At 66.2% G+C, this 221,568-nt stretch carries 226 protein-coding genes, 1 other RNA gene and 5 pseudogenes (2 of these 232 running past the window's edge); 95 read left to right on the forward strand and 137 right to left on the reverse strand.

What is annotated here, in order from left to right:
• The 9 genes from AC6IW9_RS19795 to AC6IW9_RS19835 all read right to left on the reverse strand — a co-directional run.
• Positions 1-322, reverse strand: the 5' end (the start) of a protein-coding gene (locus AC6IW9_RS19795; RefSeq protein WP_497766540.1) for a terminase TerL endonuclease subunit. It extends 1,199 nt beyond the left edge of the window; 322 of the gene's 1,521 nt are visible here — the first part of the coding sequence; the start codon lies at positions 320-322; its stop codon lies beyond the left edge, outside the window.
• Positions 323-787: 465 nt separating this feature from the next.
• Entirely contained in the window at positions 788-1,231 is a 444-nt protein-coding gene (locus tag AC6IW9_RS19800; protein WP_497766542.1) for a MarR family transcriptional regulator, read from the reverse strand.
• A 54-nt stretch (positions 1,232-1,285) separates the two neighbouring features.
• Positions 1,286-1,489 carry a hypothetical protein gene (locus AC6IW9_RS19805; protein ID WP_497766544.1) on the reverse strand — a complete coding sequence of 68 codons (204 nt, stop codon included), beginning with the start codon at positions 1,487-1,489 and terminating at the stop codon, positions 1,286-1,288.
• The gene (locus tag AC6IW9_RS19810) at positions 1,489-1,695 is read right to left on the reverse strand and encodes a helix-turn-helix transcriptional regulator (protein WP_497766547.1); all 207 of its coding nucleotides are present in this window, start codon (positions 1,693-1,695) and stop codon (positions 1,489-1,491) included. The genes AC6IW9_RS19805 and AC6IW9_RS19810 overlap by 1 nt, the downstream gene beginning before the upstream one ends.
• Positions 1,696-1,844: 149 nt before the next feature.
• A complete protein-coding gene (locus AC6IW9_RS19815; RefSeq protein ID WP_497766549.1) occupies positions 1,845-2,441 on the reverse strand; it encodes a hypothetical protein in 597 nt (198 codons plus the stop codon).
• Complete coding sequence (locus tag AC6IW9_RS19820; protein ID WP_497766551.1) at positions 2,441-3,646, reverse strand: tyrosine-type recombinase/integrase; 1,206 nt, start codon at positions 3,644-3,646, stop codon at positions 2,441-2,443. Before AC6IW9_RS19820 ends, AC6IW9_RS19815 begins: the two co-directional genes overlap by 1 nt.
• A 56-nt stretch (positions 3,647-3,702) precedes the next feature.
• Positions 3,703-4,791, reverse strand: a complete 1,089-nt coding sequence (locus AC6IW9_RS19825) for a DEAD/DEAH box helicase (RefSeq protein ID WP_497766553.1) — start codon at positions 4,789-4,791, stop codon at positions 3,703-3,705.
• Positions 4,781-5,032, reverse strand: coding sequence for a methylation-associated defense system helix-turn-helix domain-containing protein MAD1 (gene mads1, locus AC6IW9_RS19830; protein WP_497766555.1), 252 nt, complete (start codon positions 5,030-5,032; stop codon positions 4,781-4,783). Before mads1 ends, AC6IW9_RS19825 begins: the two co-directional genes overlap by 11 nt.
• A gap of 195 nt (positions 5,033-5,227) precedes the next feature.
• Entirely contained in the window at positions 5,228-5,515 is a 288-nt protein-coding gene (locus AC6IW9_RS19835) for a 7-cyano-7-deazaguanine synthase (RefSeq protein WP_497766557.1), read from the reverse strand.
• Between the two features lie 112 nt (positions 5,516-5,627).
• Here AC6IW9_RS19835 and tnpA (AC6IW9_RS19840) point away from each other — a divergent pair, with 112 nt between their 5' ends.
• From tnpA (AC6IW9_RS19840) to tnpC (AC6IW9_RS19850), 3 genes are read left to right on the forward strand one after another with little or no spacing between them, the layout of a single operon-like run.
• Positions 5,628-6,035 carry an IS66-like element accessory protein TnpA gene (tnpA, locus tag AC6IW9_RS19840; protein WP_497763764.1) on the forward strand — a complete coding sequence of 136 codons (408 nt, stop codon included), beginning with the start codon at positions 5,628-5,630 and terminating at the stop codon, positions 6,033-6,035.
• Positions 6,032-6,385 (forward strand): IS66 family insertion sequence element accessory protein TnpB, encoded by a 354-nt coding sequence (gene tnpB, locus AC6IW9_RS19845; RefSeq protein WP_497763765.1) that lies wholly within the window; start codon positions 6,032-6,034, stop codon positions 6,383-6,385. Before tnpA (AC6IW9_RS19840) ends, tnpB (AC6IW9_RS19845) begins: the two co-directional genes overlap by 4 nt.
• 49 nt (positions 6,386-6,434) lie before the next feature.
• Complete coding sequence (gene tnpC / locus AC6IW9_RS19850) at positions 6,435-8,072, forward strand: IS66 family transposase (protein ID WP_497763766.1); 1,638 nt, start codon at positions 6,435-6,437, stop codon at positions 8,070-8,072.
• A gap of 81 nt (positions 8,073-8,153) precedes the next feature.
• On the opposite strand, the gene AC6IW9_RS19855 is transcribed toward tnpC (AC6IW9_RS19850), so the two are convergent.
• On the reverse strand, positions 8,154-8,639 hold the full coding sequence (locus AC6IW9_RS19855; protein WP_497766560.1) for a 7-cyano-7-deazaguanine synthase: 486 nt from the start codon (positions 8,637-8,639) through the stop codon (positions 8,154-8,156).
• A gap of 81 nt (positions 8,640-8,720) precedes the next feature.
• On the opposite strand from AC6IW9_RS19855, the pseudogene AC6IW9_RS19860 reads away from it, so the two are divergent.
• Positions 8,721-9,475 (forward strand): annotated as a pseudogene (locus tag AC6IW9_RS19860) (IS5 family transposase).
• On the opposite strand, the gene AC6IW9_RS19865 reads toward AC6IW9_RS19860, so the two are convergent.
• Complete coding sequence (locus AC6IW9_RS19865; protein ID WP_497766563.1) at positions 9,455-9,931, reverse strand: nucleoside 2-deoxyribosyltransferase; 477 nt, start codon at positions 9,929-9,931, stop codon at positions 9,455-9,457. The pseudogene AC6IW9_RS19860 and the gene AC6IW9_RS19865 sit on opposite strands and share 21 nt — an antisense overlap.
• Positions 9,932-10,975: 1,044 nt before the next feature.
• Complete coding sequence (locus AC6IW9_RS19870) at positions 10,976-11,788, reverse strand: 8-oxoguanine DNA glycosylase (protein ID WP_497766567.1); 813 nt, start codon at positions 11,786-11,788, stop codon at positions 10,976-10,978.
• Here AC6IW9_RS19870 and AC6IW9_RS19875 point away from each other — a divergent pair.
• Complete coding sequence (locus AC6IW9_RS19875) at positions 11,783-12,076, forward strand: helix-turn-helix domain-containing protein (protein WP_497766570.1); 294 nt, start codon at positions 11,783-11,785, stop codon at positions 12,074-12,076. The two genes, AC6IW9_RS19870 and AC6IW9_RS19875, sit on opposite strands and share 6 nt — an antisense overlap.
• 130 nt (positions 12,077-12,206) lie before the next feature.
• On the opposite strand, the gene AC6IW9_RS19880 is transcribed toward AC6IW9_RS19875, so the two are convergent.
• The 8 genes and pseudogenes from AC6IW9_RS19880 to AC6IW9_RS19915 form a co-directional block, all read right to left on the reverse strand.
• The gene (locus AC6IW9_RS19880; protein ID WP_497772567.1) at positions 12,207-12,623 is read right to left on the reverse strand and encodes a hypothetical protein; all 417 of its coding nucleotides are present in this window, start codon (positions 12,621-12,623) and stop codon (positions 12,207-12,209) included.
• Complete coding sequence (locus AC6IW9_RS19885) at positions 12,623-13,864, reverse strand: recombinase family protein (protein WP_497766573.1); 1,242 nt, start codon at positions 13,862-13,864, stop codon at positions 12,623-12,625. Before AC6IW9_RS19885 ends, AC6IW9_RS19880 begins: the two co-directional genes overlap by 1 nt.
• A gap of 141 nt (positions 13,865-14,005) precedes the next feature.
• Positions 14,006-15,642: pseudogene (tnpC, locus tag AC6IW9_RS19890) on the reverse strand (IS66 family transposase).
• A 49-nt stretch (positions 15,643-15,691) separates the two neighbouring features.
• Positions 15,692-16,045 (reverse strand): IS66 family insertion sequence element accessory protein TnpB, encoded by a 354-nt coding sequence (gene tnpB, locus AC6IW9_RS19895; RefSeq protein ID WP_497763765.1) that lies wholly within the window; start codon positions 16,043-16,045, stop codon positions 15,692-15,694.
• Positions 16,042-16,449, reverse strand: a complete 408-nt coding sequence (tnpA, locus tag AC6IW9_RS19900) for an IS66-like element accessory protein TnpA (RefSeq protein WP_497763764.1) — start codon at positions 16,447-16,449, stop codon at positions 16,042-16,044. Before tnpA (AC6IW9_RS19900) ends, tnpB (AC6IW9_RS19895) begins: the two co-directional genes overlap by 4 nt.
• 186 nt (positions 16,450-16,635) lie before the next feature.
• Entirely contained in the window at positions 16,636-17,082 is a 447-nt protein-coding gene (locus tag AC6IW9_RS19905; RefSeq protein ID WP_497766576.1) for a DUF2924 domain-containing protein, read from the reverse strand.
• 405 nt (positions 17,083-17,487) lie between these two features.
• Entirely contained in the window at positions 17,488-18,417 is a 930-nt protein-coding gene (locus AC6IW9_RS19910) for an ImmA/IrrE family metallo-endopeptidase (protein WP_497766579.1), read from the reverse strand.
• A complete protein-coding gene (locus tag AC6IW9_RS19915) occupies positions 18,417-18,737 on the reverse strand; it encodes a helix-turn-helix domain-containing protein (protein WP_497766582.1) in 321 nt (106 codons plus the stop codon). Before AC6IW9_RS19915 ends, AC6IW9_RS19910 begins: the two co-directional genes overlap by 1 nt.
• A gap of 140 nt (positions 18,738-18,877) precedes the next feature.
• On the opposite strand from AC6IW9_RS19915, the gene AC6IW9_RS19920 reads away from it, so the two are divergent.
• The 22 genes from AC6IW9_RS19920 (at position 18,878) to AC6IW9_RS20025 (ending at position 35,229) form a co-directional block, all read left to right on the forward strand.
• Complete coding sequence (locus AC6IW9_RS19920) at positions 18,878-19,117, forward strand: DUF2188 domain-containing protein (RefSeq protein WP_497766585.1); 240 nt, start codon at positions 18,878-18,880, stop codon at positions 19,115-19,117.
• A gap of 12 nt (positions 19,118-19,129) precedes the next feature.
• Positions 19,130-20,317, forward strand: coding sequence for a hypothetical protein (locus AC6IW9_RS19925; protein ID WP_497766587.1), 1,188 nt, complete (start codon positions 19,130-19,132; stop codon positions 20,315-20,317).
• A complete protein-coding gene (locus tag AC6IW9_RS19930; protein ID WP_497766589.1) occupies positions 20,292-21,239 on the forward strand; it encodes a hypothetical protein in 948 nt (315 codons plus the stop codon). Before AC6IW9_RS19925 ends, AC6IW9_RS19930 begins: the two co-directional genes overlap by 26 nt.
• A gap of 162 nt (positions 21,240-21,401) precedes the next feature.
• Positions 21,402-21,629, forward strand: coding sequence for a helix-turn-helix transcriptional regulator (locus tag AC6IW9_RS19935; RefSeq protein WP_497766592.1), 228 nt, complete (start codon positions 21,402-21,404; stop codon positions 21,627-21,629).
• Positions 21,626-22,096, forward strand: coding sequence for a hypothetical protein (locus AC6IW9_RS19940; RefSeq protein ID WP_497766594.1), 471 nt, complete (start codon positions 21,626-21,628; stop codon positions 22,094-22,096). Before AC6IW9_RS19935 ends, AC6IW9_RS19940 begins: the two co-directional genes overlap by 4 nt.
• A gap of 12 nt (positions 22,097-22,108) precedes the next feature.
• On the forward strand, positions 22,109-22,432 hold the full coding sequence (locus AC6IW9_RS19945; protein ID WP_497766596.1) for a hypothetical protein: 324 nt from the start codon (positions 22,109-22,111) through the stop codon (positions 22,430-22,432).
• A gap of 2 nt (positions 22,433-22,434) precedes the next feature.
• A complete protein-coding gene (locus AC6IW9_RS19950) occupies positions 22,435-23,310 on the forward strand; it encodes an ATP-binding protein (protein WP_497766598.1) in 876 nt (291 codons plus the stop codon).
• Between the two features lie 6 nt (positions 23,311-23,316).
• Complete coding sequence (locus tag AC6IW9_RS19955; RefSeq protein WP_497766600.1) at positions 23,317-23,913, forward strand: hypothetical protein; 597 nt, start codon at positions 23,317-23,319, stop codon at positions 23,911-23,913.
• 9 nt (positions 23,914-23,922) lie between these two features.
• Positions 23,923-25,605, forward strand: a complete 1,683-nt coding sequence (locus AC6IW9_RS19960) for a DEAD/DEAH box helicase (RefSeq protein ID WP_497766602.1) — start codon at positions 23,923-23,925, stop codon at positions 25,603-25,605.
• Positions 25,605-25,820 carry a hypothetical protein gene (locus AC6IW9_RS19965; RefSeq protein ID WP_497766605.1) on the forward strand — a complete coding sequence of 72 codons (216 nt, stop codon included), beginning with the start codon at positions 25,605-25,607 and terminating at the stop codon, positions 25,818-25,820. The genes AC6IW9_RS19960 and AC6IW9_RS19965 overlap by 1 nt, the downstream gene beginning before the upstream one ends.
• Positions 25,813-26,019, forward strand: a complete 207-nt coding sequence (locus tag AC6IW9_RS19970) for a DUF6511 domain-containing protein (RefSeq protein WP_497766608.1) — start codon at positions 25,813-25,815, stop codon at positions 26,017-26,019. The genes AC6IW9_RS19965 and AC6IW9_RS19970 overlap by 8 nt, the downstream gene beginning before the upstream one ends.
• Positions 26,019-26,777, forward strand: coding sequence for a hypothetical protein (locus tag AC6IW9_RS19975; RefSeq protein ID WP_497766609.1), 759 nt, complete (start codon positions 26,019-26,021; stop codon positions 26,775-26,777). Before AC6IW9_RS19970 ends, AC6IW9_RS19975 begins: the two co-directional genes overlap by 1 nt.
• Positions 26,729-27,388 carry a hypothetical protein gene (locus tag AC6IW9_RS19980; RefSeq protein WP_497766610.1) on the forward strand — a complete coding sequence of 220 codons (660 nt, stop codon included), beginning with the start codon at positions 26,729-26,731 and terminating at the stop codon, positions 27,386-27,388. The genes AC6IW9_RS19975 and AC6IW9_RS19980 overlap by 49 nt, the downstream gene beginning before the upstream one ends.
• Positions 27,375-27,542, forward strand: coding sequence for a hypothetical protein (locus tag AC6IW9_RS19985; protein WP_497766611.1), 168 nt, complete (start codon positions 27,375-27,377; stop codon positions 27,540-27,542). Before AC6IW9_RS19980 ends, AC6IW9_RS19985 begins: the two co-directional genes overlap by 14 nt.
• Before the next feature lie 41 nt (positions 27,543-27,583).
• Positions 27,584-28,141: an elements of external origin gene (locus AC6IW9_RS19990; protein WP_497766612.1), complete on the forward strand. Its 558-nt coding sequence runs from the start codon at positions 27,584-27,586 to the stop codon at positions 28,139-28,141.
• Positions 28,089-30,095 carry a phage terminase large subunit family protein gene (locus AC6IW9_RS19995; protein WP_497766613.1) on the forward strand — a complete coding sequence of 669 codons (2,007 nt, stop codon included), beginning with the start codon at positions 28,089-28,091 and terminating at the stop codon, positions 30,093-30,095. The genes AC6IW9_RS19990 and AC6IW9_RS19995 overlap by 53 nt, the downstream gene beginning before the upstream one ends.
• 12 nt (positions 30,096-30,107) lie before the next feature.
• Positions 30,108-30,320 carry a phage head-tail joining protein gene (locus AC6IW9_RS20000; protein WP_144341290.1) on the forward strand — a complete coding sequence of 71 codons (213 nt, stop codon included), beginning with the start codon at positions 30,108-30,110 and terminating at the stop codon, positions 30,318-30,320.
• Between the two features lie 8 nt (positions 30,321-30,328).
• Positions 30,329-31,816 (forward strand): phage portal protein, encoded by a 1,488-nt coding sequence (locus tag AC6IW9_RS20005; RefSeq protein WP_497772568.1) that lies wholly within the window; start codon positions 30,329-30,331, stop codon positions 31,814-31,816.
• Positions 31,817-31,833: 17 nt separating this feature from the next.
• Entirely contained in the window at positions 31,834-33,867 is a 2,034-nt protein-coding gene (locus AC6IW9_RS20010; protein ID WP_497766614.1) for a prohead protease/major capsid protein fusion protein, read from the forward strand.
• Between the two features lie 45 nt (positions 33,868-33,912).
• Positions 33,913-34,248, forward strand: coding sequence for a DUF2190 family protein (locus tag AC6IW9_RS20015; RefSeq protein WP_497766615.1), 336 nt, complete (start codon positions 33,913-33,915; stop codon positions 34,246-34,248).
• Positions 34,249-34,283: 35 nt separating this feature from the next.
• Positions 34,284-34,598 (forward strand): head-tail joining protein, encoded by a 315-nt coding sequence (locus tag AC6IW9_RS20020; RefSeq protein ID WP_497766616.1) that lies wholly within the window; start codon positions 34,284-34,286, stop codon positions 34,596-34,598.
• 1 nt (position 34,599) lies between these two features.
• Complete coding sequence (locus AC6IW9_RS20025; protein WP_497766617.1) at positions 34,600-35,229, forward strand: DUF6441 family protein; 630 nt, start codon at positions 34,600-34,602, stop codon at positions 35,227-35,229.
• Between the two features lie 7 nt (positions 35,230-35,236).
• Here AC6IW9_RS20025 and AC6IW9_RS20030 read toward each other — a convergent pair whose 3' ends face one another.
• Together AC6IW9_RS20030 and AC6IW9_RS20035 are read right to left on the reverse strand one after the other, a co-directional pair.
• Positions 35,237-35,527 (reverse strand): type II toxin-antitoxin system RelE family toxin, encoded by a 291-nt coding sequence (locus tag AC6IW9_RS20030; protein ID WP_497766618.1) that lies wholly within the window; start codon positions 35,525-35,527, stop codon positions 35,237-35,239.
• Positions 35,517-35,765, reverse strand: coding sequence for a type II toxin-antitoxin system Phd/YefM family antitoxin (locus AC6IW9_RS20035; protein WP_497766619.1), 249 nt, complete (start codon positions 35,763-35,765; stop codon positions 35,517-35,519). The genes AC6IW9_RS20030 and AC6IW9_RS20035 overlap by 11 nt, the downstream gene beginning before the upstream one ends.
• 85 nt (positions 35,766-35,850) lie before the next feature.
• Here AC6IW9_RS20035 and AC6IW9_RS20040 point away from each other — a divergent pair, with 85 nt between their 5' ends.
• From AC6IW9_RS20040 to AC6IW9_RS20075, 8 genes are all read left to right on the forward strand, one after another.
• Positions 35,851-36,285 (forward strand): hypothetical protein, encoded by a 435-nt coding sequence (locus AC6IW9_RS20040; protein WP_497766620.1) that lies wholly within the window; start codon positions 35,851-35,853, stop codon positions 36,283-36,285.
• Between the two features lie 62 nt (positions 36,286-36,347).
• Positions 36,348-37,685, forward strand: a complete 1,338-nt coding sequence (locus AC6IW9_RS20045; RefSeq protein ID WP_497766621.1) for a phage tail tube protein — start codon at positions 36,348-36,350, stop codon at positions 37,683-37,685.
• Complete coding sequence (locus AC6IW9_RS20050) at positions 37,606-37,875, forward strand: phage-derived protein YdaY family protein (RefSeq protein WP_497766622.1); 270 nt, start codon at positions 37,606-37,608, stop codon at positions 37,873-37,875. Before AC6IW9_RS20045 ends, AC6IW9_RS20050 begins: the two co-directional genes overlap by 80 nt.
• A 161-nt stretch (positions 37,876-38,036) precedes the next feature.
• Positions 38,037-38,183: a DUF7697 family protein gene (locus tag AC6IW9_RS20055; RefSeq protein ID WP_497772569.1), complete on the forward strand. Its 147-nt coding sequence runs from the start codon at positions 38,037-38,039 to the stop codon at positions 38,181-38,183.
• A 23-nt stretch (positions 38,184-38,206) separates the two neighbouring features.
• The gene (locus tag AC6IW9_RS20060; protein ID WP_497766623.1) at positions 38,207-41,602 is read left to right on the forward strand and encodes a phage tail length tape measure family protein; all 3,396 of its coding nucleotides are present in this window, start codon (positions 38,207-38,209) and stop codon (positions 41,600-41,602) included.
• Positions 41,603-41,613: 11 nt separating this feature from the next.
• Positions 41,614-42,198, forward strand: a complete 585-nt coding sequence (locus AC6IW9_RS20065; RefSeq protein WP_497766624.1) for a DUF2460 domain-containing protein — start codon at positions 41,614-41,616, stop codon at positions 42,196-42,198.
• 10 nt (positions 42,199-42,208) lie between these two features.
• Positions 42,209-43,048 carry a phage/gene transfer agent baseplate hub protein gene (locus AC6IW9_RS20070; protein ID WP_497766625.1) on the forward strand — a complete coding sequence of 280 codons (840 nt, stop codon included), beginning with the start codon at positions 42,209-42,211 and terminating at the stop codon, positions 43,046-43,048.
• A complete protein-coding gene (locus AC6IW9_RS20075) occupies positions 43,048-43,512 on the forward strand; it encodes a C40 family peptidase (RefSeq protein ID WP_497766626.1) in 465 nt (154 codons plus the stop codon). The genes AC6IW9_RS20070 and AC6IW9_RS20075 overlap by 1 nt, the downstream gene beginning before the upstream one ends.
• Positions 43,513-43,553: 41 nt before the next feature.
• Here the strand turns inward: AC6IW9_RS20075 and AC6IW9_RS20080 are convergent, their stop codons facing one another.
• A complete protein-coding gene (locus AC6IW9_RS20080; protein ID WP_497766627.1) occupies positions 43,554-44,507 on the reverse strand; it encodes a hypothetical protein in 954 nt (317 codons plus the stop codon).
• Positions 44,508-44,638: 131 nt separating this feature from the next.
• Here AC6IW9_RS20080 and AC6IW9_RS20085 point away from each other — a divergent pair, with 131 nt between their 5' ends.
• From AC6IW9_RS20085 to AC6IW9_RS20110, 6 genes are all read left to right on the forward strand, one after another.
• Positions 44,639-45,274 (forward strand): hypothetical protein, encoded by a 636-nt coding sequence (locus AC6IW9_RS20085; protein WP_497766628.1) that lies wholly within the window; start codon positions 44,639-44,641, stop codon positions 45,272-45,274.
• Positions 45,275-45,277: 3 nt separating this feature from the next.
• On the forward strand, positions 45,278-49,129 hold the full coding sequence (locus AC6IW9_RS20090; RefSeq protein ID WP_497766629.1) for a baseplate multidomain protein megatron: 3,852 nt from the start codon (positions 45,278-45,280) through the stop codon (positions 49,127-49,129).
• 28 nt (positions 49,130-49,157) lie between these two features.
• On the forward strand, positions 49,158-49,856 hold the full coding sequence (locus tag AC6IW9_RS20095) for a DUF2793 domain-containing protein (RefSeq protein WP_497766630.1): 699 nt from the start codon (positions 49,158-49,160) through the stop codon (positions 49,854-49,856).
• 143 nt (positions 49,857-49,999) lie between these two features.
• Positions 50,000-50,341, forward strand: coding sequence for a hypothetical protein (locus tag AC6IW9_RS20100; protein ID WP_497766631.1), 342 nt, complete (start codon positions 50,000-50,002; stop codon positions 50,339-50,341).
• 113 nt (positions 50,342-50,454) lie between these two features.
• On the forward strand, positions 50,455-50,976 hold the full coding sequence (locus AC6IW9_RS20105; protein WP_497766632.1) for a TIGR02594 family protein: 522 nt from the start codon (positions 50,455-50,457) through the stop codon (positions 50,974-50,976).
• A 96-nt stretch (positions 50,977-51,072) separates the two neighbouring features.
• On the forward strand, positions 51,073-51,198 hold the full coding sequence (locus AC6IW9_RS20110) for a hypothetical protein (protein WP_497766633.1): 126 nt from the start codon (positions 51,073-51,075) through the stop codon (positions 51,196-51,198).
• 543 nt (positions 51,199-51,741) lie between these two features.
• On the opposite strand, the gene AC6IW9_RS20115 is transcribed toward AC6IW9_RS20110, so the two are convergent.
• The gene (locus AC6IW9_RS20115) at positions 51,742-52,170 is read right to left on the reverse strand and encodes a hypothetical protein (RefSeq protein ID WP_497772598.1); all 429 of its coding nucleotides are present in this window, start codon (positions 52,168-52,170) and stop codon (positions 51,742-51,744) included.
• 66 nt (positions 52,171-52,236) lie between these two features.
• Here AC6IW9_RS20115 and AC6IW9_RS20120 point away from each other — a divergent pair.
• Positions 52,237-52,990: pseudogene (locus AC6IW9_RS20120) on the forward strand (IS3 family transposase); the annotation flags it as partial.
• A 250-nt stretch (positions 52,991-53,240) separates the two neighbouring features.
• Here the strand turns inward: AC6IW9_RS20120 and AC6IW9_RS20125 are convergent.
• A pseudogene (locus tag AC6IW9_RS20125) lies at positions 53,241-54,146 on the reverse strand (RHS repeat domain-containing protein); the annotation flags it as partial.
• A 155-nt stretch (positions 54,147-54,301) separates the two neighbouring features.
• A complete protein-coding gene (locus AC6IW9_RS20130) occupies positions 54,302-54,664 on the reverse strand; it encodes a DUF7957 family protein (protein ID WP_497766634.1) in 363 nt (120 codons plus the stop codon).
• 217 nt (positions 54,665-54,881) lie between these two features.
• Here AC6IW9_RS20130 and tnpA (AC6IW9_RS20135) point away from each other — a divergent pair, with 217 nt between their 5' ends.
• The 3 genes from tnpA (AC6IW9_RS20135) to tnpC (AC6IW9_RS20145) are packed head-to-tail and all read left to right on the forward strand — an operon-like array spanning position 54,882 to position 57,326.
• Positions 54,882-55,289: an IS66-like element accessory protein TnpA gene (tnpA, locus tag AC6IW9_RS20135; RefSeq protein WP_497763764.1), complete on the forward strand. Its 408-nt coding sequence runs from the start codon at positions 54,882-54,884 to the stop codon at positions 55,287-55,289.
• Positions 55,286-55,639, forward strand: coding sequence for an IS66 family insertion sequence element accessory protein TnpB (gene tnpB, locus AC6IW9_RS20140; protein ID WP_497763765.1), 354 nt, complete (start codon positions 55,286-55,288; stop codon positions 55,637-55,639). Before tnpA (AC6IW9_RS20135) ends, tnpB (AC6IW9_RS20140) begins: the two co-directional genes overlap by 4 nt.
• A gap of 49 nt (positions 55,640-55,688) precedes the next feature.
• Positions 55,689-57,326 carry an IS66 family transposase gene (gene tnpC, locus AC6IW9_RS20145; RefSeq protein WP_497763766.1) on the forward strand — a complete coding sequence of 546 codons (1,638 nt, stop codon included), beginning with the start codon at positions 55,689-55,691 and terminating at the stop codon, positions 57,324-57,326.
• Positions 57,327-57,447: 121 nt separating this feature from the next.
• Here the strand turns inward: tnpC (AC6IW9_RS20145) and AC6IW9_RS20150 are convergent, their stop codons facing one another.
• The 9 genes from AC6IW9_RS20150 to AC6IW9_RS20190 all read right to left on the reverse strand — a co-directional run bounded on the left by AC6IW9_RS20150 (position 57,448) and on the right by AC6IW9_RS20190 (position 69,212).
• Complete coding sequence (locus AC6IW9_RS20150; protein WP_497772570.1) at positions 57,448-58,701, reverse strand: RHS repeat-associated core domain-containing protein; 1,254 nt, start codon at positions 58,699-58,701, stop codon at positions 57,448-57,450.
• A gap of 218 nt (positions 58,702-58,919) precedes the next feature.
• Positions 58,920-59,342 carry a hypothetical protein gene (locus tag AC6IW9_RS20155; protein ID WP_497766635.1) on the reverse strand — a complete coding sequence of 141 codons (423 nt, stop codon included), beginning with the start codon at positions 59,340-59,342 and terminating at the stop codon, positions 58,920-58,922.
• Between the two features lie 10 nt (positions 59,343-59,352).
• Positions 59,353-60,915, reverse strand: a complete 1,563-nt coding sequence (locus AC6IW9_RS20160) for an RHS repeat-associated core domain-containing protein (protein ID WP_497766636.1) — start codon at positions 60,913-60,915, stop codon at positions 59,353-59,355.
• A gap of 121 nt (positions 60,916-61,036) precedes the next feature.
• Positions 61,037-61,483 carry a hypothetical protein gene (locus AC6IW9_RS20165; RefSeq protein ID WP_497766637.1) on the reverse strand — a complete coding sequence of 149 codons (447 nt, stop codon included), beginning with the start codon at positions 61,481-61,483 and terminating at the stop codon, positions 61,037-61,039.
• A gap of 74 nt (positions 61,484-61,557) precedes the next feature.
• Complete coding sequence (locus AC6IW9_RS20170; protein ID WP_497766638.1) at positions 61,558-62,463, reverse strand: RHS repeat-associated core domain-containing protein; 906 nt, start codon at positions 62,461-62,463, stop codon at positions 61,558-61,560.
• A gap of 57 nt (positions 62,464-62,520) precedes the next feature.
• Positions 62,521-62,853 (reverse strand): DUF1493 family protein, encoded by a 333-nt coding sequence (locus tag AC6IW9_RS20175; RefSeq protein WP_497766639.1) that lies wholly within the window; start codon positions 62,851-62,853, stop codon positions 62,521-62,523.
• 12 nt (positions 62,854-62,865) lie between these two features.
• Positions 62,866-64,452, reverse strand: a complete 1,587-nt coding sequence (locus tag AC6IW9_RS20180; RefSeq protein ID WP_497772571.1) for an RHS repeat domain-containing protein — start codon at positions 64,450-64,452, stop codon at positions 62,866-62,868.
• Positions 64,453-64,467: 15 nt separating this feature from the next.
• Positions 64,468-64,956, reverse strand: a complete 489-nt coding sequence (locus AC6IW9_RS20185; RefSeq protein ID WP_497766640.1) for a nuclear transport factor 2 family protein — start codon at positions 64,954-64,956, stop codon at positions 64,468-64,470.
• The gene (locus AC6IW9_RS20190; RefSeq protein WP_497766641.1) at positions 64,953-69,212 is read right to left on the reverse strand and encodes an RHS repeat-associated core domain-containing protein; all 4,260 of its coding nucleotides are present in this window, start codon (positions 69,210-69,212) and stop codon (positions 64,953-64,955) included. Before AC6IW9_RS20190 ends, AC6IW9_RS20185 begins: the two co-directional genes overlap by 4 nt.
• 210 nt (positions 69,213-69,422) lie before the next feature.
• Between AC6IW9_RS20190 and purS the strand changes: the two genes are divergently transcribed.
• Positions 69,423-69,659, forward strand: a complete 237-nt coding sequence (gene purS, locus AC6IW9_RS20195; protein ID WP_497766642.1) for a phosphoribosylformylglycinamidine synthase subunit PurS — start codon at positions 69,423-69,425, stop codon at positions 69,657-69,659.
• Positions 69,660-69,671: 12 nt separating this feature from the next.
• Positions 69,672-70,358 (forward strand): phosphoribosylformylglycinamidine synthase subunit PurQ, encoded by a 687-nt coding sequence (gene purQ, locus AC6IW9_RS20200; protein WP_497766643.1) that lies wholly within the window; start codon positions 69,672-69,674, stop codon positions 70,356-70,358.
• Positions 70,359-70,362: 4 nt separating this feature from the next.
• On the opposite strand, the gene AC6IW9_RS20205 is transcribed toward purQ, so the two are convergent.
• The 3 genes from AC6IW9_RS20205 to AC6IW9_RS20215 all read right to left on the reverse strand — a co-directional run bounded on the left by AC6IW9_RS20205 (position 70,363) and on the right by AC6IW9_RS20215 (position 72,924).
• Positions 70,363-71,370, reverse strand: coding sequence for a CorA family divalent cation transporter (locus AC6IW9_RS20205; protein WP_497766644.1), 1,008 nt, complete (start codon positions 71,368-71,370; stop codon positions 70,363-70,365).
• A 215-nt stretch (positions 71,371-71,585) separates the two neighbouring features.
• A complete protein-coding gene (locus tag AC6IW9_RS20210; protein WP_497766645.1) occupies positions 71,586-71,939 on the reverse strand; it encodes a hypothetical protein in 354 nt (117 codons plus the stop codon).
• A 148-nt stretch (positions 71,940-72,087) separates the two neighbouring features.
• Positions 72,088-72,924 (reverse strand): hypothetical protein, encoded by an 837-nt coding sequence (locus tag AC6IW9_RS20215; protein WP_497766646.1) that lies wholly within the window; start codon positions 72,922-72,924, stop codon positions 72,088-72,090.
• 253 nt (positions 72,925-73,177) lie between these two features.
• Here AC6IW9_RS20215 and AC6IW9_RS20220 point away from each other — a divergent pair, with 253 nt between their 5' ends.
• The gene (locus AC6IW9_RS20220; RefSeq protein ID WP_497766647.1) at positions 73,178-73,483 is read left to right on the forward strand and encodes a hypothetical protein; all 306 of its coding nucleotides are present in this window, start codon (positions 73,178-73,180) and stop codon (positions 73,481-73,483) included.
• Between the two features lie 18 nt (positions 73,484-73,501).
• On the opposite strand, the gene AC6IW9_RS20225 is transcribed toward AC6IW9_RS20220, so the two are convergent.
• On the reverse strand, positions 73,502-73,747 hold the full coding sequence (locus tag AC6IW9_RS20225) for a hypothetical protein (RefSeq protein ID WP_497766648.1): 246 nt from the start codon (positions 73,745-73,747) through the stop codon (positions 73,502-73,504).
• 182 nt (positions 73,748-73,929) lie between these two features.
• Between AC6IW9_RS20225 and AC6IW9_RS20230 the strand changes: the two genes are divergently transcribed.
• The 3 genes from AC6IW9_RS20230 (at position 73,930) to AC6IW9_RS20240 (ending at position 78,980) form a co-directional block, all read left to right on the forward strand.
• Positions 73,930-74,400: a MarR family winged helix-turn-helix transcriptional regulator gene (locus tag AC6IW9_RS20230; protein ID WP_497766649.1), complete on the forward strand. Its 471-nt coding sequence runs from the start codon at positions 73,930-73,932 to the stop codon at positions 74,398-74,400.
• Positions 74,401-74,529: 129 nt separating this feature from the next.
• A complete protein-coding gene (locus AC6IW9_RS20235; RefSeq protein ID WP_497766650.1) occupies positions 74,530-77,715 on the forward strand; it encodes an efflux RND transporter permease subunit in 3,186 nt (1,061 codons plus the stop codon).
• Positions 77,712-78,980: an efflux RND transporter periplasmic adaptor subunit gene (locus AC6IW9_RS20240; protein WP_497766651.1), complete on the forward strand. Its 1,269-nt coding sequence runs from the start codon at positions 77,712-77,714 to the stop codon at positions 78,978-78,980. The genes AC6IW9_RS20235 and AC6IW9_RS20240 overlap by 4 nt, the downstream gene beginning before the upstream one ends.
• Positions 78,981-79,071: 91 nt before the next feature.
• Here the strand turns inward: AC6IW9_RS20240 and AC6IW9_RS20245 are convergent, their stop codons facing one another.
• The 10 genes from AC6IW9_RS20245 to AC6IW9_RS20290 all read right to left on the reverse strand — a co-directional run bounded on the left by AC6IW9_RS20245 (position 79,072) and on the right by AC6IW9_RS20290 (position 85,885).
• Entirely contained in the window at positions 79,072-79,320 is a 249-nt protein-coding gene (locus AC6IW9_RS20245; RefSeq protein WP_497766652.1) for an exodeoxyribonuclease VII small subunit, read from the reverse strand.
• A 197-nt stretch (positions 79,321-79,517) separates the two neighbouring features.
• Positions 79,518-80,921 carry a cation diffusion facilitator family transporter gene (locus AC6IW9_RS20250; RefSeq protein ID WP_497766653.1) on the reverse strand — a complete coding sequence of 468 codons (1,404 nt, stop codon included), beginning with the start codon at positions 80,919-80,921 and terminating at the stop codon, positions 79,518-79,520.
• A 122-nt stretch (positions 80,922-81,043) separates the two neighbouring features.
• Positions 81,044-81,748: a 50S ribosomal protein L1 gene (gene rplA / locus AC6IW9_RS20255; protein WP_497766654.1), complete on the reverse strand. Its 705-nt coding sequence runs from the start codon at positions 81,746-81,748 to the stop codon at positions 81,044-81,046.
• Between the two features lie 4 nt (positions 81,749-81,752).
• Positions 81,753-82,181, reverse strand: a complete 429-nt coding sequence (gene rplK / locus AC6IW9_RS20260) for a 50S ribosomal protein L11 (RefSeq protein ID WP_497766655.1) — start codon at positions 82,179-82,181, stop codon at positions 81,753-81,755.
• Between the two features lie 258 nt (positions 82,182-82,439).
• Positions 82,440-82,970: a transcription termination/antitermination protein NusG gene (gene nusG, locus AC6IW9_RS20265; RefSeq protein ID WP_497766656.1), complete on the reverse strand. Its 531-nt coding sequence runs from the start codon at positions 82,968-82,970 to the stop codon at positions 82,440-82,442.
• 80 nt (positions 82,971-83,050) lie between these two features.
• The gene (gene secE / locus AC6IW9_RS20270; RefSeq protein ID WP_497766657.1) at positions 83,051-83,242 is read right to left on the reverse strand and encodes a preprotein translocase subunit SecE; all 192 of its coding nucleotides are present in this window, start codon (positions 83,240-83,242) and stop codon (positions 83,051-83,053) included.
• A 192-nt stretch (positions 83,243-83,434) separates the two neighbouring features.
• Positions 83,435-83,653 (reverse strand): hypothetical protein, encoded by a 219-nt coding sequence (locus tag AC6IW9_RS20275; RefSeq protein ID WP_497766658.1) that lies wholly within the window; start codon positions 83,651-83,653, stop codon positions 83,435-83,437.
• A gap of 32 nt (positions 83,654-83,685) precedes the next feature.
• Positions 83,686-84,549, reverse strand: coding sequence for a 16S rRNA (adenine(1518)-N(6)/adenine(1519)-N(6))-dimethyltransferase RsmA (rsmA, locus tag AC6IW9_RS20280; protein ID WP_497766659.1), 864 nt, complete (start codon positions 84,547-84,549; stop codon positions 83,686-83,688).
• Complete coding sequence (gene pdxA, locus AC6IW9_RS20285; RefSeq protein ID WP_497766660.1) at positions 84,546-85,556, reverse strand: 4-hydroxythreonine-4-phosphate dehydrogenase PdxA; 1,011 nt, start codon at positions 85,554-85,556, stop codon at positions 84,546-84,548. Before pdxA ends, rsmA begins: the two co-directional genes overlap by 4 nt.
• 32 nt (positions 85,557-85,588) lie before the next feature.
• The gene (locus AC6IW9_RS20290) at positions 85,589-85,885 is read right to left on the reverse strand and encodes a DUF1640 domain-containing protein (RefSeq protein ID WP_497766661.1); all 297 of its coding nucleotides are present in this window, start codon (positions 85,883-85,885) and stop codon (positions 85,589-85,591) included.
• 168 nt (positions 85,886-86,053) lie between these two features.
• Here AC6IW9_RS20290 and ccmI point away from each other — a divergent pair, with 168 nt between their 5' ends.
• The 6 genes from ccmI (at position 86,054) to AC6IW9_RS20320 (ending at position 92,255) form a co-directional block, all read left to right on the forward strand.
• Positions 86,054-87,142 (forward strand): c-type cytochrome biogenesis protein CcmI, encoded by a 1,089-nt coding sequence (gene ccmI / locus AC6IW9_RS20295; protein WP_497766662.1) that lies wholly within the window; start codon positions 86,054-86,056, stop codon positions 87,140-87,142.
• Positions 87,143-87,146: 4 nt separating this feature from the next.
• Positions 87,147-87,587, forward strand: coding sequence for a cytochrome c maturation protein CcmE (ccmE, locus tag AC6IW9_RS20300; protein WP_497766663.1), 441 nt, complete (start codon positions 87,147-87,149; stop codon positions 87,585-87,587).
• Positions 87,588-87,696: 109 nt separating this feature from the next.
• On the forward strand, positions 87,697-89,673 hold the full coding sequence (locus tag AC6IW9_RS20305) for a heme lyase CcmF/NrfE family subunit (protein WP_497766664.1): 1,977 nt from the start codon (positions 87,697-87,699) through the stop codon (positions 89,671-89,673).
• Between the two features lie 224 nt (positions 89,674-89,897).
• A complete protein-coding gene (locus AC6IW9_RS20310) occupies positions 89,898-90,314 on the forward strand; it encodes a cytochrome c-type biogenesis protein (RefSeq protein ID WP_497772572.1) in 417 nt (138 codons plus the stop codon).
• Between the two features lie 212 nt (positions 90,315-90,526).
• On the forward strand, positions 90,527-91,444 hold the full coding sequence (locus AC6IW9_RS20315; protein WP_497766665.1) for an outer membrane protein: 918 nt from the start codon (positions 90,527-90,529) through the stop codon (positions 91,442-91,444).
• A 13-nt stretch (positions 91,445-91,457) separates the two neighbouring features.
• Positions 91,458-92,255, forward strand: coding sequence for a class I SAM-dependent methyltransferase (locus AC6IW9_RS20320; protein WP_497766666.1), 798 nt, complete (start codon positions 91,458-91,460; stop codon positions 92,253-92,255).
• A 121-nt stretch (positions 92,256-92,376) separates the two neighbouring features.
• Here the strand turns inward: AC6IW9_RS20320 and AC6IW9_RS20325 are convergent, their stop codons facing one another.
• On the reverse strand, positions 92,377-94,281 hold the full coding sequence (locus tag AC6IW9_RS20325) for an ABCB family ABC transporter ATP-binding protein/permease (RefSeq protein WP_497766667.1): 1,905 nt from the start codon (positions 94,279-94,281) through the stop codon (positions 92,377-92,379).
• A 172-nt stretch (positions 94,282-94,453) separates the two neighbouring features.
• Between AC6IW9_RS20325 and AC6IW9_RS20330 the strand changes: the two genes are divergently transcribed.
• The gene (locus tag AC6IW9_RS20330; protein ID WP_497766668.1) at positions 94,454-95,059 is read left to right on the forward strand and encodes an LOG family protein; all 606 of its coding nucleotides are present in this window, start codon (positions 94,454-94,456) and stop codon (positions 95,057-95,059) included.
• A gap of 48 nt (positions 95,060-95,107) precedes the next feature.
• Here the strand turns inward: AC6IW9_RS20330 and cimA are convergent, their stop codons facing one another.
• Genes cimA through AC6IW9_RS20345 form a run of 3 tightly spaced genes read right to left on the reverse strand, consistent with a single transcriptional unit; the run spans position 95,108 to position 97,403 of the window.
• Positions 95,108-96,703, reverse strand: a complete 1,596-nt coding sequence (gene cimA, locus AC6IW9_RS20335; RefSeq protein ID WP_497766669.1) for a citramalate synthase — start codon at positions 96,701-96,703, stop codon at positions 95,108-95,110.
• Positions 96,700-97,203, reverse strand: coding sequence for a GNAT family N-acetyltransferase (locus AC6IW9_RS20340; RefSeq protein WP_497766670.1), 504 nt, complete (start codon positions 97,201-97,203; stop codon positions 96,700-96,702). The genes cimA and AC6IW9_RS20340 overlap by 4 nt, the downstream gene beginning before the upstream one ends.
• A 2-nt stretch (positions 97,204-97,205) precedes the next feature.
• Positions 97,206-97,403, reverse strand: coding sequence for a hypothetical protein (locus AC6IW9_RS20345; RefSeq protein WP_497766671.1), 198 nt, complete (start codon positions 97,401-97,403; stop codon positions 97,206-97,208).
• On the opposite strand from AC6IW9_RS20345, the gene AC6IW9_RS20350 reads away from it, so the two are divergent.
• The gene (locus tag AC6IW9_RS20350; protein ID WP_497766672.1) at positions 97,402-97,779 is read left to right on the forward strand and encodes an endonuclease domain-containing protein; all 378 of its coding nucleotides are present in this window, start codon (positions 97,402-97,404) and stop codon (positions 97,777-97,779) included. The two genes, AC6IW9_RS20345 and AC6IW9_RS20350, sit on opposite strands and share 2 nt — an antisense overlap.
• A 185-nt stretch (positions 97,780-97,964) precedes the next feature.
• On the opposite strand, the gene cysS is transcribed toward AC6IW9_RS20350, so the two are convergent.
• Positions 97,965-99,329 carry a cysteine--tRNA ligase gene (gene cysS / locus AC6IW9_RS20355; protein ID WP_497766673.1) on the reverse strand — a complete coding sequence of 455 codons (1,365 nt, stop codon included), beginning with the start codon at positions 99,327-99,329 and terminating at the stop codon, positions 97,965-97,967.
• A 189-nt stretch (positions 99,330-99,518) separates the two neighbouring features.
• Between cysS and AC6IW9_RS20360 the strand changes: the two genes are divergently transcribed.
• The 3 genes from AC6IW9_RS20360 (at position 99,519) to AC6IW9_RS20370 (ending at position 102,748) form a co-directional block, all read left to right on the forward strand.
• A complete protein-coding gene (locus AC6IW9_RS20360; protein WP_497766674.1) occupies positions 99,519-100,190 on the forward strand; it encodes a spermidine synthase in 672 nt (223 codons plus the stop codon).
• Positions 100,191-100,265: 75 nt separating this feature from the next.
• Complete coding sequence (locus AC6IW9_RS20365) at positions 100,266-101,687, forward strand: DegQ family serine endoprotease (protein WP_497766675.1); 1,422 nt, start codon at positions 100,266-100,268, stop codon at positions 101,685-101,687.
• 188 nt (positions 101,688-101,875) lie between these two features.
• Positions 101,876-102,748, forward strand: coding sequence for a right-handed parallel beta-helix repeat-containing protein (locus AC6IW9_RS20370; RefSeq protein ID WP_497766676.1), 873 nt, complete (start codon positions 101,876-101,878; stop codon positions 102,746-102,748).
• 65 nt (positions 102,749-102,813) lie between these two features.
• Here AC6IW9_RS20370 and AC6IW9_RS20375 read toward each other — a convergent pair whose 3' ends face one another.
• The 4 genes from AC6IW9_RS20375 to sucD all read right to left on the reverse strand — a co-directional run bounded on the left by AC6IW9_RS20375 (position 102,814) and on the right by sucD (position 108,680).
• On the reverse strand, positions 102,814-103,083 hold the full coding sequence (locus tag AC6IW9_RS20375; protein ID WP_497766677.1) for a BQ00720 family protein: 270 nt from the start codon (positions 103,081-103,083) through the stop codon (positions 102,814-102,816).
• Positions 103,084-103,208: 125 nt separating this feature from the next.
• Complete coding sequence (gene odhB, locus AC6IW9_RS20380) at positions 103,209-104,468, reverse strand: 2-oxoglutarate dehydrogenase complex dihydrolipoyllysine-residue succinyltransferase (RefSeq protein WP_497766678.1); 1,260 nt, start codon at positions 104,466-104,468, stop codon at positions 103,209-103,211.
• Positions 104,469-104,470: 2 nt separating this feature from the next.
• Positions 104,471-107,473: a 2-oxoglutarate dehydrogenase E1 component gene (locus tag AC6IW9_RS20385; protein ID WP_497766679.1), complete on the reverse strand. Its 3,003-nt coding sequence runs from the start codon at positions 107,471-107,473 to the stop codon at positions 104,471-104,473.
• A 322-nt stretch (positions 107,474-107,795) separates the two neighbouring features.
• Positions 107,796-108,680, reverse strand: coding sequence for a succinate--CoA ligase subunit alpha (gene sucD / locus AC6IW9_RS20390; protein ID WP_497766680.1), 885 nt, complete (start codon positions 108,678-108,680; stop codon positions 107,796-107,798).
• A gap of 365 nt (positions 108,681-109,045) precedes the next feature.
• Between sucD and AC6IW9_RS20395 the strand changes: the two genes are divergently transcribed.
• Entirely contained in the window at positions 109,046-109,924 is an 879-nt protein-coding gene (locus AC6IW9_RS20395; RefSeq protein ID WP_497766681.1) for an alpha/beta fold hydrolase, read from the forward strand.
• Positions 109,925-109,936: 12 nt separating this feature from the next.
• Here the strand turns inward: AC6IW9_RS20395 and AC6IW9_RS20400 are convergent, their stop codons facing one another.
• From AC6IW9_RS20400 to AC6IW9_RS20530, 27 genes are all read right to left on the reverse strand, one after another.
• Positions 109,937-110,890 (reverse strand): tyrosine recombinase, encoded by a 954-nt coding sequence (locus tag AC6IW9_RS20400; RefSeq protein WP_497766682.1) that lies wholly within the window; start codon positions 110,888-110,890, stop codon positions 109,937-109,939.
• Between the two features lie 7 nt (positions 110,891-110,897).
• On the reverse strand, positions 110,898-111,041 hold the full coding sequence (locus AC6IW9_RS20405) for an oxidoreductase (protein ID WP_497766683.1): 144 nt from the start codon (positions 111,039-111,041) through the stop codon (positions 110,898-110,900).
• A 129-nt stretch (positions 111,042-111,170) separates the two neighbouring features.
• On the reverse strand, positions 111,171-111,956 hold the full coding sequence (locus AC6IW9_RS20410) for a L,D-transpeptidase (RefSeq protein WP_497766684.1): 786 nt from the start codon (positions 111,954-111,956) through the stop codon (positions 111,171-111,173).
• A 328-nt stretch (positions 111,957-112,284) separates the two neighbouring features.
• Entirely contained in the window at positions 112,285-113,205 is a 921-nt protein-coding gene (gene lpxC / locus AC6IW9_RS20415; RefSeq protein WP_497766685.1) for a UDP-3-O-acyl-N-acetylglucosamine deacetylase, read from the reverse strand.
• A gap of 205 nt (positions 113,206-113,410) precedes the next feature.
• Positions 113,411-115,135 (reverse strand): cell division protein FtsZ, encoded by a 1,725-nt coding sequence (gene ftsZ / locus AC6IW9_RS20420; protein ID WP_497766686.1) that lies wholly within the window; start codon positions 115,133-115,135, stop codon positions 113,411-113,413.
• Between the two features lie 103 nt (positions 115,136-115,238).
• Complete coding sequence (ftsA, locus tag AC6IW9_RS20425) at positions 115,239-116,558, reverse strand: cell division protein FtsA (protein ID WP_497766687.1); 1,320 nt, start codon at positions 116,556-116,558, stop codon at positions 115,239-115,241.
• Positions 116,555-117,550, reverse strand: coding sequence for a cell division protein FtsQ/DivIB (locus AC6IW9_RS20430; RefSeq protein ID WP_497766688.1), 996 nt, complete (start codon positions 117,548-117,550; stop codon positions 116,555-116,557). The genes ftsA and AC6IW9_RS20430 overlap by 4 nt, the downstream gene beginning before the upstream one ends.
• Entirely contained in the window at positions 117,517-118,440 is a 924-nt protein-coding gene (locus AC6IW9_RS20435) for a D-alanine--D-alanine ligase (protein WP_497766689.1), read from the reverse strand. Before AC6IW9_RS20435 ends, AC6IW9_RS20430 begins: the two co-directional genes overlap by 34 nt.
• Positions 118,441-118,578: 138 nt before the next feature.
• On the reverse strand, positions 118,579-118,809 hold the full coding sequence (locus AC6IW9_RS20440; RefSeq protein WP_497766690.1) for an AbrB/MazE/SpoVT family DNA-binding domain-containing protein: 231 nt from the start codon (positions 118,807-118,809) through the stop codon (positions 118,579-118,581).
• On the reverse strand, positions 118,806-120,386 hold the full coding sequence (locus AC6IW9_RS20445; RefSeq protein WP_497766691.1) for a hypothetical protein: 1,581 nt from the start codon (positions 120,384-120,386) through the stop codon (positions 118,806-118,808). The genes AC6IW9_RS20440 and AC6IW9_RS20445 overlap by 4 nt, the downstream gene beginning before the upstream one ends.
• Positions 120,383-121,291 carry a UDP-N-acetylmuramate dehydrogenase gene (gene murB / locus AC6IW9_RS20450; protein WP_497766692.1) on the reverse strand — a complete coding sequence of 303 codons (909 nt, stop codon included), beginning with the start codon at positions 121,289-121,291 and terminating at the stop codon, positions 120,383-120,385. The genes AC6IW9_RS20445 and murB overlap by 4 nt, the downstream gene beginning before the upstream one ends.
• A 73-nt stretch (positions 121,292-121,364) precedes the next feature.
• Positions 121,365-122,768 carry a UDP-N-acetylmuramate--L-alanine ligase gene (gene murC / locus AC6IW9_RS20455; RefSeq protein WP_497766693.1) on the reverse strand — a complete coding sequence of 468 codons (1,404 nt, stop codon included), beginning with the start codon at positions 122,766-122,768 and terminating at the stop codon, positions 121,365-121,367.
• Positions 122,765-123,865, reverse strand: a complete 1,101-nt coding sequence (gene murG, locus AC6IW9_RS20460) for an undecaprenyldiphospho-muramoylpentapeptide beta-N-acetylglucosaminyltransferase (RefSeq protein WP_497766694.1) — start codon at positions 123,863-123,865, stop codon at positions 122,765-122,767. The genes murC and murG overlap by 4 nt, the downstream gene beginning before the upstream one ends.
• Entirely contained in the window at positions 123,862-125,010 is a 1,149-nt protein-coding gene (locus AC6IW9_RS20465) for an FtsW/RodA/SpoVE family cell cycle protein (protein WP_497766695.1), read from the reverse strand. Before AC6IW9_RS20465 ends, murG begins: the two co-directional genes overlap by 4 nt.
• On the reverse strand, positions 125,010-126,431 hold the full coding sequence (gene murD, locus AC6IW9_RS20470) for a UDP-N-acetylmuramoyl-L-alanine--D-glutamate ligase (RefSeq protein WP_497766696.1): 1,422 nt from the start codon (positions 126,429-126,431) through the stop codon (positions 125,010-125,012). The genes AC6IW9_RS20465 and murD overlap by 1 nt, the downstream gene beginning before the upstream one ends.
• Before the next feature lie 3 nt (positions 126,432-126,434).
• A complete protein-coding gene (mraY, locus tag AC6IW9_RS20475; RefSeq protein ID WP_497766697.1) occupies positions 126,435-127,517 on the reverse strand; it encodes a phospho-N-acetylmuramoyl-pentapeptide-transferase in 1,083 nt (360 codons plus the stop codon).
• The gene (locus tag AC6IW9_RS20480; RefSeq protein WP_497766698.1) at positions 127,511-128,950 is read right to left on the reverse strand and encodes a UDP-N-acetylmuramoylalanyl-D-glutamyl-2,6-diaminopimelate--D-alanyl-D-alanine ligase; all 1,440 of its coding nucleotides are present in this window, start codon (positions 128,948-128,950) and stop codon (positions 127,511-127,513) included. The genes mraY and AC6IW9_RS20480 overlap by 7 nt, the downstream gene beginning before the upstream one ends.
• Positions 128,947-130,398 (reverse strand): UDP-N-acetylmuramoyl-L-alanyl-D-glutamate--2,6-diaminopimelate ligase, encoded by a 1,452-nt coding sequence (locus AC6IW9_RS20485; RefSeq protein ID WP_497766699.1) that lies wholly within the window; start codon positions 130,396-130,398, stop codon positions 128,947-128,949. Before AC6IW9_RS20485 ends, AC6IW9_RS20480 begins: the two co-directional genes overlap by 4 nt.
• Positions 130,398-132,155: a peptidoglycan D,D-transpeptidase FtsI family protein gene (locus tag AC6IW9_RS20490; protein ID WP_497766700.1), complete on the reverse strand. Its 1,758-nt coding sequence runs from the start codon at positions 132,153-132,155 to the stop codon at positions 130,398-130,400. Before AC6IW9_RS20490 ends, AC6IW9_RS20485 begins: the two co-directional genes overlap by 1 nt.
• Positions 132,152-132,541, reverse strand: a complete 390-nt coding sequence (gene ftsL, locus AC6IW9_RS20495) for a cell division protein FtsL (RefSeq protein WP_497766702.1) — start codon at positions 132,539-132,541, stop codon at positions 132,152-132,154. Before ftsL ends, AC6IW9_RS20490 begins: the two co-directional genes overlap by 4 nt.
• Entirely contained in the window at positions 132,541-133,572 is a 1,032-nt protein-coding gene (rsmH, locus tag AC6IW9_RS20500) for a 16S rRNA (cytosine(1402)-N(4))-methyltransferase RsmH (protein ID WP_497766704.1), read from the reverse strand. The genes ftsL and rsmH overlap by 1 nt, the downstream gene beginning before the upstream one ends.
• A 264-nt stretch (positions 133,573-133,836) precedes the next feature.
• Positions 133,837-134,223, reverse strand: an RNA gene (rnpB, locus tag AC6IW9_RS20505) — RNase P RNA component class A.
• A 137-nt stretch (positions 134,224-134,360) separates the two neighbouring features.
• A complete protein-coding gene (gene murI / locus AC6IW9_RS20510; RefSeq protein ID WP_497766706.1) occupies positions 134,361-135,200 on the reverse strand; it encodes a glutamate racemase in 840 nt (279 codons plus the stop codon).
• A gap of 84 nt (positions 135,201-135,284) precedes the next feature.
• Positions 135,285-136,184 carry a tRNA pseudouridine(55) synthase TruB gene (gene truB / locus AC6IW9_RS20515; protein WP_497766708.1) on the reverse strand — a complete coding sequence of 300 codons (900 nt, stop codon included), beginning with the start codon at positions 136,182-136,184 and terminating at the stop codon, positions 135,285-135,287.
• A 2-nt stretch (positions 136,185-136,186) separates the two neighbouring features.
• Entirely contained in the window at positions 136,187-136,501 is a 315-nt protein-coding gene (locus AC6IW9_RS20520) for a hypothetical protein (RefSeq protein WP_497766711.1), read from the reverse strand.
• A gap of 158 nt (positions 136,502-136,659) precedes the next feature.
• Positions 136,660-137,082: a 30S ribosome-binding factor RbfA gene (gene rbfA, locus AC6IW9_RS20525; RefSeq protein WP_497766713.1), complete on the reverse strand. Its 423-nt coding sequence runs from the start codon at positions 137,080-137,082 to the stop codon at positions 136,660-136,662.
• A 20-nt stretch (positions 137,083-137,102) separates the two neighbouring features.
• On the reverse strand, positions 137,103-137,255 hold the full coding sequence (locus AC6IW9_RS20530; RefSeq protein WP_497766715.1) for a hypothetical protein: 153 nt from the start codon (positions 137,253-137,255) through the stop codon (positions 137,103-137,105).
• A gap of 170 nt (positions 137,256-137,425) precedes the next feature.
• Between AC6IW9_RS20530 and AC6IW9_RS20535 the strand changes: the two genes are divergently transcribed.
• Positions 137,426-137,818: a hypothetical protein gene (locus tag AC6IW9_RS20535; protein ID WP_497766717.1), complete on the forward strand. Its 393-nt coding sequence runs from the start codon at positions 137,426-137,428 to the stop codon at positions 137,816-137,818.
• Here AC6IW9_RS20535 and infB read toward each other — a convergent pair.
• The 7 genes from infB to AC6IW9_RS20570 all read right to left on the reverse strand — a co-directional run bounded on the left by infB (position 137,802) and on the right by AC6IW9_RS20570 (position 145,265).
• Positions 137,802-140,429: a translation initiation factor IF-2 gene (gene infB / locus AC6IW9_RS20540; protein ID WP_497766719.1), complete on the reverse strand. Its 2,628-nt coding sequence runs from the start codon at positions 140,427-140,429 to the stop codon at positions 137,802-137,804. The two genes, AC6IW9_RS20535 and infB, sit on opposite strands and share 17 nt — an antisense overlap.
• Positions 140,426-141,139 carry an RNA-binding protein gene (locus AC6IW9_RS20545; protein WP_497766720.1) on the reverse strand — a complete coding sequence of 238 codons (714 nt, stop codon included), beginning with the start codon at positions 141,137-141,139 and terminating at the stop codon, positions 140,426-140,428. Before AC6IW9_RS20545 ends, infB begins: the two co-directional genes overlap by 4 nt.
• 14 nt (positions 141,140-141,153) lie before the next feature.
• On the reverse strand, positions 141,154-142,773 hold the full coding sequence (nusA, locus tag AC6IW9_RS20550) for a transcription termination factor NusA (protein WP_497766721.1): 1,620 nt from the start codon (positions 142,771-142,773) through the stop codon (positions 141,154-141,156).
• 46 nt (positions 142,774-142,819) lie between these two features.
• On the reverse strand, positions 142,820-143,587 hold the full coding sequence (gene rimP / locus AC6IW9_RS20555) for a ribosome maturation factor RimP (protein ID WP_497766722.1): 768 nt from the start codon (positions 143,585-143,587) through the stop codon (positions 142,820-142,822).
• Positions 143,588-143,784: 197 nt separating this feature from the next.
• Positions 143,785-144,282 carry a coiled-coil domain-containing protein gene (locus AC6IW9_RS20560; protein WP_497766723.1) on the reverse strand — a complete coding sequence of 166 codons (498 nt, stop codon included), beginning with the start codon at positions 144,280-144,282 and terminating at the stop codon, positions 143,785-143,787.
• A 57-nt stretch (positions 144,283-144,339) separates the two neighbouring features.
• The gene (mutT, locus tag AC6IW9_RS20565) at positions 144,340-144,741 is read right to left on the reverse strand and encodes an 8-oxo-dGTP diphosphatase MutT (protein WP_497766725.1); all 402 of its coding nucleotides are present in this window, start codon (positions 144,739-144,741) and stop codon (positions 144,340-144,342) included.
• Between the two features lie 14 nt (positions 144,742-144,755).
• Positions 144,756-145,265: a carboxypeptidase regulatory-like domain-containing protein gene (locus AC6IW9_RS20570; RefSeq protein WP_497766727.1), complete on the reverse strand. Its 510-nt coding sequence runs from the start codon at positions 145,263-145,265 to the stop codon at positions 144,756-144,758.
• 308 nt (positions 145,266-145,573) lie between these two features.
• Between AC6IW9_RS20570 and recA the strand changes: the two genes are divergently transcribed.
• Complete coding sequence (recA, locus tag AC6IW9_RS20575; RefSeq protein ID WP_497766729.1) at positions 145,574-146,644, forward strand: recombinase RecA; 1,071 nt, start codon at positions 145,574-145,576, stop codon at positions 146,642-146,644.
• 199 nt (positions 146,645-146,843) lie between these two features.
• A complete protein-coding gene (gene alaS / locus AC6IW9_RS20580) occupies positions 146,844-149,507 on the forward strand; it encodes an alanine--tRNA ligase (protein ID WP_497766731.1) in 2,664 nt (887 codons plus the stop codon).
• A 366-nt stretch (positions 149,508-149,873) separates the two neighbouring features.
• Here the strand turns inward: alaS and AC6IW9_RS20585 are convergent, their stop codons facing one another.
• The 21 genes from AC6IW9_RS20585 to AC6IW9_RS20685 form a co-directional block, all read right to left on the reverse strand.
• Positions 149,874-150,371, reverse strand: coding sequence for a hypothetical protein (locus AC6IW9_RS20585; protein WP_497766733.1), 498 nt, complete (start codon positions 150,369-150,371; stop codon positions 149,874-149,876).
• A gap of 56 nt (positions 150,372-150,427) precedes the next feature.
• Positions 150,428-151,810 carry a sensor histidine kinase gene (locus AC6IW9_RS20590; RefSeq protein ID WP_497766736.1) on the reverse strand — a complete coding sequence of 461 codons (1,383 nt, stop codon included), beginning with the start codon at positions 151,808-151,810 and terminating at the stop codon, positions 150,428-150,430.
• Between the two features lie 9 nt (positions 151,811-151,819).
• Positions 151,820-152,494, reverse strand: a complete 675-nt coding sequence (locus AC6IW9_RS20595) for a response regulator transcription factor (protein ID WP_497766738.1) — start codon at positions 152,492-152,494, stop codon at positions 151,820-151,822.
• 31 nt (positions 152,495-152,525) lie between these two features.
• Positions 152,526-152,861: a PepSY domain-containing protein gene (locus tag AC6IW9_RS20600; RefSeq protein ID WP_497766740.1), complete on the reverse strand. Its 336-nt coding sequence runs from the start codon at positions 152,859-152,861 to the stop codon at positions 152,526-152,528.
• A gap of 81 nt (positions 152,862-152,942) precedes the next feature.
• Positions 152,943-153,140 carry a hypothetical protein gene (locus tag AC6IW9_RS20605; RefSeq protein WP_497766742.1) on the reverse strand — a complete coding sequence of 66 codons (198 nt, stop codon included), beginning with the start codon at positions 153,138-153,140 and terminating at the stop codon, positions 152,943-152,945.
• A gap of 70 nt (positions 153,141-153,210) precedes the next feature.
• Positions 153,211-153,666, reverse strand: a complete 456-nt coding sequence (locus AC6IW9_RS20610) for a M15 family metallopeptidase (RefSeq protein ID WP_497766744.1) — start codon at positions 153,664-153,666, stop codon at positions 153,211-153,213.
• A 100-nt stretch (positions 153,667-153,766) separates the two neighbouring features.
• Complete coding sequence (locus AC6IW9_RS20615; RefSeq protein WP_497766746.1) at positions 153,767-154,324, reverse strand: DUF4376 domain-containing protein; 558 nt, start codon at positions 154,322-154,324, stop codon at positions 153,767-153,769.
• Positions 154,325-154,328: 4 nt separating this feature from the next.
• A complete protein-coding gene (locus AC6IW9_RS20620; RefSeq protein WP_497766749.1) occupies positions 154,329-156,473 on the reverse strand; it encodes a DUF2793 domain-containing protein in 2,145 nt (714 codons plus the stop codon).
• 7 nt (positions 156,474-156,480) lie between these two features.
• Complete coding sequence (locus AC6IW9_RS20625; RefSeq protein ID WP_497766751.1) at positions 156,481-160,344, reverse strand: baseplate multidomain protein megatron; 3,864 nt, start codon at positions 160,342-160,344, stop codon at positions 156,481-156,483.
• A gap of 21 nt (positions 160,345-160,365) precedes the next feature.
• Complete coding sequence (locus AC6IW9_RS20630) at positions 160,366-160,809, reverse strand: NlpC/P60 family protein (protein ID WP_497766754.1); 444 nt, start codon at positions 160,807-160,809, stop codon at positions 160,366-160,368.
• On the reverse strand, positions 160,806-161,555 hold the full coding sequence (locus AC6IW9_RS20635; protein WP_497766757.1) for a phage/gene transfer agent baseplate hub protein: 750 nt from the start codon (positions 161,553-161,555) through the stop codon (positions 160,806-160,808). Before AC6IW9_RS20635 ends, AC6IW9_RS20630 begins: the two co-directional genes overlap by 4 nt.
• 9 nt (positions 161,556-161,564) lie before the next feature.
• Positions 161,565-161,894 (reverse strand): phage head closure protein, encoded by a 330-nt coding sequence (locus AC6IW9_RS20640; RefSeq protein ID WP_497766760.1) that lies wholly within the window; start codon positions 161,892-161,894, stop codon positions 161,565-161,567.
• Positions 161,891-162,472, reverse strand: a complete 582-nt coding sequence (locus AC6IW9_RS20645; protein ID WP_497766763.1) for a head-tail connector protein — start codon at positions 162,470-162,472, stop codon at positions 161,891-161,893. The genes AC6IW9_RS20640 and AC6IW9_RS20645 overlap by 4 nt, the downstream gene beginning before the upstream one ends.
• A gap of 62 nt (positions 162,473-162,534) precedes the next feature.
• Positions 162,535-163,764, reverse strand: a complete 1,230-nt coding sequence (locus tag AC6IW9_RS20650; protein WP_497766766.1) for a phage major capsid protein — start codon at positions 163,762-163,764, stop codon at positions 162,535-162,537.
• A gap of 92 nt (positions 163,765-163,856) precedes the next feature.
• On the reverse strand, positions 163,857-164,483 hold the full coding sequence (locus AC6IW9_RS20655) for an HK97 family phage prohead protease (protein ID WP_497766769.1): 627 nt from the start codon (positions 164,481-164,483) through the stop codon (positions 163,857-163,859).
• Positions 164,483-164,644: a hypothetical protein gene (locus tag AC6IW9_RS20660; protein WP_497766772.1), complete on the reverse strand. Its 162-nt coding sequence runs from the start codon at positions 164,642-164,644 to the stop codon at positions 164,483-164,485. Before AC6IW9_RS20660 ends, AC6IW9_RS20655 begins: the two co-directional genes overlap by 1 nt.
• Complete coding sequence (locus AC6IW9_RS20665; protein ID WP_497766775.1) at positions 164,641-164,829, reverse strand: hypothetical protein; 189 nt, start codon at positions 164,827-164,829, stop codon at positions 164,641-164,643. Before AC6IW9_RS20665 ends, AC6IW9_RS20660 begins: the two co-directional genes overlap by 4 nt.
• 13 nt (positions 164,830-164,842) lie before the next feature.
• Entirely contained in the window at positions 164,843-166,030 is a 1,188-nt protein-coding gene (locus AC6IW9_RS20670; protein WP_497766778.1) for a phage portal protein, read from the reverse strand.
• Between the two features lie 105 nt (positions 166,031-166,135).
• On the reverse strand, positions 166,136-167,464 hold the full coding sequence (locus AC6IW9_RS20675; RefSeq protein WP_497772573.1) for a DNA-packaging protein: 1,329 nt from the start codon (positions 167,462-167,464) through the stop codon (positions 166,136-166,138).
• Positions 167,418-167,924 (reverse strand): hypothetical protein, encoded by a 507-nt coding sequence (locus tag AC6IW9_RS20680; protein WP_497766781.1) that lies wholly within the window; start codon positions 167,922-167,924, stop codon positions 167,418-167,420. The genes AC6IW9_RS20675 and AC6IW9_RS20680 overlap by 47 nt, the downstream gene beginning before the upstream one ends.
• Positions 167,925-168,229: 305 nt before the next feature.
• Complete coding sequence (locus AC6IW9_RS20685; RefSeq protein ID WP_497766784.1) at positions 168,230-168,724, reverse strand: YcgN family cysteine cluster protein; 495 nt, start codon at positions 168,722-168,724, stop codon at positions 168,230-168,232.
• A 143-nt stretch (positions 168,725-168,867) separates the two neighbouring features.
• Here AC6IW9_RS20685 and AC6IW9_RS20690 point away from each other — a divergent pair, with 143 nt between their 5' ends.
• Genes AC6IW9_RS20690 through AC6IW9_RS20700 form a run of 3 tightly spaced genes read left to right on the forward strand, consistent with a single transcriptional unit; the run spans position 168,868 to position 172,239 of the window.
• Positions 168,868-171,060: a transglycosylase domain-containing protein gene (locus AC6IW9_RS20690; RefSeq protein ID WP_497766788.1), complete on the forward strand. Its 2,193-nt coding sequence runs from the start codon at positions 168,868-168,870 to the stop codon at positions 171,058-171,060.
• Between the two features lie 16 nt (positions 171,061-171,076).
• A complete protein-coding gene (locus AC6IW9_RS20695; protein WP_497766793.1) occupies positions 171,077-171,649 on the forward strand; it encodes a DUF1214 domain-containing protein in 573 nt (190 codons plus the stop codon).
• Positions 171,646-172,239, forward strand: a complete 594-nt coding sequence (locus AC6IW9_RS20700; protein ID WP_497766795.1) for a DUF1254 domain-containing protein — start codon at positions 171,646-171,648, stop codon at positions 172,237-172,239. Before AC6IW9_RS20695 ends, AC6IW9_RS20700 begins: the two co-directional genes overlap by 4 nt.
• A gap of 76 nt (positions 172,240-172,315) precedes the next feature.
• On the opposite strand, the gene AC6IW9_RS20705 is transcribed toward AC6IW9_RS20700, so the two are convergent.
• Both AC6IW9_RS20705 and AC6IW9_RS20710 read right to left on the reverse strand, forming a co-directional pair.
• The gene (locus AC6IW9_RS20705; RefSeq protein WP_497766797.1) at positions 172,316-172,984 is read right to left on the reverse strand and encodes an aminotransferase class IV family protein; all 669 of its coding nucleotides are present in this window, start codon (positions 172,982-172,984) and stop codon (positions 172,316-172,318) included.
• Positions 172,933-174,135, reverse strand: coding sequence for an aminodeoxychorismate synthase component I (locus AC6IW9_RS20710; RefSeq protein ID WP_497766800.1), 1,203 nt, complete (start codon positions 174,133-174,135; stop codon positions 172,933-172,935). Before AC6IW9_RS20710 ends, AC6IW9_RS20705 begins: the two co-directional genes overlap by 52 nt.
• A 312-nt stretch (positions 174,136-174,447) precedes the next feature.
• On the opposite strand from AC6IW9_RS20710, the gene AC6IW9_RS20715 reads away from it, so the two are divergent.
• The 3 genes from AC6IW9_RS20715 to ypfJ all read left to right on the forward strand — a co-directional run bounded on the left by AC6IW9_RS20715 (position 174,448) and on the right by ypfJ (position 176,940).
• Complete coding sequence (locus AC6IW9_RS20715) at positions 174,448-174,990, forward strand: DUF2442 domain-containing protein (RefSeq protein WP_497766803.1); 543 nt, start codon at positions 174,448-174,450, stop codon at positions 174,988-174,990.
• Positions 174,991-175,102: 112 nt separating this feature from the next.
• A complete protein-coding gene (locus AC6IW9_RS20720) occupies positions 175,103-176,023 on the forward strand; it encodes a TIGR00282 family metallophosphoesterase (protein ID WP_497766806.1) in 921 nt (306 codons plus the stop codon).
• Positions 176,020-176,940 carry a KPN_02809 family neutral zinc metallopeptidase gene (gene ypfJ, locus AC6IW9_RS20725; RefSeq protein ID WP_497766809.1) on the forward strand — a complete coding sequence of 307 codons (921 nt, stop codon included), beginning with the start codon at positions 176,020-176,022 and terminating at the stop codon, positions 176,938-176,940. Before AC6IW9_RS20720 ends, ypfJ begins: the two co-directional genes overlap by 4 nt.
• A 48-nt stretch (positions 176,941-176,988) precedes the next feature.
• On the opposite strand, the gene AC6IW9_RS20730 is transcribed toward ypfJ, so the two are convergent.
• On the reverse strand, positions 176,989-177,516 hold the full coding sequence (locus AC6IW9_RS20730) for a transposase (protein WP_497766812.1): 528 nt from the start codon (positions 177,514-177,516) through the stop codon (positions 176,989-176,991).
• Between the two features lie 122 nt (positions 177,517-177,638).
• Here AC6IW9_RS20730 and AC6IW9_RS20735 point away from each other — a divergent pair, with 122 nt between their 5' ends.
• Both AC6IW9_RS20735 and AC6IW9_RS20740 read left to right on the forward strand, forming a co-directional pair.
• On the forward strand, positions 177,639-179,189 hold the full coding sequence (locus tag AC6IW9_RS20735) for an NAD(P)H-hydrate dehydratase (RefSeq protein WP_497772574.1): 1,551 nt from the start codon (positions 177,639-177,641) through the stop codon (positions 179,187-179,189).
• 150 nt (positions 179,190-179,339) lie between these two features.
• Positions 179,340-179,864: a DUF1269 domain-containing protein gene (locus AC6IW9_RS20740; RefSeq protein ID WP_497766815.1), complete on the forward strand. Its 525-nt coding sequence runs from the start codon at positions 179,340-179,342 to the stop codon at positions 179,862-179,864.
• A gap of 36 nt (positions 179,865-179,900) precedes the next feature.
• On the opposite strand, the gene AC6IW9_RS20745 is transcribed toward AC6IW9_RS20740, so the two are convergent.
• Together AC6IW9_RS20745 and AC6IW9_RS20750 are read right to left on the reverse strand one after the other, a co-directional pair.
• Positions 179,901-180,668, reverse strand: a complete 768-nt coding sequence (locus AC6IW9_RS20745) for a glycerophosphodiester phosphodiesterase family protein (protein WP_497766817.1) — start codon at positions 180,666-180,668, stop codon at positions 179,901-179,903.
• Between the two features lie 287 nt (positions 180,669-180,955).
• Positions 180,956-181,447 (reverse strand): RidA family protein, encoded by a 492-nt coding sequence (locus AC6IW9_RS20750; protein WP_497766820.1) that lies wholly within the window; start codon positions 181,445-181,447, stop codon positions 180,956-180,958.
• A 244-nt stretch (positions 181,448-181,691) separates the two neighbouring features.
• Here AC6IW9_RS20750 and AC6IW9_RS20755 point away from each other — a divergent pair, with 244 nt between their 5' ends.
• The 4 genes from AC6IW9_RS20755 (at position 181,692) to AC6IW9_RS20770 (ending at position 184,352) form a co-directional block, all read left to right on the forward strand.
• Complete coding sequence (locus tag AC6IW9_RS20755; RefSeq protein ID WP_497766823.1) at positions 181,692-182,546, forward strand: cell envelope integrity EipB family protein; 855 nt, start codon at positions 181,692-181,694, stop codon at positions 182,544-182,546.
• Positions 182,547-182,650: 104 nt separating this feature from the next.
• Positions 182,651-183,625, forward strand: coding sequence for a signal peptide peptidase SppA (gene sppA / locus AC6IW9_RS20760; RefSeq protein ID WP_497766826.1), 975 nt, complete (start codon positions 182,651-182,653; stop codon positions 183,623-183,625).
• 38 nt (positions 183,626-183,663) lie between these two features.
• Positions 183,664-183,954: an integration host factor subunit beta gene (ihfB, locus tag AC6IW9_RS20765; RefSeq protein WP_497766829.1), complete on the forward strand. Its 291-nt coding sequence runs from the start codon at positions 183,664-183,666 to the stop codon at positions 183,952-183,954.
• A 38-nt stretch (positions 183,955-183,992) separates the two neighbouring features.
• Positions 183,993-184,352, forward strand: coding sequence for a lipopolysaccharide assembly protein LapA domain-containing protein (locus AC6IW9_RS20770; protein ID WP_497766832.1), 360 nt, complete (start codon positions 183,993-183,995; stop codon positions 184,350-184,352).
• A 4-nt stretch (positions 184,353-184,356) separates the two neighbouring features.
• Here AC6IW9_RS20770 and cutA read toward each other — a convergent pair whose 3' ends face one another.
• Positions 184,357-184,695: a divalent-cation tolerance protein CutA gene (gene cutA, locus AC6IW9_RS20775; protein ID WP_497766835.1), complete on the reverse strand. Its 339-nt coding sequence runs from the start codon at positions 184,693-184,695 to the stop codon at positions 184,357-184,359.
• A 113-nt stretch (positions 184,696-184,808) separates the two neighbouring features.
• Here cutA and AC6IW9_RS20780 point away from each other — a divergent pair, with 113 nt between their 5' ends.
• The 6 genes from AC6IW9_RS20780 to AC6IW9_RS20805 all read left to right on the forward strand — a co-directional run bounded on the left by AC6IW9_RS20780 (position 184,809) and on the right by AC6IW9_RS20805 (position 189,069).
• Complete coding sequence (locus AC6IW9_RS20780; RefSeq protein ID WP_497766838.1) at positions 184,809-185,141, forward strand: monooxygenase system ferredoxin subunit; 333 nt, start codon at positions 184,809-184,811, stop codon at positions 185,139-185,141.
• Between the two features lie 197 nt (positions 185,142-185,338).
• Positions 185,339-185,968 (forward strand): hypothetical protein, encoded by a 630-nt coding sequence (locus AC6IW9_RS20785; protein ID WP_497766841.1) that lies wholly within the window; start codon positions 185,339-185,341, stop codon positions 185,966-185,968.
• A gap of 307 nt (positions 185,969-186,275) precedes the next feature.
• Complete coding sequence (gene lepA, locus AC6IW9_RS20790) at positions 186,276-188,081, forward strand: translation elongation factor 4 (RefSeq protein ID WP_497766844.1); 1,806 nt, start codon at positions 186,276-186,278, stop codon at positions 188,079-188,081.
• A gap of 74 nt (positions 188,082-188,155) precedes the next feature.
• On the forward strand, positions 188,156-188,398 hold the full coding sequence (locus tag AC6IW9_RS20795) for a type II toxin-antitoxin system HicB family antitoxin (RefSeq protein WP_497766847.1): 243 nt from the start codon (positions 188,156-188,158) through the stop codon (positions 188,396-188,398).
• 165 nt (positions 188,399-188,563) lie between these two features.
• Positions 188,564-188,818: a type II toxin-antitoxin system Phd/YefM family antitoxin gene (locus AC6IW9_RS20800; protein ID WP_497766849.1), complete on the forward strand. Its 255-nt coding sequence runs from the start codon at positions 188,564-188,566 to the stop codon at positions 188,816-188,818.
• Positions 188,815-189,069: a Txe/YoeB family addiction module toxin gene (locus AC6IW9_RS20805; RefSeq protein ID WP_497766852.1), complete on the forward strand. Its 255-nt coding sequence runs from the start codon at positions 188,815-188,817 to the stop codon at positions 189,067-189,069. Before AC6IW9_RS20800 ends, AC6IW9_RS20805 begins: the two co-directional genes overlap by 4 nt.
• Before the next feature lie 86 nt (positions 189,070-189,155).
• Here AC6IW9_RS20805 and bioB read toward each other — a convergent pair whose 3' ends face one another.
• Together bioB and AC6IW9_RS20815 are read right to left on the reverse strand one after the other, a co-directional pair.
• Positions 189,156-190,130 carry a biotin synthase BioB gene (bioB, locus tag AC6IW9_RS20810; protein WP_497766855.1) on the reverse strand — a complete coding sequence of 325 codons (975 nt, stop codon included), beginning with the start codon at positions 190,128-190,130 and terminating at the stop codon, positions 189,156-189,158.
• Between the two features lie 24 nt (positions 190,131-190,154).
• The gene (locus tag AC6IW9_RS20815) at positions 190,155-190,667 is read right to left on the reverse strand and encodes a hypothetical protein (RefSeq protein ID WP_497766857.1); all 513 of its coding nucleotides are present in this window, start codon (positions 190,665-190,667) and stop codon (positions 190,155-190,157) included.
• A 276-nt stretch (positions 190,668-190,943) separates the two neighbouring features.
• Here AC6IW9_RS20815 and AC6IW9_RS20820 point away from each other — a divergent pair, with 276 nt between their 5' ends.
• Entirely contained in the window at positions 190,944-191,258 is a 315-nt protein-coding gene (locus tag AC6IW9_RS20820; protein ID WP_497766859.1) for a DMT family transporter, read from the forward strand.
• Between the two features lie 38 nt (positions 191,259-191,296).
• Here AC6IW9_RS20820 and AC6IW9_RS20825 read toward each other — a convergent pair whose 3' ends face one another.
• The 5 genes from AC6IW9_RS20825 to ppc all read right to left on the reverse strand — a co-directional run bounded on the left by AC6IW9_RS20825 (position 191,297) and on the right by ppc (position 198,774).
• Positions 191,297-192,421 carry an amidinotransferase gene (locus AC6IW9_RS20825; protein ID WP_497766861.1) on the reverse strand — a complete coding sequence of 375 codons (1,125 nt, stop codon included), beginning with the start codon at positions 192,419-192,421 and terminating at the stop codon, positions 191,297-191,299.
• A 268-nt stretch (positions 192,422-192,689) separates the two neighbouring features.
• The gene (locus AC6IW9_RS20830; RefSeq protein ID WP_497766863.1) at positions 192,690-194,165 is read right to left on the reverse strand and encodes a P-loop NTPase family protein; all 1,476 of its coding nucleotides are present in this window, start codon (positions 194,163-194,165) and stop codon (positions 192,690-192,692) included.
• Positions 194,162-195,487: a KGGVGR-motif variant AAA ATPase gene (locus tag AC6IW9_RS20835; RefSeq protein ID WP_497766866.1), complete on the reverse strand. Its 1,326-nt coding sequence runs from the start codon at positions 195,485-195,487 to the stop codon at positions 194,162-194,164. The genes AC6IW9_RS20830 and AC6IW9_RS20835 overlap by 4 nt, the downstream gene beginning before the upstream one ends.
• A 1-nt stretch (position 195,488) precedes the next feature.
• The gene (locus AC6IW9_RS20840) at positions 195,489-195,956 is read right to left on the reverse strand and encodes a HEPN domain-containing protein (protein WP_497766869.1); all 468 of its coding nucleotides are present in this window, start codon (positions 195,954-195,956) and stop codon (positions 195,489-195,491) included.
• A 61-nt stretch (positions 195,957-196,017) separates the two neighbouring features.
• Entirely contained in the window at positions 196,018-198,774 is a 2,757-nt protein-coding gene (ppc, locus tag AC6IW9_RS20845) for a phosphoenolpyruvate carboxylase (protein WP_497766871.1), read from the reverse strand.
• Positions 198,775-199,034: 260 nt separating this feature from the next.
• On the opposite strand from ppc, the gene AC6IW9_RS20850 reads away from it, so the two are divergent.
• Entirely contained in the window at positions 199,035-199,187 is a 153-nt protein-coding gene (locus AC6IW9_RS20850; RefSeq protein WP_497766873.1) for a hypothetical protein, read from the forward strand.
• A 47-nt stretch (positions 199,188-199,234) separates the two neighbouring features.
• Positions 199,235-199,660, forward strand: a complete 426-nt coding sequence (locus AC6IW9_RS20855) for a universal stress protein (protein ID WP_497766875.1) — start codon at positions 199,235-199,237, stop codon at positions 199,658-199,660.
• Between the two features lie 10 nt (positions 199,661-199,670).
• Here the strand turns inward: AC6IW9_RS20855 and AC6IW9_RS20860 are convergent, their stop codons facing one another.
• Together AC6IW9_RS20860 and AC6IW9_RS20865 are read right to left on the reverse strand one after the other, a co-directional pair.
• A complete protein-coding gene (locus AC6IW9_RS20860) occupies positions 199,671-200,066 on the reverse strand; it encodes a hypothetical protein (protein ID WP_497766877.1) in 396 nt (131 codons plus the stop codon).
• Between the two features lie 28 nt (positions 200,067-200,094).
• Positions 200,095-200,592 (reverse strand): Spy/CpxP family protein refolding chaperone, encoded by a 498-nt coding sequence (locus tag AC6IW9_RS20865; protein ID WP_497766879.1) that lies wholly within the window; start codon positions 200,590-200,592, stop codon positions 200,095-200,097.
• A gap of 394 nt (positions 200,593-200,986) precedes the next feature.
• On the opposite strand from AC6IW9_RS20865, the gene AC6IW9_RS20870 reads away from it, so the two are divergent.
• On the forward strand, positions 200,987-201,607 hold the full coding sequence (locus AC6IW9_RS20870) for a transglutaminase-like cysteine peptidase (protein ID WP_497766882.1): 621 nt from the start codon (positions 200,987-200,989) through the stop codon (positions 201,605-201,607).
• A 3-nt stretch (positions 201,608-201,610) separates the two neighbouring features.
• On the opposite strand, the gene AC6IW9_RS20875 is transcribed toward AC6IW9_RS20870, so the two are convergent.
• Together AC6IW9_RS20875 and AC6IW9_RS20880 are read right to left on the reverse strand one after the other, a co-directional pair.
• Positions 201,611-202,141, reverse strand: a complete 531-nt coding sequence (locus tag AC6IW9_RS20875; protein ID WP_497766884.1) for a gamma carbonic anhydrase family protein — start codon at positions 202,139-202,141, stop codon at positions 201,611-201,613.
• 116 nt (positions 202,142-202,257) lie between these two features.
• Positions 202,258-203,697: an oligosaccharide flippase family protein gene (locus tag AC6IW9_RS20880; protein WP_497766886.1), complete on the reverse strand. Its 1,440-nt coding sequence runs from the start codon at positions 203,695-203,697 to the stop codon at positions 202,258-202,260.
• Positions 203,698-204,089: 392 nt separating this feature from the next.
• On the opposite strand from AC6IW9_RS20880, the gene AC6IW9_RS20885 reads away from it, so the two are divergent.
• From AC6IW9_RS20885 to AC6IW9_RS20910, 6 genes and pseudogenes are all read left to right on the forward strand, one after another.
• A complete protein-coding gene (locus tag AC6IW9_RS20885) occupies positions 204,090-205,883 on the forward strand; it encodes a hypothetical protein (protein WP_497772575.1) in 1,794 nt (597 codons plus the stop codon).
• Positions 205,880-206,854, forward strand: a complete 975-nt coding sequence (locus tag AC6IW9_RS20890) for a glycosyltransferase family 2 protein (RefSeq protein WP_497766889.1) — start codon at positions 205,880-205,882, stop codon at positions 206,852-206,854. The genes AC6IW9_RS20885 and AC6IW9_RS20890 overlap by 4 nt, the downstream gene beginning before the upstream one ends.
• Before the next feature lie 8 nt (positions 206,855-206,862).
• The gene (locus AC6IW9_RS20895; RefSeq protein WP_497766891.1) at positions 206,863-208,143 is read left to right on the forward strand and encodes an O-antigen ligase family protein; all 1,281 of its coding nucleotides are present in this window, start codon (positions 206,863-206,865) and stop codon (positions 208,141-208,143) included.
• Positions 208,144-208,243: 100 nt separating this feature from the next.
• Entirely contained in the window at positions 208,244-209,167 is a 924-nt protein-coding gene (locus AC6IW9_RS20900; RefSeq protein ID WP_497766893.1) for a DUF6492 family protein, read from the forward strand.
• Between the two features lie 115 nt (positions 209,168-209,282).
• Positions 209,283-209,450 (forward strand): hypothetical protein, encoded by a 168-nt coding sequence (locus AC6IW9_RS20905; protein WP_497766895.1) that lies wholly within the window; start codon positions 209,283-209,285, stop codon positions 209,448-209,450.
• Between the two features lie 341 nt (positions 209,451-209,791).
• A pseudogene (locus AC6IW9_RS20910) lies at positions 209,792-211,563 on the forward strand (ABC transporter ATP-binding protein).
• A 167-nt stretch (positions 211,564-211,730) separates the two neighbouring features.
• On the opposite strand, the gene AC6IW9_RS20915 reads toward AC6IW9_RS20910, so the two are convergent.
• The 4 genes from AC6IW9_RS20915 to AC6IW9_RS20930 all read right to left on the reverse strand — a co-directional run bounded on the left by AC6IW9_RS20915 (position 211,731) and on the right by AC6IW9_RS20930 (position 215,500).
• Positions 211,731-212,483, reverse strand: a complete 753-nt coding sequence (locus AC6IW9_RS20915; RefSeq protein ID WP_497766898.1) for an ABC transporter ATP-binding protein — start codon at positions 212,481-212,483, stop codon at positions 211,731-211,733.
• A complete protein-coding gene (locus AC6IW9_RS20920; RefSeq protein WP_497766901.1) occupies positions 212,434-213,189 on the reverse strand; it encodes an ABC transporter permease in 756 nt (251 codons plus the stop codon). The genes AC6IW9_RS20915 and AC6IW9_RS20920 overlap by 50 nt, the downstream gene beginning before the upstream one ends.
• Positions 213,186-214,169 carry an ABC transporter substrate-binding protein gene (locus AC6IW9_RS20925; RefSeq protein ID WP_497766904.1) on the reverse strand — a complete coding sequence of 328 codons (984 nt, stop codon included), beginning with the start codon at positions 214,167-214,169 and terminating at the stop codon, positions 213,186-213,188. Before AC6IW9_RS20925 ends, AC6IW9_RS20920 begins: the two co-directional genes overlap by 4 nt.
• Positions 214,170-214,267: 98 nt before the next feature.
• A complete protein-coding gene (locus AC6IW9_RS20930) occupies positions 214,268-215,500 on the reverse strand; it encodes a dicarboxylate/amino acid:cation symporter (RefSeq protein ID WP_497766906.1) in 1,233 nt (410 codons plus the stop codon).
• A gap of 96 nt (positions 215,501-215,596) precedes the next feature.
• On the opposite strand from AC6IW9_RS20930, the gene AC6IW9_RS20935 reads away from it, so the two are divergent.
• Positions 215,597-216,784 carry a GGDEF domain-containing protein gene (locus AC6IW9_RS20935; RefSeq protein ID WP_497766908.1) on the forward strand — a complete coding sequence of 396 codons (1,188 nt, stop codon included), beginning with the start codon at positions 215,597-215,599 and terminating at the stop codon, positions 216,782-216,784.
• A gap of 12 nt (positions 216,785-216,796) precedes the next feature.
• On the opposite strand, the gene mfd is transcribed toward AC6IW9_RS20935, so the two are convergent.
• From mfd to AC6IW9_RS20950, 3 genes are all read right to left on the reverse strand, one after another.
• Complete coding sequence (mfd, locus tag AC6IW9_RS20940; RefSeq protein ID WP_497766911.1) at positions 216,797-220,318, reverse strand: transcription-repair coupling factor; 3,522 nt, start codon at positions 220,316-220,318, stop codon at positions 216,797-216,799.
• On the reverse strand, positions 220,315-220,617 hold the full coding sequence (locus tag AC6IW9_RS20945) for an FAD assembly factor SdhE (RefSeq protein ID WP_497766914.1): 303 nt from the start codon (positions 220,615-220,617) through the stop codon (positions 220,315-220,317). The genes mfd and AC6IW9_RS20945 overlap by 4 nt, the downstream gene beginning before the upstream one ends.
• A gap of 206 nt (positions 220,618-220,823) precedes the next feature.
• Positions 220,824-221,568 carry the 3' portion of a polyhydroxyalkanoate depolymerase gene (locus AC6IW9_RS20950; protein WP_497766916.1) on the reverse strand. It continues 518 nt past the right edge of the window, so the window shows 745 of its 1,263 coding nt (coding positions 519-1,263); the start codon falls outside the window, past its right edge; it ends in the stop codon at positions 220,824-220,826.

The raw sequence follows: 221,568 nt of genomic DNA on the forward strand, positions 1-221,568 counted from the left end.
CATCCGGCAGCGAGCGGGCCAAGCCGCCGATATAATCCCACACCACGCGCGCCTGGTCGCGCGTTCGGGCGCCGATCAGGCATTCGCGGCGCGGTTGCGGATCGATCTCGCCAAGCAGATGGCCGAGCGCCACGCCCGCCGAGATCGCCGACTTGCCGGCCCCGCGCGCGACGGAAAGAACGCCGATCGTGACGCCCTCGGCGAGCGCCCCCTCGAGGAACTGGCGCTGATAGGGGGCCAGCGCGATCGGCTGACCCGACAACGGCCCCGTGGGGACCGTTAGACGCTCGATGAAGGCGATCGCCTTTTCCGCCTCGGTCATGAACAGCCCATCGACTGAGAGCGCGAAAAGAAAAGTTGGATGTCGGTTCGTAGGGGCCGAAAAAGTCGCCGGCATTGGAACCGCTCGCTGCGCTCTGTGTCGTAATGGTGGCGCATCGGCCGGCAGACGCCAGCTCATGCGGCTGTCATTTCCAGCGGCTGCGCCGTCGTGCGTCGTCAATGGCGTCCATGTCGCCCATACGCGCCGCAAAGAAGTTGTGGATATCATGCCGCGACCGCGCTCCGCTCTTATGGCCGAGCGTATCAGGCTCCGCTCGCAGATCGCGTGTGAGCGCAGCGCTGCGCTTGCGGGGCTGCGCGCTGCGCTCACACTGGCTATACTAAGTGTGGCAACTACAGTTGCCTATGGGGCTGTGCATAACCCGCCTTAGCAGGCAACTGTAGTTGCCTGTTGGGATACTCTCAGGCAACCGCAGTTGCCTATACAGGCAACGAGAGTTGCCTACTAAGGCAACTGTGGTTGCCTGTGCGCCGACCGCCGAGCGGAGCTTTCCACAGGGTTATCCACAGCGCCGCATATCCTGCGATATTCGTGCGTCGCCGGCTCGCCCGTGATGTCGTTGGGTAGATGCGTGAGCCGATATTCTGCCGCTCGCCGCGTCTGGAACGCCGACGCGCGCGTCACGCGCAGGAAGCCGGCGTTCTCGAGTTCGCGGATGATCTTCGTCGCGCCTTGATGTGTCGCCCCGATGCGCCGGCCCAACTCCCGCGCCGAGATAGCGAGAGCGCCGTTGTTTCGACCATTGTGCATGAAACCGATAGCAAGCCACGCCTTGACGGCGAGCCCTGACAGGCCGCGCCAAGCATGCGTCGCCTCCATCTGCTCATAGACGCGCACGTGGCGCGCGTCGTGAGCCTTGGAGCGGCCTGTTCGGTTATGCTTTGCCACGATGGTCGCGCTTCGCGAGGACGGCTCGGGCGGGAACGCGGGCGAGAAACGCCGTCATTGCCGCCCCCTGCGCTTCCACGCCCGGAACTCCAATCGTTCCGCGCGCGTCGGCCTATAGTCGGCGCCCGACTCGACGCGCTCTCGCGCGAGCCGGTCGCGCTCGCGCGCTGCGCGAACCTGCGGAAGGCCCGACTCTTCTTCGGCCGGCTCGCCGAAGATGCGCCGCGCCGCGGCGAGAATTTTGACACGCGCGCTCATCACGCGACCCTCTTCGCGTCGCGCTCGGCGATGCGGGCCTCCACCCACGCCAGCACCTCCGCACGCACGAATCCGAGGCGTCGTTCACCGAGCGAGACGGCTTGCGGGAACTCTCCCCGCGCGCGCTTGAGATTGATCGTCGTACGGCTCAAAGAGGTGAGCTTGCACGCGCCCGCCATCGAGACGAGAACAGGATCGTCTGACATTACCGCTCCTCTGTGTGTGAGCGGCTGTGTCGTCTATGCCGCCCGTGTGGAACGGTTGCCAATCATGCGCATGTTCGAGCGCTCTGCTACAGCACCCGCCGAGATCGGGTCGGCTCTTTTAAGCCCCGACAAAAATTGTGTCGTCTCTTCTAAGCGCCGACATTTTTGTCGACTTTGTAGATGCGGTCCCTGACCGCTTGCCACGTGAGCCGCGCGATTCCCTTTTCAAATAGATCGGCATTCACTGCCTTGACAATTTGTTTAGCAATTGCCGGAGCGCCCGCCTTGGTCTTATGTTCTGCCCGATATGCGTCAAGATGATGCTTGATTGCTTCCTGCACGATATCGCTTCTTATCTTCTTTGCAGCCCTCATATGCTCTGCAGTGTTGTTTTCTTCGCGCTTCTTGTTTTTGAATACGGCCTGCCTTCTGCAACGTGTCTTCATATCAAGCCAGAATTGTATGCTCATTATGCGACCGGAAAGCGCAATTTTGCTATCAATTGAGCCGAATTCAGGACTCTCGATAACCCTACACATTTCGTCTAAACTCTCATAAATCTTTTGCACTCCGAGGTTGTGCGCCATCACATCTGACTCGATTGATACTGGCGACTCGACAGGCCGCTCTTTTGCTTCCAATTCGAGCATTAGCTTCGCGCGATCTTTAGCGCCCGCCTCGCGAATCAGACTGATTTGACGCGCAAGAGCGTTGACGCGCTGTCCGTCGTCATCTTCCTCGCTCATCAGCTCACGCCCCCGATCGCGACCACATTCGCCGGCCGGACGGTCGAGCAGTAGGACTCCCAATCCTCCATCAGCTTCCGCCGCTTCGCCACGGCCGTCTCGTGCCGATAGGCTTGCTCGGCCTTGTCGCCGACGACATGCGCCAATGCCGCCTCGGCGGTCTCCCGTGCGGCATCTGTCTTGTCGCCGCACCAATCGCGGAAGGCGCTGCGCATCCCGTGCAGCGTCGCCGCCTTATCGGGTGAGGCGAGCCGCAGCGCCTTCGTCATCGCAGTGTCCGAGATCGGCCGGCCCTCGACGCCGCCTCCGAAGATCAGCTCTCCCGTCGCCTGCTGGCGCATGGCCTCCACGATCGCCAGCGCGCGGTCGCAGAGCGGCACAACATGCGGGCGCGCCGATTTCATCCGCTCGGCCGGAACCGTCCAAGTCCGAGCCTCTGTGTCGATTTCGGCGAAGGTCGCGCCGCGGGCCTCGCCCGCTCGCGCAGCTGTCAGAACCAGGAACTCGACGCAGCGCGCCGAGACGCCGTTCGACTGGCGCAAGGCCACCATCATCGCCGGGACGGCTGCATAGGCGAGCGCGGCGTGATGTCCGCGCTCGAGCTTCTTGCGTCCCGGCATCACCTTGTCCAGCAGGCCCCGCCAGATGGCGGGATTGCCGGCCGTGCGCCATTGGTGAGCAATGGCGTAGTCTATGACGGCCTGGATCCGAGCGCGCAGTCTGTCGGCTGTCTCCGGCCGTTCCTGCCAATGCGGGGAGAGACAACTCTTCACGTCGCCGAGCGCGATATCGGCGACGGGGAGATCATGCAGCGGCTTCGCATACTCCCGGAGCGTCATCTCCCATTGCGCCCGATGCTTGTCGTTCTTCCACTCCGATGATTTGGCCGCGAGCAACTCGTTCATGCAATGCGCGAAGGTGACGACGCGCGGCGGCTTCCGCTCTGCGGTCGGGTCGAGCCCCCTCGCCAGCTTCTCCCGGATCGCCTGCGCCTTCTCCCGCGCGAGCGCCAGGGACACGGGCGCCGTGCCCTGCCCATAGCCGCCGAGGCCGAGTTCCCGGCGGACGGTCCCGCGACGGAAGATGAAGAACCATTGTTTGGAGCCGCCCTTGCGGACCCGCAAAAACAACCCGTCACCGTCCGAATAAATTCCGGGCTTGTCGAGGGTCCGAATCCTCGTTTCGGAGAGCAGCCTCTGCGCCAATTCCGCGTCCTAATGCCATAACTACGAAATCGACCATAGCGACAATTTCGTAAACATCAATGGCTTATTGGCAGAAAAGACGGCAAAAACGGCGGAACGGCGGGCTCCCTCTCCTCCAAAGGTGTCGCAACCGGATGAGCGTCCAACTTCGCCTTCAGCCGTTGCGAAATCGAGTTCAAGGCGCCGGCGATCGCAAATGTCGAGGATGCCAGGAGCTTCCGCAAAACGAGCGTCATCAGCGAGCGTTGCCCGGACGGCAAGGCCTGCAGATTGTCACGCTGCAGATAGTCGGAGACGAGCTGATAGAGGCGGTTCTCACCGTCGGCCGGTGTGAATTCCTCGACCAGGGGAAGACGGCGTGTGTAGGGGATGTATGCGGTTACCTGGCGCCTAAGGGTGCGGTGGCAAATGGGCTTCAGACGCTCCTTCAGCGCCTCGAAATTGCGTTTGTCACCCGGGTTTGCGAATTGCTCGCGGAAACTTTTGACATCGCCGAAAGCGTGCTCATCAATGAAACTGACGAGGCCATACAGCTCCAAGAGTGAGTTCTGGAGCGGAGTTGCGGTCAGGAGCAGTTTATTTTTCTGGGCGAGTGCATTTTTTAGTGTATTCGCAATCACATTCGATGGCTTGTACACATTTCTAAGTCTGTGAGCCTCGTCGATGACGACCAAGTCCCAGGGAACCCTATGGACGTCCGACGCTTTCGACCGAGCGAACTGATATGAGCAAATTACGATCGCATCCTTGACGTCGAATGGCTGCAAGCTCCCCTCGCGGATGGATTGGTTGTAGGATTTCGATTCCAGTATAATACAAGGAAGCAGGAACTTTTCGTTCAACTCCTGATGCCATTGCTTGCGCAAATTCGATGGCGCGATCACCAGAATACGGCGCTTCCGCTCCGCCCATCGTTGGGAGATGACAAGCCCGGCTTCGATCGTCTTTCCAAGGCCGACTTCATCGGCAAGCAGCGCACCCTTTGAAAGGGGCGACGCGAAGGCAAACAGAGCCGCATCAACCTGATGCGGGTTCAAATCGACCTGGGCGCCTGCGACAGCCCCCGCTAAACGCTCGGAACTATCTGGGGCGCATCGTTTGGTGAGTTCGTGGGCAATATACTTCGCGTGGAAGTCAGTGATCATTCTGCCTCCCACGATTTTTCACCATTCCCTCCGACGACTTGGCGTCAGTCGCTTGTGTCGGCTGGTTCTGGATGACCTTTTGTGCCTCAATCCAACGGTCCAGATCGACCCGCTTGAACCTCCATTGCCCTCTAACTTTGAATGCTGGGATCTCCGCGCGTTGCGCCATCGTGTAGACGGTCTTCTCCGCCACCTTCAGCAGACCCGCCACTTCTGGCAAAGTCAGAATTTCATCAGGCATCGGCGGCGCCTCGGTTAAAGTTTGGCAAAGAATGCCAGAGTCCGCCTGCTAATGCTAGCCTAGGTGCTACCCCGACCCGTCAGAATGTGAAAAATCGACCTCTCTGCCGCTCCCACTCCACCGGAAGCGGTTCCAGCATCCGCTTCCAGCAGAGGGCGCGGGTCAGGGTCGGAAACGCACAGCCGGAGAAGCGGATTAATCTTGCAAGCTAGCGGTGTTCAGGCCCAACGCGGCGAAAGTCTCCAACGTCTTGATGCACCCTCGGCATCGCCCGCATCCAACGGTCTCCCTATGGCACGAGAACGTCCAGCAAAGCAGGGAGTGCGGCAGCCCGCTTTCGCGGACGAGTTCGACAGTCGTCATGTTGATCGCCGGTGCCATTACGCGGGCGTCGGGCAGTTCGCAGCGAATCAAAGCGTCGATCGCACTGACGAACTCGGGATTGCCGTCGGGATGAACGCGGTCTGTGATCACCGTTCCCACGGCAATTTCCTTCGTAAGCGCCGTTGCGACCCCATTGATTCTTCGGGTTCGGAAGGATTTTCGGATGTGAGATTCTTCTGAGGGACAGCCATGTCTCTGGAAGGATCCGAAGATGAACGAGAATGCGACGATCGAAACGGCTTTTGGCGCAGGATTTGTCGGACGTGTGGATTTTCGTCGTTCACGTTCGGGCAATCGGCTGTGGTCGAAGGAGCTGAAGGGCCGGATCGTACGAGAGAGTCTCGCGCCTGGAGCGCGCGTCGCCGACGTGGCCCGCAAATATCGGATATGCGCGCAGCAATTGACGCAGTGGCGCCGCCAGGCGCGCACCGGGCGGCTCGCGCTGGTGACCGACGGTCCCGCGGAGTTCGTGGAGATCGAGCTCGAGCAGCCCTCCGTTCGTAACGAGAGCGATGCGAAGATCGAGATCGTCGTCGGCAAGGTCGTGTTACGGCTGGATCAGGACACCGCGTCGACGCGCATCGCCGAGATCATGACGGCGCTGGAGCGCGGCGCGTGATCATTCCGTCGCAAGGGTTGCGGATCGTGCTCGCCGTGCGTCCCGTCGATTTCCGCTGCGGGCATGACGCGCTGGCCGCTCTCGTGCAAAACAAGCTCGGACTCGATCCGCATTCCGGGCTCATCGTCGTGTTCCGCTCGAAGCGAATGGATCGCTTGAAGATTTTGCTGTGGGACGGAACCGGACTCGTGCTCGTCTACAAGCGTCTCGGCGATAGCCGCTTTTCTTGGCCGCAGATCAGCGACGGCGTCCTGCAATTGAGCCGGGTGCAATTCGAAGCTCTATTCGACGGGCTCAACTGGAAGCGCGTCGGCGAGCGGATCGTGGCGACGCCGACCGCGGCGAACTGATCGCAACTTCGGCTTCATTCGGCGCCTCGCTTGCGATAGATTCGCCGACGTGACGCCGAGCTTCGATCCCTCCAGACTCGCAGAGCTGCCTGCCGAACTACGCGCATTGTTCGAAGCTCAGCGCGCCATGCTCGAAGCCGAACGCATCCGCGCCGATCATGAGCTCGCCGCGCGCCTTCACACCGAGAGCGAGCTCGCAGCGTCGAAGGAGACGGTCGAACGTCTGCAATTGCTCGTCAAGGAATATGAACGCGCGCGTTTCGGCAAGCGTTCGGAGAAACTCGATCCCGATCAGTTACAGCTCGTTCTGGAAGATATCGAGATCGCCATTGCCGAAGTCCAGGAGCGGGAAGACGATCGCGCGCGCCGCTCGGGGCGCCCGGCGACCAGGGAGCGCGCCGCCCGCGCCGCGCGCGCCTTTCCTGCTCATCTGCCGCGCGTCGAGCGCGTGATCGAGCCAGAAAGCCTCGCCTGTCCCTGCGGCTGCGGCCTGATGGTTCGGATCGGCGAGGACCGCTCCAGCCGCCTCGACGTGACGCCGGCGCAATATCGCGTCATCGAGACCGTGCGGCCCCGCTACGCCTGTCCGACAGGATGCGCGGGCGTCGCCCAGGCGCCGGCTCCTGCGCATCTGATCGAGGGCGGCGTTCCCACCGAGGCGCTGCTGGCGCAAGTGGCGGTCGCCAAGTTCAGCGAGCACATGCCGCTCTACCGTCAATCGCAGGTCTTCGCGCGCCACAGGATCATGCTCGACCGCGCCGTTCTGGCCGATTGGATGGGAACGACGGCCTTCCACCTCGCGCCGATCGTCGAGCGCATGAGCGCGCTGATGAAGCTGTCCGGCCGTCTATTCATGGACGAGACTCGGGCGCCGGTTCTCGATCCCGGCCGCGGCCGGACGAAAACTGGCTATCTCTGGGCGGTTCTGCGCGACGACCGCGGGCACGGCGGCGCCGATCCGCCGATCGTGGTCTATCATTACGCGCCGGGTCGCAGCGGCGAGCACGCCGAGCGGATGCTCGAAGGATTCGACGGCGTTCTCCAGGTCGACGGCTATGGCGGCTATCATCGTCTGGCGCGCGCCGAGCGCAAAGGTGGCGCCCCACTGCGGCTCGCCTGGTGTTGGAGCCATGGCAGGCGCGAGATCATCGCCGCCACGCCGAAAGCGGGCTCGCCCATCGCCGAGGCGATCCTGGCGCGCATCGCCGCGCTCTATGCGATCGAGGCGGACATCCGGGGCAAAGAGGCGCCGATCCGGCAGAGCGTTCGCGCCGAGCGGTCGCGGCCTCTTGTCGTCGAGCTCGAAGAGTTTTTGCGCGCCCAGGCCGCTCGCCTCTCCGGCCGCAGCGACATGGGCAAGGCGGTCGCCTATCTTCTGAATCATTGGGCCGGGCTGACCCTGTTCCTCGACGATGGACGCGTCGAGATGGACACCAACCTCGTCGAAAATCAGATTCGGCCGCTGACTCTCACGCGCAAGAATGCGTTATTCGCGGGGCACGATGAAGGTGGACGTTCCTGGTCACGTCTCGCTTCGCTCATTGCGACATGCAAGTTGAACAGCGTCGATCCCTATGCCTGGATGAAGGCGACGCTCGAGGCGATCGCCGATGGCCATCCGCAGTCGCGCATCGACGAGCTGATGCCCTGGGCCTTCAAATCCTCGTCGCCGACGCCAGCCGCCTGATCGCTCACCATTGCGCTGAACCAATCGCTGACAAAGCTTTGCGCCAAAGGCTTGCAATGCCTTGTCGCAACGAATTGCAAGCTATTCTTCCATTCCAGCGGCAATGGGACGACAACGGCGCTTACTTTCCTTCAAGCCGCGATCCGCACATGCCATGGCGGCTACCGTTACAAGGAATTGGTTCCGAAAAGGCCACGCCTCACTAACCTTGGAGTGAGACGCCATACTTCGGCCGACCATGTCCCCAGCGCCCAAGGCGCCCACGTTCGCTGTCACTATCTGATGGTCAAGCTGTCGAGCCAGGTGTGATGCGGCCCTCAGTTCTCCGGCGGCCGGGCGTTGCCCGTAGTCGATGGTGAGCAGAAGGTCTGGCCGTCGCCAGTAGGCAAGTGCGGTGGACTCTACGCCACCGGAGAAAAGCAGGACCCTCATGTCAATGCTCGGCGCCCTGCCCACGCCACGTGGTACAGAGCAGTAGAGAAGTCGTCGACGACACGGCAATTGGGAGAGCCCAGCAACATCGTTAGGTCGCTGCGCTTCGTCGATTGTGCTAAGGTCTGTAGACATTCGAGTAGGAAGGGGATTCCCGCAAGGCTGAAATTTTGATTCAAGGCTGAAAAATGGAGGTTAGCCTTGATTCGCTTGGCATTGAAGGATGAGCAATGGGAAACGATAGCGCCGCTGCTTCCTGGCAAGGCAGGCGATCCGGGCCGTAGCGGCGAAGACAATCGTCTGTTCTTGGAGGGGGTGTTGTGGATCGCCCGTACCGGTTCACCCTGGCGTGATTTGCCCGATTGTTTCGGCAAGTGGTCCTCGGTGTGGAAACGCTTCCGCCGCTGGGCGTTGAAGGATGTCTTCGATCAGATTTTTATGGCGCTCTCGGGCGATCCTGATTTTGAATATGCGATGATCGACGGCACAATCATCAAAGTTCACCGGCACGGAACCGGCGCAAAAGGGGGACTCAAAGTCAGGCCATCGGCCGCTCGCGCGGCGGGCTGACGACGAAAATCGTCCTTTTGGTCGATGCTTTGGGCTATCTGGCGCGCTTCATCCTGTTACCGGGGCAGCGCCATGACAGCGTCGGCGTTGCGCCCTTGATCGAGGATGTCGACGTTGCCGCGCTCATTGCCGACAAAGCCTTCGATAACAACGCCCTGCGTCTGCGATTGAAGCAGCAAGGCGCTCTCGCCGTCATCCCTTCCAAAGCTGATCGCAAACAGCTTATCCCGCATGACGCCGAAATGTACAAATGGCGCCATCTGGTCGAGAACTGCATCCAACGCCTGAAGGAGTGGCGGCGCATCGCAACCCGCTACGATAAAACCGACGCCAGCTTTTGCTGCTTTTGTCCAACTCTCCGCCGCATTGCACGCAATCGCCTAAATGTCTACAGACCCTAGTGCCACTACAGGGAGGCCGATGCGCGTTGCATAGCCCACTTCGAATAGAGTTCCCGGGTCGCCACCATCCAGAAGGGCGAGCACCGCCGTGGATTGGTCTAGCGCGGCGAGGTCCGCCGGAACGACCCCGGACGGCTGGCCGAGCCCAATCTCGTGGTAGGGAGAAAAGACCTTTACCCCCAGCTCTTTCAGCCCGCGATACGCTTCCTCGACAAGCCAAAGCTCATGTGTCGTGAAGAAAGGCCCCGCAATATAGACCTGCCCGCCTGAACCGGGCTTGATTGGCTCGCCGACACCAGTGGCCTCTTCCACTCGAACGGCTGGCGTACGCGTCTGCGCATAGTGCGCGACGCAGCGCGAGGCAGCGTCAGCCGCATCGGGCGCTGATCGCCCCGCCAACATCCAGTTCTCTGCGAACGCGGCGCTGAAGACATCGCCCGTGCCAATCTTGTACACGCGAGCGGATTGATGCGGATTGATAGGGTGGCACTTCCGCGGAAAGGCACGCGTTCTCGTAAACGCGGCATCCGTCCGCCCCAGCCTTGACAATAAGGGCTGAGAGGTTCCCGCCTGCGAAGAGTCGCTCCACAGCGCTGGCCTCATCCGGAGCCCGCCCTAACGCAAGGACTTCGGACAGGTTCAATACGATGACAAGCTTTGAAGCGCTGGAGCCATTCTCGCGGAAATCCGCAGGGTCCCCTTGGGGATCGTATACGCAAGTTTCAGCCTTTACGACGCCAGTGCCTTCCATGAGCCCGAAGCGCAGCACGGCTGCGCCCTCGACAACCAGGGGCTCGGCCCTTGGCAATGGGAAGGGGAGATACTCGGGACGAGCGAGCGGGTGAGTGTAGCGGAACGACACAAGCGCATCGCTGGCAGCAGGTGCGTGCTCTAGGTTCTCATGCGCCACGGTGCGCGTCGCGTTCAGCTGCTCGGAATTTGGGCAGTAATACCGCCAACGAACGCGCCTACCCGCGGCAGCAAGCGCAAGCGCTGCTCGGCCGCCCGAGCCGAAGCGGGCGTCCACCTCGGGCGAGACGCAGCGCTCGGCATAGTAGCCGCCGACGACTATGATATCGGGTTCCATGCCGCTCATGCACGCCGCACTCGAATGCGCACGCGTCCCGCGGCGCTATTCTTGACGTCGACGACATCCGCGGCAAAATCTACACCGTCCTCAAGGCAGCCGATCAACGCGGGAAGCTGCACGTGCCCCGCCAAGAGTGCCGACCTGCGTGCCGCCATCCAGAAACACACCTACGGCGTTCGCGGGGGTCAAACGAACCGCAAGGACCTGCCCCTGCGTAAGTCGATCCGCGACACCAGCAACCGGGGAGTAAAGATCGTCTTGAAAAGATATCGCACATGGGTCTGCGCTGGAATGGCCTGCCCCGGAGCCCGATCCGCCGCTGCCACCGCCTGTCCTGCTACCTCCTTTAGGATAGCTCGGATCACCGCCGCTTCCGCCCATGAACCTTCCTCCTTGTTGATTGAAATAGCCTATTCGACAGCGGCGCGCTCCACCATACGCGATCCGAACCGACGCATGTCGTCCCATATTACTGCATCAAGTATTGACGGCCGAACCTCTAGCGCCGTTGCGAAATCAATGAAACGTGCCTCAAGACGTTCATAGTCTTCAGGCAGGCGCACGCGGTCGGGAAACAGCTTCAGGTGCCGGCCGAGCCTAAGAACATGTATATCTAGAATCGCAACATTTTCGGCGCCCAGCCAGTTGCGGGCAACCCAACTCGCTGTCTTGGGACCGACGCCAGGCATGGCCATTAGCCTATTGCGAAAAATACGTGGGGCTGTCGCGTGCGCCGAGCGATCGGGCGCCAGTTCGTCAGCCAGCGCAAGGGAGCGAGCAAGCCACGCCGCCTTCTGACGCGGGAAACGATAATTCTGGAGTCTCGCCCCGCGCGCATCGGAAACTGGTATCCGATCCGAGAGTAAATCGAACAGATCCTCCTCCGACGGTCGCGCGCCCCATTCAAGGACGCCTCGTTCTCGGAGATGGCGGAAAAAAGCGTCGTTTACCTCAACGCGCACTCCGTATCCACCCAAGAGACAGAAACCCAGCTCTTCGTGCAGCGTGGATTCTCGCGCGACATAGCCCTCGCCGGCTTCCTCTGCATTTGCGCAGCGCCAGCGCCAATAGGCCGGCGAGAGGATCACATCAGGTCGCCCCAGCGCGACGCCAGGAAGGATTTCCGTTCGCCCGTTTGCATCAAGCACGGGCGGTGAGAAGCGGCTGCGAGAGGTGTGGGCTACACAAACGGTCATGCATAGTATATGCATCAATTTATGCATGAGAACAAGCTCGATCAGCCTGCATTCGGTGCTGCTCTTCAGCGGGCACGAAGGCGGCTTGGACTTTCGCAAAATGCTATCTCGGCAAAGGTCGGACTTGAACAGAGCACTTTGTCTCGAATCGAAAAAGGCGTTGTTAAACAATTATCTAAGGCGAAGGAACTGAGGGCGATTGTTAATAGTGCGGCGATGGATCATGACTTAGAGGGCATTGTCGCAGATGTGGCGCGCTCACCGGAGCTTCGCGCACTGGTCGCGCGCATTCTCGATGCCAGCATGCATAAGTGATGCATGCTGTCTGTCGCTGCATGCTGTTGAGCGCGATGCTTCAGGAGTGCCAGCATGCCAATGCTATAAATGGCTGAGAGCCAGCCACTCGACGGCTGAGGTCAAGATGCGGGATCGCGTGATGGGCGCGCTATCGGCGAGCAGAGACGGAGAAATGCGATTGCTGCCTCTCCCACTCTACTGGGAACGGCGTGAGCAGCTCGTCCAACTGAAGTCCCGCGGATTGACGTCCATCGAGGATCGCCTCAACGATGTCGGGCGCGAGCAGGGTCAGGCGCAGGATGCGGGCGATATAGGATGGGTTGATTTTCTCGGCCGTAGCAAGGTCCTGGACGGTCGGATAGTGGCCGGTGTCGAGCAGCTTCTTCCATCGATGGGCGCGGGCGAGCGCCTTCACCATGGTGTTGTCGATGCGTGCCCGCGGCGGTGCCCAGGCATCGGCGCCGTTTGAGGCAATGACGAGCTTTCGCCCGCCGCGCTTCTTGAAGGTCATCGGCACGGTGACAGTCAGCGCGTCCGTGTCGTGGAGGATCGCGCCCCTCGTCATCACGCTGCCTCCTGCCGTTGGCTGATCGATTGAAGTTCGGCAAGCAGCGAGGCGAGGCCGCCGGTGCGGAGCCGGATCGCGATGCTGTCGATCTTCACGTCGACCCGCTCGACCAGAAGCTGGACGAGACGTGCTTGCTCGGCAGGGAACAGTTCGTCCCATACGGGATCGAGCCGCTCGAAGGTCTCTCGGACCTCCGATTCCGTAATGCGGTCGTCATGCGCCGTTGCGGCCATCCATGTCCGGACGATCAGTTCAGGCGCGCGCAGAATTCCACGAAGCGGCTCGACCACCGTCGCTTCGATCTCGGCGGCGGGAACACGCCGGACCGGGCAGGTTTCCGGCCTGCGCTTCAACACCGACTGGGTGACATAGTAACGGTAGAGCCGGTCCCCCTTTCGGGTGTGGCTCGGCGACATGGCGTCGCCGTTGGGGGAAAAGATCAGGCCCCGCAGAAGCGCCGGTCCGGACAGGCGGGTCTTGTTGGAGCGGGTGCGCGGGCTTTCCCCCATGATGGCGTGGGCACGGTTCCAGAGATCGATATCGATGATCGCCGCGTGCTCGCCAGGATAGGCGACACCCTTATGGACCGCATCGCCGATATAGACCCGATTGTTCAGAAGCTTGTAGAGCGCGCCCTTGTCGAGCGAGTGGCCGCGCCGGCTGCGAACACCGGCTTCATAGAGTTCCCGCATCAGCAGCTTGATCGATCCAAGTTTCACGAAGCCCTCGAAGATCCGGCGAACCGTCGCCGCCTCCACCTCGTCGATCACGAGCTTGCGGTTGTCGACGCGATAGCCGAGGGGCACATAGCCGCCCATCCACATGCCTTTCTTGCGCGAGGCTGCGACCTTGTCGCGGATACGCTCGCCGATGACTTCCCGCTCGAACTGGGCGAAGGAGAGAAGAATGTTGAGCGTCAGCCGCCCCATCGACGTTGTCGTGTTAAACGACTGCGTGACGCTGACGAAGGTGACGCCGCGCCGTTCGAACACCTCGACGAGCTTGGCAAAATCCATCAATGAGCGGGACAGGCGGTCGATCTTGTAGACGACCACGACGTCGACCTTGCCGAACTCGATGTCGGCGATGAGACGCTTCAACGCCGGGCGTTCCAGCGTGCCACCCGAAATCCCGCCGTCATCGTAGTGGTCGGGCACCAGCACCCAGCCCTCCGGCTTCTGGCTCATGATATAGGCTGCGCATGCCTCGCGCTGGGCGTCGAGGCTATTGAACTCCATGTCGAGCCCTTCCTCCGTAAGCGCCGTTGTCGTCCCATTGCCGCTGGAATGGAAGAATAGCTTGCAATTCGTTGCGACAAGGCATTGCAAGCCTTTGGCGCAAAGCTTTGTCAGCGATTGGTTCAGCGCAATGGTGAGCGATCAGGCGGCTGGCGTCGGCGACGAGGATTTGAAGGCCCAGGGCATCAGCTCGTCGATGCGCGACTGCGGATGGCCATCGGCGATCGCCTCGAGCGTCGCCTTCATCCAGGCATAGGGATCGACGCTGTTCAACTTGCATGTCGCAATGAGCGAAGCGAGACGTGACCAGGAACGTCCACCTTCATCGTGCCCCGCGAATAACGCATTCTTGCGCGTGAGAGTCAGCGGCCGAATCTGATTTTCGACGAGGTTGGTGTCCATCTCGACGCGTCCATCGTCGAGGAACAGGGTCAGCCCGGCCCAATGATTCAGAAGATAGGCGACCGCCTTGCCCATGTCGCTGCGGCCGGAGAGGCGAGCGGCCTGGCGCGCAAAAACTCTTCGAGCTCGACGACAAGAGGCCGCGACCGCTCGGCGCGAACGCTCTGCCGGATCGGCGCCTCTTTGCCCCGGATGTCCGCCTCGATCGCATAGAGCGCGGCGATGCGCGCCAGGATCGCCTCGGCGATGGGCGAGCCCGCTTTCGGCGTGGCGGCGATGATCTCGCGCCTGCCATGGCTCCAACACCAGGCGAGCCGCAGTGGGGCGCCACCTTTGCGCTCGGCGCGCGCCAGACGATGATAGCCGCCATAGCCGTCGACCTGGAGAACGCCGTCGAATCCTTCGAGCATCCGCTCGGCGTGCTCGCCGCTGCGACCCGGCGCGTAATGATAGACCACGATCGGCGGATCGGCGCCGCCGTGCCCGCGGTCGTCGCGCAGAACCGCCCAGAGATAGCCAGTTTTCGTCCGGCCGCGGCCGGGATCGAGAACCGGCGCCCGAGTCTCGTCCATGAATAGACGGCCGGACAGCTTCATCAGCGCGCTCATGCGCTCGACGATCGGCGCGAGGTGGAAGGCCGTCGTTCCCATCCAATCGGCCAGAACGGCGCGGTCGAGCATGATCCTGTGGCGCGCGAAGACCTGCGATTGACGGTAGAGCGGCATGTGCTCGCTGAACTTGGCGACCGCCACTTGCGCCAGCAGCGCCTCGGTGGGAACGCCGCCCTCGATCAGATGCGCAGGAGCCGGCGCCTGGGCGACGCCCGCGCATCCTGTCGGACAGGCGTAGCGGGGCCGCACGGTCTCGATGACGCGATATTGCGCCGGCGTCACGTCGAGGCGGCTGGAGCGGTCCTCGCCGATCCGAACCATCAGGCCGCAGCCGCAGGGACAGGCGAGGCTTTCTGGCTCGATCACGCGCTCGACGCGCGGCAGATGAGCAGGAAAGGCGCGCGCGGCGCGGGCGGCGCGCTCCCTGGTCGCCGGGCGCCCCGAGCGGCGCGCGCGATCGTCTTCCCGCTCCTGGACTTCGGCAATGGCGATCTCGATATCTTCCAGAACGAGCTGTAACTGATCGGGATCGAGTTTCTCCGAACGCTTGCCGAAACGCGCGCGTTCATATTCCTTGACGAGCAATTGCAGACGTTCGACCGTCTCCTTCGACGCTGCGAGCTCGCTCTCGGTGTGAAGGCGCGCGGCGAGCTCATGATCGGCGCGGATGCGTTCGGCTTCGAGCATGGCGCGCTGAGCTTCGAACAATGCGCGTAGTTCGGCAGGCAGCTCTGCGAGTCTGGAGGGATCGAAGCTCGGCGTCACGTCGGCGAATCTATCGCAAGCGAGGCGCCGAATGAAGCCGAAGTTGCGATCAGTTCGCCGCGGTCGGCGTCGCCACGATCCGCTCGCCGACGCGCTTCCAGTTGAGCCCGTCGAATAGAGCTTCGAATTGCACCCGGCTCAATTGCAGGACGCCGTCGCTGATCTGCGGCCAAGAAAAGCGGCTATCGCCGAGACGCTTGTAGACGAGCACGAGTCCGGTTCCGTCCCACAGCAAAATCTTCAAGCGATCCATTCGCTTCGAGCGGAACACGACGATGAGCCCGGAATGCGGATCGAGTCCGAGCTTGTTTTGCACGAGAGCGGCCAGCGCGTCATGCCCGCAGCGGAAATCGACGGGACGCACGGCGAGCACGATCCGCAACCCTTGCGACGGAATGATCACGCGCCGCGCTCCAGCGCCGTCATGATCTCGGCGATGCGCGTCGACGCGGTGTCCTGATCCAGCCGTAACACGACCTTGCCGACGACGATCTCGATCTTCGCATCGCTCTCGTTACGAACGGAGGGCTGCTCGAGCTCGATCTCCACGAACTCCGCGGGACCGTCGGTCACCAGCGCGAGCCGCCCGGTGCGCGCCTGGCGGCGCCACTGCGTCAATTGCTGCGCGCATATCCGATATTTGCGGGCCACGTCGGCGACGCGCGCTCCAGGCGCGAGACTCTCTCGTACGATCCGGCCCTTCAGCTCCTTCGACCACAGCCGATTGCCCGAACGTGAACGACGAAAATCCACACGTCCGACAAATCCTGCGCCAAAAGCCGTTTCGATCGTCGCATTCTCGTTCATCTTCGGATCCTTCCAGAGACATGGCTGTCCCTCAGAAGAATCTCACATCCGAAAATCCTTCCGAACCCGAAGAATCAATGGGGTCGCAACGGCGCTTACCTTCCTCCGACGATTTTCGCGTATAGATCGCGCACCGGATCTTCGGCGTGACCTTTGTCGCAGGATGTTTGGCGGCCGCTGTCCGGGTCATGAGCCGCTCCTCGCGCTTTTCAGCCCGAAGAAAACCCAGCCGTTCCATTTGACGCCGGTGATGGCGCGCGCGGTCGCCGAAAGCGATTTGTATGGCCTGCCTTGGTACTCGTAGCCTTCGAGGGTAACCGTCACGACGTGTTCGATACCGTTGAACTCGCGCAGGAGCCGCGTCCCTGCGATCGGCTTCCGATCGGTGCGAATGCGGCGGGTCTTCGGGTTGGTATCCTCGACGCCGCGGGCGAGCGCGTCGAGCCGCTTCACGGTTTCGGGTTTCAATCCGCCATAGGCGAGTTCCTGAACCCGATAGGCCAAGCGGCTTTCGAGGAAGCGCCGATTGTAGGGCGGCGCTTCCGTTCCGTAGAGATCGCGCCACATCGTTTTCAGCGCGGGTGTCGGCATGGTTTTGATGGCGGCGACTCGCGCCAGCACGGGATCATTCATCGTCGGTCTCCGTCGACTTCGGCATGACCGCGTTGGTCGGCGAACAAGTCCAGCCAACTCTCTCCGGGCTCGCGAGATAAAGGTGTGGGCCGTCCCTCGCGTCGCTGCCGAAGCCGGACCATGCCGCGTGCAAGGATCTCGGCCGCTTCCGCAAGCCGCTCGGCATCGCTCATCAGGTCGGGGCGCAGGGCGTTGGGACCAGACCCCAGGGAAACAAGATCGAAAGCGTTTCGCATGAGAGAAACGCTAGGCAGTCATCCAAATAAAACAAGCAAAATCCGCGTGTTATCAGGATTCTGCGCATCAGATCGAAAACATTCAAAAAGCCAGCGAGGCGCATTCACAGCTACAATTCGCTTGGAAACCAAACACACGAGCGAATCGGTCACCCGATGCGAAGACGAATCATGCCTGTCCGCTCTGGACAAACTGATCGTAAGTGTCCGGAACATGCTCTTCGGCAAGCGAAACGCCGGAAGAGGCGCGGTCAAACATCAGCAGCGTGACGGACAGCCCAAGCCGCTCGGAAAAAATGGTGAGTTCCCGCACCGGCTCTGAACCACGGCGAAATGTCCAGACGCCCGCGGGCAACTGCATCGCTCGATCCTGGTCTTTCAATGCCGACGGCCCCGTCCCAGCGATGGAGTTCTCCGGAATCGGCATACCCGACGGGATGAAAATCCCGCTCCTGAGCGCAGCATCGCTCGCACGTCCCCAGCGCGCAAAACCATCGTATGCCACCACCATTGCGGCGCGGGTATCTGTGAACTCTATCCACTTCCTCACCGCTGCGATCAATGAAACGCCGTATCTGCGAGTGATATGCGCGAGAAGCTCACGCGACATTTCATTTTGGCCGATCTGAGTTCGATAGTCGTCAATTGGCATCAGCAGATATGATGCAAAGGTGTCAGCCTCTTCCTCTCGCTCCCGGTCGGCCTGTTTCCACTCGTTCGACTGCAGCGGCAAGCACTCGAAGCCGCATTCCCTGCGCAGCACACCACCCGGGTAGTCAGCTTCCGACAGTTCGGGACGATGCAGCATGTAGTGCCCGAATTCGTGGGCGATCGTAAAACGCTCTCGTCCCCGATATTGCGGGTTGCTCGAATAGACGATGTGCCAGGCGGGACGTTTCTTGTGTGGCCGAAGCATACCCTCGAAACCCGGCAACTCCTCACCGACGATCTTGTCGATCGGATCGCCGTAGTTGCGAGAGACTTCTTTTGCGAGCCCCGTGACGTCAACCGGAAAGCGATCGGCTCCGAGGCTGATTTTAAGCAGCTTCGAGAGGCGAATGGCTTCCTTCCACGGTGACTTCGGAGCCGCATCGACCATCAGTCGTCATCCAGGATATCGAGCATCTTGCGCAGTCGTTCCTTCACGGGTGCATCGAGTTTCTTGTACTTGCGATAGAAAGCAATGTCAGTAGCGTCCTCGGCTTCGTTGGCGCCATCGCCTTCCAACAGATACTCAGCCGTGGTTTCCAGTGCTGCAGCTATTTGCGCGAGCTTCTCTGCCGAGGGACGCGCAACCTCTTTGTTCTCGATTTCCCACATGTAACTCTTGCTGGATCCGATTTTTTTGGACAGCGCTTCGAGTGTAAGGCCGCGTTTGCGCCGTTGCTCTCGAACTCGTTCACCCAAGGGGGTTGGCACTGAACATCCTCCTGCCTGTGCGTGGTTCGTTTTCGCGATACCCCTAGTCCTTGACACGCCATACCGGCAACACTTATCTTGCGCAGAAGTTCGTGATAACGAACTTAATTTCTCGCAACTGCGAAATACAGGAGGTCGGCATGGCCAAGGGTAAGGGGTCTGGGACCCATCACGTTGTTCCGAACTCGGGTGGAGGCTGGGACGTCCGCCGCGGCGGTGCCGATCGCGCCAGTGGGCACTTCGACACCAAGCAGCAGGCGGTCGACCGCGGCCGGGAGATCAGCCGCAACGCCGGAACGGAATTTAAGATCCACAATCAGGACGGCCGCATCGGCCAGTCCGATTCGCACGGGAACGACCCGCGCAACATCAAGGGCTAAGGAGATGTGACAATGGCCTCAGTGACGAGCTTTATTCGCAACACGCCTGCCTCGTCGCTGCAGGCATATTTTTCGCCGGTGGGATTCTTGGCCTCGCTGCCGATCGATTGGTCCGCTGCCGAACCCGACGTTGTTCGTGGCGCGCTCAAGGCGGTCGACGAAATGGACGATCAGGCACGAGCCCGGGTCATCAACGATGCCGAGCGGGTCAGCGGGCTCGCAGACGATGCCGGCCAGACCGCGCTATACAGCGTGATCGATGATCGAGCGCTCCTCGACGTTCTCGCGAATGGCCATGCTCGTTCACTCTGGCTGTTTCTGAATCACCCGGTCCTGTTCCGTCACGCCGAGGAAGTTCGGTTCACTGACGAGAAGCGACGTGGCCGCAGCTGGGATGGCTTCATCATCGAAGCCGGGGGAACGGTTCGTCGCGATCAGATTTCCATTGAGGCTTTCAAAGCGTCGCTCCGCACCCGCTTTGCGTCTGCGAACGTCCATGTCGACATTTTTGAACGTGTGCGCCCCACATTTGAGGGAGAAGACTGCGACCTCGTGCAGATCACCGTCTACCGGGAAGGCCTGCCGGACGACCAGCTCGCCTTCGATGACGGTGGCATACTTATCCGGCGCGCCTATCGTCCGGTGTTCGAGGCGGCAATGACTTATGAGCCGGCGACCGGAGTCATCGAGGTTGTCGCGAGTGACCGGGAGAGCCGCGCCGAAATGGCGCTGTTCCTGGCGCGCGATCTCCTCGGCGTCGATTTCCAAAACGAGAAGGTCCCGGTTCGTCGCTACGATCTCGATGTGCTGCTGTCGCCCTTCGATTTTCCGACCGACCTTGATGACGGCATCGAACGGGTCGACGTCCGCCTGTTGCGGCTGATGCCGCTCGATGCTGTCGGCGAGCGCGTCACGCTGGAGTGCATGGCCAAAGCGGGCCGCACGATCTGGAGCATGGCGGAGGAGCGGCTTGGGCCGGGCAATCCGATCGATGGCGGGTGGGTTGCCACACAGGCTAAACTGACCATCAAGTTCCATCCGAAGGGCGACGCGAGGCGCGGTCGGACTCTCCCTCTGACGATCACTATGCCGCATGGCTGCAATCTCAAGGACCAGACCGAGGAAGAGCAACTGATCGGCGAAAAATATCTCCGCCGCTGGGGAATCCTCGCCGATGATGCGATCGCCGCGAAGTCCTGATCAGAAGGCACTGGCCCTGGTCTGCGCGATCGCTCAGACCCGTGACGCGCGCATCACAGCCGCTGCCCTGTCGAATCATTATCCGGCAGTCGGAGCGCAGCTTCAGGCACTCGATGTGCTGACCCCGGTGGGAGACGAGGCGGCGGTGACGTCCATGGCTGACCATGACGACTCGCCGATTTCGCTCGTGCGATCACCGGATGGTCGTTCGTTCGGCTATTTCAGCCCGCAGGCAGGCTGGGTGACGGCGGCGCCTGGCGAACAGACCGTCTTCGCTCTGGACTTCGAATCTCTTCTGCCGAAGCTGCTGGAAGGGCTCGATTGCGCTCTCGCCTCGCGTCCTGTGTCTCTGGTGCCCGGATTGATCTGGGAGGTCGGCGCCGCGCGTCTACCTGGGCGCACGGCTCGCGTGCCCGTTTGGGTCGGACGTCGGCTTTCGGATCCGACGGCTTGGGCTTCTTTTCTTGAACAAACCAGGCAGCGACCGGCTCCCGGCGTGCGACTCGTATTGTCGCTAACGCCCGAATCGAAGTTGCCCAAAGACTATGTGAGTGGGCACGAGATCGTCGCTGTGCAATCGATCATCGACGTAAACCAAGGGCTGCGCATCGATCCTCAGATCCTCGCAGCTCGCCTGTCGCACCGGCGCGATGACGGACAACCCGTATCGATGACTGCCGATGGCGGCTCGATCATCGTCAGGGGCAAGACCTACATATTCACCGGCACGAAGCATCGCGCAATCATTCGACACCTCTTCGAGGCGTGGCAGCGGGGCGAACCCGAATGTCTGACCGCGGCCGTCCTGGAGGCTGCCGACTCCGGCGACCAGGTTCAAACGCTCGGAAAGGCGTTCAAGGGACGCACCGACTGGCGCGAATTCATCAAGGAAGAGCGCGGGCGCTGCTGGATCGATCTTTGATACCCACCTGATCCTCGTTCAAACCGCCTTCGGGCGGTTTTTTCATTTCAGCCCGCGGAGCTGCGATTCCTCCGCTGGCTCCTTCCTTTCTCCTCCCCGGCTCCTCCCCACGCCCGCGCCATCCTCTCCGCAGGTTTTCGACTGAGACCGAAGGAGACGCAGATGTCGGTCAGGCATTTGAACCAGATCGAGCTCGCTGCTCGCTGGAACATCAGCCACCGCACCCTCGAACGGTGGCGGTGGTCGGGGGAAGGGCCCCGCTACATCAAGATCGGCGGACGGGTCGTCTACCGGCTCGAAGACGTCGAGGAATACGAGAAGGAACAGATCCGCGCGAGCACGGCCAACAGGTCGGCCCCGAAAATGGCGGCGGGGGCGCGCTGGCCATGATCGCCACCCCCATCACGCTCGACGCGATCCGCGCCATGCCGATCGGCGAGATCGCCACTTTGCCGGCCGATGCCCTGGCCACTCTCCAGGAAGATGCCGACGCCGCTCTAAAGAGCGCGAAGACGCTGAAAGACTGGCTCGACGGTGCCATCGCCCTGAAATTCGGTGAGCGTGCCCGCGAAGCTCGCACCGCGCTGGCCAAGGACACCGGCACGGTTCGCTTCAGCGACGGCGCGATCACCATCGTCGCCGACCTGCCGAAGAAGGTCGAATGGGATCAGGGCAAGCTCGCCGCCCTCGTCGAGACGATCCGCGCCTCCGGCGAGGACCCCAACCAATACATCGAGATCAGCGTTTCCGTTTCCGAGCGCGCTTACGGCGCCTGGCCGGACGCGATCCGTCGCGCCTTCGAGCCGGCTCGAACGCTCAAGACCGGCAAACCGACCTTCCGACTTCTCCGTGACTGAGAGGACCAACCGATGTTTTCGTTCGCCAAGATCAAGCCCGAAGAACCTCTGTCCGCGCTCGAAACGCTGCGCGAGGCGCATTGCGGACTCGCCACGCTCCCCGATGCCATCCGTGTCCCGGCGTTGCCGGGCCAGGATGCGATCGACGCCAAGCCGATCACCGAGGCGACCCTCGACGACATCGCCTTCGCCCTTCGCGGGCTGGAGGCTGCGTCCAACGCGCTCATCGATCAGATGTACGCGCTGCGCAAGCTCAGCCAGATCGCGCGGGATGCCGGCGGTCGTGGGGCAGACTGCGCTGTCGATCTCGCCGCCCGCGCGACGAAGGAGCGTTGATCATGGCGCTCCCCATCATCACCGCGGATCAGCGGCTCGCCGAAGCCCGCGGCGTCAAGGGCTGCATTTTCGGCAAGTCCGGCATCGGCAAGACCTCACTGCTCTGGAGCCTCGATCCGCAGACAACGCTCTTCATCGACCTCGAGGCGGGCGATCTCGCCATCGAAGGTTGGACCGGCGATGCGTTCCGGCCGCGCACCTGGGCTGAATGCCGTGATCTCGCAGTGTTCATCGGCGGGCCGAACCCGGCGCTGCGCCCGGATCAAGCCTATGGCGAAGCCCACTTCGCCGCTGTGGCTGAACGCTTCGGCCCGCCGAGCGCCCTCGATCGCTACGAGACGATCTTCGTCGACTCAATCACGGTCGCCGGCCGGCTCTGCTTCCAGTGGTGCCGCGGCCAGCCCGAAGCCATCTCGGAGAAGACCGGCAAGCCCGATGTACGCGGCGCCTACGGCCTGCATGGCCGCGAGATGATCGCCTGGCTCACCCAGCTTCAGCATGCCAGGGCCAAGAATGTCTGGTTCGTCGGGATCCTCGACGAGCGTCTCGACGACTTCAATCGTCGCGTCTTCTCGCCCCAGCTCGATGGCTCGAAGACCGGCCTCGAACTGCCCGGCATCGTCGACGAGGTTCTGACGATGGCGGAGGTGAAGGCCGAGGACGGCGCCAGCCGGCGTGCCTTCATCTGCCAGACGCTGAACCCGTTCGGCTTCCCCGCAAAAGACCGCAGCGGCCGGCTCGACATGGTCGAGGAACCGCATCTCGGCCGCCTGATGAAGAAAATCCGCGGGCCTGCACGGCAGCCGCTCGATTTTTCCGGCCGCCTGCCGGGCCACCTCCATCTCGACGCCTCTTCGAGCCATCCGACCAAGGAGTGATCCGCCATGTCCAATTGGAGCGATTTCAACGACGCCAAGGCGACGACGAACGTCATCCCGAAAGGCGCCATCGCCAAGGTCCGCCTCTCGATCCGCCCCGGCGGCTATGACGATCCCAGCCAGGGCTGGACCGGCGGATATGCGACGCGCGGCTCGACCGGCGCGGTCTATCTCAACGCCGAGTTCACGGTCCTCGAAGGCCCCTATGCGCGACGCAAGATCTTCTCGCTGATCGGTCTCTACAGCCCGAAGGGTCCCGACTGGGGCAACATGGGCCGGGCGCTGGTGCGCGCGATCCTCAACTCGGCGCGCGGCATCTCCGACAAGGACGTCTCGCCGCAGGCGCAGGCCGCCCGGCGCATCCGCGGCTTCGTCGATCTCGATGGCATCGAGTTCGTCGCCAAGATCGACGTCGGCACCGACACCAACGGCGATCCGAAGAACGAGATCCGCACCGCCGTCACGCCCGACCACAAGGAATATGCCGCGGCGATGGGATCGGTGCCCCAGTCCTTCGGCTTCCAGGGCTCGGCTGGCGCACAGGCGCCGGCTCAGCCTGCCACTGCTCCGGCCTCCGGCATGCGTCCCTCCTGGGCACAGTGAGGCGATGCCATGCTGCTTCGCCCCCGCCAGAAACTCTTCGTGGACCGCAGCGTCTCGGCGCTGCGCTTCCACGGCAACACGATCGGCGTGGCGCCCACGGGCGCCGGCAAGACGATCATGCTCTCCGGCGTCGTCGGCGAGATCCTGAAGGACAGCCATGCCAAGGCCTGCGTGCTCGCCCATCGCGACGAGCTGACCGCGCAGAACCGCGCCAAGTTCACCCGCGTCAATCCAGAACTTTCGACCTCGGTGATCGATGCGAAGGAGAAGTCCTGGAGCGGGCGGGCGACCTTCGCCATGGCGCCGACGCTCGCGCGGGAAACCAATCTCGGCCAGATCCCGGCGCTGGACCTTCTCGTCATCGACGAGGCGCATCATGCCGCGGCCGACAGCTATCGTCGGATCATCGACCGGATCCGGGAGCGCAATCCGAACGCTCTGGTCTACGGCGTCACCGCGACGCCGAACCGGGGTGATCGCAAGGGGCTGCGCCCAGTCTTCTCGAACGTCGCCGACCAGATCCGGATCGGCGAACTGATCGCCTCCGGACATCTCGTGCCGCCGCGGACCTTCGTGATCGACGTTGGCGTGCAGTCCGACCTCGGCAAGGTGCGCAAGACCGCCGACGACTTCGACATGACCGAGGTCGCCAGGGTCATGAACCGCACGCCGGTGACGGAGGCGGTGATCCAGCATTGGCGCGATAAGGCCGGCGACAGGCAGACGGTGGTCTTCTGCGCCGATGTCGCCCATGCGACCTCGGTGGCGCAGGCCTTCCGCCAGGCCGACGTGCCGACGGTGCTCGTGACCGGCGAGATGCCGGATGCTGACCGCAAGGCCGCGCTCGCCGATTTCGCGGACGGCCGGGCGCGCGTCGTCGTCAACGTCGCCGTGCTCACCGAGGGCTGGGACCACCCGCCGACGTCCTGCGTCGTGCTGCTGCGTCCCAGCTCCTATCGCTCGACCATGGTTCAGATGGTTGGCCGGGGTCTCAGGACGGTGAACCCGCAGGAGCATCCGGACATCCTCAAGACCGACTGCGTCGTATTGGATTTCGGCACCTCGACGCTCCTGCACGGCTCGCTGGAGCAGGACATCGATCTCGACGGGCGCGAGGTGTCCGGGGACGCGCCCACCAAGACCTGCCCGTCGTGCGAGGCGATCATTCCCCTCTCGTCGCGGGAATGCCCCCTCTGCGGTCACGCCTTCGCCTGTGACGACGGGGGTGATGAGCCGCAGCCGCTCGGCGATTTCGTGATGAGCGAGATCGATCTTCTCAAGCGGTCGAGCTTCAAGTGGTGCGATCTCTTCGGCGACGACGCCGCTCTGGTCGCCACCGGCTTCACGGCCTGGGCAGGTGTCTTCTTCCTCAACGGGCGCTGGTATGCGGTCGGCGGTCGGCAAGGACAGCCCACCACGCTCGTCGGCGCCGGCGAGCGCATGGTGTGCCTCGCGGCGGCCGATGATTGGCTCAACGAGCACGAGAGCGACGAGAGCGCGCACAAGACCCGTCGCTGGCTCTCCCAGCCGCCTACGACCAAGCAACTCGCGCTTCTGCCGGCGGAGTATCGGCAGGACTTCGGGCTCACCCGCTACCAGGCTTCGGCGCTGATCGCCTTCCAGTTCAACAAGGCGGCGATCCGCAGGCTCGTGTTCGGGGCCGATCGCAGCGTTCTGGCGAGGGCGGCGTGATGACGGACGACGCCCATGACACCCACACCGCCATCGGACCGGAAGCGGCTTTGGCATCCGCGTGGGATTCCCTGCGCCATCTGTTGGCGACCAGCGCGCGGCTTTGGCTGGCACGAGCCCTTCCATACGAGTCGGCCGCGCCCGGATCGCTGGTTCTGCTCGATCACCTGTCAGGCCTTCTGGTCCTCGTCGGCACGGAGGCGCTCCGTGGTTGACCTCACCGAACAGGAACGCGCGGCCATGCGCGCGGCACTGAAACCCGTCGCCGAACTTATGGAGGAGATCGGCTGGGCGACGCCACTCGCCAGCCTGTCGGAAACGCAGGTACTCACGCTGATCGAAGCGGCCGTCGGCGCCTTCCAGGAGGCGATGGCGGCGAGCGCCGCGCGTGCGAGCACGGAGATTCCGTTCTGATGCTCGACTTCAACCATCGCGCCAGCATCGCCGATCATCTGAACCAGCGCATCGATGCCGCGCTCGCGGCGGAACGCGCGACGACACCGATGCGCACCTATCTCGGCGCCTCTCGTCTCGGCACGGCCTGCGATCGCGCGTTGCAGTTCGAGTTCACGGACACGCCGCATGACGCTGGTTCGGACCTCGACGGTCGGACGCTCAGGATCTTCGAGATTGGCCATGTGCTCGAAGATCTGGCGATCCGCTGGCTGCGCGCTGCCGGTCTCGATCTTGTCACCCGCACGAAGGACGGCGGTCAGATCGGCTTCTCGGTGGCGGGCGGCCGGATCCGCGGCCATGTCGACGGCGTCGTTTTCGGCGCACCCGGTATTCCGGCTCTTCATGTCCCGGCGCTCTGGGAATGCAAGACCATGAACGCCAAGGCGTGGCGTGAGACCGTCGCCAAGGGGGTCGTGCTGGCAAAGCTGATCTATGCCGTCCAGATCGCGCTCTACCAGGCCTATATGGAACCGGCGCTGCCGGGTGTTTCGGAGCATCCCGCGCTCTTCACCGCGATCAACAAGGACACGGCGGAGCTTCACCATGAATTCGTGCCCTTCGACGCCGCCCGGGCGCAGGGCGCAAGCGATCGCGCAGTGCGCATCCTGCGCGCCACCGACGCCCACGAGCTTCTGCCTCGCATCGCGCACGACCCGGCCCACTACGAATGCCGCTTCTGCCCTTGGGCCGAACGCTGCTGGGGGCTGCCCGGATGAGCGGAGACGACGCCTCGACCGACAATGTCGTGCGCATCGACATGGCCCGTGGGAGTTCTTGGCGGGACTTCAACGACGCCCCGCCGGTCGCCGATCCCGCGCTCAGTCCTGACGCCGAGGCGATCGCGCTCTTCGTCGACCGCGTCTTTGGCTATTGCGACGGGCTGATCCCGGTCCATGGCCTGCCCGAGAAGGGCAACTCCGGCCGGCCGCACACATCCTGGCTTCCCATCGACTCCGAGGCGGCGGCACGCATTCACACGACGGCGCTGTGGGCCGCCCGCGAAGGCGCCGCGCTCTATGTCGTGCCCGGCACCGTCGCCGAACGGGGGCACGCCAAGGCGGATGACATCCGGCAGGTCCAGACGATCGTCGCCGATCTCGACACCGGCGATGTCGAAGCCAAGCTCGCGCACCTCAAGCAGTATCTGCCACCACCCGTGATGGTGGTCGAGAGCGGCGGGCGCAGCGAGGCCGGCGCTCCCAAGCTCCACGTCTGGTGGCGGCTCAACGAGCCGGCGGAAGTCGCGGACATCGATCTCGTCTGCACGTTGCGCGGGATGATCGCCGACAAGGTCGGCGGCGATGGACATCGAAATGATCGTCGCTGAGGGCCTGAAGGCGGGCGAGCGCGGTGTCGATCTCGGCCTTGCGCTTCATGAAAGCGTTGAGGGCTTCGTCGTTGGTCTGGCGGCGGGTCATGATCGTCTCCGGCTTTTGATGACGACATACAGGCGCTGCTTCGGAGACGAGCCAAGCGAATAAGCACCTCATCCGATTAGATTTTTTGACTGTGAGGGCGAGCCGTGGGCGTTTCGATCCGCGCTTATGCGCGAAGCCGTGGCGTCTCCCACGTAGCTGTTCTGAAAGCTGCGAAATCGGGCCGGATACCGCTCGAAGCCGATGGCAGCATCGACCCGGCAAAGGCGAATGCGGCGTGGGAACGCTCGACCGATCCCGGCAAGGCGAAGGGAACCGCCAAGCCCGCGCCCGAGGTGATGAAGCCCGTGCCGGAAGCGGCGCTCGGCTCCGTCCGCGAGACGCTCAAGGAACAGGGGCTCCCTGCCAGCGGCAACGTCACCTTCGTGCAGGCGCGGACCGCGCATGAGATCGCCAAGGCCCATCTTGCCCGCCTTCGGCTGCAGCGCATGAAAGGCGAACTCGTCGATCGCGCCCGCACGACCGCGCTCGTCTTTCGCCTGGCGCGGGAAGAGCGCGACGCTTGGTCGGTTTGGCCCGCTCGTATCGCCGCGCTGATGGCGGCTGAACTCGGTCAGGACGCGCACACCATGCAGAAGGTTCTCGAAACATATGTCCGTGCGCACCTCGCAGAACTCGCCGAGGTCGCCCCGGATTTTAGGTGAGATCGTCACATTCGACGGCGCGGAGGCGATCCTCGGCGCCTGGGGCTCGGGGCTCACGCCCGATCCCGCGCTCACTGTCTCGGAATGGGCCGATCGCGAACGGTTCTTGAGCCCGCGCGCATCGGCCGAACCCGGTCGGTATCGCACCGATCGCACGCCTTATATGCGCGCCATCATGGATGCGTTGTCGCCGACGAACGCAACGCGCCGGATCGTGTTTATGAAGGCGGCGCAGGTCGGGGCGACCGAAGCCGGCAACAACTGGATCGGTTATGTGATCCACCATGCGCCGGGGCCGATGCTCGCGGTCCAGCCGACCGTTGAGCTCGCCAAGCGCTTCTCGCGCCAGCGCATCGATCCGCTGATCGCCGAGAGCCCGGCTTTGCGTGAGCGTGTGAAGCCGCAGCGTTCGCGCGATGCCGGCAACACAATGCTCTCGAAGGAGTTCCCGGCGGGGCTTCTTGTCATCACCGGCGCCAACAGCGCCGTCGGCTTACGCTCCATGCCGGCGCGCTACCTGTTTCTCGACGAGGTCGACGCCTATCCGCCCTCGGCCGACGATGAAGGCGATCCCGTCGCTCTGGCGGAAGCACGCACGCGGACTTTTTCCTGGCGGTCCAAGGTCTTTCTGACCTCGACGCCGACGATCCATGGCGTGTCGCGGATCGAGCGCGAATTCGAAGCGAGCGATCAGCGCCGCTTCTTCGTCGCCTGTCCGCATTGCGGGCATCGGCAATGGCTCAGGTTCGAGCGGCTGCGCTGGGACAAAGGCGAGCCGAACACGGCACACTATGCTTGCGAAGCCTGCGATGGCGCGATCGCTGAGCACCAGAAGACGGCCATGATGGAGGGCGGTGAATGGCGCCCGACGCGGCCGGAGAGCACGAGCGGCACCATAGGCTATCACCTGTCGGGGCTCTATTCCCCGGTCGGATGGCTGTCCTGGGCGGACATCGCCCGCATGTGGGAAGCCGCGCAGGCGAGCGACGAGGCCAAGCGCAGCTTCAAGAATGGCGTTCTCGGCGAAACCTGGATCGAGACCGGCGAGGCGCCCGATTGGCAGCGGCTCTACGAGCGGCGCGGCGCTCACCGCTTCGGCATGGTCCCGAGTGGCGGGCTGTTCCTGACTGCCGGCGCCGACCTGCAGAAGGATCGCATCGAAGTTTCCGTCTGGGCCTGGGGTCGCGGTTTGACGAGTTGGCTCGTTGATCATGTCGTGATCCCGGGCGGCCCGGACTCTGCCGCTGCTTGGGCTGAGATTACCGAACTTCTCGGCCGCACCTGGCCCCATGCCCATGGACCGCGCCTTGGAATCGTGAAGCTTGCGGTCGACACCGGCTTCGAGACCGCGGCGGTCTATGCCTGGGCACGCGCCCAAGGCGCCACGCAGGTCGCGGCGATCAAGGGTGTCGACGGCTTCAACCGCGTGAGCCCGGTCACTGGCCCTACCTTCGTCGATGCGACGGAAGGCGGACGCAAGATCCGTCGCGGCGCACGGCTCTGGACCGTCGCGGTCTCGACCTTCAAATCGGAAACCTATCGCTTCCTGCGGCTGGCCCGACCGACGGACGAAGAGCGCGCCGAAGGCGTGGTCGATCCACCGGGCGCCATCCATCTGCCGCACGGCGTCGACGCCGAATGGGTGAAGCAGCTCGTCGCCGAGCATCTGGTCACCGTCACGACCAAGCGCGGCTTTCAGAAGCTCGAATGGCAGAAGATGCGCGAACGCAACGAGGCGCTCGACTGCCGTGTCTATGCGCGGGCCGCTACCTGGATCGTCGGCGCCGATCGCTGGACGGAAGAGAAATGGCGCGACCTCGAGGACCAGATCGGGCCTTCGCAGGGCGATGACGCCGCCGAGGCTGATCATGAGGCCGGGCTTCTCGCGCGGCCGTCCGCACCTGCGGCGAAGCGGTCGAGCGACTGGCTCGGTCCCCGCAAGAAATGGCTTTGAAGGCAAACGGACATGGCGTGGACCACGGCGGAACTCGACGCGCTGAAGCGCGCCTATGCCAGCGGCACACTGCGCGTGAGCTATGACGGCAAGACGGTCGAATATGGCTCCGCCGACGATCTTCTGAAGCGTATCCGCACCATTGAAAGCGAGATCGCGGCAACGTCGGGTGGCCCGGCACGCCCGATCGCGGGCTTTGCCGGGTTCGGTCGGGGTGATCGATGAGCGAGGTGATGCTGATCGATCGCCTCGTGGCCTGGGCCTCCCCGGAAGCCGGCGTCCGGCGCGCCATTGCCCGGCGCAGTTTCGAGGCTCTGGCGAGCGGCCGGCGAATTTATGACGGCGCAGCCAAGGGCCGCCGCACCGACGGCTGGAAGGCGCCGGGCACATCCTCCGACACGGAGATCGCCGCGGCCGGCGCTCTGCTCCGAGATCGTATGCGCGATCTCGTGCGCAACAATCCGCATGCGGCGAAAGCCGTGTCGGTGCTGGTCAACAACATCGTCGGCAGCGGCATCATTCCGCGCGCCGCGACCGGCGACACCAAGCTCGACGAGAGCGTCAATCGGCTATGGGAGATCTGGTCGCCGCTCGCCGATGCCGACGGCCAACTCGACATCCTCGGCCTGCAGACTCTCGCCGTGCGCGAGATGATCGAAGCGGGCGAAGTGTTGCTGCGTCGCCGCCCCCGACGCGCAGCGGACGGGCTTCCCCTGCCGCTGCAGGTTCAGGTGATCGAAGCCGACCTTCTCGACGCCACCCGCAACGGCGATCTCGCCGATGGCGGACGGCAGCTGCAGGGCATCGAGTTCGATGCGATCGGTCGCCGTCGCGCCTATTGGCTTTACGCCCAGCATCCGGGCGATGCGGTCGTCTCGATGCGCCGTCGTTTCGACAGCGCGGCAGTGCCGGCGCGTGACGTCCTGCATCTTTACGAGAAGCAGCGCACGCAGGTGCGCGGCGTTCCCTGGGGGACGCCGGTGATGCGGGCCTTGCGCGATCTCGACGATTGGACGCAGGCCGAACTCGTCCGCAAGAAAACCGAGGCCTGCGTCGTCGGCATCGTGCTCGGCGCGGATGAGGCCGACCAGGGCATTGCGCCGGCGGTCGTCGACGCCGACGGCCAGCGGGTCGAGCAGTTCGAGCCGGGGCTGATCGCCTATGCGCGCGGTGGCAAGGACATCCGCTTCAATCAGCCGGCGACGACGGCCGGAACAGGGGAATGGCTGCGCAGCCAGTTGCACATCATCGCGGCCGGTTTCCGCATGCCCTACGAGCTGCTGACCGGGGATCTCTCCCAGGTCAACTATTCCTCGATCCGAGCAGGGCTCGTCGAGTTCCGCCGGCTGATCGATGCGATCCAGTGGCAGATCGTCATTCCCTGCCTCTGCCAGCCGCTCTGGATCTGGTTCTGCGAGGCAGCCTGGGCGGCAGGCAAGTTGCCGCGCCCCGACATCGCGGTCGAATGGTCGCCACCGCGCTTCGAGGCTGTCGACCCGCTGAAGGACGCGATGGCTGATCTTCTGGCCTTGCGCTCCGGCACCATGACGCTCGCGCAAGCGATCGCCCGGCAGGGCCACAACCCTGATGCCGTGCTCGCCGAGATCGCGGCGATGAACGCCAAGATCGACACGCTCGGGCTCGTGCTCGACAGCGATCCGCGCCGCGTCACCAAGACCGGCGTCATGCAGGCGGTGCCAACCGACCCGTCGGACGCCTGACTTCCAAGGACATCGACATGAACCGTCACATCGATCTGCCGCCGCTTATGCGGACGGCAGACCTCTTGCCGTCCTCGATCGACCGGGAGGCCCGCACCATCGAGGTCGTCTGGTCGACCGGCGCGCGTGTCCGCCGCCACCCGTTCTTCGGCGATCCCTTCGACGAAGAACTCGCCATGGATCCGCGCTCGGTCCAGCTCGATCGCCTCAATGGCGGCGCGCCGCTCCTGAAGGTCCATGACGCCTCGGCGCTCGACAGCGTGATCGGCTCTGTCGCGCCAGGCAGCGCCAGGATCGAGAACGGGCGCGGCCTCGCCCGCGTTCGCTTCTCGGAGCGCGAGGACGCGGAAGCCGTGTGGCGGGACGTCGAAGCCGGGCACATCCGCGCGGTCTCGATCGGCTACCAGGTCCATCGCTTCGAAGTGACGAAGCAGGTCGGCGCACCGGAGCTTTGGCGTGCCGTCGACTGGACGCCTTTCGAGATCTCCGCCGTGCCGATTGGCGCCGATCCGGCCGCCGGCTTCCGCTCGCACGACGCCGAGAATGGAACGCCGCTCATTCCCTGCGTGATCGTGCGGACCAACGTCGCCGATGCGCGCACAGACCCGTCGCCGACCCCGTCAACACCCATCCGCGCCTCCACCCCTCAACGCAAGGAGCCTGTCCCCATGGACGAAACCGAGACCATCGAAACCGTAACCGCCGGCGGCGCGGCCGAAACCACGCGGGCCCCGGACAATGCCGCCAACGCGCCCGATGCGGAAGCGATCGCGTCCCGCGCGCGGGACACCGAGCGTGAACGTGTCGCGACCATCTACGACTTTGCCGGGCGGCTCTCGCTCGACCGAGGCTTTGCCGAAGACCTGGTGAAGCGTGGCGTCGCCATCGATACGGCGCGCGCCGCCATTCTCGACAAGGTGGCGGCGGAGGCGGACAAGGTGCGCGTGGCCTCTCAGGTCAGCGTGCCGCTCGGCGGCCGTGACGAACGTGTCACCCGCCGCGACGCGGTCGCCAATGCGCTTCTCCATCGTTACGCCCCGACGCTTTTCCCGCTGACGGATCCGGCACGGGAATATCGCGGCATGACGCTGCTCGAACTCGCCCGTGAGCAGCTGAGTTCGGCTGGCGTCAACGTGCGCGGCCTCTCGCGGGACGAGATCGCAACGCGCGCGCTGCATTCGACCTCGGATTTCCCCGAGATCCTTTCGGCGGTGACCAACAAGACGCTGCGCCAGGCCTATGAGGTCTATGCGCGGACGTTCATGCCCTTCTGCCGGCAGGTCCTCGCCACCGACTTCAAAGCGATGAACCGCGTCCAGATCGGTGAAGCGCCGCAGCTCCTGAAGGTCGACGAAGGAGGCGAATTCAAGCGCGGCACCATCGCAGAGTCGAAGGAGAGCTATCGCATCGAAACTTATGGCCGTGTCGTCGCCATCACCCGCCAGGTCCTCATCAACGACGATCTCGATGCCTTCACCCGCATCCCGGCCATGTACGGCACGGCGATCGCAACGCTCGAAAGCGATGTGGTGTGGGGCATCGTGACCGCAAACGCCAACATGGCGGATGGTGTCGCGCTCTTCCACGCGACCCATAAGAACCTTGCGTCTCCGGCTTCCGCGCTCAGCGTCGCCGCGATTGGGGATGGCCGGACGGCCATGGCGAAGCAGACCGGCCTCGACAAGAAGACCGTCCTCAACGTGCGCCCGGCCTATGTTCTGGTGCCGGCTGCGCTCGAACTCACCGCCGAGCAGATCATCGCGCAGAACCTCGTCCCGGCAAAGACCGGCGATGTGGTGCCGCAATCCATCCGGACGCTCACCCCCATTGCCGAGCCCCGGCTCGACGCGGCGAGCGCCACCGCTTGGTATCTCGCCGCGAACCCGGCGCAGATCGACACGATCGAATACGCCTATCTCGAAGGTCAGCAGGGCGCCTATATCGAGACCCGCAACGGCTTCGATGTCGACGGGGTCGAGATCAAGTGCCGTCTCGACTTTGGCGCGAAGGCGATCGACTGGCGCGGCCTTTATCGCAATCCCGGCGCCTGATCCGGTCGCGATCGTCATCACCTTTCCACTCAAGGAACAGAAGCCATGAAGAACTACGTCCAGCCCGGGCGCACGATCACGCTTGCCGCTCCTTATGCCGTCGTCTCCGGCGATGGTCTCCTCGTCGGTTCCATTTTCGGCGTGGCGACCGCCTCCGCTGCGCTTGGCGAACTGGTCGAGGCACATCTCGTCGGTGTCTTCGACCTGAAGAAGACTGCGAGCCAAGCCTGGTCTGTCGGCGACAAGGTCTATTGGGACAACACGAACAAGGAAGTCACCAAGACCGCCAGCACCAATACGCTAATCGGTGCTGCGATCGAGGCCGTCGGCAGCGGCGCCGGTGAAACGATCGGGCGCGTTCGGCTGAACGGCACGGCCTAAGCGCCTCTGCTCGGCCAGGATGAAGAAGAAATCGCATGGAAGCGTTCCGCGCTGCGATCGACGTGCTCTTCGCCGATCCCAACCTTGCCGAGACCGCGCTCTGGAAGGTGGACGGGGTCGGACCTGGCACGTCCGTCGCGATCATTCGCAAGGTACCGGACGTCACAGATGGCTTTGGCGACACCCGCGTCGTTCTGCCGACGGTCGTCCTGGATGTCCGGAGATCCGACATATCGGCGCCGGCCGAAAGCGACCTGGTCGAAATCGGCGCTTCGACCCTCAAGGTGATCGGAACGCCCATGATCGATCGGCTCGGCATGGTCTGGACCTGCGAAATGGTCGAACTGTGAGATGCGCCTGACAATTCAGATGCCTGATCTCGGCAAGGCGCTCGCGGGCACCGAACAGGCGATCGAAAGCGCCGTTACATCCGGGATGCGCGATGCGACGACCGGGCTCAAGGAGGCGCTGCGTCAGGACATCGTCTCCTCCGGGCTCGGCGAGCGGCTGTCGCGGACGTGGCGCGGGAAAACCTATCCGCAAACCGGATCGAGCATGGAGGCCGCAGCCTTCGTCTGGTCGAAGGCGCCCAAGCTGATCGACGCCTTCGATCGTGGAGCGGTGATCCGCTCGAAGAACGGCTTCTGGCTGGCGATCCCGACAGCTGCGGCTGGAACGAGCGGCATCGGCGCGAATGGCCGATCGGCGCGCATCACGCCGGGGGGCTGGGAGCGCAGGACCGGCATGCGGTTGCGCTTCGTCTATCGTCGCGGGCGCCCTTCGCTGCTTGTTGCCGATAATGCCCGCATCAACAGCAAGGGGCGCGCTGCGCCGAACCGGAGAAAAACGGGTCAGGCGACGGCTGTGATCTTCCTGCTTGTCCCGCAGGTCTCCCTGCGCAAGCGCCTCGATGTCGACGCTGCGGCTCGGGCATGGGCTGGCCGGGTGCCATCTCTCATCGCCCGACATTGGCGAGGATGATGCCGGATCAATCCGTGTGCCGGCGTGCGGCAGTCTTGTAGACTTCGTTGCGCTCGCGCTTGCCGACCGCCACGACGAGAACGACCAACTCCTGATCGCGAACCTCATAGACCAGGCGGAAACCAGCACTACGCAGCTTGATCTTGTAGCGCTCTTTCGCGCCATGCAAACGAGCGGAGGGAACTTTCGGATTTTCCAGCCGCTCGGCGAGCTTGGCCTTGAATTGGTCTCGCGTGGTGCTGTCGAGCTTGCGCCATTCCTTCAACGCTTCGTCGAGGAAGGCCAGCTCATAGGTCATCGAGCGAAACCTTGTGGATCGCCTGTCCTTCGCGCGCGTCCGCAATGGCGTTCAGCTCGAGGTCTTCGAGACGCTCCAGCAGATCCTCATAGGCCTTGGCCGGGATGCAATAGAACGCCGGTTCGTTGCGGTTGAGGATCGCAACGGGGAACCCTTCGCCGGCAGCAACGGTGCCCATGGGGTTCTTCTTCAGGTCCGAAATGCTGGCGACCGTGGTCGCGTGAACGGCATGTGCCATGGTGAAGTCTCCTTTAATCGACCTCTAAATAGACCTCTTAACAGGTCTTTTCAAGGTCGCCGCCGGCACAACCTGGAAAGAGACCATGACCTCGAAACGCGAAGCGGTCCTGAAGGCCGTCACCGCCCGGATCGTCGCGGCGCTGCCTGGCGCCGAGGTGAAGCGCAATCTCGCCAAGGCGGAACGGATCGGCCCCGGCGGCCTCGTCGTCATCCGCGACGGCGATCCCGGCGAGCCGGAGGTGACGCTGTCACCACTCAGCTATCTCTATAGCCACCGCATGCCCGTGGAGATCGCGGCCTATGAGAGCGCGACGCTGACCCGTGAGGCGGTCATCGACCAGACGCTCGGCGCCATCGGGACGTCACTTGCCAGCGACCGCACGCTCGGGGGTCTCTGCGACTGGGTCGAGGCGGAGGCGCCGGTGATCGACGATGTCGAGACGCTTGGCGCGGTGCCGGGGCGCGTCGCCGAATTCTCGATCCTCGCCATCTACGCGACGCCCGACCCGCTGGGCTGAACGCGGATCGGTCCGCGCAGGCGGACCACCAATTCTGACCATTCCCACCAAGGAGCATCGACATGGCGCGCGCACGCGGCGCGAACGCCGGCCTCGCGGCCGTGTTCGAATCGACCTACGGAGTCCCTCCGGCCTCCGGCTACCGCAGGCTTCCCTTCGTCTCGGCCAATCTCGGCGAAGAGCAAAGCTTGATCGAGAGCGATCTTCTCGGATTCGGGCGGGAGCCGCAGCAGCCAGCCTATGACGTCATCAACAACGAGGGCGACGTCGTCGTCCCGGTCGATCAGCGCAATATCGGCTTCTGGCTGCGCGGACTCATGGGGCCGCCGACCAGCGCGGCCGTAGTCGCGGCCAGCGGCTCGATCGTGTTCGCGAGCCAGCCCGCCAACAACTCGACGATCACGCTGAACGGCATCGCCTGGACCTTCGTCAACACCTCACCGAGCGGGAACGAGAGCCAGATCGGCGCCAATCTCGGGGCGACCCTGACGAACCTCGTGACCGCTCTCAACGCCTCCGTGGTCTCGCAGATCGCTGCGGCGACCTACGCCCAGACGGGGGGCACGACGCTCACCATCACCCATGACACGATCGGGGTCGCTGGCAATGCCTATACGCTCGCCGCACAGGCGACGTCGAACGGCACTCCATCGGGCGCGACACTCACCGGCGGCGCCAACAGCCACACCTTCATCTCGGGTGCGCAATCCCTGCCGTCGCTGGCGATCGAGATGCAGCTGCCCGACGTGCCTTTCTTCGGCATGACCTATGGCGCGCGGGTCAATCGGTTCCAGGTCCAGGCGCAACGCTCCGGCCTTCTCTCGGCAACGATCAACGTCATTGCACAGGGCGAGAGTGTCGCGACGAGCACGCAAGCTGGAACGCCCACGAGCCTGGTGCTCGATCGCTTCTCGCAATTCCAGGGCGAGGTGAACCGCAACGGCGTGGCGCTCGGCAACATCGTCTCGGCGGAGCTTGCCTATTCCAACAATCTCGAACGGGTCGAAGTCATTCGCTCGGACGGGCGCATCGCCGACGCAGACCCCGGCATCATCGCTGCGACAGGCACGATCACCACACGCTTCGCCGACACCACGCTCGTCGATCAGGCGACGAACCGGACGCCTTGCGAACTCTCCTTCGGCTGGACGGCGGGTCCGAGCGCGTCCCTCATCTGGACGCTGCATCGCGTGTTCCTGCCGCGTGGGGACCGACAGATCCAGGGACCAGGCGGCATCCAGATCCCCTTCGGACACGCCTGCCGATCTCGACCTCCTGCCGGGCGTTCGCGTCACTGCGCGTCCGATCACCGTCGCCGCGATGCTGCTGGCGCGCGCCGCGGCCGCCGAGGTGTTGCGCACGGCGGAAGGCAATGCCGACGCCACCATTGCGGCGGGTGAGGCCTTCACCCGTGCGCTCGCACGGCACACCATCGTGAGTTGGGAAGGCATCGGCGACAAGGACGGTACGCCGGTGAAGCCAACCCCGGAGCGCATCGACCAGCTCATGGATTGTTGGCCGGCTTTTGACGCCTTCGACCGGCTCCATGTCGGGCCGGCTCTCACGGGGTTCGATGAAAAAAACGCCTGATCGCCCTCGCCACATGGCACTTCGACGGGGGCGAAAGCTATTGCTCGGCGTGTCCGAGCAGGTGCCCCGATTGCCCTTATGAGATCAATCAGCCGCAGACTGGCGACGGGCTTCTTGCCTGGGAAGTGATCCATCGCTCAGCTGGGCAAGTCCGTGCCGTGATGGGCGCAGCCTATGCGCTCGACTTCGGCGCGATCCTGGCGCTCGCGCAGGCCATGGGAGCCGGCTCCGCGCTCCTTGCTGACATCTTGCCCGAAATAGAGCCGATCGTCGTTGCCGCTTATCGGCGTGGGACGGACGGCGCCTGAGTCCGGAAAGCCGATCCACCCCCATGTCCACCGCCAATGTCTCGATCCGCCTCGGGCTCGAAGGCAAGGCGGAGGTCAAGCGGGGCTTCGAGGAAGTCGCCGGATCCGGACAGGCGGCATTCGGCCAGGTCGAACGCTCGATCGATCAGGCTGGCGCCGCCACCGACCGGCAGACTGCCCGGCTGAAGCGCCTTGCGGAAACCGCGAAGCTCGCCACTGCAGCCGATGCTTCACAGCAGCGCTTCAACGCGATCCTCGGTGTCGACAATGCCGTCTCGAAATCGGCGCGGGACTCGGCCGCCGTCTTCGAGGAGGCGGCAAGCGAGGCCGAAAACTTCGCTCGTCGCGCGGCGGCGCTCCGAGCTGAACTCGACCCGCTCGGCGCCGCGCAGGACCGCCTCAACCGCGAACTCGGGGAGTATGCGGCGCTCGCCAAGCGCGGCGCCATCAACAGCACCGAGCACGCGGCGGCGCAGACGCTCGCCCGCCAACGCTTCGAGGCGACGGAAAAGGCGCTCAAGGGCGTGGGCAGCGCAAGCTCGCTGTCGCGCCAGCAGCTCCTGACGCTGCAATACACGTTCAACGATGTCGTCGCCTCGCTCGGCTCCGGCATCTCGCCCATGACCATCCTGCTCCAGCAGGGTGGTCAGGTGACGCAGGCTTTTGGCGGTCTGCGGGGGACGCTCGTGACGCTCGGCTCCGCGATCGGCGTGGTCGGCGGTATCATCGCCGGCGTCGCGGGGACCGTGGTCGGGCTCACGGCCGCCTGGATCGCCAACGACGCCTCGACCCGCGCCGTCGCCACGGCCCTCACGGGCGTTGGCCGGGCTTCGGGCTCGACCACCGCCGAACTCGAACGGATCGCCCGGACCTCCTCGGAAGCCGGCCGGGTGTCCGTCTCGTCGGCGCGCGAGATGGAGGTCGCGTTCCTCCGCACCGGCAAGATCGGCGCGGAGGAAATGGGTCGGGCGATCGGCATCGCTCTGAACTTCGCGGTCACCCTTGGCGTCGAGACGCGCCAGGGCGCCGAGCAATTGGCGGGGGCGCTCGCCGATCCGGTCCGCGGCGCTGACGAACTTAATCAGCGTCTCGCCTTCCTCGACGACCGCACGCGGACCTATATCCGCACGCTGGTCGAGCAGAACAACCGGACGGAAGCGCAGCGCGTTCTTCTGAACGCCCTCATGCCGGCGCTCGCCAATGCCGAACAGGCGACCAATGCCTTCGGTCGCGCTTGGGACTATGTCAGGCGCCAGGCTTCGAACGCTTGGAACGCCATTGGACGCGCAGTCGATCGGGCGGTCGATGGTCGCACACCCGAGGAAGAGCTCGATCTCCTGCGCTGGCAACGCGTCAGGCTTCAGGAGAATGCAAACAGTGCGGGCTTCGTGCCCCTCATGCTGCCGCAGGTCGAGCAGCGCATTGCGGAACTCGAACGGCAGCTGGACGAACAGCAGCGCCGCGCCCGTGAGATCGCCGCGGACGCCCGAGCGAACGAGCTTTCAGTCCGCGCTGGAGAGACCGCGCGGGATCTCACGCCGGGTTATCGCGATCTCCTGCGTCTGCGCGAGCAGGAAGCCGCGCTACGAGCGGCGCTCTCCGACCCGCAGGCACGCGCCAAGCTCGCCGACGTTGGGCAGGTCGAGCAGGCCTATGCTCGCGTCCGGGCCGAACTCGACCGCTATCGCGACGGCCTTGGAACTGCCGCAGTCGCTGCGGAGGCGTTCCGCAGCCGCTCGGATATTGCCGCCGAAGCGTTGCGGTCGCAGTCGAATGTCACCGAAGTCACGGTCCGGGCGACGCTGGCGCTCGCTCGGGCCTACCTCGAAGGCGCGACTGCCGCCGAGACGGCTGAGGCCCAACGGCAAGGGCTGATCGATCAAGCGCGCGACGGAATCGACGCCGAAACCCGCGCCCGCCAGGCCCTGCGCGAGCGGATCGCCGAAACCGCGGCGACGGCCGCCAAACAGGTTCAGGATCTGGGCCTCGAGGCGGACGCACGCCGTCGGGTCAACGATCTCATCGCCTCGGGCACGATCACGTCGTCGCGCGCCCAGCAGCAGCTTCAGCTCGAACAGGCCCTACGGCCGCTCATCACGGCGCAGGCCTTGGCGGAAGGCGATGCGCGCGCGACGCTGACGCAGATCATCGAGCGCCTGCGTGAAGCCTATGGACGCCTCAACGCGGAGGAGGCTCGCGGGCAGGCGCTCTCGGCGATCGAGGACAAGCGGCGCGAGATCGAACTGCTGCAGCGGCAAGTCGGGCTCGTCAATGCGAGCGTCGCCGCCCGTTCGAGCGCGTTGGCGATCCTGCGCGCCGAGCAGGAGCTGCGCCAGCGCGGCATCGACATCGCTTCCGCCGAAGGACGCGCCTATGTCGAAGCGGCGGGCCAGATCGAGAGCCTCGGCCGAAGCCTGCGCGGCCAGGAGCGCCTTGTCGAGCAGCGCGAAGAGATCGCTCTTCTCGAACGCCAGGTGGCGCTCGTCGGGGCCTCGGTCGCCAAGCGCGGCGACGAGCTTGCCGTCCTTCGCGAGATCCAGGCGCTTCGCCGCGCCGGGATCGACAAGGACAGCCCGGAAGGACAGACGGCGCTCGCGGGCGCGCGGCGCATCGAGGAACTGACGCGAACGCTCACGGGGCGTCAGGCGATCCTCGACCAGCAAGACGAGATCAAGCTTCTCGAAAAACAGATCGAGCTTGTCGGCCGCAGTGCCTCCGAGCGCGGTCTGGTGATAGCCCAAATCCGCGCCGAACAGGGCCTGCGCTCGCGCGGCATCGATCTCGCCTCCGAGGAAGGTCAGAAGATCGTCGAGAATGCTGTTCGTATCGAGCGCCTGACGCAGGAGCTGCAGAAGCAGGATGCGGCCTATCGCGGCCTCGAAAACGCGGTCGGCTCGGCGCTCGACCGCTTCGGCGACGTGCTGGCGCAGGGCAAGACCGACTGGAAGTCCTGGGCGGATGCTGGACGCTCCGCATTGCAGGACATCAGCCGCGAGATCATCAAGCTCGCGGTCCTCAATCCGCTGAAGAACTTTCTGTTCGGCGGCAATTTGCCGACGCTCTCGAATACCGGCGGCTTCTTCGGTCAGATTTTCGCGGGCCTCTTTCACGAGGGTGGTCTCGTCGGGACCGGCGGGACCATGCTCATGATGCCGGCTCTCGCTTTCGCAGGCGCGCCGCGGCTTCACGGCGGCGGCTATCTCAAACCCGACGAGATGCCGGCAATCCTCCAGCGCGGCGAGAGGGTTCTGAACCGGACGGAAGCCGCGGACTATGAGCGCGGTCGCGGAGGAGCGTCCTCGCCGATCATGCTGACCTTCAACGTCTCGACGCCGGATGCCTCTTCGTTCCGGCGTGCGCAATCGCAGATCACCGCCGAGATGGCGGCGGCGATCGAGCGGTCGCGGCGCAATCTCTGACGGATGTTCCGATGGGCTTTCACGATGTCCGGTTTCCCGATGCGATCGCGCGTGGCGCGACCGGCGGTCCAGAATACTCGACCGACATCATCGCGGTCGCCTCCGGCTTCGAGCAGCGCAACATCAACTGGCAGGCCGCGCGCGCCCGCTACGACATCGGCACCGGCATCCGCACCCGCGAGCAGATGGCCGAGGTGATCGCCTTCTTTCGCGCTCGCAAGGGCCGCGCCTATGGCTTCCGGTTCCGTGACTGGACGGATTTCGAAGCGGCGGGACAGGCGATGCTGGCGACCGCCAACCCGCTCATCTGGCAGTTGGTGCGACGCTATCCGAGCGGACCGGGCGAGGATGTCCGTCTCATCACCAAGCCCGAAGTCGGCTCGGTGATCGTGCGGGTGAGCGGCTCGCCCGTCGGCGTCACCATCGATCACTTGACCGGCAGGGTGACGTTCCCGTCCGCGCCTGGGGCCACGCCCTATGCGGACTTCCGCTTCGATGTGCCGTGCCGCTTCGACACCGATCACCTGCCAGTGGTCGCGACCGCCTTCCACCTTCAGCAGATCTCGTCGATCCCGATCGTCGAAATCAGGACTTGAGCCGCCTCCCATGAAGACCATGAGTTCCGGCCTTGCCGCTCATCTCGACGGCGAGGTGACGACGCTCGCCTGCCTCTGGCGTCTCGAACGCGCCGACGGCTGGGTGCGCGGCTTCACCGACCACGATCAGGACATCGCCTATCTCGGCCTCAACTACGTCGCCTCGACCGGCTTCCTGCCCTCTGCGATCAAGTCTGGCGCCGATCTCTCCGTCGACAACCTCGATGTCGACGGTTTCCTCGACGATGACGCCCTGAAGCCCGAGGACCTGACGGCGGGACGCTTCGATGGCGCGCGCATCGACATCATGCTGGTCAACTGGGCCGATCTCGCGCAGGGGCATGTCCTGTTGCGTCGCGGCTGGCTCGGCGAAGTGAAGCGCGCGGATCAACGCTTTTCAGCTGAAGTGAGAGGCATCGCCAATCGGCTGCAGCAGACCTCCGGCAAGCTCTATTCACGGCTCTGCCGCACGGATCTCGGATCGGCCGAATGCACCGTGGATCTTGCAGCGCTCACCGACACGCTCACCATCTCGGCGGTCGCGTCCGGCGATACCTTCATCGTGCCGACGGCACGCTCGTCGGGCTTCTACACGTTCGGCATCTGCACCTTCCTCACCGGCGCGAATGCCGGAGCGGCGACCGAGATCCTGTCCCAGGTCGGGCAGTCGGTGACGCTCTTCACACCGATGTCTCGACCGATTGCGATCGGGGAACAGGTCCGCCTCGTCGCAGGTTGCGACAAGACCATTGAGACCTGCCACAGCCGCTTCTCCAACGTCCTGAACTTCCGGGGCGAGCCGCACATCCCTGGCAACGATAAGGTGTTCAGCTATCCGGTGCGTGACTGATGTTCACCCCCGACGACGTCATCGCCGAGGCCCGCACATGGCTTGACACGCCCTGGCACCACCAGGCCGCCGTGAAGGGAGCGGGGTGCGACTGCATCGGCTTCATCCGCGGCGTCGCCGAACCGTTCATCGGCAAGGTCGATATTCCGCTCGACTACACACCGACCTGGCATCTCTACCGCGCCGAGCCGCGTATGTATCTCGGCTTCAAAGCCGTTGCCGAAGAGATCGACCCGACCGATGCACTGCCCGCCGACATCCTGCTCTTCGGTGCCGGCAAAGGCCCTGCGCATCATTGCGCGTTCCTCACGCCCGAAGGCGGTTTGATCCACTGCTACCAGGAAGCCGGGCGCGTGGTCGAACACTCCTTCTCGGACTTCTGGCGGCCGAAGCTGCGGCACGCATTCCGGTTTCCTGAAGTTTTGACAAACGGGTCTGATCCGATAACCCACCGGTCACGATGATGTCGGCAGCCACTCAATTCATGTTTGCGTTCGCGGCCAAGTCAGTCGTCCTTCGCTGCCACGTAAGCATGATAGCTGCAAAGGCCATCGTGTTCGTAGTAATCCTCGGCGCTCAGCGCTTCGCCGCAAATCGCACATTCGGCATCTTCTGGAACGGCAAAGTCGCAGGCCGCACAACGGCGTTCATCAATCACATAGGTCTCCTCGCCACATTCAGGGCAAGTCGCGATAGGCGGTTCACCTCCATCCTTGATAGCAATATGGGCCTCGCCGCCGAACGCCTCATCGAAGGCCAAAGAAAGAACGGGACCAAGCTCCGATTCCGTCCCGCAAGCTGAGCAGATTAATACGGTATTTTGCTGGTTTATGTTGCTAACTTCACGTTGTCGAATCAGCGACGATCGACAGGCAGGGCAGGCGAAATCTGAAAGAGCGCGAGCGGCCGCGTCAGTTTCCCAGTCGATCACCTCAAGTGTCCGCCTGCAAGCCCGCAGCTCGGCATCGAACAATTCAGCGTTTTCAAGAAGTGCATTCCAGCATTCTGCGCCAAGCACCTTCAGAGGGTCTTCCTGCAATACCTTAAGCACCTGTCGAATGACGAGAAATGCTTCGGCAACGGCTTGCCGCGCCCGATCCCGCGACCCTTTGAAATATGAGTGCTCCATATGGTGCCGGATTTCGGCGATAGCGTCGAAGCCCTTCCAGTCAAAGGCAATATCAAATGCCTTGAAGCGCTTCTTAATGTCTTCGAGACCAACCGTATTCCGTCCAACCCCCTCAATCGACACTCCGCCAGTGGCGGTCGGCTGCGGTTCGAAGCGCTGCGCCAGTAAGATCTCATCGTCAGGGGAAAGGCGACGGAGCTTTTCTTTGCACAACAGGAGGATGCCAGCGTGAATGTTGCGAACGGCCGACAGCACACGGCGGTCGTCATTCTTCAAGAAATCCTCGACCCCAATCTGAATGGACTCGACCGCATTATCGAACAAACTCATGGGTGCTCCCGGAAGTAGCCGGCATAGCGGCTCGACCATCTCAATAGTTGGCCTGTCCAGGAGCCCGGTGCGATTCACTTCGAGACGTCGCTCCTGCCTTCCTTGCTCTTTTGATCGGTCGCTATAGATTCATGGCCCGCATCGTACTCACAATCGGCGGTTACGTCCTTGGCAATCTGCTGCTGCCCGGCATCGGTGGCGCCATTGGCGGCGCGATCGGCGGCTATGTCGGAGGCATGGTCGACCAGCAGATCTTCGGCTCGGGCACGCCCGATCAGACGATCTACGGCGCACGGCTGCAGGACCTGCGCGTCCAGTCGTCAAGCTATGGCAGCGTGATCCCGGCGCTCTACGGCAAGGGGCGCCTTTCCTCGAACATCATCTGGATGCGCGGCTTCGAGGAGGAGACGCGCACCACGACCGAGACCGTCGGTGGTAGTGGCAAGGGCGGCGGTGGCGGCAGCACGACGACAACGACCGTGGAATACCACTATTATTGCGACGTGGCGGTCGGGCTCTGCCTGGGGCCGATCGCCTCGGTGCCACGCGCCTTTGCGGACGGCAATGCACTCGATCCAGCCCATGTATCCGACATGCGCGTCTACACCGGTTCCGGTTCGCAGGGGCCGGATCCCCTGATCCAAGCCGTCGAGGGCGTGGCGAACACCCCAGCCTATCGCGGGCTCGCCTATATCGTTCTCGAACGCTTCCACATCACGCCCTACGGCAATCGGCTTCCCCAGCTCTCCTTCGAAGTGGTGACCTGATCCATGGCTCAGCTCGTGCTCACGCTGGCGGGTGGCGCGCTCGGCCAGGCGGTGGGCGGAGCCTTCGGCCAGGGACTCGGCGCGCTGTTCGGCGCGACCATCGGCGGCATCCTCGACCAGCAGCTCTTCGGGCCACAGACCGGCCGGCAGACGCAGGGCGAAGGCAAGGTCACCGATGTGCGGCTCTCGGGATCGGCATACGGGCTGGCCCGACCGAATGTCTATGGCCGAGGGCGGATCCCGGCCAATATCATATGGGCGCGAGGCATCCGTGAGGAAGTGCGCACGACCACCGAAACGGTCGGTGGCGGCGGCAAGGGTGGCGGCGGCGGATCGCAGACCGTCGTCACGACCAGCTACCACTACTACGCTGATGTGGCGCTCGGTCTCGGCGAAGGCCCGTTGACCTCAGTCTACCGCATCTGGGTCGATGGCCAGCCGATCGACAGTGACGATGTCGACGAGATCCGCATCTACTATGGCGACCAGGCGCAAGGCCCCGATCCACTGATCCAGGCGGTCGAAGGCGTAGATCGCACGCCGGCGTTCCGGGGGACGGCCTATGTCGTCCTCGAAAACCTCTACCTCACCGCCTACGGCAACCGCTTTCCGAATTTCGAGATCGAGGTGTTTCGCGGATCGCCCGCGGGCACGGCGGATGCGCGCCATCTCGTCGAGAGCGTATGCCTCATCCCGGCATCGGGTGAGTTCGCCTACGATCCGGACGTCGTGTTCTCAAACCGACATGGTGCGGGCAGCGGCTTCAAGGCGGCAATCAACGCCCATGCCGGCCAGAAGCGCGCCGACTTCTCGGTCGCGATCGACAATCTGCAGCGCGAGCTGCCGAACGTCGAATGGGTCTCGCTGGTCTATGCCTGGTTTGGCACGTCGCTCGATGTCGCGACCTGTTCGTTGCGCCCGGAATGCGAGACGGGCGTCTATGCCGATCAGGTGCCGGAGAGCCGCCCGCATGTCTGGAGCGTCGCCGGCATCGGCCGTCCGCTCTTCGGCATGGATGGTGAGATCTCCGGTATGCCGCATTGGCCGATGGTCTCGTCCTACACCAATCCCGACGGTTCGCTCGGCCTCTACTATGGCGGGACGATCGCCGACGGCGCCGTTGTGCGCGCAATTCAGGACCTGAAGGCGCGCGGCGTGAAGGTTCTGTTCTACCCGTTTATCCTGATGGACATCCCGCCGCCCGATCCGGCGCCCTTTCCGTGGCGCGGGCGCATCACCGGCGCCGCCATGGACGTGCCCGGCTTCTTCACACGTTCCGACGGATATCTGCGGCTCATCCGTCACGGGATGACGCTCTGCGAGCAGGCGGGCGGTGTCGATGGCTTTGCAATCGGTTCGGAAATGGTTGCGCTCAACCGCATCCGGGACGCCGGCGGCACCTATCCGGCGGTGGCCTACTGGAAGCAGATCGCCGCAGAAGCCAAAAGCCGTCTCGGGTCCGTCTGCAAGGTGACCTATTGTGCCGACTGGTCGGAATATCGCTATCACGATCGTGGCGGCGCCGATGTCGATTTCCCGCTCGATGAACTCTGGGCCGATCCGAACATCGATGTCATCGGGATCGACGCCTATTTCCCGCTGACCGATGTGCCACGCGCCGTCCAGGACAAGGAAGCGATCAAGGCCGGCTGGCAGAGCGGTGAACTCGTCGATTACTATTATGCGAGCCTCTCCGACCGTGATCTCGACCGGCGCGGGCTTGCGCCGATCCGGTCGCCGATCTCCGAGCCCTTCTGGGCGATCAAGGCGCTGCGCTGGTGGTGGGAGAACATGCATATCCCACGGGTCGCCGGCGTCCCGATGGGATCTCCGACGGATTGGGCGCCGCGCGCCAAGCCGATCTGGTTCACTGAGATCGGCTTTCCGACGGTGAACTGCGCCACGAACCAGCCGAACGTCTTCATCGACCCGAAATCGGTCGAGAGCTTCGCGCCCTACTATTCGACGGGCGCGGTCGACCGCGTCGTCCAGCGCGCCGCGATCGAGGCGACGGAGGAGTTCTGGCGCGACCCGGCCAACAATCCCGTCTCACCCGCCTATGGCGGGCCGATGTTGGCCAGGCGCTTCGTCTGGTGCTGGGACGCGCGGCCCTATCCGTGGTTCCCGACGCTGTCGAATGTCTGGAGCGACGGGGCGAACTACCGGCTCGGCCACTGGATCAACGGAAAGATTGGCAACATGCGACTCTCCGACATCGTCGGCGATCTATGCCTGCGTGCGGGGTTGCTTGCATCCGAGTTCGATGCCTCGGCGCTTGATGACGAGGTCGTCGGCTATGTGGTGACCGAACGCAAATCGATCCGCGACATGATCGCGGTGCTCCAGACGGCCTACTTCTTCGATTGTGTCGAGCGCGACGGCAAGCTCGTCTTCGTCAAGCGCGGCGGCGGTGGCATCGTGGCGATGGATGCTGAAGACCTCGGCGCCTCGGACAGCGACAGCGATCGTTCGCGGGTGAAGATCGAGCGCACGCAGGATACCGAGCTGCCCATCGCCGTCGATGTCGTCCACATCGACGAGGGACGCGATTATCAGTCCTCGACCGTCACCATCCGCAAGCAGGTCGGCCGCTCCGACAGCGTCACGACCTTCTCGTTACCGATCGTGCTTTCGGTCGAGCAGGCGCAAACCATCGGCCAGCGGGCGCTGCGCGAGATGTGGCAGGGACGTGAGGCGATCGATCTTCGCCTGCCGACCCGCGGACTCAAGATCGACCCGACCGACGTCGTCGAGGTGCCGGTCGATGGCGTGCTGCGGCGATACCGTGTGACTTCGGTCACCTATGGCAAGCCCGGCCTCGTGCTGGTGCGCGGCCAGGCGACCGATGGCGGCAACCCGGACTTCGTCTCGACACCAACAGGATCGGGGAGCCTGCCGCCCGCTGCTCCGGAGCCGGTCTCGCCGGTGCGCATCGAGCTTCTCGACATGTCGATCCTCATTGATGCGCACGAGACATCATCGCCGTCTTTCTACATGGCGGCATGTCCGCTCGGCGGCGGTCGGTTCCGGGGGGCCGGCCTCTTTCAGCCGACCGCCGATGGTCTCGATTATGTTTCGGCGACCGTGGCGACGCTTGCCTCGACCATCGGGGCGACGGTGACCGTTCTATCTTCCGGGCCGGTCTGGACCTGGGATCGCGGGAACAGCGTCGAGGTCCAACTCGACTACGGCACGCTGCAATCTCTGCCCGATGAACGGGTGCTGGCGGGATCGAACGCGGCGCTGATCGGCAACGAGATCGTCCAGTTCGCGACTGCCGAGCTGATTGCCGCCGGGCGCTATCGCCTCTCGCGCCTCCTGCGCGGCCAGCGCGGCACCGAGGGCGAGGTCGTCACCCATCCGGCCGGATCGCGCTTCATCATGCTCGACCCCGCCCGGCAGGTGCGCCCCACCTTCTCAGTTTCGCGGCTCGGTTTGACGATCGCCTACAAGGGGACGCCCGTGCCGGAAGGGCCTGCCGGCGATCATGCGCTGTCGCTGCCCTTCGCCAATGGCGGACGTGGCCTGAAGCCATTCGCGCCGGTTCATCTGAGGGCGAGCCGTGAAACCGGAGGCGATGTACGCCTCTCCTGGATCCGACGCAGCCGCATCGGCGGCGATTCCTGGTTTGCCGAGGTGCCGCTCGGCGAAGAGGCCGAGGAATACGATGTCACGATCCTCAGCGGTTCGACCGTGCTCCGCACGACGCGGGTGACGAACGCGAACCTCGTCTACACGGCGGCCCAGCAGGTCAGCGATTTCGGGGCACAGCCGGCGACGCTCAAATGGCGCGTGGCGCAGGTCTCGCGCGTTTTCGGTCCGGGCAGAAGCGCCGAAATCACCAGCACGCTCTGACCGCATCCTTCAAACGACAGGAACGATCATGCCGACGACCAATCTTGGTCTGCCGCAACTCGCGGCCGACCAGGCGCAGAAGCACGTCACCGTCAATGAAGGGCTCGCGCTGCTCGATGCCCTCGTCATGCCGGCGGTGAAGACCCGCAGCCTCTCTGCACCGCCCGCAAGTCCGAATGAGGGCGAGCGCTGGCTCATCGGGGCAAGCCCGACGGGCCTTTGGGCGAGCAAGGCGGGCCAGATCGCAGTCTGGCTCTCGGGAGCTTGGACCTTCCTCATCCCGAACTCCGGTTGGACGATCCATGTCGAGGATGAGCGCGTGGCGCTCACCTGGTCCGATGGCGCCTGGCGCGACCGGATCGTCGGCACGCCGAACGGTGGGGCTATCCGCCTCGTCGCGCTGGAACAGGAGCTTACCCTCTCCGGCGCCTTCGTTGATGCGACCACCGCCGTGATTGCCGACCGGATGATCGTTCTCGCCGTCGCGTCGCGGACCACGCAGGCCATCACTGGAGCGACGTCCTACTCGGTCGGCGTCGCCGGCAACACCAGCCAGTTCGGCGGCTCGCTCGGGGTCGCGCTGGGCTCAACCAATATCGGTGTGATCGGTCCAACCGCTTTCTACGCCGACACGCCCATCCGCGTGACCTCGGCGGGCAGCAACTTCACCGGCGGCAAGGTGCGCCTCGTCCTCTACGCGCTCGCCTTCACGGCCCCCAACGCCTGACCGGCCAAAGTCGCGCGACAGGCGCCCCGTGGGCGCGACCGCGCGCGCCTGCGGGGGGAATACCGCGTTCCGCCTGTCCTTCGCGCCCGTGCGCCACGTGTGCGCCACCGTTCGCCAACCCAAAGCCCTTGAGAGGAGCCACCATGTCCGCAGTCCCTGCGGCGGCTGTCACCGTCGCGCCAGATGCCATCACGATCACCTGGGTGGTCGCGGGCGGCATCATCGCCGAGCTTCTGATCTTGATCGTGTTCCTCGTCAGGGTTGCCTGGTGGCTGTCCGGCCGTTTTGCCCTGATCGACGCGAGCTTCGCCGCGAACGCCCGCGAGATCGCAGAGATCAAGATGGACGTCTCGAACGACATCGCCGGCCGCAAGGTCGTTGCCGAGGCCCGAACCGACATCGCTCAGATGAAGGCGACGCTTGGCGAGCTGCGCGAGCGCATCGACCGCCTTGAAAACCATGAGGACCGGCGCAAGCACGCCTGACCTGCCGCCCATTCCCCCGCCATCCAGCCCGCCCTCCGGCGGGCTTTTTTGTTTTGGATATCCCGATGTTGCCCAAAGACTACCGCTGGCTCGGAAGCGAGCCTGGACCACGCATGCTGGTTGAAGCCCTGAAAGAGTTCGGGGTGATGGAGGCACCGGGGAAAGCGGACAATCCGCGCATCCTCGGCTGGCAGCGCGAGCTTCAGGCGGCGGGCCTCGGCCGCAACTATGGCGGCTTCTACGACGCCGATGCGATCCCGTGGTGCGGATTGTTCATGGCGGTGATCGCCCACCGGGCGAACGTCGAGCGCCGGCCGGAACGCAATCCGCCGAAACTCTACCTGTCGGCGCTGGCCTGGACTGCGTTCGGCAAGGCGATCCCGAAAGGCTCCGCAGCGCTTGGTGATGTCCTCGTCTTCAAGCGCAGCGGCGGCGGGCATGTCGGCCTCTATGTCGGCCACGACGCCTCGGCCTTCCATGTCCTCGGCGGAAACCAGTCCGACCGCGTGACGATCTCCTGCCTCTCCAAGCAGCGCCTCGTCGCCGTGCGCCGGCCCGCCTACCTGGCTCAGCCCGCGAACGTGCGCCCCATCGCGCTCGGCTCTTCCGGCAGCCTCTCGGTCAACGAGGCCTAATCGTCATCTGAAGGAGAACATCCATGAACGCCATCCTGCAGTTCGGCGCGGGCTACCGCACCTACATCATCGCCGCGACGCTGATCCTCGTCGTGATTGTCGAGAAGGGGGCTCGGCATCGACGTGCCCGGCGTCGATGTCGGCTCCGATTGGCTCACCCAGATCCTCGCCGCGCTCGGCCTCGGCACGCTGCGTGCCGGCGTCGGTAGCGCACCCAAGTGAGGAAAAAGGGGCGTGCCGACGATCCCTGGCCTGGTCCGGCACGCCCCGCTCCGCATCGAAATGCCGGTGCAAGCCGGCATCCGGCCGGCGAAAACTCAACCGGCCTTGTGGGCTCCGAACGGGTTCGCCGCCATTCCCACCACCGCGCTTGATCCGCCCCACCGTGCGGCTTCTCCCGCGGTCCCCGCGCTTATCGGGTCCGGGTCCCCATCATCGTCGTCAAGACCGGCGGTCAGGACAATTCGGCCGGCAAGGTCGACGTCATTTCTGCAATCGTCTGAAATTCACCGACAAACTCGGGGCGATGCATCATCAGATAGCGGACGATGCGACCGTTCCCGAACCGCCAACTCTACACTATAGCCCGGTAATTGGTAATTTGCTCCTGGCGCCATGATCGCCAAAATCCGGAATGTTTAAGACCAAGCTTTCATGACGTAATTTGGCCGGTAGACGACAGTCGGCATTCCGGAAACACGGCGATTTCCTTCGCGCGAAGAGCTGGCGGTACATTCGAGCGATGTTCCTTCAAGCAAACAAAGCTCAGCCGTCAGCGACGACGTCCTCCGGCACCGCTTGAGTGGAACGCCTTGCCCCAGAGTCGAGCGCCGCAATCAAATGCTCGGTAAAATATCCCCGCATGAATAGGTGCATATCGGGCACGATCGGTGGCGGAAACTGAACATGCCGGGCGAGCGCAACGCAGAAATCATCGCATACCGCGAGCGTTCGAAAGATCAGCGTCTCGATCGCGGGCAGCAGCGGGACCAGATCGTTTGGGTAGCGCTCGCTCTCGTCCCACAATACCATGTCTGGAAACGGCGTGAAGCGCGAAGCGATCAGGAAGCATCCGTCTCTGTCGAAGATATGTTGCAACTGCGAGCCGTGATGCACGATGTTATCGCGGAAGCGGCGCAGCGCGAGGAATATGTCAGCGGCCCTGCCGTAGCAACTCGCGATTTCCATTGGCATTCTGACTTGCCCCTGAAAAATCCCACCAGCATCGATTAGAGTCCGGCCGATTGCAGGACGGACACGATGAAGAAGAAACGGTTCACGGAAGAGCAGATCATCGGGATTTTGCGGGAGCAGGAAGCCGGCGCGAAGGCGGCGGACCTCGCGCGCAAATACGCGGTTTCGGAGACGACGTTCTACAATTGGAAGGCCAAGTTCGGCGGCATGGACGTTTCCGAGGCCAAGCGGCGGAAGGCGCTGGAGGAGGAAAACGCGCGTCTGAAGAAGCTCTTGGCCGATCAGATGCTCGACGCGGCGGCGCTTCGGGAGCTCTTGTCAAAAAAATGGTAGGGCCCGCCTCGAGCGCGACGCCGTCGCGCACCTTCGGGCCGTGATGGGCCTGTCGGAACGTCGGGCCTGCCGGATCGTCGCCATCGATCGCAAGACGGCGCGCTACACGTCGAAGCGCCCGGCCGACGCCGAGCTTCGCGCCGAGTTGCGCGATCTCGCCAATGCGCGTCGGCGCTTCGGCTACCGGCGGCTGTTCATCCTACTTCGGCAGCAGGGCGAGCGCTCGGGCAAGAACCGCATCTATCGGCTCTACCGCGAGGAAGGGCTGACGGTGAGGAAACGCCGCGCGCGCCGCCGCGCCGTGGGAACGCGTGCGCCGATTCTCGTCGAGGCGAAGCCGAATGCGCGATGGTCTCTCGATTTTGTGCATGACCAGCTCGCCAGCGGGCGGCGATTCCGCATCCTGAACATCGTCGACGACGTGACGCGCGAATGCCTGGCTGCGATCCCGGACCCCGGGCTATCCCCTTTGTCGCTCTTCCGAGAGCGATCGACTTCTGAATGCCTCCCAATACCATGGCGCCGGGCGCATCGCCGATCGACGCCTGAACGCCCGGATCACAAATCGCGCCGCAGTCGTCCAAGGCCGCACCCAAGCTCGACCCGAGATCGCTCCAATAACGCCACGGATCGAAGAAAAAATCATGGAAGGCTCGTCCGACCCCGCTCTTCGGGTCGAGCCCGAACGGATCGATCAGGCTGAGCGGATTGTTCCCGGCATAGGCGTAAGTGTTGATCCCGCCCTCGAGCCCGATGGGGTCGCTCTGGACATAACGGCCGAGGGTCGGGGAATAGTCGCGGAAGCCGTTGTTGTGAAGCCGCGTCTCGGAATCGTAGATCTGGCCCGGGAAGCGCAAGTCGTGCGAAAAACCCGCCGCCGCCGTCGGCGTTCCATTGCCGAAGGGGTCGTGGTCCCAGAACCACACACGCTGGTTCGCCGCATTCACGATCTCATGCGGCGCGCCCAGATGATCCGGCCTGATGTAATAGGCCACGCCGCCCTGCAGCGTCGTCACCGGCAGGTCGCCGAACCAGACGATCTCCTCCACCGCCGCCCCGCTCGCGCCATAGGTCCCGATGAGATGGCCGGAGAGGTCGTAGACATATGCGACCTGTCCGCTCGCCCCGCTCTTCGTCACGCGCTGGCCGAGATCGTTGACGCCGTAGCTCGTCGTCAGCGCGCCGACCTTCGCCTGCACGAGGCGATTGCGCTTGTCATAGGTCAAGGAGAAGTCGCCGGCCTGGTTCCGCAGCCCGCCGACCTGATCCCAGACGAAGGATTGGGTCGAGCCCGAGCTGTAAGTCACCTCGCTCATACGATTGCTGCTCGGCACGATCGTATAGACGGCGCCGCCGATCGAGGTGCGATTGCCCGTCGCGTCATAACGATAGGGGATCGGGCTCGAGCCGCCGACATAGTTCGTCAGGCGGTCGTCGACGTCATAGGAGAAGCTCTTGACCGCGAGATTGCTCTCCGAGATCGATTTGATCCGCCCGCCCGTGTCATAGGCATAGGTCAGCGCATTGCCCGTCGAGGAGACGATCTTCGTGATGCGCCCGTCGGAATCGAAGCTGCGGACATGGGAGGCGCCGGAGGCGGGCCTGCCTCCAGGAGGCCACGGGCCCGAAGGGGTGATAGGCAATCTGGTCGACGAACGTCGTCCATAACGTCTCGTCCAGCGCGCGAAGCTTGATCGCGCTCACCCGCGCCTTGGCGTCATAGACAAATCTCACGGACCAGTTGCCCCGTAGGCATGCGTTTGTACGCAATAGAGCTTTAGAGCTTTGCCGTCTCCGTCTATTTCACGAAGATTCTTTTCAACTCGGCGCCAGTTTGCTGATCCAACAGAATCTTCAGGCCACTCCATGTTGTCGCAAAAAGACCTTCAGAGGTTGATGTCACATCCAGAAACACGTCTGGGCTCGTCGGCAATTTGGCGACCCAAACAGGGATCCCCCTTTGATCAATACAGAGCAAATTTTCGAAGGCTGAGCGTTTGCTCGCATCTGGGTCGAGCAAGAGGATGCAATGCGTACCATCATCGCTTGGAATCGCGCGTCTAACAGCTGCGCCATTATATTGGCCCGGCCACGAGTACGACCCATCTGAATTGCGCGACACGATTACCTCCTGATGGAGCGAGGAGAAAACGACACTCATATGGGTATCATCCTCAGGGTGGAAGCGGCGTGGCCCGTCCAAAGCTTGACAATGGGATACGCTCAAGGAGCTGAATCTGAGTTCCGCCTCCCATCTGGCCGAAAGCTCCCGCAGTAGTGTAAGCGCCGTTGCGACCCCATTGATTCTTCGGGTTCGGAAGGATTTTCGGATGTGAGATTCTTCTGAGGGACAGCCATGTCTCTGGAAGGATCCGAAGATGAACGAGAATGCGACGATCGAAACGGCTTTTGGCGCAGGATTTGTCGGACGTGTGGATTTTCGTCGTTCACGTTCGGGCAATCGGCTGTGGTCGAAGGAGCTGAAGGGCCGGATCGTACGAGAGAGTCTCGCGCCTGGAGCGCGCGTCGCCGACGTGGCCCGCAAATATCGGATATGCGCGCAGCAATTGACGCAGTGGCGCCGCCAGGCGCGCACCGGGCGGCTCGCGCTGGTGACCGACGGTCCCGCGGAGTTCGTGGAGATCGAGCTCGAGCAGCCCTCCGTTCGTAACGAGAGCGATGCGAAGATCGAGATCGTCGTCGGCAAGGTCGTGTTACGGCTGGATCAGGACACCGCGTCGACGCGCATCGCCGAGATCATGACGGCGCTGGAGCGCGGCGCGTGATCATTCCGTCGCAAGGGTTGCGGATCGTGCTCGCCGTGCGTCCCGTCGATTTCCGCTGCGGGCATGACGCGCTGGCCGCTCTCGTGCAAAACAAGCTCGGACTCGATCCGCATTCCGGGCTCATCGTCGTGTTCCGCTCGAAGCGAATGGATCGCTTGAAGATTTTGCTGTGGGACGGAACCGGACTCGTGCTCGTCTACAAGCGTCTCGGCGATAGCCGCTTTTCTTGGCCGCAGATCAGCGACGGCGTCCTGCAATTGAGCCGGGTGCAATTCGAAGCTCTATTCGACGGGCTCAACTGGAAGCGCGTCGGCGAGCGGATCGTGGCGACGCCGACCGCGGCGAACTGATCGCAACTTCGGCTTCATTCGGCGCCTCGCTTGCGATAGATTCGCCGACGTGACGCCGAGCTTCGATCCCTCCAGACTCGCAGAGCTGCCTGCCGAACTACGCGCATTGTTCGAAGCTCAGCGCGCCATGCTCGAAGCCGAACGCATCCGCGCCGATCATGAGCTCGCCGCGCGCCTTCACACCGAGAGCGAGCTCGCAGCGTCGAAGGAGACGGTCGAACGTCTGCAATTGCTCGTCAAGGAATATGAACGCGCGCGTTTCGGCAAGCGTTCGGAGAAACTCGATCCCGATCAGTTACAGCTCGTTCTGGAAGATATCGAGATCGCCATTGCCGAAGTCCAGGAGCGGGAAGACGATCGCGCGCGCCGCTCGGGGCGCCCGGCGACCAGGGAGCGCGCCGCCCGCGCCGCGCGCGCCTTTCCTGCTCATCTGCCGCGCGTCGAGCGCGTGATCGAGCCAGAAAGCCTCGCCTGTCCCTGCGGCTGCGGCCTGATGGTTCGGATCGGCGAGGACCGCTCCAGCCGCCTCGACGTGACGCCGGCGCAATATCGCGTCATCGAGACCGTGCGGCCCCGCTACGCCTGTCCGACAGGATGCGCGGGCGTCGCCCAGGCGCCGGCTCCTGCGCATCTGATCGAGGGCGGCGTTCCCACCGAGGCGCTGCTGGCGCAAGTGGCGGTCGCCAAGTTCAGCGAGCACATGCCGCTCTACCGTCAATCGCAGGTCTTCGCGCGCCACAGGATCATGCTCGACCGCGCCGTTCTGGCCGATTGGATGGGAACGACGGCCTTCCACCTCGCGCCGATCGTCGAGCGCATGAGCGCGCTGATGAAGCTGTCCGGCCGTCTATTCATGGACGAGACTCGGGCGCCGGTTCTCGATCCCGGCCGCGGCCGGACGAAAACTGGCTATCTCTGGGCGGTTCTGCGCGACGACCGCGGGCACGGCGGCGCCGATCCGCCGATCGTGGTCTATCATTACGCGCCGGGTCGCAGCGGCGAGCACGCCGAGCGGATGCTCGAAGGATTCGACGGCGTTCTCCAGGTCGACGGCTATGGCGGCTATCATCGTCTGGCGCGCGCCGAGCGCAAAGGTGGCGCCCCACTGCGGCTCGCCTGGTGTTGGAGCCATGGCAGGCGCGAGATCATCGCCGCCACGCCGAAAGCGGGCTCGCCCATCGCCGAGGCGATCCTGGCGCGCATCGCCGCGCTCTATGCGATCGAGGCGGACATCCGGGGCAAAGAGGCGCCGATCCGGCAGAGCGTTCGCGCCGAGCGGTCGCGGCCTCTTGTCGTCGAGCTCGAAGAGTTTTTGCGCGCCCAGGCCGCTCGCCTCTCCGGCCGCAGCGACATGGGCAAGGCGGTCGCCTATCTTCTGAATCATTGGGCCGGGCTGACCCTGTTCCTCGACGATGGACGCGTCGAGATGGACACCAACCTCGTCGAAAATCAGATTCGGCCGCTGACTCTCACGCGCAAGAATGCGTTATTCGCGGGGCACGATGAAGGTGGACGTTCCTGGTCACGTCTCGCTTCGCTCATTGCGACATGCAAGTTGAACAGCGTCGATCCCTATGCCTGGATGAAGGCGACGCTCGAGGCGATCGCCGATGGCCATCCGCAGTCGCGCATCGACGAGCTGATGCCCTGGGCCTTCAAATCCTCGTCGCCGACGCCAGCCGCCTGATCGCTCACCATTGCGCTGAACCAATCGCTGACAAAGCTTTGCGCCAAAGGCTTGCAATGCCTTGTCGCAACGAATTGCAAGCTATTCTTCCATTCCAGCGGCAATGGGACGACAACGGCGCTTACGCAGTAGTGCCGAATTGTATCTGTGTCCCGCCCGGAATTCGGACCGGCGAAATGAATTCTGCCGTGTTGGCGCGAGGCAACGCGAGCAGGCTTCGCGCTGCCGTGCCCGAGTCGGGCGCAACTGGAGACAGCCAAGCACCGGCCTCGGCGCTTTCGCCTCCCCAGATTCTGAAAGCAGTCATTCCCCCTTTCGGAACCGTTCCCGAAGTAATCGTACCGCTCCATGCTTGCACGGTACCTGCCGCAGGCTCTTCGAGCGCGCCTGCACTTGCGGCCCGCGAGCCCCCCGCCCGTCGTCCGAACGTCGCCCACGTGTTGCGCAGCACGCCGACGAAAAACCGAACGACAGGCGCGGCTTGCGCTTCGATTACATAGGGCGACTCGTCTTCGAGACCGCTCTTCGGGTCGAGCCCGAGCGGATCGATCAGGCTGAGCGGATTGTTCCCGGCATAGGCGTAAGTGTTGATCCCGCCCTCGAGCCCGATGGGGTCGCTCTGGATATAGCGGCCGAGGGTGGGAGAATAGTCGCGAAAGCCGTTGTTGTGAAGCCGCGTCTCGGAATCGTAGATCTGACCCGGGAAGCGCAGGTCGTGCGAAAAACCCGCCGCCGCCGTCGGCGTTCCATTGCCGAATGGGTCGTGGTCCCAGAACCACACCCGCTGGTTCGCGGAATTGACGATCTCATGCGGCGCGCCGAGATGGTCCGGCATGATGTAATAGGCCACGCCGCCCTGAAGCGTCGTCACCGGCAGGTCGCCGAACCAGACGATCTCCTCCACCGCCGCGCCGCTCGCGCCATAGGTCCCGATGAGATGGCCGGAGAGGTCGTAGAGATATGCGACCTGTCCGCTCGCTCCATTCCTCGTCACGCGCTGGCCGAGATCGTTGACGCCGTAGCTCGTCGTCAGCGCCCCGACCTTCGCCTGCACGAGGCGATTGCGCTTGTCATAGGTCAAGGAGAAGTCGCCGGCCTGGTTCCGCAGCCCGCCGACCTGATCCCAGACGAAGGATTGGGTCGAGCCCGAGCTGTAAGTCACCTCGCTCATACGATTGCTGCTCGGCACGATCGTATAGACGGCGCCACCGATCGAGGTGCGATTGCCCGTCGCGTCATAACGATAGGGGATCGGGCTCGAGCCGCCGACATAGTTCGTCAGGCGGTCGTCGACGTCATAGGAGAAGCTCTTGACCGCGAGATTGCTCTCCGAGATCGATTTGATCCGCCCGCCGGGGTCATAGGCGTAGTTCAGATTATCCCGAGACGGCCGATCCCATAAGCTCCCTGGTCATAGACATAGGTCGCGATGGAGCCGTCGGCATAGTCGTCCTCGTCAGCCGGTTCAGCTTGTCATAGGCGTAGGTCATCGTCTGGCCGAGCGCGTCGGTCGAGGTCTTCACATTGCCGGCGGCGTCATAGGTCTTGGTGGTGACGCCAGCGTCTGGATTGGTGATTCTCGGGCTAATTTTATCAGTGGCGAGTTTCTCCGAGATGCTCGTTAATGATTCGTTCCGTGAGCGTGTTGATGAGCTGTTTAAATTCGTCTATTTGTTCCGACGACGCTCCAAGCCCTGCCAAATGGGGTGCCGACGACTCGATACCGACCATATATTCACGAATTTGCTGCTCGAAGGTACCGCTGACGAATATGTCATAGTTCAGCTGTGGCGCGCAGTCGAAAATCATTTGCTTTTTTCTCAACTTAGAGCGCGCAGGATAACGCTCTCGCATGCCCTCGGGCATCACGATCGGAACATAACGTAGCTTTGCCTCGATGTTTGCGAGGCTCGATCTTTCGAATGCCACATTCAATAGCGGTTCTACGACAAGGCGGGTCTTATTCAGCGCCGGGTCGGCAGGCTGAAATACCTCAGCCGAGGCCCAAAAACGCATTTTGCTCCTCCTATCGAGTCACCTTGTTCAGCCTCGGCAGAGAGCCGTGTTCAATGCGATACCACACAAGACGGATGTTCTCGTCAACCATTGCCGGATAACGAGACGAATATTGAGTTTGCGCCGCATACCGCACGTTCTCCGAGTCGAGATAAGACTGTGGATAACGGCCAGTCGGATTAGACGTGATTCCGATTTTGTCGATCGCGCCGCTCGATAGATTTATCAGATAATAAACTTCTGTTGGCTTTTGGCTTTGAGACGAGTTTCCGTGAACTTGGGCAGCGCCCCGGTTGGCATCGTTCTGAGCTGCGGCAATGGTGCCAGCGCCTGTGGCGACCGCGAGACTACCTAAGGCGATTTGGCCTGCCGTCAGTCCAGCGCCCGCAGTGCATCCCAGCGGCCCAGCGGCGCACAGCGCCATGGCCTGTTGAGCATATTGCTGTCCTGCGACCGGGATATCCGGCGACGCGTCCGAAACAACCTTCGGATCGAGCCCGAGCGGATCGATCGCGCTGACCGGATTGTTGCCGGCATAGGCGTAGGTGTTGATCCCGCCCGCGAGCCCGATGGGGTCGCTCTGGACATAGCGACCGAGGGTCGGAGAATAGTCGCGGAAGCCGTTGTTGTGAAGACGCGTCTCGGAATCGTAGATCTGACCCGGGAAGCGCAGGTCGTGCGAAAAACCCGCCGCCGCCGTCGGCGTTCCATTGCCGAATGGGTCGTGGTCCCAGAACCACACCCGCTGGTTCGCCGCATTCACGATCTCATGCGGCGCGCCGAGATGGTCCGGCATGATGTAATAGGCTGCGCCGCCCTGAAGCGTCGTCACCGGCAGATCGCCGAACCAGACGATCTCCTCCACCGCCGCGCCGCTCGCGCCATAGGTCCCAAGCAGATGGCCGGAGAGGTCGTAGACATATGCGACCTGTCCGCTCGCCCCGCTCTTCGTCACGCGCTGGCCGAGATCGTTGACGCCGTAGCTCGTCGTCAGCGCCCCGACCTTCGCCTGCACGAGGCGATTGCGCTTGTCATAGGTCAAGGAGAAGTCGCCGGCCTGGTTCCGCAGCCCGCCGACCTGATCCCAGACGAAGGATTGGGTCGAGCCCGAGCTGTAAGTCACCTCGCTCATACGATTGCTGCTCGGCACGATCGTATAGACGGCGCCGCCGATCGAGGTGCGATTGCCCGTCGCGTCATAACGATAGGGGATCGAGGTCGAGCCGCGCACATAGTTCGTCAGGCGGTCGTTGCGGTCATAGGAGAAGCTCTTGACCGCGAGATTACTCTCCGAGATCGATTTGATCCGCCCGCCGTTGTCATAGGCGTAGTTCAGATTATTGTTGGTCGAGGAAGTGATTTTCGTGATGCGGCCGTCGGCATTGAAGCCGCGGACATAGGAGCCGCCGCCGGAGACATTCGGGCTCCAGGACTTGACCGGCCCGAAGGGAGCGTAGGAGATCGCGCCGATCAGCGTCGACTGCGCCCCGTTCGGCCGCTGGAGGGTGATCGCGCTGACGCGCCCGGCACCGATCGAACGCCTCTTCCTTGACCCGATTCCCGAAGCGATCACTAACGCCCAACTGGCGCATGTCGTAACATATATGCTATCATGTCACCGTAATTCCAAATTTTTAGCGTATTGAATTAGTAAAAAACGTTAAATTGCAAAAAGCTTAACAATATCAGTTTTGCTAATCTTTCGTTTTGAACGCCAGCACCCTCGCGCAACACTGGCTTTTATTGATAAACACTGTCGGCAACGTGACAGAATCATCCTTACCAGTTATCCACCGCAATCCATCTGCCCCACTCGTAACAACGACCTCAGCAAGAGCCCTAATAACAACCTCCACATGATGACAATTATCACCCATCTCAGGAAAAGAAACAATTCTATTGAATACAGCGTAATCAATACCACGTCGCTTCAACCAATCGATTTCTGAAGAAAATATCCACCATTCTCCAAATTTATCTATTGTTAATGGAAGCGCTTTAGATACAATAAGATCATCAGCAAGTTGCCGCGCAAGAATCTCCCCACGAAATACCGGTCCAACAAATTGTTCTTGATTGCGTCGGATATAATCGATCGCATCGCTCGCTATATGTAGATCACGTTCGTTGTAATGATTCATTTTCTTTTCCTTCGTTTCCCTCGACCGCCAAGGATCAGGCGGTCGTTCAAGAGCCGATTGAAAAATAGCGCTTCTTATGGCCAAGGAGCAACGGTTATGTTCCCGGAAGTCCTCAGAGAATTGAATGTAGGAAACGCAGTCGAAGGGACCAGCATTTGGTTGCCTGCGAATCCACCCCGCATCCCACCGGGAGGAATAGGCCCGACCGTTGCCCCTGCCCCCATTAAGATTTTAACAGCTGAATCTGAGAGCGAGTACCGCAACACGGTGCCGGGGCTTCTCCGCAAGGCAAAGTACTCCGCATCTCCTGGGTCCGAAGCCAAGAAGAAGCCTGCGGGGCCGTCAATTTTGTTGGCGTTCGCTATTTCGGCATTAAGAGAGGCGCCGTTGAGTAGCGCTAGTCCAGACGCAACGCTGGTGCCATGGTAGTATATGTTGTTGTTTCCACAGCTCTGGCACGTATCGCCTGTGAGGGCAAGAGTTCCCCCGATTGCGGCGCCGCCCAATAATAACTGACCTGTGGTTATCCCAGCGCCGACAGCGCATCCTATAGGCCCACCGGCGCATAAGCCCAGAGCCTGCGCATATTGCTGTCCGCCGACTGGAATATCCGGCAATGCATCCGATTGGACCTTTGGGTCGAGCCCGAACGGATCGATCAGGCTGACCGGATTGTTCCCGGCATAGGCGTAGGTGTTGATCCCGCCGTCGAGCCCGATGGGGTCGCTCTGGACATAGCGGCCGAGGGTCGGCGAATAGTCGCGGAAGCCGTTGTTGTGCAGCCGCGTCTCGGCGTCGTAGATCTGACCCGGGAAGCGCAAATCGTGCGAAAAACCCGCCGCGGCCGTCGGCGCGCCATTGCCGAACGGGTCGTGGTCCCAGAACCACACGCGGGCATTCGCCGAATTGACGATCTCATGCGGCGCGCCGAGATGATCCGGCATGATGAAATAGGCCGCGCCGCCCTGCAGCGTCGCCACCGGCAGATCGCCGAGCTACACCGAATAGGTCGTCCAAATATCAAAAATGACGTGCATTCACCCTACAGGCCAGCGTCCATGATTCGCGGCATCGAAAAGAACGGCGACCGTTAAGGGAGCCCGCACCGTCCCCTTCCCAAAGGCTGATTTGATGGCCGGGATGAGCCGAAATCCTTCTCCACCGAAGTAATTATCGAAACGAAAAGTCGATAAATCGACGTTGAATTCGCTCTGAAAGCGCTGCATGAACTCCTCCGCATCGTCGCCGTCGACGCCCAAATCCCTTGCAATATCCGTCTCGAACGACAAATGCTTGCGTGTTCGTGTCTCCGAAGACACGAAACGCAAGATTTTTTCGTAGAGAGCCTGTTCCTCTGGAAGTAGAGTCATTCTAGCCACTCCCTATTTCGTCAGGCATTGATAGGTACAAACGCCAATCTGGGCTGCGTCGTAGCCCAGTATGCCCCATCCGATAACTGGGACCCATCTTCCCGCAATGCGGCCAACGACCACCGATTGAGCCCAGGGGTTGTTCCAAGTCGGCGCCGGCACCCTGAACGGGAGCCGTTGAGGGAGAGCCTTCGCAAGTAACTTTGACGCGAGCGAAGTGCCTGCCGACGATCCGCCCAGCACCATCGGCTTTTCAAGCAGAGGTAGTCCTGCACCGATTGCACCCGCGCCAAAGAAGCTCTGGATTCCGAACTGCTCAGTAAAACAGTTGGTAAGGCACTGTGCCGGCGGCGTCGGCTCCTTGGGCGTCAGCTCCTTAGGCTTCGGTTGCTGTGCAGCGATATCGATTTCCGGCAGGGCTTCCGCATCGTCCTTGCTCTCCGGATCGAGCCCGAACGGATCGATCAGGCTGACCGGATTGTTCCCGGCATAGGCATAAGTGTTGATCCCGCCCGCGAGGCCAATGGGGTCGCTCTGAACATAGCGGCCGAGGGTCGGGGAATAGTCGCGGAAGCCGTTGTTGTGCAGCCGCGTCTCGGAATCGTAGATCTGGCCCGGGAAACGCAGGTCGTGCGAAAAGCCCGCTGTCGCCGTCGGCGTTCCATTGCCGAACGGGTCGTGATCCCAGAACCACACTCGGGCGTTCGCCGCATTCACGATCTCATGCGGCGCGCCGAGATGATCCGGCATGATGTAATAGGCTGCGCCGCCCTGCAGCGTCGTCACCGGCAGGTCGCCGAACCAGACGATCTCCTCCACCGCCGAGCCGCTCGCGCCATAAGTCCCGAGCAGATGGCCGGAGAGGTCGTAGACATATTCGACCTGTCCGCTCGCCCCGCTCTTCGTCACGCGCTGGCCGAGATCGTTGACGCCGTAGCTCGTCGTCAGCGCGCCGACCTTCGCCTGCACGAGGCGATTGCGCTTGTCATAGGTCAAGGAGAAGTCGCCGGCCTGATTCTTCAGCCCGCCGACCTGATCCCACACGAAGGATTGGGTCGAGCCCGAGCTGTAAGTCACCTCGCTCATACGATTGCTGCTCGGCACGATCGTATAGACGGCGCCGCCGACCGAGGTCCGATTGCCCGTCGCGTCATATCCGTAGGGGATCGAGGTCGAGCCGCGCACATAGTTCGTCAGGCGGTCGTCGACGTCATAGGAGAAGGATTTGACCGCGAGATTGCTCTCCGAGATCGATTTGATCCGCCCGCCGTTGTCATAGGCGTAGTTCAGATTATTGTTGGTCGAGGAGCTGATTTTCGTGATGCGGCCGTCGGCATTGAAGCTGAGGACATAGGAGCCGCCGCCGGAGACATTCGGGCTCCGGGACTTGACCGGCCCGAAGGGCGCGTAGGAGATCGCGCCGATCAGCGTCGACTGCGCCCCGTCCGGCCGCTGGAGGGTGATCGCGCCGACGCGCCCGGCGCCGTCGTAGGAATAGAGGAGCTTGAAACCGGACGGATAGGCGTGGCCGGTGAGGCGCCCGTTCGTGGCGTGATAGAACCATTTCGTCGTGAGCGTGACGGCGCCGGCGGTGCGGATGGCGGCGGCTACCGCTTAAGGAACGGCCATTGCTATAATTTCCGACCGTGACAACCGTTCGCGAGGCTCTTTGAGAATTCGTCCCTCCAAAGCAGCCTGATCGCCCTCCACTATTTGGCGGACATCATAAGCGATCGGGAAAATTGCATTGACAGGACGCCGCAAAAACTCGGCCAGCGCATCAGGCCCACGCTCAGCGAAGTCGAAATCGTGATACCTCGCCAATCCAAACCAAATACCCTCACGCTCCACGGAAACCGTCAAGAAGTGCTCCGTCAGCCGTGGGTTTTTCGGGTCGATATTTCCTAATAGCGCCCAAACCCGCTCGCCATCAGAGAGCAACACCTGCGTGCCGACGACCTTACCTGCGAGACTGCTGACTGGCGTGCGATGAATCGGACGGACGTAAGTCTCGTTACATTCGCCGTTCACATACTGCCAAACAGGAAATCTTTGAAGATCTTCTGCGCGCAGAGAGTCGACCGGTTTCGAATTATCGGTCATGGCCAGAAGAACCCGTGTTGGAGGATCGATTCATACAGCTGCGTACCGTATTTGATATCAAAAGCCTGAGTATAGTCGGCGAGATCACGCTGCATCTGTAGTCGCGCTCCTTGACCGAGATTCGCGTAGTACGCAGCACCCCACTGCCTCGGGAGAATTTTGTCCAGCCCGCTGTGGTAGGCGTTATGTATCGGCGTAGGCAACCGCACTAGGTCTTGCGCGTTGGGCCCGCCAAGGTACTTTGGCCACGGATGGTGAGACTGTGACCCTCCGTTGTCGGAAAACCATGTGAGATTGTATAGGGCTTCACCAGCAGCGGCTCCAGCATTCACACCCCATTGTGCGCCAGCATTAGCTCCAGCTATGGCGCCGGCAATGGCGCCCACGGGCGTTCCAATGATCGCCCCGGGCCCGGTGACCGCGCTCAATCCAAATCCTTCGCCCCCGCCGATTGCGAATCCGCCGAGAGCTCCCACGACACCCCCACCGATCCCGAGAATTATGCTCCCCGAGGTCCGGTAGCAAGACCGGTCGCATTTTTCCGGATCGAGCCCGAACGGATCGATGGCGCTGACCGGATTGTTTCCGGCATAGGCGTAGGTGTTGATCCCGCCCTCGAGCCCGATGGGGTCGCTCTGGACATAACGGCCGAGCGTCGGAGAATAATCGCGGAAGCCGTTGTTGTGCAAACGCGTCTCGGCGTCGTAGATCTGGCCCGGGAAGCGCAGGTCGTGCGAAAAACCCGCCACCGCCGTCGGCGTTCCATTGCCGAACGGGTCGTGGTCCCAGAACCACACTCGGGCGTTCGCCGAATTGACGATCTCATGCGGCGCGCCGAGATGGTCCGGCATGATGTAATAGGCCACGCCGCCCTGAAGCGTCGTCACCGGCAGGTCGCCGAACCAGACGATCTCCTCCACCGCCGCGCCGCTCGCGCCATAAGTCCCGATGATATGGCCGGAGAGGTCGTAGAGATATGCGACCTGTCCGCTCGCCCCGCTCTTCGTCACGCGCTGGCCGAGATCGTTGACGCCGTAGCTCGTCGTCAGCGCCCCGACCTTCGCCTGCACGAGGCGATTGCGCTTGTCATAGGTCAAGGAGAAGTCGCCGGCCTGATTCTTCAGCCCGCCGACCTGATCCCACACGAAGGATTGGGTCGAGCCCGAGCTGTAGGTCACCTCGCTCATGCGATTGCTGCTCGGCACGATCGTATAGACGGCGCCGCCGACCGAGGTCCGATTGCCCGTCGCGTCATATCCGTAGGGGATCGAGGTCGAGCCGCGCACATAGTTCGTCAGGCGGTCGTCGACGTCATAGGAGAAGCTCTTGACCGCGAGATTGCTCTCCGCGATCGACTTGATCCGCCCGCCGTTGTCATAGGCGTAGTTCAGATTATTGTTGGTCGAGGAGCTGATTTTCGTGATGCGGCCGTCGGCATTGAAGCTGAGGACATAGGAGCCGCCGCCGGAGACATTCGGGCTCCAGGACTTGACCGGCCCGAAGGGAGCGTAGGAGATCGCGCCGATCAGCGCCGACTGCGCCCCGTCCGGCCGCTGGAGGGTGATCGCGCTGACGCGCCCGGCGCCGTCGTAGGAATAGAGGAGCTTGAAACCGGACGGATAGGTGTGGCCGGTGAGGCGCCCGTTCGTGGCGTGATAGAACCATTTCGTCGTGAGCGTGACGGCGCCGGCGGTCTGCGTCTTCTGCACCACATGGCCGAAACCGTCATAGGCGAAGCTGGTCACGCCGGTCGAATCGGTCACCGAAGTGAGACGGCCGATTCCGTAAGCTCCCTGATCATAGACATAGGTCGCTTTGGAGCCGTCGGCATAGGTCGCCTTCACCAGCCGGCCCAGCTGGTCATAGAGGTAGGTCGTCGTCTGGCCGAGCGCGTCGGTCGAGGTCAGCACATTGCCGGCGGCGTCATAGGTCTTGGCGGTGACGCGCGTGTCCGGGCTCGCGATCTGCTCCGGCAGGTCGAGCAGATTGTTCGTGTAGCGCGTCACGAGCCCGCGCGGGTCGGTGACGCTGGCGAGGCGGCCGTTGGCGTCATAGGCGTTGCGGATCTTCGCGGCGTCCGGCGCCGTCGTCACCGTGAGCCGGTTCTGCGCGTCATAGGCGAAAGCGGTGGAATTGCCGTTCGGATCCTTCACGCCGACGATGTTGCCGTTGGCGTCATAGGTGAAGATCGACGGCGTCGGGCTTGCCGCGCCCCGATCCTCGGTGAGACGGCCGAGAGCATTATAGATGCGGCTGTGCGTGCGCGCCGGAGCCGGCGCGGCGCCTTCGAACACCTCTTCCTTGGTCCGGTTTCCCGCGGCGTCGAGCGTATAGACGATGCGATTGCCGGCCGTGTCGCGAATGCTCGTGAGCCGATGCGCGCCGTCGTAGCCGAAGTCCAGCCCGGCGCCCGTAGGCTCGCGTATCTTCAGCAGCTGGCCGACATTGTCGTAAGTGTAGGCCGTCGTCTGCCCGAGAGTGACGCGCGAGGCGACCTGGCCGCGGAAATTATAGGTCAGCGTCGTGACGACGCCGTTCGGGTCCTGGATCGTCAGCGGCCGGCCATTGGCGTCATAGCTCGTGAACGCGGTGACATGACCGCGCGGATTGGTCACGCTCGTGAGATTGCCCATGGCGTCATAGGCGTAGCTCGTCACTCGGCCCAGCGGGTCCCACGCCTTCAGGAGCTGGCCGAAATCATTATAAAGATAGGAGCGCGTGCTCGACGCCGACGGCGTTGCGACCGTCTCGCTCGTCAGATTGCCGTTCGTGTATTTGTAGGTGAAGCTGCGCTCGCCGTCGGTGATCTTCGCCGGCAAGCGGTATTTGGGGTTCCATTCGGTCGTGATCGTGCGTGCGACCGACGTTCCGGAGGCCACCGTCCGAGACGTCGGCAGATTGCGCGCCGCGTCATAGGCGATGACCGTCTTATTGCCGTTGAAATCCGTATAGCTCGTCAGATTGCCGCGGCCGTCATATTCCTTTTTGTCCTCGCTGGTCGAACAGTCGGAACAGCTGCGGAGCACACCCTTTTCCCGCGCGACGCCATCAATTTCTCCGAGCGTGTAGACTTCCTGGCCGCCGAGCGGCGTCGCGATCGTCACATAGCCCCAGGGCAGAGAGGTATAGTCCAAGCTATGCGCATCCGCGCCGCCTGCATGTTGCGTGGAGACGGCGCGACGGGAGCCGTCATAGGAATAGCTCGTGAAACGAACGCCCTTCTCGTCGATGACGCCCGTGAGCGCACTCGAGTACAGCCCGTCCTCGTAGAGATATTGGCGGCTGAAATTGCTGGGGTATGTCACTGATGTCAATAATATACCGGAGACATCATAGCCATAGATATAGATGCTTCCATCGGGCGCCACCGCCTTGATTATTTTTCCGGTCCAGTCATTATAGAAGAAGGTCAGCGTGCGCCCGAACGCATCTTTGATTTTCCAGAGGCGGGCCGCCCCGTCATATTCGATCGTCTGCGTGAGACCCGCGCGGTTGGCGTAGGAGAGGAGCTTGCCGTTGGCGTCATAGGTTTCTTTTTCGTCCTGATCGGTAGTCAGCGTGAATTGCGAGCCCCAGCCCCCTCCGGACAGCTGGTAGCTCGAATAGACTGGCGGCGTCCACGGGCCGACGTATCCAATCACTACAGCCCGTGTGAATACCAGCACCTGCCCGTCGTCACGCGTGACCTTTGCTGTTTTAAAATCAGTGGAAAGGGAGATAGAACGACTATAAGACGAGCGCCAACTGCGTCCAAACTGGTAGGAGCCCAAATCCTGACTATTGTAATAGCGCGCGAGCACGAGCGGGAAACTCCCGGCCGTGGTATAATCCACTATATTGTCGTAGACGTTGCCCGTGGCGTAATTAATGGGATCGCCGACGTAGGTGGTCCCCGAACCGCCCCGATTTTTCGATTGACCGCCACCCGAGCCGGCCGCGCTTGCGCCTCCCATGCTAGAACCTGGAGAAAGGCTAGGCAAATAACTTCGGCTGAACCCATACCAATCAGACCTAGACCGATCTATGTGTTTTAATCCATCCCAATCTACGTCATTTCTTCCGAGGTTCCTCTCCTCGATCGGGCAGAACGAGTACCCCCCACCCCCCGCGCAGGGTTCCGCCTGTGCGGAAACTGTCAGCGCGACCGGCCATGGAGAGCCGCTACTGGTCCTCGAGCCCGAGACGTCCAACCCTGAAATCACGAGGCCGAACACTATCGTGACGAGGAGCCTGAATCGTGAAACATGCCTTCCCATATTCGGCCTCCAAATATGCCGCCAAAAATCTTCGTATCGAATGCGCCGACAGAACGCCGCATAGTCGAGTTCCAGCTATAGGAAATCATCCGCTGGTTGTTGTCAAGCCGCCTCACCACCTGCGCGGTCGAGAGCCACGCCCCGCCCTTGCGCTCCGCTCCTCCGCCCGCTAACCCTGCGCGCGAGACCCGCCGAGGAAAGCCGAAGCCCATGAAAGCCCGCGTCATCGTCACCCTCAAAGCCGGCGTGCTCGATCCGCAGGGCAAGGCCATAGAAAGCGCCCTGCGCTCGCTCGGCGTCGAGGGCGTCGCCGGCGTGCGGCAGGGCAAGGCGTTCGACGTCGAGCTCGACACGACAGACCGCGCCGAAGCAGAAGCGAAGCTGAAAGCGGCTTGCGAAAAACTGCTCGCCAATACGGTCATCGAGAATTTCGCGATCGAGATCTAAAAGGAACCGCGCATGAGAGCCGCCGTCGTCGTCTTCCCCGGCTCCAATCGCGAGGGCGATATGGCGCGCGCCCTGCGCCAGGCGACCGGACGCGCGCCGACGATGGTCTGGCACGCCGAGCATGAGCTGCCGCCGGGAACCGATCTCGTCGTGCTGCCCGGCGGCTTCTCCTATGGCGATTATCTGCGCTGCGGCGCGATCGCCGGCCGCGCGCCGATCATGGCGGCGGCGCGCGCCCATGCGGCGCGCGGCGGGCTGACGCTCGGCGTCTGCAACGGTTTCCAGATTCTCTGCGAGTCCGGCCTGCTGCCGGGCGTGCTGATGCGCAACGCCGGCCTGCGCTTCGTCTGCCGCATGCAGCATCTGCGCGTCGAGCGCGCCGACACCGCCTTCACCCGCCATTACGCGCCGGGCCAGACGATAAAGGTGGCGATCGCGCATGGCGAGGGCAATTACGAGGCCGACGACGAGACGATCCATCGGCTCGAGGGCGAGGGGCTCGTCGCCTTCCGCTATTGCGACGCCGCCGGCGTCGTGGGCGGCGCGGCCAATCCCAATGGCTCGCGCAACGACATCGCCGGAATCTATTCCGAAGGCCGCAATGTGCTCGGCCTGATGCCGCATCCCGAAAATCTGATCGATCCGCTGGTCGGCGGGACGGATGGACGCGGCCTGTTCGAGAGCCTCGCCGCCGCGTGAGGCGTCAATCGGCGTCGCGCCTGTGGAGCCAGGCGAGCGCGAGCAGCGCGGCCGCCGCCGAGGCGACGCATAGCGCCGCAGCGTAGAGGGTGCCGTATTCATTCTCGGCGAAGAACAGATTTTTCGTGTTCATGCCGAATATGCCCGAGACGAGCGTCGGCGGCATGAGCAGCGTGCCGAGAATGGTCAGCACATAGAGCTGGCGATTGGTCTCGGCGGTCAGATTGGAGACGATCTCCTCCTGCAGCAGGCGCGCGCGATCCTGCAGCGCCCCGAGCTCCTGATGCAGCGCGTCGAATCGTTGGGAGAGCCGCCGCAGCGCCGCCTGCATCGGCTCGCCGATGCGCGTGGATTGTCCCGCGCGGGCGAAGACGCGCTGCGCGTCGGCGATCTCGCGATGCAGCCTTATCGTCTGCCGGCGCAGCCCGCCGAGCCGGCGGCGCTCGTCGCGCGCCTCGTCGTCGAGCACGCGATCCTCGATCTCGTTGAATTCGGCGAAGAGCGCCTCGATCGCGGCGTCCAGGGCGGAGAGCGTCTCCTCGACGATCAGCTCGAAGAGGTCGAGCGGCGAGGCGACGCGGGCGCCTGCCAACGCCGCCTGCCGGGCCGCCGCCGACGATTGCACGGCGTAGCGACGCGCGGTGACGACGCCATGTGCGGTGACGACGATGCGCAAATGGCGCAACACGTCCTCCGGACGCTCGAGATCGCGTCCGCGGTCGGGCAGCACGCCCCACAGCGCCGTCTCGTCCGCGGCGAGGCGCTGATGCGTGTCCGGCTCGACGAGCAGGGCCTTCGCCTCGGCGGGAATCTGCCGCTGCGCGGCGACCCAGTCGCGATAGCGCAGATCGGCGACGTTGAGATGCACCCAGACGAAGCCGCCGCCGGCGGGCTCGAGGCTCGGCGCGCCCGGGTCCGAGACGAGCGTCGCAGCGCCGTCGGCGTCGAAGCGCAGCACCCAGAGAAAGGGAGAATCGCCGACGATCGCGCCGCGCGGCGGCTTCAGCCTCATGAGGGTCGGTCTCCCGAAAGACGGGCGCGTGACCGAAGCCCCTCCTCGACCTCCCGCTTCGCGGGAGAGGGGCCGACCGGCTTTTCGCGAGCCTTCGATGACGCGCCGAATCCGCTCCCTCTCCCGCGAAGCGGAGGAGGGCCGGGGTTGGGGCCGCACGAGAGCGAGCCTTTATCTCCCCGATGCGACAATTCGCCGACACCGGAGGCGGGGCGTCACGGTCCCCAGAAAGGAACGCCGTCGCTATAGGGCACGACGTCCAGCCGGCGGCGGTTCGGCAGCGTCTCCTGCATGAACCAGCTGCGCTGATTGTTCTCGATCGGCTGATAGGCGAAGAACGTATTCTCGACGAAGTAGCGATTGGTGGTTCCGACCGGAACCACGGGTCCGGGATCGAGCCAGCTGCGGCGCGGGACGGCGAGCGGCACGCGGACATAGGGGATGGGGGCGTCGGAGACGACGACCACTCGAGGAGGCGCGGCGCGGCGGGGCTTGGCGAGCGCGTCGCCGGCCGTCGCGATGGCGCAGAGGCAGGCGAGGCCCGCCGACAGACTGACGAAAAGACGCATCCTCTTCTCCCGGTTCCGACACTCTCTCGCGGATCATAACCGCTCGCGGCGGAAAACGATACGTCGCGCGAACGCGTTGCGCGTCGATGTCCGCGAATGTGTGCGACGAAGCATTAATCGCTGGCGCGCAATCGTCGGTTTCGTCGCATCAATGACGTGCGCCGCGTTTCTTGGCGGATGCGCGCGCTCCCGCCGCGGCGCTCGCCTCCACGGCCGGCGCGGCGAAGCACGACGGCGCATCCGCTCTGGCGAACGCCTTCTGCAGCGCCTCGTTCTTGCCGCCCGGCAGGTAATAGAGCCGGTCGAGGAGGCAGGTCGCGACGCGGCGGTCGACCGCCCGCCCGGCCGCCCCGCAGGCGAGGCCGGCGATCTCGATCGAAAGGGACGAATCGATCAGCCGCACCGCCGCGCAGCCGCGCTCCGTCGCCGGGCCGTCGCCTCGTCGCTGCGAGAGCCGTATGTCGGCGGCCTCGAAGGCGCCGGCGCGGCCCACGAGCGGCGTCGGCTGCGAGATCCGCACGACCGCGAGGCCGGCCTCCGCGGCGTGGCGCGCCATGTCGAGGAAGAAGTCGGAATTGCCGAGCTTGTCGCCGGTGGGCTGGAGAATGTCGATCCGCAGATAGAAGCGGCCGGCGTCGAAACCGCCGAAGCTCATGGTCTCCTGCCGTCCGCCCGTCTGCCGCGCCGGCCCGACGGAGGTCGTCTTCTCCTTGGCGAGCTCGGGGACGTCGAGATCGAAGGCGGCCTTGGGAGCGACGGGCATAGCCGCCTCGGCCCGGGCGGGAGGCGTCGGGCGCGGCGCTATGGTCGCGGTCGGGAGCTCGTCGACCGCCGGCGTCGCAGGCCGAAGGAAAATCACGAAGCCGGCCAGAACGAAAAGGGCGGCGAGTCCCATGGAGGAAGCGGCGAAGCTGCCGAGAGGCCGCGCCCGCAGCGGGCCGCTCTCACAGACGGGAAAGTCTTCGTCGGAAGCCGACCAACTCATAACCCCACTCCAAACGCCCGGCGGGTCGCGCCGGAAACATGACGACTTCCCCGCACCCTGCCGAACAATCTCGAGGTCGAGGTTACATGGGCGCCACCATTTGCCCGAAGGGTAAACATTCGGTTGAGCGGAACCATCTTTCCGAAGCGGAGGAGACAAACTTCGGACAAGAATTTTTATGACATGGAGAACGGCTGTAGCGTCGATCTCGACGCGGGGGGAGAGGAACACCGGCTCTTTTCGAGGAAACGGCATGAAGCTCCCTGCGCTCGCGGCCCTGGCGACCTGTTTGTCGCTGCCGGCTTACGCGGAAAAAGTCACGATCGGCTGTCCGCTCGTGACGCAATACGGCGAGAACGAGGTCAATTACCTGCTGAACGAGGTCCGCTCCGTCGTCGGCGATCAGGAAGCCGGGCGCATCTACGCGCATTACCTCGATCTGCGGAACGCTTGCCGCGTCAATGGCGACGCGGTCCGCACCGTCACGGTCTCCCCGACCCTGCGCGATTGGCTGGCCCAGAACGGCGTCGACATCCGCCGCTTCGCCCGGCGGCTCTGATATCCGGACGGGCGCCGCTCAATGGCGGCGGCCGCGCTTCTTGGCCTTGGACGCGCCGACGATCTGCGCCCGGCACGCGCGGCTGAGCGAGCCGAGATTGGATTTGAGGCATTGCGCCACGGCGTCGGCGTCGGGCACGAATCTCTCGCAGAAGCGATAGGCGTCATTGGTGCAGGCCGAGCGCTGCCGGGCCGTCCCCTGGGCGGACGCCGGCGCGGCGGCCATGATCGCAACGAAAAGCGAAAGCCCGAATATCATGCGCATCGCAACCTCTCCTTCGGCGGCCGAGGCCCCCGAGGTCAATGATAGGGCGCGGCTGCGCGCGGCAATCGCCCGGACGGATTAACCTTTCATCAGAGAACGCCCGAGAACGGGCTTGCTTTCCCCGGCGGCCGGGCATTTAATAAGCGTACTCATGACAAGCCAAACAAAGAACAGCTGGATCAATGAGCCTGCCGCCGCCCAACACATTCTGCTTTCTGCTGTCGGACGCGGCGCGGCTGATGCGCAAACGGTTCGAGCAGAATGCGCGCGAACTCGGCCTCACCCGCGCGCAATGGCAGGCTCTCGCCTATCTGGCGCGCAACGAGGGCGTCAGCCAGTGCGGCTTGGCCGATATGCTGGACATCGAGCCGATCACGCTCGGACGGACCATCGACAGGCTCGAGGCGCAGGGCCTCGTCGAGCGTCGGCCGCACGACACCGACCGGAGAGCGTGGCGGCTCTATCTACGCGAGGCCGCGCTGCCGCTCATCGCCGCCATGGCGCCGATCTCGGAGCAGACCCGCCGGGAGGCGCTCGCGGGCTTGAGCGAAGCAGAAGCGGCCGCCTTGATGCGCGCGCTCGAGGCCGCGCGGGCGAATCTGAGCGAGGCGATGAGCGCGTCGCCGAAGCGGCCCAAGGCCAAGGCGGGGTGAGAGAGGACGGATGCGCGGGCGCGAGCGCGGAAAACGAGACGCCCTTCGAGATCATAACGGCATTGCTCAAGTCGATTGGTTCGCCGGAGCGCGGTCTGCCGCCGCTGCCGGCCATGAGGTCGGACCCCTATGGAGCTCGTCAAATATGCCCTCAAATTCCGGCTGACGTTCTACGTCATCGCCATTTTGACGACGCTCCTCGGCGGCGCGGCGATCGTGTCGACGCCCAAAGACGTGTTCCCGAACGTCGATATCCCCGTCGTGACGGTGATCTGGACCTACACCGGCCTCTCGACGACCGAGATGGCGCAGCGCGTCACCACTTACGCGGAATTTTCGACCTCGAACAACGTCAACGGCATCAAGAACATGGAAAGCCAGACGCTCCAGGGCGTCGCGGTGATGAAGATCTTTTTCCAGCCGGATGTGAACATAGAGCTCGCCATCGCGCAAGTCGTCTCCTCGATGAATTCCATCCGCGCCCTGATGCCGCCCGGCATCAATCCGCCGACGGTGATCCGCTATACGGCGTCGCAAGCGCCGGTGCTGCAGCTCGCCCTGTCGAGCAAGAGCTTCAGCGAGCAGCAGCTCTATGATTTCGGCCTCTACCGCATCCGTCAGGCGCTGACCGCGACGCCCGGCGCGACGCTGCCGACGCCCTGGGGCGGCAAGCAACGCCAGATCATGATCGATCTCGACATCGCCAAGCTGCAGGCGCGCGGCCTCACCCCGCTCGACATCGTCAACTCGGTCAACACGCAGAACGTCACCGTTCCGTCGGGCCTCGTGAAGTTCGGGGAGCTGCAATATGTCGTGCGGCTCAACTCCACGCCCGAGGCGCTGGAGACGCTCAACAATATTCCGATCAAATATGTCGACGGCGCGCCGGTGCTGCTGCGCGACCTCGCCCAGGTGCGCGACGGCAGCCCGCCGCAGCAGAATATCGTGCGCGTCGACGGCGTGCGCTCCGTTCTGCTCACCGTGCTCAAGAACGGCAACGCCTCGACGCTCGACGTCGTGGACAACGTCAAATCCGCCATCGCCAAATTGCGCGAGGCGATCCCGCCGGAAATGCGCATCGACGAGCTGTTCGATCAATCCGTCTTCGTTTCCCATGCGATCGCCGACGTGCTGCGCGAAGGCGCGATCGCCGCGGCCCTCACCGGCCTCATGATCCTCCTGTTTCTCGGCTCCTGGCGCTCGACGCTGATCGTCATCATCTCGATTCCCCTGTCGATCCTCGTCTCTCTCGCCATTTTGAGCGCGCTCGGCCATACGATCAACATCATGACGCTCGGCGGCCTCGCCCTCGCCGTCGGCATATTGGTCGACGACGCCACCGTCGCCATCGAGAACACCTATCGCCTCTTCGAGGAGGGCAAGGAGTTCCGCCATGCCGTGGCCGAGGGCGCGTCCGGCATCGCCAAGCCGGCGCTGATCTCGACGCTCGCCATTTGCGCCGCCTTCGTGTCGGTGCTGTTCCTCACCGACGTCGCCCGCTATCTGTTCACCCCGCAGGCGCTGGCCGTCGTTTTCGCCATGCTCGCCTCTTATTTCTTCTCGCGGACGCTGACGCCGATCCTGATGGATCAGCTGCTCGCGCATGAGCATCACGGCCGCGAGCTGGAGCGCGACGCGCGGCGCGCCGGGGTAGCCGGCGCCCTCGCCCGCGCGCAGGTCGCCTTCGAGCACGCCTTCGAGCGCATGCGCGCCCAATATGGCCTGCTGCTCGCCGCCGTTCTGCGCCGCAAAGCGCAGACCTTCGCCGGCGTCGCCGGCGTTCTCGCTCTCGGCGGCCTGCTGTTCGTGAATGTCGGCGAGGATTACTATCCGCAGATCGACGCGGGTCAGATGACTCTGCATGTGCGCGCCCGTCCGGGCCTGCGCATAGAGAACACCGAGCTCTTCTTCCAGAAGGTGGAGAATGTGATCCGCGAGGTCGTGCCGGAGCATGATCTCGCGCTGCTCATCGACAATATCGGCCTGCCGCAGATCACCTATAATTTCGCCTTCACCGACGGAACCGTCGTCGCCTATTTCGATGGACAGATCATGATGTCGCTGCGTGAAGGGCATGCGCCGACGGCCGGCTATATGAAGAAGATGAGGGAGATTCTGCCGCAGCGGTTCCCCGAGGCGATCTTCTATTTCCAGGCTTCCGACATCATCACGCAGATTTTGAACTTCGGCCTGCCCTCGCCGATCGCTCTGCGCGTCGTCGGCCGCGACGTGGAGGGCAATCAGCTCGTCGCGCGCAAGCTGCTGGAGCGCGTCAAGGACGTGAAGGGCGTCGTCGACGCCCATATTCACCAGATCCTCGACGCCCCAGAATTCTTCGTCGATATCGACCGCTGGCGCGCGCTGCAGCTCGGCGCCAGCACGCAGCAAGTGGCGAGCAACGTCAATGTGTCGCTCAGCTCCTCCTTCCAGGTCGCGCCCAATTTCTGGACCGATCCGCAATCGGGCATTCCCTATTCGATCGCCGTGCAGACGCCCGAATATCGCATCGCCTCGCTCGACGCTTTCGCCAACACGCCCGTCTCGGCCGTCACGAACGCGCCGACGGCGCAGGTCGATCTCCTGACCAATCTCGCGCAATGGCGGCGCGGCATAGAGCAGACCGTCGTCACGCACTCCAACACGCAGCCGACCTATGACATCTACGCCAACCTGCAGGATCGCGATCTCGGCGCCGTCGAGCGCGATATCGCAAAAGTCGTCGCCGAGCTCGAAGGCGAGCTGAAGCCCGGAAACTCGATCGTCCTGCGCGGCCAGATCGAGAGCAAGAATCTCGCGTTCCGCCGCATCGGCCTCGGTCTCCTCGCCTCCATGGTCTTCGTCTATCTGCTGATGGTCGTGAACTTCCAGAGCTGGGGCGAGCCTTTCGTGGTGATCCTCGCGCTGCCGATCGCCTTCTGCGGCATCGTCTTCGGTCTCTATGTCACGGGCACGACCTTCTCGATTCCGTCCTTGATGGGCGCCATCATGTCGGTCGGCGTCGCCTCCGCCAATTCGATCCTGCTCGTCACTTTCGCGCGCGAGCATCGCGAAGAAACCGGCGCTTCGGCCGAGGAAGCGGCCTATCTCGCCGGCATGACGCGCATCCGTCCCGTCCTCATGACGGCGGCCGCCATGTTCGTCGGCCTGTTGCCCATGTCGCTCGCGCTCGGCGACGGCTCCGAGCCGAACGCCGTGCTGGCGCGCGCGGTCATGGGCGGCATCGCCTTCGGCACTTGCTCGACGCTGCTCGTCGTGCCGCTCCTCTATTCGATCTTGCGCCGAGGCGAACCGCGCGCGCCGAGGGACTATCTATGAGCGACACGCCGCATCCGCGCGGCCCACTGACGCCGGCCTCGGTCGCAAGCGCGCGCCCCGAGCCGCGCCTGCGAAAGGGTCCTCTCGTCGTGCTCGCTCTGCTGCTGCTCGGCGTGCTGTGGCGCGGCGCGGCGCGCCACGCCGATCGTGAGCGCGAAGCGACCGCCTTTCAGCAGGCGCAGGCCGAGGCCGCGCTCAGCGTGCGCGTCGCCGAGGTGAAGAAGGTCGCGAGCCCCTTTCACATCGAGCTGCCGGCGCAGACGCTCGCTTTCGAGCAGGCGCGTCTCTTCGCCCGCGCCACCGGCTATATCGCGGAGCGGCGCGTCGACATCGGCTCGAAGGTGAAGCAGGGCGATCTGCTTCTGCGCATCGCCGCGCCCGATCTCGACCAGCAATATGCGCAGGCGAAGGCGCAGCTCGCCCTTTCCAAGGCGCAGCTCCTGCAGTCGAAAGCGCAGATCGAGCAGACCAAGGCCAATCTCAATCTGGCCAAGGTCACCTATAACCGCGCCGCGACGCTCGCCAAGAATAATTTCGAGAGCAAGCAGAACGCCGACAATGCATTCGCCAATGTCGAGGCGCAGACCGCCAATCTCCAGGCGGCGCAGGCCGGCGTCGAAGTCTCACAGGCCAATATCAACGCCAATCAGGCGAATGTCGACCGGCTCGCGCAGCTCGTCGGGTTCAAGGATGTAACGGCGCCGTTCAAGGGCGTCGTCACCGCGCGCAATGTGGATATCGGCGACCTCATCAGCGCCGACGCCAATGGCGGAACGGCGCTGTTCTCGCTCGCGCGAGACGATGTGCTACGCGTCCAGGTCTCGGTGCCGCAGGCCGAGGCGCAGGGCCTCGTCGACGGGCTCGAGGCGAAGATTCTGGCGCCCGAGCTCGGCAAGACTTTCAAAGGAAAGGTGACGCGCAACGCCGTTTCGCTCGATCCGGCGACGCGGACGCTGCTGACCGAGATCGACATCCCCAATCCGACCGGCGAATTGCGCCCCGGCCAGTTCGTGCGCCTCGTGCTCGACATTCCCCGCGTCCATCCGCATGTGAATGTGCCGGCGCCGGCGCTCCTGTTCGGCTCACAGGGGCCGCGCGTCGCCGTTGTCGGCAAAGGCGACGTGATCCGCATGGCGCCGATCGTGATCGCCCGCGACTATGGCGCATCCGTCGATGTGGAGGAGGGTCTTTCCGGAGAGGAGCGCGTCGTGCTCGATCCGCCGGTCGATATTCGCGACGGCAGAAAGGTGACGATCCGGCAATGACCGTCATTGCGAGCGCAGCGAAGCAATCCGGAGTGGTGCGAGGCCCCTGGATCGCTTCTCGTCGCTCCGCTCCTCGCAATGACGGCGGGCGTCACTCGACGTCGAGCGGCGCGACGCCTTTGGGCTGCCCGTCGGCGGCGAGCGTGATCTTCTCGATGCGCGCCTCGGCCGCGCGCAGCAGAGCGTCGCAGCGCTTCTTCAATGCTTCGCCGCGCTCGTAGAGCTTCACCGATTCGTCGAGCGAGACGCTCGCCTTCTCGAGCTTGCCGACGATCTCCTCGAGCTCCTGAATGGCCTTCTCGAACGGCAGGGCGTCGATGTCGGAATTGTCGTCGGACACGGGACGAGCTCCCTCGCTGCTCTGTGGATCATCCGCCGTTTCTAGCACGAAACGCCGCCGTCCGAGCGTCTCATACGGTTCGTTTCGCCCGCGGCGGGGCCCGTCTTTGCGAGGAGCGAAGCGACGAAGCAAGCCGGGGGCCCGCCCCACGACTCTGGATCGCTTCGCGCCGCTCGCGATGACGGCCGGAAATCGCATCACGAATGATCGTCGATTTCGGCGTGGCCGGCGATGCGCAAAATGTCCGGAAATTCGGCGCGCATCGCCCGCTCCGTCTCGTCCACCGCCGCATGCGCGGCCTCGACCGAGAGGCGCGGGTCGACGCAGCAATGATAATTGACGACCAGCCCCTCGGCCGTCTCGCGCGCCCGCACATCGTGGATATTGGTCAAGGTTCCAAATCGCGCCGCGTGGCGCGCGAGCGCCTCCGCGACGCGGCGGCGCGTCTGCGGCTCCGCGTCCCGGCCGATGAGCAAATGCGGCTCCAGCGGCTCGATATGGGTCTCGATCTCGACAGCCGGGCCGAACTCTTCGAGGATCGCCTGCTCGAGGCTCGTCGCGATCGCATGAGCGCGGCCCTGCGGCATGGCGCCGTCCAATTCGAGATCGAGCGTGATGGAGAGCCGCTCGCCGATCTGCTGCGCGATGACGTGATGCACCTGCAGTCGCCGCCGCGCGGCGACGAGCAGGATGCGCTCGAGCACGGTCTCGTCGTCGAGCGCGATCGGATGGGCGGCGAGCGTGATCTGCGCGCCGGCGAACGCCTGCGCGATCGCCGCGCCCGCCTCGTCCTTGATGCGCGTCGCGCGCTCCAGCGGCAGCGTGCGCGAGACGCCGAGCACGGCCTCGCCCATCACCTTCGGCCCGGCCATGCGCAGGCGCAGGCTTTCGACGGCGATGACGCCGGGCGTGGCGCGCAGGATCGCGTCGATGCGCGGGACGATCTCCTGCGGCGCCGCGTCGAGCAGAGTGGCGACGGTGCGCCGGCCGAGGCGATAGCCCGCGACGGCGATGAAAGCCGCGACGCCGAAGGCGGCGAGCGCGTCGCCCTGCGGAAAACCGGCGCGCGTCGCCACGAGTCCGGCGACGACCAGGGCCGAGGAGACGAGATCGCTGGCGAAATGCAGCGCGTCGGCGGCGAGCGCGTCGCTCTGCGTCTCCCTGGCGACGGCGTCGAGGCGTCGCGAGCGGAAAAAATCGACGACAATCGACATGCCGAGCGCTGCGAAAGCCGGCCAGCCGGCGTCGATGTCGAGCGCGCCATGGCCGAGACGCTGCGCCGCCTGGACGGCGACGATCAGCGCGAGGCCGAACAGGAGGCCCGTCTCGATCAGCGCGGCGAGCGACTCGACCTTGCCGTGTCCATAATGATGTTTCTCGTCCGCCGGCTTCTCGGCCTGCCGCACGGCGTAGTAAGTGAGGATGGTGGCGGCGACGTCGGCGGCCGAATGGCCGGCCTCGGAGATCAGCGCCAGCGAACCGGACCAGATTCCGGCGGCGAGCTTGGCGATCGTCAGTCCCGCGCTGGCGGCGATCGACGCCTTGGCGGCGGCGGCCTTGCGCGAGGCGACATCATGACGAAGGATGACGGTGTCCTGCATGCCGTGACGCTCCGCCGCCGGCTTAGCAAATTCGCGGCGCCCCGGGCAATCTCTCGCTCGAACGCAGAGGCCGGCGACGAGCGCCGGCCTCCGAATTCACAAAATCGCGGCGACGCGCGGACTCACGCCTGCGGCGCGCCGAGCGACGCCACATCCACCTTGACGCCCGGCCCCTGGGTGGAGCTCAGCGCCACGCGTTGGATGTAGGTTCCCTTGGCGCCGGCGGGCTTCGCCTTGGCGACCGCGTCGACGAAGGCGCGGATGTTCTCGACGAGCCTGCCCTCTTCGAAAGAAGCCTTGCCCACCGTGCCCTGCACGATGCCGGCCTTCTCGACGCGGAACTCGACGGCGCCGCCCTTCGAGGCTTTCACCGCCCCCGCGACGTCCATCGTCACCGTGCCCACCTTGGGGTTCGGCATCAGGCCGCGGGGCCCCAGCACCTTGCCGAGGCGGCCGACGAGCGGCATCAGCTCCGGAGTGGCGATGCAGCGGTCGAATTCGATCGTGCCGCCCTGGACGATGGCGACGAGGTCCTCGGCGCCGACGATGTCGGCGCCGGCGGCCTTCGCCTCGTCGGCCTTGGGGCCGCGCGCGAAGACGGCGACGCGCAGCGTGCGGCCGGTGCCGTTGGGCAGATTGACCACGCCGCGCACCATCTGGTCCGCATGCTTGGGATCGACGCCGAGATTCATCGCGATCTCGACCGACTCGTCGAATTTGGCGCTCGCATTGGCGCGAACCAGCTTGATCGCCTCGTCGACGGGATAGAGCTTGGTGCGCTCGACGCCCTGGCGGGCCTTGGCGATGCGTTTTCCGATATGGGCCATGATCTCACCCCACCACTTCGAGGCCGATGGAACGGGCGGAGCCCTCGATCATCGCCGCGGCCGAGTCGATCGACGTCGTGTTGAGGTCGGCCATCTTCTTCTCGGCGATCTCGCGGATCTGCGCGCGGGTCACCTTGCCGACGAAATTGCGGCCCGTGGTCTTGGAGCCGGACTGAACGCCCGCCGCCTTCTTGAGGAAGTAGGAGACCGGCGGCTGTTTCAGTTCGAAGGTGAAGGAGCGGTCCTGATAGGCGGTGATGATGACGGGGATCGGCGTCCCCTTCTCCATCTGGCCCGTCCGGGCGTTGAACGCCTTGCAGAACTCCATGATGTTGAGGCCGCGCTGACCGAGCGCGGGACCGATGGGCGGCGAGGGATTCGCCGCGCCGGCCGGCACCTGCAGCTTGATGTAGCCGGCGATTTTCTTCGCCATTTCTCATCTCCAACGAAAGGCGGCCGTGGGCTCGCGCCCACGCCGCCGGTTGCAGCTCGTGGTCCGGCGCGTTCCCCCTTTGGCGAAAAGGGCGCGCCCGCCACGTTCTCGTCTCCCCGCAACGGGGAGTTCTTCCTTCTCCCGCTTGCGGGAGAAGGTGTCGCGCGTATGCGCGACGGATGAGGGTCCCTTGCAGCGGCCCTCACCCGACCCCGCTTCGCGGGGCCACCCTCTCCCGCTCCGCGGGAGAGGGGAGTCTCAGACCTTCTCCACCTGCGCGAACTCCAGCTCCACCGGCGTCGGGCGGCCGAAGATCGACACGGCCACCTTCACGCGGGAGCGGGCGTCGTCGACCTCCTCCACCACGCCGTTGAAGGAGGCGAAGGGGCCGTCGGCGACGCGGACCGTCTCGCCGACCTCGAAGGAGATCGACGGCTTCGGCCGCTCGACGCCTTCGGCCACCTGGCCCTTGATGCGCTGCGCCTCGGCCTCGCTGATCGGCATCGGCTTGTTGTCCGCGCCGAGGAAGCCGGTCACCTTGGGCGTGTTCTTGATGAGCGAGAACACCGCATCGGTGAGGTCGCACTTCACCAGCACATAGCCGGGGAAGAATTTGCGCTCCGAGCTGACCTTGCGGCCGCGGCGCACCTCGACCACCTGCTCGGTCGGCACGAGGATCTCCTCGAACTGGTCCGAGAGATTGCGCTGCGCGGCGCCTTCCCGAATGGATTCGGCGACCTTCTTCTCGAAGTTCGAATAGGCGTGAACGATGTACCAGCGCATGCTCATGACGGCGCGACGGCTCCGATCTCTCTTCTCGCCCTGCCGATCAGGGCGCGCGGGCGACGTGCGCCCCGCGGAAACAGCGCTTACTGACCTATCCGCAACAGGAGCCCGACGGCGACGTGCAGCGTCTTGTCGACGAGCACGAAGAACAGGCTCGCGAACAGCACCATCAGGACCACCAGCCCGGTGGTGATCAAGGTCTCGCGGCGCGTCGGCCACACGACCTTGCTCGCTTCCGAACGCACGTCCTGCAGGAATTGAAACGGGTTGGCCATTTGCTCACCGAGTTGGTCCACGACGCGGAAGACGTCGCGGCCGCATCTTACGCGAGGCGCGCCGCGATGCAGCGAAGCGCGCCACAAAACAGTCGCGGCGCGGGACCGACAGGCCACGCGCCACGAGAATGCAGTTTATATTCCACTCGCGCTCGCGCGCCAAGCAGAAAATTCCGAACAGGCGCCCGACGCTCAGCCCGCCGGCGGGCGCGCGTGCTTGGCGAACCAGGCGCGCGCCTCCTCGCGCGTGCGCTCCAATTCCCCGAGCGCGGCGTCGAGCTTGGCTTCGTATTGCTCGAAAGTCTCGCTGGGATCGAACACATCCGCCGCGAGCGAATAGGGCGTCGCGATCTTGAGCTCGGCGCGAGGGCCCTCCTCGGTTTCGACAGCGGCAAAATAGAATTTCGTCATTCTCGCCCCTCCTCGGCACAGGCGCTACGGGGTCAAGATAGAACGGCCAGAGCCTGCGCCAATGCGACGAATCCGCCGATGTCGATCTCCTCCGCGCGCCGCGTCTCCCCTATCTCCGCCGCAGCGAGCAGGCGCGCGACGTCGAGGTCCGGAAAAGGCAGGGCTTTCAGGCTCTGGCGCAGCATTTTGCGGCGTTGGCCGAAGGCGGCCTTCGTCACCTGCGACAGCAAGCGCGCCTCGCAGGGCGCAGGCGAGGGGTTCGGGGCGAGCTCCACGACCGACGACACCACCTTGGGCGGCGGCGTGAAAGCCGAAGGCGAGACGTCGAAGAGGATGCGCGCGCGCGCGCGCCAGCCGCAGAGCACGGCGAGGCGTCCGTAATCGGCGCGCTGCGCAGGCGTCGCGACGATGCGCAGCGCCACCTCGCGCTGAAACATCAGCACATAGCGGTCGAAGACGGAGGGCCAGGGCTCGGCCTCGATCCAGCGGCAGAGAAGCTCGGTGGCTATGTTATAGGGGAGATTGGCGCAGATGCGGGCCGGCCCGCCGAGGCCTTGGTCGCGTGCGAGAGCGGCCGGGTCGGTCGCGAGCGCGTCGCCCTCGACGATCACGAGCCGGTCCGGATAGCGCGCCCCGATCTCGCGCAGCGCCGGGATGCAGCGCGCGTCGCGCTCCACTGCGATGACGCGGCCGGCGCCTTCGGCGAGCAGAGCGCGGGTGAGGCCGCCGGGGCCGGGTCCGATCTCGACGATGGTCGCGCCATCGAGCGGGCCGGCGGCGCGCGCGATGCGGGCGGTGAGATTGAGGTCGAAGAGGAAATTCTGGCCGAGCGCCTTGCTCGCCATGAGGCCGTGGCGGGCGACGACCTGGCGCAGCGGCGGCAGATCGTCGATCATCGCGCCGTCATGCGGTCGGCGAGACGGATCGCCTCGACGAGGCTCGTGGCGTCGGCGACGCCCTTGCCCGCGATGTCGAAGGCCGTGCCGTGATCCGGCGACGTGCGCACGAAGGGCAGGCCCAGCGTGACATTCACGCCGCGGTCGAAAGCGAGCGTCTTGATCGGGATCAGCGCCTGATCATGCGTCGGGCAGATGGCGACGTCATAGCGCGCGCGGGCAGCGGCGTGGAACAGAGTGTCGGCCGGATGCGGCCCGCTCGCTTCGATCCCTCGCGCGCGCAGCTCGGCGATGGCCGGAGCGATGACGTCGACTTCCTCGCGCCCCATCGCCCCGCTCTCGCCGGCATGCGGATTGAGCCCTGCGAAGGCGAGGCGCGGCGACGCGATGCCGAAGCGCGCGGAAAGATCGGCGGCGACGATCGTTCCGGTCTCGACCAGCAGCTCCCGCGTCAAGAGACGCGGGACCTCGGCGAGCGGCACATGAATGGTCGCGGGAACGACGGCGAGCTCCTCGGCCCAGAGCATCATGACCGGGCGAAAGGCGCGGCCGAAGCGGCGCTCGGCCAGGGCGGCCAGAAATTCCGTATGGCCCGGATGCGCGAAGCCCGCGGCGTAGAGCACATTTTTCGCGATCGGATTGGTGACGAGCGCGCGCGCCTCGCCCATCGCCACGAGTTCGACGGCGCGCTCGATCGATAGAATGATCGCGGCGGCGTCGCCCGGCTCCGGCGCGCCCGGAAGGCCGCGGACCGCGCGCCCGAGCGGCGCCACCGGCAGAGCCACGGGGAAGATCGCGGCGGCCTCGCGGGGCGCCGCCTCGCGCAGCGGAATATCGAGGCCGAGCGAAGCGGCGGCGCGGGCGAGATGCGCCGGATCGGCCAGGACGAAAAAAGGCGGAAGGTCCCGATCGACGCGGGCGCGCCAAGCCTTCAGCGCGAGCTCGGGACCGATCCCGGAGGGATCGCCTTGCGTGACGACGAGAGGCGTCGCTCGAGCGTCGGACATGGCGCTAGCTCGGTTCTCTGCGGCTCGCGCGATCACGGACGCGCAAATCTCGCCAGCGCCAGGACCGCGCCGAGAATGACGGACGTCTGAAAGCCGATCGCTCCGATCCACGCTTTGACGATTTCGGTCTTGCTCGCTTCGATCTTCGCCCCGAGGCGCAGCTCCATTTCTCTCGGGTCCGAGCGGAGGGTGTCGAATTCGATCCCGAGGCCGGCCTCGGCGGCGATATCCTGGTTCATCGCCTTCGCGGAGGTCCGAGCCTCCGGGAAACCGCCGTCCTCGAGCTGCTCGACGAATTCCGGCGTGTCGAAGGCGACGGCGGCGCTCATCTGCGATCCTTTCGTGAGCCGTCTCGAATATGGCCCGGCTTCGCCTTCGCGTCCAGCACGCGCCGGCTGCCTTCTCCCGCTGCGCGGGAGCATGAGCTCTCTACTGAATTCTCGAAGAATTTCCATCTCTCTTCCCTCTTCCCCGGATTCCCTCTAAACAGCCGGGCCATGATCTGGCTCGTCTTCGCTCTTCTGACCGGCGCCGCAGTGATGAGCGTGCTGTGGCCGCTCGCGCGCCGCGGCGAAGCCGCCGATCCGGCGGCGACCGACATCGCCTTCTTCGAGGAGCAGATCGCCGAGATCGATCGCGAGAGCGCCGAAGGACGCCTCTCGCCCGCGGATGGCGAGGCCGCTCGCGCCGAGGCCGCCCGCCGGCTGTTGCGCGCGCGCGCCGCGCTCGGGAGCGAAGCCGGATCGTCGCGGGGCAACGCCGTCATCGCCGCAGCCGGCGCCATCGTCGTCATTCCCGCGCTGGCGCTGTTCGTCTATTCGCGCCTCGGCCATTCCCATCTGCCTGATCTGCCCTTGCAGGCGCGGCTCGAGGCCGCGCCCGGCCACACGGACATCGCCGGCGCCGTCGCTCGCATAGAGGAGCATCTCGCCGAGCATCCGGAGGACGGACGCGGCTACGAAGTGGTCGCGCCCTTCTATCTGCGCAACGGCCGCGCCGCCGACGCGGTCGACGCCTATCAGAAGGCGCTGCGTCTGCTCGGGCCGACGCCGCAACGCCACGTCTCGCTCGGCGAAGCGCGCGTGCTCGCCGCGCAGGGCCGCGTGAGCGACGAAGCGAAACACGATTTCGAGGCGGCGCTGGCGCTCGATCCGAAATCGGCCATCTCCCGCTATTACATCGGTCTCGCCGCAGCGCAGAACGGCGAGCGCGACGAGGCGATCGACGTCTGGTCGAAGCTGCTCGACGACGCGGCCCCGGACGCCCCCTGGCGCGAACGCGTCGCCGCCCTGCTCGCACAAGTGCGCGAGGCGCCGGCGGGCGAGGAGGGCGCGAAGATCGCCGCCATGCCTCGGGACGCGCAGCTGCAGGCGATCCACTCCATGGTCGAGCGTCTGCGCGGCCGGCTCGAACAAAACGGCGGCGATGTCGACGGCTGGCTGAAGCTCATCCGCGCCTATAGCGTGCTCGACGAAGCCGAGAAGGCGAGAAGCGCGCTCGACGGCGCGCGCAAGGCGCTCGCGACGGACAGGGACGGCCTCGCTCGCGTGGACGCTCTGGCGCGCGAGTTGGGCGTCGGAGGATGACGGGATGACGCGCAAGGGCAAGAGGCTGGCTCTGATCGGCGGAGCGCTCGGCGCGCTCGCGCTCGCCGTCGGCCTCGTGCTGTTCGCGCTGCGCGACAACATCGTGTTCTTCTATACGCCCTCCGAGCTCGCGCAGAAGCAGCTCGCGCCGGGCGCGCGCCTGCGCATCGGCGGGCTGGTGAAGGAGGGCTCGGTCACGCGCGGCGAGAATCGCGACATCGCCTTCGTCGTCACCGACAAGACCAGCGACCTCGGCGTCGCGTACACGGGCCTGCTGCCCGATCTCTTCCGCGAAGGACAGGGCGTCGTCGTCGACGGGACTCTCGCGCCGGACGGCGTGTTCCGCGCCGACAGCGTGCTCGCCAAGCACGACGAACGCTATATGCCGCGCGACGTCGCGGATGCGCTGAAAAAGCAGGGCGTCTGGAAAGGCGATGAGAAATGAGGCTTCCCATCATCGTGAGGAGCGACGGCGACGAAGCGATCCAGGACCCGCCCCACGGCCCCGGATCGCGTCGCTTCGCTCGCAATGACGGCGCAAGGGAGGCGAGGAGATGATCGTCGAGACCGGCCATTTCGCGCTCGTGCTCGCTCTCGCTCTCGCTCTCGCGCAGGCGATCGTTCCCTTCGCCGGCGCGCGATTGCGCGACGCCTCCTTGACGAGCGTCGCGCGCCCCGTGGCGCTCGCGCAATTCGGCCTCGTCGCCATCGCTTATGGCGCGCTCACTTACGCGCATGTCGTCTCGGATTTCTCGCTCGTCAACGTCATCGAGAATTCGCATTCGCTGAAGCCGATGATCTACAAGATCTCGGGCGTGTGGGGGAATCACGAAGGCTCCATGCTGCTGTGGGTCCTCGTACTCTCCTTTTTCGGCGCGCTGATCGCCGTGTTCTCCGGCGCCATGCCGGATCGCCTGCGCGCCGATACGCTCTCCGCGCAGGGGCTCATCGGCGCGGCGTTCGTCGCCTTCATTCTCTTCACGTCGAATCCCTTCGCGCGCGTTTCCGATCCGCCCTGGCAGGGCCGCGACCTCAATCCGATCCTGCAGGATCCCGGCCTCGCCATTCATCCGCCCCTGCTCTATCTCGGCTATGTCGGCTTCTCGATCGTCTTCTCCTTCTCCGCGGCGGCGCTGATCGGCGGGCGCATCGACGCCGCCTGGGCGCGCTTCGTGCGGCCCTGGACTCTCGCCGCGTGGATCTTTCTCACGCTCGGCATAGCGATGGGCTCTTACTGGGCCTATTACACGCTCGGCTGGGGCGGCTTCTGGTTCTGGGATCCGGTCGAGAACGCGTCGCTGATGCCCTGGCTCGCCGGCACGGCGCTCTTGCACAGCGCGGCGGTGATGGAGAAGCGCGAGGCGCTGAAGGTCTGGACGATCTTCCTCTCCATCCTCGCCTTCTCGCTGTCGCTGCTCGGCACTTTCCTGGTGCGCTCGGGCGTGCTCACCTCGGTGCACGCCTTCGCCAGCGATCCCGAGCGCGGCGTGTTCATCCTCGCCATTCTGGTGTGCTTCATCGGCGGCGCTCTGGCGCTGTTCGCCATTCGCGCGAGCGCCCTGCCGACGGGCGGACTCTTCGCCCCGATCTCGCGCGAGGGCGCGCTCGTCGTGAACAATCTTCTGCTCACGACCTGCTGCGCGACCGTCGTCATCGGCACGCTCTATCCGCTCGCGCTCGAGGCGCTGACCGGCGACAAGATTTCGGTCGGCGCGCCATTCTTCGACACTGTTCTCACTCCCATAGCTCTGCCGCTCGTGCTGCTGATGCCGATCGGCCAGATGCTCGCCTGGAAGCGCGGCGATTTCCTCGGCGCCCTGCAGCGGCTGCGCGCCGCCTTCGCGGCCGCCGCCGTCGCGCTCGCCGCTTTCGGCGCGCTGCATGGCGCGCCCTTCCTCTCCGTGCTCTGCGCCGGCCTCGCGATCTATCTCGTCGTCGGCGCCTTCTGCGATATCGCGATGCGCGCCGCGCCGCGCGGAACGCCGCTGCGCTCGGTGGTCTCACGTCTGCGTGGATTGCCGTTCTCAGCCTGGGGAACGTCCATTGCCCATGCCGGCGTCGGGCTCACTCTGCTCGGGCTCGCCGCGACCGGCTGGGGCGTGGAGCAGACCGTGGCGATGAAGCCCGGCGTCGCCTATGACGTCGGGCCCTATCGAATCGCGATCGAGAACGTCGCGTCGCGCCCCGGCCCCAATTACGCCGAGACCTATGCCGTCATGGCGGTGCGTGAAGGCGATGAGATTCTGGCGCGCATAGAGCCGGCGAAGCGTTTCTATCAAGCTCGGCGCATGGCGCGCACGGAGGCCGGCATCGTCACACTCGGCCTCGGCCAAGTCTATGCGGCGCTCGGCGAGCAGCACGAGGACGGAACCATCGACGCGCGGCTCTATTACAAGCCGCTGGTGCTGCTGATCTGGCTCGGCGCCGTGGTGATGGCCATCGGCGGCGCCTGCTCGCTCGCCGACCGGCGTCTGCGCATCGGCGTCGCCGCACGCGCCCGCGTCGCAGCGCAAGCACAGGCCGCGGAATGACGGGTTTTTTTCCGAATCTCGCCGCTCTCTCCTTCTCCCGCTCGCGGGAGAAGGCGGCCCTCGCGAAGCGAGGGTCGGATGAGGGCGGCGCAGGCCCTCATCCGTCTCGACGTCGTCGATCCACCCTCTCCCGCTTGCGGGAGAGGGGAATCGCGCACCTCGTTTCCGCTTTTCTCTTCACCGTCGCGCTGCTCTCCCCCGCCCTCGCCGTGGAGCCCGGCGAGATGCTCGCCGATCCGAAGCTCGAGGCGCGCGCCCGCGCCATCGCGAGCGAATTGCGCTGCCTCGTCTGCCAGAATCAGTCGATCGACGATTCCGACGCGCCGCTCGCCAAGGATCTGCGCCTCATCGTGCGCGAGAAGCTGAAGGAAGGCGCGAGCGACGCGGATGTGCGCGAATTCGTCGTCGCTCGCTATGGCGACTTCGTTCTGCTGCGCCCGCCGATAAAGCCCGAAACCCTGCTTCTGTGGGCCGCGCCGCTGCTCGCGCTCGGCGGCGGCGGCGCCGCCATTTATTACTTCGCCGCGCGCCGGGGACGCCACACGAGCGGCGGCGCGCTGACGGAGGCGGAGCGCGGCGAGCTGCGAGCCTTGGGCGTTTCCGTCGATCCGCCCGCGCCAGACAGTGAGCAGAATCGCTGATCCATTCGCGGAGACGCGTAAGTATCGGCGCGCATGTGACCGTCTCGTCACAGCGTCGATAAATCCCTGCATTCGCGAAAAACCACGAAACTGCTCTCATTGACGCGGCGTAAACGGCCCCGGTAAATTGAACCGATCGATTTCTGTCTCGCTTGTTCTTCTTTCGGGCGCTCCAACCGCTCGCCCCCTTTTCGGATCGAGGGTCCTTGCCGATGAAAGCCTTTCCCTTCGCCGCGACGATCGTCTTGTTCGTGGTCTGCGGTCGAGCCGGCGCCGCCGATCTGCCATCCGTCGCGCCGCCGGCGCCGCCTCCGCCGCCCGTCTTCTCCTGGACCGGCGTCTATCTCGGCGCCAATGGCGGCTATATCTGGGGGGCGCGCACGGGGATCAACTCCTATGGCGTCGCCGTTCTCGACAATGATCCTTTGTTCGGCGCGACCTCCGCGCTCGGCGCGAGCGGCGTCTCCTCGCCGAACCTCGAGGGCGCCTTCGGCGGCGGGCAAATCGGCTATAATCGCCAAATCGCCCCCCGCATCGTTGTCGGCTTCGAGGCCGACGTGCAGGCGACCACCGTGCATGGTTCCGAAGGACGCTATTCGCTGCACACCGTGCCCAACCTCACCGGCTATTCGATCTCGACGGAGACACAGACCTCGAGAAATCTCGATTATCTCGCCACTGTCCGCGGCCGCTTCGGCTTCGCCGTGCAGCCCGAGGCGCTGCTCTATCTGACAGGCGGCCTCGCCTTTGGACGGACGTCGCAGACCGTCACTCACACGCAATACGCCTCTTGGGCCGGCTCGCCGCGCTTTCCGGCGGCCTCCGACGCCTTCGGCTTCGCTTCCAGCCAATTCGCCGACACGCGCGTCGGCTGGGCCGCGGGCGGCGGCGTCGAATGGGCGTTCCGCGGCAATTGGAGCGCCAAGGTCGAATATCTCTATTACGATCTCGGCAATATCCGCGCCACCGGCGCGCTCGTCTTCGACACCAACGCCATTCCCGGGCCCGGCTCGGGCGGAACGGGACTCGTCACGATCGAGTCGAGATCCCGCTTCAATGGCCATGTCCTGCGCGCCGGCCTCAACTATCGGCTCGACTTCTTCCGCCCGCCGGTCGCCGCGGCCTATTGAAGCGAGGCCTCTCATGGACAGCGACGCGCTGCTCGAGTCTCGCGATTATTACGAGGCCGATTTCGCGGTGGCGACCTTCACCGTCGACGGCGGCCTCTATGCGATCGAGAAGGAATGGATCGCTCGGCATTTCCCGGCGCCGCCCGCGCGCGTGCTCGACATCGCGTGCGGCTCCGGCCGCACGACGAGTCCGCTCGCCGATCGGGGCTATGACGTTTATGGGCTCGACATTTCCTTTCGCCTGCTCGCCGAGGGGCGCATCCGGCGTCCGGACATTCCTTTCGTCCAGATGAACGCCGAGAGACTGGGCTTCGCCGACGCCGTGTTCGACGCCGCGCTGTTCAGCGTGCAGGGCCTCGACCACCTCTTTCCGTTGAAGGCGCGGCTCACGGGATTGAGCGAGATCTTCCGCGTGCTGCGGCCGGGCGGCGCGCTGGTGATGAGCACGCATAATCTGATCGGCGAGGCGCTGCAGCCCGTGCTCTGCTCGAGGCCGCGCTTTCGCCATCCGCTGCGCCTCCTCGGCTGGCAGCTCGGCAATCGGCGCCTTTCGCAATGGTACGCCCGCTATGTCGACGAAGGCGGCGCCATGCTGGGCTATGCCGCGCCTCCGTCACGCACCAAGTCGCAGCTCGAGCGGACGGGCTTCGAAGTGCGGTCGGTCGCCGGCGCGAACTGGACCGAGGATTTCGACACGATCGAGACCCGCAACGGCTTCCTGCGCAGCACCTTCGTCTATTTCGCCGCGCAAAAGCCCGCGGCGGCGCGACGGCCCGACTCCCTCATCCCCAGACCCGCTCCCTCATCCTGAGGCGCTTTTTTGCCTCCGGCAAAAAGCCTCGAAGGATGCTCCAGAAGGCGAGCGCGCTTCGAGACGCAGGCAAGTCCTTCGCGGACTCCTCGAGGCGCTGGGACGTCGTTTCGAAAACGACTCAGACGGACGCTTCTTCCTCCTCTCTCTCCTCCTGCTCCGCCGCACGGCGCAACGCGCGCTCGGCGGCGTCGGCCTCGCGCTGGCGGCTCCACATCGCGGCATAGACGCCGCCCCGCGCCAGCAATTGCCGATGCGAGCCCCGCTCGACGATGCAGCCTCGATCGAGGAACAAGATCTCGTCCGCATCGACGACGGTCGACAGGCGATGCGCGATGACGATCGTCGTGCGCCCGCGCGACACGCGCGAGAGAGCCTCCTGAATCTCATGCTCGGTGAAGCTGTCCAGCGCCGACGTCGCCTCGTCCAGAATGAGGATCGGCGGCCCTTTGAGAATGGTGCGGGCGATGGCGACGCGCTGCTTCTCGCCACCCGAGAGTTTCAGCCCGCGCTCGCCGACCTGCGCGTCATAGCCGTCCGGCGCGGAGCGGACGAAATCGTGGATCTGCGCGAGCCGCGCCGCCTCGCGCACCTCCTCCATGCCCGCGTCCCAGCGGCCGTAGCGAATATTATAGGCGATGGTGTCGTTGAACAGCACCGTATCCTGCGGCACCATGCCGATGGCGTCGCGCAGGCTGCGCTGCGTCACCGCGGAAATATCCTGTCCGTCGATGAGGATGCGGCCGGACTGCGGCTCGTAGAAGCGGAACAGGAGACGCGAGATCGTCGATTTGCCGGCGCCCGACGGCCCGACGATGGCGATGGTCGCGCCGGGCGGCGCCGCGAAGGAGACGCCGCGCAGGATCGGCCGCTGCGGATCATAGGCGAAAGCGACATTGTCGAAGACGACGCGCCCTTCGCAGACGACGAGATCGCGCGCGCCCGGCTTGTCGGCGATCTCCGGCTGCTCGGAGAGAATGGCGAACATCTTCTCGATGTCGACGATCGCCTGACGCGTCTCGCGATAGAGCGTGCCCATGAAATTGAGCGGCTGATAGAGCTGGATCATCATGGCGTTGACCAGCACGAAATCGCCGACGCTGTTGCGTCCCGATCTCACGTCATAGGCGCACATCGCCATGATGGCGGTGAGCCCGGCCGTGTAGATGAAGGCTTGGCCGGCGTTGAGCACGGCGAGCGAGACATAGGATTGGACGCTCGCGCTCTCATAGAGCGCCATGGATTTGTCGTAGCGCTCGGCCTCGCGCCGCTCGGCGCCGAAATATTTCACCGTCTCGTAATTGAGCAGGCTATCGATCGCCTTCACATTGGCGTCGACGTCGCTCTCGTTCATCGCGCGGCGGATGGCGATGCGCCAATTGGTGGCGATGAGCGTGTAGACGAGAAAGGCGGCGATCGTCAGAGCCGCGGCAAGCGCATAGGCGAGATCGAACTGCACGAGGAGCACGCCGAGCACGAGAATGAATTCGATGACCGTCGGCGCGGCCGTCGACATCACGAGGCGCGTCAGCGTCTCTATGGCTTCGCGGCCGCGCTCGAGCACGCGCGTGAGCCCGCCGGTCTTGCGGGAAATATGGAAGCGCAGCGAGAGTTGGTGCATATGCACGAAGACATGGTCGGCGAGCCGCCGCACCGCATGCATGGCCACCGCCGCGAACAGAGCGTCGCGCGCTTGCGTCAGGAACGCATAGAGCGTGCGCAGCGCGCCATAGAGAATCGTGAACGCGACAGCGCCGATCAGCACGGGCGCGGCGTCGCCGTTCGCGAGCGAATCGGCCGCCCATTTGAAGGCGAAGGGAACGGCCATGTTCACCAATTTGCCGATGACGAGCAGGACCAGCGCGATCAAAACGCGCCGCTCGAGATCACGCCGTCCCTTCGGCCAGATATAGGGCCAGAGCCCGCGGATCGTCGCCATTACGGAAACGTCGCCGAGAGGCTTTTCGATCTCCTCGGCCGCCCCATGTACCGAAGCTTCCGCGTCGTCTTGCTCGACTTGTCGCATCACCCTCGTCCCGTCCCCTCGTGCAGGAGCAGCATCCATGACTTCCAATGTCCATATAAGAGCTTTACGGGGGGAACGCACGAGCGTCCCGGCGGCGTCGCTGTCGGCGGCTCGAGGAGAAGGCTCGAGCGCCGGCCTTGACGCGAACGCGCCGTCGCGCCATCAACATTGCATGAATGATCGTCGGAAGATCGAGCGCATTTGCGTTTATTGCGGCTCCTCCACGGGCGATGATCCGGTCTTCGCGCAGGCGGCCGAAGCGCTCGGCGCGGCGATCGCGCGCGAGAAGATGGAGCTCGTATTCGGCGGCGGCTCATGCGGGCTGATGGGCGTCGTCGCCGGCGCGGCGCTCGCCCATGGCGCGCGCGTCACCGGAATCATTCCAGGTTTTCTCGACGAACGCGAGATCGCGCTGCCGACCGTCTCCGAACTGCAGGTCGTTCCCGACATGCATACGCGCAAACGGCTGATGTTCGAGAAATCCGACGCTTTCGTGGCGCTGCCGGGGGGCGTCGGCACGCTCGAAGAGCTGACCGAGCAATTGACATGGATTCAGCTCGGCCGCCACAGCAAGCCGCTCGTCATCGCCGACATCGGCGGCTTCTGGAAGCCGCTGCTGTCGCTGTTCGCGCATATGCACAACGCCGGCTTCATCCGTCCGGGCTATGAGGTGCGCTATATGGTGGCCGAGCGTATCGAGGACGTGATCCCCATGCTGCGCGCCGTCCACCTGCCGAAGCAGGAAGGCGAGGAGCAGGACATAGAGCGGCATTTTTGAAATCGAGGGCGTCCCTTCTCCCGCTCGCGGGAGAAGGGACGCGCGAACTCACTTCGCTCCCGACTTCACCAGCTTATACACGATCGCGTCGACGAGCGCCTCGAAGGAGGCGTCGACGACATTGGGCGAAACGCCGACGGTCGACCAGATCTCGCCCTGGGCGCCGGCGCATTCGACCAGCACGCGCGTCACCGCATCCGTGCCGCCCTGGAACACGCGCACGCGATAATCGACGAGCTTCACATCCTCGATGAAGGATTGATACTTGCCGAGGTCCTTGCGCAGCGCGACGTCGAGCGCGTTGATCGGGCCGTTGCCCTCGGCGGCGGAGATCGTCGATCTGCCGTCGATGCGCAGCTTCACGATCGCCTCGGCGCCCGCGTCCTCGACGCCGAGATCGGCGCCGAAGCGGCGGTCGACCGCGACGCTGTAGCGCTCTATGTCGAAATAATGCGGCAGCTCGCCGAGCACGCGCTTGGCGAGCAGAAAGAAGGATGCGTCGGCGCCTTCATAGGCATAGCCCTGCGCCTCCTTCTCCTTCACTTCCTCGAGCAGGCGCGTCAGGCGCGGATCGTCCTTGCGCAGCGTCAGCCCGAGGCGCTCGAGCTCGGCGACGATATTGGATTTTCCGGCCTGATCCGACACCAGCACGCGGCGCCGGTTGCCGACGCTCTCGGGCGGCACATGCTCGTATGTGCGCGGATCGGCGAGCACGGCGGAGGCGTGAATGCCGGCCTTGGTGGCGAAGGCGCTGGCGCCGACATAGGGCGCGTGCCGGTTCGGCGCGCGATTCAGCAATTCGTCGAGCGCATGGCTCGCGCGCGTCAAGCCCGTGAGGCTCTCGCGCGTCACGCCGATCTCGAAGCGCTCGGCGAATTCGCTCTTGAGCAGCAGAGTGGCGATGATCGTCGTGAGATTGGCGTTGCCGCAGCGCTCGCCCAATCCGTTCAGCGCGCCCTGGATCTGCCGCACGCCGCCGCGCACCGCGGCGAGCGAGACGGCGACCGCCTGTCCCGTGTCGTCATGCGCATGAATGCCGAGCCGCTCGCCCGGAATGACGCGCGCGACTTCCGACACGATGCGTTCCACCTCATGCGGCAGCGAGCCGCCATTGGTGTCGCAGAGCACGATCCATCTCGCGCCGGCTTCGTGCGCTGCAATGGCGCAGGCGAGCGCATAATCGCGATTGTCCGCGTAGCCGTCGAAGAAATGCTCGCAATCGACGAGAACCTCCTTGCCGCGTGCGACAGCGGCGGCGACGGATTGGCGAATGCCGTCGAGATTGTCGTCGAGCGTCGAGCGCAGCGCGACGCGCACTTGATAGTCCCACGCCTTGGCGACGAAGGTCACGCAATCGCAATCGGCGTCGAGCAGCGCCGCGACGCCCGGATCATTCGCGGCGGAGCGGCCCTGCCGGCGCGTCATGCCGAAGGCGGCGAAGCGCGCCTTGATTTGCGGACGCTTCGCGAAGAATTCCGTGTCGAGCGGATTGGCGCCGGGATAGCCGCCTTCGATGTAATCGATGCCGAGATCGTCGAGCAGCGTGGCGATCTGGCGCTTGTCGGCGAGCGAGAAATCGACGCCCGTCGTCTGCGCGCCGTCGCGCAAGGTCGTATCGAAGATCGTCAGTCTCTCCCGCGTCATCGCGCCTGCGCCTTTTCGTCCAGCGTCTTCTTCATCGTGGTGTTGCCGAGCCATTCGCCGCGCAATTCGCGCATGTTTCGCCGATAGGGGACATAGCCGCGCGCGGCGAAGAAATCGCGCGCCGTGTCGGACGCGTCAACGCTGATCTCGCGCGCGCCGCGCCCGCGCGCGAGTTTCTCGAGCGCGTCCGCGAGCGCGGAGCCGACGCCGCGTCGCGCCGCGCGCGGATGGACATAGAGCATGTCGAGCAGCGTCCCGTCGCGCAGCGAAGCGAAGCCCGCGATCTTCCCCTCGAGCGAGGCGACGATGGTCAGCGCGGAGGCGAGGCGCCGCGCGAACGCCTCCTCGTCGTCGGCGCCGGCGGCCCAGGCGGCGCGCTGATCCTCGTCGTAATCCTCGGCGGCGAGCGTCTCGACGCTCTCGCGAAAGAGCTCCTCGAGCAGCGGCGCATCGGCCGGCAGGAAGGGACGAAGGCTCGGAGGCGGCGCGGCGCGGCCCATGGTCAGATCACCTCGAGCGCGCTCAGCACATGCCAGGCGAAGGCCGCGGCCAGAGCGAGGATGATGAGCTTGAAGAGGAGATACGAGGCCCAATGGCCGGGAAAGGGGAGGTATTTGCGCCAGTCGGTTTTAGGCATGGGCGTGTTCTCGCGGTTGCGACGCTTGATTTTGATGCGATCCGGCAGGAAGCTCGCGACCATGTCGAAGCTCACGCCCTTCGCACGGCGCTTGCGCGCCGCGAGCACACTCGCGGAAGCGCGGTTGTGGCGCGAGTTGCGGGCTTCGAAGCTCGACGGGTTGAAGTTTCGACGACAGACGCCGATCGGCGGATATATCGCAGACTTTTGTTGCTATGAGCTCGGCCTGACGATCGAACTCGACGGCAGGCATCATGCGGAGCAGCCGATCTCCGACGCGGAGCGCCGCACGGTGATCGAGAATCACGGCTATCTGGAGCTGCGTTTCACCAATGACGAGGTGAAGGAGCGGCTCGACTGGGTGCTGCAGGAAATCCGTCGCGCGGCGGACATTGCCCGTTGCCGCGCGCCGAGACGCCCGTTTCCGCGCCTGGACTAGATTCCGAGTCGTCGTGCGCGACTCCTTCTCCCATAGGGAGAAGGTGGCCCCGCGAAGCGGGGTCGGATGAGGGGAACCCCTCTCTCCGCGAAAGCGCCCGGCGCCGTAGCCCCTCACCCGGCCGCTCCGCGGCCACCCTCTCCCTATGGGAGAGGGGTTGTGCGAGCTTGGAAAGGTGGTGAGCGTCACCGCTTCACCTCCCAGCTCGTCGTGCCGTCCTTATTGTCTTTCAGCACGACGCCCATGGCGGCGAGCTCGTCGCGGATGCGGTCGGACTCGGCCCAGTTTTTTTCTGCACGGGCGGAGAGGCGGCTCTCGATCAGCCCGGCGACCTTCTCCACATCGATCTCTTGCCGCGTCTCTTCCTCCACCCAGCGCGAATAGGCGCGAACATCGACGCCGAACAGCTTCAGCGCGCCATCCAGCTCCGCCCCACCGAGCTCGTGCAGAGAAGCGAGGGCCAGCGGCGTGTTGAGGTCGTCGGCGAGCGCGTTCAGCACATCGCGCGAGACGCCGGGCGCAGCGCATGCGTCGCCGACCTGCGCGCTCCATTTGCGCAGGCTCGCCTCCGCCTCCTCCAGCGCCTTCACGGTGAAATCGATCGGCTGGCGGTAATGCGTCCTCAGCATGGCGAGCCGCAGAACCTCGCCCGGCCATTTGCGCCCGCCGAAATTCTCCGTGTGCAGCAATTCGTGAATGGTCACGAAATTCCCCAGGCTCTTGGACATCTTCTCGCCCTCGACCTGCAGGAAGCCGTTGTGCATCCAGTAATTCGCCATCGCCTCATGGCCGAAGGCGCAGCGCGTCTGGGCGATCTCGTTCTCGTGATGCGGAAAGACGAGATCGATTCCGCCGCCGTGAATGTCGAAAGTTTCGCCGAGATGCTTCCACGACATGGCGGAACATTCGAGATGCCAGCCCGGCCGCCCGCGCCCCCAAGGCGAATCCCAGCCGGGCTCGCTCTCCTTGGACGGCTTCCACAGCACGAAATCCATGTCGCCGCGCTTATAGGGCGCGACGTCGACGCGCGCGCCGGCGATCATCTCGTCGAGCGGGCGGCGCGACAGCCGGCCGTAATCGGCCATGGACGGCACGTCGAACAGCACATGGCCGTCCGCCGCATAAGCATGACCGGAGGCGACGAGCTTCTCGACGATGGCGATCATCTCGGCGATATGCTCGGTCGCGCGCGGCTGCACGCTCGGCTCGAGGCAGCCGAGCGCCGCGACATCGGCCTGGAAAATGGCGTTGGTGCCCTCGGTCAGCTCGCGGATCGAGATGCCGCGCTCGGCGGCGCGGGCGTTGATCTTATCGTCGACATCGGTGATGTTGCGGACATAAGTCACATGCTCGGCGCCATAGAGATGGCGCAGCAGGCGGAACAGCACGTCGAAGACGATCAGCGGCCGGGCGTTGCCGATATGGGCGTAGTCATAGACGGTCGGCCCGCAGACATACATGCGCACATCGGCCGGGTCGAGCGGCCGGAAATCCTCCTTGGCGCGCGTCAGCGTATTGTAGAGCTTCAAAACGGGAGCGTCGGACGGCATGATTTCCCCTCGGCCTGCCGGCCCGGGCGTCATGGCGTTTCGATGAGGGACGTGACGGCTCCGGCCAGCGATTTCGCTAGCTGATAATGATCCGACAAATGCGGGAGCGGAGCGTGCGCATCATGACGCCAACATGCGCGCTCCCGCGGTCCGCGTCAAGGCGCCGCGGCGCGGAACGAGGCGGAACAGATGATCGAAAGCTGGGAAGAGCTCGCCCGCGCCCGGACGGCGGCGGGCGACGAGCTGATCCTTCGCCGTCGCGCCGGAATCTTCGAGATCCGCTGCAATGGTTATGAGCTCATGTCCAATCGCGCACATCGCTCCGAGGAGGCGCTGGCGCAGCTGGCGCTCGAAGAGACGGGCGGGTCGGCGCGGCGCATTCTCGTCGGCGGCCTCGGCCTCGGCTTCACCTTGCGCGCCGCGTTGAACGCCGCCCCGCGCGAGGCGCGCGTCGCGGTTTGCGAACTGCTGCCCGAGATCGTCGCCTGGAACCGCGGTCCGCTGGCCTCGCTCGCCGCTCGTCCGCTCGACGATCCTCGCGTCGAGCTGCGCGTCGGCGACGTCGCCGCGCTCCTCGCGGCGGCGCGCGAATCTTTCGACGCCGTGCTTCTCGACGTCGACAATGGCCCGGACGCGCTCTCCTGCGCGGCCAATGGCGCGCTCTATTCGCCCGAGGGCCTCGCTCGCCTGCGGCGGGCGCTGGCTCCGCAGGGCGTGCTGGCCGTGTGGTCCGCCGATCCGTCGCCGGTTTTCGAAGCGGCGCTCACGGAAGGGAGATGGGCTTGGCGCGCGCAAGACATTCCGGCGCGCGGCATCGCGGGCGATCCTCTGCATCTGATCTATACGGCGCGCCGTTCCTGAGCGCCGAATTCCACGAGGCGGTCGCTTTTCGCGCTAATATGCGGCCCGCGAATCTATCCTCGAGAGGATCGGCGAATGCGACTTTCCTGGCGTCAACTCATTGCGGCGGCTTTTCTTTGCGCGCTCGGAGCGGCGGCGCGCGCCGGCCTTTCGGACGCGCGCGCGCAACAACGCGTCGCGCCGCAATCGCACGCGGACGCCGTTCTCTCCTTCTCGCCGATCGTCAAGAAGGCGACGCCGGCGGTCGTGAATGTCTTCGCGACGCGCGTGGAGCAGCGGCCGGTCAATCCCTTCTTCGACGATCCGATCTTCCGCCGCTTCTTCGGCGAGGGCGGCAGCCCGCGCGGCCCGACCGCGCAGTCGCTCGGCTCCGGCGTCATCGTCGATCCGGCCGGACTCGTCGTCACCAATAATCACGTCATCGAAGGGATGACCGACGTGAAAGTGTCGCTCGCCGACAAACGCGAGATTCCGGCCAAGATTCTGCTGCGCGACCCCCGCACCGATCTCGCCGTGCTGAAGCTGACCGAGGGCGCGAGCTTTCCAACCATGGAGCTCGGCGATTCGGACGCGCTCGAGGTCGGCGATCTGACGCTCGCCATCGGCAACCCCTTCGGCGTCGGGCAGACGGTGACGCAGGGCATCGTCTCGGCGCTCGCCCGCACGCAAGTCGGCATCTCCGACTACGGCTTCTTCATCCAGACCGACGCCTCCATCAATCCCGGCAATTCGGGCGGTCCGCTCGTCGACATGAACGGGCGCGTCGTCGGCATCAATTCGGCGATCTTCTCCAAGTCCGGCGGCTCGGTCGGCATCGGCTTCGCGATCCCGGTCAATATGGTCAAGATCGTCGTCGCGGCGGCGAAGGGCGGCGGACGTCAGGTGAAGCGGCCATGGCTGGGCGCAACGCTGCAGAATCTGTCCAAGGAGATTTCCGACGGCCTCGGGCTCGAGCGGCCGGCGGGCGCCCTCATCGCCGATCTCTTCGCCAAGGGGCCGGCGTCCGAGGCGGGGCTGAAGCGCGGCGACGTCATCGTCTCGGTCGACGGCCAGTCGGCCGATGATCCGGAGGCGGTCGGCTATCGGCTCGCCACCAGGCCGCTCGGCGGCCAGGCGACGCTCGGCGTGCTGCGCGGCGGCAAGACCGTGTTCCTGCCGCTGCGTCTTTCCCCGGCGCCGGAGACGCCGGCGCGCGACCCGGTGAAGGTGAAGGGCGCGTCGCCTTTCGCGGGGGCGACCGTGGTCAATCTGTCGCCGGCGGTGATCGAGGAGCTGTCCGTACAGGGCGTCGCGACCGGCGTGGCGGTGACGGAGATCGACGAAGATTCGGTCGCCGCGCGGCTCAATCTGCAGAAGGGCGACGTGATCCTCGCCATCAATGACGAGAAAATCGGCACGACGCGCGAGCTGGAGCAGGCGACCGGCGGCCGCCGCTATTATTGGAAGATCACCTTGGCGCGCGGCGGCCAGGTGTTCACGACGGTGGTGGGGGGATAGGAGGCGCCATCATGCGCCGTCGGCCGGCGTCTTGGCCGTCGGCGCATCTTCCGGCTCGCCGCGCCGCTCTCGCCTCGCATAGCCGGCGCGTGCTGAGCCGCACATAATTCATGAGAGGAACCAACTAGATCTCCGCCATCGACAGAGCGGCGCCGGGCCGCTCCGAAACGAGAAACAGGAGATCGAAAATGTTCGCTTCCTTCGCTTCCAAGACCCTTCGCTCGGCTCTGCTCGCGATCCTGCCCTGCGCGTTCGCCGCTCCGGCCTTCGCGGCCTCGCCCGTCACCTATGTCTCGGCGACCGGAGCCGACGCCGGCGCCTGCGCCACCGCCGCCACCGCCTGCCGCACCTTCGCCTACGCCATCGGCCAGACCTCGCCGGGCGGCGACATGAAGGCCATCGACGCCGGAGAGTTCGGACCCTTCCTCGTCAACAAGGCGATCTCCGTCACCGGCGTGCCGGGCGCCAGCGCCGGCCAGAGCGGTCCCTTCGACGTGATCACCGTCACCGCCGCCGTCACCGACGCCGTCAACATCAGCGGCCTCACCATCCAGGGCCTCAACAACACCGGCTTCGTCGGCGTGAAGGTCAATTCCGCAGGCTTCGTGACGATCAAGAACTGCCATCTGCGCAATCTCAAGGGCACGGGCGTCCTCTTCTCCGCCGCCGGCGCCGCCGGCGGCAAGTCGCGCTATCTCATCGAGGACACGACCATCGCCAAGGTCGGCGGCCACGGCATTTTCCTCAGCGCCAACACCAATGTCGCCGACGGCATTATCAGCCGGGTCTCGATCAACGGCGCCACGAGCGCCGGCGTCGCCTCGGAAAAGTTCAGCTATGCCGATGTGACCGACACGGTCGTCGTCAACAGCGGGATGGGCTTCAAGGCCGGCTCCAACGGCTGGATCCAGCTCGCCCGCTCCACCGCCATGGCCAACACGACCGGCCTCCTCATCGATCCCAACGCCTATGCGGTGTTCAGCACCGGCAATAATCTCATCTACCACAACAGCAGCGCCAACATCTCCGGCGGAGCCCCCTCCCTGCTGCCGCTCAAATGACGACGACATCATAGACTAGCGAAGGAGGCCTCGGCGCCCGCGCCGAAGCCTCCTTCTTACGCTCGTCAGTGGAGGCTGACGGTCTGCAGCTGGTGCTCCCAGGCGTTGGCTCTGGCGCCTTCTTCCGTATCGGCGAGCACGATCGGGCTGCCGTCGGCGCCGAGCAGAGCGAAGAGGGTGATGCCCGGCTGGATCGGAGGAGCCTGAGGATAGAGCCGCGTCACATCCTCCGACCGCATCGTCCTCACATAGGCGATGGATCCATCGCCGAGATGGGCGAATTGCTCGGGGGTCAGAGGGGGGAGCTTTCTCTCGGTTGCAGTCTTGCCTTCCATGACATTCTCCTCGGCGGTCGACACGACCCGCCTGACGGGCGCCTACCTTCGTAGCACAGGAGATATTTGTACATCGTAGCCCCGGATTGTTAGGGGCCGGCTTGCGGATTTCGATTCTGGTAACGCTACAGGTCGAGCACGAGCCGCGCCGGGTCCTCGAGCGACTCCTTGACCCGCACCAGAAAGCTCACCGCCTCCTTGCCGTCGACGATGCGATGGTCGTAGGAGAGGGCGAGATACATCATCGGCCTGATCTCGATCTTGCCGGCGACGACCACCGGCCGCTCCTCGATCTTGTGCATGCCGAGAATGCCCGATTGCGGGGCGTTGAGGATCGGCGTCGACATCAACGAGCCATAGACGCCGCCGTTCGAAATGGTGAAGGTGCCGCCGGTCAGGTCCTCGAGGTCGAGCCGGCCCTCGCGGGCGCGGCGGCCGAATTCGCCGATCGCCTTCTCGATCTCGGCGACGCCGAGGCGGTCGGCGTCGCGCACCACCGGCACGACCAGGCCCTTATCCGTGCCCACGGCCACGCCGATGTGGCAGTAATGCTTGTAGATCACGTCGGCGCCGTCGATCTCGGCGTTGACGGCGGGGATCTCCTCGAGCGCCCTGCAGCAGGCCTTCACGAAGAAGCCCATGAAGCCGAGCTTCACATGGTGCTTCTTCTCGAACAGGTCCTTGTAGCGGTTGCGCAGCGCCATCACCGCCGACATGTCGACCTCGTTGAAGGTCGTCAGCATGGCGGCGGTCGATTGCGCCTCCTTGAGGCGCTTGGCGATCGTTTGGCGCAGGCGCGTCATGCGCACGCGCTCCTCCCGCTGCGCGTCGCCCGGCGCGGGCGTGGGGCGCGGGGCCGGCGGGACGACGACCGGAGCGGGAGACGCGGGCGGCTGCGCGGCGGGCGCCGGCGCCGGCCGGGCGGCGAGCGCCTCGACATCCTCCTTCAGCACCTGCCCCCGCTTGCCCGAACCGAAGACGCCCGAGAGGTCGAGGGCCCGCTCGCGGGCGATCTTGGCGGCGGACGGGGCCGGCGGACGGGGCTCCTCGGCGACCGCCGCGCCGACCGCGACCGCAATGGGCTCGGGCGGCGGCGGGGCCGAAACCACGGCCACGACCGGAGCGGCCGCCCGCGGCGCGGCGGCGGCGGCGCCGTCCGAAATCTGGCCGAGCAGCGCTCCTGGAGTCACCGTTTCGCCGTCCTTGGCCAGCACCTCGGCCAGCACGCCGGCGGCCGGGGCGTTCACCTCGAGGGTCACCTTGTCGGTCTCGAGCTCGACCAGCGGCTCGTCGGCGGCGACGGGATCGCCCGCCTTCTTGAACCAACGGCCGATCGTCGCCTCGGTGACCGATTCGCCGAGCGTGGGGACGCGGATTTCCGTCATGATCACTCCGCCGCCATGGAAGAGACGCGCGCCGAGAAGGCCTCGTCGAGAAAGGCGCGAAGCTGCGCCTGATGCTTGGACATCGTGCCGGCGGCCGTCGCGGCCGAGGCCGGCCGGCCGATGTAGCGCGCGCGCTTCGACTGGCCGCCGACCTGGGTCAGCACCCATTCGAGATAAGGCTCGACGAAGAACCACGCGCCCATGTTCTTGGGCTCTTCCTGACACCAGGAGACATCGGCCTGCTTGAAGCGCGACAGCATGGTGACGAGGCCCTTGAGCGGGAAGGGATAGAGCTGCTCCACGCGCAGCAGATAGACGTCATTGGCGCCGCGCGCCTCGCGCTCCTCCAGCAGATCGTAATAGACCTTGCCGGAACACATGATCACGCGGGCGATGCGATCGTCCGGCGCGAGGCGGAAAGAGTCGGACGGGTGCAGCTCGGCGTCGTCGGAGATGAAGCGGTGGAACATCGTTCCCTCGCCCATCTCGTCGAGGCGCGAGACGCAGCGCTTGTGGCGCAGCAGCGATTTCGGCGTCATCAGCACCAAGGGCTTGCGGATGTCGCGATGCAGCTGCCGGCGCAGGATGTGGAAGTAGTTCGCCGGCGTCGAGCAATTGGCGACCTGCATATTGTCCTCGGCGCAGAGCTGCAGATAGCGCTCGAGCCGCGCCGAGGAATGCTCCGGCCCCTGACCCTCGTAGCCGTGCGGCAGCAGGCAGACGAGGCCCGACATGCGCAGCCATTTGCGCTCGCCCGCCGACAGGAACTGGTCGAAGATCACCTGCGCGCCATTGGCGAAATCGCCGAATTGCGCCTCCCACAGCACCAGCGAGCGCGGCTCGGCGAGCGAATAGCCATATTCGAAGCCGAGCACCGCCTCTTCCGAGAGCATCGAATTGATGACCTCGAAACGCCCCTGCCCCTGGCCCAGATGATCGAGCGGCAGATAGCGCTGCTCGTTCTCCTGATCGACGAGCACGGAATGCCGCTGGGAGAAGGTGCCGCGCTCGCTGTCCTGGCCGGAGAGCCGGACATTGTAGCCTTCCGTGAGCAGAGAGCCGAAGGCCAGAGCCTCCGCCGTCGCCCAATCGATCCCGGCGCCGCTCACGATCGCCGCGCGTCGCGAATCGAGGAAGCGCTGGATCGTGCGATGAATGTGGAAGGTCTCGGGGACCTCGGTGAGATCGACGCCGATGCGGCGCAAAGTCTCGACCGGAACGCCGGTCTTGCCGCGCCGCTCGTCCTCCGAGGATTGATAGCCGGGCTTCACGCCCGCCCAGCGGCCGTCGAGCCAGTCCGCCTTGTTGGGCCTGTAGGATTGCGCCGCCTCCATCTCCTGCTCGAGGCGTTGGCGCCATTCGTTCTTGATCGCCTCGACGTCCTCGCGCGTGAGCTGCCCCTCGCCGATCAGCTTCTCGGCATAGAGATCGAAGGTCGTCTTGTGCGACCTGATCTTCTTGTACATCAGCGGCTGGGTGAAGGCCGGCTCGTCGCCCTCGTTGTGGCCGAAGCGGCGGTAGCACCACATGTCGATGACGACCGGCTTCTGGAATTGCTGGCGGAACTCCGTCGCGACGCGCGCGGCGTAGACGACCGCCTCCGGATCGTCGCCGTTCACGTGGAAGATCGGCGCCTCGACCATCTTCGCCACATCGGAAGGATAAGGCGAGGAGCGCGAATAGCGCGGATAGGTGGTGAAGCCGATCTGGTTGTTGATGATGAAATGCACCGAGCCGCCGGTGCGATGGCCCTTCAGCCCCGAGAGGCCGAAACATTCCGCGACGACGCCCTGTCCGGCGAAGGCCGCGTCGCCGTGGATCAGCAGCGGCATCACGCAGCGCCGCTCATTGTCGGCGCAATGATATTGATCCTGCTTCGCGCGCACCTTGCCGAGCACGACGGGATCGACGATCTCGAGATGCGAGGGATTGGCGGTGAGCGAGAGATGCACCTTGTTGCCGTCGAACTCGCGATCCGAGGAGGCGCCGAGGTGATATTTGACGTCGCCCGAGCCTTCGACCTCGTCCGGCAGGAAGGAGCCGCCCTTGAACTCGTGGAACAGCGCGCGATGCGGCTTGCCCATCACCTGGCACAGCACGTTGAGGCGGCCGCGATGCGCCATGCCGAGCACGATCTCCTTCGCGCCCAGCGCGCCGCCGCGCTTGATGATCTGCTCCAGCGCCGGAACGATCGCTTCGGCGCCGTCGAGGCCGAAGCGCTTCGTGCCAGTGTATTTCACGTCGAGGAATTTCTCGAAGCCTTCCGCCTCGACGAGCTTGCGCAGAATGGCCTTCTTGCCCTCGGCGGTGAAGGCGATCTCCTTTTTCGGTCCCTCGATGCGGGCCTGGATCCAGGCCTTCTCCTCGGGATTGGAGATATGCATGAACTCATAGCCGATCGGGCCGCAATAGGTGCGGCGCAGGATCGCGACCATCTCGAAGACGCTGGCGTATTTCATGCCCATCACGCCGTCGATGAAGATCTTGCGGTCGTAATCCTCGTCGGAGAAGCCATAGGTGCCGGGATGCAGTTCGCCATGGTCCTGGCGCTGCTCGAGCCCGAGCGGATCGAGATTGGCGTGCAGATGGCCGCGCATGCGATAGGCGCGGATCATCATCAGGGCGCGCACGCTGTCACGCGCGGCGCGCTGGATCTCCTCGGCCGAAGGCGCGGCCGCCTTTTCGGCTCCGGCCTCGGCGGGCGCGGACTTCGCCGGCTCGCCGCCGGCGAGCGCCGAGGCGAGTTCGTCGGTGGGAAGGATCGGCCAGCCGGGCCGCGCCCAGGACGGACGCGCCGGCGCTCTGCTTTCCCCCATGGCGCCGAGGCTCGCGAAATAGTCCCGCCAGGCCGGGCCGACAGACGAGGGGTCGGCCTCATAGGCCGCGAGCAGATGTTCGATATAAGCGGCGTCGACGCCCTGCAGAGCCTCGCCCTGCGACGCTGCGCTCCTGCGCGGCTGGGGAGCGTTTCCCGCCGAACCGCCATTCGTCTCGAGACGCGCCATTTTTGTTATCTCCCGAGCGTCGAGCTCGTCTCAAATAGAGCGAAATCTTTTTTACGCTTCATTACGATTTCGCTCCGTCGCCGGAGACGACGACACGCCGGCGCCTCGCGGCGTCGGCTCGTTCGTCGGGCCCGGCTTCTGGGTCGCCTGCGTGAAAAAGGGCGCTCATGAAGCCCCCACCCCGCCCCCGCTTCGCGGGAGAGCGCGTCGATTCCCCGCCTCGTCGACCGTGGGCGAGACGCCGTCCGCCCTCTCTCCCGCGGAGCGGAAGAGGGTGAGGAAGGCGGTTGTTCCGTGCGCGATTCGAATCGACGCTCACCCTTCAGCCGTTCAGCGTCTCGACGAGAGTCTTGCCGAGACGCGCGGGCGAAGGCGACACTCGGATCCCGGCCGCTTCCATCGCCGCGATCTTGCTCTCCGCGTCGCCCTTGCCGCCGGAGACGATGGCTCCGGCATGTCCCATGCGCCGCCCCGGCGGCGCCGTGCGGCCGGCGATGAAGCCGACCATCGGCTTCCTGCGGCCGCGCTTCGCCTCGTCCAGCAGGAACTGGGCCGCGTCCTCCTCGGCCGAGCCGCCGATCTCGCCGATCATGATGATGGATTTGGTGGCGTCGTCGGCCAGAAACAACTCCAGCACCTCGATGAAGTCGGTTCCCTTGACCGGATCGCCGCCGATGCCGACCGCGCTCGTCTGGCCGAGGCCCTCGCGCGTCGTCTGGAACACGGCCTCATAGGTGAGCGTGCCCGAGCGCGAGACGACGCCGACGGAGCCTTTGCTGAAGATGTTGCCCGGCATGATGCCGATCTTGCTCTCGCCCGCGGTGACGACGCCCGGGCAGTTCGGCCCGATGAGCCGCGACCTGGAGCCCGTGAGCGCGCGCTTGACGCGGATCATGTCGTGCACCGGCACGCCCTCGGTGATGGCGACGATGAGCGGGATCTCGGCGTCGATCGCCTCGCAAATGGCGTCGGCCGCGCCCGGCGGCGGCACATAGATGACGCTGGCGTCGGCGCCGGTCTTCTCCCGCGCCTCGGCGACCGTGTCGAAGACAGGGAGATCGAGATGCGTCGAGCCGCCCTTGCCCGGCGAGACGCCGCCGACCATGCGCGTGCCGTAGAGAATGGCCTGTTCCGAATGGAACGTGCCGTTCTTGCCGGTGAATCCTTGACAGATGACCTTAGTGTTCTTGTCGATGAGGACGGACATTTTGGCCCCTGGGGCGTCGCGGCGCAGTCTCGCCGCCGGAATCGGACCGCGGACCTCCCTCTCGGACGTTCTGTGGAGGGCGCCGCAGCGGATTTTCTGGCCGGGAGGCGCGTCTTGGCTGCGCTTCGGCCGGCACGCTCGCAAAATATCGAGACGGGCGGACTCCATCAAGACGCCGAGGCGCGGAAGGGGCTTCAGCTCCTGCGCGAAATTACGGCAGAATGCCCCTCCTTTCCCAGGGACGGAGAATTTCTAGGCGCCGGTCCGCCTCGCATCGCGCCCGAAAATGCAGGACGCGCCGTGCTCCGCGAGCCTATATCTTATCGGCGGGCCGCATCGCGGCCCGGAGCGAACGAGAGAGGCGCATGGATCGCCAGGCCGTGCGGCGCGAGAGCCGCTTTCTTTCCGCCGCGGACGGTCTGCGGCTGCATTTCGTCGACTACCTCCCCGCGCAGGGCGCCGATGCGACGCCGGTCGTCTGCCTGCCCGGCCTCACCCGCTCGGCCGAGGATTTCGAGCGGCTGGGCGAAGCGCTGGCGCTGCGCGGCCGGCGCGTGCTGGCGCTCGATTATCGTGGACGCGGCCTCTCCGACTGGGATCGCGATTGGCGCCGCTACAGCCTGGACGTCGAGGAAGCCGATATTCTGGCCGTGCTCGAGGCGGAGGGCGTGAGCAAAGCGAATTTCATCGGCACGTCGCGCGGCGGCATCCATGTGATGCGCTTCGCCGCGCGGCGGCCAGATCTTCTCCGCTCGGCAGTGGTCAACGACATCGGCCCGATCGTCGAGGCGGGCGGCTTGCGTCGCATCAAGAGCTATGTCGGTCGAATGCCGACGGTCCCCTCTCTCTCGATCGCGGTGGCCACGCTGAAGCTCGTCGCCGGCCCGCAATTCCCCGCGCTGACGCAAGACGAATGGGAGGCCTTCGGTCGCGCGAGCTTCGCCGAACGCGACGGGCGGCTGACGCTGCGCTACGATCCCGAGCTCGCCCATGTGCTGGACGATATCGGACCGGACAGCGGACCGCTGCTGTTCAAAGAGGAATGGAAGGCCATGGCGCCGATCCCTGCTCTCGTCATCCGCGGCGGCAATTCCGATCTCCTGTCGCCCGAGACGTTCGACGCCATGGGCGACGGCCACCCTCTGCTCGAGCGGCTGACGGTCGAAGGCCAGGGCCATGCGCCGCTGCTGCTGGACGCGCCGACGATCGCTGCGATCGCAGATTTTATCGAGCGGCGGGGGTAGCGAGAGGGTCCTTCATATCCCCGAATCTCGATCCGACAGCGGATGCAGATCGCGCACCATGGCGCGGATGCGCTCGTCGAGCACATGGGTATAGATTTGCGTCGTCGAAATATCGGCGTGGCCGAGCAATTCCTGCACGACGCGCAAATCGGCCCCGTTCTGCAGGAGATGGCTGGCGAAGGCGTGGCGCAGCGCATGCGGGCCGATGTCGCGCGAGACGAGCCCCGCGGCGTCGGCAATCGTCTTCAGATCGCGGGCGAAAGCCTGGCGCGTCAGATGCCCTTCGGCGGCGTCGGAGGGGAAGAGGAAAGGCGAACCTGCGAGTCCCGGCGCGTGCTTTGCGAGCAGCGCGCGATAGGCCGCGAGCGCGGCTCTGGCGCGCGGCGTCATCGGCGCGAGCCGCTCCTTCGACCCCTTGCCGCGCACGGTGAAGAAGTCGTCGCGGCTGCGCGCCGCGCTCGCGGGCAGCGAGACCAGCTCCGACACGCGAAGGCCGGTGGCGTAGAGCGTCTCGAGCAACGCGTAGAGCCGCGCCGCGCGCAGGCGCTCGCCCGGCGGGCGGCTCTCGTCGTCGAGCCCTTCCCGCGCCGTATCGAGCAGGCGCTCGACCTCGGCCATGGAGAGAATGTCCGGCGCGCTGCGCTGGCGGCGCGGGCCCTCGAGCGGAGCGGAGGGATCGTCGGCGCGATAACGGTCCACATAGAGGAACTTATGAAACTGGCGCAGCGCCGAGAGGCGTCGCGCGCTGGTCGCGGCGGTCATGCCGCGCGTTTCCAGCGCCGCGAGATAGGCGCGCAGCCCCTCGGTCGCGACGCCGAGCGGCTCGGCCCCGGAGCGCGCGAGATGCGCGACATAATCCTCGAGGTCGCGCCGATAGGCGTCGAGCGTGTTGCGCGCGGCGCCGCGCTCGGCGGCGAGCATGTCGAGAAAGGCGCCGATCAGCGGATGGCGCGTCGCCTCGCCCATGTCCCTCTCACTTGTTGAGACGCTGCGGATTGATCGTCTGCGTCATCTCGCGCGGCTGTGGCGCGACATAGGCGACGATCGCCAGCATGCCCGCATAGGCGAGGCCGGCGAGAATGGCGACGATGACCAAAAAGCGGATCAAACTGGGCAAGACGACGCCCTCTTCGTGGAAATCGACTCGGCGGGTATCGCCCGAAGCCGCAGCGAATGCAACGGCGCCGGCATGTCTAGAATATCGGCGCCGCCGGCGCATCCGTCCATGGCGGAAGCGGCGACAGAGTCAACGAACCACGACCCGCGTGCCGACATGCACGCGGTCGTAGAGGTCGATCACATCCGCGTTCATCATGCGGATGCAGCCGGAGGAGACGTTCTGGCCGATCGTGTAGGGCTCGTTGGTGCCGTGGATGCGATAGAGCGAGCCGCCGAGATAGAGCGCGCGCGCGCCGAGCGGATTGGCCGGACCGCCTGCCATATGATGCGGCAGATCGGGCCGGCGCGCCAGCATTTCGGGCGGCGGCGTCCAGTCCGGCCATTGCGCCTTGCGGGTGATCGGCTTGACCCCGGTCCAGGTGAAGCCCGGCCGGCCGACGCCGATCCCGTATCGGACCGCGCGGCCATGCGCGAGCACGTAATAGAGCAGCTTATTATTCGAATCGACGACGATCGTGCCCGGCCGCTCGCCGCCGCCGTAATCGACCTCCGCGCGCTGGAAGACCGGATCGATCTCCCGCTGCACATTGGCCTCCTGCGCCGGCGCATAGGCGGCGAGCTGCGTCCGGGACTGCGGCTGCGGCGCGCGACGCGCGTAAGTGGGGGTCGAGCCCGTCACCAGCAGCTCGATGAAGCCGCCCCCATAGGCCCCGGGGACGGCGGCGACCGCCGTCGGCGCCGGCTCGGGGATGCTGCTCGGCTCCGCCGGCGCCGCGAACAAACGGGCCGCTTCGCGTTCGCCTATGCCGGAGACGACGCGCGGCTCGGCGCGGGCGGCGCCCGAAGCGAAGGTCAGACAAAAGGCGGCCAGGAATGCGCCGCGCGGCGCAACTGTGCGTGAAGTTCTGAACATGGAACGCGTCACTTCCCCTGCGCCGGAACGAACAGGCGGCGCGATCGACGATCTATTCGCCGAGCAGGATAACCCCTCGATTTTAGTCGTAAATCGAAAGCATATGTAATGGTTATCGATCGACAAACAGCCGAGCTTTCGTAGAAATTCGGTAACTATATTTATAGTCGATATTCCATGAACCGCCCTCATCCCGAGACGCCCGCTTCGCAGGTCCCTCGGCGTGAGGGAGATGGTCAAATCCGCTCCCTCGTCCTGAGGCGCTTTTTGCCTTCGGCAAAAAGCCTCGAAGGACGCTCCAGAAGGCGGCGCTGGCGAGAACTCGACGTCAGCGCGAGGCGTCGACGCGCGCGGCCGGCCGGGCGTCCTGCTCCGCGTCGCCGGTCGTCTCATAGGCTGCAGGCGTCGCGAGCAGCGTCTCCAGGAGAGCGAGATTGAGGCGGTGGCCGCCGCGATAGGAGCGGAAGGAGCCGATGATCGGCGCGCCCGCGAGGGCGAGATCGCCGACGACGTCCAGCATCTTATGGCGCACGAATTCGTCGGCGAAGCGCAGCCCTTCCGGATTGAGGACGCGCCCGTCGGCGATCACGATCGTATTGTCGAGCGCGGCGCCGAGCGCGAGGCCCGAGCGCCACAGCCGCTCGGCGTCGGCGAGAAAGCCGAAGGTGCGCGCGCGGGCGAGCTCGGCGCGGAACCTCGCCGGCGTGAGAGAGAGCCGGCGGCGCATGCGGCCGATCGGCGCGCCGGGATAGGAGATTTCCACATCCATGTGGAAGCCGCCGGCGGGCGCGGGCGCGAGCTCCGCCCAGGCGGCGCCGTCGCAGACGCGCACCGGCGCGCGCACGCGGATCGCTCGCCGCGCCGCCGGCAGGGACACGATCCCCGCCTCGTCGATCGCGGCGACGAAGGCCGCCGCCGATCCATCCATCGCGGGGACTTCCGGTCCGTCGACGTCGACGACGGCGTTGTCGACGCGAAGGCCGCTCAGGGTCGCCATCAGATGCTCGATCGTGGCGACGCCGGCCGCGCCGGCCCCGATGCGCACGCTGAGATCGGTCGAGGAGACATTGCGCCGCAGCGCGGCGACGGGCTCCAGAGCATGGCCGCCGCGCAGGAACACGACGCCGCCCCCCGCGTCGCCGGGCGAAAGGATGATGCGCGCAGGCCGACCGCTATGCGCGCCAACGCCCTCCACCGTCGCGGTCGTCGCCAACGTCGTCTGCAGATTCGTCGATGGACGCGATCTCATGAGCTCATGCCGACCCGAGCAAGGAAACGACGGTCGATCGGGGCGCCGGATGGCGGACGTCCGAGGTCTCGCGCATTCGTGGTCACCATAATCGCGGCCGGGGCGCTTCGCCAGTCACGCTTTCTTACAGATTGTTACCAGCCGTCGCGACGGAAAAGGCCCGCCGTGGCGGGCCTTTGGCATGGACGTCCGGCGAGCGGACGGATCAGGAGTTCACCTGCCGGCGCAGGAAGGCCGGGATCTCCAGCTGCTCGTCCTCGAGCGAGCGGACGGGCGCGCGGCGGCCGTGCGGATCGAGCCCGGCGTGGCCGGTCGGCGCCGGCGCCGGAGCGGCGGGGCGCTTGGCGTAGTCCGCATGGGACGGCGCAGGCGGCGCGGCGGGCCGCTGCGGCGGGCGCGGCGCGGCGGCGGGGGCGGCCTGCATCGCGTCCTCCTGCCGGCTCGCGCCGAAGGAGGCGAGACGCTCGAGCAGCGTGCGCCGGCGCGCGTCGGGCGCCGACGCGGCGGACGGCTGCAATTGCTCCGTGCGCGCCTGGCGATATTGCTCCTGGATCGGCCGCGGAAAATCCTCGATCTGCGGCAGGCGCGTGCGCGGCAGCTCGGGCGCCGGAGGAATATACGGCCCCTCGGGCTCGGGCGCATGGGCGCGCGCCGGCTCCAAGACCGGCTCGGGCGCCGCATAGGTCGGCCGGGCGGTCGGGACCGGCTCGATATAGACGCCATGCGACGAGACGGGCGCCGCATGCGCGGTCTCGGCGTAGAAGGCCGGGGCGGGCCGCTCGGGGGCCGGCGCCGGACGCGGCTCGGCATAGGCTTGCGAAGCCGGCTGCGGCGCACTCTCGACGATGGTCGGTTGCGCCGGCGCAGGCTGCGGCCGGTGAGAGGCCGCGGTCTGCGCGCGCAGGCGCTCGGCGGCTTCGGCGAGGCGCGCCTCGGCGGCCGCCGAATCCTCGAACGCCGTGCTTGGCAGGTCGATGCCGGTCGCCACCACCGACACGCGCACCACGCCCTCGAGCGAGGAGTCGAAGGTCGCGCCGAGAATGATGTTGGCGTCTTCGTCCACCTCCTGGCGGATGCGGCTCGCCGCCTCGTCGACTTCATAGAGGGTGAGGTCGTTGCCGCCGGTGATCGAGATGAGCAGACCGCGGGCGCCCTTCATCGACACTTCGTCGAGCAGCGGATTGGCGATCGCCGCCTCCGCCGCGAGGCTCGCGCGGCGCTCGCCGGTCGCCTCGCCCGTGCCCATCATCGCCTTGCCCATGCCGCGCATGATCGAGCGGACGTCGGCGAAGTCGAGATTGATCAGGCCTTCCTTCACCATGAGGTCGGTGACCGAGGCGACGCCCGAATAGAGCACCTGGTCGGCCATCGCGAAAGCGTCGGCGAAGGTGGTCTTCTCCGTGGCGATGCGGAAGAGATTCTGGTTCGGGATGATGATCAGCGTGTCGACCGACTTCTGCAGCTCGGCGATGCCCGATTCGGCGATGCGCAGGCGGCGCGAGCCCTCGAAATGGAAGGGCTTGGTGACGACGCCGACGGTGAGAATGCCCATCTCGCGCGCGATGGAGGCGATGACCGGCGCCGCGCCCGTGCCGGTGCCGCCGCCCATGCCGGCGGTGACGAAGACCATATGCGAGCCGGAGAGGTGATCGCGAATCTCCTCGCGCGCCTCCTCGGCGGCGGCGCGGCCGACCTCCGGCTGGGCGCCGGCTCCGAGGCCTTCGGTCACTTGCAAGCCCATCTGGATGATGCGTTCGGCGCGGGCCGAGGCGAGCGCCTGCGCGTCGGTGTTGGCGACGAGGAAGTCCACGCCGGAGAGGCCCGACATGATCATATTGTTGACGGCGTTGCCCCCGCCGCCGCCGACGCCGCACACCAGAATGCGGGGCTTCAATTCCCGGAGTTCGGGCGCTTTGAGATTGATCGTCATCTTTTCAGGCCTCTCGACTGAATTCCCATGCAACTCGGCGTCGGCTTCCATTCCCCCGGAGCGCCTCGCCGACGCGCGCGTCGCTCTCGTCGTTCGCGAAACTCTAGAAACTCTCTTTCAACCACTGACCGACCCGCGCCATGTAGCCGCCCGCCCCCGCCGCCCGCGCTTCTTGTTCGCGCCTCGGCTCGAAATATTCGCGGCCGGCGAATTGCGGATAGACGAGCAGGCCGACGGCCGCGGCGAAGGCCGGGCTCCTGGCCGATTCCGGAAGTCCGTCGATGCCGGCCGGACGGCCGACGCGCACCTGGCCGCCCAGAATGCGCCGCGCCGCCTCGGGCAGGCCGGTGAGCAGGCAGGCGCCGCCGGTCAGCACGATGCGGCGTCCGGCATGAGCCGGATAGCCTGCGGCGGCGAGACGGTCGCGCAGGAATTCGAGCGTCTCCTCGACGCGCGGGCGGATGATGCGCACGAGATGCGATTTCGGCGCATGGGCCGAATGTTCGCCGCTCTCCCCCACATGATCGAAGGCGACCGTCTCGCGCTCGTCGGACGGCGAGGCGATGGCGGCGCCGTAGAGCGTCTTCAACCGTTCGGCGTCGGCGAGCCGGCAGTCGAGCCCGCGGGCGATGTCCATGGTCACGTGATTGCCCCCGAGCGTCACCGCATCCGTATGCACGAGCGCTCCGCCGGAGAACACGGCGACCGAGGCGCCGCCGGCGCCCATGTCGATGACGATGGCGCCGAGCTCGGCCTCGTCCGCCTCGAGCACCGCGAGGCCGGCGACATAGGGCGCGGCGGCGGCCGCCTCTATGGCGAGATGGGCGCGCTCGACGGCGACGAGCAGATTGCGCATCGCCGCCTGGTCGACGCTCGCCACATGCAATTCGACGCCGAGCTCGGCGCCGACCATTCCGGCCGGCTCGCGAATGCCGCCGGAGCCGTCGAGCGAGAAGCCGGTCGGCAGGGAGTGCAGGACGACGCGTCCGCGCTCGACCACATGGGTCGCGGAGGCCTCGAGAACGCGATGCACGTCGCAGGCCGCCACGGCCGCGCCGTCGATACGCGTCTTGGCCGCGAAATGCTGCGAGGCGAGCCGCCCGCCGGAGGCGGTGACGACGACGCTGTCGACCTGGGTCCGCGCCATGCGCTCGGCGGCGTCCACCGTGCGGCGGATGGCCCCTTCCGCCTCCTCCATATCGACGATCTGTCCGGCCTTCACGCCGCGCGAGCGCTGATGGCCGATGCCCAGCACACGGGCGCGGTGGGTGCGGCCGCGCGCGCTGGGGCCGTCGTCGCCGACCGGCGTGAGCCTGGCGATGAGGCAGGCGATCTTCGAGGTCCCGACGTCGAGCGCCGCGATCGTCGCGCTGCGGCGCGCCGGAAGCTGCTTCATACGGGGCGGGAACAAGCGTGTTTTCATGTCTGGCGACCCTTGCGCCCATTGCGCGCCTGCGCCGCCGCCCGCGCGGCCGCGCCCTCCTCGGAGAGGCGCACTGCGACCAGCCCGGGGGCGCGCAGATCGACGGAGAGGATGTCCTTGTCGAGAATTCGCGCCTCGCGCTGCAGCTTCTGCAGGAGCGCCAGGGCGGCTTCGGGTTCGGCTTCGGGCAGCTTGACCTCGACGCCATTGGTCATGGCGAGCGTCCAGCGCCGGCCGGAGACGAGCATGCCGGCGCGCACGCGCGACTTCAATTCGCCGGCCGCCTCGAGCAACCGCACATATTCCGTGAGCCGCGTCTCGGCGCCGGCGCCGACGACGAAGGGAAGGCCGAGGAAGCGCTCGTCCCGCGCCTCGTCGACGACCATGCCGTCGGCCGCCACCACGGCGAGCTTGCCGTCGCGCTGCCAGAGCGCGAAGGGCTTGCGCTCCTCGAGCGCGATCACCAGCCGGTCGGGATAGAGCTTCAACACCCGCGCGCTGTCGACGAGCGGCAGAGCCAGCAGCCGCGCGCGCACCGCCTCGGCGTCGAGAAAGGGAAGCGTGTCGGTCGGGCCGACGCCCGAGGCGGCGAGCACCTCGTCCTCGCGCAATTCGTCGAGCCCGGAGATGGTGACCGCCTGGATCGAGAAGCCGAGCGCGCGGGCGATCATGTCGCGCGGATGTCCGTAGCGCGCGACGAATTGCGCATAATCGCCGTTCTGGGACGCCGCCGTCAGGCCGACCGCGCCGAACAGGGCGACCATCGAGGCGACGCCGACGCCGGGCAGGGACAAGAAAGCGGCGAGCCGCGACCAGCGGCCGGGCGGAGCGTGAGAGACCGGCGCCGCGGCGGACAGGGCCGCGCGCGGCCGCTGAGGGACGGGTTGCGGAAAGGGAGCCGCGAAGGCGGGGCTCTGGACGGGACGCGCGAGCGGGAGGGCGGCCGAGAACGGCTCCCTCAGCGATCGCAGGACGCGTCTTCCACCATCCATCTCACCAGCCCGCCAAACGAATAGCCGGCATGCGCGGCCATTTCCGGAACGAGTGAGGTCTCGGTCATCCCCGGCTGGGTGTTGACCTCCAGGACGACGAGGTCGCCCGTGCCGCCGGGAGAATCGTCGTAACGAAAGTCCGCGCGGCTGACGCCGCGACAGCCGAGAGCCCGATGAGCCTCGAGCGCCAACTGTTGGACCTCTTGGTAAATATTTTGTTTAAGATTTGCCGGAAGCACGTGTTTGGAGCCGCCTTTGGCGTATTTCGCGTCGAAGCCGTAGAACGCCTCGGAGACTGGGAGAATCTCGATCACATCGAGCGCCCGGTCGCCCATCACGGCGCAAGTGAGCTCGCGGCCGTCCACAAAATTCTCGGCGAGCAGAAAGTCGCCGTGCCGCCAGTCGGGCGTGGCGATTTCCTGCGGGGGATGCGAGCGGCCCTCCTTGACGATGAACACGCCGAAGGACGAGCCCTCGCTGACCGGCTTCAGCACGTAAGGGGGCGGCAGCGCATGGGCCTTGGCCGCCTCCTCCCGGCGCAGCACGCGGCCCTTGGGCACGGGTACGCCCGCCCCGGCCATCACACTCTTGGCGACGTCCTTGCGCATCGCCAGCGAGGAGGCGAGCACGCCGGAATGGGTGTAGGGAATGCGCAGGATCTCCAATATGCCCTGGATGCAGCCGTCCTCCCCGAAGCGGCCGTGCAGCGCGTTGAAGGCGGCGTCCGGCTTCAGCGCGGCGAGGACCTCGGCCACGTCGCGGCCGACGTCGACGCGGGTGACGCGGAAGCCTTCGCTTTCCAGCGCTTCCGCGCAGGCTTTTCCGGAGCGCAGCGAGATCTCGCGCTCCGAGGAGAGCCCGCCCATGAGAACGGCGACGTGAGCTGTCATGACGAGGCCTCGGCGGTTGGGGCGCCTCGGCGCCCGAGGATAGGAATGCGACGCGCGCGTTCCGGCACTCCGGACGGCGCCCTGAACGGCGGGAAGAGGCGAGCCGTCCTCGCGGGTCGGAAGGAGCGTATGGTCGAGTCACAGATCGGAATAAGCGCGTTCGTCATCGTCGCTCGCCCATTCCGTGAAGGTCACGAAGCGGTCGTCCGGCGATGGCGCCCGTTCGATCCGCATTGCTCCCGCCTCGAGGACAAAGCGCAGACGATCGCCCGGGCGTAGGCCGAGGCGCCGACGCACGGCGGCCGGGACGAGAACGCGGTCATCCGCTTCGACTTTCGTATAGACCGTCCGACGCCGTGATGTCGTCATCGCCGCCTCTTCTCACTGGAGTCCGACTCCTCCGCCATTATGGAGTCGTTCCCGCTCGGGGGCGACACGGTTTGTTCCGCTCTCCGCCAGATTTCGACCTCTCCGGCGCGCTCGGCGAGGCGGTAGCCGTCGAGCGCCCCCGTCGTCTCCGGCCGTCCGCGCACAAAGCGGCGGGTCGCCTCGTCCTCCACGACGATAATGTCCGGCCGGCCTTCGCGAAGATCCTGCGCCAGCGCCTCGAGATCGGCACGGAGAAAGGCTTCGAGCCGGGCGCGCCGCTCGGGACCGGCGGAGGGCAGCAGGCGGCCGACCAGGGCCGTGACCCAGAGGGCGTTCTGCCGCCCCACCCATTCGCCGTCCAGCTCGCGAACCAGCGGATGGCCGAAATCGAGCTGGCGCGCGATGGTGGCGACGCGCGGATGCGGCGGGGCGACCGAAGCCGCCGCTCGGAGCAATCCTGGATGCTCCTCCGCGTCGGCGATGAGATCGGCGAGGCCGAAACACGCCGGGGCGGCGACGAGGGCCGGAACGAACAGGAATTTGATCAGCGCCGACGGCGCGCGCGCGGCGCGGATGCGCAACGCCAGCAGCGTCCAGGCGAGGAGGATCAGCGCGAGCGCGGGAAACGCGTGATTGATCCAGCCCTTCCCCTGGACGAGGAAGGCCGCGAAGAAACCGGTCGAGGCGAGCAGAAAGACGAGCGGCGCGCGGTCGAGGACTGCGCCGCGCGCCGCGAAGAGAAAGCCGGCGAAGAGCGCCACATAGGCCGGCGCGAGCGAAAAGACCAAGAGATGGCCGAGATGGTCGCGCGACGGCGCATAGACCTCGAGCGCGAGCGGCAGCGCCCGATCGACATAGGCGGGAAACAGAAGGACGACCGCGACGGCGTAAGCCCCCGCGGCGACGGCCGCCGCGACGAGCTCGTCCCGCCACAGCGCGCGAAGCGAGCGCTCGCGCCAGGCGAGCGCCAGAGCCGGCAGGAGAATGGCGAAAGCGAAATGCGGCTTGAGGGCGATCGCGGCGGCGCCGCCGAGCCCGGCGAGCAGGCGCGTCGTGCGCGCCGGGGCCGGACGCCGGCGCTCCATGGAGAGCGCCGCGAGCAGCGGCAACGTCGCGAGCAGAGCGATGTGCTCGCGCTCGGCGAAGACCAGCGCCGGCGCGAGCAGCAGCAGGAAGATCATCGCATTGACGAGCAGCAGGGAGTCGCGCCGGCTGCGCAGGGCGCCGAGCCGCAGCAGACGATGGGCGAAGCCGATCGAGCCGGCGGCGAAGAAGAAGACCAGAGCGGCGACGGCCGCCTCCGGCGCGACATGCAGCGCGCGGGCGAGCAGCACGGCGGGAACGAGCGAGAGGAAAGATGCGGGCGGATTGGGATCGGTCACGTCGACATAGGCGGTTGCGCCGGCGACGATTTTCTCTGCGAAGGTCAGGAACCAGGAGACGTCGCAATCGATATGGCCGGCGAGCTGCGCGGCGATCGCCGCGACCGCCAGCGCCGCGCCGAGCCAGGGGCTGCCGAGCGCGCGCGCGAGCGCATCCGGCTCGGCGGCCGTCCGGCTCTTCTCGATCGCGCTCATGGGACGCCGATCCGCTTGATCTCCCACTGCAGGAGCACGCCGCTCTGGGCTTCGACGCGCCGCCTCACCTCCTCGCCGAGCGCCTCGATCTCGGCGGCGGTCGCTTTGCCGCGATTGACCAGGAAGTTGCAGTGCATCTCGCTCACCTGCGCGTCGCCGAGCGTGAGGCCGCGGCAGCCCGCGGCGTCGATCAATTGCCAGGCTTTGTGGCCGGGCGGGTTGCGGAAGGTCGAGCCGCCCGTCTTCTCGCGGATCGGCTGCGAGGCTTCGCGCGCCTGCGTGATGCGCTCCATTTCCGCGAGAATGGCGCGAGGATCGCCCTTGCGGCCTTGGAACAGAGCCCGCGTGAAGATCACATCCTCCGGCGCCTCGCTGTGGCGATAGGAGAAGCCCATCTCGGCGTTGGTGAAGACGCGGATCGCTCCGGAGCGGTCGACGCCGCGCGCCTCGATCAGCGCATCCTTGGTCTCGCCGCCATGGGCGCCCGCGTTCATGCGCAGCGCGCCGCCGACGCCTCCCGGAATGCCGCGATAGAAGGCGAGCCCGTCTATGCCGGCCTCGGCCGCCGCGCGCGCGGCCTTCACATCCGGGACGGCGGCGCCGACGCGCAGTCTTTCACCCTCTTCGACTTCGATCTCGCCGAAACCCTTGGCGCCGAGCCGCACGACGACGCCGGGCACGCCGCCGTCGCGGATGATGAGATTGGAGCCGAGGCCGATCGCCGTGACGGGTGTCTCGCGCGGCAGCCGTGAGAGGACATAAGCGAGATCGGCCTCGTCCGCGGGCGAGAAGAGAAGCTGCGCCGGTCCGCCGACGCGGAACCAGGTGAGCGGCGCGAGCGGCTCGTTCGCGGAGAGTCGTCCGCGCAGATCGGGGAGGAGAGCGGAGAGTTCGGATAAATTCATCCCCAACTCCGTGCGCGAATCCTTCTCCCGCGAGCGGGAGAAGGGACGCGCGTTCTGGAAGAGCGCGCGGGCGTCATCGGGAGAGCTCCGCGAGCTGGCCAGGCAGCGCATGGGCCCATTTCGTAATGTCCCCCGCGCCCAGGAACACCACATAATCGCCCGGCGCAGCCGTTTGGGCGACGATCTGCGGCAGGTCATCGGGAGAGTCGAGCGCCAGCGCGCGCACGCCCTGCGCCGTCGCGGCGCGCGCGAGCGCTTCGCCGTCGACGCCCTCGATCTTCGTCTCGCCGGCGGGATAGACATCGGCGATCAGCGCCACATCGGCGTCGCCGAAACAGGCCGCGAATTGACCGAACAAGGATTGCAGCCGCGTGTAGCGATGCGGCTGCATGATCGCGATCACCTTGCCCTTGGTCGAGGCGCGCGCGGCGCGCAGCACGGCGGCGATCTCCACCGGATGATGTCCGTAATCGTCGAAGACCGACACGCCGTTCCACTCGCCGGTCTTGGTGAAGCGCCGCTTCACGCCCGAAAAGCTCGCGAGCCCGGCGCGGATTTTTTCCGCCGAGACGCCGAGCCGATGCGCGACGGCGATCGCCGCCGTGGCGTTCAGCGCATTGTGACGGCCGGCTGCGGGCAGCACGAGATCGTCGATGCGCGTCTCTTCACCCATGTCGCGGTCGCGGATCACCACCGAGAAGCGCCCGACGCCGCCCTCGAGATCGAGATCGACGAGCCGCGCCTCGGCGCGCTCGTCCTCGCCATAGGCGATGACGCGACGGTCCTCGACCTCGCCGATGATCTCGCACGCCGTCGGATGATCGATGCAGACCGCCGCGAAGCCGTAGAAGGGCAGATTCTCGATGAAAGCGCGAAAGCTCTGCTTCACGGCGTCGAACGTGCCGAAATGATCGAGATGCTCGGGATCGACATTGGTGACGATCACGACCTCGGCCGGCAGCTTCAAGAATGTGCCGTCGCTCTCGTCGGCTTCGACGACCATCCAGTCTCCGGCGCCGGGACGCGCATTGGCGCCATAGGCGTTGATGATTCCGCCGTTCACCACGGTCGGATCCAATCCGCCGGCGTCGAGCAGCGCCGCGACGAGCGAGGTCGTCGTGGTCTTGCCATGCGTGCCGGCGACGGCGACGCAGCGCTTGTCGCGCATCAGCTCCGCCAGCATTTCCGCGCGCTTCACGACGGGCAAGCGGCGCCTGCGCGCCTCCATGAGCTCGGGATTGTCGCGCTTGATCGCGCTCGACACGACGACGACGGCGGCCTCGCCCAGCCATTTCGCGTCATGGCCGACATGCACGCGCGCGCCCTTGGCGGCGAGACGCTGCAGATTGGCGCCATCGGCGGCGTCGGCTCCCTGCACCTCATAGCCGCGCGCCAGAAGTATCTCGGCGACGCCGGACATGCCGATGCCGCCGAGGCCGATGAAATGAATGGGGCCGAGCCGGGCCGGCAATCTCATTTTGCGCTCCTTCGCTCGGGCAGGGCGAGCACGAGATCGGCGAGGCGCTCGGCCGCATCCGCGACGCCGACCTCCCTCGCCGCTCGCGCGTGCTCCTCCAGCAGCTCGGGCCGCGCGGCGAGATCGGCGATGCGCGCGGCGAGCCATTGCGGCGTGAAGTCAGACTGGCGCACGACCTCCGCCGCGCCTGTGCGCGCGAGCACGGCGGCGTTGGCCGCCTGATCCTGATCGAGCGCATGCGGCAGCGGCACGAGAATGGACGGCCGGCCGATGACGGAAAGCTCGGTCACGGTCGATGCGCCGGCGCGCGCGATGACGAGATGCGCCACAGCGATGCGCTCGGGAAGATCGGCGAAGAAGGGCGCGATCTGCGCGACGATTCCCGCGCGCGCATATACGGAGGCGACGCGCGCGAGATCCTCCTCGCGCGTCTGCTGCGTCGGCTCGATGCGCTCGCGCAGCTCTTTCGGCAGGGATTCGAGCGCGGGCGGAACGATATCCGCCATGATGCGCGCGCCCTGCGAGCCGCCGGTGACGAGCAGGCGCAGCTTGCCGTCGGCGAAATCGGGATAGGGCCGCTTCGCGGCCTCGAGCGCAGCGGGACGCAGCGGATTGCCGGTGACCGTGATCTTGCCGGCGAGCGCCCCCGGCGCGCCGGCAAGCGGGAAGCCCGCCGCAATCGCGTCGACGCGTTCGGCGAGAAAAGCATTGGCGCGGCCCATCACCGCATTGGCTTCGTGCAGCACGGTCGGAATGCGCAGCAGCGTCGCGGCGAAGAGCGGCGGCACGCTCGGATAGCCGCCGAAGCCGACGACGGCGCGCGGGCGCATGCGCCGCAGATGGCGCAGCGCCTGCAAGCTTCCGAAGCCGAGCAGAGCGATCGCCTTCGCCTTGTCGAAGACGGAGCCGTCGCGCGGGGTCGCCGCGGAAATGGTGTGCATGGCGCGGGCCGGAAATTCGCCGCCATAGCGCAGCGCGCGCTCGTCGGTGACGAGCTCGACCTCTATGCCGCGCGCGCGCAGCGCATGGGCCAGCGCCTCGGCCGGAAACAAATGGCCGCCGGTGCCGCCGGCGGCGAGGAGAACCGGGCCGCTCACGCCGCAGCTCCCACCGGCGCGAGGCCCGCCGCCGCTTCTATGTTCGGGCGCTTGCGCGTGACGGCGAGAAGGAAGCCCATGCCGAGCGCGAGCGAAATGAGCGAGGAGCCGCCATAGGACACGAAGGGCAGCGTCATGCCCTTGGCGGGCATCAATTGCAGATTGACCGCCATATTGATGCAGCTCTGCAGGCCGAACAGCATCACGAGTCCGGCCGTCGCGAAGCCGCAGAAGGCGTCCTCGTTGCGCGCGGCGGACAATAGGCCGCGCACGACGATGAAGGCGAACACGGCGGCGAGCGCCATGCAGACGATGACTCCGAACTCCTCGCCGACGACGGCGAAGATGAAATCCGTATGCGCGTCGGGAAGGATGCGCTTCATCGTGCCTTCGCCCGGGCCTTTGCCGAACCAGGAGCCGCCGATGAAGCTGTCGAGCGCGGTGTCGGCCTGGAACGTGTCGGCCACGCCCTGGCCCGTCGCCTGCGGCTCGAGAAAGCGTGTGATGCGCGCATGGACATGCGGCAGGAATTTATAGGCCGCGACCGCGCCCATCAGCCCGGCGCCGCCGACGCCGACGACCCAGAACCAATGAATGCCGGCCATGAACAAGAGGCCGGCCCAGACGAGCGAGATCAGCATGGTCTGGCCGATATCGGGCTGCAGCACCAGCGGCGCGATGGTGACGGGCAGAAGGGCGATGGCGAGCAGGCTGCCGGGAACATCCTTGCGCTTCGCTCCTTCGGAGAAGGCCCAGGCCACGACGACGACGAATGCCGGCTTCAGAAATTCCGAGGGCTGCACGCCGAAGATCCAGCGGCGCGCGCCTTTGACCTCCTGGCCGAAGAACAAGGTCGCGACGACGAGGCCGAGCGAGACGAGCCACAGCGCGAGCGCCGCGCGCCGCACATGACGCGGAGAGAGAAAGGAGACGCCGATCATCACGACGAGCGCGGGCGCGAGATACATCACCTGCCGATTGACGAAATGGAAGGTGGAGAGATGCAGCCGCTCGGCGACCGCCGGACTCCCGGCCATGGCGAAGACGAGGCCGCCGACGATCAGCAGAGCGATGCTCGCCAGCAGCCAATGATCGATCGTCCAAGCCCAGTCGGAAAAGGTCGTACGTTCCGCGCGCGAGATCATCAGTTTTCTCCGGCGTCTCGAGATTGTGCATGCAAATCGTGCGCGAGGCGCCGGAAGGCGTCGCCGCGCGCTTCGAAATTGGCGAATTGGTCGTAAGAAGCGCAGGCCGGCGACAGCAGCACGACGGGCTCGCGCGCGTCGCTCAGCGCCGCATCCTCGGCCGCGCGCGCGACCGCGCGGTCGAGCGTTCCGCATTGATCGAAGGCGACGGCGCCTCGAAGCGTGCGCGCGAAATCCTGCGCCGCCGCGCCGATCAGATAGGCCTTGCGAATGCGCGGAAACAGCGGGCGCAGCGGCTCTATGCCGCCCTCCTTAGCCTTGCCGCCGGCGATCCAGAAGATGTCGTCGAAGGAGAGCAGCGCCTTCTCCGCGGCGTCGGCGTTGGTCGCCTTCGAATCATTGATGAACAGCACGCGGCCGCGCCGGCCGACCTCCTCCATCCGATGCGGCAGGCCCGGATAGTCCGAAAGCCCCGCCGCGATCTCCTCGCAGGTGAGGCCGCAATGCCAGGCCGCCGCGGCGGCGAAGGCCGCGTTCTGCGCATTATGCGCGCCGCGCAGCGCCTTTGCGAGCAAGAGATCGCCGAGCGTCTCCGCCTCCTCCGGCCCACGGCCCGATTCGTGATAGATCACCTTGCCGTTCTCGACATAAAAGCCCCAGTCGAGCGTGCGCGCCGCCGAGACGGGAATGACGCGCTGGCCCTCGCAATGCGCCTGCGTCAATCTCGCGCCGATCGCATGGGAATAGACGTCGTCGACGCCGACGAGCGCGATGTCCGCGCTTTCGACGAGACGCTCCTTCACCGCCGCGTAAGTCTCCATCGCGCCGTGGCGGTCGAGGTGATCGGGCGTGAGATTGATCAGAATGCCGATCGTCGGCGCGAGCGAGGGCGTCAGATCGATCTGGAAGGAGGAGCATTCGATCACGTGAATGCGCTCTTCGGACGGCGGCTCGAGATCGAGGATCGGCGTGCCGATATTGCCGCCGAGCTGCACATCCTTGCCGGCGCGGCGCAGAATATGGGCGATGAGCGCCGTCGTCGTCGATTTGCCATTGGTGCCGGTGATGGCGATGAAAGTCGCGCCGGGCGCATGCCGCTCGCGCTCGCGACAGAACAGCTCGATGTCGCCGATGATCTCGATCCGCGCAGCATGCGCGCGCTCGACGGTCCAATGGGGCTTCGGATGCGTGAGCGGCACGCCGGGCGAGAGGATCAGCGCGTCGAAGCACGACCAGTCGGCGCTCTCGAGATCGAGGAGCTCCACGCCCTGCTCCGCCGCCTCGGCGCGGCCGGCTTCGCCGTCGTCCCAGGCGGCGACCTTCGCGCCGCCCGCGAGAAGCGCGCGCGCCGTCGAGAGGCCGGAGCCGCCGAGACCGAACAGAGCGACGCTGCGATCCGCGAATGTCGTGACCGGCGTCATGGCTCACCTCAGTTTCAGCGTCGAGAGCCCGATGAGGGCCAGCACGAAGGAGATGATCCAGAAGCGGATGACGATCTGCGGCTCGGTCCAGCCCATCTGCTCGAAGTGGTGGTGGATCGGCGCCATGCGGAACACGCGCTTGCCGGTGAGCTTGAAGGAGGCGACCTGCACGATGACGGACGCGCCCTCGAGCACGAACAGGCCGCCGATGATGACGAGCACGAACTCCTGCTTGATGGCCACCGCGATGGCGCCGAGCAGGCCGCCGAGCGCGAGCGAGCCCGTGTCGCCCATGAAGATCTGCGCCGGCGGCGCGTTGAACCACAGAAAACCGAGACCTGCGCCGATCACCGCGGCGCAGACGATGGTGAGCTCGCCGGTGCCGGCGATGTGATTGATGCCGAGATAATCGGAGAAGATCGAATTGCCGGCGAGATAGGCGATGATCGCAAAGGCCGCCGCCGCGATCATCGACGGCACGATGGCGAGTCCGTCGAGCCCGTCGGTGAGATTGACGCAATTGCCGGCCGCGACGACGACGAAAGCGCCGAAGACGAGAAAGAACCAACCGAGCGAGAGCACGAAGCCCTTCACCATGGGCAGCGCGAGCTTCGACATGTTCTCGCCGCCGATGCGCGTCAGCGCATAGCAGGCGAGCGCCGCAACGAGAAATTCCAGCGCGAGCCGCGCCCGTCCGGAGAAGCCCTTGTGCGACTGCTTCGTCACCTTCAGATAATCGTCGTAGAAGCCGATCGCGCCGAAGCAGGCGGTGACCAGGATCACGATCCAGACATAAGGATTCTTGAGATTGGCCCACAGCAGAGTGGCGACGAGCAGGCCCGAGAGGATCATCAGGCCGCCCATGGTCGGCGTGCCTTTCTTGGTGAGGAGATGGCTCGCCGGACCGTCCTCGCGGATCGGCTGGCCCTTGCCCTGCTTGATACGCAACGCCGCGATGATGCCGGGACCGAAAAAGAAGACGAAGGCGAGCGCCGTCGCCGCCGCGCCGGCGGCGCGGAAGGTGATGTAGCGAAACAGATTGAGCGGACTGAACAGATTGGAGAAGTCCGCGAGCAGCGTCAGCATACGTTGGTCCTCACCTCCGCCGCGCCGTCGGGCGCGGGAGCGAATTTCGCTCTTATCGCTTCGACGATCCGCGACATGCGCGAGCCGTTCGAGCCTTTGACCATCACGACGTCGCCGGCGCCGATCGAATCGAGCACGGCCTCCTCCAGCTCGCGCGCCGCGCCGCGATGCGCGCCGCGCATCCGCTCCGGCGCGGCGTAGAAGAGCCTCGCCATCAGCGGGCCGGCGGTGAAGAGAAGATCCACGCCCGCCGCCTCGAGATCCTGCGCCAGCTCGGCGTGCAATTCGCCGGCGCTCGGCCCGAGCTCCAGCATGTCGCCGAGCACGGCGATGCGCCGGCCGATCGGCCCTTCGGCGCCGAGCAGCTCGAGCGCGGCGCGCATGGAGGTGGGATTGGCGTTGTAGCTCTCGTCGATCAAGGTGAGCGGAACCGCGCCGGCCGGCAAGAGTTCGCGCCGCCCGCGTCCCTCGGGCGGCGCGAATTCGGCGAGCGCGGCGGACGCCTGCACGAGGTCGAGATCGAACACATGGACGATGGTCAGCACGGCGAGCGAATTGAGCGCGAAATGCCGTCCCGGCGCCCCGAGGCGATAGCGCAGCCGTCGCCCGAAGATTTTGGCCTCGACGAGATTGTCGCGCGGCTCGTAGGAGAGGAGCCGCGCCTGCGCGTCTTCCGCGACGCCGAACCCGAACACATGGGCGGCCCGAGAGGCGGCGGCGGCCTCGAGCATCCGCTCGAATGTTTCATCGTCGCGATTGAGAATGGCGACGCCGCCTTCGACGAGGCCGGAAAAGATTTCCGCCTTGGCGTCGGCGATGGCGTCGAGCGAGGCGAAATGCTCGAGATGCACCGGCGCGACGCGCGTCACCAGCGCCACATGCGGCTCGACGAGAGGAACGAGCGAGGCGATCTCGCCGGCGTGATTCATGCCGATCTCGAACACGCCGAAACGCGTCGCGGCGGGCATGCGCGACAGCGACAGAGGCACGCCCCATTGATTGTTGTAGGACGCGGCCGAAGCGTGAGTCGCGCCGAAGCGCGACAGCGCCGCCGCGGCCATCTCCTTCGTCGACGTCTTGCCGACGGAGCCGGTGACGCCGACGACATAGGCGTTCGCGCGTTCGCGCGCGCGCGCGCCGAGACGCTCCAGCGATTCCTGCACGTCCCTGACGACATAGAGCGGCGCGAGGCCGGCGAGCGCGGGAGCATGCGCCTCGTCGACGACGGCGCCGGCGGCGCCGCGCTCGAAGGCCGCGGATACGAACTCGTGTCCGTCGCGCGCTTCCCCCTTGATCGCGAAGAAGAGATCGCCCGGCGCGAGGCTGCGCGTGTCGATCGAGACGCCGGAAGCGTCGCGCGGCAGGCCGCCGCTGACGCGCGCGCGCAGCGCTCCGATCAATCCCAGTCCCGACCAAAGCGGTTCTGCTTTCATCCGGCCTCGCCTCCCAACGCCGCCTCGACGACGGCCCGATCCGAAAAGGGGAGGACCCGATCGCCGATGATCTGGCCCGATTCATGACCCTTGCCGGCGATGATCAGCGCGTCGCCTTCGCGCAGCCAGGAGATCGCCGTCTCGATCGCTTCGTGGCGATCGCCGATCTCGTGGATCTCCGCCTTCGCCACGGCGCGCGCGGCGTTCAGAATGGCGGCGCGGATCGATGCGGGCTCCTCGCCGCGCGGATTGTCGTCGGTGACCACGACGACATCGGCGGCGCGCGCGGCGATCTCGCCCATCAGCGGGCGCTTGCCCTTGTCGCGGTCGCCCCCGGCGCCGAACACGACGACGATCCGTCCCCTCGCCAACTCCCGCACCGTCGCCAGCACCTTGTCGAGCGCGTCGGGCTTGTGGGCGTAGTCGACGAACACAGGCGCGCCGCCGCGAGCGCCGATCAATTCGAGCCGTCCCGGCGCGCCGCGCAAATGTTCGAGCGCGGCGAACACTCGAGCCGGCGCCTCGCCCGCGGCGATCGCCATTCCGGCGGCGACGAGCGCGTTCGAGACTTGAAATCCGCCCGCGAGCGGCAAAGCGACGTCATGAGCTTCGCCCGCATGGCGCAATCGCATCCGCGTGCGCAGCGCATTCGGCTCGGCGGAAAGCAGCGTGATCGCACGGCCCTTCTCGCCGACGTCGAACAGAGCGAGGCCGCGCTTCGCGCAAATCCCGGCGACGCGGCCCGCGACTGCGCTGTCGGCGTCGACGATCGCCGTTTGGCCGGGCTGCAGCAGCGTGTCGAACAGGCGCATCTTCGCCGCGAAATACTCCTCGAGGTCGCGGTGATGATCGAGATGGTCGCGCGAGAAATTGGTGAAGGCGCCGACCGAGATCCGCACGCCGTCGAGGCGGCGCTGATCGATGCCGAGCGAGGACGCCTCCATGGCGAGGCGCGTCACGCCGCGCGCGGCGAGATCGTCCAGCGTCTCATGCAGCGCGACCGGGCCGGGCGTCGTCAGCGCGCCATATTGCGCGCCGCTCTTGTCGACGACGCCGATCGTGCCGAGCGACGCGGCCTCACGTCCGAGCGCGAGCCAGATCTGGCGCAGGAAATCGACGACCGAGCTCTTGCCGCTGGTGCCGGTGACGGCGGCGACGATCTCCGGCTGGCGCGGAAGGAATGCCGCCGCCGCATGGGCGAGCGCGGCGCGCACATCGGGAACGACGACGAGCGGCAGTCCGACTTCCGCCGCGCGCGGCGCCACGACGACGACCGCCCCCCGCGCGTGCGCGTCCGCGGCGTAGGCGAGGCCGTCGCCGGCAAAGCCCGGCACGGCGAAGAAGGCGTAATCCTTCCCGACCTCGCGGCTGTCGGCCGCGAGGCCGGCGATCGCGAGATCGCCGAGCCCGGCAGCCGCCGCTTCGCCGAGAAGCTGCGAGAGCTTCATCAATGTCCTCCCCCGCCGGAGGCGGGCGTGTTCGCACGGGCGTAGCCGAGCTTGGCCAGCAGCGGGAAGGGCTGCGGCGGCGCCTCGAAGCGCGGCGGCAAGCCGAGAATCGGGCCGGCGCGCTCGATGATCTGCGCCGTCACCACGCCGGCGTTATAGGCGGCGGTGGCGTAGCCATGAGTCTCCGGCAGGCCCTGCGGCTCGTCCATGATGGTGAGGAACAGATATTTCGGCTTGTCCGACGGCGCCACGGCCATGAAAGTGGTGAAGAGTCGGTTCTTCGAATAGTGCTTGCCGACGACCTTTTCGGCCGTGCCGGTCTTGCCGCCGACGAAATAGCCGGCGACGTCGACCTTCTTGGCCGTTCCGATCTCGGCGTTGAGCCGCATCAGATAGCGCATTGCCTCGCTCGTCTCCGCCTTCACCACCTGCGGCGCGTCCTTCTTGGCTTCGGCTTCGCTGCGCTTCAAGAAAGTCGGCGTGACGAGATAGCCGCCGTTCATCAAGGCGCCCACCGCCATCATCGCCTGCAGCGGCGCGACGGCGAGACCGTGGCCGAAGGCGATGGTCATGGTGTTGAGCTCGCCCCAGTTCTTCGGAACGATCGGCTCGGCGCTCTCGGGCAGCTCCGTGCGCATGCGGCCGAGCTGGCCCATCTTGCGCAGAAAGGCCTTGTGCCGCTCGACGCCCTGGCCGAGCGCCATGCGCGCCGTGCCGATGTTCGACGAATAGGTGAACACTTCCGGCACGGTGAGCGCGCGGTTCTGCGCGTGGTAATCGTGGATGCGGAACCGGCCGAAGCTCAACGCGCTGCGCGCGTCGAGCCGCGAGTTGAGGTTGACCTTGCCGGAGTCGAGCGCCATCGCGATGGTCAGCGCCTTGAACGTCGAGCCCATCTCATAGACGCCGACATTCATGCGGTTGATATAGGTCTGATCGCGCATGTCCGGCGGCTTGTTCGGATCATAGTCGGGAAGCGAGGCGAGCGCGACCACCTCGCCCGTGTTCACATCCAGGATCGCCGCGGCGCCGGCCTTGGCCTTGAAATGAGCGACGCCGCGCTCGAGCTCGTCGCGCAGCGCATGAGTCGCCCTGATGTCGACCGAGAGCGAGATCGGCCGCAGATCCTCGGGCGTGAGGCTGAAGCCCGCGCCATGCAGATCGGCGAGACCCTGGCCGTCGATATATTTCTCGATACCGGCGATGCCGGCGTTGTCGATGTTCACATAGCCGAGCACATGGGCGGCGATCGGCCCGGCGGGATAGACGCGCTTGTTCTCCGGCAGCAGGCCGACACCCGGCAGGCCGAGATGGAACACCTCGTCGCGCTGATGCGGCGTCACCTCGCGCTTCACCCAGACGAAGCCCTTGCGCGACCCTAAGCGCTCGCGCAGCTCGCGCGCGTCGACATTGGGCAGCACGGCGGTCAGGAGCTCGGTCGCCTCGTCCTTGTCGATGATGCGGCGCGGCTCGGCGAACACCGACATGGTCTTCACATCGGTGGCGAGAATCTCGCCGTTGCGGTCGAGCACGTCGGGACGCGCAGCCGCGACCGCGTCGGCGGCGGCGCGGCGCACGGTCGGCGGCTCGGGCTTGAAGCCGAGATAGACGAGACGCGCGCCGATGCCGAGATAGAGGCAGAGGAAGCCGCCCGCGACGAGCCGCATGCGCGCGCCGCTCTTGTCGAGCGAGGTGGAGAACAGCGCGGACAAGACATGCGCGCGCGGCTTCGGCGCGGCCGGTTGCGGCGTCGTCATCGCGCTTTTCCTTTCGGGGTGGTGGGCGCCGGCTCGCTGGCGGCGGGAGTGGTCGCCGCGCCGCCGAGGCCCAGCGCGTCGAGCTTGCGGCCGATCGAATCGACCCGCTCCGGCTTCTCGGGAAGGGATTGCGCCGTGACGATCTTTCCGACGCCGAGCGGCTCGAGGTCGAGATATTGGTCGGCGAGCTGCTGCACGCGCTCGGGGCGCGTCAGGAAGGACCATTCGGCGCGCAGCACGGCGATCGCGTCCTGCTCGGCCTTCACCTCGTGCTTCATCTTGGTGATCCGCTCGGCGCGCAGGATCGTCTGATATTTGATCGAATAGGCGTAGACCGCCGAGCCGATCAGCGCGAAAATCGCGACGACATTGAGAAAGCGCAGCATCAGCGTCTCCTCGGAAGGCGGTCGGGCAGACGTGCGAGGCGCGCGAGCGCGTCGTCGACCGGCCGCGGCGCCGCGTCCGTCCGCGTCGCGGCGCGCAGCCGGGCCGAGCGTGAGCGCGGATTTGCGGCGATCTCCCGTTCGGACGGCGCCAGAGGTTTGAAATCTTCGACGACAAAGGTCGGCGGCGGCGGCGGCGGCTCGCCCGGCAGGCGGCGCGAGCGCGTCTCGCCGCGCCCCGAGCGCTCGGCGAGGAACTGCTTCACGATGCGATCCTCGAGCGAGTGAAAGGAGACGACGACGAGCTTCCCGCCCGGCTTCAGGACGCGCTCCGCGCCGGCGAGCGCGGCGACGAGTTCGCCGAGTTCGTCGTTGACGGCGATGCGCAGCGCCTGAAAGCTCTTCGTCGCCGGATGGATGTCGCCCGGGCGGCCGGGCGCGGCGCGCTCGATCAGCGAAGCGAGGGCGAGAGTGGTCGCGATCGGCCTTTCGTTGCGGGCATGGACGATGGCGCGAGCGATGCGCCGCGCCGCGCGCTCCTCGCCATAATGATAGAAGATGTCGGCGAGCGTCTCCTCGTCCGCCTCGGCGACGATGTCGGCGGCGCTGCGGCCGCGGCCCTCCATGCGCATGTCGAGCGGGCCGTCGTTGCGGAGAGAGAAGCCGCGCTCCGCCTCGTCGAACTGCATGGACGAGACGCCGATGTCGGCGACAATTCCGTCGAGCGGGGCGAGCCGCGAGCGCTCGGCGACCTTCGCCAGCTCCGAGAAGCGCGCTTCGACGAGGGTGAGCCGTCCGCCCGCGGCCTCGACCAGGGGCAGACCGTCGCGGATGGCGCGCGGATCGCGGTCGAGCGCCAGCACGCACGTATTCTCGCGAGCGAGAAGGGCGCGCGTATAGCCGCCGGCTCCGAAAGTGGCGTCGAGATAGACGCCGCCGTCGTGCGGCGCGAGCGCCGCCATCGCCTCCTCGAGCAGCACGGGAACATGCCGCGCGGGCTCCGCCGGGCGCATCGGCGCTCCGGTCGCCGTCATGACGCGGTCCCGCGCCATGCGCCGGCGCACGAAGGTCGGTCCCGCCGAGCATCCGGAAGCTTCATCGGTGTGAACACGAACGGAGAGCATGGAGAACCGAGAGGCGTCGACATCGGCGCGGCGAGCGAAAATGCGGCGAGGCGCCGATGCGTCATTAAGACGTCCTCAGGGTTAAGGGAGCGTTGACGGGGTGGGCGGTCGGCAGTGGGCGGTCGGCAAGAGACGGCATGGATTCATTGCCGGCCGACCGCCCACTGCCCCGAAAGAGCCAGCCGGCCTGTAAGCCGGGTTCTGTATGGCGCGGTCTCCCGCGCGCGATGGCCATTCCTCTGGGACGGCGGTTGCCTGCCGCCTCTAGCGACCAACCCGGGCGACGGCCCGGAGACGGGCCGGGGAAACATCGCTGCTTCCGAAATCGCCCCTATTCGGTCTTGCTCCCGGCGGGGCTTGCCATGCCTCGGACGTCGCCGCCCGAGCGGTGCGCTCTTACCGCACCCTTTCACCCTTGCCGCGCGCCTTTACGGAACGCGGCGGTTTGCTTTCTGTGGCGCTTTCCCTGGGGTCGCCCCCGCCGGACCTTATCCGGCGCCGTGTCTCCGTGGAGCCCGGACTTTCCTCTGCTCGAAGAGCAGCGGCCATCCAGCCGGCTGGCTTTGCCAGCGATAGGCGTCGCGACCCGGAAGGTCAAGAAGAATGCCGGCTGCGCGCGCCCACCGGGCGATTTCCCGCCGTTTTTGGGGCGACGGGCGCGGCTCGCGGCGCGCCTCCTGCTCTGGTCCCGAGGCGGATCAGAGCGGCGCATCAAATCCGAGGCGAGCCAGCGCGGCGGCCAGAGGCGGAGCCGGGCGGGCGCCGCTGGTGAAGATCGCCCGGCGCGGTTCGAGCGTCGCCGCGCGCTCGGCGCCGAAGCGCTCGCCGAGCAGGCGGTCCGCTCGGCGGGCGATGGCCGGAGCCGGGTCGATCCATTCCACCGGCCAGGGCGCGAGTGGGGGGAAGAAATCGACGAGCAGCGGATAGTGGGTGCACGCCAGCACGATCACATCCGTGCGCGCGCCATCCGTGTGCGCGACGAAACAGGGCGCGATCTCGGCGGCGATCTCCGCCTCTGAAATCTCGGCGCCCCGCAAAAAATCCTCCGCGATCGGGGCGAGGCGCGTCGAGCCGACCAGGGTCACCTCGCAGCCCCCGGCGAAGCTCGCGATGAGCGCGCGCGTATAATCGCGCGCGACCGTGCCCGGCGTCGCCAGCACGGATATGAGGCGTGAGCGCGAGCGCTCCGCGGCGGGCTTCACCGCGGGCACCGTGCCGACGAAAGGGACTTGCGGCCAGCGCGCACGCAGATGCGGCAGAGCGAGAGTGGAGGCCGTATTGCAGGCGATGACGACGAGATCGGGCGAATGGTCGGCGACGAGCCGCTCCATGACGAGCATGACGCGAGCGACCAGCGCCTCCTCCGATAAGGACCCGTATGGAAAGCCCGCATCGTCGGCGCAATAGAGAAAGGTCGCTCGCGGGCGCAGCTTCGCGACCTCGGCGAAGACGGTGAGGCCGCCGAGGCCGGAGTCGAAGACCAGGATCTTTGGGGCAGTGAGCGACATGTGGGCCAGGGGCGAGGCGGCGATGGACATCGGCAAAGCGTAGTTGCGCAGAACCGCCTACCGCCCCCGCCGACTGCTCGTCGATAGAACCCCTTTCGTCGGCGAAGATCAACGTCAGAACGGCAGATTGAACACGCGCGAGGGCTCGAGCGCGCCCTCCACCACTTGGCCGAAAGCGACCGGCACGCCGCCGCAGGCCGCATAGACGATTCCATCGTGCGGCGCGTCGCGACCGCGCAGGATCACCGAGCCGCCGCGGCGCAACCGCGCCGCCGTGTCGCGATCGACGATGACGCAGGGCAGCTCGGTGAGGCCCGCCTCGACAGAGAGCAGCGCATTGCCCGCTTCGCCGCCCTCGATCTCGTCGAGCGTGTAGGAATCTTCCTCATGGAAGGGGCCGACGCGCGTGCGGCGCAGCGCGCTCACATGGCCGAAGCAGCCGAGCAGCCGGCCGAGGTCGCGGGCGATCGAGCGCACATAGGCGCCTTTGCCGCATTCCATGACGAGGCGCGCCTCGTCGGCGGTCGCGTCGAGGAGAGAGAGCCGATGAATGGCGACGGGACGCGCCTTCAGCTCCACGGTTTCGCCGTCGCGGGCGAGATCATAAGCGCGCTCGCCAGCGATCTTGATCGCCGAAAATTGCGGCGGCGTCTGCAATATGTCGCCTGTGAAGCGCGGCAGCAGCGCCTCGATCTCGGCGATGGTCGGACGCGTCTCGCTCTCGCGCGCCGGCTTGCCGTCGGCGTCGTCGGTGTCGGTCTCGATCCCCCAGCGCACGGTGAAGGAATAGGCCTTCTCGCCGTCCTGCACGAAGGGCACGGTCTTGGTCGCCTCGCCGAAGGCGACCGGCAATATGCCGGAGGCGAGCGGGTCGAGCGTGCCGGCGTGGCCGGCCTTCTTGCCGTTATAGATGCGCTTCAAACGCGAGACGGCGTGCGTCGAGGTCATGCCGACGGGCTTGTCGAGCACCACCCAGCCGTCGACGACGGCGCGGGTCGATCTTGATTTGTTCACGATCAGCTCTTTTTCGAAGGGATGTGTACGAAGAGCGCAGCGGTCTTTGCGACGCAGTGCGGCGGAAGCTTCTGGCGCCGATTCTTGCCATCGACTTCCCACTGATTTTGCCGCATCAGGTTTGCAACGAGATAGCCGGCCGTCATGGTGCTCTCGTAGGTCTCCCTGTAATCCTTCCCGAGTTCTTCCTGCAGCATCGGATCGATCTCCGCCATTGGCGCAATGCCGTTCCTCGCCGCCTCGAGGGCCGCGGCCTTCGCCTTCGACGAGAAAATGATGGCTTGCATCTTCTTGCCGAACGGAGATTCGAGCGTCATGCCGCGCTTCGATCGGGGAACGCCGATCATCTCGATGAGCGACAGAGCTTCGTCGGCCTCGGGAGCGCCGCTCAGCTCCTGACAGCGGGCGTGGAGCGAAAGAAGCCGATCCTCGCTCAGTGCGCGCAACTCGGCTTCCGTCCACCGCTTCAGCTTCGTCATTCTTGGTCGCCCTCCCTTTCGAGAGGATGCTCCAGGTCGCGGCGCACGCGATCGGAATTCAAGAGTGCGTCGATGCGCGCCACATTGTCGAAACTGTCGTCGATGCGAAAGCGCACCTCGGGCGCGAATTTGAGATTGACGTTATGCGCGATCTCGCCGCGCAGGAATTTCTTGTGGCGATCGAGGGCGCGCAGCACCTCGCTCTCGTCCTTGCCGCCGAGCGGCATGACATAGACGGTGGCGAGCTTCAAATCGGGGCTCATCGTCACGCGCGAGACGGTGACGACATGCGTCTCCAGCACGGGATCGACGATCTCGCCGCGCGCGAGCATCTGGGCGAGGGAATGGCGGACGAGCTCGGCGACGCGCAACATGCGCTGCGACGGCTCCGCCCCATGGGCGTGATGGGCTCTGGACATTTCAAGTCTCTGTTCGAAGCTCAGCGCTTTCTCGTGCGGGACTCTTCGTCGTCCGCGGTCTGGCCGGGCGTGAGAGCGATCGATTGAGAGAACAGCTCCGCCGCTGCGCGAGACGTTCTCCTGTCGATCTGCTCGTCCAGGCTGTTCTGGACGAATCCCAGCAGAACTTTCAATTGGCCTGCTCGTCTCCGTCGGCGGGAGTCAGCAAGCCAGCAGATGATCGAGCGCGGCGCGATTTTCGCTCTGCGCTCGGTCGATGCGATCGCCCCACCGCCGACATCTCGGCAAGAGCGACGAAAGTGGCTCGCCGTTCCTCCGCCAGATCGGCGACGGCGCGCGCGAATTGCGTCACTTCATCATCGAAAGTCGCGGCTGCGTCGATGTTAGCGACATCGAGATCGACCGCTTCGTGGGCGCCGCGCCTTCTCTGGAGCATCTCTGCATAGCGAGCGAAACGACCAGAAAAATTCCGAGAAGGTTGCGTCACGCGCTCTATGCGCAACAGAGAGAAACCCGCCGAACGTTCCGAGCGGAGCGAGTCCGCGAGTCCGTTCGAGCGCTCTTCCAACACCTCGATCACCTTGTTCACGATGCGATCCAGATCGTGCGCCCGCGCACCGCCAACGGCTCTGCGGACCGTCTTGCGTCGCTTGCCCGAGAAGCCCGCCGGTCATTTTTGCGTCCGATCCTTCGTCTGCCGCGCCGTCCAACCCTGCCCCTCACAGCGTCCGCTTGATCTCCTCGACCCGATAGCACTCGATGACGTCGCCGACGCGCATGTCCTGATAGTTCTCGAAGGCCATGCCGCACTCCTGTCCGGCCTGGACTTCCTTGACCTCATCCTTGAAGCGCTTGAGCGTCGAGAGCTTGCCTTCGTGAACGACGACATTGTCGCGGATGAGACGCACATTGGCGCCGCGCTCCACCGAGCCGTCGGTCACGCGGCAGCCCGCCACCTTGCCGACCTTCGAAATGTCGAACACCTCGAGAATCTGCGCATTGCCCAGCATGGTCTCGCGCAGCGTCGGCGCCAGCAGGCCGGACATGGCGGCCTTCACATCGTCCACGAGATTGTAGATGATGTTGTAGTAGCGGATTTCAATGCCGCCGCGCTCGGCCGCCTCGCGCGCCTCCTTGTGAGCGCGGACGTTGAAGCCGATGACCACAGCATTGGACGCTTCCGCCAGTGCGATGTCGGACTCGGAGATGCCGCCCACGCCCGCATGCACCATGCGCGCACCCACCTCGTCGGTGCCGAGCTTGTCGAGCGCCGCGGCGATCGCCTCCACCGAGCCCTGCACATCGCCCTTGATGACCAGCGGGAACTCCTTGCGGCCGGCCGTCTTCAACTGGCTCATCATGTCGGTGAGCGAGGTGCGCGCGCCGCCGCCGCGGGCGACGAGCTTCTCGCGACGCTGACGCTCGCGATATTCGGTGATCTCGCGCGCACGGGCTTCGGACTCGACCACGGCGACGCGGTCGCCCGCCTCGGGCGTGCCGGAGAAGCCGAGTATCTCGACCGGGAAGGATGGACCGGCGTCCTGCACGGTCGCGCCCTTGTCGTCGAGCAGCGCGCGCACGCGGCCCCATTGCGAGCCGGCGACGATGATGTCGCCGATATGCAGCGTGCCGCGCTGCACCAGCACGGTGGCGACCGGGCCGCGGCCCTTGTCGAGCCGCGCCTCGATCACCGTGCCTTCGGCCGAGCGATCGGGATTGGCCTTGAGGTCGAGCACTTCCGACTGGAGGATGATCGCGTCGAGCAGCTTGTCGAGATTGAGCTTCTCCTTGGCGGAGACCTCCACCTCGAGCGTTTCGCCGCCGAAGCTCTCGGTCTGCACCTCGTGCTGCAGCAGCTCGGTGCGCACGCGCTCCGGTCTCGCGTCGGGCTTGTCGATCTTGTTGATCGCGACGATGAGCGGCACCTCCGCCGCCTTGGCGTGATGGATCGCCTCGATCGTCTGCGGCATGACGCCATCGTCCGCCGCGACCACCAGCACGACGATATCCGTCACCTTGGCGCCGCGCGCGCGCATCGCCGTGAAGGCGGCGTGGCCGGGCGTGTCGATGAAGGTGATGGGCGCGCCGCTCGGCGCCTTCACCTGATAGGCGCCGATATGCTGCGTGATGCCGCCCGCTTCGCCCGCGACGACATTGGCGTGGCGGATCGCGTCGAGCAGCGAGGTCTTGCCGTGGTCGACATGGCCCATGATGGTGACGACCGGCGGGCGCGACTCGAGCGCGCCTTCCGCGTCGGGCGCGTCGAACAGGCCTTCCTCGACATCCGATTCGGCGACGCGCTTGACAGCATGGCCGAGCTCTTCCGCGACGAGCTGCGCCGTGTCGGCGTCGATGACGTCGGTGATCTTGTGCATCGCGCCCTGCTTCATCAGCAGGCGGATCACATCGACGCCGCGCTCCGACATGCGGTTGGCGAGCTCCTGAATGGTGATGGTCTCGGGCAGGATCACCTCGCGCGAAATCTTTTCCTTCTGCTCCGCTTGGCCGAAGGACTTGAGGCGCTGCGTGCGGCGGCGGAACGCCGCGACCGAGCGGGTGCGCTCCTCCTCCTCCGACGTCGCGGTGGAGACGGTGAGGCGGCCGCGGTTCTTCTGCTCGCCGCCGCGCGACGGCGTCGGTCGCGGCGGCGGCGGCGCCTTGACGGCGATGACGCCGGCGGGGCGGCGCGCGACGCGCTTGGCCTCGGCGTCCTCGCCGGCCGGCTGCGGCGCCGCTTCCGCGGCGGGGCGCGCCGCGGCCGTCGCCGGACGCGGCGCCGCGGGACGAGCGGCAACGCCCGGGGCGGGCGGCTCGGGCGCGCCGCCGCCGGCGAGGCGCCGACGCGCCTCCTCCTCGGACTTGCGTTTCGTTTCCGCCTCGCGCGCGAGGCGGGCCTCCTCCTCGCGCTTGCGCGCCTCGGCGGCGGCGCGCTCGGCGCGCTCGCGCTCCTCGCGCTCGGCGCGCGCCTTGGCTTCGGCCTCGGCTCGGCGCCGGTCCTCCTCTTCGCGCGTGCGGGCGTCGACCAGGGCGCGGGCGCGGGCTTCGCGCTCCTCGTCGGTCAGGGCGCGCAGCACGACGCCGGCGCCGCGCTTGGGCGGATGCGGCGCGCGGGCTTCCGAGCGCGGCGGCGGGGGCGCCGCCGCCGGGGCTGCGGGAGAGGCCGCGGGCTTGGTCTCGACATGACCCGGGGCGCGGCGCTTCACCTTCTCGACCACGACCACCTTCGAGCGGCCGTGCGGGAAGCTCTGCCGCACCATGCCGCCATGTTCCGTCGGACGCTGCTTGAGATGCAGCGTCTTCGACGGAGCGGTCAGCCCCTTCTCGCCGGTGTTCTCGGTTTCACTCATCCAGTTTTCCGATCCTCGGGCTGCGCCGGTTCATTGGCGTCGGCCGTCCGGCCGACGGTGTTCGCGTCGTCGTCGCCGCTCTCTCCCGCTTCGTTTCGAGCGTTTTCGCCTCGATAGGCGGATAGACGGCGGCAGCGCGTCAAAAAGGCTTGCGTCGGTCCGCCCGGCGCGAGGGCTGCATGTATCACATTTGTGCGGCCCAAAGCCAAATCCAATTGCGACGAATCGAAGAGAGAGATCGTCACGGGCGGCTCGGCGGCTCGTCCGGCCGCCGCGGCAGCGCGCCGGGCCGCCTGCGCGAGCTTGCGCCGGCCCTCCGCAGAACCGTCGCGCGCCTCGAGCAGCGCGGCGACGGCGCCTTTCTCCAGCGCCTCGCACGCCTTGCCGAAACCCATCGTCACCGCGCCGGCCTTGTTGGCGAGGGCGAGCGACTGCAGGCAATCGGCCTCGAGCAGGCGGTCCACATCGGCGGGAAGCGTCGGCGAGGCGGCGACATCGGCCTTCAACTGGCGAGCAAAAGCGCGCTTCTTCAAGGCTTCGGCGACGAGATCGGCGCGCGCGGTCACCCAGGCGCCGCGGCCCGGCAAGCGCGCCCTGATGTCCGGCGTCAGGACGCCGTCCGGCGCGCGCACGAAACGGATCATCGCCTCCGGCGGCTCGCGCCGACGCGTCACGATGCACATCCGTTCGCTGGCCTCCGATTCTCTCACCCGGCTCCCCGCTCCTATTCGGCAGCTCCGTCCGCCGATTGCGCCTGCGTCTCTTCGGCCGCTTTCCCCTCCTCCTCGGCGGGTTGCGGCGCCTCGATCCATCCCGCGCGCACGCGCGCGGCCATGATCAGCGCCTCGGCCTCCTCGCGCGACAGATCGATCCCCTCCAAGAAACCGGCCTGCTTGATCGTCTCGCCATTCTTCTTCTCGGTCCAGCCGACGAGATCGTCGGGCACGCAGCCCGCGAGATCCTCGATCGATTTCACATCGTTCTCGCCGAGCTTCACCATCATGGCGGTGGTGATTCCGTCGATCTCCTTCAGCTCATCGAGCACGCCGAGCTCCTTGCGGCGGGCCTCGTTCTCCGCTTCGACCCTTTCCAGATAGTTACGCGCGCGGTTCTGGATTTCGGCCGCCGTATCCTCGTCGAAGCCCTCGATCGTCGCCAGCTCGGCGAGATCGACATAGGCGAGGTCCTCGACCGATTGGAAGCCTTCCGAAGCGAGCAGGCGGCCGACCACCTCGTCGACGTCGATGGCGTTCATGAACACTTTCGTCCGCTCGACGAACTCCCGCTGCCGACGTTCGGATTCCTCGGCCTCGGTCAGAATGTCGATGTCCCAGCCGGTGAGCTGCGAGGCGAGGCGAACGTTCTGGCCGCGCCGGCCGATGGCGAGCGACAGCTGATCGTCCGGCACCACCACTTCGATGCGCGCCGTGTCCTCGTCCAGCACCACTTTGACGACCTCGGCCGGCTGCAGCGCATTGACGATGAAAGTCGCCGCGTCCGCCGACCAGGGGATGATGTCGATGCGCTCGCCCTGCAATTCGCCGACGACGGCCTGCACGCGCGAGCCGCGCATGCCGACGCAGGCGCCGACCGGATCGATCGAGGAATCGCGCGAGATGACGGCGATCTTCGCACGTGAGCCCGGATCGCGCGCCACGGACTTCACCTCGATGACGCCGTCGTAGATCTCCGGCACCTCCTGGCGGAACAGCTTCGCCATGAACTGCGGATGCGTGCGCGAGAGGAAGATCTGCGGTCCGCGCTGCTCGCGGCGCACGTCGTAGACATAGGCGCGCACGCGATCGCCGGGGCGGAAGGTCTCGCGCGGGATCATCTCGTCGCGGCGGATGATCGCCTCGCCGCGGCCGAGATCGACGATCACATTGCCATATTCGACGCGCTTGACCACGCCGTTGACGATCTCGCCGATGCGGTCCTTGAATTCCTCGTATTGGCGGTCGCGCTCCGCCTCGCGCACCTTCTGCACGATGATCTGCTTCGCCGATTGCGCGGCGATGCGGCCGAAATCGAAGGGCGGCAGCGTCTCCGAGATCCAGTCGCCGACCTGGGCGGCCGGATTGCGCTTGCGCGCGTCCTCGAGCGCGATCTGCGTCGCATCGTTCTCGAGCTGATCGACGACGAGCAGCAAGCGCGAGAAACGCACTTCGCCGCTCTTCGGATTGATCTCGGCGCGCACCTCGGTCTCCTGCCCGTAGCGCGAGCGCGCCGCCTTCTGCAGCGCGTCCTCCATGGAGGCGATGACGATCTGACGGTCGATCGACTTCTCGCGCGCGACCGCATCGGCGATCTGCAGGATTTCCAACCTGTTGGCGCTGACGGCCATCTGTCGCTCCTCAATCGAGAATCAAGGCCGGCTCCGGCGCGGCGCGTCACACGCGCGAGCGACCGGGCCCGCCTTCCTTCTTCAACCCCGCCTGAATTCCGGCCGGAACCAGCGGCTTGGGCTTCTGCTTCGCCGCGGCGGTAAACCGGCCCGGGCCGCGGCGCGGACGCTCCTCGCCCGGCTCGGCGTCTTCTCGCTCTCGCTCCTGCGCGGTCTCGGCCTTGCCGGCGCGCAGCGATTCGCGGATCAGCGCGTCCGTCAGCATCAGCTTGGCCTCGTCGAGATCGCGGAGAGGAAGGCGGACCGTCTTCTCCTCGTCGGGCGGCGCATCCTTGCGCGCGAGCGTCACCACCGCCTCGCGGCCATCGCCCTCGACGGCGACGATATCGCCGCGAAATCGCTTGCGGCCGGACGCCAGCGGCTGCGTCAACTCGATCTTCGCCTCGTGGCCGATCGCCCGGCGAAAATCCGAGACCCGCACCAGCGGCCGGTCGATGCCGGGCGAGGACAGCTCGAGCCGATAGGCGTCGGCGATCACGTCTTCGACGTCGAGCTCGGGCGAGAGCGCCTGGCTCGCGGCCTCGCAGTCGTCGATGGTCATGGTTCCGTCGGGCCGCTCAGCCATGATCTGCAGAACGACGCCGTTCTGCGAGAGGATTCGCGCGCGCACCAGGCGAAAGCCGAGCTGCGCCAGCACGGGCTCGGCGATATGGGCGATGCGCGCCGCGACGCCCGTCTCGCCGCAGAGGCGCGGCTCGTCGAGCGGAGAGGGCGCGTTGTCGGCGCCGGCGGCGGGCGTTTCTGCCAAGCTCATCCTCGGGTTCGAAGCGTCACGGGGACCGGGCAAACAAAAAAGAGCGGGGTCCCGGCCGGGCCCCACTCTCAAACAGCGATCACCGGATCGTGATCGTTATGAGATGGAAACTGCGCGCTTATACACTCGAGAGACGGCGGGACGCAAGGAAAAGCTGCGAGAGCGACGCTTCCGCTCGGACGAGCGGGGCCGACGGCTCAGGGATGGCCGGCGGGAAGATAGCGGATCGCCGCCAGAATGACGCCGACGGCGATCACCATGATCGAGCCGAACCAGATTTTCAGATCGCGCTTCGAGAGCTCGATCTCCGATCGCACCGAGCTGATTTCCGATTTCAGATCAGCGCGAATCGCCGCGGTCTCGGTCCTGAGCTCGTTGCCGACCTCTGCGATCTCGCTCTTGAGTTCGTTCCTGACCTCTGCGATCTCGCTCTTCAGCTCGCTTCTGAGTTCCGCGATTTCGCTTTTCAGCTCCGTTCGAGCGGCCTGGATTTCTCTCTTCAGCTCGGTCCGAACCGTTTCGATCTCCGCCCCCAGCCTCGTTCCGAGGGCGGAAAGATCAGATTTGGTCGCGAGTTCCTGGCTCGTCGCCTCGGCGAAGGCTTCGGCGGCCGCCTTCGCCTGGCGGCGGTCGAAGCCGCCCGCCTCCAGCGTCTCGACGAATTTCAGCGTATCGAATGCAACGGAGCCGCTCATGCTGCGAACATAGGCGGCGGCCGCTCTCGAATCAATCGCGTCCGCGGCCTCGTCCGCTCATCCGAACAGAGCGACGAGCGGCGCGATCAGAGGCGCGTCGGCGGGCGGCATGCTCGAAGCGTCCAATTCGCTCGGCCGCATCCATGCCAGCGCCTGTCCCTCGCGTGAATGCGGCTCGCCCCTCCAGCGGCGGCAGACATAGAGCGGCATCAACAGATGGAACGCCTCATAGGCGTGGCTGGCGAAGGTCAGCGGCGCGAGGTCGCGAATGTCCACGACGACGCCGAGCTCCTCGGCGAGCTCGCGCGCGAGCGCCTCCTCCGGCCGCTCGCCGGGATCGAGCTTGCCGCCGGGAAACTCCCAGAGACCGGCGAGTTGCTTGCCGGGGGGACGCTGCGCGATGAGGACGCGATCCTGCGCATCGATCAGCGCGGCGGCGACGACGAGGAGAAGCAACAATGGCGTTTCCTGCTTCAATTGCCGGAGAGGATCAGGCGAATCGGCTCGCTCTCCTTTCCGGTGACCTCGATCTCGTCATACATCGCGCCGCCCTCGGCGAGCCAGCGGCCGCTCGGCGTCCAGGTGAGCTGCGTCGCCACGAAATAGCGCCCCGGCGCGAGCTTGTCGAAGGCGAAGCGCCCCATGGCGTCGGCCTTGGTCGTGCGCATATGCTCCAGATAATCGGGGTCCTGCGTCGGCGATTGCGCAAGCAGCGCCGGAACGAATTTCTTGTCGCCGTAGAATTGGGCGAAGCGCGCCCTCGCATAGGCGGTCGCCGGAATCAGGCGCACGACCTCGCCCGAGGCGTAGCGCACATTCACGTTGCCGTGAGGGTCGCGCAGGAATGCTTGGCCGTGAATTGTCGTCTCGCCCTGCCGCCGGATGAAGGCCGCCTCCGCCGGATCGAAGCGCCCCTGCGGCGCGGCGCCGTGGCAGGCGCAGAGCGCGAAGAGCGCGCAAACCGCGCCCAGAACGAAACGCATAGGACGACTCCTCGAAAACCTTCTCCATCCACTCTCGCCGCATCGGCGATCGAAGACAAGGCTCCGCTTTCGCCGCTCCGAGCAGCGTTCCGTATCGCGAGACGCGAGAGAGCAGAGACGCGAACAAAAAAAGAACTTGGCGGCGAGAACAAATAGGATACAATAAAGAGGTTCGATGTTCCCCGGCGCACAGGACATTCAGGACGGGAGCGGGAGGCGCGAGCGCCACGTTCCTCAGCCGAGATGTCTTTGCGCCGATCCTCATCATTGCGTCAGCCGCCTCACCCGTGCCAGAAGGAATCATCGCCGTGAGCCAAGCCAATCTCCGCCTCGTGGAAGGAACCTCCGTGGACAAGACCAAGGCGCTGGACGCCGCTCTGTCGCAGATCGAGCGGGCCTTCGGCAAAGGCTCGATCATGCGGCTCGGCAAGAACCAGAAGGCCGTCGAGATCGAGACGATCTCGACGGGCTCGCTGGGGCTCGACATAGCGCTCGGCGTCGGCGGCCTGCCGCGCGGCCGCGTCGTCGAGGTCTATGGGCCGGAATCCTCGGGCAAGACGACTCTCACCCTGCATGTCATCGCCGAGGCGCAGAAGAAGGGCGGCGTCTGCGCTTTCGTCGATGCCGAGCATGCGCTCGATCCGGTCTACGCCCGCAAGCTCGGCGTCAATCTCGAGGAGCTGCTGATCTCCCAGCCCGACACGGGCGAGCAGGCGCTCGAGATCACCGACACTCTGGTGCGCTCCGGCGCGGTCGACGTGCTGGTCGTCGATTCGGTCGCGGCGCTGACGCCGCGCGCCGAGATCGAGGGCGAGATGGGCGAGGTGCAGCCGGGCCTGCAGGCGCGGCTGATGAGCCAGGCGCTGCGCAAGCTCACCGCCTCGATCGCGCGCTCCAACACGCTCGTCATCTTCATCAATCAGATCCGCATGAAGATCGGCGTCATGTACGGCTCGCCGGAGACGACGACCGGCGGCAATGCGCTCAAATTCTACGCCTCCGTGCGGCTCGACATCCGCCGCATCGGCGCGATCAAGGATCGCGACGATGTGACCGGAAATCAGACGCGCGTGAAGGTGGTCAAGAACAAGGTCGCCCCGCCGTTCAAGCAGGTCGAGTTCGACATCATGTATGGCGAAGGCGTCTCCAAGGTCGGCGAACTGATCGACCTCGGCGTGAAGGCCGGCGTCGTCGACAAATCGGGCGCCTGGTTCTCCTTCGACAGCCAGAGGCTCGGACAGGGGCGCGAGAACGCCAAGGCCTTTTTGAAGCAGAACAAGGAGGCCGCCGAGCGGATCGAGGCGGCGATCCGCGAGAACGCCGGCCTCATCGCCGAGCGCATTCTCGATGCGGCCGACGACGACGCCGCCGAGGATTGAGCTCCCGGCGACCCGAACCTCGCTCATCCCACGGAAAGCCCTGTTTCCCTTCGCTGGCAAATGCTCTAGAAGGGCTCGGTTCGCGCCCGGCCCTCGCGACGCGGGCCCGGAGCGAGAAACGAGAGCGTCGCGTTCTGCCGGTCACGACCGGCCGAACGCCGCCGCGATATGACCGGCAAACCCGGGCCGAATGAGCACGATGAGTGGCGTCAACCAGATCCGCACGACCTTCCTCGACTTCTTCTCGCGCAACGGCCACGAGAAGGTCGCATCCTCGCCGCTCGTCCCGCTGAACGATCCGACATTGATGTTCACCAATGCGGGAATGGTGCAATTCAAGAACGTCTTCACCGGCTTCGAGAAGCGCCATTACGCCCGCGCGACGAGCGCGCAGAAATGCATGCGCGCGGGCGGCAAGCACAATGATCTCGACAATGTCGGCTATACCGCCCGGCATTTGACCTTTTTCGAGATGCTCGGCAATTTCTCCTTCGGCGATTATTTCAAGGAAGGCGCGATCGAGCTCGCCTGGACGCTCGTCACGCGCGAATTGGGCCTGCCGCGCGAACGCCTGCTCGTCACCGTCTATCACGACGACGACGAAGCCTTCGAACTCTGGAAGAAGATCGCGGGCTTTTCCGAGGACCGCATCATCCGCATCGCGTCGAGCGATAACTTCTGGAGCATGGGCGATCTCGGACCCTGCGGTCCCTGCTCGGAAATTTTCTACGACCAGGGAGAGAGCGTCGCCGGCGGACCGCCCGGCGGCCCCGACGAAGACGGCGACCGTTTCCTCGAATTCTGGAACCTCGTCTTCATGCAATATGATCAGACGGCGCCGGGCGAGCGGATTCCGCTGCCGCGCCCGTCGATCGACACGGGCATGGGCCTCGAGCGCGTCGCCGCTCTGCTGCAGGGCGCGCATTCGGTTTTCGACATCGACCTGTTCCGTCGCCTGACCGCCGCGGTCGCCGACGCGACCGGCGTGGACGTGTCCGGACCGCAGGCGGCGAGCCACCGCGTGATCGCCGATCATCTGCGCGCCTCGGCCTTTCTCGTCGCCGATGGGGTGACGCCCTCCAACGAGGGGCGCGGCTATGTCCTGCGCCGCATCATGCGCCGCGCCATGCGCCATGTGCAGCTGCTCGGCGCCGCCGAGCCCCTCATGCACAGGCTGGTCGGCTCGCTCGTCGCGGAAATGGGCCGAGCCTATCCCGAGCTGCCGCGCGCCGAGACCCTCATCCGCGACACGCTGCTCACCGAAGAAACGCGCTTTCGCCAGACGCTGGCGCGCGGCCTCGCCATTCTCGACGAGGAGACCGCGGCGCTCGCGCCCGGCGCGAGCTTCTCCGGCGAGACGGCGTTCAAGCTCTACGACACTTACGGCTTTCCTCTCGATCTCACCGAGGACGCGCTGCGCCCGCGCGGCATAACGGTCGACAAGGACGCGTTCGAGACGGCGATGGCGCGCCAGCGCGCCGAGGCGCGGAAGGCCTGGGCCGGATCGGGCGAAACGGCGACGGAAGCCGTCTGGTTCGCGCTCGAGGAGCGCGTCGGCGCCACGGAATTTCTCGGCTACGACACGGAGAAGAGCGAAGGCGTGGTCGTCGCCCTGCTGCACGAGGGCTCCGAGACCTTCCGGCTCGCGGCCGGCGCGCGCGGCGCGGTGATCCTCAATCAAACGCCCTTCTACGCCGAATCCGGCGGCCAGATCGGCGACGTCGGCGTCATGCGCGCCAAAGGCGTGCGTTTCCGGGTGATCAATACGCAGAAAAAGCTCGGTGGGCTGTTCGTGCATGAAGGCGTGGTCGAGGAGGGCGCGCTCGTCCCCGGCCTCGCGCTGGAGCTCGAGGTGGACCACGCGCGCCGCAACGCCGTGCGCGCGAATCATTCGGCGACGCATATTCTGCACGAGGCGCTGCGCCGCGTGCTCGGCGATCATGTCGCTCAAAAGGGCTCGCTGGTCGCGCCGGACCGCCTGCGCTTCGACTTCACTCATCCCAAGCCCCTCACCGAAGAGGAGGTCGCCGATGTCGAGCGCATCGCCAACGAGGTGGTGCAGGACAATGCGGCGGTCGAGACGCGGCTGATGGCGCAGGACGACGCCATCCGATCCGGCGCGCGCGCGCTGTTCGGCGAGAAATATGGCGAAGAGGTGCGTGTCGTGTCGATGGGCCACGCGCCCGCCGATCAGAGCCGCGCCTTCTCGGTCGAGCTCTGCGGCGGCACCCATGTGCGCCGCACCGGCGACATCGGCCTCGTCAGCATCGTGTCGCAAGGCGCCGTCGCCTCCGGCGTGCGCCGCATCGAGGCCAAGACCGCCGAGGCGGCGCGCGCGCAGCTCGTCGCCGATTCGCGGGCGCTGCGCGAAGTGGCGGCGCTGGTGCGCGCCCCTGTCGAGGAGACCCCGGGGCGTCTCGCCGCCCTGCTCGAGGAGCGCAAGCAAATGGAGCGCGAACTCGCCGAGGCCAAGCGCAAGCTGGCCATGGGCGGCGGCGGCAATGGAGCCGCGCCCGTGCGCGAGATCGCCGGCGTCAAGCTGTTCTCCCGCGCCGTCCAGGGCATAGACGCAAAGGACCTGAAGTCCCTCGTCGACGACGCCAAGAAGACGATCGGCTCCGGCGTCGTCGCCATCGCCAACGCCTCGGCCGACGGCAAGGCCGGGGTTGTCGTCGGCGTGACCGCCGACCTCACTCAAACCTACAACGCCATCGAACTCGTCCGCGCCGCCAGCGAGAAGCTCGGTGGCAAGGGCGGCGGCGGACGTCCCGATCTCGCCCAGGCCGGCGGTCCCGACGCCTCCGCGCTCGACGCCGCCCTCGCCGCGATCGAGGACAGGCTGCGCGTGAAGGCCGCGCAATGATGGACGAGGCCTGTTGGGGCGCGCCTCGCGCCCCCTTTGATCCGCTCGCGACGTCGACAAGCTCGCCGCCGTCGACGAGGCGGTCGAGTGCGTGAGCCTCGCTCTCTGGGCGGCATTTCTCGTCCGGCAGGCCGATCGTCTGCTTCGGCCAGAAAGGGCGTCACCCGCGGCGGAAGACTCATCGTCGTCCAGCGGCGCGATTCAGCCATTTAGAATGGGGAAGGTCGGGTAGAGGCTTTTGAGCTCGATGCGGGGTCCGCGGGAGTGAAGCGCCAGTCCGCTTTTGCCCGATGCTCGTTGCGATCGGCGACCCAGGCGCCGACTTCGGCGCGCACGCCTGGTAGAGCGAGGCGGGCTTGTGCGTGTTCAGATTGTTCTGGACGAGCACGATCTTCGTCGCCTGCGGAAACACCGCCTCCGCGACATGCTCGAGCGCATGGTCGTAATCGATCGCCGTATGGCGCGCTCGGTCACCATATCAGCTCGTAGCCCGCCAGCTCCCATCCGGCCGCTTGCAGGCCCGGCCCTTCGCCTGCTGCGGACGCCCCCGATGAACACCTTGTGCGTATAGTCGCGGCAGCCGCCGGGCGCGTCCTCCGCCGCTGGCTCGATGAAGCCGTAGGCGCCATGAGCGCCGCGCCAGCTCTTGCGCTCGCCGGAATTCACCGCTTCCTGCTGCGCGGCGATCGCGGTCGCGCGATCCGCCGCATCCAGTTCGCGACCGACCGCCGAGCCGACCACGCCCGGCGCCGGCGGCTCCGGCGCCGGGGGCGCGACCTTCGCCGCCTCCGGCGCGGCTGTGTTGCATCCCCCGAGCATCGCGACGAGGCCGACGGCCGCGAAACATCTGACGATCGACCACATGGACGCCTCCCCCTCGCGCGCATCCGCAAGGGTCATGACCGAATGCGCGCCGCCTGTCAAAGCCCCGGGAGCCGCGCCTGCGCGCGCAAGCCGCCGAGCGGACTCTCCGACAGACGCAGCGAGCCGCCGTAATCGGCTGCGAGTTCGGCGACGATCGAGAGGCCGAGGCCCGAGCCCGGCTTGGTCTCGTCGAGCCGCTGGCCGCGCGCCACGGCGCGCTCGCGCAGATGCGGCGCGAGCCCCGGCCCGTCGTCGTCGATGGTGACGACGAGCACGCTGCGGCCGGCCGCGCCGCTTTCGAGGGACGCCTCGAGGCGCACTTCGCCCGCCGCCCATTTCCCGGCATTGTCGAGCAGATTGCCGACGATCTCCTCGAGATCCTGCCGCTCGCCGAGAAAGCGCGAGCCCCCCGCCGCGCTGCCGGAGAAAGCGACGCCACGCTCGGAATAAATCTTGGCGAAGATGCGCAGCAGCGCCTCGACCACAGGCGCGACCTCCGTCGTCGCGCCGATGGCGCCGGCGCGCGCCGCCGCCCGCGCCCGCTCGAGATAAAAGGCGATCTGGTCGCGCATCAGTTTCGCCTGCTCGCTCACTTTTTCGGCGAGCAGGGAGGGCGCGGCGTCCGCCTCGTTGACGATGACGCTGAGCGGCGTCTTCAACGCATGGGCGAGATTGCCGACCTGCGTGCGCGAGCGCTCGACGATGTCGCGATTGGCCGAGATCATCAGATTGAGCTCTTCCGCGAGCGGGGCGATCTCTGTCGGATAGACGCCTTCGATCCGCGCGCGCTCGCCGCGGCGGATGATCGACAGCTCGTGCTGCATGAGACGCAGAGGACGAAGGCCGAAACGGACTTGGAATGCGGCGCCGAGCGCCAGAGCTATGGCGAGCAGCGAGAAGGCGACGATGAGCGACCAGCGGAAGCGGGAGATCTGGCTCTCGGTCTCCTCTGTGGTCGCCGCGACCTGCACGAGATAGACGCCGATGTCGCCGACGTCGATGACGCGTTCGACGATGCGCAGCATGCGCGCGTCCGGCCCCATCGTGACGCCGCGCCGCACGCCGCCGGTCTCGGCCGGAATGTGAAGGTCGGAGAGCTTCGGCAACCGGGCGGCGAACAGAGAGCGGGACGCCTTGATCTCGTGCTTTTCATCGTCGAGCCGGGTAATCTGCCAATACCAGCCGGAACGGGCGAGCTCGAATTGCGGATCGCCGAGCTGGCCCGGCCCGGTGCGTCCGTCCTCGCCCGATTCCGAGACGTCGGCGACGATGGCGCGGAGATAGACCTCGAGCCGCTGCTCGAACACGTCCTCCGCCGTCGCGCGGTAATATTCGGTGAGGGCGAATCCGGCGAGCATCAGCACGGCGGAGCTCAGCGCCGCCGCGGTCAGGAACAGGCGCGCCGCGATCGACCGGCTCGGAAAGCGCAGCCAGCGCATGAGCGCGAGTCAGCGTCCGCCGGCTTCGGGCGCCGCCGCCATATAGCCGAGGCCACGAATTGTCTGGATCACGTCGACGCCGAGTTTCTTGCGCAGGCGCCCGACGAAGACCTCGACCGTGTTCGAATCCCGGTCGAAATCCTGATCGTAGAGATGCTCGACGATCTCGCCGCGCGAGATCACCCGCCCGCTGTGATGCATCAGATAGGCGAGCAGCCGATATTCGTGCGAGGTCAGCTTGACCGCCGTCCCGTCGACGACGACGCGGCCGGCCTTGGTGTCGAGCCGCACGGGTCCGCAGACGATCTCGCTCGTCGCATGGCCGGCCGCGCGGCGCAGCAGCGCTCGGACACGCGCGAGCAGTTCCTCCATATGGAAGGGTTTGGCCACGTAATCATCGGCGCCGGCGTCGAAGCCCTGCACCTTGTCGCTCCAGCGGTCGCGCGCGGTGAGGATCAGCACGGGCATGGTCCGCCCGGCCTTGCGCCACTGCTCGAGCACGCTGACGCCGTCCTTCCTCGGCAGGCCGATGTCGAGCACGACCGCGTCATAGGGCTCGGTGTCGCCGAGGAAATGCCCCTCTTCGCCATCGAAGGCGCGGTCCACGGCGTAGCCCGCCTGCTCGAGCGCGGCGGCGAGCTGGCGATTCAAATCCTTGTCGTCCTCGACGACCAGCAGGCGCAACGTCCCCTCCCCCGATCGAATCGCGTCTTTGTCACCGCGATTTGTGACCAGGATGCGGCTGGCCGTTCGTCGCGTCGAGATAAATCCGCAATACCCGCCCATCGCGGCGCAGCATGCTGATCTCGTAGACGAGCCCCTCCCGGTCGCGGCAGAGCTTCGCGGCGATCGGCTCGGCATGGGCGGCCGAGCTCGCCGCCTGCATGGAGGCGAAGGGATCGACGAGACGGCGGTCGGCGATCAGATGGCGCGTCTCCGCCGTGGGAAAGCACTGGAACGTCGCCTCGTCCCCTCGCGCCGCGGCGGGCATGGCGAGCGCGAGGACGGCGGCGGTCTGCAGCCGGAACGGGACAAGGGCGGGTGTTTTCACGAATCCGATTATGAGGAGGGGCGTCTGAACGATGCGTGAACGAGAAGCGCGGCGGCGCGGCCGGCGCCGCCGCTCGCAGCGTCAGCCGCGCCGCTCCGGCACGACCACGGCGAGAACGCCGCCGATCGCGGCGCCCAGCGTGAGCAGGCTGTCGCCGAGCAGGCCTGGCGCGAGCGAATGCACGAGCGCGGCGACGACGCCGGTTCCCGCCCAGGTGCTCGGCTCGGCCAGGCGGGTGGCGAGCCACATCCAAACGCCAGAAGAAAAAGACAAGGCCATATGCGTCATCCTCGCTGCTTCGCCGGGAGGCCGCCCGGCGCGGCGCGGGCGCCGTCGCCCGCGAAGAGCCTCACGGATAGAGCGACCAGGGCAGCTGGAAATGCGGCCCGTCCTTGAACGTCCGCCAATCGCCGCCCCATTCGATCGTGACATGCTCGGTGAGCGCCGCCGCCTTCATCGCGCGGGCGATCGGATAGATCTGCGGCCACAGCCATTGCGGGCGCCCGTCGACCAGGGGAACGAGATCGACCGCATGCGAGACGAGGCCGAATTTCGAATCCTTCGTCGGCACATGCCGGCAGCGGAACGGATTCTTCAACGCCGTCTTGCCCTGCGCGATCAGCGACCGCTCGCGCGCGAGCGAGCGCACCCCCTCGAAGACGATGAACTTCTGCTCGCAGAGAGCCGCGGCGCGCCGCACGACCCGGACGAGGTCGGGATGAACGCCGACGAGCTTTTCCTCGGACGCGCTCTCGAGCGAGTAGCCGTGCGACTTCTTCGCCGGCGCAGTCGCGGATTCGGACATGAAATCTCCTTTCCCTGCTCGAAGACAAAATGAGGACGATGCGCGCCGCCGCGAGAAGCGGCGCGTGACGTCCCGCGATGTGGATCGAATCGGCCGCGCGTCAGGCCGGCCAGCCGCTGTCCAGGTCGATCGCCTCGAGGGCGTCGTCATCCGCGGCGGCCGCGATCTCCTGCGCGAGCGCCGCCTCGCGGTCGAAGCACGCCTGCACATGGGCGCGCACGCCCTGCGCCGCGGCGATCAGCGCCGCATGATCGAGCAGCGTGAAAGAGCCGTCGGAGAGCTTCCAGCGAACCTGATAATCATTGTCCAGAACCGAGGCCACGACGGCCGCAGTCAATTTCGCCTGGGACTTCTCGTCGGTGGAGAAGCTCATGTCGCCGATCGTCGCTCCGCCCGTCTCGACGCGCCACCGCTGCTCGGCGAGCGCCGCGAGTATGCGCGCCTTCCGCGCGGCGAGCGCCGGCGCCTCCGCGGCGCGCCGTTCCTCCTCCGTGGCGAACAGCGAGGACTGTGGCCACCATCCCTCGCCGCCTTCCGCATAGGCGACGCGATAGGTCGGCTCCTCCGTCGCGGCGCCCTCGGCGGCCTCGAGGACCGTCGCGGCGCCCCGGGAAGCGCCCGCCAGAAAGACTTGCCCGCCCGTTTCATGGATCGCCATTTCATCACCTGTAGGAGTAGCTGTACGCCGATTTGCTCGTCATGACGCGGTTGCCCGCGCCGGTTTCCGCCACCGCCGCGAACAGTCCGAGCTCACGCGACCAGCAGACCGAAAACCAATTATTGTTCGCCGCGCTCGTTCTCGATGTCCAATTGATCCCGTCCGGCGATGTCATCACACGGTTGCCCGCGCCAGAGGTGGAAACGGCGACGAACAAACCGACTTCCGGCGACCAGCAAACCGAAACCCAGTCATTGTCCGTGGCGCTCGTGCGCGTCGTCCAATCGATCCCGTCCGGAGACGTCATCACACGATTGCCCGAACCGGTGACGGACACCGCCGCGAACAGTCCGAGTTCGCGCGACCAGCACACCGAAAACCAATTATTGTCCGCCGCGCTCGTGCGCGTCGTCCAATCGATCCCATTCGGAGACGTCATCACACGATTGCCCGAACCGGTGATCGAAACAGCGACGAACAATCCGATCTCGGCGGACCAGCAGACCGAAAACCAGCTATTGTCCGCGGCGCTCGTTCGCGTCGTCCAGCTGATCCCGTCCGGAGACGTCATCACACGGTTGCCCGCGCCCGAATACGCCACGGCCACGAACAGGCCGGCCTCCCGCGACCAGCAGACCGCAAACCAATCATTGTCCGCCGCGCTCGTCCTCGAGGTCCAATTGATCCCGTTCGGAGACGTCATCACACGGTTGCCCGCGCCGGTGGAGGCCACGGCCACGAACAGGCCGATCTCGCGCGACCAGCAAACCGAACGCCAACTATTGTCAGCGGCGCTCGTTCGCGTCGTCCAGCCGATCCCGTCCGGAGACGTCATCACACGGTTGCCGGCGCCGGTGATCGCCACGCCGACGAACAGACCGAGCTCCGGCGACCAGCAGACCGAGCGCCAACTGTTGTCCGCGACGCTCGTCGACGAAAGCCACGCGTTGCTCGTCACCCAATTGCGCTTCGGCGCGTCCGGATCGACGAACAGAGCGTCGTCGCGACGGCCGCACAGCGACAGCTCCACGGCGCGCGGGCGCCTCTCGAACGCCGTCGGATAAATTCCGGGCTCGAGCTGCGGCCGCAGCACCGTCCCAGTGGAGAATTCGACCGCCGTGAAGACGCCCGCGCTCGATCCCGCGACGACGAGGCCCGTGGCGGGCACGCTCGCGAAGGCGCCAGACGGGCTCGTCTGCCAGACGCGCGCCTGCGCGGTTCCGGCGTGCGAGAGAACATAGGCGCCGCCCTCGACCAGCGCCGCGTCGATCGGAAGCACGATCGAGCCGGCCGAGATCGTCAGCATCGTGTCGACGCCGGAGGCGGACGTCGAATAGGTCGCGCCCGACGCGCCGGCCCTGAGCCCGTCATGACCGGGCGCGCCGGGGGCGAGCGTCACCGTCGACGGCATGCGCCGCTGATTGATCCTGAAGCTCGCATTGCGCAGCCGGTTGCGAAAGCCTGCGGGCGATCCGTCGCCGGCTCCGTTCGGAAAGGCGACGCGGCCCGTGGACTTGTCGGCCTCGAGCGCCGTCTTCCACGCCGAACCGTCCGGCGAGACCTTGATGCGAAGATCGTCGGAACCGATGAGTCCGATCTCCGCGCGTCCCGACCAGGCCGTCTGGAAGAGATGCGACGCCGTCGCGCCGGCCGCATCTTTTTCCAGCGTCACGCGCAGATCGCCCGATCCGCCCTCCGCGATCGTTTTCGCGGCGAACAGCGCGGCGTTGGACTTCACCGACAGGCGATTGACGGAGTCGGCCGTCGTTCCCACGCCGAGCAGGCTCAAATTCTGCACGGGGCCGAGCGCGGAGCCGAGCGGCGCCCAGGCCGAGCCGTCGTAGAGAACGGAGAGCGCCTCGCTCTGGACATGAGCGAGCCAGCCCGCGCGCGGCGCGAAAAAGCTCCAGCCGCCGGAAAGCCATGCGACGACCTTGCCGGCCTGTCCCGAAAAGGCGCCGGTCGCGCCTGCGCCGATGATGTAGCGGTCGCCCTCCGCGGGCGAGGCCGGCGGCGCAATCTGGTCGCGCGCGACGACGGAAAGCTGCGCGAGCGCGTCGAGAATCTGCAGCGCTTCATTGTGCGTCACATGCTTTTGGGCTTGCGCCGCATCGATATAGGGCAAAGCGAGATGGGTCGTCTGCGTCATGGCTCGGTCACTCGATCGTGAGAACCGCCGCGAGCGGGAAGCCGCGTCCCGCACGCGCGCTGATCTGGAATATCCGCAGCTCCAGGCTCGTCTGCGGGGCGCCGAAATCGGCGAGCTCCGCGCTCGTCGGATAGAGGATCGCGGTCGTCGTTCCGCCGAGGAGGCGCACGCCGCCCCCCGGCAGGACGATCTCGATCTCATAGGCTTCGCTCGCTTCGCCGAGCGGTGTCTCGATAGGCTCCCAGGCGTCGGCGTCGATGCGCCCGCGCCGAATGAACGAGATCGTCACGCCCCCTGCCCCGCGCCGCGCGCGCGCATGCGTCGGCGCGTAAGGCTGCAGCGCCTTGCGCGTCGCCGCGACGCTCGCCTCCACATAGGTCGCATCGCCATGGTCGCGGTCGATCGGCCCGATGCGATAGATTCGCGGCGAGTCGATCTCGGCGACGTCGCGCGCGAGCGGAACGAGAGCGTCGTCGAGCAGCACGACCGTCGCGCCCGCCGCGACGCTGCGCCCCGCGAGCGCATCCTCGCCGCCGAGTCCGCGCAGCAGACGCGACAGCCGATAGGTGTTCGCCGCGACGAGCTCCGCATGTGTGAAGGCGACGATCTCCCACGCGCCGTCGGCGCCGCGGATCGCGATCGCCGAGCGCAGAGCGAAAGCGGCGGCGTCGTTCACCGAGGCGAGCACGCCGGAGAAGAGGCGCACGGTGACGCCGGACCCGCGATCGAAACGTCCCGTCGGCCCCGGCGCGAGCGCATCCAGCGTCACGCCGATCGTCGCGCGCTTCTCGATGACGCCGGCCGCTTCGAAAGACGGGCCGACCTTTCGCAACAGAGCGAGCGCGCCGGGCCAGGGATCGGCGAAAGCCGCGACATGAGAGAGCGATGCAGCCTCCGTTCGCGCGAGCGCCAGATCGAGCACGACGATGCGCGGCGGTCCGATCGACGCGGGCGGCGCGAGCGCCGGCCGAGGAAACGGCCGCGCCGCGACGTCATAAACGCTGGGATCGATCGCGCGCGCCTCGACCGCGCGCTCCGCGCCATCGGTGATGCGCGTGATCTGGAGCAGGCGCCCCGGCGCCGCGGCCAGCGTGACGACATCGCCGGGCTCCAGCGCCGCGAGGCCCGGCCGCAACGCGAAGCTCGCCGTCTCGCGACTCGCCCACAGGCTCTGGAGCCACGCGTCCGCGAGCCTCTGCGCGGCGGAGCGGCCCATCATCACCGCCGCCTGCGCTTCGCTGCGCCGCGACGAATAGCCCTCGAGCCGCCGCGACAGCACGCGACCCGTGCGATAATCGAACTCCGAATCGCAGAAGGACAATGCGATCTCGTGCGGCAGCTCGCTCTCCTGCGCGCGCCGCAGATCGATGAGCCGTCCGTCCTTCTGCGCGACGAGATCGTCCGCGCCGATCTCCCGCACGGGCTTTCCCGCGCGCGAGACGAAGCGCAGCGCTCCGCCGGAGACCGCCGCGTCGAATCCGAACAGATCCGCGAGCGGCTCGATCGCATCGCGCGGCGACATCGTCGCATCGAGCGCATAGCCGTCGAGAAAGCCGTGGATCGCCGGCCGCGCGGCCGCGAGCTCGCCCTCCACGGCCGGCGCCGCCAGCGCGCCGACCAGCCGATCGAGCGCGACGCCGTCGAGACGGCCGTTCAGCCAATGGCCCGTCTCCCAGTTCGGCGCATCGGCCCAAATGTCGCTGCACGCCGGAAACGCCGGAAACGGCCGGGCGTCCCAGCACCAGATATGGATGCGCGAGACGTCGACCATGCGCCCGCCATAGACCGGCGACAGCGGATTCCTCTCCTCGCCTCCGGGCGACGTCGGATCATAATGCGTCAGCATCGCCTCGATGAAGCGCGCCTGCATCAGATCGTCGCGCCCGCCGCGCGAAAAATGAGGCAGACCGCCGTCGGACGAATGCGCGTCGGGAAACACATTGGGCGCATTGGCGCCGCGATCGACGGCGGGACAGCCGGTCTCCATGATCCAGATCGGCTTTCCACGCGGAGTCCAGGCGGTCGGCGCGGAGAGCTCCACGCCGCCGACGCGCTCGACATGCGCTTCGCTCCACCAGGAGAGCAGATCCTTCTGGCGGAACATCCACGCCTTGCCGAGTCCGTCCGTAATAGGCGTGCGTGTCTGCGCCTCGCGATCCGCCTCGCTCGCGTAGAACCAATCGAAGGCTTCGCCCGAGGCGACGCGCGCGCCGAGATAATCGAGATCATAGACGCTCGAGGCGACCGCCGCGTCGAGATGCTCGGCGCCGTCGCGCCAGTCCGACAAGGGCCAATAGACATCGACGCCGACGAAATCGATCGCCGCCGACGCCCATAGGGGATCGAGCGGAAAGCGCGCCTCGCCAGCCGATGGAACATGGACGCCATATTCGGTCCAATCGGCCGAATAGGAGATTTTCGTCGTCGCGCCGACAATGCCGCGCACATCGGCGGCGAGCGTCTGCAACGCCGCGACGGCCGGATAGGCGCCCGGCCCCGAGCGCACGCGCGTGAGCTCGACCAGCTCCGACCCGATGAGAAAGGCGTCGACGCCGCCGGCCGCGACGCAGAGATTCGCATAATGCAGAATGAAGCTGCGATATTGCGTGAAGAAGGCCGCGACCTGCGCCGCCGCCGCATCCGTTCCGTCGACCGCGCCGCTCGTTCCGGGCGCCGGATCGCAGGTGACGCGTCCGCGCCAGGGAAAGGCCGGCTGCGGCGCGGAGCCCGTATGCGGATCGACGAGCGCATTGTCCGGCGGGACGTCCATCATCACGAAAGGATAGAAGGTGACGAAGAGTCCGCGCGCGCGCAGATCGGCGATCGCCGCGCGCACGGATGCGTCGCTCGGCGTGCCGCCATAGGCGGCGCGGCCGTCGATCTGCGAGACGAGCCGCGCGCCGGCGCGATCGATTCCGGCGACCGACCAGTCCGGCGGCCACTGGCCGCCGACGAGGTAATCGAACTCGCCGATCGTCTTGAAGGTCGCGTCGACCCGCGGCGCGATCGTGCAATGACCGGCGCGCAGATCGTCCCCGAACCAGGCGACGACGAGCGCGACGCTCTCGAGGTTCGGGCACAACGCCTGCAGCGCGTCCATCGACGCGACCCAATCGGTCGCCGCCGTCGACTGATGGCGATTTTCCGCGCGCGTCTCGCCCGGCGTGAAGAAATTCAGCTGCAGCGTCGGCTGATAGCCGGCCTCCGTCGCGCCGGGAATGATGTCGACTCCGCGGATCATGTCGCCTGCTCCGGCGACGGGCTTCACCACCTCGAAAGTGAGCTGCGGAATACGATTGCCGAAGGCTGCGAGCGCCAATTGCTCGAACACGACATAAGCGAGTCCGCGATAGGCGGGCGCATTCTCCGCGCCCTCCTTGGCGACGATCAACGGATTGGGAAGCTGCTCCTCGTCGCCCTTGTAGATGCGCATGGGCAGGCTCGTCATGTCGAGCTCGGCGCCGTCGGCGAACACGCGGCGGACGAAGGCGGTCGGCCCTTCGCAGAGGCCGACCGCGAAATTGGCGAAATAGGAATAGGTCACATTCACGGTTCGAGCGCGGCCGCCGCCACCCTTGCCGTTATTGCTCGAGCTCTCCACCGACGCGCTCGCCTGCTCGAGAAAGCGCGTCGCCCAGATCACTTGCCCGCCGATGCGCGCGCGGCCGTAGACGCGCGGAATCGCGGCGCCTTCGGTCGAAGCGATTCCATCCATGGATTTAAGACGCGGACCGGTCGCATAGCGCGTCGCCGGCCGTGGCGTCAGCGCCATATCGACGAGCGCGCCGGCCGCCGCGCCGGCCACATTGCCCAGTAGGGAGCCGACCGGCGCGGCGAGAGCGCCGACCGACTGCAGCAGCAGCGTCGCCATGATGTCCTCGTGAAGCCGCGTTCAGTCCACGACGCCCGGAAAGGCGAAGGCGCCGACGATACGCCGGCGCCAGAGGCCGATCGGCGCCTCCGCGACGCAGGCGCCGCCATGGGCGTGAACCATATGAGTCGCGCTCGTAGCAACGCCGAGATGTTTCGCCGGCGCGCCGTCGCGAAAGCGAAACAGCAGCACGTCGCCGGCGCGGAAGGCGCGCGCGTCCACGGCGACGAAATGCCGATGCGCGGCCAGCGCCAGCGTCTCCTCGCCCAGAGCCTCCGCCCAATCGGGCGTGTAGGGCGGCGGCGCCTCCGGCTCCGGCCCGACCAGCGCGCGCCATACGCCGCGCACGAGGCCGAGGCAATCGCATCCGGCATGAATGAGCGACGCCTGATGCCGATAGGGCGTGCCGATCCAGAGCCGCGCCTCGGCGACGACCGCCGCGCGCGTCAGAGGCTGCGCGCTCATCGAAACAGGCTCCCGCCGTCCATCGCCGGCGCCGCCGAGCTCGGATAGGCGACGACGAGATCATTGCCCGGCATATGCGGAAAGCCGCGAAAATTGACGATGTTCGCGAATTTCACCCGGCATGTCTCGACGCTCTTGTCGCAGCCGGCGACGAGATCGAACTCATCGCCCGACGCGATCTCGCCGGCGAGCGGCGACCACAGCGCGAAGCTCGCATGATCTCCTGCACGGCGATGCGATTTGATCGTCGCGCGCGCGCCGGAATTCGCCCCGCTCGTGAAAGTCAACCGGCCGGCGGTGAAGAACGCGTCGTCGAATTCGCCGGACAGGCTCGCGACGAAGGCGCCGGGAGACGATTCGGCGACCACGCCCGACGCGCGATAGGTCGCGGCAGAAAGATCGACCTTGCAGCGCGCGTCGCCGAGATCGGCGGAGCAGCCGCGCTGAAAGGAATCGCCGCGCGGCTGATCGAACAGATGCGCGAGCGAGCGCAACTCCGCGGCAAAGGCGAATTCGCTGCGCCGCACCTCGCCGATCGTCGCGGCGTCAATCAGCAGCCGGTCGTCCACATTGCTCCAATCGACGAGCCAGATCTCGACGGAAGCGCCGTCATAGAAGCCATTGGCGAGATCGGCTTCGCTCATTCCGTCCGATCGCAGCGCGCCTAGCGCAGCGACCAGCGCGGAGTCGCTCGCGAGGCGGAAGATGATCGCCTTGCGCAAGGCGACGATAGGCGAAACGCTCATCCCTTCTCCTCAGTGTTCGATATCCTCGCAGCGGCAGAGAAGAAACCTTCGCAGCCCGTCGGGATCATAAACCGAATGAATGAGCAGCTTTCGCGCGCCGGCGACGAGGCGCATGCGGCTCGTCACATCGGCGCGCCAGCGAATGAGCGCGAGGCAGGAGATCGCCTGCTCCTCCCGTTCGGCGACGAAGCGCGCTTCGCCGGAAAGCGGCGTCACCTTCGCCCAGAGCTGGGCGAGCGGCGCATAGCTGCGCGTCGTCGAGCCGCTGTCGTCCGGCGCATCCACCGGCGCCTCGAGCGTCATGCGCAGGCGCAGCGCGCCGATCGTCGCGGCGCTCATGAGAGCCGCTCACGCCGATAGGGCCGCGCGAGCGCGGCGACCAGCGTCGGCAGGCGCGCCGCCGCGTCCAGCTCGTCGCCTCTGTTCTCGTGCCAATGCGCGACGAGCGCGAGCACGGCGCGGCGCAGGGGTTCGGGCGTATCGCTCGCCGCATCGCCATAGCCGGCGACGATGTCGATCTCGATTCCGTCGGCGCGGCGCCCCGGCGCTCGCGGCGCTTCGGCGAACACGATCCGCCCGCGCTCTTGCGCAGGCGAAGCGCGATAGCCGCTCGAATCGAGCGTCGTCGCCACATCCTGCTCGTCATAGACGCGGATCGCCGCGACGTTGCGCAACGGAGCAATCGGGAGCGGGAGCGTGCGCCGGCGCATGGCGGACGCCGGCCAGGCGTCGAGCGTCATGCGCCAGCTCTGCGTGACGAAGAAGCGTCGCGTGAAGGCTTCGAGCGTCAGCCGCGCCGAGACGATCAGCGCCGACAGCAGCTCGTCCTCGTCGCTCGAATCGAGCCGCAGCCATGCTTTCGCCTCTATGAGCGATACGGGCTCCACGAGGGGCCCGGAAAGGAGAGACAGGATCATGTGTCCATCCGAATCTCGCGCCGAGAATCGGCCGCGCGAGCGCGCCCGCGCGGCCCGTGACATCAGGCCGTGCCGAACTTCAGCAGCTTGATCGCCTCGAAGTCCTGCACGCCGCCGCCGACGCGCTTCGTCGTGTAGAACAGCACATAGGGCTTGGCGGAATAAGGATCGCGCAGCACGCGGACGCCGAGCCGGTCGACGACGATATAGCCGCGGGCGAAATCGCCGAAGGCGACCGACAGGCTGTCGGCGCCGACATTCGGCATGTCCTCGGCTTCGACGACGGGGAAGTTGAGCAAGGTCGCCGCCGCGTCGAGGCTCGCCGGCGGCGCCCACAGATATTCGCCGGCCGTCGTCTTGAACTTGCGGATCGTCGATTGCGTCTGCCGGTTCATCACGAATTTGCCGTTCTGGCGATAGCCGGCGCGCAACGCATAGACGAGATTGAACAGCGCGTCGGACGGATTGCTCGCCGCGAAGCCGCCGGAGACGCCCGTCGCCACATAACCGATGTTTCCCCAGCTCCAGCTCGCGTCGGCGACCGTCGTATAAGCGAGAAAGCCCTTCGGCCGATCCGTTCCGGAACCGCTGACGAAGGCGGCGCCCTCCTGCTCGGCGAAGGCCGTCTGCACTTCCTCGGCGATCCATTGCTCGATGTCGACGGCGGCGTCGTCGAGCAGAGTCTGCGTCGCCGCCGGCATGGCGTAGATCTCCATCGCCGGAAAAGAGAGATCGACGATCTGCTGATTGGTGGTCTGCGGACGCGCGGCGGTCTCGGCCACCCATCCGGTCGCCGGTCCCTGCGTCGCACGCGCCTTGCGCAGCGAATGCGTGGAGATTTCGCGCACGCTGGCGATGGCGCGGATCGGCGACAGACGCGCGAGACGGCGCAGGATCTCCTGCTCGGCCGGCGTCGGCACGAGATAGCCGCCGTCGGGACCCGAGCCCGCCGACAGCGCTTTCGATTCGAGCGCCTTCAGCCCCGCCGATTCGCCGGCGCGCATGTAGAGCGCGAAGGCGGATTTATGCTCCCGCGCGGTCTCGTCCTCGCGCGGCGCGGCGGAGAGGCGCGGCCGCGCCAGATCGAGCGCGACACGGTCGATGCGCCGCTTCGTCTCGTCGATGGCGCGATCGATACGCTGAAGCTTCTCCTCGGTCACGATATCGGCGCCGAGCCGCGTTTCGATCTGCGCGAGCCGCTCCTCGTTCGTCTCCTTGAAGGCGGCGAAAGCACGATTGAGATCGGCGAGGACGTCCTCGCCGGCGACGGATTTGATTTCGAGAGACGGCATGTGCGAACAACCTCTTCCTGCTGGAGAAAATGCGCGACGACTCTTCGCGAGCGCGAAAGTTCGTCGAGACGACAAGCCGGAGTCGTACGCGGCTAGCGCCGGTCGAGCGCGCGCTGCAGTTGCATCTCGAAGCCGCGCGCCGCGCGCTGCATGCGCAGCCGCGCCAGCTTCTGGCCGAGTTCCGCAGCCGGCCGGCGCCACGGCGCGGGACGCGGCGGCGCTGCGGCGATGCGCGCCTGCGGCAGCGCGGGAAAAGTCACGATCGAAATTTCGATCAGATCGATCTCGACGAGGCGCCGTCCGCCGTTGCGATCGCGCGATGCGCGAAGAGCGCGAAAGCCGATCGACAGGCCGTCGAGCGCCCCGGCGCGGATCAGCGACAGCGCTTCGCGCGCCCGCGCCACGGCGAGGTCGAGCCGCCCCTTCACCTTCAGGCCGCGCGCGTCCTCGCCGATCTCCGACCAGACGCCGATCGGCTCCTCGGGCCGATGCTGCCACAGCATCTTCACGCCCGCGGCGCCGCGGCGGCGCAGGCTCGCGGCGAAGGCGCCCGGCGCGACGATGTCGCCGCATGTGTCGCGAATGTCGAAGAGGCTCGCATAGCCCTCGAACACGCCGTCCGCGCCGGCCGACGCTATGCACGAGGCGGCGCGCTTCGTCTCGAGCGGCAGAGGCGCGAAAGCACAGGCGCGAATGTCATGTAACGTTTTTCCGCCCATCAGGCCTTCTCCCGCGTGGCCGCGAGAGGAGCGCGCGGCGCCTCGCGCAGCCGTTCCAGAGCGCGCACGAACGTCTTGAACACGATCTCCGCGTCGACCCGCGGCGCCTTGCGCGCGAAACGACGCTTTGCGAAGCGGGGATGCAAAGTGACGAAGCTCATGAATCGCTCCCGTAACGTCGGTTGAAGCGTGCGAGCTCGCGCACGAAGGCGTCGAGCCGGCGCGTCGAGGCGCCGAGCTCGCGCAGCGCGCGCAAGGCGAAGGCCGTGGCCGCGCTCGCCCAGAGGAACAGCGCGAGATGGGCGAGATCGCCGCGCTCGATGATTGAGGTGACGATCTCGGTCATGGCGAACTTTCGATCAACGCGAGGAGTCCGGACGCGCCGCGCGCTCGTTCATCGGGCCGTAGCCCGCCGCCTCGCGCTGCTCGTCCACGGTGAGGAAGGCGGCGCCGCCGATGCGTGTCCACTCGAGCGCGCGCTCCTGCGCCAGCGCATCGATGCGATCGGCGTTGTAGTCGAGCCGGAACGGCGCGAAGCCCGGCTGCGTCCAGGCGTGAAAGGATTTCTGCAGGCGCTGCACGAGCGGGATCACCGTCTGGCGCCAGAAGGCGCGGTTCGCCTCCTCGTAATTGCGGAACGTATTGTCGCCGGGCAGGCCGATCAGCAGTGGCGGCACGCCGAAGGCGAGCGCGATCTCGCGCGCGGCCGACGCCTTCGTCTCGGAAAAATCCATGTCCCTCGGCGAGAGCGACAGCGTCTTCCAATCGAGCCCGCCCTCGAGCAGCAGCGGACGTCCCGCATTGTCGGCGCCGGAGAAATTCTCCTCCAGCTCCTGCTTCAGCCGCTCGAATTGCGCATCGGTGAGATGGCCGCCGTCCGGCCCGGCATAGACCAGCGCGCCCGAAGGCCGCGCGGAATTGTCGAGCAGCGCCTTGTTCCAGAAGCTCGCCGCATTATGTGTGTCGAGCGCCGTCTGCGCGGCGGCGAGCGGCGCGAAGCCGTAAATGTCGTCGACCGGATTGAACAGGCGGATGTGCAGGATCGGTTCGACGCCGCGACGCTGCATGTCGAAGCGCACGCTCTCCCCGGCCGCCGAATAGACATAAGCCGACGGCCATCCGTCGCGGCCCGTCACGACGCTCGTGCGGTCGGGACGTAGGCAATAGATCTCACGCAGCAGCCCGTCGACGAAGACGCCTTCGACATAGGCGTTTCCATAGAGCAGCAGATTGGAACAGAGCGCCTCGATGAAGGAGACGCTGGTGTCGCTGGAGTTGGGCCGCTCGATCAGCCGCAGCAGCGGATGCTCGGGATTCTCGGTCCGCCCTTCGTAAAGCAGCCAGGGCACGGAGGCGCAGCCCTCCGCGATCATGCGCACGGCGCGATAGCAGACGGCGTTGCGCTCATAGCCGGCGCGCGTCAGCGCCACATTGTTGCGCGCCGTCCATTGCGGCGCGCCGACCGCATGCAGAGCGAGAGTCGCCGCGCGCGAATTCTTCTGCTCGGGCGCGCGCGCGCCGAACAGGCGGGAGAGGAAGGAGGGCATGAGAGGTCCGTTCGAATGAATAAGAGAGGAATGGAATAGCGAATAGTGAGTAGCGAGTAGTGATGGGAGCCATTCACTACTCGCTACTCGCCATTCACGCCGTCCTCACAACCGCCGCATTCGCGGCTCGGCGGCGCGCGGCGTCAGCGCCAGAGCGGTGATCGCCCAGACCAGCGCGTCGAGCCGGTCGGGACTGCGGCCGGACGACAGGCCGTCCGGGCCGAAATCGCACATCTCGTCCTCGAGAGCGGGAAAGGCGCCGACATGGCGCACCCTGCCCTGCTCATAGAGCTGCGCCGCCGGCGCCGCGCGCAGATATTTGCCGCGCGTCGCGCGCGCCTCCTTCACCGGCACGCTCGGATCGGCCTCGTGAATGACGGCGCGCACCATCTCGCCGCCCTGATTGACCTCGGCGACGAGCGCGTCGGCGGAGAGCTTGTGATAGAGCGCGACCGCCGCGCGCGCCCATTGCGCCGGCCGCGCCGCCTCCAGCGTCGCATCCTCGAGCACATGGACGATATTCTGCGCGATCCCCGCCGCCACTACGCCGCAGCGGTCGGCGCGCCGGCCGGACGACGCCGGCGGATCGACCGCGACCACGATGCGCTCCAGCGCCGGCGCCGAAGCGACGCGCGCGCGCTCCATCATGCCGCGCGTCCACAGAGCGTCGGCGCGCTGCTCGACGATCTCGCCGTCGAGCTCCTGGCGTCCGAGACGCGTGCCCGCATATTGAGCGAGCACGGCCTCGAGGAAGGAGGGCGCGAGATTGGCGGCGTTCGCCCGCGTCTTCGCGCGCGTCACCGCGACGTTTCTCTCGTTCAGCAATCGCTTCACGAGAGGAATGGGCCGCGGCGTCGTGGTCACGAGCTGGCGCGGCCAGTCGCCGAGGCGAAGCCCGAATTGCAACATGTCCCAGGTCTCCTCGGCATAGCGCCATTTGGCGAGTTCGTCGCACCAGGCGGCGGAGAATTGCGGGCCGCGCAGACTCTCCGGATCCTCGGCGGAAAAAGCCTGCGCGACGACGCCATTGTCCCAGGTGAGCCGCCGGCGCGAGGATTCCCATCGTGGCCGCTCGCCTCGCGCATGAGCGGCGAGAATGCCGGACACGCCTTCGACCATCACGTCGCGCACGTCCGCCACGGTCTCGCCGACGAGCGCGATCGGCGACAGCGGACGCGTCGAAAATTGCAGCCGGCCGAGCGCGATCCCCTTGACCCATTCGGCGCCCGCTCGGGTCTTGCCGGCGCCGCGCCCGCCGAGGATCATCCACACGCGCCAAGGGCGCCCGTCCGGCGCCGACAGCGGCGGCCATTGATCCTCGCGGGCGCAAAACTCCCAGTCGGCGAGCAGCAGCGCGATTTCGCGCGCCGAGAGTCCCTCGAGGAGATCACCCAATTTGCCGGCCGCCGCACAGGCGCTCGAGGCGGCGAGCAAGCTCCTCGCGGAGTTCGGCCAATCGGCGGGGAGGCTCGTCGGCGCCACTCGTGTCCTCCTCTTCGCCGCGCGGCGCGGGGCCGGCGTCGCGAGACATTCGCTTCAATTCGGCGAGGCTGCGCACGAGGCTCGCGAGCACGCGCGCGCTCTGCTCCATGTCCTTCGGCCCGCCCTTGTCCAGAGCCGTCTCGGCGCGCTCGAACTCGCGCTCCACCGCCTCTTCGAGCCGCGCGATGAGGCTCTTCGAGGGTTTGTGCTTCGGATCGCTCGCAGCGCTCTCGGCGCGTCTGATCGGCGACGCGCGCATCGGCCAGCCCTGCGCAATGCGAAAGGCGCGAAATCGACGCTCGCTCATGCCGAGCATCTCGCGCAGCTTGTCGACAGGCACGACGCCGGCGTCGTAGAGAAGCTTCGCCTTGTCGATATCCGCGCGCTCGCGCGCGGCGCTCGTGCGCGCCATGCGAAGAATCTCCGATACGATCGATGACGACCCATCGCCCGCGAGAAAGGGCGCTCCCTTCTCCCGCTGGTGGGAAGCAAGGTGGCCCCGCGCAGCAGGGTCGGATGAGGGCTCGAGGGGCGATGCAATATGCGACGATCATGCGCAGTGGCGCACGACGCGATCTTTATTCATCACGCACGGCGCGGAGCGGCCCTCCTCCGACCCGGTTGCGAGGGTCCGCCTTCGAACGCCGAAGCGCAATTGTGGAGCATGACCCTTGTCTATAGGACCATCGTCTCGGTGTCAAGGAATATTTTCATATCTCACGCCGCCCGCCGTTTCCGCCGCCGTGGCCAGCGCTTCGGCCACAGCACGATGAAATGCGGCAGGTCGTCGGTGTCCACCTCGCATTCCAGCGCCGCCACGCGTCCGCGCACGGAGACGCCCGCGCGATGCACGCTGTCCGGATCGCCGGTCAGCAGCGGATGCCAGTCGGGCAGGTCCTTGCCCTCCGCGCGCAGCCGATAGGCGCAGGTCGGCGGCAGCCAGGCAATGGCCTTCAGCGCCGAGACGCTCAGCCGCACGCAATCCGGAACCTTGGCCTTTCGCCTCGCATAGTCCCGGCAGCGGCCGCTCGCCGGGTCGAGCAGATCGCAGCCGACATTGGTGTGATGGATCGCGCCCGTGTCCTCGTCCTCGAGCTTGACCAGGCAGCAACGTCCGCAGCCGTCGCACAGCTTCTCCCATTGCGCGCGCGTCAATTGCTCCAGCGGCAATGTCCAGAACGGCTCGCCCGTCTTCTCGTCCTTGCGGCTCATTCCCTTACGCCCGACCCTCGTCCACGGCGCTTCGCGCGCTTATTTCATTCTGCCGGCGAGCGACAGCGAGCCATCGTCAAGACGGCTCCGGAAGTGCTATCATCCGGGCTCCGGCGCCAATCGGTCGGCAGGGGAGCGACGAATTGCTCGAGCGTATTCGATCCTCGCGTTTATACAAGCGTATCGCCAGGCTGCTGCTGGCCCTCGACGCCTATATCGACTCGAGCCTGTTCGATTCGAGCCGCGGCGCTCGCGAAGCGTACGAGAATTTCTCGGCTTTCATGCGCCGCTTCCAGGTGCGCGGACTGCGGCGGATCGCCGTCGAGCTCGGCTGCGAGACGCTGACGCTCTCGCTCGGCGGCGCCGTGGTCGCGGCCGCGCTCGCGGTCTCGGCCATGCGCATGACCAGCGACGACTGGCTGAAGAAGCAGGACCTCTCGATCACCGTCCTCGACCGTTACGGCGCGGTGGTCGGCCAGCGCGGCATCAAGCACGACGACGCCGTGCCGCTCGACCAATATCCCGATTACGTCATCAAGGCCGTTCTCGCCACCGAGGACCGGCGTTTCTACGAACATTTCGGCATAGACGCCATCGGCACGCTGCGCGCGGTCACCGTCAACGCCCGCTCGGCCGGCGTCGTGCAGGGCGGCTCGTCGATCACCCAGCAGCTCGCCAAGAACGTCTTTCTCTCCAACGAGCGCACCATCGCCCGCAAGATCAACGAGGCCTTCCTCTCGCTCTGGCTCGAGCAGCGGCTCACCAAGCAGGAGATCCTGAAGCTCTATCTAGACCGCGTCTATATGGGCGGCGGCACCTTCGGCATTCAGGCCGCGGCGGAATTCTATTTCGGCAAATCGGTGCGCGACGTCGACCTCGCCGAGGCGGCGATGCTCGCCGGCCTGTTCAAGGCGCCGGCGAAATATGCGCCGCATGTCAATCTTCCGGCCGCGAGAGCGCGCGCCAACGACGTGCTCGACAATCTCGTCGTCGCCGGCTTCATGACGCAGAGTCAGATCGTCGCCGCCCAGCGCAATCCCGCGACGCCGATCGAGCGCAGCCGCGACCAGAGCCCCGACTGGTATCTCGACTTCGCCTTCAAGGAGGCGCAGCGGCTGGCCGAATCCGGCAAACTCGGCGACAATCGCGTGCTCGTCATCCGCACGGCGCTCGACCCCAATATTCAAAAGCGCGCCGAAGAGGTGATCGAGGAAAATCTGCGCGAGAGCGGGCGCGCCTATCGCGTCAAGCAGAACGCCTCCGCCTTCATGGACCTCGACGGCGCGGTGCGCGCCATCGTCGGCGGGCGCGACTATGGCGTCAGCCAGTTCAACCGCGCGACGGAGGCGGCGCGCCAGCCCGGCTCCTCCTTCAAGCCCTATGTCTATCTCACCGCGCTGATGACCGGCAAGTTCAAGCCGACCACTGTCGTCACCGACCGGCCGACCTGCATCGGCAATTATTGCGTCCACAATTACAGCGGCGGCTACGCCGGCTCGCTGCCGCTCTCGCTGGCGCTCGCCAAATCGCTCAACACCATCGCCATTCAATTGTCGATCTCGATCGGCAACGGCGAGTCGCGCGTCGGCCGCGCCAAGATCATCGACACTTGCCGCCGGCTCGGCATCACCACGCCGCTCGAGGACACGCCCTCTCTGCCGGTCGGCCAGAGCGATGTCATCCTGCTCGAGCACGCCGCCGCCTACGCCGCCTTCGCCAATGGCGGCAGGAAGACGACGCCCTATGCCGCGACCGAGATCCGCAACAGCCGCGGAGAGCTGCTCTATGAGCATGACCGCGACGCGCCGCCGCAGGAGCAGGTCATCCCCTTCGAGAAGATCGCCGAGCTCGACACGATGATGAAGCGCGTCGTCGACGAAGGCACGGGCGGGCGGGCGCAGCTCGGCCCGGGCGTCGACGTGATCGGCAAGACCGGCACCACCAATGGCTACAAGGACGCCTGGTTCTGCGGCTTCACCGGCAACATGGGCGGCTGCGTGTGGTACGGCAACGACGACAACGAGACGATGAACAATATGACCGGCGGCACTCTGCCGGCGAAAACCTGGCACGACATCATGGCCTATGCGCATCAGGGCATCGCCATCAAGCCGATCCGCGGCCTCGCGAGCCCGGCGTCGCTCGCCGCGCTCGAGGCCGCGCCGCCCAAGACAGTGGAGCTCGGCGCGCCGGCGCGGCCGGCGGCGCTGTCGCGCGGCGCGCTCGACGCGCTCGGCGAGATCGAGTCGAAGATCAAATTCATCGACGCCAAGCGCGCCGCCGCGCCGACCGCGGCCAATGTCCCCCCGGCGCGGGGCCACGGCGAGAAGCGATGAGCGATTGCATCCTCACATGAGCAATTACCTCAAGGCCTTCGCCGTCATGATCACGGGTCTCCTGATCGGCTTCGCCATGACCGCCGTCTCTCTCGGCCTCGGGCGCGGCTTCGGCGCGCTCGCGGCGGGGCCGTGGACCGCCTGGCCGCGCCACGGCGGCGCCGACATCGATCCCTATGCGCGGGCCATGCTCGCGCGCACGGGCGAGGCTCCGCTCGGCCATGACCAGGGCCTCGCCTTTATCGCCCGCGCCGATTCGGGCGGCGCGACGCTCGACGGACGTTGCGTCTATCGCATCGCCGATCCGACGCCCGCGGCCCGTTTCTGGACGCTCGGCGCCGCGACGACGAGCGGCGCGCTGATCGACAATCGAGCGCAGCGCTACGCATTCACCTCCGCGGAGATTCTGCGCCGCGAGGGCGGCGGCTTCGAGATCGACGCCGCGGAAGAGGCGCGTCCCGGCAATTGGCTGCCGACGCGCCGCGGCCCCTTTCTGCTGATCCTTCGTCTCTACGATACGTCGCTCGACACGGAGGTCGCGCCCGATCCCTCGACCTTTCCGAAGATCAACAAGCTCGGCTGCGCATGAAATTCTTCGATCGATTGCTCGATTGGCTTCCCTGGCTGCTGGCGACGGTCTGCGTCGCGGGCGCGGTCCATATCGTCTCGGTGCTGCTGATGCCGGAAGTGGCGCCGCGCAACGCTTTCGCGCGTCTCGCGGCGGCGGCGCGCGACGCGCCGACCACGGAGACCGGCGTCGCTCTGCTGCCGCGCGACGCGCCGGGTGCGGAAATCATGCCTTTCGAGGATCCGGCCTTCGCCGAAGGCGTCTGCCTGTTCGATCTCTCCAAGGGCATGATGCGCATCCTCACGGATGCGGACGCAGAAGATTATCTCGCGCTCTCCTTCCACGCACGCACGGGACGCGTGTTTCACGCGGCGACCGACCGCTCGGCGATCAAGGGCAAGATCGAGGTGATGATCGGCGATGCGCGCCAGATCGAGGCTCTGGAGAGTCAGGACGAAGAGGCGCCGCCCGCCCAAGTGCGCGTGACCTCGCCGACGAAGCGCGGCTTCGTGCTGATCCGGTCCCTGGTGAAGCGCACGAGCGACCGCGACCGCGCCGAGCAACGCCTGCGCATGGTGAAGTGCGAGACGGTCGCGGAACCCGAGAGCTGACGAGCGGCAATGAAAGAAGTTCGCGCCCTCCTTCTCCCGCTCGCGGGAGAAGGAGGGCAGCTCGGAGATTTCGCGTTTATTCCTCGATCAGCCTCGCGCGCGTCAGGCCGCGCAGCGAATTGCCCATATGGAATTCCACATCGGCAAAATCCTCGAGCCGCAGCAAGCGCTCCCGCGCCACGCCGCTCGCGAGAAGATGCGCGCGCAATGTGCCCGGCAGCAGGCCGCAAGAGAGCGGCGGCGTCAGCAGCGCGCCCGCGCGCGCGAGAAACACATTCGTGCGCGCGCCTTCACAAATTTCGTCGCGCTCGTTGAGGAAGAGAACCTCGTCGGCCTTGCAGCGCAGCGCCGCCTCGGCGAGCTCGCGCTCGTAAATGTCGCGACGCGTGGTCTTATGGCGAAGCATCGGATCATCCGAGAAGAACCGCTCCTCGGCGACGGCGACGCGCCAGATCGTCTCGGGCGGCGTCGCATCGAAGGGCAGCGCGCTCGTCTCGAAACGCCCGTCGCGCGCCAGCACGAAGCGCACCCGCAGCCGCTCGTCGAGCGGATCGTCGACTGCCTCGCGCAAGGCGGAAAGAAACGTCTCGTCCTCATGGACGAATCCGAGCGCGCGCGCGGAAGAGCGAAGACGCGCGACATGCTCGTCGAGACAATAGAAGCCGGTCCCGGCGGTCCACAGCAGAGTCTCGATCAGGCCGAAGTCGTCAGCGCGCCCGTCAGGAATTTCGCCTTGATCAGACATTCCTCATATTCCTCGCGCGCCCGCGAATCGGCGACGACCGCAGAGCCGACGTTGCAGACGAGTTCGCCGTCCGGGAACAAGGTGAGCGTGCGGATCGCCACATTGAAGCGGATCGCCCCGTCCGGCGCGATGAGGCCGAGCGAGCCGCAATAGACGCCGCGCGGCGCACATTCGAGATCGCGGATGATCTCCATCGCGCGGATTTTCGGCGCGCCGGTCACCGAGCCGCAGGGAAAGAGCCCGGCGAAGAGTTGGGCGAGCGTGACGCCCCGTCGCAGCTTCGCTTCGATGCCGGAGGTCATCTGATGCAGCGTCGGATAGGTCTCGACGGTGAAGAGATCGGTGACGCGCACCGAGCCGACCTCCGAGAGACGCGAGAGATCATTGCGAAGCAAGTCGACGATCATCAGATTTTCGGCGCGCGATTTCTCGTCCTGCGTCAGCAGCGCCGCACGCGCCATGTCCTCCGTCGGCAGAAAGCCGCGCCGCGCGGTGCCCTTCATCGGGCGGGCGCGAATGACGCCTTCGCAGACGTCGAAGAAGACTTCCGGCGACAGCGAGACGATTCTCTCCCCGCCCAGCGCGACGACGCCGCCATAGGCGACCGGCTGGCGCTTGCGCAGCGCGCGATAGAGCGCCGTCGCCTCGCCCTCGTAGCGGCCGTACATCGGGAAGGTCAGATTGATCTGATAGACGTCGCCCGCATAGATGAACTCGCGGCAGGCGTCGAAGCGCTCGGCATATTCGCGAAAGCTCCAGGCCGGCCGCAGCGCGATGTCGATCGTCGGATCATCGGCGGCGAGCGAAGCGGCGTTGCGCCACTCGTATCGGCGCGGCGTGCGGAAAGCGCCGAACAAGAGCAATGGCGTGCGCGCGCGGGGAACGGCGCCGCTCATGAACTTCTTCTCGAGCGCATAGCCGAGTTCGTAGCCCGCATAGCCGGCGAGATAGAGTCCGCGGCGCGAAGCGGCCTCCATGCGCGTGAAAGCCTCGGAGACGTCCTGCGGCTCATGCGCCGCGATGATCTCTTCCGGCCCGTCGAACAGCAGCGCCCCGCCCTCGCGGCCGTCCTCGAACACCACGAAGGGTCCGTCCGGGGCTCTGCTCGGATCATAAGGCTCACGCCCGCGAATCTCGGCGATATGGAACAAAGCGCGGAACTCCGGTTCCGATCGTCGAACGATCGCGCGGGGCGAAAGCGCTTCGCGGCCTCCTCGCTCTCGGGAAAGCCGAAGCGCTCCCTTCGGGAGAGAGGAACGAGCGCCATCTCGAGCGACCGCTCTCGAATTACGAAGGTTTATCTTACATCAGCGCGGCTTCCGTATGAAGCCGCAAGTGATCGGCGGCCCGAGAGAGCGGGGCAGGTGAAAACGCCTCTTCCGACGCTGGCGATGATTTCCTTTGCCAGACACGCCCTTGGCGCATAGGCAATAGTTGCCTATAATCGGGAGGCGGGAGCCTCGATGCCGACAATCCGCCGTTTCGCCGACTGCAAGATCGCGATCTACGCGGACGATCGCCTCCCCCCGCATTTTCATATCGAAGGACGGGGCTTCCGGGGGGTCGTCGACATCGAAACCTCGAGGTTGCGGGCAGGCGAGGGGCGCACGCTGCTCGTGACGTGGAAGGGCGGCGCCGAGAGCCCGGTGGATGTCGGCGAGCACATCGCGCGCTACGCGATCTTCGCGCTGCTGCGGATCGACGACGCCGCGTTCCGCGAGGTCGCGGTCGGAGAATGGGGATGGAGCGCCCATTGGACCGACGACATGGAGCTCTCGTCAGACACGCTTTGGCGGCTGGCGCTGGAACAGGGCGGCGCATGGCTCCGGGCCTGGCGCGAAGCGCATCGGATGACGCAAGCCGAAGCGGCCTCCGCATTGGGCGTCAGCCCGCGCATGTGGCGCGCTACTACGAAGCGGGACAGCGCCTCTTGCCGAAAACGGTGCGTCTCGCCTGCGCCGGTTTCGACGCGCAGGCCGCGGCGGCTTGAACGTCGTCACGCATAGGCTTCGTCGATGGCGAGCCTCCGACCGAGAAAGCTTCCGACCGAGAAAATTGCTCATTCGCCCCTTGCGCTATATGCAACCTCGAAACGTCCTCCCGCACCGCGAGCGCTCGATGACCCATCACCCCGACCAGCCGCCGAGAGAGCGCGGAACGCGCCTCCTCTTCATCGGCGATGTGGTCGGCCGGGCCGGGCGCAAGGCGGTGACGGAGCGCCTGCCGGAGCTGCGCCGGCGCTGGTCGCTCGATTTCGTCGTCGTCAATGGCGAGAACGCGGCCGGCGGCTTCGGCATAACCGAGACCATCTGCGACGAAATCCTCGAGGCCGGCGCCGATTGCGTCACCACCGGCAATCACGTCTTCGACCAGCGCGAGGCGATGGTGTTCATCGAGCGCCAGCCTCGCCTCTTACGCCCGGTCAATTATCCGCCCGGCACGCCGGGCCGCGGCGCCAATCTCTACACGGCCGCGAACGGCCGCCAGATTCTGGTCGTCAATGTCATGGGCCGCGTGTTCATGGACGCGCTCGACGATCCTTTCGCGGCGATCGAGCGCGAGGTCGGCGCCTGCCCGCTGGGCGCCGCTTGCGACGCCGTGGTCGTCGACATACATGCCGAGACGTCCAGCGAGAAAATGGCGATGGGCCATTTCGTCGACGGCCGCGCCTCGCTGGTCGTCGGCACGCACACCCATGTGCCGACTGCGGATGGACAGATATTGCCGCATGGCACGGCCTATATGACCGACGCCGGCATGACCGGCGATTATGATTCGGTCATCGGCATGGAGAAGGAGGAGCCGCTGCGCCGCTTCACCCGCAAGACGCCGGGCGCCCGCCTCGAGCCCGCGCAGGGCGAGGCGACTCTCTGCGGCGTGGCGGTCGAGCTCGACGCCGCGGGCCTCACGCGGCGGATGGCGCCGGTGCGGCTCGGCGGGCGGCTGGCGCAGGCCGCGCCCTTCTTCTGGGAGCAAGAGACGAAGGAGCCCGAGGCGTCCGAACGGGCGCTGCAGGCGAGCGGAGCGCCGCAACCATGAGATGGGAAGATTTTCGCAGGTCCGAGAACATAGAGGATCGCCGCGCGTCCGATTACGCCGAGGGGAGCGCGGGCTCCGGCTTCGGAATCGGCGGGGGAGGGCTCGGCCTCGGCACGATGGTGGTGCTCGGAATCATCGCCTATGCGCTCGGCATCAATCCCGCGGTGCTGATCGGCGGCGCCGAAATGCTCCACAAGATGGGCGGCGGCGGCCAGGTCGCGCAGCAGCGCTACGACCGCCCCACCCGCCAGGCGCCGTCCGGCGCGCCCGCCGACCGCCAGGGCCAGTTCATCGCCGCCGTGCTCGCCGAGAACGAGGACGTCTGGTCGCATGTGCTTCCGGATCAGAAGGGCGTGCGCTTCACGCCGCCGCGCCTCGTGCTGTTCAACGGCGTCACCGGCTCGGCCTGCGGCCGCGCGCAATCGGCGATGGGGCCGTTCTACTGCCCGCTCGACCGAAAAATCTATCTCGACACCTCCTTCTTCCGGGACATGGACCGGCGCTTCGGCGGCGGCGGCGACTTCGCCTACGCCTATGTGATCTCCCATGAGATGGGCCATCACATCCAGAACGAGCTCGGCCTCCTGCCCAAAGTGCAGCGCGCCCAGCAGATGGCGTCGAGCCGGGCCGAGGCCAATTCGATCTCGGTGCGCGCCGAGCTGATGGCCGACTGCCTCGCCGGCGTCTGGGCGGCGCACGCCGACAAGAACTGGCGGATTTTGGAGCCCGGCGACGTCGAAAAGGCGATCCGCACGGCGCAGGCGATCGGCGACGACCGCCTGCAGCGCTCGGCGCAGGGCTATGCGGTGCCGGACAGTTTTACGCACGGGTCTTCGGCGCAGCGGGCGGAATGGCTGCAGAAGGGGCTGCAGTCGGGGCGGGTGGACAGCTGCAATACGTTTTCGGCGCAGAGATAATAATTTAAGGGCGCGCCCTTCTCCCGCTTGCGGGAGAAGGAGACGCCCTCAAATCGTCCGCCGCGCCCTGGTCGTCATCTCCGCCGCCCGCAGTCTTTTCGCCAGCACGGCGAGGTCGCCCGCCGCGCCGAAGGCCGCGCGGGGAGCGATGAGGCCGACCGGCTCGGAGAGGCGCGGGGCGAGGCGCGTCAGCAGCGAATGCGGCGCGGCGCGCAGCACCAGCGCCTGTGCGCGGTCGCCGAGCTCATGCGCGTCGCGCAATTCGTCGACGAAGCCGCGCTCCGGCGCATGGCCGGCGCGCAGCACCAGCACGTGCGGATAGCGCACGCCCGGCAGGGCGCGGGCGAGGCCGGAGCGCGCGTCCACCGCCTCGACGAGGCCGCAGCCGGCCTCCTCGGCGATGACGCCGAGCCCCGAATCGGGCGGCCCCACCAGAACCGCGTCGGCGACGAGCCCGGCGACGCAAGCCTCGACCAGCGAGGCGAGCGTGCGCACGATCCCCTCGCGCGCCGCCCCCTCCCTCGCGCCGGTCCCGGCGCGGGGCGTGTCGAAGGCGAGGATGAGGGCCGAGAGCATGAGCGTTGCTTCGATTTTCGTTCGTGTGGAAAACTTATTCCACACTCACGCCCCGCGCGGCAAATTCGCCCGCTTTCGCGAAAGCCGTTGCGGAGGACGACGCCTTCGGCCACCATTCCGCCATGCCGTACGGCCCCTACCCGCCCGAGCTCCTGACCACCGCGCAAATGGCGCGGGCGGACCGACTCACCATAGAGAGCGGCGTCGCCGGCATGACGCTGATGGAGAAGGCCGCCGCGGCCATCGCCGCCGCCGCCACCGCCTTTCTGGTGAAGACCGCCGGGCGCCGCGTGCTGGTGCTGTGCGGGCCGGGCAACAATGGCGGGGACGGCTATGTCGCCGCGCGCATCCTGCGCAGCCAGCGCTTCAAGGTGCGCGTCGCCGCGCTCGTCCCGCCCGAGGCGCTGCGCGGCGACGCGCGCGAGGCGGCGGCGAGCTGGGACGGCCGCGTCGAGGACGCGGCGAGCTGCGACTTCAAAGGCGTCGATCTCGTCATCGACGCCCTGTTCGGCACCGGCCTCGCCCGCGACATCGACGGACCCGCCGCGACGCTGATCGAGCGGCTCAACGCCTGGCGCGCGGAGACCAAGCAGAAGATCATCGCCATCGACATCCCCTCCGGCGTCGACGGCACCAGCGGCGCCATTCGCGGCGTCGCCGTGCAGGCCGATTCGACCGTGACCTTCTTCCGCTTGAAATGCGGCCATCTGCTGCTGCCCGGACGGCTGCGCTGCGGGACGATCTCCTGCGCCCATATCGGCATCCGCGCCTCCGTGCTCGCACAGATCCGGCCACAGACTTTCGTCAACGAGCCCGACGCCTGGGACGAAGCGTTGCGCCCGCCCCGCGTGGAGGGACACAAATATGCGCGCGGCCATGCGGTGGTGGTCTCGGGCGGCGCCTCGCATACGGGCGCCGCGCGGCTCGCGGCGACGGCGGCGCTCCGGGCCGGCGCCGGGCTCGTCACGCTCGCGACGCCGCAGGACGCCTTCGCCGTCAACGCCCCCGCCCTCACCTCTGTGATGGTGCGAGCGGCCGACGGCCCGGCGGGACTCGCCGGCCTGCTCGAGGACAAGCGCAAGAATGTGGTCGCCCTCGGCCCCGGGCTCGGCGTCGGCGAGGATTGCTGCGCCCTGGTCGAGGCGGCGCTCGCCCCCTCGCCCGAGCCCCGCGCCGCGGTGCTCGACGCCGACGCGCTGACGAGCTTCGCCCTCGCGCCCGAGCGGCTGAGCCGAGCCGTCGCGAGCGCCCCCGGCCCGGTCGTGCTGACGCCGCACGGCGGCGAATTCGCGCGCCTCTTCCACGGCCAGCGCTGGGAGCGGACCATGTCCGGCGCGCCGATTTCGAAGCTCGAGCGCACCCGCGACGCGGCGCGCGAGATCGGCGCGGTCGTGGTGTTCAAAGGCCCGGACACCGTGGTCGCGGCGCCGGACGGGCGCGCCTCCATCATGCCGGAGGCCTCGCCCTGGCTCGCCACCGCGGGCTCGGGCGACGTGCTGACCGGGATCGTCACGGGATTGCTGGCTCAGGGCATGGAGCCCTTCGCGGCGGCGAGCTGCGCCGTCTGGATGCACGCCGCCGCCGCAGAGGACTTCGGCCCCGGCCTCATCGCCGACGACATCATAAATCGTCTGCCGGCGGCTTGGCGAAGGCTGGTCCCGATGCAATCTTAAGACCTGCGGGGCCGAATGAAACCGACGCGTTCCCGCGGCGTTTTGCGCGGACGGGCGGCGAACGGGCGCGTCGCCGCAAAGCCTTCGTCCGGGCGACATGTTCATGCGCTTCGATGCGGGCGCGCGTCCTCCCACGAAAAGGAGACTTTCATGTCCGATCTCGTCGTCATCGTCTATCCGACCGAGGCCAAGGCCGAGGAAATCCGACAGAAGCTTTTCGACCTGCAGAAGGAATATCTGATCGAGATCACCGACGCCGTGATCGCGGTGAAGGAGCCGAACGGCAAGATCAAGCTGAACCAGCTGCTCAACACCACGGCGGCCGGCGCCGTCAGCGGCACGTTCTGGGGCGCCTTGATCGGGCTCATCTTCCTCAACCCGCTGCTCGGCGCGGCGATCGGCGCGGGCGCCGGCGCGCTCAGCGGCGCGCTCACCGACTATGGCGTCAACGACAATTTCATGAAGCAATTGTCGGAGACGCTGCAGCCCGGCAACGCCGCGCTCTTCGTGCTGATCCGCAAGCTGACCGCCGACAAGGTTCTGGAGGCGGTGAAGGGAACGGGCGGCGTCGTGCTCAAGACCTCGCTCGACCACAGCAAGGAGCAGGCGTTGCGCGAAGCGCTCGCCGCGCATGTGTCCGCGCCGCCGGCGGAGACGTCGTCCTCGGCGCCTTGACGTAACGCTCCCGACCGCGAGCCTGAAGGCTTCGCGTCAGGGCGAAAACCCCTCGAAGACGATCTGATCGGCGAAGGCCAGAGCGGCCTTCGCCTGCGCCGCGGAGCGCACGGTCCAGACCGTGACCGGAACGCCGAGCTCCTCGCGGCAGCGGCGTGGAATCTCATGCGGGAGATCGTGCACGTCCCACGACAGAAATTCGGGCCGCGTGCGCGGCGCATGCTCGAAATGCGCGAGCTCCCGCCGGCGCGCCGCCGAGAGAAAGCTCCAGCCCTCGCCGTCATAGGACGCCTCGGCGACCATCCCGAGCGGAACGCCGGCGAGGCCGAAGCTCTCTCCGCTCGTCCGCAGCTCGGCGATCGGATCGGGATCGAAGCTCTCGATCGCGACGAGCCCGCGATGATCCGAGACGATCTCGGCGACGCTTCGCGCGAGCGCGAGATTGCCGTCGAACCGGCTCTTGATCTCGACGACGAGCGGAACCGCGCCGCCGATCGCCGCGAGAAGCTCGCGCAACGTGGGAATTCCCTCGCGCGCGCCGCGCAGCGTGAAGCGCCGGAGATCGAACAGGCTCAGCGCCTCGAGACGTCCGGCGCCGTCGGTCAGGCGCTCCAATGTCTCGTCGTGAAAGACGACGACCTCGCCGTCGGCCGTCGCCTGCACGTCGCATTCGATCGCATAGCCCGCGCAAACGGCGGCGCGCGCCGCCGAGAGGGAGTTTTCGATGATTCCCTTCGCGGCGTCGTGCAGCCCCCGATGCGCGATCGGACGCTCGACGAGCCAGGGATGTGGATCGTCGCGCACGGGCTAGCCGCCCGCATCGACGAAAGCGAAGCGCCGGCGACTGCCGCGAGCGCCCGAAGACAACCCGCCACGATCGGGCGCGACTCCTTCTCCCAGGGGGAGAAGGCAGCCTCCTCCCAGGGGGAGAAGGCAGCCTCGCGAAGCGAGGTCGGATGAGGGGAGCGCCGCGCGAAAATCGGCGAGAGGGAAACCCCTCACCCGGCCGCTCCGCGGCTGCCCTCTCCCTCTGGGAGAGGGGCGCGCCCTTATTCGTGAGAACGGCGCAGAGGCATCACGCCAAAATGCTCTCATCGAGCCAATATCTCGAAGGTCGCATCCACCTCGACCGCCGCGTCGAGCGGCAGCTGCGCGACGCCGACGGCGAAACGCGCATGGCGGCCGTTCTCGCCGAGCACGGTCGCCACGAGGTCCGAGGCGCCGTTCAGCACTTGCGGCAGCTGGCCGAAATCGCCGGCGCTGTTGATGAAGCCGCCGAGCCGGAGGCATCGCAGCCGGACCAGATCGCCGCCCGCCGCCGCAGCCGCCTGCGCCAGCACGTTGAGCGCGGCGATGCGCGCCGCGCCCTGCCCCGCCTCGAGCGCGACGCCCGCGCCGAGCTTGCCCTTGTGCGCCGGGTCGATGGCGCCGCCCGCGCCGATCGGCAGCTGGCCGGAGACGAACACCAGGTCGCCGGAGCGCATCCAGGGAACATAATTGGCCACGGGCGCCGCCGGGGTCGGAAGCGTGAGCCCGAGCGCCTCGAGCCGCGCCAGAGGCGTCGATTGCGATGTCGCCGTCATGCGGTCGTCCTTTCAATTCGCGAAAAATTTGCATTCGCTCGGACCCGACCGTAATTTGGTCAAGGTCGGGAGGCAATCGATGACGATACGACGACGCCTCGACAGCCCGCTCCTCGCGGCGCGCCGTTCACTCGAGAAATAGCGCACGCCTTCGCCCGGCGGTGGTCGCCTGATCCGAAAGCTCTGCTTCTGCGACGCGAGCGGAACGCTACCCACGAATTCGACCAAGGGAGACCGACCCCGCATGGCCCCAGCACGCATCCTCGGCGCGATCATCGGCTGCGCCTCGATCATCGCGCCCGGCGCGGCGCTGGCGGACGCCGCCGCGGCGGCGGTCGTCTCGCCGCCGCAGCTCGCGCCGCATCGCGCCGTCTATGATCTCGCGCTGGGCCAAGCCTCCGGCGGCAAGGCGCCCGCCTCCGCGCGCGGGCGCATCGCCTTCGACTTCTCCGGCTCCGCCTGCGAAGGCTATATCCAGAACTTCCGGCAGATCACCGAGCTGCAGCCATCGGAAGGCCCGGCGCGCCTCTCCGACATGCGCTCCAACACATTCGAGACCGGCGACGGCAAGGATTTCCGCTTCCGCATCGAGACGCGGCTCGACAATGTCCCGTCCGAGGACATAGATGGCAAGGCGAAAAAGGACGGCGGCGCGTCACTGTCGGTCGATCTCGCCAAGCCCAAGCATTCCTCGCTCGCGCTCGACGGCGGAGCCCTGTTCCCGACCGAGCATCTGCGCCACATTCTCGCGGCCGCGGGCGGAGGCGAGACCATTCTCGAGGCCAAGGTCTTCGACGGCTCCGGCGACGGCGAGAAAGTATTCGACACTCTGGCCCTGATCGGCAAGCCGGCGAGCGGCGCGGTCAGCGAGAAGGCCGCGCAGATCAAGCCGCTCGAGGGAATGCGCCGCTGGCCGGTGTCGATCTCCTATTTCGAGCCGGGCAAGCGCGACGAGCAGCCCGTCTATGTGCTGTCCTTCGACCTCTACGAGAACGGCATCTCCCGCGCGCTGAAGCTCGATTACGGCGATTTCGTCCTGACCGGCGAGATGACGGAGCTCGCGCTGCTGCCGGCCTCGTCGAGCTGCAACAAGATGTGAGCGCGAGCGCCCGAGCGCGGACCGCGGAGATTCCCAGGCGACGCGAAACAGGATAGGGTGCGGCGCGCTCGAGGGAGCGTTCGACGCATTCTGCAAGGTCCGGCATGTCGCTTCCGCACGATTATCTGATCGACCGCCGCCGTCTGCGGCGCAAGCTCTCGCTCTGGCGCGTCCTCGCCATCTCGGCCGCCGCCGCCGCGGCGCTCGCCCTCTTCGCCCGCTACGGCGACGGCGCGCTGGGGCCGGCGGCCAAGCTCTCTCCCCATGTCGCGCGGCTCTCCGTCAGCGGAATCATCACCGGCGACAAGGAGACGCTCGACCTTGTCAAATCCATCGGCGAGTCCCATGCGAGCGCCGTGCTGCTGGCGATCGACAGCCCCGGCGGCACGACCACCGGCGCCGAGAAGCTGCACGACGCCTTGCGGCGGCTCGCCGAAAAGAAGCCGGTCGTCGCCGTCGTCGGCACGCTGGCCGCCTCCGGCGGCTATATCGCCGCCATCGCCGCCGACGAGATCGTCGCGCAGGGCAATTCGCTGGTCGGCTCGATCGGCGTGCTGTTCCAATTCCCCAATGTCGGCAGGCTGCTCGACACGGTCGGCGTGAAGATGGAGACGGTGAAATCCTCGCCGCTGAAGGCCGCGCCGGACGGCTTCGAGCCGACGAGCGAGGAAGCGCGCGCGGCGATCGCGGCGCTCGTCGCCGATTCCTACGACTGGTTCAAGGCGCTGGTGAAGGAACGCCGCAAGCTCGACGACGACGAGCTCGCCAAAGTGGCCGACGGACGCGTCTTCACCGGCCGGCAGGGACTGCCGCTGAAGCTCGTCGACCGCCTCGGCGGCGAGCGCGAGGCGATCGAATGGCTCGAGGCCGAGAAGGGCGTCGCCAAACGCCTGCCGGTCGTCGACTGGAAGAAGAAGAGCGCGATCGAGCGCTTCGGCCTCGTCGATTCGGCCGCCGGCCTCGCGCAGGCTTTCGGCCTCGACGCGCTCGCCGAGACGCTGCGGCGCGTCGGCGCCGTGGCGGAGCGCGGGCTGCTTGACGGTGTTGTCGCGATTTGGCAGGCTCCTTCCCCCGACTGAGGGATGGATGCGGCGCTTCAGTCAATCTGGAACATCCCATGATCAAGTCCGAATTGATCCAACGTATCGCTTCCCGTAATGGACATCTCTATCAGCGCGACGTCGAAACGATCGTGACGACCATTCTCGACGAGATCGCCCTGGCGCTCGCGCGCGGCGATCGGGTCGAGCTGCGCGGCTTCGGCGCTTTCTCCGTCAAACGGCGGGAGGCGCGCACCGGCCGCAATCCCCGTACCGGCGAACAGGTCGCCGTGGAGGAGAAATCCGTGCCCTTCTTCAAGACGGGCAAGGAAATGCGCGAGAGGCTGAACGAGCCGCGCAACGGCTGACCGATCCAGAGGACGTATGCGCGCAACGGGTGGGTGAGATGAAATCGGTCCTACGCATCATCGTCTTCGCGCCGCTCGCGCTGCTGTTCCTATTCTTCGCCATGGCCAATCGCGCGCCGGTGCGGATATTCATCGATCCTCTGCCCGGCGGGGACGCGGCGGGCCCCTCCTTCGAGGCGCCGCTCTATCTCGTCGTTCTCGCCTCGATCGCGCTCGGCGTGCTGGCCGGCGGACTGTCCTCCTGGATCGCCCATGGCCGCTATCGCCGCGCCGCGCGCGCCGCGCGCGCCGACGCCAAAGTGGCGCGGAGCGAGGCCGAGCAGCTGCGCGGCCAGGCGCTCGCGAGCCTCTCGCCCGATCCGTCCTCCGGCGGACGCGCGCTGCGGCGCAACGGCTGAGACGCTACTCCCGGCCTCGCGCCGTCGCCTTCGCCGCCCAATCGAGATAGGCGGGATCGCCGGCGGCGATGTCGAGACGCAGGATTTCCGGAACCTCGTAAGCGTGAACGGCGCGGATCGCGGCGGCGAGCGTCTCGTAATCGGCGATGCGCGCCTTCATCTGCACCAGCAGCTCCGCCTCGTCGCGCAGCTCGCCGTTCCATTCGTAGAGGCTGCGGATCGGGAGAATCTGCACGCAGGCGGCGAGCTTCGCCGCCAGCGCCGCGCGGGCGAGCTCCTTCGCGCCGGCTTCGCTGTCGATCGTCGTGACGACGACGCAGAATTTGACGGACTCCTCGGTCACGTCGCGAGAATGCGCGCGCCGCGCCGCAAAATCAATGTATCCGCCGTGGCGGCGCTGCTTTTGCTTGGGCTCCGGGAGCGATCGCGGCCGTCGCGCCGACCGGAGGTTCCGACATGTTTCAAAGAGTGTGCAAGGAAGATACGATCTTCGAAGGCGGCATGCGTCTCGTCATCGCGGATTCGCATGTGATCATCCTGGCTTGGCCGCTCGGCGGCGATATCGGCGCCTTCCAGGGTGTGTGTCCGCACACCAACTACCCGCTGGATGAGGCGGAGTTCGACGGCGAAGTCTTGACCTGTCCCCTCCACGCCTGGACCTGGAACCTCCATACAGGCGATCCGATTCAGCCTCGGGAGAGCGCGCTCGCCCGATATCCGGTGAAGGTCGAGGACGGCGTCGTCTATATCGACACCGAAGGGGTGGCGCCGCTGTTCGCCCCGCGCTAGGGAAAGCCCGCGCCTTTCCTCGACTCCCGTCATTGCGAGGAGCGCCGACGAAGCGGTCCGGACCCGGAAGCGGCCGCCGGACGGGCGTCGCTTCGCTCGCAACGACGGTTCACCGAAAAGATTCCGCTTTTGCCGAATCATGAAAATTCCTATGGTACATGTCGGATGCGTCTCTAGGCCACAGAGAGAGGTAGGAGATGAACCTGTCCGAAGAGACCGCCGCCCCTGTCGCCGAAGAGACGACGGGCGGGGCCGACGTCGCCAGCCTGGACACGCAACTCAAGGCGGTCGCGGCCGAACGTGACCGCCTTTCGGCCGACAAGACGAAGCTGGTCGCCAAAGTGGGCGCGCTCGGCAAGGAGCTCGAAGCGGCGCGGGCCGAGCTCGCCGCCGTCTCCGGCCAGCGCGACAGCCTGCGCAGCGAGCGCGACGCGGCCGCGGCGCAGCGGGAGGCCGCCATCGCCGAGCGCGACCGGCTCGCCGCCGAGGCCGCAGCGGCGGCGCAGGAGACTGCGCGGCTGACCGAAAAGCTCGCCCATTTGTCCGATCCCGATCCCGCCGTCGTCTTCGCCGATCTCGCGACCGAGAAGACCAAGGCGCTCGTCGCCTGGACGCGCTCGAAATTTCCGCCCGACAGTCCCCATCTGGCCAAATTCGACCGTACGATCGAGACGCTCACCAAGGCCGGCTGCGTCACGGTGAAGACGACGCGCGACATCTATCGCTGGGCCGCGCCGCGCGCAGTCGAAGCCTACGCCTGGGCCAAGCCGCGCGCGCTGGAGCTGTACGGCAAGGCCAAGACGGCGTTCGACGACAAGAAGAGCTGAGAGAGCCGCGCGGCGGTCATTCACCGAAACGTCGCGCCGCTCGCCTTTCGTCATGCCGATCGCAATGACCGCGCTCCCTCGGCGCGTGCGTCTTCGGTTGCCTCACCGCCAAGCCGAGCCGGCGGTCCGCTGTGAGCCGCCGCGCCATGGCGCGACCACGGGCGAGCGTCGCTCGAAGCGCGCTGCGGATCACGAAGGAGCGTGAAGACGCTCGCCTGTCGGAAACGCCGCCGCAAGGGAGCAGAGCGCAGCGGCCCCTGTCAAATCGCCGCTTCCCTTCCCTCTCCGGCGCTGCTATCCCGCCGCCATGACGACGCGCAAGATCGACAATATCCGCAATTTCTCCATCGTCGCGCATATCGACCACGGCAAGTCCACGCTCGCCGACCGCCTGATCCAGGCGACCGGGACGCTCGCCGCGCGCGAGATGGTGGAGCAGGTGCTCGATTCGATGGACATCGAGCGCGAGCGCGGCATCACGATCAAGGCGCAGACCGTGCGGCTCGACTATGAGGCGAAAGACGGCAAGCCTTACGTCCTCAACCTGATGGACACGCCCGGCCATGTCGACTTCGCCTATGAGGTGTCGCGCTCGCTGAAAGCCTGCGAGGGTTCGCTCCTCGTCGTCGACGCGAGCCAGGGCGTCGAGGCGCAGACGCTCGCCAATGTCTATCAGGCGCTCGACGCCGGCCACGAGATCATGCCGGTCTTGAACAAGATCGATTTGCCCGCGGCCGAGCCCGACCGCATCAAGGAGCAGATCGAGGATGTGATCGGCCTCGACGCTTCCGACGCTCTGCTCATCTCCGCCAAGACCGGGCTCGGGATCGAGGACGTGCTGGAGGCGATCGTCACCCGCCTGCCGCCGCCGCAGGGCGACGAGGACGCGCCGCTGAAGGCGATGCTGGTCGACAGCTGGTACGACGCCTATCTCGGCGTCGTCGTGCTGGTGCGCGTCGTCGACGGGCGCATGCGCAAGGGACAGAAGATTCTCATGATGGGCACGAACGCCCATTACGAGATCGACAAGATCGGCGTGTTCAAGCCGAAAATGCAGGACGTTGCCTCGCTCGGGCCGGGCGAGGTCGGTTTCATCACCGCGCAGATCAAGCAGGTCGCCGACACGCGCGTCGGCGACACCATCACCGAGGACAAGAAGCAATGCGACGCGCCGCTGCCGGGCTTCAAGCCGGCGCAGCCCGTCGTGTTCTGCGGGCTCTTCCCGGTCGACGCCGCGGACTTCGAGGATTTGCGCGCGGCGATCGGCAAGCTGCGCTTGAACGACGCGAGTTTTTCCTATGAGATGGAGACGTCCGCCGCGCTCGGCTTCGGCTTCCGCTGCGGCTTTCTCGGGCTCCTGCATCTCGAGATCATTCAGGAGCGCTTACGCCGCGAGTTCGATCTCGATCTCATCGCGACGGCGCCCTCGGTCGTCTATAAGATCGAGCTGACCAATGGCGAGGAGATCGAATTGCACAATCCGGCCGACATGCCGGATGTGGTGAAGATCGACGAGATTCTGGAGCCCTGGATCCGCGCGACGATCATGACGCCGGACGATTATCTCGGCGCCGTGCTGAAGCTCTGCCAGGACCGGCGCGGCGTGCAGGCCGATTTGAACTATGTCGGCAAGCGCGCCATGGCGGTCTACGACCTGCCGCTCAACGAAGTGGTGTTCGATTTCTATGATCGGTTGAAGTCGATCTCCAAGGGCTACGCCAGCTTCGATTATCACATCACCGATTATCGCGTCGGCGATCTCGTGAAGATGAGCATTCTCGTCAATTCGGAGCCGGTGGACGCCCTCTCCATGCTGGTGCATCGCACGCGCGCGGAATCGCGCGGCCGGCAGATGTGCGAGAAGCTCAAGGAGCTCATTCCGCCGCATATGTTCCAGGTGCCGATCCAGGCGGCGATCGGCGGCAAGATCATCGCGCGCGAGACGGTGCGCGCCTTCCGCAAGGACGTGACGGCGAAATGCTACGGCGGCGACGTGACGCGCAAGCGCAAGCTGCTCGAGAAGCAGAAGGAAGGCAAGAAGAAGATGCGCCAGTTCGGCAAGGTGGAGATCCCGCAGGAGGCGTTCATCGCGGCGCTGAAGATGGAGGAGTAGGCGCGGGCGGCCTCGACTCGAGACGAATGTCCCCGGCTTTGGACGAAATCGCCGACCCTGCTACATTACGTTCTATGCTCAGGACCCTCGCCTATCCCCTCGTCATCGAGCGCCACGAGAAAGATGGCGGCTATCTCGCTTTTTTCCCCTCCCTGCCCGGTTGTCAAACCTGGGCCGAGACTTACGAGGGCGCCGTGCGCAACGCCGAGGAGGCGCTGGCAGTCTATATCGAGACGCTGACCGCCAATGGCGATCCCATCCCCGAGCCGACTCCGATCGAAGGACCGCTGTCGTGCCTCTCCGCAGCGGCGACGTGAAGCGGCCGCTTCTGAAAATGATCCTCCTCCAGGCAGATCAGTTCTCCGAGCTGTCATGACCGGCGCAGTCGTGCGCATTCATTGCAAGCGGGGCCCTCGACATGCGCCCTTTTTTCCGAGTGAGAGACGCTTGCAGAAGTACTCATTTACGTACATATTCTCTACATGCGCACCACTTCCTATAGCGACCTCCGCAAGAATCTCGCCGCAACGCTCGACCGCGTGACCGAGGATCACGAACCCGTGGTGATCACGCGCGATCGCGGCAAGCCGGCTGCCGTGCTGATTTCGCTCGAGGATTTCGCCTCCTATGAGGAGACGGCGCATCTCCTGAAAAGCCCGCGCAACGCCGAACGTCTGCGGGCGGCGATCGATGCGCTCGACGCGGGCGAAGGCGTCGAGCGCAAGCTCTCGGAATGAAGCTCGTCTTCGCCGAGCAGGCCTGGGAGGATTACCTCTATTGGCAGGCGCAGGACGCGAAGATTCTCGAACGCGTCGACCAACTCATCAAGGAATGCCTGCGCACGCCCTTTTCCGGAACGGGCAAGCCGGAGCCGTTGCGCGGCGACCTGCGCGGCTGGTGGTCTCGGCGAATCACGCTCGAGCATCGGCTCGTCTATCGCGCGGAGGGCGAGAGCTTGTTGATCGCGCAGTGCAGGATTCATTACTGAGGGGGCCTGAGCGAGACGAGCCCGATTTTCTCGGACGGCCGCGCCGCGAGCGGGAGACAAAGACGTCCCTTTCGCAGCGTCTCGCTCTAAGCCCGCGCCTCTCCTCGCGCCGCCAGCGCCGAGAACAGCGCCGTATCCGCGTCGACGCCCGGATTGCCGGTCGTCAGCAGCTTCTCGCCATAGAAGATCGAATTAGCCCCGGCGACGAGGCACAGCACCTGCGCTTCGCGCGAGAGGGACGAGCGGCCGGCCGAGAGGCGCACGCGCGATTTCGGCATCACGATGCGCGTCGTCGCGATCATGCGCACCAAATCCAGCGGATCGACCGGCGGCCGTCCGTCGAGCGGCGTGCCCTCCACCGCGACCAGCGCATTGATCGGCACGCTCTCGGGATGCGGATCGAAGGAAGCCAGCACTTGCAGCATATGGGCGCGATCGCGCACGCCCTCGCCCATGCCGATGATGCCGCCGCAGCACATCTCGAGCCCGGCGCGGCGCACCGCGGCGAGCGTCGCGAGACGGTCCTCATAGCTGCGGGTGGTGATGATCTCGCCGTAGAAATCCGGCCCGGTGTCGAGATTATGGTTATAGGCGGTGAGGCCCGCCTCGACGAGCCGCTGCGCTTGGCGCTCGGTCAGCATGCCGAGCGTGACGCAGGCCTCCATGCCGAGCGCGCGCACGCCGCGCACCATGTCGAGCACCGCGTCGAAGCGCTTGCCTTCCGGCGCCTGCCGCCAGGCCGCGCCCATGCAGAACCGGTCCGCCCCCGCCTCTCTCGCACGCGCGGCCGCGCAGAGCACATCTTCGACCTCCATCAGCTCGACACGGTCGAGCTTCACTTCGCGGTGATGGGCCGATTGCGGGCAATAGGAGCAATCCTCCGGACAGCCGCCGGTCTTGATGCTGAGCAGCGCCGCCTTCTGCACCTCGTTGGGATCGAAATAGCGGCGATGCTCGGCGCTCGCCCGCGCGACGAGCTCGAGGAGCGGCGAGTCGTGGATGGCGGCGATCTCCTCCAGCGTCCAATCGTGACGGAGAGCGAAATCGGCTGGAGCGTTCATGGCGGTCCTTCGGCCAGAGGGCGATCAGCGGGATTTTTTGGCGAGGCGGCGCTCGTTGCGGGTGAGCTTGATCTCCGACGCGGAGGCCGGCGCCTTGCGCTGCAGGGAGGCGTCGAGCCCGGCGAGGATCGCGACCACGAGATAGAGCGCGATCGCCGCATCGAAGCCGGAGAGGCCGAGCGTGAACCAGGAGGGCGTGAACACCGAGCCGGTGCCGAGGTAATGGAACTGCACATGCCAGAACGGATGCAGCGCGAAGCCCGCCGCGAGCCACCAGGGCGAGCCGACGAGGCCGAGCAGGCCGAAGGAGCCGAAAATGGCGAAGCCGGTCATCTCGATGCCGAACCAGGCCTTGGGGTTATCTGAGGCGAAGGCGAGCCCGACATAGAGCGCGGCCGTGGCGACGAGCGCATAGCCGAGCGCGCGCCGCGAGCCGAATTGCGGCCAGCGCGCGGAAAACCGTGCGAGAAGGACGAAACCCGCGCCGAGAGCCGAGCCGACGGCGGCGGGAATGAGGATCGGGGTCAGCTCTTCCATTTCGGGTGCTCGTTATCGATTTTGTCGCCGCGAGCGAGGTCTATAGGACGGGCGGGCAGTGGGAACAAGCGGGGCGACGGATCGTGGCGGACACGGCCGTCGGCTCCGCGCCCGATCCCGCCCCCCTGCATCCGCAGATGACGCTCCTCGACCTCCGCCGGACGGTTCGCTCCAATTTCCGGCCTTCCGAGCCGGCGGCGCGTGAAATATCATCCGGCAGCCGCGAGGCCGCGCTCGCGGCGCTCGACGGCCCCTCCCCCCGGAGAAAACGCTCACATGGCATGGTTCATTCTGTTCCTCGGCGGCATGTTCGAAGTCGGCTGGCTGATCACGCTCAAATATACGGAAGGTTTTTCGCGGCTGGCGCCGTCGATACTGACCTTGGCTCTGATGGGGGCGAGCGTCGGATGTCTCGGAATCGCGGTCAAGACGATTCCGATGGGAACCGCCTATGCGGCCTGGACCGGCACGAGCATCGCCGGCGCCGCGCTCGTCGGCATCTGCTTCTTCGGCGAATCGACGACGCCGCTGCGCCTCGTCGCCATCGCGCTCATCCTGTTCGGCGTCATCGGGCTGAGGATGGAGGTCTGAATGGCGCGGGCGGCGGGAGCCCGCGCCGAACGCGCCGATCAGAAATAGCTCTCGAGCGCGCCGCGCCGCCTGATGTCGAGCGTCGCGCAATGGAACGAGCCGCCGAAGGCCGCATAATGCATGAAGGAGCAGGGGATCGGCTCCAATCCCCATTTCTCCATCGCCCGCATCGTGCCGGTGTGATGCGGATCGACGATCACGCGCTTCTCGTCCAGCATCAGCACATTCATATTGAGCCATTTGCCGCAGAGCGATATCTTCTGCAGGAAGGGATCGGTGATCGGGTCCGGCTCCGGCGCGACCAGTATGTCCCATTTCTTCAGGATCGGCGGCAGGCGCTCGACATCGATATATTCGGGATTGACCAGCAGCCTGCCGGGCCCGAGCGGCAGGACGGTCGTGTCGATATGCATCGGCGTCGGGCAACGGCTCTCGATCTCGTGGATCGAATAGGTCTCGCCCAGATGGCGGCGCAGCCAATCTATGCCGAACGCGTTCGTCACATTGCTGCGCGTGACGAAGAGATCGCGGCCGCAACGGAAGAAATCGGCCGCGTCGAACACCGGCTCGAATTCGGTCACGACATAAGAGATCGGCTCGCCCTTCTCGGGGATGCGGTAGTTGCGATCATAGAGCTCGTCGGTGAGCTGAGGTTTCGGCGCCGAGGTCCAGCGCGCGCCGCGGCGGAAATAATCTTTCAGGATCGGCCGGTAGGAATGGGTCTCGAAATAGCGGCAGGGCCAGGCCATGGGCGTCTCGATGATCTCGTCGCCGATCACCAGCATGCTGTCGCGCGGGCAGGAGTTGCAGAAGCCGCGCGAGGACCAGCCCGGCGCGCCGAATTTCTCGCGGTAGTCGACCGGCTCCGGCCGCGTCACCGTGACGCCGAGGGAGGTGAGCAGATCGACGAATCCATCGAGCTCTCGCTGCGCCTTGGCGACCATGAAGGCCGGATAGCGGAAGCCGGCGACGAGCGGCATGAGGCGCGCGGTGAAGCCGGGAATGACGCTGGTGACCACAGGATGGCCGGAGGGCATGACGGCGCCCTCCAGCCGCCCGACGATCACCTCCTCCAGCGGGTCCCACTCATTGTGGGAGTTCACCGGCGATGTGAACGCGGCGGGAGCATTGTGCGAATGGTCGGTCGCAACGATGACATTCATGCCTTCAGGTCTCCGAAACAGATCGTTTCTCACGCCGCGCGACGCCCGCATCCGCCCGCCGTTCGAGGTCACGCGCGGCGGCGGCGATCCGACGTGGATGGGATTTATATTTGATTACGGCGGAGTGGTTCAATGCGGGGGCCGACTTCGTTACCGGTATCAAATTCCAACGCCCGTGGTTGGACCACCTGGACCGCCGCAGACCAGTGTCAGATCGCAAATCGCTCGACCCAGCCGCGAGCCGGGACCGTTACTCTTCGCCATGAAGCTACCGGGCAGGCATTCTTGCTCTCCGCCGCTGTTGTTGGGTAATCCCACCCTTGCGCTTAATGCCATTAGGCAGTCTAAAGATATCGGGAACATCCACTTTTCCTGTGGTCACCCGATTCTCAATAACGCCGATGTCTGTCATTGCTTTCAATAGGTTATGAAAAAACCCGCGCTTGGACATCGCGGTTTCTGCTAGCCACGGCGGCCGCTTTGGAAATGGCACATTTTCCCGCAGCTTTTCCATCAAGCCATCGGCCGCCTGCCACTTGCTGATCATTTCGTCAGGCGAACAAGGGACGAGCGCTCCGGCGAGCGTCCGAAGCGCCAGTGGTACCCAAGGGTAGTCCTCCTTCAAATCGTCGACCCGATTCTGAGAAGCTTGCCTCACGCCCTCGTAAATTCCCAAATGATCGATGGCCTTGTCAGAGGGGGCCGGCGCATGCTCTGCCGCGAACTTCAACGCTCGTAGAAACGTTCGCGGAGACACCTGGTTCCGGGCATCGGCAAGATGTGACACGAGCCATGTATATGGTAGGCCTCGCTTACGAGACCCCATTGCATCTCCGGCAATGAGATCAAATACCCGATGCTGTTGCTCTTCATCATCCCTCAGCTGAGATGGCATTTGTTCTCTTGATGAAAGTGAAACGTCTGCTTCGCGGCAGACAGCAAGGAAGTCCTTGCGCGCGCTACGAAGGAGACGGGAATAGAGTAGGCCATAAAGATCGACGCTCCGCCAGTCGAGAACTAGTGCATCGCCCCTTATTTTTGAAGCGTCAGCGAAAGAGAATAGTCGATCCTCAGCGAAGTGATCAGGACGCATAAAAACTTTGACCCGTAGCCCACGATAGCTCTTAAAGGCTAAAGCCAACCTCAAAATCCCTTGGGTCAGGTCGGCGCGCAACTCAAGATCGTCTGCAAGTTGCTCCAACTGATCGAAAACGAAAACTAGTTTGCCGTGCTTTGTTGACAGACGCGCATCGGCCTCGCGCATTATCTCGCGTACCTTGTTGGGTTCGTTGGTCGCCAACGAAAGTCGTTTGTCAAGAGTGCGTGGAACCGCAACGCCAGCATATCGTGCTATATCAGGCAGGGTGATCGCCCGCCAGATTTGCTCGACTGTCGAGCCTAGTCTCGCAGATTTAGCTAGCTCGTCCCGGCTGATTCCTACCGCTCCTTCGCCTTCGGCGAATCCGAAGCGCACATCGATGTTATCCCCAAGGCGCGCTTCTGGAAGCGCTGATATGATGCGACTACGAGACTCTGCGCCGGACAAAGCACTTGCCCAAAAGCTCTTCCCCATGCCTCGGTTGCCGATCACCAAAGAGCGATCCGGATCGAGCGCCGCTGCATGCGATTTAGGAAAATAGATATCGTCGAGGTCAATTGGTGTGTTAGGCGCATGTGCTTCTAGGGGAAGAAATTGCGCTATGACGGCTCGCAGGGCGACCAAGTGAGACGCCAGATCAGTCATTCTGGTCTCTCCCACCCTAGCAACTGCCACGCTCGCTTCAAGAACGCACCAAAGGGGCCACGATAGATATCCTCGCGTAGCACCTCCTCCCGCCCTAGCGGAGAAAAAGGGTCATAATCAGGGTGATAGGCAATGAAAGTCGCATCATGAGGAACGTTAAGTCCCTTTTCATCGAAAGCAAAGTTGAACACCCATCCAGTAACTTCTTCGCCCTCTTCGTCGTATAGAGTTTCTGCGCACAAGTCGTACAGCTGCTCGCGGAAACGAGCCTGCCCATTACCTGCACTGGATACCTTCGCTTGAGCAAACGTGATGCATGTTCGCCACTCGTCCTCTGGCGCGCTTGGAGCGCCTAACGTTTGAATTAAGTGAGCCAACACATAACGGTAGCCTTGGAATGTCTGGGGTTGATCGGTGGCGAACAACAATAGTCTAAGAGCGCCAAGTCCTAGCCAGCTCCCCGCCGTTACCTCACCTAGACCAGCTCGCGCGTCTACTAAGACGGCGTCATATTCCCCGAAACTGACGAAACGATCGACCATTTGCCGCACCTGTATCGCCACGGATTGTCGGCCGGCCGCGACGATGTCTTCGATCAAGCCGCGCGCTAGCTTGCCGATCATATTTTCTGGATGTTCATCAGTTACCCGACCAACGGTGGGCAGCACATGAATAACTCCATCGGCAAGATCGGCGAAGTGGCTGATACCAATGAAGTCAAAAAGCTCATCGTCCTGGATTCCTCCCAGGCCGTTTTCAACCAGATAGTCAAGCGCACCATATTTTGGCCGCCTGTCATCTTCTGCGTTACATCGCAGCAACATGCTAGCGAGCCCTGGAGCCTCAAGATCGAGGTCTATGCACAACACACGTTTGCCCTTGCTCGCTAGATCCGCGGCAAGTACCGCAATCGCAGTGGTTCGGCCAACCCCGCCCTTCAGTGAGCAAAACACCAAACGTGGCGGCCCCTCGGCCGGCGGTGCCAAATCTGACAGCCAATCCGCACCAACAATTCGGCGGTCTACGAGACGAATCCAAACAAAAGCTCCACCCTCCACTGCAACAGCAAGATCACGCGGACCCATTGCGTCAATTGAAGAGAACATCGCTGATGGTAGCACAGGCTCCTCTAGAGCGTAGGCCCCAAGGGCTTCACGCAGCTTCGTGGCCAAGTCAGCTGATTTCCGGCGGCTCGGGAAAACGATACCTAGTCGCCCAGAAGCGTCACGCAGAACTACGACGTCCTCCGCGTAGAGGTCCACACTGGCGGCCTGTGCGACGCGTATCAACGCGGGGAGGGCGTCGTCGTAGCGCATCGTCATTCTAGAATACCCCACTGTTGTAGAGAGCTACCGCATCCGCCTTCCAAACAGAGACATCCGCCAACCTCACCGGGCAGTGACGATCGTCGGCATAGCGAATGTCGAGCGACCAATTGGCGAATCGGTACGAGAGCAGGCCATGCGCCAGATCTGTTCCCAATGCACCGCCAAGTCGCCCCGCCTTCAAGGCGGCGATTGTGCTTGCATGCGTTTCAATGGCCGCCTGAAGCGATCTTCGCGGATTGTTAATGTGGCGCAGCAGCGCGTCGGGCAACGGGTAGCCTAGCGCCTTAATGAGCGCTGCTTTCAATGCCATTTCCCCAACCAGTCCATAATGGTACGCAGCATCGTCCGTGCGTCCTTCCACTTCCAGCAGCTCGGCTGTTTCTAGATGCCGCAATGCGGCGTCGCCAAATCGTTCCACCATAACTAGGCTTTCATAAAGGAAAATCACATCGGGATGCTGCACCCGCTTTCATCGCGTTTATCGTAGAAACCGTGCGAGAGCCGTTTGCACTCGCACCACCCCCTCACCCCGTATTCCTCAACCCCGCCGCCACGCCATTGATCGACATCAAAATCCCCTGCCGGATATCGTCGCCCGTCTGCCCGCCGCGCCAGCGGCGGATCAGCTCCACCTGGAGATAGTTCAGCGGCGCGATATAGGGGAAGCGGTGGTGCAGCGAGCGCGCCAGCGACGGATTGTCGGCGAGGCGCTGGCTCGAGCCCGTGATGTCGGCGAGCGCGCGATTGGACCTGCCCCACTCCGCCTCGATCTCCCCATAGATGCGCTCGGCGAGCGCCTGATCCGGCGCCAGACCCGCATAATGGCGCGCGATCGACAGATCGGTCTTGGACAGGATCATGTCGATATTGGAGAGCAGCGTGCGGAAGAACGGCCATTCGCTGTTCATGCGCCGCAACAGGGCGAGCCGCGCGCCGTCGTCGCCCTCGAGAAAACGCGCGATCGCCGAGCCGAATCCATACCAGCCGGGAAGCGCGAGACGCGCCTGCCCCCAGGAGAAACTCCAGGGAATCGCGCGCAAATCCTCGATCCGGCGCGACGGCTTGCGCGAGGCCGGCCGCGAGCCGATGTTGAGCGAGGCGATCTCCGAGATCGGCGTCGAGGCGAAAAAATAATCGACGAAGCCCTGCCGTTCGTAGACGAGGCCGCGATAGGCGTCCATGCCCCATTGCGCGAGATCGGCGGCGGCGTCGAGAAACTCTTGCGGCGGCGCCTTGCTGTGCGAGAGCAGCGTCGCTTCGAGCGTCGCGGCGACCAGGAGCTCGAGATTGATGCGGCCGATCTGCGGATTGGCGTATTTCGCCGCGATCACCTCGCCCTGCTCGGTCAGGCGGATCTGTCCGTTCACCGTGCCCGGCGGTTGCGCGAGAATGGCGTCGTAGCTCGGGCCGCCGCCGCGCCCCACCGTGCCACCGCGCCCGTGGAAGAGGCGCATGGCGATCGACGGCAGCCCGGAGAAGAATTCGGCGAGCGCCGTCGAGGCGCGATAGAGCTCCCAGATGCTCGCGAGAATGCCGCCGTCCTTGTTGCTATCGGAATAGCCGAGCATGATGTCCTGCTGCGCGCCGGAATTGGTGACGAGCTTCACGATTCCGGGCAGGGCGTAGAAATCGCGCATGATGCCGGCGGCGTTGCGCAGATCGCCGATGGTCTCGAACAGAGGCACGATGATGAGGCCGGACGCGACGGAATCGGCGTCGCAAGGGTCCAGCGTGCCGCGCATCAGGCCGCATTCCTTCTGCAGCAGCAGCACCTCCAGGAGATCGCTCACCGTCTCCGTATGGCTGACGATGTAATGGCGGATCGATTCGCGGCCGAATGTCACGCGCATCGCCGCGGCGGTCTCGAAAATGGCGAGCTCGCTCGCGGTGTTGTCGGAATAGCCCGCGTCGACGAGCCGGACCGGGCGCGGATCGCAGAGCAGGCGCAGGAGGAGCTGCTGCTTCTCCTCCTCGGCGAGCGCGGCGTAGTCGTCGGCGACGCGCGCCGCGGCGAGCAATTCGGCGATCGTCTCCTCGTGGCGGTCGGAGCTCTGGCGCAGGTCGACCGTGGCGAGATGGAAGCCGAACACTTCCGCCGCGCGGATGAGCGGCTCCAGGCGCTGCGAGGCGATCACCTCGCTGTGATGGCAGCGCAGCGAATCGTCGATGATCTCGAGATCGGCGAGAAAGGCGCGGGCGTTCGGGTAGGGATTGGCGGGCGCCACCGCGTGGCGCTGGGCGTGCTGGCCGGTCAGCTCCTCGAGCGTCGCGGCGAGGCGCGAATAGACGCCGATCAGCGCGCGGCGATAGGGCTCGTCGTCGCGATGCGGATTATCGTCGCCCGAGCGCGCGGCGAGTTCGCCCAGCGCCTCGCTGCAGCCGGCGTAGCGGCGCGAGATGGAAAGCTCGGCGCCGAGCTCGTGCACCTCGGTGAGATAGAATCGCAGCGCCGTCTCGCTCTGCAGGCGCAGAGCGGTGACGAGCGATTCGGCGCGCACATTGGGATTGCCGTCGCGATCGCCGCCGACCCATGTACCCATGCGCAGGAAGGGCGGAATGCGCAGGCCGTCGAGCCGCTCCTCGATGTCGGCGTAGAGCAGCGGGATCTGTCGCAGGAAGGTGGTGCGGTAGTAGCTCAGCGTATTGGCGATCTCGTCGCGCACGGTGAGCCGCGCCTCGCGCAGGAGCTCCGTCTGCCAGAGCTGCGAGACGCGGGCGCGCAATTGCAGCTCGTTGCGGGCGAGCTCGGCCTTGGTCTTCGCATGCTGGCGGGCGAGCAGCAGCGCGGAGATGGCGTGCTCGGCGTCGAGCAGGCTCTTGCGGCGCACCTCGGTCGGATGGGCGGTGAGCACCGGCGAGACCCAGCCGTTGGAGAGCACTTTCGCGACCTTGCCGGCGCCGATCGAGGCCTTGCGCAAATGGGCGAAAGTATTGGCGAGGCCGGGCTCCCTCCCGCCCTCCTGGTGCAGAGGGTGCAGGTCCTCGGCGATGTTGGCGAGGTGGGAGAAATAGCTGAAGGCGCGGATGACCGTGAGCGCCTCCGTGGCCGAGAGCGAGCGCAGCAGCGCGTCGAGCTTGCGATCCGCCTCGAGGTCTCCGTTGCGGCTGACGGCGACGGAGAGGCGGCGGATGGTCTCGATCCGCTCGAAGGCGGCCGCGCCCTCCTGCTCGCGCACCGTGTCGCCGAGCAGGCGCCCGAGCAGACGGATGTCGGCGAGCAGCGACTGGTCGCTGAGCACGGCGGGGGAGCTGAAATCGGCGGCGTCGTTTTCGACTTGCATGTCGGATGCTGTTCCCGAGGATGCGCGGCGGGCGGCCGCCGCGAAAATTTTCCTTCACCATATCAGCATATCGGGGCGGAATAGACGAGAGGGACAGCAGTGTCCTTCCCGAGCGACTTCGGCTATGCTGTCAGGGGTCCTTCGCGTCGCGCTCGCGACGCTCGCCGCCATATCGACGCCTTCGGCGCCGCTGCCTCCCCCCTGGACAGCGCGAGAGCCGTCTTCCCGAACGCGGCGACCAACGCTGTTGCGCTCGACACATGACGCAACCGGCGGTCGCCGTCGAGCCGTTGATTCTCGACGGCTTCGAACCGAATATTCCGCATGGCTGCGCTGCGCAGGCCGCACGGCGGATCGAACCCGTCGGGAAAATAGACGAGCGCGACATTCCGTCGCGCCTGCCGACGCTCTGAAACGCTGCGGGGCGCGCCTACATTGAAAAAGAACAGGAGAGCGCCCCATGTTTGCAAAGATACTCGTTCCTCTCGACCTCACCGAGCCCGATCTCATCCGTCAGGCGCTCGACGAGGCGCTCGCCGTCGCCAAGGGCGGGAACGCCCGTTTGCGCCTCGTCAATGTGCAGTCGCTCGTGCCCGTGGCCTTCATCGACTACATACCGGCCAATTTCGACGAGGAGCTGCGCTGCTCCGCAGAGCAGGAGCTCGCGGACATCGCCGCCAAGCTCGACTATCCGAAGGAGCTGGTGACGACGGTGGTCCGCTTCGGCGCCATCTACCCGGAAGTGCTCGCCGAGGCCGAGGACTGGGGCGCCGATCTCATCGTGTTGAGTTCGCACCGGCCGGCGATGTCGACCTATCTCTTGGGCTCCAACGCCAAGACCATCGTCCGCCACGCCAAATGCTCGGTCCTGGTCGTGCGGCGCTGAGCGGGCGCGGTCAATCGCGCAACCGTTCCCTGACGCAGTCGCGCAGGAAGTCGCGCAACGCCGATTTGTCGACGCCCTTCGCCGCCGCCTCCTGACGGCAGCGCTGGCGGTCGCCCCTGTGCGCCAAGCGATTGGCATAGCAATTGGCGATGAAATTCTCGCGCTCGGCGCCGGCGAGCCCGCGCTCGGCGGCGCAGGCGTGACGCATTTTTCGGGATTCGTATTTCGACACGCGCCGCCGCGCCGGATCCGATCGTGCGCCGGCGACGCTGGCGCCCTGCTGCGGGGCGAAGAAGGGGCGGTCTTGCGACGCCGCCGCCGGAGCCGGCGTCGCCGCCGTCAGCAAGAGGGCGAAGACGGCGCGCGCGCCGCTCCGGACGAGACCCGCCAGGAAAGAGAGCTTCATCTGAACATCTCGCATGAGGGTCGGCCGGCTAGCCGTTCTTGTCCGGGCGAAGGCCGCGGCGACGGAAGCCGTCGCGCAGGTTCAACATGTCTTTGGGAAGAACGTCGTCGGCGATGCGCCGCTGCTCCTCGGAGAGCGAGGCGAAGAAGGACGACTCGGCGTCGGCGAGGGCGCGGAGACTGTCGGCGTGGCGATTCAGCCGCTCGGCCCGAGCCCGCAGCGGCGCGCCGGGGTCGCGGGCGAGCCGCGCGTCCCGATTTCGGTCGATGGCGGCGGCGACGGTGGCCGCGTCCCGTTCCTCTGCGGCGCGCCGCAAATGCCGTTCCATCGCCCGGAACAGCTTCTCCTGCTCGCCGGAGAGGCGCAGCGCCTGCCGCCACTCGTCGAACCGCCGTTCGAGCGGCCGGACCGGAGCGACAAACGGATTGTCCCTCGCCGCCCGATCCAGCGGCTCGGCGATGGGCGATGTGGAAAGCAGGCCGACGAGCAGAGTCGCCGCCGCGACAAATCCGATACGCAGCAACATCGCCGTCGAACCTTCGAGCCGAACCGCGAAGCGAATTGCGCTGCCTTATGCGCCGCCATTGAGACAGAACCAAGGCTGCGCCCGAATTCGGCCGATTTGCGCCGCGGCCGCGGCTTAACCTTTTTCGCGTGGTCGCGTTCACGATCTCGGCGGCCGGGGATGAAGCGCGTCGCGCGGCGCGGCCCGTCGTCTTGCGCGGCGCGAAGCGAAAAGCACGAGCGCGTCGAAGACGATTCGTCCGATCGATCGAATTGCATACATTACGTTCATCCGATGTCATCCTTTCGGACGATGCCTGCAAATCTAAATCGCTTCGCGTAAAATCCGACATGTCCGCTTATGCGGAGAGAAAAAGACGAAAACTATTCTCGTCTCCGGATCGGGGAGACGAACGATGTCCGCCTTGGCGACGAGAACAGCGATGGTTCTGGCGCTTTCCAGCGCGATCTATATTGCGCCGGCCGCAGAGAGCCGCGCGAGCGAGCAAATCCTCTACGCCGCGGTCGGCCCGGAAACCAGCATTCCCTTCGGCTGGCTCGACTTCTGCCGCCGCTATCGCGGCGAATGCGACGGCGACGGCGCGCCGCCGCGGGAGATCGACCTCACCGCCAAGGCCTACAAAGACATTCTCAACGTCAATCTCTTCGTCAACCATTCGATCCTGCCGGTCTCGGACATGGATCATTGGGGCGTCGTCGACCAATGGGACTATCCGACCGACGGCAAGGGCGATTGCGAGGATTTCGCGCTGGCCAAGCGCCGCCTGCTGATCGAGCGCGGCTATCCCCGCCAGGCGCTGCTGATGACCGTCGTCAAAGAGGCCAACGGCGATGGGCATGCGGTGCTGACCGTGCGCACCAATCACGGCGAATTCGTCCTCGACAATATGAACGACGCGGTCAAGCCCTGGACGATGACGCCCTATCGTTTCGTGAAGCGCCAATCCCAGCTCGACCCCAATCTCTGGGTCTCGATCGGCGGCGGCGCGCCCGCGCCGATCTATGTGTCGCGCTGAGCGTCAGGCGATCGGCTCGAGGCCGCTCGCATAGCGGCGCGCGTTCTCCACATAATGGGCGGCCGATTCGAGGTGGCGCGCCAGCGCGCCGTCGTCGAGCGTGCGCACCACGCGCGCCGGCGAGCCGACGATCAACGAATTGTCGGGAAACTCCTTCCCCTCGGTGACCAGCGCATTGGCCCCGACGAGACAGTTGCGGCCGATCCTGGCGCCGTTGAGGATCGTCGCGCCCATGCCGATCAGGCTCGCCTCGCCGATCACGCAGCTGTGCAGGATGACGCCATGACCGATCGTGCAATCTGCGGCGATGGTCAGCGGAAAGCCCATATCCGTGTGGAGGATGCTGTTCTCCTGGATGTTGGTCCGCGCGCCGATCGTAATCCACTCGTTGTCGCCGCGCAGCACGCAGCCGAACCAGATATTGGCGTCCTCCTCGAGCTGCACGCGGCCGATTACATGGGCGCCGGGCAGGACATGATAGCGGCCCGAGGCCGGCAGGCGCGGCGCGACGCCGTCGATCTTGTAGAGTGGCATGGGTCTCGGTCTCTCCCCCTGAGGCAGGCGGCGCCCCGATCGCGATGCGCCGCGCCCGTTGTAGAGCCTTTGCCGCCGCGGAGGAAAGGGCGCGCGCGGCCGAGCGGCGAATGGAGTCACATGGACGGCTGCGACGCCCCCCGCGCCCGCATCCACCGTAGCGATCCGCGCGCGAATGCGCGAATTTCGGCGATGTCGAGCGCGACGGCCATCGCCGCATAGGCGACGACCCCGGCCGAGACCAGCAGCGCCAGTCCCGCGAAAGGCGGCAATGTCGCCGCTTCGCCGGAGAGAGCGCGGACGACGATCGTCATTCCCGCCGTCGCGGCGACGACGCGGGCGATGCGGCCGGGCGGAAAAGGCAGGACGAAAGCGCGGCGGCTCAGGAGATAAGCGTTGGCGAAACCGAAGATCTCGGCCGCGAGCCGGCCCCAGACCGCGCCTTCGACGCCGAAGCGCAGGATCAGCAGCGCAGAGACGACGAGATTGAAGAGCAGGATCGAGCCCGTGTTGATCAGGTAGAAGAGGTTGCGGTTCGACAGCAGGAAGCTCGTATGCGTATATTGCTGCGTCAGAATCTGAAACGCCAGAGCCATCGCCAGCACGGGCATGGCGAAGCGCGCCGTCTGCCGAAAATCCGGGCCGAGCAGGAGATCGGCGAGCTGCGGCGAGACCAGAGCGAGGCCGGCGCAGGCCGGCAGCGCCGTGGCGAGCAGCAGCTCGAGCGAGCGCGTGAGCCCGGCGCGCGCCGCCGCTTCGCCCTCGTCGGCGAGCAGCCGCACCGCCATGGGCACGAAGGCGGCGGAGACGCTGACCGCCGGAATGATCAGCGCCTGTCGCACGAGGTCCAGGCTCGCCGCATATTCCGCCGCGGCTCCCACTCCGGCGAGCTCGGCGAGCAGAAAGCGGTCGGCGACGGCGGCGAGCGCCATCAGCGACATGGAGAGCGTGAAGGGCAGGCCCGCCCTGGCGATCTCGCGAAAGCGCGCGCGGTCGAAATCAGGCCGCGCCGAGCCCCAGGCAGCGCGCCAGAACAAGATCGCCGCGAGAAGATAAGCGCAGGTCGAGGAGGCGAGCAGCGCCGCGCCGCCCGCGACGGTCAGCGCGACGCCGACGCCGAGCGCCGAGACCGCGAGCGCCCGGAAAATCGTGCCGCGCAGAAGGGGCGTGGTCTTCTGTTCGGCGCGCAGCACATCCTGGCTGATCTCGAGCAACGACATGGCGAGCGCGAGCATGGTCGAGGCCGCCGCCACCGGCGGCTCGAGCCCGAACAGCCGCCCCCCCGCGTAGAAGGCGGGGACGGCGGGGAGAAAGAGCAGCAGGGCGGCGAGCACGACCCCCCGAATGTCGGCTCCGCGCGCTTGCTCGCGAAGGATCGCGAGCTTGAGCGCGCTCCCGAGCAGCGACACGAGCAGAGTCGCGAAGGCGAAGCCGAGCAGATAGTCGCCATAGGCCGTCACGGCGAAGAGGCGCGTGAAGATCATCGTGTTCGCGAGGCCGAACACGGCCGAGAACAGATTGGCGGCGAAATAGACGGCGGTCTGCCTCGCGAGCATCGGGCGTTTCGTCCTCGATAATGCGGCGGCGGTCGCCGCCTCTCGTTCCAGAGGTATCGCGTGAAAGTTTCCTCATTGCTGAGGACGCTTTCTGCCCTTCCCTTCGTTGCAGATCGAACGCGCCTTTCGGAAGCCGCGTCGCCCGCGCTGTCCCGATCGGGGACGGCGCGGCGATCTGCGCACCCCCGGTCCAAGAACCGCGCCATGGCTCCGCGCCGATATGACGTGCGAGACGATTGGCACGGATCCTTCTTATTTCCCTGCCGAATGAAAGTCTCTGCGTCGAACTGCAACAGCAAAGATCGAGCCTTTCAAAGAACAGGATCGATCTTTGGAAAGACGGAGTAGAGAACATCGCGACCCTGAAAAAAGACGATGCGGCCTTGCTGCGTGTGAACCACACGAGCAGGACCACAGCCGTGACGATCGGGCCGAGCTTCGGTTGGTTTCATCATGCGAACGGCGATCGCGGCGTCGTCATGTGCGCGTCGATCGGTTATGAAGGTCTCTGCGCGCACCATTCGTGGCGCGCGCTCGCCGATGTTCTGGCCGCGGCCGGCCTGCCGACGCTGCGCTTCGACTATCCGGGCGAAGGCGATTCGCTCGGCGAAAGCGACGATCCCGCTCTGCTGGACGGCTGGCGCGGGTCGATCCGCGCGGCCGTCGACTGGATGCGCGAGACGATCGGCGTGCGCGAGGTGACGCTCGTCGGCCTGCGTTTCGGCGCGAGCCTCGCGGCCGAGGTCGGCGGCGTCGAGCGTCTCGTCCAGATCGCTCCCGTCGTGAAGGGCCGGAGCTATCTGCGCGAGCTCGAGGCGATGTCGCGCATGCTCGCCGCGACCTCGGGCGCGCCCACGAGTCCGAAAGGCGGGGAGATCGAGCTCGAAGGCTTCGTCCTGTCGCCCTCGACCTGCGACGCGATCCGCGCCGTCGATCTGACGCGCCTTTCCGTCTCGCCCGCGCCCCGCATCCTCGTGATGCGCGATCCGGCGGCGCGGACCGTCGCCGACTATGTCTCTCGCCTCGAGGGGTTGGGCGCGGCGGTGGAGACGCGGGACTTTTTCGATTATGCGGCGCTCACGCCCGCGCCGCTGCCGGCGCCGCCGCCCTGCGCCGATTTCGACGCCATCGTCGCCTTCGCCGGCGAAGGCGCGCGGCACACGCCGATCGCGGCTCCGGCTCCGGCCGGGCTCGCGACGGATGTCTTCGTCGAGACGGCGCTCCGTTTCGGGGCCGGCGGCGAGCTCGTCGGCGTGCTGTGCCGGCCGCGCTCGACGCCGGGCGCCGCCGTGCTGATGCTCGACACGGGCGCCAATCATCACATCGGCTGCGGGCGCTCCGCGGTGGTTCACGCGCGCGCGCTCGCCGAAATGGGCGTCGCCTCGCTGCGCATGGACAGTCTCGGGATCGGCGACTCCGCCCGCGTCGAGGGCGGCCCGCGATCGGCGCTCTATCGTGAGGAGCGCGCAGAAGACGTCAGCGCCGCGCTCGATTGCCTCGCCGCGCGCGGACTGTCCCGCGTCGTCGTGTTCGGCGTCTGCAGCGGCGCGACCCTCGCGCTCTTCGCCGCGCTGCGCGACGCCCGAATCGACCGGCTGATCCTTGCGAATATCCAGGTGTTCGGCCGCATCGACGGCGCGACGATCGACGAATTGCTGTCGACCGGCTTCGGCGCCACTTCGACCTATGTGTCGAAAGCGATGAGCGCGCGCGCCTGGGCGCGCGTCGCCTCGGGCGAGGTCTCGCTGCGCAAGCTCGTCTCGATCTTCGCCGCGATCGCGCGACGCAAGGCGATCGGCCTGCTCGGCGCGACGCGTCTCGGGCCGGGACGCGGCAGAGCGATCGAGGCGCGGCGGAATTTCTCCGCGCTGGCGCGCCGCGGCGTGCGCATCCTGCTCCTTCATGGCGATCGCGACGTGGGGCGGGAGGAGCTCGACCTCTGCTTCGGCGCGGACGGACGTTTCCTGCGCCGGCTCGACGGAGTCACGCTCGACGTCCTATCCGGCGCCGATCACGCGCTCGCCTCGCGATTCTCGCGCGAGGCGGTGCTCGAGCGCCTGTCCGTGTTTCTGCGGTCGGCGCAGACGAGCAGCGCCCCCGCGCCGCGCCGGCGGTCCAAGACGCTGGCCGGCGCGCTGGCGCTCGCGGCGATCGGAGCCCTCGCCATGTTGTTGCACCTCGAATGACGTCGATTCTCCCCATCGACGGCGCGGCGCCCCGTGAACCGGACTCCGGCCGGATCGAAGCGGTCGTCTGCATTCCGACCTTCCGCCGTCCGGAGATGCTCGCTGCGACGCTGCGCTCGCTCGAGGCGCAGGCGACGAATGTGGCGTTCCATGTCGTCGTCGTCGACAATGACGCGCGCGAGATGCGCGGCGTCGAGGTGGCGACGGAGTTTTTCGCCGCGGGCCGCATCGACGGGCTCGTGTCGGTCGAGCCGCGGCAGGGGAACGTCTTCGCCATCAACGCCGCGTTCCGGCTCGCGCGCGAGCGCTATCCGGCCGCCGATTATTTTATGATGATCGACGACGACGAGACCGCCGAGCCCGCCTGGCTCGACGAAATGGTGCGGACGGCGAGAGACCATCGCGCCGACATCGTCGGCGGGCCGGTGCTGCCGGAATTTCCGGAAAATGCGTCCGCGGCCTTCCGCCATCATCCGGTGTTCTGGCCGGCTTTCATGCGGAGCGGGCCGGCGCCGATCATCTATGGCACCGGCAATTGCCTGATCGACCGCCGTGTGTTCGAAGGCCTCGCCGCGCCCGCGCTCGACGAGCGCTTCAATTTTCTCGGCGGCGGCGACACCGAATTCTTCACGCGCTGCCGCCGCGCCGGCTTTTCGTTCTACTGGCGTCAGGAGGCGCGCATCCACGAGAGCGTGACGCCGGGACGCCTGACGCTCGGCTGGGTGCTGCGGCGCAGCCTCGCGACCGGCGCGATCAACTACAGCATCGACCGGCTGGCGGCGCGAGGCGTCGCCGCGCGCCTGCGGCTCGTCGCCAAGAATGTCGTGCTGACGCCGGTCTCGCTGCACCGCGCCTTGCGCATGCTCGCGGCGCGGCGGCATCCGCTCGCCGCCGCCCATCCGATCGGCGTCGCGATCGGACGCTGGCTCGCCTCCTTCGGATTGCTCCCGCAACCCTATCGCCATTCGTGACCGCGCATATGGCCGAACGAAGAGAGGATGGGCTCGCCGGGGGCGAGCTGCGGGCGGCGCTGTTCTGCGCCATCCTCCTCGTCGCCTGGATCACGTTCAAGCCGTTCAGCGATCTCGCGTCGCCCGACACTCTGGAACTCGCGGAAGGGCGCGACGTCGAACTCTATGTGGCGTTCGGATCGATGGCCGCGGCCTCCGCCTTTTTCGTCTGGCGGACCGACCGCGCCGGCGCCGCCTGTCTCGCGACGCCGGTCAATTTCGCGCTCGCCGGCTGGATCGTCGTGACCTGCGTCACCTCGGCCGATCTCTCCGCCTCGCTGAAGCGCCTGATCATGCTGGTCTGCGCTTCGGTCTGCTGTCTCTCCTTGTTCCTGCTGCCGCGCGATCGCGGCGAATTCGCGCGGCTCCTGAGCGTCGTGGCGCTCGTCATCGTCGGACTGTCCTATTTCGGCGTGATGTTCATGCCGGAGCTCTCGATCCATCAGGCGACCGACATCGGCGAGCCGCAGCTCGCGGGCGACTGGCGCGGCCTGTTCGGGCACAAGAACATCTCCAGCGCCATGTTCTCGATCCTGTCCTTCATCGGCCTGTTCGTGCTGCGCGCCGGCAGGCCGGCCGAGGGCTGGCTCATTTTCGTACTGTCGCTCGTCTTCGTCTTCGCCTCGGGCGGCAAGAGCTCGACGGCCATCTGCCTCACGACGATCGTCCTCTCCTTCGTCGCGGCGGGCCTGCGCAATGCGGCCCTCTGGTGGATCGTCGTGATCACACCCTTGGCTCTGCTCACTCTTTTCGGTCTCGGCGGGGTCGTCTTTCCGCAATTGAAGGCGCTCACAGCCGCATTGCCGGTCGACGCCACTTTCACCGGGCGCATCGACATCTGGACATTGGCCGTGCCCAAGGCGCTCGAAAAGCCGATTTTCGGCCATGGACTCGGCGCATTTTGGAACACGGCCGAGTTGCGCTTCGGCGGTGACGACACCAATATCTGGGCCGGCGCCGCCGCCCATGCGCACAACGGCTATCTCGACGCCGTGCTCGCGCTCGGCCTTCCGGGCCTCGTCCTGCTCTTCGCCGCGCTGATCCTTCAGCCCGCGCGCGACATCCGCCGCGTCCTCGCGCGCGGCGACGAGCCGGCTCTCGCCTTGATGTTCCTGCAAATATGGATGTTCGGCCTCTATCTGAACGCGCTCGAGACCCTGTATTTCGATCGCGCCAATCCCAATTGGATCGCTTTTCTCTTCGCCGTGTTCGGCGTCCGTTATCTCGCGGAGTTCGAGATCCGGCGCTGAACCGGCGGACGGTCCCGCCTTTGCGACCGATCAGAAACATTCGCCGATCTGTCTTATTTTGGCACGGACAGGCCCGCGAAGGACCAATGGGGACCCCGCCATGAACAAACGGATCGCGCTCATCACGCCGACCTATCGGGGCGATCTCGAGCAGTTCGAGCTCTTGTGCGAGAGCATCGACCTGCGCCTGACGGGCTATGAGCGTCACTATGTGATCGTCAACGACGACGACATGCCGCTGTTCGCGAAATTCTCCGTCGGGCGGCGCATCGTTCTTCCCTGCTCGCGTTTTCTGCCGCGCTGGCTGCGGCTCGTTCCTCCCTTCCTGCTGCGCAACGGGCGCCGCATCTGGTGGTCGTTCCGCTCGCGGCCCGTGCATGGCTGGCATGTTCAGCAGATCGTCAAGATCGCCGCGGCCCTGCAATTCCCGCAGCAGCGGTTCTGCCTCGTCGATTCCGACAATGTGATCATCCGCAATTTCGACATCGGCGCCTATGCCGGCGGCCCGCGCACGCCGCTCTATGTGGCGCGCGGGGCCATCGAAGCCGATGCGCCGCTGCACGCCAGATGGACCGCCAATTGCGACCGTCTGCTCGGACAGAAGGCGACCGCCTTTCCCGCCGACGACTACATCGGCAATCTGATCATCTGGGACAAGGACGCGCTGCGCGACATGACCCGCGCGATCGAAGCGGCGACCGGCGTCGACTGGTTCCTCGCTCTGTGCCGCACGCGCTCCTTCTCGGAATATCTTCTCTACGGCCATTTCGCGCGCAATAATCCGACGCATCGCGTCGCCCACGAACTCGTCACACGCAGCCTCGCCGTCGCCTATTGGGACGCCGAGCCGCTCGACCGCGACAGGCTCGCCGAGCTCGTCGCCCGCGCGCCGAGCTCGAAGATCGCGCTGTGCGTCGAGTCCTTCTCGCACACGCCGATCGAGGCGATCCGCGACGTCGCGGGCCTTTCGCGTCCCGCTTTTCCACCGCCGTCCTCGCGCCTCGCCGGCGACGCGGCCGCCTGAGGAGCGCGCCGCCTGCCTCGCCGCGCGACATCGTCATTTCGAAGGACGCCGCTTGACAGGCGCAAAGCCGTCGAGACACTCCGCGCAGGGCGGGAGAAAGCCGTCGGGGGACGCTATGGCGAAGGACGAAAAGGGCTCGAGGACGCCCGCCAAAGGCAGGAAGAACACGGAGGCGCTCGCCGTTGCGCTGCGCGCCAATCTGACCCGCCGCAAGGCCGCGCGCCCGCGCGCCGACGGCGCCGCGCCGGCCGGACAGGGCCGCGAGCCGGAGGGAGATCGCTGAAGCTCGGCGCGACGAGCTCCAGGTTGACAGCGGACGCGTTTCGTCCCACTAGTCACGCTATATTGCGCCGCAATATCGCTGGCCGCCCGCGCGGTCGCGACCACTCGATCGGGGAGTCGCCATGATGACAATCGTCATGTTTCGTCGTTCCCCGGGCCGAGCCTGATCGTTCAGGCGCCGAGCCCGGCATAGCTCCGGGCTCTCTCAGGCTCCCGCCGCGTCCCTCGGTCTTCGACCGGACGCCTGCTTCCGAAACGCCCCGGAACGAGCCGCGACGCTTCCCGCGTCGTTTCTTCGATTGTTCTCTCAGGGAGCGGAACGCCGGCGCGTTCCGCGCGACCATGACCGCTTATTGGCAGACGCTGCGTTTCGCCGCAGCCTATTGGCTCCTCTCGCCCCGCCTCCTCGCCCTGATGCTGGGAGCGCGCTTCGTCTCCAATGTCGTCGACGTTTTCGTGCCGGTCGCTTCCGGCCGGCTGGCGGACGCCGTCGCCGCCGAGCCGCGCGCGCTCGGCCCCGCCATGAGCGCGCTCGCGGCCTTTCTCGGCACGGTGCTGCTGTTCCACATGCTGCGCAATTTCGTCGCCTTCTCCATCTGCCATGTGGCGGCGCATGGCATGGCCGCGCTGGTGCGCGACGCCTTTGCGCGCGTGCAGCGATTCTCGGCGGATTGGCACGCCAACGCCTTCGCCGGCGCGACGGTGCGCAAGATCACGCGCGGCATGTGGGCCTTCGATTCGCTCACCGATACGCTGATCTTCGGCATCCTGCCGGCGGCGACGGTCATCGTCTCGATCACCGGGCTCTTGTCCTGGCGCTGGCCGACGCTCGGCGTCGTCGTCGCCGTCGGCATCGCGCTCTTTCTCGCCATGGGCGTCGGCCTGTCGCTCGGCTGGATCAGCCCGGCGGCGCAGGTCTCGCAAGCGCTCGATTCGGCGGTGAGCGCGCGGCTCGCCGATTCCATCACCGGCAATCAGATCGTCAAAGGCTTCGCCGCCGAAGCGCGCGAGGACGAGAGCTTCGCGGCTCTGGTCGCCGAATGGACGAAACGCACGCTCGTCTCCTGGTACCGCGGCTCGACGGTCGGGCTGCTGCAGGCCATCGTGCTCATCGTGATGCAGGCGACGCTGCTCGGCTGCGGCCTGTTCTGTGGTCCGAGGGCCAGATGACGACCGGCGATGTCGTGAGCCTCATCGGCATTCAGGGCCTCATCAACGGCTATCTGCGCGACATTGGCGAACATGTGCGCAATCTGCAGCGAGCGGTGAACGAGATGGAGGATGTCGTCGCCTTCTCCGCCGCCGAGCCGGAGGTCGTCGACGCGCCGGGCGCGACCCCGCTCGTCGTCACGCAGGGCGAGATCGTCTTCGATCGCGTGTGCTTCGGCTATCCCGCCGCCGGCAAGCCGCTCTATGCGGATTTCTCGGTGACGATCCGCCCCGGCGAGCGCGTCGGCCTCGTCGGCGCCTCGGGCGCCGGCAAGACGACCTTCGTCAAGCTGCTGCAGCGCCAGTTCGATCTCGACGCCGGCCGCATCCTCGTGGACGGGCGGGACATTGCGCATGTGACGCAGGCCTCGCTGCGCCGCGCGATCGGCATCGTCGCGCAGGAGCCGATCCTGTTTCATCGGCCTCTCGGCGAGAACATCGCCTATGGGCGCCCCGGCGCCGCGCCTTACGAGATCGCCGAGGCGGCGCGGCTCGCCCATGCCGACATCTTCATCGAGCGTCTGCCGGACGCCTACGAGACGCTCGTCGGCGAGCGCGGCGTGAAGCTCTCGGGCGGCGAGCGACAGCGCGTCGCCATTGCCCGCGCCATCCTCGCCGATACGCCGATCCTGGTGCTGGACGAGGCGACCTCCTCGCTCGACTCCGTGTCGGAGTTCCACATCCGCGCGGCGATCGAGCAATTGTCGGCGGGACGCACGACGATCGTGGTGGCCCATCGTCTGTCGACCGTGCAGCGGCTCGATCGAATTTTGGTGTTCGATCACGGCGGCGTCGTCGAGGACGGATCGCATGCGGAGCTGCTGGGTCTGCCCGATGGCGTCTACCGCCGGCTGTTCGAGACTCAGGCGGGCGCGAGCGATCTCATCGATGCGTCGGCGGGCTGACTGTCATTGCGAGCGAAGCGCGATGGATCGCGTCGTCGTCTCGCTCCTCGCGATGACGGATGCAGCCAATTCCTTTCCCTCGCCCCGAGGAGCCCGCGCAGCGGGCGTCTCGAAGGGCGCTCCGGCTGGAGCGTCCTTCGAGGCTTGTTGCGTTCCGCAAAAGCGCCTCAGGATGAGGGAGTGGGATGTCGGCGCATCGCCTCGATCGCGGCTTCGGCTTCGCGCTGCAGCGCGTCGGCGGTCTCTTTCGTCAGAGCCCGGCGCGGCGTCGCGATCTCCAGCGTCGCGCCGACGCGCGCGGGGCGCGTCGACAGCAGAAACACGCGGTCGGCGAGCTCGATCGCCTCGCGAATGTCATGGGTGACGATCAGCGTCGTCACCTTCTTCTCGTCGATCAGCGCGGCGATCTCGCCGCGCAGCTCGCGGGCGAGCGCGGCGTCGAGCGAGACGAAGGGCTCGTCCATCAGCAGAAGGTCGGGCTCGACGGCGAGCGCGCGCGCCAGCGCGACGCGACGCGCGAGGCCGAGCGACAATTCGCCTGGAAAATGCTCGGCGTGCTCGGCGAGGCCGAGCCGCGCGAGCAGGGCGGCGAGCACGTCCGCGCTCGCCTGCGGCGCGGCGATGCGCAGATTGTCGACGACGCTACGCCAGGGCAAAAGGCGCGGCTCCTGGAACACCATGCCGAGCCGTCCGCCCGCAGGCAGGCGAATCGAGCCCTGAAATTGCGCGTCGAGGCCGGCGATGAGGCGCAGCAGCGTGGTCTTGCCACAGCCGGACGGTCCGACCACGGCGCCGGCGCGTCCGGCCGGCAGCGAAAACTCCAGATTTTCGAGGACGCGCTGCGGACGGCCGCCGGCCGTCACATGGTCCTTAGACGAGACCCTGACTTCGAGCAGGGCTGCGGCGCCATCGTGAGACATGTCGTTCGAGAGGCTGCACCAGAAGCGTTTCGACGCCGAGCATCAAGAGGACGAAGGGGATCGCATAGGCGAGCAGCAAACGCACGTCGAAAAGCTGGAACGCCAGATTGATCTCGAAGCCGACGCCGTTGGAGCGGCCGATCAGCTCCACCACCAGCACGATCTTCCAGACGAGCGACAGGCCGGAGCGCGTCGCCGCGGCGATATAGGGCGCGAGCTGCGGCAGGGCCACATGGCGCAGCCGCGCCGCCGGCGAGAAGCGGAACGCCTCCGCCATCTCGTCGAGCTTCTCGTTCAGCGCCCGCGCGCCCTCGCGCATCACGACGATGGCGTTGGGCAGCTTGTTCAGCGCCACCGCGCCGATCGCCGCCGCCTCGTTGAGCCCCGCCCAGAGATAGGCGAGCACGATGACGACGAGGGCCGGCAGGTTCAGCAGCACGACGACGGGAGGGTCGAGCAGCCGGTCGACTATTCTCCGCCGGCCCATGGCGTAGCCGAGCGCCGAGCCGAGGCTCATGGCGATGAAAAAGGCGGCCGCGACGCGCGCGAGCGTGGCGGCGAGATTCGAAAAGAGCGCGCCGGACTGCGCCTGCTCGAGGATCGCCGCGAACACCGGCGCGGGACCGGGAAGCAGGCGCGGATCGGCGACGAGCGCCGCCCCCTGCCAGGAGAGCAGCAGCAGGGCGGCCGAGAGGAGACGGATCACCGCTCCGCGTCCGCCGGCGCGGCGTCGTAGAAGGTCCCGGGCGGCAGGCGCGCCGCTCTGCCGACCAGCGCCGCCCCGCCGATCTCGGCCAGAGTGGCGTAGAGCGCTTCGGCGTCCTTTTTCTCGTCCTCGACCGAGCGGACGGGAATCCCTTCCGCATAGCGCCTGCGATAGACGGCGAGCTTCGCCTCGTCCTTCGTCGGAATGCGCGCGGCGGCGATGCGCCAGGCGGCGTCCGAGGTCGCGATCAGGCGCTTCGCCTTCTCCGCCACGGCGAAGAAGCGCGCGAGCGCCTGTCGCTTGCGCGCGGCGAAGCGCTCGTCGAACACATAGCCGGTGACGATCGGCGCGGCGGCGGCGCCGAGCGCCGTCTCGACCTCGCGCATGTCGATGGCGCGAGAAAAGCCGCGCGCCTCGAGATCGGCGGCGAAATTCCAGAACTCCAGCGCCGCGTCGAGCTCGCCTTGCGCGAGCTTCTCGGCGATGAGCGGCGGCGCGCCATAGACCACGGTCGCGACGGCCTCGAGATCGACGCCCCGGCGCCTGGCGTAGGCGCGCAGCAGCAGCCAGCTCTTGTCGAGCGGCCCGCCGGCGACGCCGAGCGTCTTGCCGACGAGATCGGCGACGCTACTGACTTTGGCGTCCCTCGTCATCACCGCGCCGATGGCGGTCGAATGCGGGTAGAAAGTGAGCGCGGCCCCGTCGCCGCGCTGGCGGGCGACCCACAGCCAGTCGGAGATCACTATGTCGGCGGCGCCGTTCTGAATGGCGATCTTGGCCGCGTCCGTGCTGGCGAGCTCGGCGACTTCGAGGTCGAGCCCCGCCTCTCTGGCGAGCCCGAACGCCTCGACGACGGCGAGCTCCCAGGCGCCCGTGCCGGTCTTCTGCAGCGCGAGGCGGATGCGGTCGGCCGCCTGCGCCGGGACGCAGAGCGCAGCGAAGAGCAGCGCCGTCAGGAAGTTTCGGAACGCCTGCCGCAAATCGATCCCGCCCGTCCAGAGGGGTTTGTCTCGGCAGGACTATAGAGCATTTCCCGCATCGGCGACACGGCCCATGCGGCCGGGCCGGTGCGCGGGCCTCACCCTTCCCGCGTCTTGCCGTCCAGCAGACAGCTCACGGTGACATCGCCCATCACATTGATCGCCGTGCGGCAGCGGTCCAGCAGCCAGTCGATGGTGAGAAGCAGCGCGATGTAATCCGTCGGCAGGGCCACGGCGCGGAACACCATGGTCATGGTCACGAGGCCGGCTTCCGGAATGCCGGCCGCGCCGACCGAGGCGAGCACCGAGGTCAGCACCACGAGGAGCTGCTGGCCGAGCGTCAGCTGCAGGCCCAGCAGCTGCGCGACGAACAGGGCCGACATCGCCTCGTAGAGCGCCGTGCCGTCATTGTTGAAATTGGAGCCGACGAGGGCGCCCATGCTCGCCGATTGCTCGCGCAGGCCTATGCGGCGCAGGCGCTCGTAGGTGAGCGGCATGGTCGCCGTGGAGCTGCCGGTGGAAAAAGCCATCAGCAGCGCGTCGCGCACGCCGGCGACGACATCGACCGGCCGCACCCACGAGCCGAAGCGGATGCGCAGCGCGTAATAGCAGAATTGCAGCGCGAGCGCCGTCAGCACGGCGATGAAGAAGCCGCCGAGCGCGATGAAGTCGCCGAACCCCTTCACGCCGACGATGCTGGCGACGAGGCCGAAGACGGCGAGCGGCACGACGTCGATGATCCAATGCAGAATGACGATGAGGCTCGACAGCGCCACATGCAGGAGGTCCTCGACGGTGCGAACCTCATGCGCCCGATAGCTGCGCAGTGCGACGCCGAAGGCGACGGCGATGAAGATGACGCCCATCACCGCGCCATTGTCGGAGAAAGGCCCGACGATGCTGCGCGGCACGCTGTCGAGCAATTGCGCGAGCGGATCGGCGGCGGCGCTCGCGGCCTTCGCCGGCGCGGGGCCGGGAGCAGCGCTCGTCCAGCGGCCGGGCTGCATGAGATTGGCGACGGCGAGGCCGATGAGGATCGCGACGAGCGTATTGGTGAGCAGCAGCGTGATAAGGCGGAGCGCCTGCCGTCCACCCAGATGCGCGCGCATGAGCGCCTGCACGATGGCGAGCAGGATCAGCGGCGGCGCCAGGGCTCCGAGCAGGCGCAGGACGAGCTTGGCCGGCGTCTCGAGCATGCGCGCGGACTCGCCGAGAGCGAGGCCCGTGGCGACGCCCAGCGCCACGGCGACGATGATGCGGACGTAGAGCGGGACCGCGCGCCAATGCGCGACGAGGCTCGGGAGGTTCTTCGTCTCGTCGGTCGAATGCACGAGTGTTCCCTCTATGATTCATCCGCGCACGCGACGACGCCGAAATGACGCGAATCGGAAATCTTATAGGTGTATTCTCATGCGTCCGGGAGTCTCATGCACGACGCGTCCTTCGCCCTGATCGTCAATATCATGATCGCCGCGCTGTTCGCGGCGAGCTTCGTGATCATTGCCCGGGCGAACCCCGCCGCCCGCGCGGCATTCTGGTTCGCGGCCAGCTATTCGCTCGGAACGCTGGCGCCGCTGAGCCTGTTGGCCCTCCCGTTCACGCCCTGGCCGATGTTCTTCGGCGCGGTCAATTACGCCGCCTTTTGCGCGGGCCTTTTTCTGATGACGGGCGCTCTGCCGGTCTTCTACGGCCGGCGCCCGCGCTGGAGCGCGATCGCCGGCCTGTATGGCGCCTCGCTCCTCGTCGGCTGGTCGATCGCGGGACAGCCGCAGGACAATCTCTCCTTCAACCTCGTCTATCAGGCGCCCTTCGCGCTGGCGACCGCGATGGCGGCCTGGATCATTCTGCGCGTCGGACGCCGCCAGCCGCTGGAGATCGCGCTCGCCGGCCTCTACGGGATCATCGCGGCGCATTTCACGCTGAAGCCCTTCTACGCCGTCGCCTTCGGCGTCGGGCGCGGGCCGGACGATTATGTCGCGAGCGCCTATGCGGTCGCCTCGCAATCGGTCACGGGCGTGCTGCTGACGGCGGCGGGCCTGCTCACCTTGCTGATCGTCGCTCAGAGCGCGATCGCCGAAGCGAGGCGCGCATCGGAGACCGATCAGTTGACGGGTCTCCTCAACCGGCGCGGCTTCGACCTCTATTGCGCGAGCCGGCTGCAGGCGGCCAGGAAGCGGAGTGAGCCGGCGGCGGTGGCGCTCTTGGATCTCGATCATTTCAAAGAGATCAACGATCGGTTCGGCCATGCCGTCGGCGACGAGATATTGAAGGATTTCGCCGCGCTGCTCACCCGGATGCGCCCGCGGAACGCGATCGTCGGCCGCATGGGCGGAGAGGAGTTCGTCGTCTTCTTCGGCGGCGCCGGGCTCGGCGAGGGATCTCGCGCCGCCGAGGCGATCTGCCGGGCCGCGGAATCGCGGGCCGCGCCGCGTCTGCCGAAGATCACCGTCAGCATCGGCGTGGCCGAGATCGCGCCGCACGAAGCCTTCTCCGAGGCCATGCGGCGCGCCGACAAGGCGCTCTACCGGGCCAAGGCGATGGGCCGCAACCGCGTCTGCGTCGCCGACCTTCCCGCGAGCGCGGCCGAAGCGCCTCTCGCGCCGAGCGCAGAATAGACGGAGACGCGCTCACGCCGCCTTCTTCTTCTCCGCGATCGACGCCAGCGTGCGCAGGATGCGTCGCGCGCCCTCCAGCCGCTGCTTCATGCCGGCGAAATCGCGGATGAAGACGATGCGCATGTCGGGCCTGACCTTCGCCTGCGAACCCTGCTCCATCACGAAACGCGCGAGGCCGGCCGGATCGGCGAAATTGCCGTCGCGGAAGGCGACGATGACGCCCTTCGGCCCCGCCTCCACCTTCTCCACATGGGCGCGGCGGCACAGCGCCTTGATGGCGACGATCTCGAGCAGCAGCTCCACCTCCGGCGGGAAGGCGCCGAAACGGTCGATGAGCTCCGCCGCGAAGGATTCGATGTCCTGGTCCGTCTCCAGCGTCGAGAGGCGGCGATAGAGCTGCAGGCGCAGCGTGAGGTCGGGGACGTAATCCTCCGGGATCGTCACCGGCGCGCCGATGGCGATGGTCGGCGACCAGGCCTCCTCTTCCGGCTCCTCTATGCCGGCCTTCAGCAGAGCGATCGCATCGCCCAGCATCTGCTGATAGAGTTCGTAGCCGACTTCCTTGATATGGCCGGACTGCTCCTCGCCCAGGAGATTGCCGGCGCCGCGAATATCGAGATCATGGCTCGCGAGCTGGAAGCCCGCGCCGAGCGTGTCGAGGCTCTGCAGCACTTCGAGTCGCTTTTGCGCCTGCGGCGTGATGGTCTTGTTGGCGGGCGTCGTGAACAGCGCATAGGCGCGCGTCTTGGAGCGGCCGACGCGTCCGCGCAATTGGTAGAGCTGCGCGAGGCCGAACATGTCGGCGCGCCAGACGATCAGCGTGTTGGCGGTCGGAATGTCGAGGCCGGATTCGACGATCGTCGTCGAGAGCAGAATGTCGTATTTGCCGTCGTAGAAGGCGGTCATGCGCTCTTCGAGATCGCCGGCCGCCATCTGGCCATGCGCCATGACGAATTTCGCTTCCGGCACATTTTCGCGCAAGAATGCGGCCGCATCCTCGAGGTCTTCTATGCGCGGGCAGACGAAGAAGGCTTGGCCGCCGCGATAGCGCTCGCGCAGCAGCGCTTCGCGCACGATCAGCGGATCGAAAGGCGAGACGAAGCTGCGCACGGCGAGACGGTCGACCGGCGCCGTCGCGATGAGCGAGAGCTCGCGCACGCCGGTCATGGCGAGTTGCAAAGTGCGCGGGATCGGCGTCGCCGAGAGCGTCAGCACATGCACCTCGGCGCGCAGCTCTTTGAGGCGCTCCTTGTGGCCGACGCCGAAATGCTGCTCCTCGTCGATGATGACGAGGCCGAGATCCTTGAAGGAGATCGTCTTGCCGAGCACCGCATGGGTGCCGACGACGATGTCGACGGTTCCGTCCGCTATGCCGCTCTTGGCGAGGCGCGTGTCGGCGGCGCTCGTCATGCGCGACAATTGCGCGACGCGGATCGGCAGTCCCGAGAAGCGCGTGGAAAAAGTCTTGTAGTGCTGGCGCGCGAGCAATGTCGTCGGCACGACGACGGCGACCTGCCTGCCGTTGATCGCCGCGCAGAAGGCGGCGCGCAACGCGACCTCCGTCTTGCCGAAGCCGACGTCGCCGCAGACGAGCCGGTCCATCGGCCGGCCCGCGCCGAGATCGTCGAGCACGGCGTCGATCGCCGCGGCCTGATCCTCCGTCTCGTCATAAGGGAAGCGCGCGCAGAATTCGTCGTAGAGCCCTTCCGGCGGGACGAGCTTCGTCGCTTGGCGAAGGCTGCGCTGGGCCGCGATCGCGATGAGGCCCTTGGCCATCTCGCGAATGCGGTTCTTCATGCGCGCCTTGCGCGTCTGCCAGCCGACGCCGCCGAGCTTGTCGAGCTGCGCCTCCGTGTCCTCGGAGCCGTAGCGCGAGAGCAGCTCTATGTTCTCGACCGGCAGATAGAGCTTGTCGCCGCCGGCATAGTGAATCTCGAGGCAATCGTGCGGCGCGCCGGCTGCGGTGATCGTCTCGAGGCCGATGAAGCGGCCGATGCCGTGATCGACGTGCACAATGAGATCGCCGGCCGAGAGCGCCGCGATCTCGCCGATGAGATTTTCCGCATGCTTGGTCTTGCGGCGTCGGCGCACCAGGCGGTCGCCGAGAATGTCCTGCTCGCCGATGACGGCGAGGCCGTCGGTCTCGAAGCCATGCTCGACGCCGAGCACGGCGAGCCCGGCCGCGCCTTTGCCGAGCGCCAGGGCCGCCGGCAGCGACGCGACGCTTTGCAGATCGCGCAGCCCGTGTTCGGCGAGCACATGGCCGAGCCGCTCGCAGGAGCCGTCCGACCAGCCGGCGACGACGACGGTCTTGCCGGCGCCGCGCAGCGCCTTCACATGGGCGACGGCGGCCTCGAAGACATTCGCCTCTTCGTCGTTGCGCTCGGACGCGAAATCGCGCCCCGCGTGCGCGGCGCAGTCGATCGTCGTCTTGCCGGCGCTTTCGGGCGCGGCGAAGGGCGAAAAGCGCGCCTGGCCGCGCGCGTCGATCTGCCCACGCCATTCCTCGACGGAGAGATAGAGCTCCGTCGGCTCCAGCGGCTTGTAGGCCGTCTCCGACGGCGCGGCGTCATAGGCGAATTTGCGCGCGTCGTAGTAATCGGCGATCTGCGCGAGGCGCTCGGTCGCCGCCTCCTCGACCAGCGAGTCGAGCATCAGAGGAACATTGCCGACATAATCGAACAGGCTTCCCATGCGCGCGTAGAACAGCGGCAGCCAATGCTCGGCGCCCTGATAGCGGCGGCCTTCGCTGATCGCCTCATAGAGCGCGTCGCCGCGCGTCTGCCCGCCGAAGCGCGTCGTATAGGCTTGGCGGAAACGGCGCATGGAATCGCTCGTCAGCCGCAATTCGCTCATCGGCACGAGATCGAGCGCGCGCAGCTGGCCCGTGGTGCGCTGGGTCTCGGGATCGAAGCTGCGGATCGATTCCAGCGTGTCGCCGAAGAAATCGAGCCGCACGGGCGTCGGCATGCCGGGCGCGTAGAGATCGAGAATGCCGCCGCGCTGCGCATATTCGCCGGTCTCGCGCACGGCGGAGGAGCGCAGAAAGCCATTGGCCTCGAGCCAGCGCGCCAGCTCGTCCATGTGAACCACATTGCCCGGCGCCGCGGAAAAAGTGTCGGCGGCGACCGCCTCCAACGGCGGCACGCGCTGGATCAGGCAATCCACCGTCGTGGTGACGACGCGCGGCCGCTCGGCCGATGATCTGGAGCGGGCGAGGCGCGCGAGGGCCGTCATGCGCCGCGCGCCGATGGCGGCGTTGGGCGACACGCGGTCATAGGGCTGGCAGTCCCAGCCCGGAACGTCCAGCGTCTCGACCTCGGGCGCGGCGAAGCGCAACGCCTCGCGAAAGGCGGCGGAGCGCTGCGCGTCGCGGGCGACATGGACGAAGACGGCCGCGCGCCCTTCGGCGCCGCGCGCCAGCGCCCGCGCGAGATCGGCGCAGACGAAAGCGTCGAAGCCATCGGGAACGCTCGCGAAAGCGAGCGCGTCGCCGGCTTCGATGCGGGCGATCGCCTTCTTCAGATCGGTCACGCGCCGCGCTCCCGCTCGAGCGGCCCATCGGCGTGGAAGGCCGCGATCTTGTGGAACAGCGGCGTGTCGAAGGGCGGCGGGACCGGGACCGCGCCTGAAAGCCAGAGATAGACGGCGTCGTCGTCGGCGTCGAGCAGCGCCTCGAGCTGATCCAGCTCGCCGTCGCCGAGCCCGCGCACTTGCGCATCGACGAAACCGCCCATGATCAAATCCATTTCACGCATGCCCCGTCGCCAGGCGCGGAAGCGGATGCGCCGGCGGCGAATGTCGAGATCGTCGAAGGAACGGTCCATCATCATGAGAGTGGGATGGTCGCCGCGACGCAGCGCGGCGCGAGGTCGCGGCGCCGAACGCCGTTTCCGGCGCCGTCGCTGATGGGCGCGCTGTCTAGCGCAACCGCAGAGGAAAAGATAGGGAGCGTCCGTTCGGACTCGCTATGGAGAAAGCCGCTCCGCGCCACGCTTTCCAGGCAGGTCCCCTGTAAGCGACGGCTTGCGCGCGAGCGTCAGCCGTTCGGCTGCTCGACCCTGGCCAGGAACTCGCGGATGCGCGGCGCGATCTCCTTGCAGAAGCGTGAGCCGTTGAACACGCCGTAATGGCCGACGCCCTCCTGCAGATGGTGCTGCTTGCGCGCCTCGGGAATGTTCGCGCAGAGCTCCTGCGCCGCGAAGGTCTGGCCGACGCCGGAAATATCGTCCTTCTCGCCCTCGACGGTGAGCAGGGCCGTTCGGCTGATCGCCGAGAGGTCGATGATTTCGCCGCGATGGCGCAGCCGCCCTTCCGGGATCTCGTGCCGGATGAACACCTTCTCCACCGTCTCCAGATAGAATTCGGCGGCGAGGTCCATCACGGCGAGATATTCGTCGTAGAATTCGCGATGTTTTTCCGCCGAATCGCCGTCGCCCTCGACCAGATGGTTGAACATTTCGACATGGGCGGCGACATGGCGCTCGAGATTCATCGCCATGAAGCCCGAGAGCTGCAGAAAGCCCGGATAGACGCTGCGCCCGAGCCCGGCGTGCGGAAAGGGCACGGTGTGGATGCAATTGCGGTGGAACCAGTCGACGCCCCGCTCCACTGCGAGGCGGTTGACCGCGGTCGGGCTGCGGCGCGGGTCGATCGGGCCGCCCATCAGCACCATGGATTCGGGCGCGTCCATCCCGCCCTCGCCCTCGAGCGCCGCCACCGCACAGATCAGCGGCACCGAAGCCTGGCAGACGCCGAGCGTGTGCAGCGGAACGCCGTCGCCG

This window comes from Methylosinus sp. shoA (assembly GCF_059718125.1).

Coding starts and splice junctions, on each gene's coding strand:
- AC6IW9_RS20520 (WP_497766711.1), bottom strand. CDS start 136,501: ATGACGCTCGAATCTCCGTTCGGCAAGAAGATGCAAGCCATCATTTTC.
- AC6IW9_RS20065 (WP_497766624.1), top strand. CDS start 41,614: ATGGGCTTTCACGATGTCCGGTTTCCCGATGCGATCGCGCGTGGCGCG.
- AC6IW9_RS19985 (WP_497766611.1), top strand. CDS start 27,375: ATGATCGTCGCTGAGGGCCTGAAGGCGGGCGAGCGCGGTGTCGATCTC.
- sppA (WP_497766826.1), top strand. CDS start 182,651: ATGTCGCTTCCGCACGATTATCTGATCGACCGCCGCCGTCTGCGGCGC.
- AC6IW9_RS20035 (WP_497766619.1), bottom strand. CDS start 35,765: ATGGCACATGCCGTTCACGCGACCACGGTCGCCAGCATTTCGGACCTG.
- rbfA (WP_497766713.1), bottom strand. CDS start 137,082: ATGTCCAGAGCCCATCACGCCCATGGGGCGGAGCCGTCGCAGCGCATG.
- AC6IW9_RS20020 (WP_497766616.1), top strand. CDS start 34,284: ATGGAAGCGTTCCGCGCTGCGATCGACGTGCTCTTCGCCGATCCCAAC.
- ccmI (WP_497766662.1), top strand. CDS start 86,054: ATGATCTGGCTCGTCTTCGCTCTTCTGACCGGCGCCGCAGTGATGAGC.
- AC6IW9_RS20370 (WP_497766676.1), top strand. CDS start 101,876: ATGTTCGCTTCCTTCGCTTCCAAGACCCTTCGCTCGGCTCTGCTCGCG.
- AC6IW9_RS19815 (WP_497766549.1), bottom strand. CDS start 2,441: ATGAGCGAGGAAGATGACGACGGACAGCGCGTCAACGCTCTTGCGCGT.
- AC6IW9_RS19810 (WP_497766547.1), bottom strand. CDS start 1,695: ATGTCAGACGATCCTGTTCTCGTCTCGATGGCGGGCGCGTGCAAGCTC.
- AC6IW9_RS20730 (WP_497766812.1), bottom strand. CDS start 177,516: ATGCTCTCGGCCCTCATCCTCGCCTTCGACACGCCCCGCGCCGGGACC.
- AC6IW9_RS20085 (WP_497766628.1), top strand. CDS start 44,639: ATGGCCCGCATCGTACTCACAATCGGCGGTTACGTCCTTGGCAATCTG.
- AC6IW9_RS20210 (WP_497766645.1), bottom strand. CDS start 71,939: ATGCGTCTTTTCGTCAGTCTGTCGGCGGGCCTCGCCTGCCTCTGCGCC.
- tnpA (WP_497763764.1), top strand. CDS start 54,882: ATGAACGAGAATGCGACGATCGAAACGGCTTTTGGCGCAGGATTTGTC.
- AC6IW9_RS20030 (WP_497766618.1), bottom strand. CDS start 35,527: ATGACCTATGAGCTGGCCTTCCTCGACGAAGCGTTGAAGGAATGGCGC.
- AC6IW9_RS20205 (WP_497766644.1), bottom strand. CDS start 71,370: ATGAGGCTGAAGCCGCCGCGCGGCGCGATCGTCGGCGATTCTCCCTTT.
- rsmH (WP_497766704.1), bottom strand. CDS start 133,572: ATGACGGCGACCGGAGCGCCGATGCGCCCGGCGGAGCCCGCGCGGCAT.
- AC6IW9_RS20100 (WP_497766631.1), top strand. CDS start 50,000: ATGTCCGCAGTCCCTGCGGCGGCTGTCACCGTCGCGCCAGATGCCATC.
- AC6IW9_RS20330 (WP_497766668.1), top strand. CDS start 94,454: ATGAATGATCGTCGGAAGATCGAGCGCATTTGCGTTTATTGCGGCTCC.
- AC6IW9_RS20025 (WP_497766617.1), top strand. CDS start 34,600: ATGCGCCTGACAATTCAGATGCCTGATCTCGGCAAGGCGCTCGCGGGC.
- AC6IW9_RS20945 (WP_497766914.1), bottom strand. CDS start 220,617: ATGATGATGGACCGTTCCTTCGACGATCTCGACATTCGCCGCCGGCGC.
- AC6IW9_RS19980 (WP_497766610.1), top strand. CDS start 26,729: ATGCCGCTTCTGCCCTTGGGCCGAACGCTGCTGGGGGCTGCCCGGATG.
- AC6IW9_RS20445 (WP_497766691.1), bottom strand. CDS start 120,386: ATGAGCGCGATCGAGAAGAGCCGGACGGCCGCCGAGCCGGATGCGCTC.
- murI (WP_497766706.1), bottom strand. CDS start 135,200: ATGTCCATCGCCGCCTCGCCCCTGGCCCACATGTCGCTCACTGCCCCA.
- secE (WP_497766657.1), bottom strand. CDS start 83,242: ATGGCCAACCCGTTTCAATTCCTGCAGGACGTGCGTTCGGAAGCGAGC.
- AC6IW9_RS20905 (WP_497766895.1), top strand. CDS start 209,283: ATGGCGAAGGACGAAAAGGGCTCGAGGACGCCCGCCAAAGGCAGGAAG.
- AC6IW9_RS19855 (WP_497766560.1), bottom strand. CDS start 8,639: ATGTCTACAGACCTTAGCACAATCGACGAAGCGCAGCGACCTAACGAT.
- AC6IW9_RS19935 (WP_497766592.1), top strand. CDS start 21,402: ATGTCGGTCAGGCATTTGAACCAGATCGAGCTCGCTGCTCGCTGGAAC.
- AC6IW9_RS20310 (WP_497772572.1), top strand. CDS start 89,898: ATGCTCGCCGATCCGAAGCTCGAGGCGCGCGCCCGCGCCATCGCGAGC.
- AC6IW9_RS20480 (WP_497766698.1), bottom strand. CDS start 128,950: ATGAAAGCAGAACCGCTTTGGTCGGGACTGGGATTGATCGGAGCGCTG.
- AC6IW9_RS19885 (WP_497766573.1), bottom strand. CDS start 13,864: ATGGAGTTCAATAGCCTCGACGCCCAGCGCGAGGCATGCGCAGCCTAT.
- mads1 (WP_497766555.1), bottom strand. CDS start 5,032: ATGCCTGATGAAATTCTGACTTTGCCAGAAGTGGCGGGTCTGCTGAAG.
- AC6IW9_RS20055 (WP_497772569.1), top strand. CDS start 38,037: ATGGGCGCAGCCTATGCGCTCGACTTCGGCGCGATCCTGGCGCTCGCG.
- AC6IW9_RS20290 (WP_497766661.1), bottom strand. CDS start 85,885: ATGAGCGCCGCCGTCGCCTTCGACACGCCGGAATTCGTCGAGCAGCTC.
- infB (WP_497766719.1), bottom strand. CDS start 140,429: ATGAGTGAAACCGAGAACACCGGCGAGAAGGGGCTGACCGCTCCGTCG.
- AC6IW9_RS20590 (WP_497766736.1), bottom strand. CDS start 151,810: ATGCGCTGGCTGCGCTTTCCGAGCCGGTCGATCGCGGCGCGCCTGTTC.
- AC6IW9_RS20650 (WP_497766766.1), bottom strand. CDS start 163,764: ATGCCGTCTCTCGAAATCAAATCCGTCGCCGGCGAGGACGTCCTCGCC.
- AC6IW9_RS20045 (WP_497766621.1), top strand. CDS start 36,348: ATGGCGCGCGCACGCGGCGCGAACGCCGGCCTCGCGGCCGTGTTCGAA.
- AC6IW9_RS20040 (WP_497766620.1), top strand. CDS start 35,851: ATGACCTCGAAACGCGAAGCGGTCCTGAAGGCCGTCACCGCCCGGATC.
- AC6IW9_RS19925 (WP_497766587.1), top strand. CDS start 19,130: ATGGCCTCAGTGACGAGCTTTATTCGCAACACGCCTGCCTCGTCGCTG.
- AC6IW9_RS20850 (WP_497766873.1), top strand. CDS start 199,035: ATGACGCAACCGGCGGTCGCCGTCGAGCCGTTGATTCTCGACGGCTTC.
- AC6IW9_RS20215 (WP_497766646.1), bottom strand. CDS start 72,924: ATGAGTTGGTCGGCTTCCGACGAAGACTTTCCCGTCTGTGAGAGCGGC.
- AC6IW9_RS20735 (WP_497772574.1), top strand. CDS start 177,639: ATGCCGTACGGCCCCTACCCGCCCGAGCTCCTGACCACCGCGCAAATG.
- AC6IW9_RS20620 (WP_497766749.1), bottom strand. CDS start 156,473: ATGACGCAGACGACCCATCTCGCTTTGCCCTATATCGATGCGGCGCAA.
- AC6IW9_RS19995 (WP_497766613.1), top strand. CDS start 28,089: ATGTCCGTGCGCACCTCGCAGAACTCGCCGAGGTCGCCCCGGATTTTA.
- AC6IW9_RS20855 (WP_497766875.1), top strand. CDS start 199,235: ATGTTTGCAAAGATACTCGTTCCTCTCGACCTCACCGAGCCCGATCTC.
- nusG (WP_497766656.1), bottom strand. CDS start 82,970: ATGAGCATGCGCTGGTACATCGTTCACGCCTATTCGAACTTCGAGAAG.
- AC6IW9_RS20090 (WP_497766629.1), top strand. CDS start 45,278: ATGGCTCAGCTCGTGCTCACGCTGGCGGGTGGCGCGCTCGGCCAGGCG.
- AC6IW9_RS19975 (WP_497766609.1), top strand. CDS start 26,019: ATGCTCGACTTCAACCATCGCGCCAGCATCGCCGATCATCTGAACCAG.
- ihfB (WP_497766829.1), top strand. CDS start 183,664: ATGATCAAGTCCGAATTGATCCAACGTATCGCTTCCCGTAATGGACAT.
- rplA (WP_497766654.1), bottom strand. CDS start 81,748: ATGGCCCATATCGGAAAACGCATCGCCAAGGCCCGCCAGGGCGTCGAG.
- AC6IW9_RS20430 (WP_497766688.1), bottom strand. CDS start 117,550: ATGGATGGTGGAAGACGCGTCCTGCGATCGCTGAGGGAGCCGTTCTCG.
- AC6IW9_RS20465 (WP_497766695.1), bottom strand. CDS start 125,010: ATGATCTCGCGCGCGGAACGTACGACCTTTTCCGACTGGGCTTGGACG.
- AC6IW9_RS20625 (WP_497766751.1), bottom strand. CDS start 160,344: ATGGCGACGCTGCTGCTGCAGTCGGTCGGCGCTCTCGCCGCGCCGGTC.
- ccmE (WP_497766663.1), top strand. CDS start 87,147: ATGACGCGCAAGGGCAAGAGGCTGGCTCTGATCGGCGGAGCGCTCGGC.
- rplK (WP_497766655.1), bottom strand. CDS start 82,181: ATGGCGAAGAAAATCGCCGGCTACATCAAGCTGCAGGTGCCGGCCGGC.
- purQ (WP_497766643.1), top strand. CDS start 69,672: ATGAGAGCCGCCGTCGTCGTCTTCCCCGGCTCCAATCGCGAGGGCGAT.
- AC6IW9_RS20800 (WP_497766849.1), top strand. CDS start 188,564: ATGCGCACCACTTCCTATAGCGACCTCCGCAAGAATCTCGCCGCAACG.
- ftsZ (WP_497766686.1), bottom strand. CDS start 115,135: ATGACGATCAATCTCAAAGCGCCCGAACTCCGGGAATTGAAGCCCCGC.
- AC6IW9_RS20350 (WP_497766672.1), top strand. CDS start 97,402: ATGTCGAAGCTCACGCCCTTCGCACGGCGCTTGCGCGCCGCGAGCACA.
- AC6IW9_RS20275 (WP_497766658.1), bottom strand. CDS start 83,653: ATGACGAAATTCTATTTTGCCGCTGTCGAAACCGAGGAGGGCCCTCGC.
- tnpA (WP_497763764.1), top strand. CDS start 5,628: ATGAACGAGAATGCGACGATCGAAACGGCTTTTGGCGCAGGATTTGTC.
- sucD (WP_497766680.1), bottom strand. CDS start 108,680: ATGTCCGTCCTCATCGACAAGAACACTAAGGTCATCTGTCAAGGATTC.
- AC6IW9_RS19965 (WP_497766605.1), top strand. CDS start 25,605: ATGACGGACGACGCCCATGACACCCACACCGCCATCGGACCGGAAGCG.
- ppc (WP_497766871.1), bottom strand. CDS start 198,774: ATGCAAGTCGAAAACGACGCCGCCGATTTCAGCTCCCCCGCCGTGCTC.
- AC6IW9_RS19945 (WP_497766596.1), top strand. CDS start 22,109: ATGTTTTCGTTCGCCAAGATCAAGCCCGAAGAACCTCTGTCCGCGCTC.
- AC6IW9_RS20630 (WP_497766754.1), bottom strand. CDS start 160,809: ATGAGCGCGCAGCCTCTGACGCGCGCGGCGGTCGTCGCCGAGGCGCGG.
- AC6IW9_RS19930 (WP_497766589.1), top strand. CDS start 20,292: ATGATGCGATCGCCGCGAAGTCCTGATCAGAAGGCACTGGCCCTGGTC.
- AC6IW9_RS20660 (WP_497766772.1), bottom strand. CDS start 164,644: ATGAGCTTCGTCACTTTGCATCCCCGCTTCGCAAAGCGTCGTTTCGCG.
- murD (WP_497766696.1), bottom strand. CDS start 126,431: ATGACGCCGGTCACGACATTCGCGGATCGCAGCGTCGCTCTGTTCGGT.
- AC6IW9_RS20250 (WP_497766653.1), bottom strand. CDS start 80,921: ATGCAGGACACCGTCATCCTTCGTCATGATGTCGCCTCGCGCAAGGCC.
- AC6IW9_RS19950 (WP_497766598.1), top strand. CDS start 22,435: ATGGCGCTCCCCATCATCACCGCGGATCAGCGGCTCGCCGAAGCCCGC.
- AC6IW9_RS20825 (WP_497766861.1), bottom strand. CDS start 192,421: ATGAATGTCATCGTTGCGACCGACCATTCGCACAATGCTCCCGCCGCG.
- AC6IW9_RS20190 (WP_497766641.1), bottom strand. CDS start 69,212: ATGGGAAGGCATGTTTCACGATTCAGGCTCCTCGTCACGATAGTGTTC.
- AC6IW9_RS20830 (WP_497766863.1), bottom strand. CDS start 194,165: ATGACTGATCTGGCGTCTCACTTGGTCGCCCTGCGAGCCGTCATAGCG.
- AC6IW9_RS19870 (WP_497766567.1), bottom strand. CDS start 11,788: ATGCATAAATTGATGCATATACTATGCATGACCGTTTGTGTAGCCCAC.
- AC6IW9_RS20605 (WP_497766742.1), bottom strand. CDS start 153,140: ATGGCCTTGTCTTTTTCTTCTGGCGTTTGGATGTGGCTCGCCACCCGC.
- AC6IW9_RS19910 (WP_497766579.1), bottom strand. CDS start 18,417: ATGGTCGATGCGGCTCCGAAGTCACCGTGGAAGGAAGCCATTCGCCTC.
- AC6IW9_RS20915 (WP_497766898.1), bottom strand. CDS start 212,483: ATGTCTCACGATGGCGCCGCAGCCCTGCTCGAAGTCAGGGTCTCGTCT.
- AC6IW9_RS20220 (WP_497766647.1), top strand. CDS start 73,178: ATGAAGCTCCCTGCGCTCGCGGCCCTGGCGACCTGTTTGTCGCTGCCG.
- AC6IW9_RS20560 (WP_497766723.1), bottom strand. CDS start 144,282: ATGAGCGGCTCCGTTGCATTCGATACGCTGAAATTCGTCGAGACGCTG.
- bioB (WP_497766855.1), bottom strand. CDS start 190,130: ATGAACGCTCCAGCCGATTTCGCTCTCCGTCACGATTGGACGCTGGAG.
- AC6IW9_RS20105 (WP_497766632.1), top strand. CDS start 50,455: ATGCTGGTTGAAGCCCTGAAAGAGTTCGGGGTGATGGAGGCACCGGGG.
- AC6IW9_RS20680 (WP_497766781.1), bottom strand. CDS start 167,924: ATGGCGCGCACGAGCGCCGCGCGCGAGCGCGCGGATATCGACAAGGCG.
- AC6IW9_RS20640 (WP_497766760.1), bottom strand. CDS start 161,894: ATGAGCGCCGCGACGATCGGCGCGCTGCGCCTGCGCATGACGCTCGAG.
- ftsA (WP_497766687.1), bottom strand. CDS start 116,558: ATGAAAACACGCTTGTTCCCGCCCCGTATGAAGCAGCTTCCGGCGCGC.
- AC6IW9_RS20635 (WP_497766757.1), bottom strand. CDS start 161,555: ATGAGCGTTTCGCCTATCGTCGCCTTGCGCAAGGCGATCATCTTCCGC.
- AC6IW9_RS19825 (WP_497766553.1), bottom strand. CDS start 4,791: ATGATCACTGACTTCCACGCGAAGTATATTGCCCACGAACTCACCAAA.
- alaS (WP_497766731.1), top strand. CDS start 146,844: ATGAGTGGCGTCAACCAGATCCGCACGACCTTCCTCGACTTCTTCTCG.
- purS (WP_497766642.1), top strand. CDS start 69,423: ATGAAAGCCCGCGTCATCGTCACCCTCAAAGCCGGCGTGCTCGATCCG.
- AC6IW9_RS20770 (WP_497766832.1), top strand. CDS start 183,993: ATGAAATCGGTCCTACGCATCATCGTCTTCGCGCCGCTCGCGCTGCTG.
- AC6IW9_RS20060 (WP_497766623.1), top strand. CDS start 38,207: ATGTCCACCGCCAATGTCTCGATCCGCCTCGGGCTCGAAGGCAAGGCG.
- odhB (WP_497766678.1), bottom strand. CDS start 104,468: ATGACGGAAATCCGCGTCCCCACGCTCGGCGAATCGGTCACCGAGGCG.
- cimA (WP_497766669.1), bottom strand. CDS start 96,703: ATGACGCGGGAGAGACTGACGATCTTCGATACGACCTTGCGCGACGGC.
- AC6IW9_RS20750 (WP_497766820.1), bottom strand. CDS start 181,447: ATGACGGCGACATCGCAATCGACGCCTCTGGCGCGGCTCGAGGCGCTC.
- AC6IW9_RS19920 (WP_497766585.1), top strand. CDS start 18,878: ATGGCCAAGGGTAAGGGGTCTGGGACCCATCACGTTGTTCCGAACTCG.
- mraY (WP_497766697.1), bottom strand. CDS start 127,517: ATGCTGACGCTGCTCGCGGACTTCTCCAATCTGTTCAGTCCGCTCAAT.
- AC6IW9_RS20795 (WP_497766847.1), top strand. CDS start 188,156: ATGCTCAGGACCCTCGCCTATCCCCTCGTCATCGAGCGCCACGAGAAA.
- AC6IW9_RS20155 (WP_497766635.1), bottom strand. CDS start 59,342: ATGCGTTTTTGGGCCTCGGCTGAGGTATTTCAGCCTGCCGACCCGGCG.
- AC6IW9_RS20860 (WP_497766877.1), bottom strand. CDS start 200,066: ATGAAGCTCTCTTTCCTGGCGGGTCTCGTCCGGAGCGGCGCGCGCGCC.
- AC6IW9_RS20050 (WP_497766622.1), top strand. CDS start 37,606: ATGCTGCTGGCGCGCGCCGCGGCCGCCGAGGTGTTGCGCACGGCGGAA.
- AC6IW9_RS20610 (WP_497766744.1), bottom strand. CDS start 153,666: ATGTCCGAATCCGCGACTGCGCCGGCGAAGAAGTCGCACGGCTACTCG.
- AC6IW9_RS19875 (WP_497766570.1), top strand. CDS start 11,783: ATGCATGAGAACAAGCTCGATCAGCCTGCATTCGGTGCTGCTCTTCAG.
- AC6IW9_RS20095 (WP_497766630.1), top strand. CDS start 49,158: ATGCCGACGACCAATCTTGGTCTGCCGCAACTCGCGGCCGACCAGGCG.
- AC6IW9_RS20400 (WP_497766682.1), bottom strand. CDS start 110,890: ATGGGCGAGGCGACGCGCCATCCGCTGATCGGCGCCTTTCTCGACATG.
- AC6IW9_RS20075 (WP_497766626.1), top strand. CDS start 43,048: ATGTTCACCCCCGACGACGTCATCGCCGAGGCCCGCACATGGCTTGAC.
- AC6IW9_RS20880 (WP_497766886.1), bottom strand. CDS start 203,697: ATGCTCGCGAGGCAGACCGCCGTCTATTTCGCCGCCAATCTGTTCTCG.
- AC6IW9_RS20010 (WP_497766614.1), top strand. CDS start 31,834: ATGAACCGTCACATCGATCTGCCGCCGCTTATGCGGACGGCAGACCTC.
- murC (WP_497766693.1), bottom strand. CDS start 122,768: ATGAGATTGCCGGCCCGGCTCGGCCCCATTCATTTCATCGGCCTCGGC.
- AC6IW9_RS19880 (WP_497772567.1), bottom strand. CDS start 12,623: ATGACGAGGGGCGCGATCCTCCACGACACGGACGCGCTGACTGTCACC.
- AC6IW9_RS20820 (WP_497766859.1), top strand. CDS start 190,944: ATGGCATGGTTCATTCTGTTCCTCGGCGGCATGTTCGAAGTCGGCTGG.
- AC6IW9_RS20375 (WP_497766677.1), bottom strand. CDS start 103,083: ATGGAAGGCAAGACTGCAACCGAGAGAAAGCTCCCCCCTCTGACCCCC.
- AC6IW9_RS20715 (WP_497766803.1), top strand. CDS start 174,448: ATGCCGACAATCCGCCGTTTCGCCGACTGCAAGATCGCGATCTACGCG.
- ftsL (WP_497766702.1), bottom strand. CDS start 132,541: ATGCTGCGCTTTCTCAATGTCGTCGCGATTTTCGCGCTGATCGGCTCG.
- AC6IW9_RS20785 (WP_497766841.1), top strand. CDS start 185,339: ATGAACCTGTCCGAAGAGACCGCCGCCCCTGTCGCCGAAGAGACGACG.
- AC6IW9_RS20320 (WP_497766666.1), top strand. CDS start 91,458: ATGGACAGCGACGCGCTGCTCGAGTCTCGCGATTATTACGAGGCCGAT.
- AC6IW9_RS20080 (WP_497766627.1), bottom strand. CDS start 44,507: ATGAGTTTGTTCGATAATGCGGTCGAGTCCATTCAGATTGGGGTCGAG.
- AC6IW9_RS20490 (WP_497766700.1), bottom strand. CDS start 132,155: ATGACGACGCCGCAACCGGCCGCGCCGAAGCCGCGCGCGCATGTCTTG.
- lpxC (WP_497766685.1), bottom strand. CDS start 113,205: ATGAGATCGCGTCCATCGACGAATCTGCAGACGACGTTGGCGACGACC.
- AC6IW9_RS20070 (WP_497766625.1), top strand. CDS start 42,209: ATGAAGACCATGAGTTCCGGCCTTGCCGCTCATCTCGACGGCGAGGTG.
- AC6IW9_RS20305 (WP_497766664.1), top strand. CDS start 87,697: ATGATCGTCGAGACCGGCCATTTCGCGCTCGTGCTCGCTCTCGCTCTC.
- AC6IW9_RS20165 (WP_497766637.1), bottom strand. CDS start 61,483: ATGAATCATTACAACGAACGTGATCTACATATAGCGAGCGATGCGATC.
- AC6IW9_RS20685 (WP_497766784.1), bottom strand. CDS start 168,724: ATGAGCCGCAAGGACGAGAAGACGGGCGAGCCGTTCTGGACATTGCCG.
- AC6IW9_RS20005 (WP_497772568.1), top strand. CDS start 30,329: ATGCTGATCGATCGCCTCGTGGCCTGGGCCTCCCCGGAAGCCGGCGTC.
- AC6IW9_RS20720 (WP_497766806.1), top strand. CDS start 175,103: ATGACCCATCACCCCGACCAGCCGCCGAGAGAGCGCGGAACGCGCCTC.
- AC6IW9_RS20875 (WP_497766884.1), bottom strand. CDS start 202,141: ATGCCACTCTACAAGATCGACGGCGTCGCGCCGCGCCTGCCGGCCTCG.
- AC6IW9_RS20570 (WP_497766727.1), bottom strand. CDS start 145,265: ATGCGTTTCGTTCTGGGCGCGGTTTGCGCGCTCTTCGCGCTCTGCGCC.
- AC6IW9_RS20385 (WP_497766679.1), bottom strand. CDS start 107,473: ATGGCGCGTCTCGAGACGAATGGCGGTTCGGCGGGAAACGCTCCCCAG.
- AC6IW9_RS20410 (WP_497766684.1), bottom strand. CDS start 111,956: ATGTTCAGAACTTCACGCACAGTTGCGCCGCGCGGCGCATTCCTGGCC.
- AC6IW9_RS20645 (WP_497766763.1), bottom strand. CDS start 162,472: ATGATCCTGTCTCTCCTTTCCGGGCCCCTCGTGGAGCCCGTATCGCTC.
- nusA (WP_497766721.1), bottom strand. CDS start 142,773: ATGGCCGTCAGCGCCAACAGGTTGGAAATCCTGCAGATCGCCGATGCG.
- AC6IW9_RS20835 (WP_497766866.1), bottom strand. CDS start 195,487: ATGACGATGCGCTACGACGACGCCCTCCCCGCGTTGATACGCGTCGCA.
- AC6IW9_RS20115 (WP_497772598.1), bottom strand. CDS start 52,170: ATGCCAATGGAAATCGCGAGTTGCTACGGCAGGGCCGCTGACATATTC.
- AC6IW9_RS20585 (WP_497766733.1), bottom strand. CDS start 150,371: ATGTGGTCGATCGTCAGATGTTTCGCGGCCGTCGGCCTCGTCGCGATG.
- rsmA (WP_497766659.1), bottom strand. CDS start 84,549: ATGATCGACGATCTGCCGCCGCTGCGCCAGGTCGTCGCCCGCCACGGC.
- AC6IW9_RS20865 (WP_497766879.1), bottom strand. CDS start 200,592: ATGTTGCTGCGTATCGGATTTGTCGCGGCGGCGACTCTGCTCGTCGGC.
- AC6IW9_RS20345 (WP_497766671.1), bottom strand. CDS start 97,403: ATGGTCGCGAGCTTCCTGCCGGATCGCATCAAAATCAAGCGTCGCAAC.
- AC6IW9_RS20705 (WP_497766797.1), bottom strand. CDS start 172,984: ATGTCTGATCAAGGCGAAATTCCTGACGGGCGCGCTGACGACTTCGGC.
- pdxA (WP_497766660.1), bottom strand. CDS start 85,556: ATGTCCGACGCTCGAGCGACGCCTCTCGTCGTCACGCAAGGCGATCCC.
- AC6IW9_RS20230 (WP_497766649.1), top strand. CDS start 73,930: ATGAGCCTGCCGCCGCCCAACACATTCTGCTTTCTGCTGTCGGACGCG.
- AC6IW9_RS20485 (WP_497766699.1), bottom strand. CDS start 130,398: ATGAAGCTCTCGCAGCTTCTCGGCGAAGCGGCGGCTGCCGGGCTCGGC.
- AC6IW9_RS20000 (WP_144341290.1), top strand. CDS start 30,108: ATGGCGTGGACCACGGCGGAACTCGACGCGCTGAAGCGCGCCTATGCC.
- AC6IW9_RS19940 (WP_497766594.1), top strand. CDS start 21,626: ATGATCGCCACCCCCATCACGCTCGACGCGATCCGCGCCATGCCGATC.
- AC6IW9_RS20805 (WP_497766852.1), top strand. CDS start 188,815: ATGAAGCTCGTCTTCGCCGAGCAGGCCTGGGAGGATTACCTCTATTGG.
- AC6IW9_RS20935 (WP_497766908.1), top strand. CDS start 215,597: ATGCACGACGCGTCCTTCGCCCTGATCGTCAATATCATGATCGCCGCG.
- AC6IW9_RS20435 (WP_497766689.1), bottom strand. CDS start 118,440: ATGACAGCTCACGTCGCCGTTCTCATGGGCGGGCTCTCCTCGGAGCGC.
- AC6IW9_RS20130 (WP_497766634.1), bottom strand. CDS start 54,664: ATGAGTGTCGTTTTCTCCTCGCTCCATCAGGAGGTAATCGTGTCGCGC.
- AC6IW9_RS20665 (WP_497766775.1), bottom strand. CDS start 164,829: ATGACCGAGATCGTCACCTCAATCATCGAGCGCGGCGATCTCGCCCAT.
- AC6IW9_RS20700 (WP_497766795.1), top strand. CDS start 171,646: ATGAAATTCTTCGATCGATTGCTCGATTGGCTTCCCTGGCTGCTGGCG.
- tnpA (WP_497763764.1), bottom strand. CDS start 16,449: ATGAACGAGAATGCGACGATCGAAACGGCTTTTGGCGCAGGATTTGTC.
- AC6IW9_RS20365 (WP_497766675.1), top strand. CDS start 100,266: ATGCGACTTTCCTGGCGTCAACTCATTGCGGCGGCTTTTCTTTGCGCG.
- rimP (WP_497766722.1), bottom strand. CDS start 143,587: ATGAGCTTGGCAGAAACGCCCGCCGCCGGCGCCGACAACGCGCCCTCT.
- AC6IW9_RS20655 (WP_497766769.1), bottom strand. CDS start 164,483: ATGGGCGGAAAAACGTTACATGACATTCGCGCCTGTGCTTTCGCGCCT.
- AC6IW9_RS19905 (WP_497766576.1), bottom strand. CDS start 17,082: ATGAATGATCCCGTGCTGGCGCGAGTCGCCGCCATCAAAACCATGCCG.
- AC6IW9_RS19805 (WP_497766544.1), bottom strand. CDS start 1,489: ATGAGCGCGCGTGTCAAAATTCTCGCCGCGGCGCGGCGCATCTTCGGC.
- AC6IW9_RS20815 (WP_497766857.1), bottom strand. CDS start 190,667: ATGGAAGAGCTGACCCCGATCCTCATTCCCGCCGCCGTCGGCTCGGCT.
- AC6IW9_RS19955 (WP_497766600.1), top strand. CDS start 23,317: ATGTCCAATTGGAGCGATTTCAACGACGCCAAGGCGACGACGAACGTC.
- AC6IW9_RS20895 (WP_497766891.1), top strand. CDS start 206,863: ATGGCCGAACGAAGAGAGGATGGGCTCGCCGGGGGCGAGCTGCGGGCG.
- AC6IW9_RS20755 (WP_497766823.1), top strand. CDS start 181,692: ATGGCCCCAGCACGCATCCTCGGCGCGATCATCGGCTGCGCCTCGATC.
- cysS (WP_497766673.1), bottom strand. CDS start 99,329: ATGCCGTCCGACGCTCCCGTTTTGAAGCTCTACAATACGCTGACGCGC.
- AC6IW9_RS20315 (WP_497766665.1), top strand. CDS start 90,527: ATGAAAGCCTTTCCCTTCGCCGCGACGATCGTCTTGTTCGTGGTCTGC.
- AC6IW9_RS20360 (WP_497766674.1), top strand. CDS start 99,519: ATGATCGAAAGCTGGGAAGAGCTCGCCCGCGCCCGGACGGCGGCGGGC.
- AC6IW9_RS20340 (WP_497766670.1), bottom strand. CDS start 97,203: ATGGGCCGCGCCGCGCCGCCTCCGAGCCTTCGTCCCTTCCTGCCGGCC.
- AC6IW9_RS19960 (WP_497766602.1), top strand. CDS start 23,923: ATGCTGCTTCGCCCCCGCCAGAAACTCTTCGTGGACCGCAGCGTCTCG.
- AC6IW9_RS20670 (WP_497766778.1), bottom strand. CDS start 166,030: ATGCCCTCCTTCCTCTCCCGCCTGTTCGGCGCGCGCGCGCCCGAGCAG.
- murB (WP_497766692.1), bottom strand. CDS start 121,291: ATGAATTTATCCGAACTCTCCGCTCTCCTCCCCGATCTGCGCGGACGA.
- AC6IW9_RS20780 (WP_497766838.1), top strand. CDS start 184,809: ATGTTTCAAAGAGTGTGCAAGGAAGATACGATCTTCGAAGGCGGCATG.
- AC6IW9_RS20395 (WP_497766681.1), top strand. CDS start 109,046: ATGGATCGCCAGGCCGTGCGGCGCGAGAGCCGCTTTCTTTCCGCCGCG.
- AC6IW9_RS20615 (WP_497766746.1), bottom strand. CDS start 154,324: ATGGCGATCCATGAAACGGGCGGGCAAGTCTTTCTGGCGGGCGCTTCC.
- AC6IW9_RS20175 (WP_497766639.1), bottom strand. CDS start 62,853: ATGACTCTACTTCCAGAGGAACAGGCTCTCTACGAAAAAATCTTGCGT.
- AC6IW9_RS20225 (WP_497766648.1), bottom strand. CDS start 73,747: ATGCGCATGATATTCGGGCTTTCGCTTTTCGTTGCGATCATGGCCGCC.
- AC6IW9_RS20740 (WP_497766815.1), top strand. CDS start 179,340: ATGTCCGATCTCGTCGTCATCGTCTATCCGACCGAGGCCAAGGCCGAG.
- ypfJ (WP_497766809.1), top strand. CDS start 176,020: ATGAGATGGGAAGATTTTCGCAGGTCCGAGAACATAGAGGATCGCCGC.
- AC6IW9_RS20235 (WP_497766650.1), top strand. CDS start 74,530: ATGGAGCTCGTCAAATATGCCCTCAAATTCCGGCTGACGTTCTACGTC.
- AC6IW9_RS20015 (WP_497766615.1), top strand. CDS start 33,913: ATGAAGAACTACGTCCAGCCCGGGCGCACGATCACGCTTGCCGCTCCT.
- AC6IW9_RS20900 (WP_497766893.1), top strand. CDS start 208,244: ATGAACAAACGGATCGCGCTCATCACGCCGACCTATCGGGGCGATCTC.
- AC6IW9_RS20695 (WP_497766793.1), top strand. CDS start 171,077: ATGAGCAATTACCTCAAGGCCTTCGCCGTCATGATCACGGGTCTCCTG.
- AC6IW9_RS20870 (WP_497766882.1), top strand. CDS start 200,987: ATGTCCGCCTTGGCGACGAGAACAGCGATGGTTCTGGCGCTTTCCAGC.
- AC6IW9_RS20325 (WP_497766667.1), bottom strand. CDS start 94,281: ATGCGACAAGTCGAGCAAGACGACGCGGAAGCTTCGGTACATGGGGCG.
- AC6IW9_RS20890 (WP_497766889.1), top strand. CDS start 205,880: ATGACGTCGATTCTCCCCATCGACGGCGCGGCGCCCCGTGAACCGGAC.
- AC6IW9_RS20185 (WP_497766640.1), bottom strand. CDS start 64,956: ATGACCGATAATTCGAAACCGGTCGACTCTCTGCGCGCAGAAGATCTT.
- AC6IW9_RS20440 (WP_497766690.1), bottom strand. CDS start 118,809: ATGACGACATCACGGCGTCGGACGGTCTATACGAAAGTCGAAGCGGAT.
- lepA (WP_497766844.1), top strand. CDS start 186,276: ATGACGACGCGCAAGATCGACAATATCCGCAATTTCTCCATCGTCGCG.
- AC6IW9_RS20240 (WP_497766651.1), top strand. CDS start 77,712: ATGAGCGACACGCCGCATCCGCGCGGCCCACTGACGCCGGCCTCGGTC.